Raw genomic sequence first — 227107 nt, forward strand, 5'->3', positions numbered from 1 at the left:
ACGGATTCATCAAGAAACGCTGAATACTGGTTAGAATGCCCGGCAATTCATCCGAGTTGCCGAGCATCTTCATGCGTGCGTTATTCCTCATCCCCATGCTCCTGGCCAGCTCCCTGGCCCATGCCGAACTGCCTGAAACCGACTGGCTCGAGCTGATGCCCAAGTCGGACCAGAAAGCCCTCGAGCAAATGCCCGAGATCGACCACAACTCGCCGGAGGCGATGGGTACCTTCACCGACAAGGGCGGCTTGAAGCAAAGCAAGGGCCTGCCGGCGGTGATGTACTCGACCAAGACCGTGGCCGCCATGAATGGCAAGGAAATTCGTCTCGGTGGTTACCCCGTGCCGCTTGAAAGCGATGCCAAGGGCAACAGCACGCTGTTCTTCTTGGTGCCGTACCCGGGCGCCTGCATCCATGTACCGCCGCCGCCACCCAACCAGCTGGTGCTGGTGCGCTATCCGAAGGGCTTGAAGATCGATGACATCTACACGCCGTTGTGGGTCAGCGGGACGTTGAAGGTGGAAAAGGTCAGCAACGACCTGGCCGATGCGGCGTATGCGCTGGAAGCCCGGAAGGTGAGGGTAGTGGAGGACGCTGACCTGTGAAGGGGCTGCTCCTGCAGGTATGCGCGATCTCTGAGCGGCCTTGTGTCGCGAAAGGACCGCACAGCGGTCCCAGGCAGTTGAATCAAAGCGCTACGCTGCCAATTGCCACTTGCAGGGAATGAACCGCCCCAGGCTTCAACTCCACCACATCGTCCCAGACATTCGCCGTCTCGATGCACAGCATCCGCTGCCAGCCATCATCGGCCATGTCAGGCAAATCCCGGGCTCTGTCGGTCCATGGGTTCCAGATCACCGCTGAACGTGAACCGCTGCTGGTCAGGGTAATGCGCCGGTTCCAGTGCGGGTCGACAATGCTCAGTTGTGCAGGCGTATTCAGGTAGATGCGATCGGTCTCACCGGTGAACGTCAGCGCACCCTGCTGCTGGCGCTGTTCCCAGTCAGCCAGGGTCTCGATGTAGCCCAGCCCGTCGACACCCTCGACGCGCGCCTGGCGCACATCGCTGACGGCAAAGTAGCTGTGCAGGGCCTGGCTGATGGTGACAGGGGTATTGCCCCTGTTACGGCTGGTGAGGGTCAGTTCAAGCGCATCACCCATGACGATCAGCAGCTTCAGCTCCACATCATGCGGCCACTCTGGCAGATCGCCCTGGGCCTTTGGCAGTTCGAATTCGATGCGCAGCGCGCCGGCTGCCTCTTCGATGCCCAACAGTTGCCAGTCACATGTGCGGGCCAACCCATGGGCGGGAGCCTGCGTGCCACGGTACATGCCCTGAACGGATTCGGGGTTGCGCTGCAGGTTGCCGAACCACGGCCAGCACACCGGCACACCTGCGCGCACCGACTTACCCTGACGGAACATGGCCTGGTCACTCAGCCACAGCAGTGGCGGCTCGCCAATGTGCTGGTAGCTGAGGATCTGGGCGCCTTGCTGGGCGATCAGTAGTTCGGCACGGTCGCTGGTGATACGCCAGCAGTTGAGTTCGCCGTGTTGCTCGGTTACAACCTGGAAGGTAGCCATTGCGCTCGTCTCATTGATTGCCTGTGGGCCTTCGACCCGGTGGCTTGCAATGAGTTTACCGCTCGTATGGCTTAGCGACGAGGCACCGAGCGGGTGCGGCCGCTGCCATCGATGGCGACGAAGACGAACACTGCTTCGGTAACCTTGCGCCATTCGCTGGACAGCGGGTCGTCGCTCCACACTTCGACCATCATCTGGATCGAGCTGCGGCCGATTTCCAGCGTCTGGGTATAGAACGACAGTTGTGCGCCCACGGCCACAGGCACCAGGAAGGCCATGCGGTCAATGGCCACTGTTGCCACCCTGCCACCCGCGACGCGGCTCGCCATGGCAGTGCCTGCCAGGTCCATCTGGGCGACCAGCCAGCCGCCAAAGATGTCGCCAAAACCGTTGGTTTCGCGGGGCAACGCAGTGATTTGCAGGGCCAGGTCGCCTTGCGGGATAGGATCTTCTTGTTCGAGCTCAATCATGCGGTGGGGCCTCTGACCCGTGACGCTTTCGTTGGTGTGGCGCAAAGGCCGAGTAAACGATTCAGCTTGAAACATACTACGCCGATTTCGTTTCGCTGGACGGCCGTAGGGAAATTCTGCGAAACCGCCTGACTTAAAAGACCGGCGTTTTCGCACAACATCCCACTGTGGCGGCAACGTTTTCCTACGAACGGGCAGTATATATAGCCAAACGCTCAGCGACGACCGTGCAGTCATGAATATCTGTATGGATTTTGTATCGCTTTCAGCACGCCCCGGCAATTTGCTATCTTCGCCTGTCACCGCCAGAAGCCGCGTGCCAAGCGGCCTGCATGCCCTACAAGAGAAGAACAAGCAATGACCTCCGTGCCGAGCAGTATCGAGCAGCCCTCGCGGCCGCTGACCCGCAGTGACTACAAGACCCTCTCACTGTCCGCGCTAGGCGGAGCCCTTGAGTTCTACGACTTCATCATTTTCGTGTTTTTCGCCACGGTGGTCGGCAAGCTGTTCTTCCCGGCCGACATGCCCGAGTGGCTGCGTCTGATGCAGACCTTCGGCATTTTCGCCGCCGGCTACCTGGCCCGGCCGCTGGGCGGCATCATCATGGCCCACTTCGGCGACCTGCTTGGGCGCAAGAAGATGTTCACCCTGAGCATCTTCATGATGGCCCTGCCAACGCTGATCATGGGCTTGCTGCCGACCTATGCCCAGATCGGCATGTGGGCACCGATCCTGTTGCTGTTGATGCGCGTGATCCAGGGGGCGGCGATCGGGGGCGAAGTACCTGGCGCCTGGGTGTTCGTGTCCGAGCATGTGCCAGCGCGCAACACCGGCTATGCCTGCGGCACCCTGACCGCCGGCCTGACCGCTGGCATTCTGCTTGGCTCGCTGGTGGCGACACTGATCAACACGGTCTATAGCGTTGAAGAAGTCGCCGACTACGCCTGGCGTATCCCGTTCCTGCTTGGCGGCGTGTTCGGCCTGTTCTCGGTGTACCTGCGCCGCTGGCTGCACGAAACGCCGGTATTCGCCGAGATGCAGCAGCGCAAGGCGCTTGCCGAAGAGCTGCCGCTGCGGGCCGTGCTGCGTGATCACCGCGGGCCGATCATCCTGTCGATGCTGCTGACCTGGATGCTTTCTGCCGGCATCGTAGTGGTCATCCTGATGACACCGGCGTTGTTGCAGAGCATCTACCACATCAGCCCCACCGACTCGCTCAAGGCCAACAGCCTGGCGATTGTGCTGCTTAGCCTTGGCTGCGTCGGCTCTGGGAGCCTGGCCGACCGCTTTGGTGCCGGCCGCGTCTTCGTGATCGGCAGCCTGTTGCTGCTGGTGACATCCTGGACCTTCTACCACAGCCTGCCGACCCACCCGCAACTGCTGTTCCCGCTGTATGCCATCACCGGCCTGTGCGTAGGCGTGATCGGCGCGGTGCCCTATGTGATGGTCAAGGCGTTCCCGGCGGCGGTGCGCTTCAGCGGCCTGTCGTTCTCCTACAACGTGGCCTACGCCATCTTCGGCGGCTTGACGCCGATGGTGGTGACCGCGCTGCTCAAGGTCAGCCCGATGGCGCCTGCTTATTACGTAGCGGGCCTGTGCGCCGTCGGTCTGGTTGTCGGGCTGTACTTGCTGTCTAAAAAACGCTGATAACGCTCTAGCCACCGCTCCTGCAACATTTTGAAAGGCCATCCTGGGTATCCAGTGATGGCCTTTCATCCAATTGTCACATTGGAGTCATATCGTATTCATGCGGCCTGCAGATACTTGGGCCCGATCCATCCAACATCCCAATATTCCTGCTAGGAGCAAGGCATGAAACTGAAGCGTTTGATGGCGGCCCTCACCTTTGCCGCCGCTGGCGTTGCAACCGCCAACGCGGTAGCCGCCGTCGACCCTGCGATCCCGACCTACACCAAGACTACCGGTGTTTCGGGCAACCTCTCCAGCGTCGGTTCCGACACCCTCGCGAACCTCATGACTCTGTGGGCCGAGGCCTACAAGAAGGAATATCCGAACGTCAACATCCAGATCCAGGCTGCTGGCTCCTCCACCGCGCCACCCGCGCTGACCGAAGGCACCGCCAACCTTGGCCCGATGAGCCGCAAGATGAAGGACGTCGAGTTGCAGGCCTTCGAGCAGAAGTATGGCTACAAGCCGACCGCCATCCCGGTCGCCGTCGACGCCCTGGCCGTGTTCGTACACAAGGACAACCCGATCAAGGGCCTGACCATGGCTCAGGTCGACGCGATCTTCTCTTCCACTCGCCTGTGCGGCGCCAAGGCCGACGTCAAGACCTGGGGCGACCTGGGCGTGACCGGCGACCTGGCCAACAAGCCAGTTCAGCTGTTCGGCCGTAACTCGGTATCGGGTACCTACGGTTACTTCAAGGAAGAAGCCCTGTGCAAAGGCGACTTCAAGCCTAACGTCAACGAACAGCCCGGCTCGGCGTCGGTCGTGCAGTCGATCAGCTCCTCGTTGAACGGCATCGGCTACTCGGGTATCGGCTACAAGACTGCCAGCGTCAAGACCGTAGGTCTGGCCAAGAAGGAAGGCGGCGAGTTCATCGAAGACAACGAAGCCAATGCCCTGAATGGTACCTACCCGCTGTCGCGCTTCCTGTACGTCTACGTCAACAAGGCCCCGAACAAGCCTCTGGCCCCGCTGGAAGCCGAGTTCGTCAAGCTGGTGCTGTCGCAGGCTGGCCAGCAGGTCGTGGTGAAGGACGGCTACATTCCGCTGCCGGCCAAGGTGGTCGACAAGACCCTGGCTGACCTGGGCCTGTCCCACGCCGGTAACGTTGCAAAGAAGTAAGTAACTGAGGAAAAGGCTGGCACTGAAGCCGGCCTTTTCCACGAATTCTCGGTCCGAAGCCAGGGCTCCTGAGCGGCGGGCTTTTTTGCGTCAACGCACTGTCATGTTTTTGTCATACGGGACCGCTAGGGTGTGCGCATGAATGATCTGGCCAACTCCACCATGACCCAAAAATCCCCTCCCGAGCGGATTGATTTCAATACGCCCGAGTTGCAACGCAAGCGCCGCATGCGCGCGCTCAAGGACCGCCTGACCCGCTGGTATGTACTGGTGGGCGGGCTTGCCGTGCTGGCAGCCATCACGCTGATCTTCTTCTATCTGGCCTATGTGGTGCTGCCGCTGTTCCAGGGCGCCGAGCTGACCAGCAAGAAGGCCCTGGAGCCGACCTGGCTGCAGCAGGATGCCGGCAAGCCGCTGATGATCGCGCTCGAAGAGCAGAACCTGGTCGGCATGCGCGTCTCGGACAAGGGACAGGCACTGTTCTTCGATACCAAGACTGGTAACGAGCTCAACCGCGTCGACCTGCCGCTGCCGGCAGGCACCCAGGTCAGCTCGATCAGCACCGACCAGCCGGGCAGCCCGCTGGTAGTGCTGGGCTTGTCCAATGGTCAGGCGCTGGTGTTCCACCACACCTACAAGATCACTTACCCGGACAACAAAAAGACCATCACCCCAGGCATCGACTACCCGTACGGCCAGGAGCCGTTCGTGTTGGATGAGCAGGGCCGCGCGCTGGAGCACGTCAGCGTCAACGTAAACGGCGATACCCTGATGCTGGCCGGTTCCACCGGCGCGCACCTGCAGGTGGTCGAGCTGACGCGCACCGAAAACCTGATGACCGAAGAGGTCACCACCGAGCAGAACCGCATCGAGCTGCCGCAAATGACCGAGGCGGTGAAGAACATCTTCATCGACCCGCGCCAGCAGTGGCTGTACGTGATCAACGGCCGAGCCACCGCGGATGTCTTCAGCCTGCGAGACAAGAGCCTCAATGGCCGCTACAAGCTGTCCGAGAGCGCTGACACCGAGATCACCGCCACCGCGCAACTGGTCGGCGGCATCTCGCTGATCATCGGTGACTCCAAAGGTGGCCTGGCCCAGTGGTTCATGGCCCGTGACCCGGATGGCGAATCGCGTTTCAAGCAGATCCGTACCTTCCAGATGGGCAAGGCGCCGATCGTCCAGATCGACGCCGAAGAGCGCCGCAAGGGCTTCATCGCCCTGGACGCCGAAGGCAAGCTGGGCGTCTTCCACAGCACCGCGCACCGCACCCTGCTGGTCGAGCCTGCTGCCGAAGGCCCGGGTATCCTGGCCCTGTCGCCGCGTGCCAACCGTATCTTCATCGAAGAGGGCGGCAAGCTGCTGCCACTGAACCTGAAGAACCCGCACCCGGAAATTTCCTTCAGCGCACTGTGGGGCAAGGTCTGGTACGAGAACTACGACGAGCCCAAGTACGTCTGGCAGTCGACGGCTTCGAACACCGACTTCGAGCCTAAGCTGAGCCTGTCGCCCCTGACCTTCGGTACCCTCAAGGCCGCCTTCTACGCGATGATCCTGGCGGCTCCGCTGGCCATTGCCGCAGCTATCTACACCGCTTACTTCATGGCCCCGGGCATGCGCCGCAAGGTCAAGCCGGTGATCGAACTGATGGAAGCGATGCCGACGGTGATCCTCGGCTTCTTCGCTGGCCTGTTCCTCGCGCCGTACCTGGAAGGGCACCTGCCGGGTGTGTTCAGCCTGTTCCTGCTGATGCCGTTCGGCATCCTGCTGGCGGGCTTCACCTGGAGCCGCCTGCCTGAGTCGATTCGCCTGCGCGTGCCGGATGGTTGGGAAGCCGCCATCCTGATTCCGGTGATCCTGTTCACCGGCTGGTTCGCCCTGACCATGAGCCCGTACCTGGAAACCTGGTTCTTCGGCGGCGACATGCGCCTGTGGATCACCAATGACCTGGGTATCACCTACGACCAGCGCAACGCCCTGGTAGTGGGTATCGCCATGGGCTTTGCGGTCATCCCGAACATCTACTCGATCGCCGAAGACGCCGTGTTCAGCGTGCCGCGCAGCCTGACCCTGGGCTCCCTGGCCCTGGGTGCGACGCCGTGGCAGACCTTGACTCGTGTGGTCATCCTCACTGCCAGCCCGGGTATCTTCTCGGCGCTGATGATCGGCATGGGCCGAGCGGTGGGCGAGACCATGATCGTGCTCATGGCCACCGGCAACACCCCGGTGATGGAGATGAACCTGTTCGAAGGCATGCGTACCTTGGCCGCCAACGTGGCGGTGGAGATGCCCGAATCCGAAGTCGGCGGCAGCCATTACCGTGTGCTGTTCCTCGCCGCTCTCGTGCTGCTGATGTTCACCTTCATCATGAACACCTTGGCCGAGCTGATTCGCCAGCGTCTGCGCAAGAAATACTCGTCGCTTTGATAGAAAGGTAGAGATCCGTGAAAAAGGATTCCCTCAAAGGCTGGTTCAAGAGCGGCGCCCCAGGCGTCTGGATCAGCGGTGGCGCGGTCGCCATGGCGGTCATCATGACCGTCGGCCTGCTGGCCGTGATCGCTGTACGCGGCTTGGGCCACTTCTGGCCCGCCGACCTGGTCCAGGCCACCTACAAGGTGCCGGGCCAGGGTGACCACGTCATCGTCGGTGAAGTGGTTCAGAAAGAAGAAGTGCCCCGCGTCCGCCTCAAGGGTGCCGGCCTGCCGGTGCCGGACGAAGGCCCGGAGTTCATGACCCGTGAGCTGATCAAGGTGGGTAACCGTGACCTCAACGGCAGTGACTTCACCTGGGTGGTCGGTGAATGGTTGGTCGATGAGCAGCGCCCGGTCGACCTGATCGCCCTGGAGCGCCGCGAATGGGGCAACTTCTACGGCTACCTGGTGAGCGTCAAGGAACAAGGCCGCGTGGTCGCCGAGGGCGCTGGCGCCTGGGACGAGCTGCAGGCACGCCTGAAACGCGCCAACCAGCTCAACAGCGAGCTGCAGCAGCTTGAGAAAAAAGACATCGGTGCCATCAACCATGGCCTTGAGCGCCTGCGTCTGCATGGCCGCAAGCTGGAGCTGGAAGGCAAGCTGGACGCTACGGCCCAGGCCGACATGGATGCCGAACGTGCCGAGTTGAACAGCCGCTACAAGGCCATCGAAGACCGCCTCAGCAGCCTGCATCAGGCCTTCTCCCGCGACAGCCTGGTCGCTCGCGACGGCAACGGCCGCGAAGTGGAGATCAACCTGAGCAAGGTCGTGCACGCCATCCAGCCTAACGCCATGTCCGGCTTTACCAAGATGGGCACCTACTTCGCCAAGGTCTGGGAGTTCCTCAGCGACGATCCTCGTGAAGCCAACACCGAAGGCGGTATCTTCCCGGCTATTTTCGGTACCGTGATGATGACCCTGATCATGGCCGTGATCGTCACCCCGTTCGGCGTGCTGGCGGCGGTCTACTTGCGCGAATACGCCAAGCAAGGCCCGGTGACGCGCCTGATCCGCATCGCCGTGAACAACCTGGCGGGCGTTCCGGCCATCGTCTACGGCGTGTTCGGCCTGGGCTTCTTCGTCTATGTGCTGGGTGGTTCGATCGACCGTCTGTTCTTCCCCGAGTCGCTGCCGGCACCGACCCTGGGCACGCCTGGCCTGCTGTGGGCATCGCTGACCCTGGCGCTGCTGGCTGTGCCGGTGGTGATCGTGGCCACCGAGGAAGGCCTGGCGCGTATTCCACGCACCGTGCGTGAAGGCTCGCTGGCGCTTGGCGCGACCAAGGCCGAGACCCTGTGGAAAATCGTGCTGCCAATGGCCAGCCCGGCGATGATGACCGGCATGATCCTCGCCGTGGCCCGTGCCGCTGGTGAAGTGGCGCCGCTGATGTTGGTCGGCGTGGTCAAGCTGGCGCCGTCGTTGCCGCTGGACGGTAACTACCCGTACCTGCACCTGGACCAGAAGATCATGCACCTGGGCTTCCACATCTACGATGTCGGCTTCCAGAGCCCCAACGTCGAGGCCGCGCGGCCGTTGGTATACGCCACTGCGCTGCTGCTGGTGATGGTAATCGCCACCCTTAACCTCTCGGCGGTGTGGATCCGTAACCACCTGCGCGAGAAGTACAAGGCCCTCGACCACTGATTGATGCTTTAAGCCACAAGCGGCAAGCTCCAAGAGGAGTGCCGCTTTGCCCTAACTTGCAGCTTGCAGCTCAAAGCTTGCAGCTACAAACGGAGTGAGACCATGCAGCAAGAATCCCACACCCACGGCATCGACATGGCTGCCCTGGGCCGCGACAAGCAGAGCCTGCGCCTGGCCGAAGAGACCGTGGCCATCGAAGTACCCGGCCTGAGCCTGTATTACGGTGACAAGCAGGCGTTGTTCGATGTCAGCATGAACATCCCCAAGCAACGCGTGACGGCTTTCATCGGCCCGTCCGGCTGCGGCAAGTCGACCCTGCTGCGCACCTTCAACCGCATGAACGACCTGGTTGACGGTTGCCGTGTCGAAGGCGCCATCAACCTGTACGGCAACAACATCTACCGCAAGGGCGAGGACGTGGCCGAGCTGCGCCGCCGCGTGGGCATGGTGTTCCAGAAGCCAAACCCGTTCCCCAAGACCATCTACGAGAACGTGGTGTATGGCCTGCGTATCCAGGGCATCAACAAGAAGCGCGTGCTGGACGAAGCGGTCGAGTGGGCACTGAAGGGCGCGGCCCTGTGGGAGGAGGTCAAGGACCGCCTGCATGACTCGGCGCTGGGCCTGTCCGGCGGCCAGCAGCAGCGTCTGGTGATCGCCCGTACCATCGCCGTCGAGCCTGAAGTGCTGCTGCTCGACGAGCCTTGCTCGGCACTGGACCCGATCTCGACGCTGAAGGTCGAAGAGCTGATCTACGAACTGAAATCCAAGTACACCATCGTTATCGTGACCCACAACATGCAACAGGCGGCCCGTGTTTCGGACTACACCGCGTTCATGTACATGGGCAAACTGGTCGAATTCGGTGATACCGACACCCTGTTCACCAACCCGGCGAAGAAGCAGACCGAAGACTACATCACCGGTCGCTACGGCTAACGGCGCTGTTGGGCGCGCCTGCGGGCTTTGAGCTTCAAGCTTCGAGCTTCAAGAAAAAGCAGCCAGCGCGGAGCCAGGAAACGACACGAACTACTTGAGGCTTGCAGCTTGCAGCTTCGCGGAGCTAAACGATGATCAACAAAGAAAGCCTGACGCACCACATTTCCCAGCAGTTCAACGCCGAACTCGAAGAGGTGCGCAGCCACCTCCTGGCCATGGGCGGGCTGGTCGAGAAACAGGTCAATGACGCGGTCACCGCGCTGATCGAGGCCGACTCGGGCCTGGCCCAGCAGGTGCGTGAAGTCGACGAGCAGATCAACCAGATGGAGCGCAACATCGACGAGGAGTGCGTGCGCATCCTCGCCCGTCGCCAGCCGGCGGCCTCCGACCTGCGCCTGATCATCAGCATTTCCAAGTCGGTGATCGACCTGGAGCGTATTGGTGACGAATCGACCAAGATCGCCCGCCGCGCCATCCAGTTGTGCGAAGAAGGCGAGTCGCCGCGCGGCTACGTCGAGGTGCGCCACATTGGCGACCAGGTGCGCAACATGGTGCGCGACGCACTGGATGCCTTCGCCCGCTTCGATGCCGACCTGGCTCTGTCGGTTGCCCAGTACGACAAGACCATCGACCGCGAGTACAAGACCGCCCTGCGTGAACTGGTGACCTACATGATGGAAGACCCGCGCTCGATCTCGCGGGTGCTGAGCGTCATTTGGGCCCTGCGTTCGCTGGAGCGTATCGGCGACCACGCGCGTAACATCTCGGAACTGGTGATCTACCTGGTGCGCGGTACCGATGTACGCCACATGGGCCTCAAGCGCATGAAAGCCGAAGTTCAGGGCACGGCTGGCGATGAGGCCGAAATTGCTAATGTTCCGGCTGAACCGGACGATAAATAAGATTGCTCCCGAGCATCGACGCCCGGCCTTCGCCGGGCGTTTTCGTTTGCGCTTGAGCAGTCAGCAGGCACCCGCGAACGATGCAAAGAAGTCCCGGCGTGATCCAGGTGTTGGCAAATGGCCACCAATCGGCGGTAGGCTAGTCGGGATTCAAGAGGAGTATCGATGAGTAAAGTCAATGTGCTGGTCGTGGATGACGCCCCGTTCATCCGTGATCTGGTGAGGAAGTGCCTGCGTAATGCCTTCCCGGGCATGGTCATCGAAGATGCGGTCAACGGCCGCAAGGCCATGGCCATGCTGGGCAAGGAAACCTTCGACCTTGTGCTGTGCGACTGGGAAATGCCCGAGATGTCCGGCCTTGAGCTGCTGACCTGGTGCCGCCAGCAGCCAGAAATGAAGAGCCTGCAGTTCATCATGGTGACCAGCCGCGGCGACAAGGAAAACGTCATCCAGGCCATTCAGGCGGGCGTCTCCGATTTTGTCGGCAAGCCATTCACCAACGAGCAGTTGCTGACCAAGGTGAAGAAAGCCCTGACCAAGATCGGCAAGCTTGAAAGCTTGGTCGCCGGTGGCCAGGCGCGGGTGAATTCGGCGTTCGCCAACGATTCGCTGAGCGCGCTGACCGGGGGCAAACCTGAAGCGGTCAAGGCCGCGCCTGCTGCGGCTGCGCCGGCCAAGCCGTTGATCAATGCACCGAAACCGCAGACGGCCGCCGCAGCCGCTGCGCAGACCGGGCGTGGACAAGGCCAGCTGCGCCTTTCCAGTGGTACTCAGCCTTGTGTGATCAAGGCGCTGAGCCTTAAGGAGGCGTTGCTGGTGGTACGTCGCAGTGCAGTGCTGCCACAGGTGCTCGAAGGCGCTGTACTGGACCTTGAGCAGGGCGAGAGCGCTGAAGTTGCCCGCCTGAATGGTTACCTGCATGCCATTGCGGCATTGGAGCCGAAACCTGAAAGCGACTGGCTGCAACTGACCTTCAAATTCGTCGACCAGGATGCACAGAAGCTCGACTACCTGTCGCGGCTGATTGCCCGCGGCACCACGCAGAAGCACTTCACCCCCGGCGCCTAGTTTCGTCGTACTCCGACCCTGTTGGAGCGGCCTTGTGTCGCGAAAGGGCTGCAGCGCAGCCCCCCAGCCATTCTTGCCGCGCTGCAAACGGGGCCGCTGTGCGGCCCTTTCGCGACGCAAGGCCGCTCCTACAGGGCTGCGGCGGTCTTCCGACCAACTGTCATACCGCTCCCGGATCCCACTGCTAGGCTTCGACAGAACATCACTGTCAAAAAGCCACTATCATGCCCGCCGCCGCCCGCCTGCTGCTGTTCTGTGCCTCGCTCACGGCCTCGGCGTCGAGCCTGGGCATGACCATTTACAAGACCACTGACAATTTCGGGGTGGCTTCCTATTCCGAGCGCCCCAGCCCAGGGGCAAAGGCTCTGGAGCTGGGCGAGCCGATGTTCGAGCAGGTTGAGGGCCAGGTACGCCTGCAAACCGAGCCGTTTCCGGGCGGCGTGCGCTTCCTGGTGCGTAATGAGCTGTACGTGCCCATGCAGGTTGAACTGCGCGTCGATCAGTTGGCCAATGCCTTCGGCGGCAACGGCCCGCGGATCGTGCGGGCCGTAGTCGGGCCACGCTCGACCAAGGTGCTCAGCTCGGTGCTGGCGGCACCCGGCGGGCCGCTCCGTTATGCCAGCAAATTCCAGTACGCCATGGGTGACCCCGGTCAGCGCTCGCAGGCTTATCGTTATCCTTTCCCATGGAAAGGCGGCCCTTTCCGCCTGACTCAAGGGCCCAACGGCCGCTTCAGCCATTACGGTCCCAAGGGCCGTCATGCCATGGACATCGCCATGCCGGAGGGCACCCCGATCATTGCGGCGAGGGGTGGGATGGTGGTGAAGATCGAGAACAGCCAGAGCGGACGAGGTACCAACCCTTCGGGCAATTTCGTGCGCATCCTTCACCCGGACGGCACGATGGGAGTGTATCTGCACCTGCTGCGCGGTTCAGTGGTAGTGGCCGAGGGGCAGCAGGTGGCGTTGGGGCAGGCGTTGGCCAAGTCGGGCAATACCGGCAACAGCACAGGCCCTCACCTGCATTTCGTGGTGCAGCGCAACGTCGGCTTGGCGCTGGAGTCGATCCCCTTCCAGTTCGACCGGCCGATTGGCGGTTTGCCGAACTTTACTGCGGGTAATCCCTGAAATTGCTTGCCTGGCTGTGATTTATAAGCTACAAAAATGCTTATGAGGAGTATCAAACAAACAACCACCTTCAGAAACTGGGAGCAGAAGCTCCGTGACAAACAGGCAAGGGCGATCATCGCTGCACGTGTATTTCGTTTAGCGCATGGTTTAGCTGGTGATGTCCAGCCAGTGGGCCAAGGCGTTAGTGAACTGCGCATCCACCACGGCCCCGGTTACCGAGTGTATTTCCAGCAGCGTGGAAATCAGCTTGTTCTGTTGTTGTGTGGTGGAGACAAGAGCAGCCAGGCGCGAGATATCGAGACAGCTAAAGGCTTGGCCAGTCAGTGGAGGGACGACGAGTGAAAGAGCAATTCTATGACTATGACCCAGCCGAAGCGTTGACGGACGCTGAGTCCATTGCCGTCTTCATGGAAGACGCTTTTGAAACGGGTGATGCTGCCTACATCGCACAGGCCCTTGGCGTAGTAGCTCGGGCTAAAGGAATGTCTGCCATTGCGAATGAGGCAGGTGTATCCCGAGAGCACCTTTACCGGTCCTTCTCGGAAAAGGGTAACCCTACGCTTAAAACCATGCTGGCCGTGATGAGGGCCGTTGGTTTGGACCTGACGTCTCGCAAGCACGTAAAATCTGCACACTGAACTCAAGCATTCACGGGGCCGCCAAGCGGCCCCGCCAGCTCAGCCGAGCTTGAGCACCTTGGCCAGCACGATCTTGGGCCCTTTCATCTTCTTGATGATGATGCGCAGGCCTTCGACTTCCAGCACTTCCTCTTCCTCAGGCACGCGCTTGAGCGTTTCGTAGATAAGCCCGGCCAGGGTTTCCGCTTCGATGTGGTCAAGGTCGATGCCCAGCAAGCGCTCCACCTTGAACAGCGGCGTGTCGCCACGCACCAGCAGCTTGCCTGGCTGGTAGGCCAGGATGCCGCGCTCGGTCTTGCGGTGTTCGTCCTGAATGTCGCCCACCAGCACTTCCAGCACGTCTTCCATGGTCAGGTAGCCAATCACCTTGCCATCGGCTTCCTCGACCAGCACGAAGTGCGCGCCACCCTTGCGGAACTGCTCCAGCAGTTGAGACAACGGCATGTGCCGCGATACACGCTCCAGCGGGCGGGCCAAGTCTTCCAGGTCGACGGTTTCGGGCAGGTGCTCGAGCTCGGCCAGTTCCAGCAGCAGGTCCTTGATGTGCAAAAGCCCGGTGAACTCCTCACGCTCGGCGTCGTACAGCGGATAGCGGCTGAACTTGTGGCGGCGCACCAGGGCCAGGATTTCCTTCAGTGGCGCATGGGCGTCGATGCTGACCATGTCTTCGCGCGAGTTGGCCCAGTCGACCACTTCCAGCTCGCCCATCTCCACGGCCGAGGCCAGCACACGCATGCCCTGGTCGCTCGGGTCCTGGCCACGGCTGGAGTGCAGGATCAGCTTGAGCTCTTCACGGCTGTAATGGTGCTCGTGGTGCGGGCCAGGCTCGCCCTGGCCGGCAAAGCGCAGGATGGTGTTGGCACTGGCGTTGAGCAGGTAGATGGCCGGGTACATCAGCCAGTAGAACAGGTAAAGCGGCACCGCGGTCCACAGCGACAGCAGTTCGGGCTTGCGGATCGCCCAGGATTTGGGCGCCAGTTCACCGACCACGATGTGCAGGTACGAGATGACGAAGAACGCGACGAAGAACGAGACACCCTTGATCAACTCTGGCGTGTCCACGCCCAGGTATGCCAGCAGCGGCTCTAGCAGGTGGGCGAATGCCGGCTCACCGACCCAGCCAAGGCCCAGGGAGGCAAGGGTGATACCCAGCTGGCAGGCCGACAGGTAGGCGTCGAGCTGGTTGTGTACCTTGCGCAGGATGCTGCCGCGCCAGCCGTGCTGCTCGGCAATGGATTCGACACGCGTGGAGCGCAGCTTGACCATGGCGAACTCGGCGGCTACGAAAAAGCCGTTGAGCAGCACCAGGAACAGGGCAAAGAGAATCATGCCGAAATCGGCGAATAACGAGGTGAGGCTGATACCAGGGGAAGGGTCCATGATGGATTTTTTACGGGGTCCGTCTTTGGGGAAGGTAGAAAAAAAGTGCCAGCTTTTGCTGGCACAGGGGGGTCAATGTAGCGGCTGGGGCGGCAAAAGCAAAGTGGCCCTTGGAATCAAGCGTCACCGTTAGCCAGTTGTGCGGGGGCAAAGTGACAGGTGAAGGTACTGCCATGGCCCGGTACGCTGCTGATCTCAAGGCGCCCGCGATGGCGCATGAGCACATGCTTGACGATCGCCAGCCCCAGGCCGGTGCCTCCTGTGTTGGACGCGCGGCTGGAGTCGACGCGGTAGAAACGTTCGGTCAGGCGCGGCAGGTGCTTGGCGTCGATACCGACCCCCGAGTCCTGCACTGACAGGTGGGCGCCCTGGTCGTCGGCCCACCAGCGGATACGGATGTTGCCTTCGTCCTGGGTGTACTTCACCGCGTTGAACACCAGGTTGGAGAAAGCGCTGCGCAACTCCGACTCGCTGCCTTTGAGGCGAAGGCCCGGCGCTGCCTCCAGGGTAATGCGCTGGTTGCGCGGCCCGGACAGCGCCTGGGCGTCGCTCATGATCGCACCGAGCAGGGTGTCGACCGCCACCGGCTGGTTGTCCGACGGGTAATCGGTGGCTTCCAGCTTGGCCAGCAGCAGCAGGTCGTTGAGCAGGGCCTGCATGCGCGAGCCTTGCTGGCTCATCTGCTGCAACGCCCGGTTCCAGCGCGGGTTCACGTCTTCGACGTTATCCAGCAGGGTTTCCAGGTAACCGGCTATCACCGTCAGCGGTGTACGCAACTCGTGCGAGACGTTGGCCACGAAGTCCTTGCGCATCTGTTCGAGCTGATGGATGCGAGTAACGTCGCGCACCAGCATCAGGTGTTCGTTGTTGCCGTAGCGGGTGAGGTGCAGCTGCACGCGCATGCGGTCATTGATGGGGGAGGGAATTTCCAGCGGTTCGGCAAAGTTCTGCGACTCGAAGTATTCCTTGAAGCGTGGGTGGCGTACCAGGTTGGTGACCGGCTGGCCGCCATCTTGCGGAGTCTTGAAGCCCAGCAGGGTTTCTGCGGCGCGGTTCCACCATTCCAGGTTGCCGTCGCTGTCGAGCATGATCACCGCGTCGCGCAGTGCGGCCGTGGACTCCTGTACCCGGTCGATCACTGCCTGCAGACGGCCGCGTACGCGCTGGTCGCGGCGTTGCAGGTGGTAGATGCTGTCGAACACCTCGCCCCACAGGCCATAGCCGTCGGGCGGTGCTTCGTCGGGCTGATGGTTGCGCAACCAGTCATGCAGGCGCAGCAACTGTTTGAGGGTCCAGCCCAGGTACAGGCCCAGGCCGATGGCCAGGCTCCAGCCGTAAAAGCCGCTGACCAGGCCGCCTACCAGGCAGACAGTGATCAGCAGGAGCAGGTGGCGAATCAGGGTTGCGTGCCAGTTCTGGTTCAATTGACAGATCCTTCGGATCCAGCCGCAAGCTGCAAGCTACAAGCTGCAAGAAGAAGCGGATCGGTGATGCTGATAGTCCTTTTTCCAGCCTGGATGCTGCTGGCTTTTCCTTGCAGCTTGAGGCTGGAAGCTCGCAGCTAGCTTTTGGTCGAGAAACGGTAGCCAGTGCCCCGAACGGTTTGTACCAGATTTTCGTAGGCTTCACCCAGTGCCTTGCGCAGGCGGCGGATGTGCACATCGACGGTGCGTTCCTCGACATAGACGTTGCCGCCCCAGACCTGGTCGAGTAACTGGCCCCGGGTGTAGGCGCGTTCCTGGTGGGTCATGAAGAACTGCAGCAGGCGGTATTCGGTGGGGCCCATTTCGGCCGGCTTGCCGTCGATGGTCACGCGGTGGCTGATCGGGTCGAGCAGCAGGCCGCCGACTTCGATAGGGGCTTCGCTGTCGCTCGGGCCGGCGCGGCGCAGCACGGCCTTCAGGCGCGCCACCAGCTCGCGAGGCGAGAAGGGTTTGGTGATGTAGTCGTCGGCGCCGACTTCCAGGCCCTGGATCTTGTTGTCCTCTTCGCCTTTGGCGGTGAGCATGATGATCGGGATATCGCCGGTGAGTTCATCGCGCTTGAGGCGGCGTGCCAACTCGATGCCGGAGGTGCCCGGCAGCATCCAGTCGAGCAGGATCAGGTCCGGTTTACGGTCGACGATGATTGCGTGGGCCTGTTGGGAGTTCTCGGCTTCCAGGCAGTCATAGCCGGCCATTTCCAATGCAACGGCGATCATCTCGCGAATGGGCGCTTCGTCGTCGACGATCAGAATGTTTCTGCCAACCATGCTTTAAACCTCTCCTGGAATATCGGGTCTGGCCCGCATTAGATAACGGAATTATTGCAGCTGTGTGACAGGGTGTTGGCCATTCTGGCGACATTGCATGACTGGGCTAGGCTTTGAGGGGCCGCTGCGGCGGCTGTTCGAACTCATTCCACCCCCCGAATTCACGGTGATTCCAATGACACGACACACGCTGAGCTGGATGGCCCTTTGCGCTGCACTGGCACTGCCCGGGGTAGCGTCGGCCCACCATGCCATGGAGAAGGACGGCATGTGGGTCGATCACGCGGGCATGACGCTGTACACCTTCGACAAGGATGCTGGCGGCAAGTCGATGTGCAATGGCGAGTGCGCCACCAACTGGCCGCCGCTGCTGGTCAAGGCCGATGACGAGCCTGCCAAGGACAAGTGGTCGGTGGTGATGCGCGACGATGGCAAGAAGCAGTGGGCATATGACGGCAAGCCCCTGTATACCTTCGTGAAGGACAAGAAGGCTGGGGACATGACCGGTGATGGTTTGAAAGACGTCTGGCACGTCGCCAAGCCTTGAGATGGCTGGGGCCGCTTTGCGGCCCAATCGCCGGCAAGCTGGCTTCCACAGGGTGGCTTGCCGGGGGTTGTGTTCAGCGCAGGGCGTAATCGAGCACCACACCCATGAACACCAGCAGCCCCGCCCAGTGGTTGTGCAGAAACGCCTTGAAGCACGACTCTCTGTCCAGTTTGCGTGTCGACCAGTACTCCCAGGCAAAGCACAGTGCGGCACCCAGCAGCCCAAGGTGGAACCAGCCACCCAGCTCGAAGCGGCTTCCCGCCAGCAACAGGCAGCCCAGCGACAGCATCTGCAGGGTCAGGATGATCACCCGGTCGGACTCGCCGAACAGGATCGCGGTCGATTTCACCCCGATCTTAAGGTCATCGTCCCGGTCGACCATGGCGTAGTAGGTATCGTAGCCCACCGTCCACAGCAGGTTGGCGATGTACAGCAGCCAGGCGCTGGCCGGCAGTTCGCCGCCGGCGGCCGTGAAGGCCATGGGGATGCCCCACGAATACGCAGCCCCCAGCACCACCTGCGGGTAGTAGGTGTAGCGCTTCATGAACGGGTAACAAGACGCCAAAGCCACCGCGCCGAATGACAGCCACACAGTCTGGCTGTTGGTGCACAGCACCAACAGGAAGCTCACCGCCACCAGGGCCGCGAACAGCGCCAGCGCCTCGCGCGGCTTGACCCGGCCACTGGCCAGCGGGCGGTCGGCGGTGCGTTTGACGTGGCCATCGACCTTGCGGTCGGCGAAGTCATTGATGCAGCAGCCAGCGGCACGCATCAGCACCACGCCCAGGCCAAAGATCAGCACGTTGGCCAAGGTTGGTGAACCAAGGCCTGCAATCCACACCGCCGTCAGGGTCGGCCACAGCAGCAGGTAGATGCCGATCGGCCGGTCCATGCGGCTGAGCTGGATGAAGTCCCAGGCGCGCGGGTGCACGCGGTTGAGCGACTTGAGCAGTTGCAGGTACATCAGCGGTTTTCCTCCTTGGCGGCTTGCCACAGTGCCGGCAGGAATACTTCGGCCACCAGCAGGTCGAGGCCATCGCGCTCGAAGCGCGAGCGCCGCCCCCACAACCCTGCGTGGGCCGCCTCGACAGGTAACCACTGCTGTGGATAAGTGCACACTTCGATGGGGTGGCGGATGAACGCCTGGTCGCAGAACAACAACTCGCCCAGCGAACGGCTGCCCAAGGTTTCCAGGTGCAAACCGCCGTGTTCCAAGGCGCTACGGCTGGCCACACTGCGGGCGAAGACCCACGGCTGACCATGGCCGCGCAAGTACACCTCGCGCACCCAGCCTTCAGCGCCTGGCGCGATACCCAGCGCCAGGCATTCGTCATCGCGCAGCGCCTGCCAGCCCTCGAACAGCGGAGTGACGCTGAAATGATCGTGAGACAGTCGGGTAAGGCGGCGAGTCAGGGAACCTTCGTCGAACAGCCAGTCGAGGGCAGGCTGGTCGGTATCGACCGCCAGTTGTGGATACGCCAGCCACGCGACAGCGGCTGCTTGCGGGGATTCGTACGACACGTCGATATGCTTGATTAGAGCCAGAGAGGCGGCGAGCTTAGCATGATTGCCCCAACTGCTTGCATAATGCCCGCGTAAGGGCCCTGAGCCCGATTGACATAGCCTGAGCCTGTACCGAGGAACGACAAATCATGAAGAAGTGGCAGTGTATTGTCTGTGGCCTGATCTACGACGAGGCCCAAGGATGGCCGGATGACGGCATCGCGCCGGGTACCCGGTGGGAGGATGTGCCGCAGGATTGGCTGTGCCCCGATTGCGGCGTCGGCAAAAGCGACTTTGAAATGATCGCCATCGGCTGATCGCCATGCTGTTCAACCAAGAGGAAAGCACGAAATGACGTCCCCCGTGGTCATCATCGGGACCGGCCTGGCCGGCTATAACCTCGCCCGTGAGTTTCGCAAGCTCGATGGCGATACGCCGCTGCTGCTGATTACGGCCGACGACGGTCGCTCCTATTCCAAGCCCATGCTTTCCACCGGCTTCGCCAAGCAAAAGGACGCGGACGGCCTGTGCATGGCCGAGCCGGGGGCCATGGCCGAGCAACTCAAGGCGGTTATCCGCACCCACACGCGCATCAGCGGTATCGACCCTGGCCACAAGCGCCTGTGGATTGGCGAAGAAGCGGTGGAGTATCGCGATCTGGTGCTGGCCTGGGGCGCGCAGACCGTGCAGGTGCCGGTGGAGGGTGACGGGGCAGATCATGTGTTCCCGGTCAATGATCTGGAAGACTACGCACGTTTGCGTGCTGCCGCGGCTGGCAAGCAGCGTGTACTGATCCTCGGGGCCGGCCTGATCGGCTGCGAGTTCGCCAATGACATGCGCCTGGGTGGCTTTGAGGTCGATGTGGTGGCGCCGTGCGAGCAGGTCATGCCGACCCTGTTGCATCCTGCCGCTGCCGCTGCCGTTCAGGGTGGGTTGCAAGGGCTGGGCGTGCGTTTTCACCTGGGCCCCGTACTCACTCGCCTGCAGCAGGTGAGCGAAGGCCTTGAGGCGCATTTGTCCGATGGCAGCGTGATCGCGTGCGACCTGGTGGTATCGGCCATCGGCCTGCGCCCGCGTATCGACCTGGCCGCTGCAGCGGGCCTGCAGACCAACCGCGGCGTAGTCGTGGACCGCCAACTGCGCACCTCCCACGGCAACATTTTCGCGCTGGGCGACTGCGCTGAAGTCGAAGGTATCAACCTGCTCTATGTGATGCCATTGATGGCCTGCGCTCGAGCCCTGGCCCAGACTTTGACAGGCAACCCGACGCAGGTCAGTTACGGGCCGATGCCCATCACTGTGAAAACACCGGCTTGCCCGTTGGTGGTTTCGCCGCCGCCGCCTGGTTGCGAAGGTACCTGGCAGGTGCAAGGGCAGGGCAGTGACCTGAAAGTGCTCTGTCACGCTGCTGACGGCCAGTTGCTGGGCTATGCCCTGACAGGCAGCGCCGTCATGGAAAAACTGGCCCTGAACCGGCAGCTGCCTGCGCTGATGGCGTAAACAGCGGGCGTTCTGTCGGATTTATCCTGTAGTTGACCGCACAATGGCCGCCCAGATACTGGCGCGGCCCCGGTCGGCGTGCCATTCTCACTTCCGTCTGCCGCAGATTAGAGCCTGCGGTGCCTTGAACGCTGCTTCACGGGCAGCACGGCAATAACAACAAGAATTCCCGTCAAAGAGGCTTCATTATGCGTAAACCAGAACTCGCCGCCGTCATCGCCGAAAAGGCCGATCTGACCAAGGAAAAGGCCAATCAGGTGCTCAATGCCATTCTCGACAGCATCACCGGTGCGCTGGACAAAGACACCGTGACCCTCGTCGGCTTCGGCACTTTTGAAAAACGGCATCGCGGCGCCCGTACCGGCAAGAATCCTCAGACCGGTGAGCCGGTAAAGATCAAGGCCAGCAATACTGTGGCCTTCAAGCCTGGCAAAAACCTGCGTGACAGCGTCAATGTGCCCGCCAAGCCGGCCAAGAAAGCCAAATGACCGACGCTTGACTTGCAGCCTCTGCTCAAACGGGCGCCTCAGTGCGCCCGTTGTGCTTTCGGAAAGCATCGAGCTGCGAATGTGCGTAAATAGTTCAGGAAACGGATAAACTGTGCGCTTCGGTCATTTTATATTCGAGGCGCGTTGATGAAGTTCCGCTTTCTTCTCTGGGCCATGGGGTTGTTGATGGCCAAGGCCAGCCGTAACAACCCGGCATTTCAGCAGCAACTCAAGGACAAGGACCTGGTGTTCCAGATGCAGACGCTCGATGGCAAGGTTGCCCGGCACTTCATCGTCAGTGGCGAACGCATCAGCAGCAAAGGTGGCGCTCATCCGCAGCCAGCCTTTGCCATTGCCTTCAAGGACGCTGCCTATGGCTTCGCCACGATGCAGGCGAGCAACAAGCAGTTGGCGTTCATGCAGGGCATTCAGGACAAGAGCATCCAGATCAAGGGCAATCCGGCGCTGGTGATGTGGTTCCAGGGTTTGATGAAATACCTGAAACCGAAGAAGAAAAAAGGCTGAACAGCTGGGGCTGCTGTGCAGCCCCAACGTTTTCAGTGCGGTGCGTTGAACTGCGACGCCAGTTCGCGCAGCAAACTCTCGGCCTCGAGCACCTTGTTCACGACGTCCTCAGCTTTCTCCCGGGTAATGCCCAGGCGCTCCAGCAATTCGTCGGGGATCGCCTCCTGCGGCCCCGAGCCGATGCCGCGGCAGCGCAGCAGGCGGGTCGCCAGGCACACCAGGTTGGGGTACGCCGAGTATTCGCCGTCATAGGCAGGATCATGCTGGAAGCGCAGCGCGGTCGACAGCTCTTCGGGCATGTCCCACAGCTTCATCAGCCAGGCGCCGATCTGCTCGCGGCTGATACCCAGCAGGTGCTGCTCCACATAGGTGTGGCACAGGTGCGGGTTGACCTCCAGATGGCGGCAGATCAGCGAGAAGTGCGGCGGGAACACATGCGCCAGCAGCAGATAGCCGAAGTTGTGCAACAGCCCGGCCAGGTAAGTCAGGCCGGCTTCAGGGCGTTCGGCCCGAGGCATGGCCCGGGTCAGGCCTTCGATGATCGCCGCGGTGTAGATCGACTGCTGCCAGTAAGGCGTCGCCTGTTGCGGGTGGTCCTTGGGCAGGCTCAACGTCTTGCCCAATGCCAGGCCCAGGGCCAGGTTGATCACCAGATCGAAGCCTAAGACGCGGACGATGGCATCTTCCACCGAGCGGATCTTGCCTGGGGAGGCGTAATAGGGTGAAGCAGCCCAGCTGACCACCTGTGCGGCCAGGGCCGGGTCGGTTTCGACCACGCCGGTGATGTCGTCGATGCTGGCATTGGGGTCGACCCGCAGCTTGATGATTTTCTGCGCCGTATCGGCCAGCGGCGGTATCTCGATGGTTTCTTCCAGGCGCTTCTGGATGCGGCGGGCGGTGAATGCCTGCACTGCTAGGGTAATCTCCCTGGAGTCATCATCCGGGCGGTCGAGATTGGGGCGTATTTCCCTGACGGGTTGGCCGAAAGTGCCAGCGCTGGCCTTTTGCATCATGTGCTTGAAGTCGTCACGCTGGATTTCCAGCAACAGACCGGCTTCACCGGACTGGATCAGCAGGCGTTCGGCATCGAGCAACTTGCCTTCATAGAGGCAGGGCGAACTGGTCAGCGCCGGAATCGCAGGCAAGGCCTTCAGATGGTGCTTGTCGAGCATCTGTTTCAGGCGTTGTACCGGCACGGCTTTGAGCTTGCGGCCCGTCAGCTCTTCCAGACGATTGAGGTCCAGCAGCTTGCTCTGCGGGAACAGCACCATCAATGCGCCGATCTCGTCATCCAGCAGGATCGCCTGTACCCGTGAAGCAGCCGGCAGTTGCGTATGCTCTGGCACCTCGCGATAGGCAACGCCCAGTTTTTCGAGCAACAGCCGGATAACAGACGGTGCGTGTGGGGTTGCGGTGTCCAGGGCAGCTTCAGTCATGGTCCGTATCCACTGATTCTTTTAAACGCGAAGTATAACCAGTCTGGTCGCAAAGCTGGATCCATTCTGGTACTGGCGTCACACTTGGCCATATTGCTGGCCGTGGCGCAGCCAACGGTCGAGCAGCGGGCTGACGTGCTCGGGCCAGCGTGCAATGAGGGCCTGTGCGGCGTCGCGCACGGCGGGTAACAGGTCGGCATCGCGCATCAGGTCGGCGACCTTGAATTGTAACAGGCCGGTCTGACGCGTCCCGAGCATCTCGCCGGGGCCGCGCAGCTCCAGGTCCTTTTCAGCGATGACGAAGCCGTCGTTGGTTTCGCGCATGATCCCCAGGCGTTCGCGGCCGATCTGAGACAGGGGCGGGTGATACAGCAGCACGCAGTGGCTCACCGCACTGCCCCTGCCAACCCGGCCGCGCAACTGGTGCAGTTGGGCAAGGCCCAGGCGTTCAGGGTTCTCGATGATCATCAGGCTGGCGTTGGGCACGTCCACACCCACCTCGATCACCGTGGTTGCGACCAGCAGTTGCAGGTCGCCTTGCTTGAATTCGGCCATCACCGCGGCCTTTTCCGCAGGCTTCATGCGCCCGTGGATCAGGCCCACGCGCAGTTCACCCAAGGCGCTGCCCAGTTCTTCGTAGGTGCTCTCGGCTGCCTGGCAGGTGAGCTCTTCGGACTCTTCGATCAGGGTGCAGACCCAATAGGCCTGGCGCCCTTCGGCGCAAGCGGCGCGCACCCGCTCCACCACTTCGAAACGCCGGCTGTCGGCGACCAGCACGGTGTTCACCGGCGTGCGCCCTGGCGGCAGTTCGTCGAGCACCGAGGTGTCGAGGTCGGCATAGGCGCTCATCGCCAGCGTGCGCGGAATCGGCGTGGCGGTCATGATCAGCTGGTGCGGGCACAGTTCGCCTGCAACACCCTTCTTGCGCAGGGCCAGACGTTGTTGCACACCAAAACGATGCTGTTCGTCGATGATCGCCAGGGCCAGGTGCTTGAATTGCACTTCTTCCTGGAACAACGCGTGGGTACCCACCACCATCGGCGCACCGTTGGCGATCTGTTCCAGGGCGCTGGCGCGGGCCTTGCCCTTGAGCTTGCCGGCCAGCCAGGCGACTTCCAGGCCCAGCGGCTCCAGCCAGCGCTTGAAGGTGATGTAGTGCTGCTCGGCGAGAATCTCGGTGGGCGCCATCAGCGCCACCTGGTAGCCGGCCTCCAGTGCCTGCAGCGCCGCCAGTGCGGCAACCACGGTCTTGCCGGCGCCGACATCGCCCTGTACCAGGCGCATCATCGGCTCGGCCTGGCTCAGGTCATAGGCGATTTCATCGGCTACCCGCTGCTGTGCGCCGGTCGGCTTGAAGCCCAGGTTGGCCAGGTACTGCACCTGCAGGCGCTTGGCCTTGGGCAGAACCGGAGCGCGCAAGCTGCGCAGGCTTTCACGCAGGCGCTGTTGCGACAGCTGGTGGGTGAGCAGCTCTTCGAAGGCAAGGCGGTGCTGGGCCCAGTGCTGGCCTTCGGCGAGCTCATCAAGGTCGGCATCGGCCGGCGGGTTGTGCAGGTAGCGGATGGCATCGTCCAGCGGTGCCAGGTGGTAGTCCCGGGCCAGTTCGTCCGGCAACCAGTCCGGCAGGCTGCGTGGGCCAAGCATGCCCAGGCTCTGCTGGCAGAGCAGGCGCAGGCGCTGCTGGGTGAGGCCTTCGGTGGACGGGTAGATCGGCGTCAGGGTCTGCTCGACCGGCGGTGGCGGCTCGTCGCCATTGAGTGCACGGTACTCCGGGTGGTAGATCTCCAGGCCCGAGGCGCCGGGGCGGGCCTCGCCATAGCAGCGCAGGTGGGTACCGCGCTTGAGGCCTTCCTTCTGCGCATTGCTGAAGTGATAGAAGCGCAGGCTGAGCACGCCGCTGCCATCACCCAGGCGCACGACAAGGCTGCGGCGTTTGCCCATGGTCACATCGGCGCCACTGACCACCCCTTCGATCACGGCGTCCTGGCCGGGGCGCAGGGCGCCGATAGGCACCACCCGGGTGCGGTCCTGGTAACGCAGCGGCAGGTGAAACAACACGTCCTGCAGGTTTTCCAGGCCCACCTTGGCGAGCTTCTGCGCCATGGCTTCGCCTACGCCCTTGAGCGCGGTGACAGAGACCTTCGACAGCTCAGTCATGACTCAGGCCGGTTGTTCCACAGCGGGCTTGGCTACCGAGCAGAGGCGAATCGAGTCGGCAAGGATCTCGATGGCCTTGGGCCGCGGGAAGCTGGCGCGCCAGGCGATGGCTACGGTGCGAAACGGTGCCGGTGCGGTAAGCGGCCGCACCTCGATGACCCCTGGTGCGTAGTGGTGGCTGTGCACCGCCGAAAGCGGCAGGATCGACACGCCCAGGCCCGAAGCGACCATGTGGCGTATGGTTTCCAGCGAGCTGGACTCCACCGTGGTGTGCTTGGCGCTTTCGCCGCCTTTGTTCAGCGTCGGGCAGGCTTCCAGAACCTGGTCGCGGAAGCAGTGGCCCTCGCCGAGCAGCAGCAGGCTCTTGTCGTTGAGCATGGCGGTGTCGATGGTCTTTTTCGCCGTCCAGGGGTGGTCGGCGGGCATCAGGGCACAGAATGGCTCATCGTACAGCGGCAGGGTCAGCACGTCGGCTTCGTTGAACGGCAGGGCGATGATCACTGCGTCGAGTTCACCATTGCGCAGTTTTTCGCGCAGCACATGGGTGAAGTTCTCTTCGATGTACAGCGGCATCTGCGGTGCCACGCGGTGCAGCTGCGGGATCAGGTGCGGGAAGAGGTAAGGGCCGACGGTGTAGATAGCACCGACCTTGAGCGGGGCGGTGAGCTGGTTCTTGCCGGCCTGGGCCAGTTCGCGGATGCCCTGCGCCTGCTCCAGTACCTTCTGGGCCTGGGCGACGATGCTTTCACCGACTGGCGTCAGGCGCACCGCGCTCTTGCTGCGCTCGAAGATCAGCACGCCAAGCTCGTCCTCAAGCTTTTTGACACCGACGGACAGGGTGGGCTGGCTGACATGGCAACGCTCGGCGGCGTGGCCGAAGTGCTGCTCCTGGGCGAGAGTGACGATGTAGCGTAATTCTGTGAGGGTCATAACGTGCGTCCATGAAGTTGCGAGCCCAGCATAGCGGCTGCAATCGATAGACGCACGTTATCAGACTTGCCGATTTGTGACAGAAACAAAAGTATCAGCGACGGTCCAGCGAGTAGACGAACGGTGCCACTACTTCGATCGTGCCATTGTTCAGCAATTCGGCAGGCGGCTTGGGTACCTTGCCGGCCCGGCGGATCATTTCCAGGGTTGCCCGGTCCAGCGCCGCGCTGCCCGAACCACCGGCCATGGAGTACGAGACCACCTTGCCTTCGGCGTCGACCACGAAGCGCAGGCGGTTGATGCCCTGAAGGCCCCGGCGGCGTGCATCTTCCGGGTAGCGCTTGTACTTCGCCAGGTGGCGCAGCAGGTCGCTCTGCCACGTAGGCAACGCTTTGCTGTTCGCGGCAATGCTGGGTGCCGGTGCCGCCGACTTCTGCGGTGGCGTGTTGGTTGGCGGCGTGTCCACGACCTGTTCTTTGGTCGGTGGCTCATCCTTTGGCGGCTCAGGCTTTTTCTCAGGCTTCGGCGGTTGAGGCTTGGGTTTGGGCTTGGGCGGCTTGGCGATGGCGATCTTTGGTTTGGGCGCTTCGGCCACTTTGGGCAGCGGCGGCTCTTCGACCGGTGCCGGTGGCTGTGGAGCGGCCTTCGGTGGTGGTGGCGGTGCGGGCTCGGGCAGCGGTGCCAGTTCGACCATCATGGCTGCCGGGGGCAGCTCGACGGCCTGGGGCACCGACCAGTTGAGCGTGAGCAGCACAGCGACGGCATGGACACCCAGCACAAGTGCCAGGCTGCCGCTGTAACGCGCCATATTGTGCCGCGTCTTCGTCATTTCTTGGCTGCCGTCTCGAGACCTACCAGACCGACTTTGAGGTAGCCGGCCGCGCGCATGTTGTTCATCACTTCCATCAGGTCACCGTAATCCACGCCTTTGTCGGCCTGGAAGAAGATGGTGGTTTCCTTGTCGCCCTTGGTCTTGGCATCGAGCATCGGGCCAAGCTGGTCGGCGGCAGGCACCTGATCGTCACCGACATACAGCTTCTGGTCGGCCTTGACGCTGACGAACACCGGCTTCTCCGGCCTCGGTGCCGGCTTGGCGGTCGAGGCAGGCAGGTCGACCTTGATGTCGACCGTGGCCAGGGGCGCGGCCACCATGAAGATGATCAGCAGTACCAGCATCACGTCGATGAACGGCGTGACGTTGATTTCGTGGTTTTCGGCGAGGTCGTCGCCACCTTCGTTCAGATGCAGGCCCATGGCTTACCCCACTTTCACCATGTGCGGGGCGACGCGCTCGCCACCCTGGTGGTCCAGGTCGCGGCTGACCAGCAGCAGGACCTGCGCCGAAGCGTCGGAAACCTGGGCTTTGTAGCCGGCGATGGAGCGGGCGAAGACGTTATAGATAACTACGGCCGGGATCGCTGCGACCAGGCCCAGGGCGGTGGCCAGCAGGGCTTCGGCGATACCCGGGGCAACGACGGCCAGGTTGGTGGTCTGGGTTTTGGCGATGCCGATGAAGCTGTTCATGATGCCCCACACGGTACCGAACAGGCCGACGAACGGCGCGGTGGAACCGATGGTGGCGAGCACGCCGGTGCCGCTGCTCATGTTGCGGCCGCTGGCATGCACCAGGCGCTCCAGGCGGAAGCTCACGCGTTCCTTGATGCCTTCTTTTTCACGGGCGTTGGCCGACAGGCGCATTTCTTCCAGGGCGTCGTGGACCAGCGTGTGGGCCAGGGTGCCTTCCTTGTTGGAGACCTCGCTGGCTTCCTTGAGGCTGGCAGACTTCTTCAGCTGTGCGATTTCGCCGCGCAGGCGACGCTTGGCGCCCATCAGTTCGAAGCCCTTGGCGATCCAGATGGTCCAGGTGATGATCGAGGCAATGGCCAGGCCGATCATGACCGCTTTCACCACCACGTCGGCGTTCTTGTACATACCCCATGGGGACAGGTCATGGGCCATGCCCAGCGAAGTGTTCTCGACCACGGCTTCGGTGCCTGGGGCCGCTGCCGCTGGCGCATCGACCGGCGTAGCGGCCTGAGCGTCGCCAGCAGGTGCCTGGCTTTCGGTGGCTGGGGTGGCCGGTGCGCTTGCAGCTGCTGGGGCGCTGACGTTGGTATTGGGCTCATCGGCCATAGCCGCTGGGGCCAGCACCAGGCTGAACATCAGCGCGGCAATGGCGCGCCAGGCGCGTGACGGGGTTGGCGAAGCGGAAGTGTGAGTACGTGTCATGCTGGCCGGACCTGATGAAGAAAAAAGTGTGCGTTCTCCAAGGCCTCGAGATAGGCCGAGAACAGATAGGGGTGCCATTATTGCAAGTAATTCTTGTTAACAAAAGTAATCTCGTTGCTTTTTTCGCCCATGGTCTAGCCGCCTATCGTGTAATCCGGCTAGCCTGATCCTTTGGTCTAGGGAGTTAAGTGATGTCAGACCGTTCCGTATTGATCGTAGGTTGTGGTGATGTCGGCGGCCGGCTGGCCCGCCAATTGCTCGCCCGTGGCTGGCAGGTAAGCGGCCTGCGCCGTTCGGTCGAACACCTGCCACAGGGTGTTGTACCGATCGCTGCCGACCTGTCCGATTCGGGCTTGCCCCAGGCTTGGCCACAGCATTCCCCGGATTATCTGGTGTATTGCGTAGCCGCCAGCCAGCACGATGAGGCGGGTTATCAAAGCGCTTACGTTGAAGGCTTGCGTCACGTGCTGGGTTGGCTGGCCGAGCGTGGGCAGCGCCCGCGCCGCCTGCTGTTCGTGTCCAGCAGCAGTGTGTTTGCACAAAAGGATGGGGAGTGGATCGATGAGGCCGCACCTACCGAGCCGCAAGGCTATTCGGGGCGTGTGATGCTGGAGGCTGAGCGGCTGGCCCTGGCTGGCGGCATGCCGGCAAGCATCGTGCGCCTGACGGGGATCTACGGCCCCGGGCGTGAGTGGCTCCTCAGCCAGGTGCGTCAGGGCTATCGGGTGGCGACCGAGCCGCCGCTGTATGGCAACCGTATCCATGCCGAGGATGCCGCAAGCCTGCTGGCGTTCCTGCTGCAGGCCGATGCCGATGGTGTGGCGTTGGACGATTGCTATATAGGCGTTGATGACGACCCTGCGCCACTGGCCGATGTGGTTGGCTGGTTGCGAGCTTACATGGGCGTTACCGAATGGTCCGATGAGCAGCGGGTGCGCCGCACCGGCAGCAAGCGCTGCAGCAATGCCCGGGTGCGGGCATTGGGTTGGGTGCCGGAGTATCCGAGTTACAAGGAAGGTTACGCGGCGATCCTGAAAGGCGAAGGCTGAAGCCTGCTGTATCGCTGCTGGCCCTATCGCCGGCAAGCCGGCGATTAGGCCAGTGAAACCAGGCGCGACTTGGGTCAGTCTTTCTCCAGCACCCACTGGCGGGTACCGGCTGCCAGTTGCGGGATTTCATCGGGCTGTGCGCGGTTGAGCGCCTGGAAGATCTCCAGCTTGTCGCCATCGCGCTTGAAGATGAATGGCGCGCCACGTTGGTTGCGCTCAAGCCAAAGGCTGTCGTTGCTGCCCCCCATGCTTGCGCAATCGCCGGCCAGGCACAGGGCGTAGCGGTCAGGGCCGGGCAGGCCGGTGACGCCGCCGTTATCGGTGAACCGGACGACGCTACCTGTGCCCTGGCCTTCGACAATCTTCCAGTCCCCGCCGAGGTACGCTTGGTACAGTGCTTTCTCGAAGCTGCTGCCCAAGGGCACATTACCGGGCTGTTTGGCGCGGACGAAACTGCGTTCGGCACCTGTTGTGTCCGTGGCTTTCAGCTCGTCGCCATCCAGCGCCAGCTGTTCGGTCTGGCCGCCCGGGAAGTTGGCCTGCCATTGCTTGTCAGCGGCGCTCAATTGGCCGTCGACGGCCTCGAAACCATTGCTGTAGCTGGCCTGCTGGCTGGCCACATCGAGTTTCCACTCGAAGATGGGGCCGTGTTCATTGAGGGCCTGGCGCAGGCTGCCACCTTTGACGGCGGCGTTGATGGCGTCCTGGTTGATCCAGGTGCCGTTGAAATCTTCGGGTTTGTGGCTGGCGCAGCCGCTCAGAAGCAGGGCTGCCAGCGCGAGGGGCAGTGCTTGACGCATGGTAGGTTAACCTTGAACTGAAAGGTGACGGGCAAGGCGCCCGTCACCAGCGGCATCAATCGATGACCAGGATGGCGTCCATTTCTACCTGGGCGCCTTTTGGCAGCGCGGCAACGCCAATGGCGGCACGGGCTGGATACGGCTGCTCGAAGTAGCGGCCCATCACTTCGTTGACCTTGGCGAAGTGGCTCAGGTCGGTGAGGAAGATGTTCAGCTTGACGATGTCCTTGAACGAACCGCCGGCGGCTTCGGCAACGGCCTTGAGGTTCTCGAAGACCTGTACGGTCTGGGCTTCGAAGCCCTCAACCAGTTCCATGGTGTTCGGGTCCAGCGGAATCTGGCCCGACATGTAAACGGTATTGCCGGCCTTGATCGCTTGCGAGTAGGTACCGATGGCGGCAGGGGCCTTGTCGCTGTTGATGACGGTCTTGCTCATGATGACTCCTTGCGGTTGGCGGACTACGCACGCATGCGGGTGATGCGGACCACGCCGGTCAGCGTACGCAGCTTCTTGATCACACGAGCCAGGTGCACGCGGTCGTGCACGCTGACCACCAGTTGGACAACGCTGATGCGGCCGTCGCGTTCGTCCATGCTGATCTTCTCGATGTTGCCGTCGGCGGCATTGACGCTGCTGGCCAGCAGGGCAATCAGGCCGCGCTGGTGTTCCAGCTCGACACGCAACTCGACATTGAATTCGCCGGTGATGTCCTTGGCCCAGGAAAGCTGTACGCACTTCTCCGGGTTATGGCGGATTTCACTGATATTGCGGCAGTTCTCCAGGTGCACGACCATGCCCTTGCCTGCCGACAGGTGGCCGACGATCGGGTCGCCCGGGATGGGCGTGCAGCACTTGGCATAGCTCAATACCAGGCCTTCGGTGCCGCGGATCGCCAGAGGGCCTTCCGGTGCTGGGAGCTGTTCGCCTTCGGCTGACAGCAGGCGGCGGGCCACCACATAGGCCATGCGGTTGCCCAGGCCAATGTCTTCGAGCAGGTCTTCGATCAGCTCCAGGCGGTACTCGGCGAGAATCGCGTTGATACGCTCCTGAGGGATTTGCTCGAGGCTGCTGTCGAAACCGGTCAGCACCTTGTTCAGCAGGCGCTCGCCAAGGTTGATCGACTCGGAGCGTCGCTGCTGCTTGAGTGCGTGGCGGATGTGCGTACGGGCCTTGCCGGTGACCACGAAGTTGAGCCAGGCCGGGTTGGGCCGCGCGCCCGGGGCGCTGACGATCTCGACCGTCGAACCGCTCTGCAGCGGCTCGGACAGCGGCGCCAGGCGCCGGTTGATGCGGCAGGCGATGCAGCTGTTGCCCACATCGGTATGCACCGCATAGGCGAAATCGACGGCGGTGGAGCCTTTGGGCAGCTCCATGATCCTGCCTTTGGGCGTGAAGACATAGACCTCGTCAGGGAACAGGTCGATCTTCACGCTCTCGATGAATTCCAGCGAGTTGCCGGCACGCTGCTGCAGTTCGAGGATGCCCTTGACCCACTGGCGAGCGCGCGCATGGTTGCCTTTGGGCTGCTCGTCGTCGTTGGACTTGTACAGCCAGTGTGCGGCGATGCCATTGTTGGCCATCTCTTCCATTTCGCGGGTGCGGATCTGGATTTCGATGGGCACGCCGTGCATGCCGAACAGCGTGGTGTGCAACGACTGATAGCCGTTGGCCTTGGGGATCGCAATGTAGTCCTTGAAGCGCCCGGGCAGCGGCTTGTACAGGTTGTGTACGGCGCCGAGCACGCGGTAGCAGGTGTCGACCTTGTCGACGATGATGCGGAAGGCGTACACGTCCATGATCTCGGTGAAGGCGCGGCGCTTGCCGCGCATCTTCTTGTAGATACCATAGAGGTGTTTCTGCCGGCCGCTGACCTCGCCTTGAATACCGTCGGCGGCCAGGCAGTTGGCCAGCGAGTGTTCGATCTTGGCGACGATCTCTTTACGGTTGCCGCGTGCGCTCTTGACCGCCCGGTAGATCAGCGACGAGCGCATCGGGTGCATGGCCTTGAAGCCGAGGTCTTCGAACTCTACGCGCACAGTGTGCATGCCCAGCCGGTTGGCGATGGGCGCGTAGATTTCCAGGGTTTCCTTGGCGATGCGTCGGCGTTTTTCGCCAGACAGCACTTCCAGGGTACGCATGTTGTGCAGGCGGTCGGCCAGCTTGACCAGGATCACGCGGATATCGCGGGCCATGGCCATGGCCATCTTCTGGAAGTTTTCAGCCTGCGCTTCGGCCTTGGTCTCGAAGTTCATCTGGGTCAGCTTGCTGACCCCATCGACCAGCTCGGCAACCGTTTCGCCAAACTGCTGGCTGAGGGCTTCCTTGGCGATGCCGGTGTCTTCGATCACGTCGTGCAGCATGGCCGCCATCAGGCTCTGATGGTCCATGTGCATGTCGGCGAGGATGCTGGCCACGGCCAGCGGATGGGTCACATAGGGCTCGCCGCTGCGGCGGCGCTGCCCATCGTGTGCCTGTTCGGCGTAGAAATAGGCCCGGCGAACCAGGTTGACCTGTTCGGGGCCCAGGTAGGTCGACAGCCGTTCGGCTAAGGCTTCTATGCCCGGCATGGTTTCACCTCTTGCCGAGGAAGAGGGCCTTGCGCCGCGCGACGTCGACCAGGCATCGATCAGACAGCCTCGTTGGACTCGTCCTCGAACGCGGCGAAGACCGGATCCTCGGTGACGATCTCTTCAGCGGCAATGAATTCGTTGGTGACGATGCCTTCTGCGATTTCACGCAGGGCAACGACGGTCGGCTTGTCGTTTTCCCACGCTACGCGTGGCTCTTTGCCGCCGGTAGCCAGCTGACGGGCGCGCTTGGTCGAGAGCATGACCAGCTCAAAACGGTTATCCACGTGTTCCAGGCAGTCTTCAACAGTTACGCGGGCCATGGTCTTCCTCAGTAGCAAATGCGATGGGCGTGCAGCCCAATATGGGCAGGCGGACTCGATAGTTTAAAAAATCACCAGCCAATAGGGAAGCGCTGTTTTGCCGGATACCCCATCAGGCCTGCATCCCTCACCCTGTGGACGCGGGCTTGCCGGGGCGCCGAACCACCGCCAAAGGGCCGCGACAGACACCTTCATCTTGTATCTCACAACATCGCGCCGCGCAACCTTGGGGTCAGCTCTTCGAACAATGTCTGCACCGAGCGCAAGGCCCGGCAATCGGGCCGGGTCAGCAGCCACAGTTGGGTGTCGCAACCGGCCAGCGGTCCGCTCAGCGCCTCGACCCCAGGCAGTGCATGGACCATGTAGTCGGGCAGCGCCGCAACGCCCAGCCCCGTGCTTACCAGCTGTGCAATGGTCGACATGCTGCTGCACTGGTAGCGCGGGCTCAGCCCGGGGTACTGCTGATTGCGCCAGACCACGGTGGGGTGGTCCTGCATGGAGTCGTCCGGGGCTATCCATGGCACGCTGTTGTGGGACTCGTCCAGGCGCTCGCGCCATTGCGGCTGGCCACAGATCACATAGGACGTCGAACCCAGGCAACGGCCGACCAGGTGCTCGGGCGGCGTATTGGTCAGGCGCAGAGCGATGTCGGCATCGCGCCTGCTGAGGTTGGCGAAGGTGTTGGACGTGCCCATCTCCAGCGACAGAGCCGGGTAATTGGGCATGAACTCGGCCAGCGCCGGCAGCAGCAGGCTGTGCATTACCGCCTCAGTGCATGTCAGACGAACGGTGCCGCTCACCACCTGCTCGCCACTGGTCATGGCGATGCGCGCAGCATCCAGCGCCTGCTCGGCCCGTTCGGCCTGCTCGGCCAGGGCCTGGGCGGTGTCGGTCGGCAGGTAGCCCTTGCGGCTCTTGACGAACAGTGCGGTGCCCAGTGCCGACTCAAGCCGGCGAATCGAACGGAACACGGTCGAAACATCGACCTTGAGCAGTTCGGCGGCCTTGGCCAGTGAGCGCCCGCGCTCCAGGGCCAGGACCAGGGAGAGGTCGGCGTGGGTGATCTGATATTGCATTGGTGCACGCTCTACTTGCCGAAATGCCAATGTCTGTTGCGTTGAGGCCATTTTATAGTGGAACTGCCCCCGGGAATCAATGCGCCCGGTCGGGTAACCAATCCCCACGATGGGAAAGTTAAAAAAACAACAGCTGCAACCATCGTCGCCCGTGAGGCGCCAGCCGTATCCCCACATCGCCGCAGCACATCAAAGGATGTACACCATGACGTCGGTCACCCCGTGCGCCAGTTCTTCCAGCGAGATGAAAGACTTCCTCCAGGCCCATCCGGACACTCAGTACGTCGATCTGCTGATCTCCGACATGAATGGCGTGGTACGTGGCAAGCGCATCGAGCGGGCCAGCCTGCACAAGGTGTACGAAAAGGGGATCAACCTGCCGGCATCGCTGTTCGCCCTGGATATCAATGGCTCGACCGTGGAAAGCACCGGGCTTGGGCTGGACATCGGCGATGCCGACCGGATCTGCTACCCGATCCCCGGCACGCTCTGCAACGAACCCTGGCAGAAGCGCCCGACTGCCCAGTTGCTGATGACCATGCACGAGCTCGAGGGCGAGCCGTTCTTCGCCGACCCACGCGAAGTGCTGCGCCAGGTGGTGAGCAAGTTCGATGACCTGGGCCTGGACATCTGCGCCGCGTTCGAGCTGGAGTTCTACCTGATCGACCAGGACAACCTCAACGGTCGTCCGCAGCCGCCGCGCTCGCCCACTTCGGGCAAGCGTCCGCAGTCGACCCAGGTCTACCTCATCGACGACCTCGACGAATATGTCGACTGCCTGCAGGACATGCTGGAAGCGGCCAAGGAGCAGGGCCTGCCGGCCGATGCCATCGTCAAGGAAAGCGCGCCCGCGCAGTTCGAAGTCAACCTGCACCACGTTGCCGATCCGCTGAAGGCGTGCGACTACGCGATCCTGCTCAAGCGCCTGGTCAAGAACGTCGCCTACGACCATGAAATGGACACCACGTTCATGGCCAAGCCTTACCCAGGCCAGGCGGGCAATGGCCTGCACGTGCATATTTCGCTGCTCGACAAGAAGACCGGCAAGAACATCTTTGCCCATGAAGACCCACTGCAAAGCGATGCTCTGCGCCATGCCATTGGTGGCGTGCTGGAGACCATGCCGGCGTCGATGGCCTTCCTGTGCCCGAACGTCAACTCGTACCGTCGCTTTGGCGCCCAGTTCTACGTGCCGAATGCGCCGAGCTGGGGGTTGGACAACCGTACCGTAGCGGTTCGCGTGCCGACTGACAGCAGTGAAAACGTGCGCATCGAGCACCGTGTAGCGGGCGCCGACGCCAACCCTTACCTGATGCTCGCGGCAGTTCTCGCGGGGATCCACCATGGCTTGACCAGCAAGGTCGAGCCTGGCGCGCCGATTGAAGGCAACTCTTACGAACAGCTGGAGCAAAGCCTGCCGAACAACCTGCGCGACGCCTTGCGCGCGCTGGATGACAGTGAAGTCCTCAACCAATACATAAGCCCGGACTACATCGATATCTTCGTGGCCTGCAAGGAAAGTGAGCTGGCCGAGTTCGAAGTATCGATCTCCGACCTCGAGTACAACTGGTACCTGCACACGGTGTAAGCCCATGAGCGCATTTGCGGTCCCCTTGATCGGTGTCAGCGCCTGCCGTCAGCAGGTGGGGAAGAACTCGTCGCACACGGTGGGCGACAAGTATGTCGAGGCGGCCGGCTTTGCCGGGCTCCCGCTTATCCTGCCGGCCCGCGACGGGGGCAGCGACACGCAGGCGTTGCTGGCACGGCTCGATGGCATTCTTTTTACCGGCTCGCCTTCAAATGTCGAGCCGCATCATTACAATGGCGCCCCCAGCGCGGAAGGTACCCGGCACGATCTTGCACGTGACCGCCTGACCTTGCCGCTGTTGCAGGCGGCCATTGCCGCCGGCGTGCCGGTGTTCTGTATCTGTCGTGGTTTCCAGGAATTGAACGTCGCCCTCGGCGGCAGCTTGCACCAGCGCGTGCACGAGCTGCCGGGCTACCTGGACCACCGTGAACCTGAGGACGCACCCCTGGAGGTGCAATACGGCCCTCGTCATCCTGTCGGCATTACGCCTGGCGGGGTATTCGAGCGCCTGGGCCTGGCTGCGCAGTTCGAGGTCAACTCGCTGCACAGTCAGGGCATCGACCGCCTGGCCCCAGGCCTGCGCGTCGAGGCAAGGGCCCCGGATGGCCTGATCGAAGCGGTGTCGATGCCTGACGCGCCTGGCTTTGTGCTTGGCGTGCAGTGGCACCCGGAATGGCGTTTTGCCGACAACCCGGTCTCCACACGCCTGTTCCAGGCGTTCCGCGAGGCCTGCATTGCCCATGCTGCACGGTAGGGTCGTTACCCGAAGGTCTTGGATGACTGATACCGATACGCAAGCTTTCAATGAGTGAAAGCGCCTTGTTCGCAGGGCCTGTGACAACAATTCCAATAGTTACGGCAAATACTCATGAGCGATTACACAGAAGCTGGCCGCCCACCCGATGTGGCCGATTCAGGCAGCACTCAGCGCAGCAAAGGTTTGGCAAAAGGCCGTCTTGGCCTGTTGGCCAGCGTGGTGCTGGGCATTTCGACTATCGCCCCGGTCTATACCCTGACCGGTGCCCTTGGCCCCACCGTGCGGGAGGTCGGCGAGCACCTTCCGGCCGTCTTCATCGTCGGCTTCCTGCCCATGCTGCTGGTCGCCCTGGGCTACCGTGAGCTGAACGCGGCGGAGCCGGACAGCGGTACTTCCTTTACCTGGTCGGCCCGCGCCTTCGGCCCGATGATCGGCTGGATCGGTGGCTGGGGGCTGGTCGTTGCCACCACCATCGTGTTGTCCAACCTGGCCGGGGTGGCCGTTGATTTTTTCTATCTGTTCCTGGCTCAGATCACCGGTAACCAGGCGTTGGCTGCCTTGGCGGATAACCTGCTGATCAACATCACCACCTGTTGCGTGTTCATCGCCATGGCGGTGTGGATCTGTTGTCGCGGCATGGCCACCACCATGAACGTGCAATATGGTTTGGTGGCCTTGCAACTGCTGGTGCTGATCGGCTTTGCCTTCGCCGCCTTCAGTGAGACCACCGCGCCAGCGCCGCTGGAGTTCGACCTGGCCTGGTTCAACCCCTTCGGCGTGGAGTCGTTCTCGGCCTTTGCCGCTGGCCTGTCGTTGTCGATCTTCATCTTTTGGGGGTGGGACGTGTGCCTGACCGTCAGTGAGGAATCGATCGGCAGCGACGAGGTGCCGGGCAAAGCGGCGACCTGGACCGTGCTGCTGATTCTTGGTCTGTACCTGCTCACCGCCATCGCCACCCTGCAATTCGCGGGGATCAGCGAGCAAGGGCTGGGACTGAACAACCCGCGTATCCAGGAGAACGTCTTTGCCCACCTGGCCGGGCCAGTCATGGGGCCGCTGGCGATCCTGATGTCCATCGCCGTGCTGGCCAGCACCGCCGCTTCGCTGCAGTCGACCTTCGTCTCTCCGGCGCGCACGCTGCTCGCCATGGGTTACTACGGTGCGGTGCCAGAGCGCTTTGCCAAGGTTTGCCCGCGTTCGCAGACGCCACGTTACGCAACCATCTGTGCCGGCGTTGCCGCAGGCCTGTTCTACGTGACCATGCGTACCCTCAGCGAAAACGTGCTGGCGGACACCATCACCGCCCTGGGCATGATGATCTGCTTCTACTATTCGCTGACCGCGTTTGCCTGCGTGTGGTATTTCCGCCACAGCCTGTTCGACAGCCTGCGCCACTTCTGCATGCGCGGCCTGTGCCCCCTGTTGGGTGGTGTGATCCTGTCGGTGATCTTCGTGCGCACCGCCATCGACAGCGCGTCGCCGGATTTCGGCAGTGGCTCGCATGTGGCTGGCGTAGGATTGGTGTTCGTGATTGCGGCGATCATTTCGGCACTGGGGATAGTGCTGATGATGCTGTCGCGGATGCGCGCGCCGGCTTACTTCCTGGGGGCTACCCTGCGACAGCAGGCGACTCTGCAGCTGCAGGAATAATGCTGGGTGGGGCGCGTTGCGCCCCAACACCCCGCGGTAGGCGCGGCCTTGTGTCGCGAAAGGGCCGCAAAGCGGCCCCAACTGTCTCTATCTTCAGCCGATCAACTGCTTGAGCAATGCCCCGTGCCGATCCTGCTGCTTGCTCAACAGCAAACGGTTCGAGCGGAACACGGCCTTCAACTCCTCCAGCGCCACATCGAAGTCGTCGTTGATGATGACGTACTCGTACTCGTCGTAGTGCTGCATCTCGCTGACGGCCTCTTTCATGCGGCCGGCAATGATCTCATCGCTGTCCTGCCCACGCCCGTCCAGACGCTGGCGCAGCGCCTCCAGGTTGGGTGGCAGGATGAAGATCGAACGGGCTTCGGGCATCAGCTCGCGCACCTGACGGGCGCCTTGCCAGTCGATTTCCAGAATCAGGTCATCGCCCCGGTCCAGCACTTGCTGCAGCGTGCTACGCGATGTGCCGTAGAAGTTGCCGAACACTTCGGCGTGTTCAAGGAAGTCGTTCTTGTCGATCAGCGCCTTGAATTCGTCATGGCTGACGAAGTGGTAGTTGATGCCGTGCTCCTCGCCCGGGCGTTTGCCGCGCGTGGTGTGCGAGACAGAAACGCTGACGCGTTTGTCGTCCTTGATCAGGGCGTTGACCAGGCTGGTCTTGCCGGCACCTGACGGGGCCGAGACGATATATAGGGTGCCGCTGCTGTGGTTCATGGTAGGGGTGGCCTTACTCGATGTTCTGTACTTGTTCACGCATCTGTTCGATCAGTACCTTCAGGTTGACCGCCGCTTGCGTGCTACGCGGGTCGAAGGCCTTGGAGCCCAGGGTATTGGCCTCGCGGTTGAGCTCCTGCATGAGGAAGTCCAGGCGCCGGCCAGCGGCCCCACCGGACTTGAGCACCCGGCGTACTTCATTGACGTGGGTGCTGAGGCGGTCCAGCTCTTCGGCAACGTCACTCTTTTGTGCCAGCAGCACCATCTCCTGCTCAAGCCGTTGCGGGTCGAGCTCGGCCTTGAGGTCGCCGAAGCGGTCGATGATCTTCTGCCGTTGTGCGGCCAGCATCTGCGGTACCAGGGCACGCAGGGTGGTGACCTCGGTGGCCATGCTGTCCAGCCGCTCGTTGATCAGGCGTGCCAGCTCCTGGCCTTCGCGCAGGCGCCCGGCCTTCAATTCGGCCAGGGCCTCGTCGAACAGTGCCACGGCTTCGGCATTGAGCGCCTGCGGGTCGCTGGCGTCGGCCACCAGCACGCCCGGCCAGGACAACACTTCCAGCGGGTTGAGCGGCGCCGGCTGCTTGATCAGGCCGGCCACTTCTTCGGCGGCGGCGACCAGTTGTGCGGCACGCTCGCGGTCGACCTTCAGTGGTTTGCCGTTGCTGTCTTCGTGCAGGCGCAAGGTGCATTCGACCTTGCCGCGCGACAGGCCTTGGCGCAGACCCTCACGCACCGCGCCTTCCAGGTCGCGCAGGGCGTCGGGCAGGCGCAGGTGAGGTTCAAGGTAGCGGTGGTTGACCGAGCGCAGTTCCCAGACCAGGGTGCCTTGGCTGCCTGCGCGCTCGACACGAGCAAAAGCGGTCATGCTGTGCACCATGGGGAGTACCTCGCGTAGATGATGTGAACGGGAAAGCCTTTCGGCTGCAAGGCGCAGGATTGTAGCGCAGTGCGCCCTTGGCGCCCAATCCGCCCATGTTACAGAGCCCTCATCGGCCGGTGGGAAAAGGCGACAGGCTGTGCGCGGCCCGACAATAAGCATGTCCTCACCGGGCTACGGGCTTTATAATGCCGGGCAGATTCAAAGTCCCAGTACAGGTATCCCAGATGAAACGTCCAAGTGGTCGCGCCGCCGATCAGCTCCGCTCGATCCGCATCACCCGCAACTACACCAAGCACGCCGAAGGGTCGGTACTGGTCGAGTTCGGTGACACCAAGGTCATCTGCACGGTCAGCGTTGAAAACGGCGTACCGCGCTTCCTCAAAGGCCAGGGCCAAGGCTGGCTGACCGCCGAGTACGGCATGCTGCCGCGCTCCACCGGTGAGCGTAACCAGCGCGAAGCCAGCCGTGGCAAGCAGGGTGGTCGCACCCTGGAAATCCAGCGCCTGATCGGCCGCTCGCTGCGCGCCGCGCTGGACATGAGCAAGCTGGGTGACATCACCCTGTACGTCGACTGCGATGTGATCCAGGCCGATGGCGGCACCCGCACCGCGTCGATCACCGGCGCCATGGTCGCCTTGGTCGATGCCCTGGCAGTGATCAAGAATCGGGGTGGCCTGAAGGGCGGCAATCCGCTCAAGCACATGATCGCCGCCGTATCGGTGGGCATGTACCAGGGCGAAGCCGTACTCGACCTGGACTATCTGGAAGACTCCGCTGCCGAGACCGACCTGAACGTGGTCATGACCAGTGCCGGTGGTTTCATCGAAGTGCAGGGCACTGCAGAGGGTGCGCCGTTCCAGCCCGAAGACTTCAACGCCATGCTGGCGCTGGCGCAGAAGGGCATGAACGAGATCTTCGAACTGCAGCAGGTCGCTCTGGCCGACTGATTGATCCTGCAGGTATGAAAAAGCCGACTTCAATGTCGGCTTTTTCGTATCTGAACAGTGCTCAGATGGTCAACGTCCAGTCATAGTCGACGATCAGCGGCGCATGCTGCGAGAAGCGCGGCTGACGCGGCAGGCGGGCATTGCGCACGAAGCGGCGCAGGCCCGGGGTGAGGATCTGGTAGTCGAACCGGTAGCCCAGGTTGAGCATCTCGGCCTGCTCGTTGTCCGGCCACCAGCTGTACTGGTCACCTTCACGGCTGACTTCGCGCAGGGCATCCACATAGCCCATGTCGCCAGTGATCGCATCCATCCAGGCACGCTCAGGCGGCAGGAAGCCTGGCGACTGCTGGCTGTCACGCCAGTTCTTGATGTCGAGCTTCTGCTGCGCCACGTAGAACGAGCCGCAATAGATGTACTCACGACGCTTGCGCCGCTGCTTGTCCAGGTACTTGGCGAAGTCGTCCATCAACTTGAACTTCTGGTTCAAGTCGTCGTCGCCGTTCATGCCCGAAGGCAATAGCAGGCTGGCAATACTGACTTTGTCGAAATCTGCTTGCAGATAACGCCCGTAGCGGTCGGCTGTCTCGAAGCCCAGGCCGGTGATGACTGCCTTGGGCTGCATGCGCGAATACAGTGCCACGCCACCTTGGGCGGGTACCTCCGCGTCGCAGGCATAAAGGAAATAGCCATCGAGCTGGAAAGCTGGGTCGTCGAGTTCAAAGGCCGAGGCGCGGGTATCCTGAAGGCAGATGACGTCGGCATTCTGGGCTTGCAACCAGCTGAGCAATCCACGCTCGGCTGCAGCCTGAATGCCATTTACGTTCACACTGATGATCCGCATAAATGGCCCCAAAAATCTCGTGCGTGTATGATACCCGAGCTCAACCCATTTAGCTAAATCCGTGGTGTCCGGGACTTTCCATGCAGCCGTATCAGCGCGACTTCATCCGTTTTGCCATCGATCGCGGCGTTCTGCGCTTCGGTGAATTCACCCTGAAATCGGGGCGTACCAGCCCGTATTTCTTCAATGCCGGCCTGTTCAACACAGGTTCTGCCCTGGCTCAGTTGGGGCGTTGCTATGCGGCGGCCATCGTCGACAGCAAGATCCCGTTCGACGTACTGTTCGGCCCGGCCTACAAGGGTATCCCGCTGGCTGCGGCCACCGCCGTGGCCCTGGCCGAGCAACATCAGCTGGACGTGCCGTGGTGCTTCAACCGCAAGGAAGCCAAGGATCACGGCGAAGGCGGCAGCCTGGTCGGCGCGCCACTGGCCGGTGACGTCCTGATCATCGATGACGTGATCACCGCTGGCACTGCCATCCGCGAGGTCATGCAGATCATCAATGCCCAGCAGGCCAAGGCCGCTGGCGTGCTGATCGCGCTCAACCGCGAAGAGCGCGGCAACGGCGAACTGTCGGCGATCCAGGAAGTGGAGCGTGACTTCGGTATCCCGGTAGTCAGCATCGTTTCGCTGACCCAGGTGCTGGAGTTTCTGGCCGATGATTCGCAGCTCAAGCAGCATCTGCCGGCGGTCGAGGCCTATCGGGCGCAGTACGGGATCTGATTGCGGCTCGGTAATGAAAAAGGCGACCTTCGGGTCGCCTTTTTTATCTGTTGCCTTTTACGGCCCTATCGTCGGCAAGCCGGCGATAGGGCCAGTGCAGGCGATCAGCGTGGCTTGCGGTTGCTGATCAAGGTGCCCACACCGCTGTCGGTGAAGATCTCCAGCAGCACCGCATTCGGCACGCGGCCATCGATGATGTGCGAGCTGTTCACGCCACCCTGGACTGCTTCCAGCGCGCACTTGATCTTCGGCAGCATGCCGCCGTAGATGGTGCCGTCGGCGATCAGTTCGTTCACCTGCTCGGTGGTCAGGCCGGTCAGGACCTGGCCTTGCTTGTCCATCAGGCCGGCGATGTTGGTCAGCAGCATCAGCTTCTCGGCTTTCAGTGCTTCGGCCACCTTGCCGGCCACCAGGTCGGCGTTGATGTTGTACGACTCACCGTTGGCACCCACGCCGATTGGCGCGATCACCGGGATGAAGTCGCCTTTGACCAGCATGTTCAGCAGGTCGGTGTTGACGCTGACCACTTCGCCGACGTGGCCGATGTCGATGATTTCCGGCTGGGTCATCTCTGGCGTCTGGCGGCTCACGGTGAGCTTCTTGGCGCGGATCAGCTCCGCGTCCTTGCCGGTCAGGCCGATGGCGCTGCCGCCGTGGCGGTTGATCAGGTTGACGATGTCCTTGTTGACCTGGCCACCCAGCACCATTTCAACCACGTCCATGGTCGCCGCGTCGGTGACACGCATGCCGTCGATGAAGTGGCTTTCGATCGACAGGCGCTTGAGCAGGTCGCCGATCTGAGGGCCACCACCGTGCACGACCACCGGGTTGATGCCCACGGCCTTCATCAGCACGATGTCACGGGCAAACCCGGTCTTGAGCTCCTCGCTCTCCATCGCGTTGCCGCCGTACTTGATCACCAGGGTCTTGCCGACAAAACGGCGAATGTAAGGCAGTGCTTCGGACAAAACCTCGGCTACATGGGAAGCGGCATCGCGATCGAGGGTCATGCAGGGCTCCTGTAAGGAACAGATAGTCGGTCAGAACGGCAGTTGCAGCTCAGGGGCAACCCGCAGCAACTGGGCGCGGAAAACATCCTTGATACGTTGCAACTCGGCGTCGCTTTCGGCCTCGAAGCGCAGCACCAGCACCGGCGTGGTGTTGGAGGCGCGAACCAGGCCCCAGCCCTGGGCATAGTCGACCCGCACACCGTCGATGGTGGTCAGGCTGGCTTGGCCCCAGTCGGCGTCGCGTTGCAGTGCATCAATGATGCTGAATTTACCCTCGTCGGTCACATCAATATTGATTTCCGGCGTGGAAATGTCGTTCGGGAATGCGGCAAACAGGCTTTCGGCGTCCTGGCCAGCCTTGCTGAGGATCTCCAGCAGGCGTGCGGCGCTGTAGATACCGTCGTCGAAACCGTACCAGCGCTCCTTGATGAAGATGTGCCCGCTCATCTCGCCGGCCAGCAGCGAACCTGTCTGCTTCATCTTCTTCTTGATCAACGAGTGACCAGTCTTCCACATCAAGGCGCGGCCGCCGTGTTGTTCGATCAGCGGTGTCAGGCGGCGGGTGCATTTGACGTCGAAGATGATCTCGGCCCCCGGGTTACGCGCCAGCACGTCCTGCGCGAACAGCATCAGCAGGCGGTCGGGGTAAACGATGCTGCCGGTGTTGGTCACCACACCGACGCGGTCACCGTCGCCGTCGAAGGCCAGGCCGATATCGGCACCGGTTTGCTTGACCTTGGCGATCAGGTCTTCAAGGTTTTCAGGCTTGCCCGGGTCCGGGTGGTGGTTGGGGAAGTTGCCATCCACCTCGCAGAACAGTGGGATGACTTCGCAGCCCAAGGCTTCGATCAGCTGCGGCGCGATAACGCCGGCAGCGCCGTTGCCGCAGTCCACCACCACCTTGAGCTTTTTCGCCAGCTTCACGTCAGCGACGATCTGCTGGAAGTAGCGCTCGAGGATCTCGACCTTTTCCACACTGCCTTCGCCACGGGTCAGGTCGTTGGTTTTCAGGCGAGTCAGCAGGGCCTGGATCTGTTCGTTGGCCAAGGTATCGCCAGCGATCACGATCTTGAAACCGTTGTAATCCGAAGGGTTGTGGCTACCGGTGAGCATCACGCCGGACTTGCCGGCCAGGACATTGGCAGCGAAATACAGCGCCGGGGTCGGCACCAGACCGACGTCGCTGACCTGGCAACCGGCATCGGCCAGGCCTTTGATCAGTTGCTCGACCAGCATCGGGCCGGACAGGCGGCCGTCGCGGCCGACGGAAATCTGCGGCTCGCCTTGGGCGAGCGTCTGCGCGCCAATGGCGCGGCCGATCCAGTAGGCGGTTTCGGCGTGCAGGGTCTTGCCGACCACGCCGCGGATGTCATAGGCGCGGAAGATGCTGTCGGGCAGTGCGGGGACCAGGTGGGCCATGTCGTTCATCTCTGGAAGCTCCATTAGTCAAAGGCTTTCTGGGCAGGCGCAAACTGAACGCTTGGACGGTGGTTTCATCAGAGAGTTCGCCATCCATGGCCTGAACGGTCGCCGGTCGGCTCAGTGGCTGCCGGAATGGCCGAAGCCGCCGGTGCCGCGCTGGCTTTCATCGAAGGCCTCGACGACTTCAAAATGCGCTTGCACTACCGGTACCAGCACCAGCTGAGCGATGCGCTCGCCAACGGCGATGGTGAATGGCGTGTTGCCACGGTTCCAGCACGACACCATCAGCTCGCCCTGGTAATCCGAGTCGATCAGGCCGACCAGGTTGCCCAGCACGATGCCATGCTTATGGCCCAGACCCGAGCGCGGCAGGATCATCGCGGCCAGGCCCGGGTCGCCGATGTAGATCGACAGGCCGGTAGGAATCAGCAGGGTCTGCCCCGGCTCCAGGACGGTGTCCTCTTTGAGCAGGGCGCGCAGGTCCAGGCCGGCGGAGCCAGGGGTGGCGTATTGCGGCAGCGGAAATTCACTGCCCAGGCGTGGGTCGAGGATCTTGGCTTGAAGAGCGTGCATGTAACTTATTGAACCTGGTTGAGCCGTTCGGCGATGAAGGCGACCAGTTGCCGGGCAATCTTGCCTTTGCTGGTCTGCGCGAAGAGGGTTTGATGCTGCTGGCGGTCGATCACGGTCAGGGCATTTTCCTCGCTGTTGAAGCCGATGCTGGGGTTGGCCACATCATTGGCGACGATCAGGTCGAGGTTCTTGTCCTTGAGCTTGCGCGTGGCGTAATCGAGCAAATGTTCGGTCTCGGCGGCGAAGCCGACGCTGAACGGGCGGTCGGTGCGGCCAGCGATGGTGGCAAGGATATCGGGATTGCGCACCATCTGCAGCAGCATGCCGTCGCCGGTCGTAGGATCTTTCTTGAGCTTCTGTGTGGCAACGACCTCCGGGCGGTAGTCCGCGACCGCTGCCGAGGCGATGAACAGGTCGCACGGCATGGCCGCCTCGCAGGCTGCGAGCATGTCCCGCGCGCTGACCACGTCGATCCGGTTGACCCGGTCAGGGGTCTGCAGGTGCACAGGGCCGGTGACGAGGGTCACCCGGGCACCCGCTTCTGCGGCCGCCTCGGCCAGCGCGAAGCCCATCTTCCCGGAGCTATGATTGGTGATGTAACGCACCGGGTCGATGTTTTCCTGGGTTGGCCCGGCGGTGATCAGCACATGTTTGCCGGTAAGCGCCTGGCGCTTGAAGCTCTCGGCGGCGCACCAGGCCAGGTCGGTGGCTTCGAGCATGCGGCCAAGGCCCACGTCGCCGCAGGCCTGGCTGCCGGAAGCCGGCCCGAACACCTGGATGCCACGGGTCTTGAGCAGGTCGAGATTGGCCTGGGTCGCCGGGTCGCGCCACATGGCCTGGTTCATGGCCGGGGCCACTGCCACAGTGGCGTCGGTGGCCAGTACCAGGGTGGTCAGCAAGTCGTCGGCCATGCCTTGGGCCATGCGCGCCATGAGGTCGGCGGTGGCGGGGGCGATCAGCACCAGGTCGGCCCATTTGGCCAGTTCGATATGGCCCATGGCCGCTTCGGCGGCAGGGTCGAGCAGATCCATGTGTACCGGGTGGCCGGACAGCGCCTGCAGGGTCAGCGGGGTGATGAATTCAGCACCACCACGGGTCATGACGACGCGCACTTGCGCGCCGTGCTCCAGGAGTCGGCGAATCAGCTCGGCGCTCTTGTAGGCGGCAATGCCGCCCCCGACGCCGAGAACGATGCGCTTGCGATACAGCCGCTGCATAGGCTTGCCTTTTTCCAGAGAGAGCGGGCAGCGACGAACAGGATTGCCTGCGGCAGAACGTCGCATGTACGAGGCGAAATAGATTAACACAGGGCCTAAACGTGTCGCAGCAGGGCGCAAAGGAGATGCAATGAAGATAAGCGAGTGGCCAGCCGAGGAGCGGCCCAGGGAAAAGTTGATGCAGCGCGGGGTGGGCAGCCTTTCGGATGCCGAATTACTGGCCGTGTTTCTCGGCTCTGGCGTGCGGGGCCACAACGTCGTGGAGCTGGCGCGGGGGTTGCTCGTCAAGTTCGGCGGCTTGCGCCAGTTGCTTGAAGCTGACAGGGACGCATTCGTTGGGTCGCTCGGGCTTGGGCCGGTGCGGTATGGCCAATTGCAGGCGCTGCTGGAGATCGGGCGGCGCAACCTTGCCACATCGATCGAGCGCGACTGCGCTCTGGAGAGCCCTTTTGCGGTGCGCAGATACCTGAAAGCCATGCTGCGTCATGAGCCTAGCGAAGTTTTTGGCTGCCTGTTTCTGGATAGCAAACACCGGCCGTTGGCTTTCGAAATCCTGTTCAGAGGGACGATCGACCGGGCCAGCATCTACCCGCGGGAAGTGGTGCGCCGTGCGTTGATGCACAACGCTGCGGCGTTGATCCTTTGCCACAACCATCCTTCGGGCAATAGTGAGCCGAGCCAGGACGACGTGCACATGACGCTTGCATTGAAGCAGGGGTTGGCGCTGATCGATGTGCGGGTGCTCGATCACATCATCGTGGGTGATGGGGAGCCGCTGTCGATGGTGGAGCAGGGGTGGATTGTCGCTTAGTGGCTGCCTGTTTGCAGGCTCAACCAATCGCTGGCAAGCCGGCATTTGGTCGAGCCTGCAAAGCCAGGGTTCAGCGCTTCACCGAAACCTTGCTGAAATCCAGCCGCCCGAACGGGCTTGCCTGATAACCCTCGACGCCCTCGCGCAACAGCGCTGCCGCCGTCGGGTGCGCCAGCGGCACCCACAGCGCCTGCTGCTGGATCAGCGTCTGCGCCTGCTGGTACAACCGGCTGCGTACGCTCTGGTCGTTGGTGGTACGCCCTGCACTGATCAACTGGTCCAGCCGGCTGTCGCAGAACCGCGCGAAGTTGGTCCCCGACTTTACTGCCGCACAGGAAAACTGCGGGCTGAGGAAGTTGTCCGGGTCGCCGTTGTCGCCGGCCCAGCCCATGAACAGCAGGTCATGCTCGCCAGCCTTGGCCCGACGGATCAGCTCACCCCATTCGATCACGCGGATTTCGGCCTTGATGCCGATCTTGGCCAGGTCTGCCTGGAGCATCTGCGCGCCCAGGCTTGGGTTGGGGTTGAGCAGGCTGCCCGACGGGCGGGTCCAGATCGTGGTGCTGAACCCATCTGCGTAACCGGCCTTGCTCAGCAGCGCCTTGGCGCGCTTGAGATCCAGCGGGTAGCCGGGCAGGTCCTTGGCATAGCTCCAGGTGTTGGGCGGGTAGGGGCCGTTGGCGGCGGTGGCGGTGCCTTCGAAAACGGCCTTGAGGTAGGCCTGCTTGTCGAAGGCCAGGTTGATCGCCTGGCGCACTTCGGGTTTGTCGAGCGGCGGGTGCTCGCTGTTGATGGCAACGAAAGCGGTCATGAAGGCCGGTGTCGTGACGACCTTGAGGTTACCGTCCTTGCCTGCTTCGGCAACGTCCAGGGGCTTGGGTGACAGGGCCACCTGGCATTCACCACGCTTGAGCTTCTGCAGGCGTACGTTGGCATCGGTAGTGATGGCGAAGATCAGCGGATCGACCGCAGGCTTGCCATCAAAGTAGTCCGGGTTGGCGCGGTAGCGCACCACGGCGTCCTTCTGGTAGCGCTGGAAGACGAACGGGCCGGTGCCGATCGGCTGGCTATTGAGCTTCTCCGGGGTGCCTGCCTTGAGCAGTTTGTCGGCGTACTCGGCGGAGTAGATCGAAGCAAAGCCCATGCTCAAGGTGGCCAGGAAGGTCGCATCGGGGTGGGTCAGGGTGAAGCGTACGCTGTTCGGCTCCGGCGCCTCGATCGACTTGATCAGGCTGCCCAGTTGCAGTGATTGGGCGTGCGGGTAGCCACCCGGTGCGGTCTTGTGCCAGGCGTGGGCGGGGTAGAGCATGCGCTGGAAGCTGAATAGCACATCGTCGGCATCGAGGGCGCGGGTTGGCTTGAAATAAGGCGTGGAGTGGAATTTGACCCCTTCACGCAGCTTGAAGTCGTACACCAGGCCGTCAGCCGACACTGTCCAGCTTTGCGCCAGGCTGGGGACGACCTTGCCTTGGCCTGCGTCGAACTCGACCAGGCGGTTCATCAGTACGTCGGCCGAGGCGTTGGTGGTGGTCAGCGAGTTGTACTGGACCACGTCGAAGCCCTCGGGGCTGGCTTCGCTGCAGACGCTCAGTGGCGCGGCCTGGGCGATGCCGGCAGCAAGCAGGGAGGTGAGCATTAAGGAAAGGGCGGCGGCACGCATCGTGACTCCTTGGCTGTCAGTGGCCCATCTGCCAGTGCAGTCTGGAAACGTCCTACCCTAGTGTGCGCATCAGGAAATGACCACCCTCTTTTTCTACCGGCTGGCGACGAGTGGTCGACAGTTCGCCGGGCTAGCCGCTATGCTGCTCGCGCACGATTTGTCTCCGACAGATGCTCATCAGCAGTTGTTGCAATGCAGTCTTTCTGGTATAAAGCAGCGCTCTTTTCTAGGGGCTCGGCCTGTCGCATCAGCGGATCCGGTCGGTAAGACCTCCAGAATCACGGCGCCTGGCGCCAAAGACTGAGAGATTAAGCGGCCAACCCATGCCGGGTTGGGCATGTGGTTTTAGAGGGCTGAGTCATGTCGAGAGTCTGTCAAGTTACTGGTAAGGGTCCAGTAACCGGGAACAACATTTCCCACGCAAACAACAAAACCCGTCGTCGTTTCCTGCCGAACCTGCAGCACCACCGTTTCTGGGTTGAATCCGAGAACCGTTTCGTGCGTCTGCGCGTATCTGCCAAAGGCATGCGCGTCATTGACAAGCGTGGTATCGACGTAGTGCTGGCCGAGCTGCGTGCTCGCGGCGAAAAGTTCTAAGGAGAACGTCATGCGTGAATTGATCCGTCTGGTTTCGAGTGCTGGCACTGGCCACTTCTACACCACCGACAAGAACAAGCGCACCACCCCGGACAAAATCGAGATCAAGAAATACGATCCCGTTGTTCGCAAGCACGTGGTGTACAAGGAAGCCAAGATCAAGTAATTGATCGGCGACCTGAAAAAACCCGCATCCGAAAGGACGCGGGTTTTTTTTTACGTGGATGCCAACAAGAAAGGGGCTCCGTCTGGAGCCCCTTTCTTGTAGCGATCAGCAGTGGGTATCAGCTGATGTGCAGGCCGTCGATGGTACCGCCAGCGTCGACACGGATCATCACCCTGTCGGAGCGTATGTCCTTGCTGGTGATGTCGTGTGGGCCGGCGGCGGTCGTCAGGCCGGTCAGCTCGAGGATGTAAGGCTTGACGCTTTCTACATACTGCGAGCCAATCACGTGACGAGCGGCGCCGAGGATGTCGGTAGTCATGATGATTCTCCCTGGATTGTCCTGGATTGGACGCTGCAAGGATCACGCTCTTGGCTTGCCGGGCTGTGGTAATTAATCACCACGCCGGCGTCGCACTCATTTCTGCTCGAACATCACATAAATCTTGCGGCACGGCTCCAGCACTTCCCAGGTGCCCTTGAAGCCGGCCGGGATGACAAACCGATCACCGGCACGCAGGGTCTTGGCGCCGCCATCCGGGTCGCGCAGTACCGAAACGCCCTGCACGATCTCGCAGTATTCATGCTCGGTGTAGTTCACTGTCCACTGCCCGACCTCACCTTCCCAGACACCTGCGGCGAATTGTCCGCACGGGGTGGAATAATGGTTGTAGACAGCCTGGTCCGGCTCGCCCTTGAGGATTTTTTCTGCCGCGGGACGGTAGCGTTCAGCCTCGGTGAGGACTTGGGCGAAGTCGATGATGCTGGCGATGTTCATGGTGCAGCTCCTATTTTTGTTTAATAAAATGCACATCAGTAGGCTTTTAGGCCTTATGTGTCAAATATATTGATAGTTTGCACTGGCTGGTTTAGGGTATCGCTTGCCAGTGTGCGCTTGTCGCCCGGCCAGAATTCTGACAACGCCTGTGAGTCCTCAGTGCGGCGTTGCACCTAAACAAGAGGAGGAGTTTCGTATGACCACCCTGACTCGTGCAGACTGGGAGCAACGTGCCCAGCAACTGAAGATCGAAGGACGTGCCTTCATCAACGGCGAATACACCGACGCCGCATCCGGTGAAACCTTCGACTGCCTGAGCCCGGTCGACGGACGCTTCCTGGCCAAGGTTGCCAGCTGCGACCTGGCCGATGCCAATCGCGCTGTGGAAAACGCCCGCGCAACGTTCGATTCCGGCGTCTGGTCGCAGCTGGCCCCGGCCAAACGCAAGGCCAAGCTGATCCGCTTCGCCGACCTGCTGCGCAAGAACGTCGAAGAGCTGGCGCTGCTGGAAACTCTGGACATGGGCAAGCCGATCGGCGACTCCTCCAGCATCGACGTGCCGGGCGCGGCCAATGCCATCCACTGGACCGCCGAAGCCATCGACAAGGTCTACGACGAAGTCGCGCCGACCCCTAGTGATCAGCTGGGTCTGGTTACCCGCGAAGCAGTTGGCGTGGTCGGTGCCATCGTACCGTGGAACTTCCCGCTGCTGATGGCCTGCTGGAAGATCGCACCAGCCCTGGCCACCGGTAACTCGCTGGTACTCAAGCCATCCGAGAAGTCGCCGCTGACCGCCATCCGCATTGCCCAGCTGGCCATCGAAGCCGGTATCCCGGCCGGTGTGCTGAACGTGCTGCCAGGCTACGGCCACACCGTCGGCAAGGCCCTGGCCCTGCACATGGATGTAGACACCCTGGTGTTCACCGGCTCGACCAAGATCGCCAAGCAGTTGATGGTGTATGCGGGCGAGTCGAACATGAAGCGGATCTGGCTGGAAGCCGGTGGCAAGAGCCCGAACATCGTCTTTGCCGACGCTCCGGACCTGCAAGCCGCCGCCGAAGCTGCTGCCAGCGCCATCGCTTTCAACCAGGGCGAAGTTTGCACCGCAGGTTCGCGCCTGCTGGTCGAGCGTTCGATCAAGGACAAGTTCCTGCCCATGGTGGTCGAAGCGCTCAAGGGCTGGAAGCCAGGTAACCCGCTCGATCCGCAGACCACCGTCGGTGCGCTGGTCGACACCCAGCAGATGAATACCGTGCTGTCGTACATCGACGCCGGCCACAAGGACGGCGCCAAGTTGCTGGCCGGTGGCAAGCGCACCCTGGAAGAGACTGGCGGCACCTACGTCGAGCCGACCATCTTCGACGGCGTGACCAACGCCATGAAGATCGCCCAGGAAGAAATCTTCGGCCCCGTGCTGTCGGTCATCGCCTTCGATACCGCTGAAGAAGCCATCGCCATTGCCAACGACACACCCTATGGCCTGGCCGCTGGCATCTGGACCTCGGATATTTCCAAGGCCCACAAGACTGCCCGTGCCGTGCGTGCCGGCAGCGTCTGGGTCAACCAGTACGATGGCGGCGACATGACCGCGCCGTTCGGTGGTTTCAAGCAGTCGGGCAACGGCCGTGACAAGTCGCTGCATGCGCTGGAGAAGTACACCGAGCTGAAAGCGACCTGGATCAAGCTGTAAATCAAGAGGGGCTGCACTGCAGCCCCAACGACAGCCGGGCCGGTTCACACCGTCCCGGCTGTGTCGTTTCTGCCATTCAAGAATTGTGCCTGGGAGGCTGCTATGCGCTGGGGAACCTACTTTGCCGTGCTGGCATCGGTGCTGAGCGTCGGGCTCGCGCTCGGCGTGAGCATGCCGCTGGTGTCCCTGCGCCTGGAGGCCTGGGGCTACGGTAGCTTCGCCATCGGCGTAATGGCTGCGATGCCCGCGCTGGGCGTGCTGATTGGTGCCAGCCTGGCCAGCCGCCTGGCCGGCTGGGTCGGCGTGCCTTCGGCTATGCGCCTGTGCCTGTGGGGCGGGGCATTGTCGATTGGCCTGCTGGCGGTGCTGCCCAGCTACCCGCTGTGGCTGGCGCTGCGCTTGCTGATCGGCATGTCGCTGACCGTGGTGTTCATCCTTGGCGAGAGCTGGATCAACCAGTTGGTGGTCGAGCAGTGGCGTGGGCGCTTGGTGGCGCTGTATGGCAGCAGCTATGCCTTGAGCCAGCTGGCAGGGCCGCTGGTGCTGGGCTTTCTCGGCTCCGACGATGACTTTGGCTTCTGGGCTGCGACCGGCCTGCTGCTGCTATCGCCCTTGCTGCTGTTGGGTCGTGGCGGCGCGCCGAGTACCGAGGCCTGCAGCGTAACCTTCAGCGACCTGTTCGCCTTCTGTCGCCGGCTGCCGGTGATCGCCTGGGCCATCGCGCTGTTCGCTGCCTTCGAGGCGATGATCCTCACCCTGTTGCCGGTGTATTGCCTGCAGCAGGGCTTCACCACCGAGCTAGCGCTGTTCATGGTCAGTACTGTGGTGGTTGGCGACGCGGTGCTGCAGTTGCCGATCGGCGCCTTGGCCGACCACATGTCGCGGCGCGCACTGTTCACCGGTTGTGCCGTGACCTTGCTGTGTTCCAGCCTGGCGATTCCGTTGCTTGTGCACACGCCGGTGATCTGGCCATTGTGGGTGCTGTTCGGGGCCAGTGCCGGTGGCCTGTTCACGTTGTCGCTGATACTGATCGGCGAGCGTTATCGGGATGATGCACTTGTGCGGGCCAATGCTCATGTGGCGCAGCTGTGGGGTATCGGCTGCCTGCTGGGGCCGTTGCTGGCCGGTGCGGGTAGCCAGTGGCTCAGTGGCCATGCCTTGCCGCTGCTGATGGCAGTTGGGGCGGCCGGGTTGGTGGTGTTGACCCGGCGGCGCGGTGCCTTCGAGCCTGCTGCCGCCTGAGGCCCTGCACTACAGCATTTTCTCCAGCCCGACGGCCTTGCTGATCCACGCATTGAACCGCCGCCAGAGCCCGCCGGGCTCTGCCGTCAGGGTGTGCAGTTGGCCGTTGTCCTCGGTCACCCAGGCCAGCTTGTCATTCTCAAGCCTGACCTGATAACTCAGCGCAGGCGCCATGCCCTGAACGGCCAGCTCGCGGGTGTATTCGGCCAGCTCCGGGCTGTCCACCAGCACCCCGACCTCGGTATTCCACAACACCGAACGCGGGTCGAAATTGAACGAGCCGATGAAAGTCTTGCGTCGGTCGAACACGATCGCCTTGCTGTGCAGGCTGGAATCCGAACCGCCGTGGAAATTCAGGCGCCCGGCACTGGGGTCACCCGGCTGGCGGCGCAACTCGAACAGCTGCACGCCGTGTTCGAGCAGCGCCCGGCGGTAGGGCGCATACCCGCCATGCACGGCCGGTACATCGGTGGCCTCCAGCGAGTTGGTCAACAGCTTGACCGACGTTCCGGCGTCGGCACGGCCGGTCAGGTACAGCAGCCCCGGCTCGCCAGGGACGAAATAGGCCGAAACCAGGATCAACTCGTGGTGCACGTTTGCCAGGTCAGGGGCCAACTGCTGGCTCATCAGCAGGTGCGGGTCTGGCTCATCGTCTGCCAGCACCTTGCTCGGTGCATCCCACAAGGCCTGGCTGTGGGCCCAGATCAGCTCATTGCGCCAAACATCCAGCCGAGGCGCCGACTGATAGGCCATCAGGCGGTCATACAGCGCCTTGCGCTGCACCCGCGCCTCGGCCAGCGACACTTCCAGGCGGTGGCGGCTGGCGCGCAGGTCGGCGGCATCCGGCAGTTGCCAGAGGAAGTCAGTCACGGGCCGGCTCAGGGCACTGTTCCAGTACTGGTCGAAGCTGTGCCCGAGCTGTTCGGCCACCGGGCCCAAGCCGAGCATGTCGATGTCAGTGAAATTCAGGTTGGGCTCAGCATCGAAATACTCATCGCCCAGGTTGCGCCCGCCGACGATGGCCATGCTGTTGTCCACCAGGAACAGCTTGTTGTGCATGCGCCGGTGCTGGCGGGACAGGTTGAACAGGCGGCCCACCGCGCGCGTCACCCCCGTGCTGCGGCCCAGATGCAGTGGGTTGAATACGCGGATCTGGATGTTCGGATGGGCGTCGAGGGTGCCCATGATGGTGTCCAGGCCGTCGCTGGTGGTGTCGTCCAGCAGGATGCGCACGCGTACGCCTCGGTCGGCGGCGCGCAGCAGTTCATGGACCAGGGCCCGGGTGCTCAGGCCGTCGTGGACGATGTAGTACTGCAAGTCGATGCTGGCCTGCGCGTTGCGGATCAGCTCAGCGCGGGCACGGAAGGCCTCGTTGCTGTTGGGCAGCAGACGGAAACCGGACCGTCCTTCATAGGGTGCGGCCTGGCGCAGCACCGAGCGGCCGAAGGCTGAATCTTTGGCCGGCAGTGCCTGGCTGGTCTCGCGGGGTGTACCGACGCTGGCGCAGCCTGCAAGGCCGAGCAGCACCAGCAGCAGGGGCAGAGCTCGCTGGAGTCTCAAGTGTGGATCGTCCTGTGCGGCAAAGGCTTGAGAGGTTGGACCGTATAGGGCGGCGCAAAGTTACCCGTCGGTGTTACTTTGATCCAGTAGACGAAGGGCGGTTTCTCCCACTTTGCGCACCGCGTCCTCGATCTGCGGTGTTGGCCGCGCGGCGAAATTCATCCGCAGGCAGTGGCGGAACTTGCCTGAGGCCGAAAAGATGCTGCCCACGGCAACCTGCACGCCCTGTTCCAGTAAAGCGCGGTTCAGCCGCAACGTGTCGAAATGCTCTGGCAGCTCCACCCACAGCATGAAGCCACCCTGAGGCCGGCTGACGCGCGTGCCAGGCGGGAAGTAACGGTTTACCCAGTCGCTCATCAGGTCGCGGCCGCGCTGGTACTGGCTGCGCATGCGCCGCACATGGGGGTGGTAGTGGCCGCTGGCGATGAAATCGGCAATCGCCAGCTGCGGCTGGGTGGCCGTGCTGCCGGTGCTGATGTACTTCATGTGCAGCACCCGCTCCAGATAGCGCCCTGGCGCCACCCAGCCAATGCGCAGGCCCGGGGCTAGCGTCTTGGAAAACGAACTGCACAGCAGCACGCGACCGTCGTCGTCGAACGACTTGAGAGTGCGCGGGCGGGGGTAGGTGTAGGCCAGGTCGCCATACACATCGTCTTCGAGGATGGCGACGTCATAGCGCTGGGCCAGGTTCAGCAGGGCCTTCTTGCGTGCCTCGGGCATGATGTAGCCAAGCGGGTTATTACAGCTTGGCGTGATCTGGATGAGCTTGATCGGCCACTGCTCAAGCGCCAGTTCCAGGGCTTCCAGGCTGATGCCGGTGATCGGGTCGGTGGGGATCTCCAACGCCTTCATGCCCAGGCCTTTGAGTGTTTGCATGGCGCCGTGAAAGCTCGGCGAATCGACCGCGACAATGTCGCCCGGCTCGCACACCGCGCGGATGCTGCATGACAACGCTTCGTGGCAGCCGGTCGTCACCACCAGGTCCGCCGGGCCCAGGCGGCAGCCAGAGTCCAGCACCAGGCGGGCAACCTGCTCACGCAGAGCGAGGTTGCCATGGATGTTGTCGTAATACAGCCCCGGCATGTCCTGGCGCCGGCTGAGCTGGGCGAGGCTGCGCAACAAGGGCTTGAGGCTCGGGCTGTCGATGTCGGGCATGCCGCGGCCGAGCTGTATGACGTCTTGACGAGGTGTGCTGCGCACCAGCTCCAATACCTGTTCCCACTGCGAAATGTCCACGGGTCGCTGGGCAGGGCGGCTGACGGCGGGCAGTGCGGCGAGGTGGCGATGGTCGTTGACGAAGTAGCCGGACTTGGGGCGTGGCGACACCATGCCGTTGTCTTCCAGCAGGCGGTAGGCCTGCTGCACCGTACTCAGGCTGACCCCATGTTCCACGCTCAGGGCGCGCACCGATGGCAGGCGCTGGCCGGGGCGGTACAGGCCTTGCTCGATACGGGTGCCGAGCAGCTCGGCGAGGTTCAGGTAGAGCGTCACGGCATACTCCTGTGCTCGATTGCAAGCACGACCAGTACAGTTGCGTAGAAAATACAGCATTCAGCCGCAGATCCGCCAATTCTGTATGGGAATAATAAGCCTGTATTGAATCTGTATTGCCGGTGCTGGCAGCGCGCATGCTTTCTCCACAGTAACCACTGAATGGGAGAACGCAGCGATGGGTGGCATGAGCGATGTGCGCTTGCAACTGTTGGCCAGGGAACTGGAAGCCGGGCAGCAGGCCAAGGTGTTCAACGCCCCGCAAGGGATGGGGCGTTGGGGCCTGATGCTGCATCGCTGGCACACCCGCAGGGCGTTGCTGCAGTTGACCGATGAGCAGTTGCGCGATGTTGGGCTGAGCTGGGAGCATGCCTTGACCGAGGGGCGTAAACCCTTTTGGAAAGACTGATCAACATGACACTGCGCGGTCCATGCAGGACCGTTCAGGTCTCAAGTCAGCTCTTTGAGCCTGTGCCACAACATCCCCAACGCCAGCAGCGGCGAGCGCAGGTGTTTGCCGCCAGGGAAGGTGATGTGTGGCACCTTGGCGAACAGGTCGAAGCGCCCGCTTTGCTGGCCGCTGATGGCTTCACCCAGCAGGCGCGCTGCCAGGTGAGTGGCGTTGAGCCCATGGCCAGAGTAGGCCTGGGCGTAATAAACATTCGGCTGGCTGGCCAGGCGGCCGACCTGTGGCAGGCGGTTGGCGCCGATGCCGATCATCCCACCCCACTGGTAATCGATGCGCACATCGGCCAGTTGCGGGAACACCTTGAGCATCTTCGGCCGCATGTAGGCGGCAATGTCCTGTGGGTCGCGCCCGGAGTAATGGCAGGCACCGCCGAACAGCAGGCGGTGGTCGGCGGACAGGCGATAGTAGTCCAGCGCCACGCGCTGGTCGCACACCGCCATGTTCTGCGGCAGCAATTGGCGCGCGCGTTCCTCACCCAGCGGTTCGGTGGCGATGATGTAGCTGCCGGCTGGCAGCACTTTGCCGCCCAATTCGCGGTTGAGGCCGTTGTGATAGGCGTTGCAGCACAGCACCAGGGTTTTGGCGCGCACCCGGCCTTGGCCGGTGTGCACCTTCACTTCGGGGCCGTACTCGATGCGGCTGACTTCCGATTGCTCGTATAGCTGCACACCGAGACGGCTGGCCACGGCCGCTTCGCCGAGCGCCAGGTTGAGTGGGTGCAGGTGCCCTGAGCCCATATCGATCAGGCCGCCGACATAACGGTCGGAGCCGACCACGCTGTGGATATCGTCTTTGTGCACCAGGCGCAGTTCGTGACGGTAGCCAAGGCTGCGCAGTTCCTCGGCGTCTTCGGCGAAGCCTTGCAGCTCGCCGGGCTTGTTGGCCAGGTCGCAGTAACCCCAGGTCAGGTCGCAGGCGATGGCGTGGCGCTCGACCCGCTCACGGACGATGTCCACGGCTTCCAGGCCCATCAGCTTCATGCTGCGTACGCCTTCTTCACCGATCACCGCAAGGAACTGCTCCAGGCCGTGACCGACGCCCCGGATAAGCTGGCCGCCATTGCGCCCGCTGGCCCCCCAGCCGAGCTTGCGCGCTTCCAGCAGGATCACCGACAGGCCGCGTTCGGCCAGCTCGATGGCGGTGTTCAGGCCCGAATAGCCGCCGCCAACGATGCACACGTCGGCGCTGTGCTCGCCTTGCAGGAACGGGTGATCGGGGTGTGGCGCGCTGCTGGCGGCGTAGTAGGAGGCGGCGTGCTGCGCGCTGTGGATCATTGGCGGGTCCTGGGTATCGAGACAGAAGTGGGAGGATAAGCCGGGCTTTCGGGGTCGGGCAACCGGCCTCATTCGCGGCAAGCCGGCGATGAGGCCTATAATTCAGTCTCAATCTTCAATGTGTTCCTCGCCATGTCCTGCAACCGCCACAAGATCCAGTTCCTGCGTGAACTCATCCCTTCCTTCGAATGCGAGCCCGGTTGCCACGACTGTTGTGGCCCGGTTACCACGTCAGCCGAAGAGATGGCCCGCCTGCCGCGCAAGTCGCAGGCTGAGCAGGATGCGGCGCTGCAGCGCCTGGACTGTGTGCACCTGGGGCCCAATGGCTGCACCGTGTATGAAGAAAGGCCGATGATCTGCCGCCTGTTCGGCACCACCCCGCGCATGGCCTGCCCACGCGGCCGTGGCCCGCAACAGATGGTCGAGCCGCAAGCCGAGCAGCTCGTCCACCGGTTCATCGCCACCACCCGGCAGGTGCTGGTTTAGCGTCAGTCCGGGATCGGCAGGCAGAGGCTTTCCTTCACCTCCTCCATCACGATGTAGCTCTTGGACTCGCGCACGTGCGGCAGCTTGAGCAGGATGTCGCCCAGCAGCTTGCGGTACGAGGCCATCTCCGAAATGCGTGCCTTCACCAGGTAATCGAAATCGCCCGACACCAAGTGGCATTCCAGCACGTGTGGCAGCTTGAGTACCGCGCGGCGGAACTCCTCGAACGTGTCGCCCGACTTGTAGTCCAGGCTGATTTCCACGAACACCAGCAGGCTGCCCTTCAGGTGCTGAGGGTTGAGCCGGGCGTTGTAGCCCATGATGATGCCCTCACGCTCCAGGCGGCGCACGCGCTCGGTGCAAGGGGTGGTGGAAAGCCCAACTTTCTCGCCCAGTTCGGTGAAGGAAATGCGCCCGTCATTCTGCAGGATCCGCAGGATGTTGCGGTCGATCTTGTCCAGTTCACGCTTGCTCTGGTGCTGGGTTCTCATAGGGGATGCCCCTCCGTGAAAGGCGATTTTGCCGAGAATTCTCGCCAAATATAGGCTTTTATATAGTGAATTGCACTGGGCTGTAATTTTTATACTGCGCGCATCCATGCCATATCAACAAAAATGCGGTGCGCCGCGTGCGAGGGATCAACGATGCGAGTTCTGGTACTTGGTAGCGGTGTAATCGGAACCGCCAGTGCCTATTACCTGGCCCGGCAAGGTTTTGAAGTAACTGTGGTCGATCGCCAGCCAGCGGTGGCGATGGAAACCAGCTTCGCCAACGCAGGTCAGATCTCGCCCGGCTACGCCTCGCCCTGGGCTGCTCCAGGCGTGCCGCTCAAAGCCATCAAGTGGCTGCTGGAGCGCCACGCGCCATTGGCCATCAAGCTGACCGGCGACGTTGACCAGTACCTGTGGATGGCACAGATGCTGCGCAACTGCACCGCCAGCCGCTATGCAGTGAACAAGGAGCGCATGGTGCGCCTGTCCGAGTACAGCCGCGATTGCCTCGACGAACTGCGCGCCGAAACCGGTATCGCTTACGAAAGCCGCACTTTGGGCACTACCCAGCTGTTCCGCACCCAGGCTCAGGTTGATGCTGCTGCCAAGGATATCGCTGTGCTCGAGCAGTCGGGCGTGCCCTACGAGCTGCTGGACCGTGATGGCATTGCCCGCGTCGAACCGGCCCTGGCTGGGGTCAAGGACATTCTTGCCGGCGCCCTGCGCCTGCCCAACGACCAGACCGGCGACTGCCAGCTGTTCACCACCAAGCTTGCAGAAATGGCCCTCAAGCTGGGTGTCGAATTCCGCTTTGGCCAGGACATCCAGCGCCTGGACTTCGCCGGTGACCGAATCAATGGCGTATGGGTCGACGGCAAGCTGGAAACCGCCGATCGCTACGTGCTGGCGCTGGGCAGCTACTCGCCGCAGATGCTCAAACCGCTGGGCATCAAGGCGCCGGTGTACCCGCTCAAGGGTTATTCGCTGACCGTGCCGATCACCAACGCCGACATGGCGCCGACCTCGACCATTCTCGATGAGACCTACAAGGTTGCCATCACCCGTTTCGACAACCGTATCCGTGTCGGTGGCATGGCTGAGATCGCCGGTTTTGACCTGTCGCTTAACCCGCGCCGGCGCGAAACACTGGAGATGATCGTCAACGACCTTTATCCTCGCGGCGGTGACCTGAGCCAGGCCAGTTTCTGGACCGGTCTGCGCCCGGCGACCCCGGATGGAACCCCGATTGTGGGGGGCACCGCATTCCGTAACCTGTTCCTCAACACCGGCCACGGCACCCTGGGTTGGACCATGGCCTGTGGTTCCGGGCGCCTGCTGGCTGACCTGATTGCACGCAAAAAGCCGCAAATCAGCGCTGAAGGGCTGGATATTTCACGGTATGGCAAAACCCGGGAAGTCGCCAAGCAAGGCCATACGGCGCCAGTGCATCAGTAATCGGCCTGCGATACCGGCCTCATCGCTGGTACGGCGGCTCCTACACTGACCCTGTGGGAACCGGCTTGCCGGCGATGAATCCAACACTGTTTTCAACCTGAACCACCATAAGGCTGCCGCCATGCGTCCCGCCCGTGCCCTGATCGACCTCCAAGCCCTGCGCCACAACTACCGCCTTGCCCGTGAACTGACCGGCGCCAAGGCCCTCGCCGTGATCAAGGCCGACGCCTACGGCCACGGCGCCGTGCGTTGCGCCCTCGCGCTGGAAGCCGAAGCCGATGGCTTTGCCGTTGCGTGTATCGAAGAGGCGCTGGAGTTGCGTGCGGCGGGTATCAAGGCTCCGATGCTGCTGCTTGAAGGTTTCTTCGAAGCCAGCGAGCTTTCGCTGATCGCCGAGCATGACCTGTGGTGCGTGGTGCATTCGCTGTGGCAGCTGGAGGCCATCGAAAAGACGCCCGTGCACAAGCCATTGACCCTCTGGCTCAAGCTCGACAGCGGCATGCACCGTGTCGGCCTGCACCCCAAGGACTATCACGAGGCTTACCAGCGCCTGCTGGCCAGCGGCAAGGTTGCGCGCATCGTGCTGATGAGCCATTTCGCCCGTGCCGACGAACTGGATGCCGACGCCACTGCGCAACAGATTGCCGTGTTCGAGGCCGCCAGGCAGGGTTTGGCTGCCGAATGCAGCCTGCGCAACTCGCCCGGCGTGCTGGCCTGGCCGCATGCCCCCAGCGACTGGGTGCGCCCTGGCATCATGCTGTATGGCGCAACACCGTTCGAGGTGGCGCAAGCCCAGGCCGAGCGCCTGCAGCCGGTAATGACCCTGCAATCGCGGGTGATCAGCGTGCGAGAGTTGCCTGCTGGCGAGCCGGTGGGCTATGGCGCCAAGTTCATCAGCCAACGCCCCACCCGGGTGGGCGTGGTTGCCATGGGCTACGCCGATGGCTACCCCCGCCAGGCCCCGACCGGTACGCCGGTGATGGTCGCCGGCAAGCGTTGCCAGCTGATTGGCCGCGTTTCCATGGACATGCTGTGCATCGATCTGACCGACGTGCCCGAAGCGAACATCGGCAGCCCGGTCGAGCTGTGGGGCAAGCACGTGTTGGCCAGTGAAGTCGCCATGCACGCAGGGACCATCCCCTACCAGATCTTCTGCAACCTCAAACGCGTGCCGCTGGACTACTTCGGCGAATGACACGCTGAAGCGGACAGCCTGAGGGGCGGTGTGTTGTAAATACTGAACGGCATTGCCATGATATCGTTCACATTCACCCCGCCATCTCACCGTTTCAGGAGGCTCCAGCTTTGGACGTCGGCGAACGACTGCAAGCCATCCGCAAGCTCAAGGGCCTGTCCCAGCGTGAACTCGCCAAGCGTGCGGGCGTGACCAACAGCACCATCTCGATGATCGAGAAGAACAGTGTGAGCCCCTCGATCAGCTCGCTGCGCAAGGTGCTAAGCGGTATTCCCATGTCCATGGTCGAGTTTTTCTCCGTGGAACTGGAAGCTGAAAGCCACGCCCAGATTGTCTACAAGGCCCACGAACTGATCGACATTTCCGACGGTGCGGTGACCATGAAGCTGGTAGGCAAGTCGCATCCCAACCGTGCCATTGCCTTCCTGACCGAGGTCTACCCGCCGGGTGCCGACACCGGAGCCGAGATGCTCACCCACGATGGCGAAGAAACCGGCATCCTCCTTGAAGGCCGGCTGGAACTGGTGGTGGGCACCGAGACCTTCATCCTCGAAGAAGGTGACAGCTACTACTTCGAGAGCACCCGCCCGCACCGTTTTCGCAACCCTTTCGATGAGCCGGCGCGGCTGATCAGTGCTGCAACGCCCTCGAACTTTTGATCCAGCGCAGTGCATTGATTCGGCAATACCCCTTTCCTGAGTAGGGTCGTTTCACGGCTTCCGGGTTCCCGCTATACTTTTCAACGCTCGCATTACCGTGGCCGCGGGCGTGATTAGCCACCATGAGGGTGTTCGCGTGAACCAAATCAAGAAGATGCTGGCCGTACCAGCAGCCGTATTCGCCCTTTGGGCAATGAGCGCAACCGCTGCGACCAATGATGACATTGCCAAACGCCTTGAGCCGGTTGGCCAAGTGTGCGTCCAGGGCCAGGAATGCAAGGGCATGGAGGTGGCCGCTTCGGCTGGCGGTGGCGGTGCCAAGACACCGGATGAAATCATCGCCAAGCATTGCAACGCCTGCCATGGCAGCGGCCTGCTCGGCGCGCCGAAAATTGGCGACACCGCCGCCTGGAAAGAGCGCGCCGATCACCAGGGCGGCCTTGACGGCATCCTGGCCAAGGCCATCACCGGGATCAACGCCATGCCCCCCAAGGGCACCTGCGCCGATTGTTCGGATGAAGACCTCAAAGCGGCCATCCAGAAGATGTCCGGGCTTTGAGCCTGGGGTTGAGTTGCCAATAGCCCGCCTTGCATGGCGGGCTTTGTCTTTGCGCAGGCAACGAACCCGCGCCGGTTCATGTCCAACCTCTGAACCCACGGAAGATTCAGGAGGCCACGATGCACCTATGCTCCATCGACCAGGCAGTCGAGCAGGTCTTGTCGCGCTTGCCCGCGCATATCCACATGGGCCTGCCGCTGGGTCTTGGCAAACCCAATGCCTTCGTCAATGCGTTGTACGCCCGGGTGCGTGACCTGCCAGAGCGCCGGCTGACGATCTACACGGCCTTGTCGCTTGGCCGCCCACCTTTGGGCGACGGCTTGCAACGGCGCTTGCTCGAGCCCTTCATCGAACGTGTGTTCGCCGATTACCAGGAGCTCACCTATCTCGCCGACCTGCGCAACGACCAGCTGCCGCCGAACATCCGCGTCGAGCAGTTCTTCATGCAGCCCGGCGGCCTGCTGCACAGTGATTGCGCGCAGCAAGACTACGTCAGTAGCAACTACAGCCACGCAGCCCGCGATATCAACGCCAAGGGCCTCAACCTGATTGCGCAACTGGTAGCCGCCACGCCGGAAAAGCCGGTGCACTTGAGCCTGGCCTGCAACCCCGACATCACCCTCGACCTGCTGCCGATGATCGCCAAGCGGCGCGAGGCCGGTGAAACCATCCTCATGCTCGGGCAGGTGCATGCCGAACTGCCCTACATGCCTGGTGATTCGGAGTTGGGCATGGAAGCGTTCGACCTGCTGATCGATCAGGTGGAGCAACGTCGGCTGTTCTCCACACCGAACATGCCGGTTACCACCCAGGACCATTGCATCGGCCTGCACGCCAGTACCCTGGTGCGCGATGGCGGCACCCTGCAGATCGGCATCGGCGCCATGGGTGATGCCGTGGCCGCTGCGTTGCTGGCGCGCCAAGGCGACAATTCTGGTTACCGGGCACTGATGGGTGAGCTGGATGTAGGGCCATGGCAAACCCTGATCGAGCGGGAAGGTGGGCTCGATGCTTTCGGCCAAGGCCTCTACGGTTGCAGTGAGATGTTCGTCAACGGCCTGCTGGCTCTCGCCGAAGCCGGGGTGGTGCGGCGCCCTGCTGACGAGCAAGGCGTGCTGGTACACGGCGGCTTCTTCCTCGGCCCGCAGGCGTTCTATCAACGCTTGCGGGAGATGCCGTTGGAGCAGCGCGCTCAGTTTGCCATGACGCGCATCAGCTTCATCAACGAGCTGTATGGCCAGGAAGAAACGAAGCGCCGGCAGCGGCGTGATGCCCGCTTCATAAACACAGTGTTCACCATGACCCTGCTCGGCGCGGGGGTAGCCGACCAGCTGGAGGATGGCCGCGTGCTCAGCGGCGTGGGCGGGCAATACAACTTCGTTGCACAGGGGCACGCGCTGGAGGGCGGGCGATCCATCCTCTTGCTGCGCAGTTGGCGCGAGGCGGGAGGCGAGGTCAGCTCAAACCTGCTCTGGGCCTACGGCCATTGCACCATCCCCCGGCACTTGCGCGACATCGTCGTGACCGAGTACGGCATCGCCGACTTGCGTGGGCAGACCGACAGCGAAGTGATCGCACGGCTGCTGGCGATCAGTGATTCGAGATTCCAGGGCGAGCTGCTCGAGCAGGCCAAGAAAGCCGGCAAGCTCGCAAAAGACTTTCAGCTGGATGCGCGGTTTACCGACAACACGCCAGAGCGACTTGAGCAAATCAGGGCGCGGCATGCGCGGCTGTTCCCGGAGTATCCGTTGGGAACTGATTTCACGGCCGAGGAGCGGGACTTGTTGCGGGCTTTGAGCTGGCTCAAAAGCAAGTTCAGGTTGAGCGAGGTGCTGGAGCTGGGCAAGGCAGCGCTGGATGCACCGGGGCCGGAGGGGTATGCGGCGCAGTTGGCGCGCATGCAACTGGATGAACCACGAGGGCTGAAAGACGAGCTGTATCAGCGGTTGATATTGGCAGGATTGGCGGCGACGCGGTGATTGCCGGGGCTGCTTTGCAGCCCATCGCGACACAAGGCCGTTCCTACAGAAGCTCGGTGGTCCTGTAGGAGCGGCCTTGCGTCGCGATGGGCCGCATAGCGGCGCCAATGGCTGTCACTCGATGAAGCTGACCACACCACCTTCCAGCGACTTCACCCGGGCCAGCGATTCTACGCGATAACCCTGGCCATCCAGCTCGGCACGGCCGCCCTGGAACGACTTCTCGATGACGATACCCAGGCCGGCCACGGTGGCACCGGCCTGCTTGATGATCGAGATCAGCGCCTGCGAGGCTTTGCCGTTGGCCAGGAAGTCATCGATCACCAGCACGCGATCGCTGCTGTTGAGATGGCGCGGCGAGATCGCCACGGTGTTCTCGGTCTGCTTGGTGAAGGAATACACCGAGGCAGTCAGCAGGTTTTCGGTCAGGGTCAGGGACTGATGCTTGCGCGCGAAGATCACCGGAACGCCCAGCTTCAGGCCAGTCATCACCGCCGGCGCAATACCCGAGGCTTCGATGGTGACGATCTTGGTCACACCGGCATCGGCGTAAAGGCGGGCGAACTCGTCACCGATCAGCTGCATCAGCGCAGGGTCGATCTGGTGGTTGAGAAACGCATCGACTTTGAGAACCTGATCGGAAAGCACGATGCCTTCGTCGCGAATCTTCTGCTGCAGTGCTTCCACTGTGTATCTCCGATGTAGCAAAGGTGGCCGCAAAGAGCGGCAGAGTTAAAGAGTAATGGTTGATCAGCGTTTGAGCATTGCCCGGATATCGGCCAGTGCGTTGTTGCCACGCGCGGCTTTGACTTCCACTGGCGCATCGTCCAGGCCTTCCCAGGCCAGGTCGTCCGGGGGCAGTTCGTCGAGGAACCGGCTGGGCGTGCAGTCGATGATTTCGCCGTACTGCTTGCGTTTGGCAGCGAAGGTGAAGGCCAGGGTCTGACGGGCGCGGGTAATGCCCACGTAGGCCAGGCGGCGTTCCTCTTCGATGGTGTCGGCTTCGATGCTCGAGCGGTGGGGGAGGATTTCCTCCTCCATGCCCATGATGAACACGTAAGGGAATTCCAGGCCTTTGGACGCATGCAGGGTCATCATCTGCACGCCCTCGGCGTTTTCTTCCTCTTCCTGCTGGCGCTCGAGCATGTCGCGCAGCACCAGCTTGCCGATGGCGTCCTCGATGGTCATGTCACCCTCTTCGTCCTTCTCGAGGGTGTTCTTCAGCGCTTCGACCAGGAACCAGACGTTGCTGATGCGGAACTCAGCAGCCTTATCGCTGGCCGTCTGCTGGCGGATCCAGTTTTCGTAGTCGATGTCGCGGATCATCTCGTGCAGCGCGGCAATCGGGTCTTCCAGGGCGACCTTGTGGCGCACGCCGTCGAGCCAATGCTTGAAACGCTGCAGACGCTCGGTATAACGCGCGTCCAGGTGCTCGCCCAGGCCCAGTTCCTCGCTGGCGGCATACATCGAAACGCCCCGTTCGGTGGCGTAGTTGCCGAGCTTTTCCAGGGTGGTCGAGCCGATCTCGCGGCGCGGTACGTTGATCACCCGCAGGTAGGCGTTGTCGTCATCCGGGTTGACCAGCAAGCGCAGGTAGGCCATCAGGTCCTTGACCTCCTGACGGCCGAAGAAGCTGTTGCCGCCCGACAGGCGATACGGCACCTGGTGATGCTGCAGTTTCAGCTCGATCAGCTTGGCCTGGTAGTTGCCGCGATAGAGGATGGCGAAGTCGCTGTAAGGGCGGTTGGTGCGCAGGTGCAGGGTGAGGATTTCCATGGCCACACGCTCGGCCTCGGCTTCCTCGTTCTTGCAGCGGATCACACGGATCTCGTCGCCCACGCCCATCTCGCTCCACAACTGCTTCTCGAACGCATGCGGGTTGTTGGCGATCAGCACGTTGGCGCAGCGCAGGATACGGCTGGTGGAGCGGTAGTTCTGTTCGAGCATGACGATTTTCAGGGAAGGGTAATCCTCCTTGAGCAGCATCAGGTTCTCGGGGCGCGCACCACGCCAGGCGTAGATCGACTGGTCATCGTCACCTACCACGGTGAACTGGTTGCGCATGCCGATCAGCATTTTCACCAGCAGGTACTGGCTGGCGTTGGTGTCCTGGTATTCGTCCACCAGCAGGTAGCGCACGCGGTTCTGCCAGCGCTCCAGCACTTCTGGGTGCTCCTGGAACAGCTTGACCGGCTGCAGGATCAGGTCGTCGAAGTCCACCGCGTTGAACGCCTTGAGCGTGCGCTGGTAGTGGGTATAGACGATGGCGGCGGTCTGCTCGCGCGGGTTGCGCGCTTTTTCCAGGGCTTCGGCGGGCAGAATCAGGTCGTTCTTCCAGGCACCGATCATGTTCTTGATCTCGTCGATGCCGTCGTCGCCGGAATATTCTTTCTGCATGATGTCCGACAGCAGCGCCTTGATGTCGGATTCGTCGAAGATCGAAAAGCCCGGCTTGTAGCCCAGCTTGTCGTGCTCCTTGCGGATGATGTTCAGGCCCAGGTTGTGGAAGGTACATACCGTCAGGCCCCGGCCTTCCCCCGGGCGCAGCAGGGTGGCGACCCGCTCCTTCATCTCGCGCGCAGCCTTGTTGGTGAAGGTCATCGCGACGATGTACTGAGCACGGATGCCGCAGTTCTGGATCAGGTGGGCAATCTTGCGCGTGATCACGCTGGTCTTGCCGGAGCCTGCACCGGCGAGCACCAAAAGAGGGCCGCCGACGTAGTCACGGGCTTCCTGTTGCCTGGGATTGAGTCGGGACATGCTAGAAACCGGGGGTCGCCAGAAAATAGCCGCGCATTCTAACAGGCATGGGGCCATTGTGGCGCGACCGTCTGACGTCTGAGTCAGACTTTGTATCGCGCATAGCATTAGTCAGGCTCATGCTATTCATGGAAAAAATCGTATTTGCTGGTTTAACCACTTTCCAGCAGGATGCACGTCAAAATGTGTCGGGACGCGCTGTGGGCAAGGATATGTCTAAAAGTGAAAATCATTTTCATTTCTGCAGTAGCATACCCGGCCTCCCTCGTGCCCCCGTCCCCGCTTTAAGGAGCCCGCTTGTCCACGCCTGTCGAACCTTTGCGTTTGCTGTTGTTGGCTGATGAGCCGGAATGGGCCGCCGTGTTGCGCGAATGCCTGCTGCCGCTGAACGGTGCGGCGGTACTGCTGACTGCGCCCAACTGGGCAGCAGTCGACAGCCTGTTCAGCCAAGACCGCCAGGCCGTGATCCTGGCCACCCAGGCCCTGCAACCCGCGCCGGGGCGCTGCGAGCTGCCAACCATCCTGTTGCTCGACGATGAGCCGGTGGCCCCACCCACGGGCGTCAGCGACTGGCTGGTGCGCAGCCAGCTCAATGCCGATGCGCTGCGCCGTTCGCTGCGCCACGTGCGCGAACGTGGCGTGCTGGTGGCCACCTTGCAGCGCCTGGCCGAGCAGGACCCGCTGACCGGTATCGCCAACCGCCAGGGTTTTCAGGCCCTCTTGACGGCACGGCTGGCTGAGAATGACGGGCGCGGGGTAGCCCTCGGGCACCTGGACCTGGACAACTTTCGTCATGTCAACGATGCCCTCGGCCACCAGGGTGGCGACCGGCTGATCCTGCAGGTGGTGTCACGCCTGAAGCAGCAACTGGAGGCCGGCGACCAGCTGGCGCGCCTGGGCAGTGATGAATTTGCCCTGCTGATCGACACCCGTCGCGACACCGGCCGGGCCGAGCGCATCGCTGAACGCATCGTCGAAGCCCTGGCCGAGCCTTACTGGATCGACGGCGAAAGCCTGTTGCTTGGCTGCAGCCTGGGCCTGGCCCACGCCCGCGCGCAAAGTGGCGCCGACCCGTTGATGTGGCATGCGCACATCGCCATGCGCCAGGCCAAGAGCAGCCAGGGCTGTACCTTTCATGTGTTCAATGAGCGGATCAACCGCAACGCCCGCAGCCTTGCCGACCTGGAAGGCGAACTGCGCAGGGCCCTGCGCCGTGATGAACTGGAGCTGCACTACCAGCCGCGACTGAACCTGGCCGATGGCAGCATCGTCGGCCTGGAGGCGCTGGTGCGCTGGCGTCATACCGAGCGCGGCCTGTTGCCGCCGAGCGAGTTCGTGCCGCTGGCCGAGCAGAGCGGGCTGATCGTACCGTTGGGCTACTGGGTTATATCCCGTGCCCTGCGTGACATGCAGGCCTTGCGCGAGAGCGGCCTGGCGCCCCTGCACATGGCGGTCAACCTGAGCTTTCGCCAGTTCCAGGACAGCCAGCTGCTGGCCACCCTGAGCCGGCTGATCATCGAGCATGGCGTCGATGCCCGCTGGCTGGAGTTCGAGCTGACCGAGACGGCGGTGATGCGCCGCAATGAGCTGGTCCGCCAGACCATGGATGCCCTCGGGCGCCTGGGCGTACGCTTCTCGCTCGACGACTTCGGGACCGGCTTCTCATCCTTCGTGCACCTGAACAGCCTGCCGATCACCTTGCTGAAGGTCGATCGCAGCTTTGTCGCCGAAATGGAGATGCGCGAGGAAAACCGCAAGCTGGTGCACGCGATGATCAACCTGGCGCACAACCTCAACCTCGAGGTGGTGGCCGAGGGCGTTGAAAGCCCTGAGCAGATGGCTTTGCTACGTGAGTTTGGCTGTGACCAGGTGCAGGGGTTTCTGGTCAGCAAGCCACTGCCGGTGGATGAGCTGGTGGAATATCTGTCGAGAAGCACCCCGGCTCAGGTGGTGAGTCTTTGAAGCTGTAGGGGAGGGCTTTGCCCTCCTTTCGCGACGCAAGGCCGCTCCTACGCAGATGGTTGTGCAAAGCTCCACATCAGTGGAAGACAGGGAATCGTGCTCGAACTATGCTTTTTCATGGACTCGCCCTCGCTGCCGTTGGCTTCTTAGAACGCCACCGTGGCACTGTGATGCCTCGGCGGGGGCGAGTCCATCGATTACAAGCAGTGCAAGACAGCACCGGCAATCATGCAGGTATCACCGCTTTTCCAGTCACCCCCGCCTTCCCCAGCATCCGCTTCATCCGCCATTCAAAGGCCAGGGTCAGCGCCACCGAAGCACACGCCAGCCCCAACGCCAGGCCCCACCACACACCGACCGCGCCGCCACCCAGGTTGAAGGTCAGCAACCACGCACTCGGCGCTCCGACCAGCCAGTAGCAGCAAAGCCCGATCAGGAAGGTGGTCTTGGCGTCCTTCAACCCACGGATCGAGCCCATGGCAATGGTCTGCACGCCATCGAACAGCTCGAACCAGGCCGCCACCATCAGCAAGCTCACCGCCAACTGGTAGATCGGCGCGAACGCCGGATCATCGCCATCGATGAACAGGCTCACCAGCATCTCCGGGCGTAGCCAGAACAGTGCCGCGAAGGCGAACATGATCAGCGCGCCAAAGCTGATGCCGACCCGCCCGGCACTGCGCGCCGCCAGCAGGTTGCCGGCACCGTAATACAGCCCTACCCGCATGGTCACTGCATACGAGAGCCCGGTCGGCACCATGAACGCGGTCGAAACGATCTGCAGGGCAATCTGGTGGGCCGCAAGCTCGGTGCTGCCAAGCACACCCATGCACAGGGCGGCAAAGGCGAACAGGCCAACCTCCACCATGTAGGTGCCCCCAATCGGCAAGCCCAGGCGCCACAGCTCGCGCAAGGCCGGCAGCGAAGGGCGCGACAGGCCCTTGCGCAGTGGGTAGGCCGCGTAAGCCGGGTGCCAGCGGATGTACAAGGCCAGCGCGATGGCCATGCCCATCGACACCACGGCGGTGACCAGGCCGATGCCCATCAGGCCAAGCTTGGGCAGGCCGAACATGCCTTCGATCAGCGCGACGTTGAACAGGTAGTTGAGCACCGTGCCGACCAGGCTGATGACCATCACCGGGGTCGAGCGGCCCAAGGCGCTGGTGAAGCCGCGCAGGGCCATGAAAGTCAGGTAGCCCGGTAACGCCAGTGGCAACAGGGTAAGGAACTCGGTGGCCGCAGCAACGTTTTCAGGCTGTTGGCCGAACAGCAGTAACACCGGTTTCAGGTTCCACAGCGCCAGTGCGGCCACCAGCGCCAGCCCCCAGGCCAGCCACAAACCGTTTTGCGCCAGCCGGGTGGCGCCCTCGATGTCATTGGCACCCTTGCGGATCGCCACCAAGGTACCGACCGCGGCGATTACCCCCAGGCAGAAGATCGACACGAACGAATAGCTCGCCGCCCCCAGCCCGCCGCCGGCCAGCGCCTGGGGGCTGATGCGGGCCATCATCAGGGTGTCGGTCAGCACCATCAGCATGTGCGCCAACTGCGAGGCAACCAGCGGCCCGGCCAAGCGCAGCAAAGCCTTGAGTTCTGTGGTGGGCGCAACGTGCATGGGGGCGGTCCTTCCGACTCTGTGAGCGAGGGACGATTCTGAGGCTTCGGTCAACTTTGCACAAAAGGATAAAAACGATGATTGGCATGAGTTGAACTCATGCATATATGATTCTACACATTCCTTCTCTGCCCCGTATGCAGGTGCCATATGTCCCGTCAGCTGCCTGCGCTGTATGCGCTGCGCGCATTCGAAGCCGCCGCCCGGCTCAGCTCGTTCACCCGTGCCGGCCAGGAGCTTTCGATCACCCAGAGTGCGGTCAGCCGACACATCCGTACCCTGGAGGAGCACTTTGCCTGCCGCCTGTTCATCCGCAGCGGCCGCAGCCTGCAGTTGACCGAAGCCGCGCGGGTGCTGCTGCCCGGCGTGCGTGAGGGCTTTGCCGCGCTGGAGCGCGCGTGCGACACCTTGCGCGGTGAGGACGACATATTGCGCATGAAGGCGCCGTCGACGCTGACCATGCGTTGGCTGCTGGCGCGCCTGAGCCAGTTCCGGCATTTGCAGCCGGGCAATGAAGTGCAATTGACCAGCGCCTGGATGGACGTCGACCACGTGGACTTCAACCAGGAACCCTTCGACTGTGCGGTATTGCTCAGTGACGGCGTTTTTCCGCCGGACTGGGAGGTACGCCGGCTGTTTTCCGAGCTACTGATCCCGGTGGGCGCACCCGAGCTGCTCAATGAAGGCCCTTTGGACGAACGCCGGCTGGCCGGGATCGAACTGTTGCACCCGACCCCCGACAAGCGTGACTGGCGCGAATGGCTGGAGCGCATGGGGCTGGCAGACAGCGTCTCGCTCAAGGGTGGGCAGGTGTTCGACACGCTGGAACTGGGGATGATCGCGGCGGCGCGTGGCTACGGGATATCCATGGGTGACCTGCTGATGGTCGCCGAAGATGTCGCGCATGGTCGTTTGAGCCTGCCATGGCCGACGGCGGTGCCCAGCGGCATGGATTATTACCTGGTGTGGCCGCGGACCCGGCCGGGTGGTGAGCGGTTGCGGCGGTTGAGCGTGTTTTTGCAGGAAGAGGCGCAGGCGGTGAATTTGCCGGCTGTGCACATCCTGCCGACTATTTGATTGCCTGCACTGGCCCTATCGCCGGCAAGCCGGCTCCTACAGGTGGGGCGGTGCAGACGAAGAAAACGTTTGCGAATATCCGGGTCCGACACTCAAGTATTTGCCAGCGACGCCGATCTAGTTGCACCAGCGTCCCGGAAGAGGGCGCGATTCTCCGTTGACAACAGCGGTCGGTCGGGGTGATCAGGATGATCCGGGCCGCCTGCCAGGAGCTTCCCATGTCTCAACCGCGTGCCCGAATCGCCTCGCAGCTTGGTATCGCCCTCGCCATCGTGCTGGCGCTGGTGATCACCGGCAGTACTCTGTTCGCCCTGCGTTCCCTGGACGACGCCAACCTCACCACTCGCCAGGAACACCTGGCCAGTGAAGCGCGACTGTTGGCCGATCAGCTTGAAACCTTCCACGGTTCGCTCAAGGACAACACCCAGCGCCTGAGCGGCCTGTTCGAGCGCCGCTTCGCTTCGGGGCTGTCGCTGCATGCCGGCGAAACCGTGCAGGTGGCCGGCCAGGCCACACCGGCGCTGTACCTGGGTGATCACCTGCTCAACAACGACTTCCAGCAGGTCGATGAATTTCAGCAGATGACCGCAGGGGTAGCGACCCTGTTCGTACGCAGCGGCGACGACTTTGTACGCATTAGCACCAACCTGAAAAAGCAGGATGGCAGCCGGGCCATCGGCACCCAGCTCGACCGCCAGCACCCGGCCTACGCGAAACTGATGGCTGGGCAGACCTACGTCGGCCGTGCCCTGCTGTTCGAGCGCAATTACATGACCCGTTATGTGCCGGTGACTGATGGCAGCGGGCGGGTGATCGCGGTGCTGTTCGTTGGCTTCGACTATACCGACGCGCAGAACGCGCAGTTCGCCAACCTCAAGCGCTTCCGTATTGGCGATACCGGCTCGCTGGCCTTGCGCGACGAGCAGGGCAAGTGGCTGGTACCCCCGGCCAATGCCGACCAGCCTCTGTACAGCGCTTCTGCGCCCTTTGCCGAAGGCCCTTGGACGGTAGTAGCCAGCATGCCCTTGGAAGAAATCCGCGCGGTGACCTGGGATGTTGGCTTGCGCCTGGCCATCGGCAGTTTGCTGGCGATGTTGCTGGCAGTGGCCGCCACGCTGTGGCTGTTGCGCCGCAAGTTGCGCCCGCTGGATGACCTGGTGCGCCAGGCCGAGGCGCTGGGCGCAGGCGACCTGAGCGCCCGCCTGGCCGTGACCAGCCATGACGAGATCGGCCAACTGGCACGCAGCTTCAACAAGATGGGCGAAGCGTTGGCGACCATGGTCGAACACATTCGCGGGGCCTCCGAGCAGGTCAGCGGCCGCGCCCGCTCGCTGTCTGGCCTGTCGGCCGGTGCCTGCGAAGGCATGGACCAGCAGTCCGGCGAAATCACCAGCATGGCCGGTGCGGTAGAGGAGTTCAGCGCCACCTCGATGAACATCGCTGACAACATGGCGGGCACCGAGCGCATGGCCCGTGACAATGCCCAGCAGACCCGTATTGGCCGTAGCGCGATGGATGAAGCGTCGAGTTCGTTGCGCCAGATCGCCGAGGCACTGGGTGGCACTGCAACCGTGATGGACACACTGGGTGCACGCTCCCAGGAAATCGGCGGCATTGTCGGGGTGATTACCGCCATTGCCGAACAGACCAACCTGCTGGCGCTCAACGCGGCCATCGAAGCGGCGCGCGCAGGGGAGCAGGGCCGTGGATTTGCCGTGGTGGCTGACGAGGTACGTGGCCTGGCAGCCCGTACGCGTCAAGCGACCGATGAAATCTCCGTGATGATCGCCAGTATCCAGCAGCAGACCGGCCATGCCATCAGCACCCTGGAGCAGGGCAATCAGTTGATGCAGGAAGGCCTGGCACGCAACGACAAGGTGGCCGAGGCGCTGGCGCGTATTGACGAGCAAAGCCGCGTCGCGGGTGAGCAGTTTACCGTGATCAGCACTGCCACCCAGGAACAAAGCAGCACCGCAACCGTGCTCAGCCGCAACCTGCAGAGCATTGCCCAGGCCAACAGCGAACAGCGTGACGTGGCCAATGAGCTGGCCTTTACCGCCAAAGAGCTGGAAGGGCTGGCGGCGCAGTTGCGCCAGGAAGTCGATCGGTTTCGTTGAAACCCCAGGGGCCGCTGCTACACCCCCCCGGTAGGAGCGGCCTCGTGTCGCGAAAGGGGCGCAAGGCGCCCCCAACAATCCTGACCCTTACCCCAACGCCAGGTTCAACGCCTGCGCACAAGCCTGCAACGAGCGCTGCTCACTCTGCGCATACAACGCCAGCTCATCCTGCACCTGCAGCCCCAACGCCGCCTCGAAGGCCTCGCGGTTGGCGTTGCTGCCATACTCCGCCTGGGCATCGTCACCCAGGTTGGACTGGAAGATCCCTGCCGCGCTCACTGGCAGAAAGTCCTCGTAGACCAGCGCCTCGAAGTGCACATGGCCCGCCTCGATCAAACCCTCCAAAGTGGTCGGGCGATCAGCCTGCTCGCGTGCAGCCAGGCCCTTTTCGGTCGCGAAATAGCGGAAGTACGCCAGCCCTTGCTCACGCATCTGCGCCAGGTCATCCGGGAACTCGGCAAACTGCTCTTTTAGCAGTGCCATGTAGCGCTCGGCATTGGCCTCGGCCGGTGCACCGCCCAAGGCTGCACGGGTAGCGTCGAGCAGCTTGTCATACAGCTGCCGGCCTTTGGGCGTGAGTGCCGCGCCGCGCTGCTCGATCTCGCCGAAACGTGCGGTGTGGCTGCCTTCGCTACCGTGTTGGTCACTGAACGCAACCTTCTCCTGCAGTGCCTTGAAGCTGGTCTGGCGTAGCAGGATCGGGTGGCGGCGAGTGGGCGGGCCTTCGACAACGGCTTTGGGCGGGATACCCTTGGCCGGCATGCCCAACTGGATCGCATCGATGTCCAGGGTGCGCGGGGTCAGGTGATTGATGTGCGGCCCCTTGAACGCCACCACGTCAGCGATCAGGCGGTGCTGGTCGTGCAACTGCTGGTACTGCTCGGCGGTGACCGTGGCATCCTGGTGCCAGCGGAAGGTATGCAGGGCTTGCTGCACGAACGCTTCGGCGTCGGCCGCGTTCAGGCCGCCATCGCGCTCGCACTGGGCGATCAGCTCAAGGGCGCGGGCGGTGAAAATCTTGCGCTTGGCCAGGAGGGTCTGTGCCAACTCACGCAGTGCGGGATTGTCGATCAGTTCCAGGCGCAGCAGTGAGGTGAATACGCGGAACGGGCTGATGTGCAGTGCCTGTTCGTGCACGGCGCGAAACGCAGTGGAGTGCACAGGCACGCCGGCGCTGCTGAGGTCGTAATACCCGACCGGTTGCATGCCCATGACCGCGAACAACCGGGCGATGGTGGCCAGCTCTTGTGCTGTGCCGACGCGTATGGCGCCGTGGCGCTCCTGGTCCAGGCGCTCGACCTCGCCGGTCCAGCGCAGAGCCTGGGCCACCTCTGGCTGCTGGGCCATGACCTGCTGGTTGATTTCGCTCACCAGCTCCAGCAGCGTGCCGTACAGCGGCACTTCCTGTTTGTACATGAGCGACATGGCGGCAGAGAACTGCGCGCGGATGCTGTCGGGGCTGACGAAATCGTGGGCGGGCATCGCTAGCTTCCTGGTTGGGTTCGGACGCTTACATGAAAGCTGGGAATGCACTATGGCCACAAGCGAAAAAAAGTGGCTGTATCATTCCTTTTTTGATCGATCGTCAGGGCCATTCGCGACACAAGGCCGCTCCTGCTGTTTGTAGGAGCGGCCTTGTGTCGCGAATGGGCCGCAAAGCGGCCCCGGCAATCTCAAGCCTGAAGCTGCTCATGAATCCATTCCACCAATGCCCGCACCTTGGGCACCTCCGCCGCATGCTCGGCATACGCCAGGTAATGCGCCCCGGCACTGCGCATCGCATGGTTCCACGGCACCACTAGGCTCCCTTCCGCCAGTTCCTTGGCCGCCAGGTAACGCGGCACCAGCGCTACCCCACAACCCGCTTGCGCCGCACTTAGCGCCATGTAGAAGGTATCGAACCGCGGCCCGTGGTAGGAGCTGACGCTGTGTAGCCCCAGCTCCAGGAACCACTCATGCCAGGCCTCCGGCCGCGAGGTGCTTTGCAGCAGCACCAGGTCGGCCAGTTCTGCAGCATCGCCCAGCGTGCGCCCGGCCAGCAGCTCCGGCGCACACACCGGCACCACTTCCTCACGGAACAGCTCCACGCAGGTCGCCCCCGGCCAGGTGCCTTGCCCATAGAAAAACACCACATCCGCCGAGCCCTGCAGCAAGGCAAACGGCTCCATCTCGTTACGGATGTCCAGGTGGATATTCGTGTGGCGCTTGCCGAAGCCTTTGAGGTGCGGGATCAACCAGCGCACGCCAAAACTCGGTTGAGTGGCTACCTTCAATATCTCGGTCTGCTCGCCATAGGTCAGAACGTAGCGGCTGGACATGTCCACCTGCGTGAGGATCTTGTTGACCTCGGCCAGGTACAGGCTGCCGGCGGGGGTCAATTGCAGGCGCCGGCGGATACGCAGGAACAGGTGGTGGCGCAGCATCTCTTCGAGCTGTGCGACCTGCTTGCTGACCGCGCTCTGGGTCAGGTGCAGCTCTTCGGCGGCGCGGGTAAAGCTCAGGTGGCGGGCTGCAGCTTCGAAGCACTGCAGGGCGGTCATGGAAGGCACCAGGCGTTTGGACATAGCGGTCTCTGCGGCTCAAATCATTACCTGACGGAATGATATGCGGAATAAAGGTCGTTTGTTGCACTGGTGTGATCGGATTAATACTGATCCACATCATTTTTCCACCCCATCACCCGATGTAGGAGAAGCACAATGGTTGCTGGATTGCTCGAGCGCCTTGGCGTTGCCGCCACGGCTTACACCCAGGGCGACTACCCTGTTCACACCCCGATCGACGGTAGCCAGATCGCCTCGGTGAAACTGCTTGGCAAGGCCGAGACCACCGCCCGCATCGACCAGGCGCAGAGTGCCTTCGAAGCCTGGCGCAGCGTGCCGGCCCCGCGCCGTGGCGAACTGGTGCGCCTGTTCGGTGAAGTGCTGCGTGAACACAAGGCCGACCTGGGCGAACTGGTGTCGATCGAAGCCGGCAAGATCACTCAGGAAGGCCTGGGTGAAGTCCAGGAAATGATCGACATCTGCGATTTCGCCGTTGGCCTGTCACGTCAGCTGTACGGCCTGACCATCGCGTCCGAGCGCCCTGGCCACCACATGCGTGAAAGCTGGCACCCGCTGGGCGTGGTCGGCGTGATCAGCGCCTTCAACTTCCCGGTGGCGGTATGGGCCTGGAACACCGCGCTGGCCCTGGTGGCCGGTAACTCGGTGGTGTGGAAGCCTTCCGAGAAGACCCCGCTGACCGCGCTGGCATGCCAGGCGCTGTTCGAAAAAGCCCTGAAAGCCTTTGGCGATGCCCCGGCTGGCCTGGCACAGCTGGTCATCGGTGGCCGCGAAGCCGGCGAAGCCCTGGTGGATGACCCGCGCGTGCCGCTGGTCAGCGCTACTGGCAGCACCCGCATGGGCCGTGAAGTCGGCCCGCGCGTTGCTGCCCGTTTCGGCCGCAGCATTCTGGAACTGGGCGGCAATAACGCCATGATCCTGGCGCCGAGCGCCGACCTGGACCTGGCCGTGCGTGGCATCTTGTTCTCCGCTGTGGGCACCGCCGGCCAGCGCTGCACCACCCTGCGCCGGCTCATCGTGCACCGCTCGATCAAGGACGAAGTGGTTGCCCGCATCAAAGCGGCTTACGGCAAAGTGCGCATCGGTGACCCACGCAAAGACAACCTGGTGGGCCCGCTGATCGACAAGCTGTCGTTCGATGCCATGCAGGGCGCGCTGGCCAAGGCCCGCGACGAGGGTGGCCAGGTATTCGGTGGCGAGCGTCAGCTGGCCGACCAGTTCCCGAACGCCTATTACGTTTCGCCGGCCATCGCCGAGATGCCCGCGCAGAGCGATGTGGTGCGCCATGAAACCTTCGCGCCGATCCTCTACGTGCTGGCCTACGATGACTTCGAAGAGGCCCTGCGCCTGAACAACGAAGTGCCACAAGGCCTGTCGTCGTGCATCTTCACTACTGACATCCGTGAGGCCGAGCGCTTCCAGAGCGCCTCGGGCAGCGACTGCGGCATCGCCAACGTCAACATCGGCACCAGCGGTGCCGAGATCGGCGGTGCATTCGGTGGCGAGAAGGAAACCGGCGGTGGTCGTGAGTCGGGTTCCGATGCCTGGAAAGGCTACATGCGTCGCCAGACCAACACCGTGAACTACTCGCGTGAGCTGCCGCTGGCGCAGGGTATCGTGTTCGACTGATGCTGCATGGCCGGGGGCTTTGCCCCCGTTTCGCCGGCAAGCCGGCTCCCACAGGGTTCGGTGCGATCCTTGTGGGAGCTGGCTTGCCGGCGACAGGGCTGCGCAGCAGCCCCAACAAGAACAATATCGCTGGAGCCGGCCATGTCCGAACTGCGTCAACAATGCTTGTGGGAACACGTCAGCCAACCGACCGTCGCCGCCCAGGCTCTGGCCGGTGAACACAAGGCCGACGTCTGCGTCATCGGCGGCGGCATTACCGGCCTTTCGGCGGCCATCCACCTGCTCGAACAGGGCAAGTCGGTGATCCTGCTGGAGGCCTGGAAGATCGGCCACGGCGGCTCCGGGCGCAACGTCGGCCTGGTCAACGCAGGCACCTGGATCCGCCCCGACGATGTCGAGGCGACTCTAGGCCAGAAGCAGGGCAGCCGCCTGAACAAAGTGCTCGGTGAGGCCCCTGGCGAAGTGTTCGCCATGATCGAGCGCCTTGGCATCGACTGCCAGGCACAGCACAAAGGCACCCTGCACATGGCGCACAACGCCACAGGCATCGCTGACCTCGAAGCACGCCATGAACAGTGGCGCCGCCGCGGTGCCGATGTGGAGTTGCTGACCGGCGCCCAGTGCCAGGAATACTGCGGCACCGACAAGATTTCCGCCGCGCTGCTAGACCGCCGCGCCGGCACCATCAACCCCATGGGTTACACACAGGGCCTGGCCGCTGCGGTTGCGCGCCTGGGTGGCAAACTGTTCCAGCAATCGGCCGTCGAAGGCCTGGAGCGCGACGGCGATGCCTGGCGGGTCAAGACTGCACGCGGTTCGGTGCGCGCCGACAAGGTCGTGATCTCCACCGGCGCGTACACCGAGGGCGACTGGAGCAACCTGCAAAAGCAGTTTTTCCGCGGTTACTACTATCAGGTGGCCTCCAAACCGCTGCACGGCGCTGCAGCCGACAAGGTCCTGCCCCATGGCCAGGGCTCGTGGGACACCCGCACGGTGCTCAGCAGCATCCGCCGCGATGATCGAGGCCGCCTGCTGCTCGGCAGCCTTGGACGGGTCGACAACAAGCCTGCGTGGTTCGTGCGCAGTTGGGCTGACCGTATCCAGAGCCATTACTACCCGGAGCTGGGCAAGGTCGAGTGGGAGATGCACTGGACCGGCTGCATCGACTTCACCCCCGACCACCTGATGCGCCTGTTCGAGCCGGCGCCCGGGTTGGTCGCGGTGACGGGCTACAACGGGCGGGGCAATACCACGGGCACCGTGATTGGTCGGGCGTTCGCCGAGTTTCTGCTCAAGGGTGAGGCGGACAGCCTGCCGATCCCGTTCTCGCCGATGACCGGGGTGAGTGCGCCGTCGTTGCGCACGGCGTTCTACGAGTCCGGGTTCTCGCTATACCACGCGGGGCAGTGTTTGCGGGTAGTGCTGTAAGGTTGTCCCACGACGCTGACTGTAGGAGCGGCCTTGCGTCGCGAAAGGGTCGCGCAGCGGCCCCAGGTATTCAGCGGCGCTGCAGCAATTGCCCGGGCTGCTATGCAGCCCTTTCGCGACGCAAGGCCGCTCCTACAAATAAGGCCGTGCGGGAAATCAGTTTATCTGTGCAACCAGCTGAGGAAGCCCCCTTTCTTGATCAGGGTCGGCTTCTGCAGCAACAAAGACTCCCGGCTCTGCCGTCGGAACCGCTGTAATTTGGTCAGCGCCGTCTGCACCTCGCCGCGCTGTACCAGGCAGGTACGCACCTGCTCCTTTTCGATGCGATACAGCACGCAGCTGGTCAGGGTACGGAATTCGGCAAACGAGTCATCCTCATCGATGATGCCCTCGATCCCCAGCACTTCCCCTGGCCCCATGCGCCCGGCTTCCAGCAATTTGTCGCCATCGCGTATCGCCGCCGAAACCACCCCGCTACCGATCACCAGCAAATGATCGGAATGCTCGCCAACGCCCAGAATCACTTGGTCTGCCAGGTACTCGACGGCAGTCATGCGCTGGCTCAAGGCATCGCGCTCCTCGTCAGTCAGCGAACGGAACACCCGTACCTCGTCCAGCACTTCACGCTGACGGCTGCGCGGCGGCATGGCCAGGTCAACGTTCCACGTCACGCCACTGGCCTCCAGGTGCCGATGTGCCAGGTCGAACAGCTGGTTGCGCGCCTCGGTCTTGCCACCCATGTCGGCGACAAAGCCGCTGGCTTCGTACTCCACCGACTCCAGCGTGGAGGCCTTCACCGTGACCTTCGGCTTGGGTGAGGCAAGAATGGCGCTGGTGCCCTGTAACGCCTTTTCCAGCGCATCGAACACCCGTTTAGGCCGCACTTTGGCCGGCACCACCACACTGACCGACACCCCATGCACATCGGCCGGGCGGCTGTGGTTGAGCAACTTGGCCTTGGCCGCCACCGAGTTGGGGATCACCGCCAGGCTGCCTGAGCCCGTGAGCAGGCGCGTTGCTCGCCAGTCGATGTCCAGCACCTTGCCTTCGGTACCGTCGATGGAGATCGAGTCGCCGATCTGGTAGGGCCGCGTGGTATTCAACACGATGCCACTGAACACGTCGGCCAAGGTGCTTTGCAGCGCCAGGCCGATGACGATGGCCATGACCCCGGAGGTGGCCAACAGGCCCTTCACCGGCAGCTGCATCACATAGCCCGCAGCGGCCACCACGGCCGCGAGGAAGATCAACGCCCCCAGCACATCCTGCAGCAACCGCCCGCCATGGCTGCCGCGCGCCACTAGCAGCAGGCCGAACACCACGGTCACCGTACGCGCGCCAAACAGCCACCAGCCGATCGCCAGCACCGTGGCCATCAGGTTGCGCGACACATCGTCGACCCAGGGTGGCGGCTGCAGCGGGCTCATGCCGGCGGCCACCAGTACCCAGCTGAACAGCACGAACGTCAACAACCGCGTGCCGATGCGCCAGGCCCGGCGCTGTGGGGGGATCAGTTGCCAGAGCACGAGGTCGAGCAGGATCAGGATTGTGCCGAGCAACAACGGGGACGACTGGATGAACGCCAGCATGGATGTCTCGGGGGGGTGAGGAGAGTTGTGCGTAGTAATAGAGCAGGTTGAGGTGGCAGGCAATGGGGCGATCTCGATTCGAAGTGCCAGGCCGTTGACCGATCTCGACAACGGCTTGCCTTGTTCTCGATATTTTTCACTCCCGATTTATACAGGTTACAGGATGAAGCCATTTACAATCAGCCAAGTGAAGCCAACTATATTAAACCAAGCGGCGATGACCATCCTTGTTCTCAGGCCTTTGGGGAACTCTAGATAGTCCTGAGCATCTAGTGATCCTCGGCGAATTCTGGCGTTAGGGAACATGAGTTCGCTCGATATCGCGGAGACGATGAGAACTCTGGATTTTAAGCCTTGCTGTCCACATAGGCCTTTCGCAAAGGGTAGACAATCACTCCTTTGAAGTGCTGAAGTCATTACTTTGAAGTCCCGGCTGCAAGCAATATAGAGGTCTAATGAAAGCCCGATCAAGCCGAGACAGAATGGAGATGCCAGTAAAAAGAGCCTAACGTTGACGTCGAGTGTGTCAGTCATCGTGGAAAGTCTCGAAGATCAGGTCCGCAAGTTCCTCGCCATACTTCATCCCTTTAGTGCTGCCGTAGTAAGCTCCAGCTCCGGTCATGGCTATGCCGCATATGAATACGCCTTTAGGATGTCCGACTCTCCAGCAAACTTTTAAAGCAGCTCTAATTCCCGCCTGGCCTCCAGCCCAGCCCCCGGCTAAACCGCCGGAAAAATTCCCTGCCTCTGTGACTTTGACTTTTTCGCAGGCCCTGGCATCGCCCGCTCGGCATACATCGGAAATTTTCACTATCGAGCCAACACCTCCAATAGCAACGCCTATATGTCCCCCTGCCTTCAAATACTTGGAAATGTTCGCCAATTTATCCAGGTGTGTTGAATATCCGGGGATCTGGCCAGGTATCCCTGCTTTGCTCCAATGATGAACCAGACTTTTTGATGAGATGCCCAAGTCCCGACGCAGTCTTTCATAGTTGCCAAGGTTCAGGCGCTTATTCAGAACAGTCGCTTTCAGGGTCGTATCTAATTGCTTGAGGAGTTTCATACGTTCAGCGAAAAACTCACGACTGCGCAGGTGCCCGTGCTTGGCAAATTGTTGCTGATGCAATTCTTCGATCTTTCGCAAGATGTGGTTTATGTCACTCAACGACTTTGCCATCATCGCTTCGCTCACTCCGACTGAGAGGCTCACTTCACTGAGCCATCCTGCAATTTCAGCCTGATGCCGCACCATGAAATCCGCCTCTTCCGGCGTCAGGCTTGCCAACGCCTCCCGCGCCTGTTTCGCCGCGCTCATCGCATGCAGCTCTTCGCGCGTACAGACCGGTCGGCTGAGGCCGTCGCCAATGATGAATAGTTCGCCCGCTTTGAAACCCTGTTGATAGGTAGGATTCAGGCGCTCCAGGAGGGAGCGCGGCAGATTGGCCTGCGGAGCGCCGAGTTCAACCAGGACTTCCTGGTAGGTCATGCAGCGCGGGACGATGAAGAAACCTGGCTCTAAGGTATCCACCGGGGAGCTTGCAACATTTCGTCTGAAGCGAGTAGGCAGTGAATCCGCTTCATGTGGTGTTGGGCTTGCTTCAGCAGACCTGGCCACGGATGTTGGCTTGGACGGGGAGGAATCCCCCAAGGGCGCGATTACCCGGCATCCATCCGGACAACCACAGGCTACTCGAGCTCCATCCATTGCGGCCAGCCGGCCAGCAACCACGAACCCTGGCATCCCTTCCACGATGGTGCCGCTCTTGTCGCAGGCCGGACAAGGGTTAGTCACGTCGCCTTCGCGCAGTACCCGGCGACCACCAACGCGGAAGCTGCCGATGCTGGCAAGGCAGGTAGCGCCCGTCGTGGTGCGATCACCCTCCAGTGCTTGGCCTCTGCCATTCATCTTGATGCGACTCATATCCAGGTCCTAGGCAAACCTGGAAGCTAGCACCCCGCAATAGGCCTAGAGGTCACTTGAAGATGCTTTGGGAAACGTCCTACGCAAACTAGAGAAAACTCTCCGCCTTCGGCTCTCGGGAAGTCCTTCGAGAGCTTACCCGTCTTCAATGTGCCGGCAAATCCACGGCTAGATCATCGTTCTCAAAATAGAACGCTATAGCCAAAAATCACTATCTACCGCTCCAAAGGTGATGGTTTTAATCTTCTCCCATCAACGCGAAACACCCAACTTACTGAACATCAAAACCCTTAGGAGCACGACCATGACCAACTTCAAATACAACCGCCTGAACAAAGACGACGCCGCTGTTCTGCTGGTCGACCACCAGGCTGGCCTGCTGTCCCTGGTCCGTGACATCGAGCCGGATGCGTTCAAGAACAACGTGCTGGCCCTGGCTGACCTGGCCAAGTTCTTCAACCTGCCGACCATCCTCACCACCAGCTTCGAACAAGGCCCTAACGGCCCGCTGGTACCAGAACTCAAAGCACTGTTCCCGGACGCCCCGTACATCGCCCGCCCTGGCCAGATCAACGCCTGGGACAACGAAGACTTCGTCAAGGCAGTGAAGGCCACCGGCAAGAAGCAGCTGATCATCGCCGGTGTAGTGACCGAGGTGTGTGTGGCGTTCCCGGCGCTGTCGGCACTGGAAGAAGAGTTCGAGGTGTTCGTGGTGACCGATGCCTCCGGCACCTTCAATGCCATGACCCGCGACGCCGCCCACGATCGCATGAGCCAGGCTGGCGCACAGCTGATGACCTGGTTCGGCGTGGCATGTGAGCTGCATCGCGACTGGCGCAACGACGTCGAAGGCCTGGCCGCGCTGTGCTCCAACCACATCCCGGATTACCGCAACCTGATGACCAGCTACAACGCCTTCAACGCCGGCAAGTAAGCCGACCGCCCCGGGCACCGACAGCGGTGCCCGCGCAGGGCAGCACACCCATCCAATCCTCCGCCCGTCCGCCGTTGCACAGTGGATGCGGGCAAGCTCATCCCAAGGAACGCCGATGAACACCGCACTCCAAGACAACCGCAACGTGGTGACCCTGGTCATCCAGCACAAGGTCCGCGCCCAGGCGCTGGCCAGCTACGAGGCTTGGCTCAAGCATACGGTCAGCACCGCACGGCGGCAGCCGGGGCACCTGGATGTCAATGTGATCCGCCCGGACGACGGCGGGCTGCACTTCACCACCGTGGTGCGCTTCGCAGATGCCAGCCTGCTGCAGGCCTGGGTCAACTCCAGCGAGCGCCAGACGCTGGTCAACGAAGTACTGCCGCTGCTCGAAGGCGGCGACCACACCCAGGTGCACGAAGACCCGGAGTTCTGGTTCACACCGCCCAGCACTACCTCCGCGCAACCGCCGCGCTGGAAGCAGGCGCTACTGACCTACCTGGTGATCTGCCCGATGACCATGATCATCCCGCAACTGCTGGCGCCGTTTTTCGCACGCTTCCCACAACTGGGCGGGGTGATCACCGGCAACCTGATCGTCAACCTGTTCGTCATCCTGCCCGTGGTGTTTTTCATCATGCCGTGGGTAACCCGTCGCTGCGCCAACTGGCTGCGCAGCTGATCAGTTTTTGACCTCGACACTTTCAAGGAGATACCGACATGACTACGCTCGTTACCCGCGATGGCACTTCGATCTATTACAAGGACTGGGGCACCGGCAAGCCCGTGTTGTTCAGCCATGGCTGGCCGTTGGATGCCGACATGTGGGACTCGCAGATGGAGTACCTGGCTAGCCGCGGCTACCGCGCCATTGCCTTCGACCGTCGTGGTTTCGGCCGTTCGAGCCAGCCGTGGAACGGTTATGACTACGACACGTTCGCTGACGACATCGCCCAGCTGATCGAGCACCTCGACCTGCGCGACGTGACCCTGGTGGGCTTCTCCATGGGTGGCGGCGACGTCAGCCGCTACATTGCCCGCCACGGCAGCGAACGCGTTGCCGGCTTGGTGCTGCTGGGCGCGGTGACGCCGGTGTTCGGCAAGCGTGACGACAACCCGGACGGTGTCGATACCTCGGTATTTGACGGCATCAAGGCTGGACTGCGGGCGGATCGGGCGCAGTTCATCGCCGATTTCGCCACGCCGTTCTATGGGCTGAACCATGGGCAGCAGGTGTCTCAGGGTGTGCAGACGCAGACCCTGAACATTGCCCTGATGGCTTCGATCAAGGGCACGCTGGATTGTGTGAGTGCGTTCTCCGAAACCGACTTCCGCCCGGACATGGCCAAGATCGATGTGCCGACCTTGGTGATCCACGGTGACGACGATCAGATCGTACCGTTCGAGACCACCGGCAAGCGGGCTGCGGAGTTGATTCTCGGGGCTGAGCTGAAGGTGTACAGCGGGGCGCCGCACGGGTTTGCAGTGACCCATGCGCAGCAGCTCAATGAAGACCTGTTGGCGTTCCTGAGCCGCTGAATAAGCGGGGGCCGCGTTGCGGCCCATCGCCGGCCCCGGCAGCACAAAATGTGAACAGGGCTAACCTTCATCAACCCACCGCACACCCCTGCAATCCCTGGCCAGGCTTGAACCGGCATGCTCCGCAGTTGCCCCAGCCACCGCCGCACCCAGACGGAGAAGAAGATGTCCCAGGACCCCAACGACAAGACCCGTCGCCAGTTCCTCGCCACCAGTACCGTGCTCGGTGCCGCCGGCGCGCTCTGGTCCGCATTGCCCTTCACCGGCGCCGCCGGCTCCGCCCACGCATCCATCCAAGGAGGTTCCATGACCGCCGACCTGATCCTGTTCAACGGCAAGTTGCATACAGTGGACCGTGAAAAGCCCACAGCCACCGCCGTAGCCATCAAGGATGGCCGCTTCATTGCCGTGGGCAACGACGCCGAGGCCATGGCCCACAAGGGTGCTGCCACGCAGATCATCGACCTGAAGCAGCGCACGGTTATCCCGGGCCTGAACGACTCGCACCTGCACCTGATCCGCGGCGGCCTGAACTACAACCTTGAACTGCGCTGGGAAGGTGTGCCGTCGGTGGCAGATGCCCTGCGCATGCTCAAGGACCAGGCGGCGCGTACGCCAACCCCGCAATGGGTGCGCGTGGTCGGTGGCTGGAACGAATTCCAGTTCGCCGAAAAACGCATGCCCACCCTGGAAGAAATCAACCAGGCTGCGCCCGATACCCCGGTGTTCCTGCTGCACCTGTACGACCGCGCACTGCTCAACCGCGCCGCGCTCAAGGCCGTGGGCTACAGCAAGGACACGCCAAACCCGCCGGGCGGTGAAATTCAGCGCGACAAGTTCGGCAACCCGACCGGCATGCTCATCGCCCGCCCCAACGCGATGATCCTTTACGCAACCTTGGCCAAAGGGCCGAAGCTGCCGCTGGAATACCAGGTCAACTCGACCCGCCAGTTCATGCGTGAGCTCAACCGCCTGGGCCTGACCAGCGCCATTGACGCAGGTGGCGGCTACCAGAACTTCCCTGACGACTACTCGGTGATTCAGGAGCTGGCCGACAATAACCAGCTGACCGTGCGCATCGCCTACAACCTGTTCACCCAAAAGCCCAAGGAAGAGCTGGACGACTTCAGGAAGTGGACCTCCAGCGTCAAGCTGCACAGCGGCACCGACTTCCTGCGCCATAACGGCGCCGGTGAGATGCTGGTGTTCTCCGCAGCCGACTTCGAGGACTTCCTCGAACCGCGGCCGGACCTGCCGCAAACCATGGAAGAAGAGCTGGAACCGGTGGTGCGCCACCTGGTCGAGCAGCGCTGGCCGTTCCGCCTGCACGCTACGTACAACGAATCGATCACGCGCATGCTCGACGTGTTCGAGAAGGTCAACCGCGACATCCCTTTCAACGGGCTGCCATGGTTCTTCGACCACGCGGAGACCATTACCCCGCAGAACATCGAGCGCGTGCGTGCGTTGGGCGGTGGTATAGCCATCCAGGACCGAATGGCCTTCCAGGGTGAGTACTTCGTCGATCGCTATGGTGCGAAAGCCGCCGAGCAGACCCCGCCGATCAAGCGCATGCTCGAAATGGGTGTGCCTGTGGGCGCCGGTACCGACGCCACCCGGGTCTCCAGCTACAACCCGTGGACTTCGCTGTACTGGTTGGTCAGCGGCAAGACCGTAGGCGGTATGGAGCTGTACCCGGAAGGCCTGAGCCGCGACACCGCACTGCAACTGTTCACCCAGGGCAGCGCCTGGTTCTCCAGCGAGCAGGGCAAGAAAGGCCAGATCAAGGTTGGCCAGCTGGCGGACCTGGCGGCGCTGTCGCTGGACTTCTTCAGCGTTGATGAAGAGGCGATCAAGGGCATCGAGTCGGTACTGACTATCGTCGACGGCAAGGTGGTGTACGGCGCTGGCGAATTCGACAGGCTTGGCCCGCCACAGGTGCCGGTGCTGCCGGAGTGGTCGCCGGTGGCCAAGGTGCCGGGGCACTGGCGCGTGGGTACGCCATCACTGGCTGCAGCGGTGCACCAGTGCAGCGGGCCTTGCGGGGTGCATGCGCACAGCCATGAAAAGGCGCGGCATTCGAGTGTGCCGGTGAATGACTTCCAGGGCTTCTGGGGAGCCTTGGGATGTTCGTGCTTTGCGTTTTGAGCTGATGTAAGGAAGCGACTCTCTGCGGTAATGCCAGTCAGTTAGTTATCAGGGCTGCTACGCAGCCCATCGCCGGCAAGCCGACTCCCACAGGGCCTGGCTTGCCGGCGATGGGCCGCAAAGCGGCCCCCAATCGCTTACCTGACGGGTATCAACGCTGTCTGTTCTTGGCGATCTCGATATCGTCCATCAGCGCTTTGGCCAACAGGCTCAGATAGTCGGCTGCTGCCAGCAGCTTGTGGTCATCCTCCATGTCGCCTTCACGCACCAGGTGCTTGATGTAGCTGAGCAGCACGGACACCTGTTCGTAGGCATCGTCTATGGGAATGCCGGGCTGCACACGCAGCAGATCGACCGGAGGGTTACCCACATCGAGGAAGGTCGCCACGCCAACGGTGGTCAGGACCTTGGGTTCGTCTGCCATGGCTTCACTCCTCGGTCCGTTGGCCAAACAGCCGAGCGTGCACGTGCTCGACCAGCGAATGGGCGATCTCGCTGGCATGCATGGCATTGCTCAGCATGTTCAGGCCAGGTTCGCCTGCGCGGGCGCGGCAGTGTTCGTCGATGGTTTCGATGACGCCGCGCAACAGCTCGCTGGCGTGGGCCAGGGCGTCGGGCGGGTACATGTCGGACTGGACGGTGAAGAATGGGGTAGTGACGGGTTTACGGCTGGGTGGATCAGGAACAATCTTCTTCATGATGTAATTCCATTTCTCAAGAAAGGGAACTACCACTCGAATCTTTCTCACAGATTGTGGGTGGCAGCCATACGTGGGGTGAGAAAACCGAGGAGAAATTGGCAAAAACTCGGCCGGGCGAGAGCCCGCCCACGTACGGCCACCATAGTGGTGCTGCCAAAAATCTACCTTTCAGGTTCTCACACCCGGTCGCCTGAGCGACCCGAAAACGTTATCCCTGAGGCATTTCCCCGACAACAGCGATACTTCAGCAGCGCTCGTAGGATAATTCCCAAGCAGGTCGATGCTGAAGCATTTGGTTTCAGGTTCAGAAATGTCTTACGGCTATTGGTCCTTTCACGGGAAATCTCGCCACGAGGTCGGCCCAGACTGTCACATCAAACGGGACAATGTTTCTTGCCGCAGGCAGATTGTCTGAACCACCCGCAATCCCCAGAATTGCCCGCCACACTGTTCTAACGCTGCCCCGGCAGCTCATGGAGTTCGAGCCAATGCCACACGAAGGCAGCCTTCTGCAAACCGCGGTGATCTTCTTGCTCGCCGCCGTCCTCGCCGTCCCCCTGGCCAAACGCCTGCAACTTGGCGCCGTTATCGGCTACCTGCTGGCTGGCGTAGCCATCGGCCCACAGGCCCTGGGCCTGATCCGCGACACCGAAAGCGTGGCGCACATTTCCGAACTGGGCGTGGTCTTGCTGTTGTTCATCATCGGCCTGGAACTGTCGCCCAAGCGCCTTTGGCTGATGCGTAAGTCAGTGTTCGGCGTCGGTACTGCACAGGTGCTGCTGACCGGCGCACTCATCGGCGCCATCGCCCTGTTCGGCTTCGGCCAGTCACTCTCTGCCGCCATCGTGGTAGGCCTTGGCCTGGCCCTGTCGTCCACCGCATTGGGCCTGCAGAGCCTGGCCGAGAGCAAGCAGCTCAACGCCCCGCATGGCCGCCTGGCATTCGCCATCTTGCTGTTCCAGGACATCGCCGCGATCCCGCTGATTGCCCTGGTGCCACTGCTGGCCGCCAGCGGCCAGGACACCAGCCACGGTGACAGCCTGCAAAATGGCCTGAACGTCTTCGCCAGCATCGCTGTGGTGGTCGTAGGCGGGCGCTACCTACTGCGCCCGGTGTTCCGCATCGTGGCCCGCACCGGCCTACCGGAAGTGTCCACCGCCACCGCGCTGCTGGTAGTGATCGGCACCGCCTGGCTGATGGAGGAAGCCGGCATTTCCATGGCCCTGGGCGCCTTCCTCGCGGGCCTGCTGCTGGCCGACTCGGAATACCGGCATGAGCTGGAATCGCAGATCGAACCGTTCAAAGGCCTGCTGCTGGGGCTGTTTTTCATGAGTGTCGGCATGGGCGCAAACCTGAGCCTGCTGCTGGAAATGCCGCTCGTTCTGCTGGGCCTGACCCTGTTGTTGGTGACGGTCAAACTGGTGCTGCTGATCGGCGTCGGCCGCCTGGCCGGAGGCCTGAACAGCGCCAGCGCACTGCGCCTGGGGATGGTGCTGGCCGCCGGTGGTGAGTTCGCCTTCGTGGTGTTCAAGCTGGGCAAGGACCAGGGCCTGTTCGACACTCAGACCTACGACCTGCTGCTGATGACCATCACCCTGTCGATGGCCATCACCCCGCTGCTGATGCTCGGCTGCGCCCGCGCCCTCAAGCGCACGCAACCTGCACGCGAAGTACCCGAGCAATACAAGGCCATCGATGCCGGTACCCCGCGTGTGGTGATCGTCGGCATGGGCCGCATGGGGCAAATCGTCTCGCGTATCCTGCGGGCGCAGAAAATCCCCTTCGTCGCCCTGGAAACCTCGGTGGACGCCATCGAGATGACCCGCATGTTCGAACAGGCCCCGGTGTTCTACGGCGACCCACAGCGCCCCGAGGTGCTGCATGCAGCCAAGGTCGGCGAAGCGGAGTATTTCGTCATCACCACCGACGACCCGGAAGTGACCACACGCACGGCAGAGCGGGTCAAACGCCTGTACCCACACCTTAAGGTACTGGCACGCGCGCGTAACCGGCAGCATGTGCACAAACTGGTAGACGTGGGCGCAGAGCCAATTCGCGAGACGTTCTATTCGAGCCTGGAAATGACCCGCCGGGCGCTGGTCGGGTTGGGGCTGAGCAGTGAACAGGCGGCGGACCGCATCGAGCGGTTTGCCCAGCATGACGAGGAAGTGCTGGAGGCGCAGGGGCAGGTGCGTGATGACCGGGCCAAGGTGATGCAGACGGCCAAGGAAGCGCGGGTGGAGTTGGAGCGATTGTTTGATTCGGATGCGGATTAAGCTTCAGGCAAATTTCCGGATTGGCCAGCCTGTTCTCAAGGGCAACTGATTTCGCGCTCCGGCAAAAGCGATAGACTGCGAAAATTGCCCTTAGCGTTCCGCCTGGAGAACGATCATTGGAAGACCTCAACTCCCTCTACTACTTCACCCAAGTGGTCGAGCACGGCGGCTTCGCCCCGGCCGGGCGGGCGCTGGACATGCCCAAGTCGAAACTCAGCCGCCGCATCGCCGACCTTGAGGACCGCCTGGGCGTGCGCCTGCTGCACCGCACCAGCCGGCACTGTTCGCTCACCGAGATCGGCCAGGCCTACTACAACCGTTGCCTGGCCATGCGCGTAGAGGCCGAGGGCGCGGCAGAAATCATCGAGCGCAACCGCAGCGAACCGCGCGGGCTGGTGCGCATCAGCTGCCCGACTACCCTGCTCAACTCCTGGGTCGGGCCAATGCTCACCCGCTACATGCTCAAGTATCCGCAGGTAGAGCTGTTCATCGAGAGCACCAACCGCCGCGTCGACCTGCTGCACGAAGGCTTCGACGTGGCGCTGCGCGTGCGCTTCCCGCCGCTGGAAAACACCGACATGGTGATGAAAGTACTGAGCAACAGCACCCAGTGCCTGGTGGGGCACCCGCAGTATCTGGAGCACTTGCCCAAGGGCTTCGACCCGCAGTTGCTCGGGACGCTGCCCAGCGTGCATTGGGGGAGCGCCCAGCGCGAGTACCAGTGGGAGCTGTTCCAGGGCGAGGACATGAGCCGCAGCATCGTGATCCCGCACACACCGCGCATGGTCACCGATGACCTGTTTGCCCTGCGCCATTTCGTGGTGGCCGGAGTTGGTATTGCGCACTTGCCACGGGTGGCGGTGCGCGAAGACCTGGCCGAAGGCCGTTTGGTGGAGCTGTTGCCGCAGTGGCACCCCCGCTGCGGCATCGTGCATGCCATCTTTCCTTCGCGGCGTGGGTTGCTGCCGTCGGTGCGGTCGCTGATCGATCACCTGGCGAAGGAATTCGAGTCCAGCGACATGGCCTAGACCAGTAGCAGCGTCTTCACCGTCCAGTCCGACAGCCTATTGGCCAGAGCGCTGATGGACGATATCGAGATCGCTAAAAACAGACAGCGTTAACCTTCAGTGCACCATCGCCGGCCCGCCAGCGATGGTGCAAGGGGCTCAGCCCAGGCCGAGCAGATCCACACCCAACTGGAAGGCCACCCACAACGCCAGCCCGGTCGCGAATGCCAGCGCGATGTTTTCGAACAGGTTGTTGCGGTATTCCTTGCTGAGCAGCGACTTTTGGTTGGACATGATCAGCAGGCCCAGCGAAATGACGGGCAAGCCGATGATGTTCAACGCACTGACGCCAATGGTCAGGGTCACGAAGTCGGGCATGCCCGGGATCGACCAGATCAGCGGCGTGACCAGAATGAACAGCATGAACCACTTGTGCATCGGGTCTTTGTGGAACTCTTTGCCGTAACGCTCGCGCCGCTGCGGCTGTACATGCTGGAAGGCATCGGTAATCAGCATCGGGAAGGCCGTGGTCTTGCCGGAGATGCTGGCAAACAGCGTAGCGAACACGCCGATGAAGAAGATGTACCAGCCGATCGGGCCGAAGAAGATTTCCAGCGCCTTGCCAAGGTCGCCGAGGGTTTTCACTTCGATGCCGTTTGGCCGCAGGATTTCCGCGCCGACGATCCAGATGGCCAGGTTGATGACGATACCGACGAACACCGCGAACAGCAGGTCGTTGCGCTGGATGCGTTTGTGTTGCGGGCCTACCCAGCCCTTCTGGCGCATCACGTACGGGTGCACGAAGTTGGCCACCGAGCCTGCCACCGCGCCGATCACCGAGACCGCCACCAGCAGCGCCCCGTGCACGCCTTCGTCAGCCGGGATGCTGAAGCCGATCGTACCTTTGACGATACCGGCCATATCCGGGCCAGACATCACGGCCAGTGCCAGAAACGCCAGCGTCATCACGGCGAGCAGGACCTTCATTACGCCTTCGATCATTGCGTAGATGTTGCGCCCGACCAGCATCCACACAGCCAGCACTACAGCCATCGAGCACAGCAGCGGGTAGTCGATGCGCAACAGCATCGCCAAGGCTTCGCCGGCGCCCTTGATCATGTAGGCGTTCATCAGGTGGCCCATCAGCAGTGCATAGGCCAGCATGAACCAGGCAAATACGGGGTGCAGTTGCGCATACCCCTGAAGGATGGTCATGCCTTGGTTATTGCACAGCTGGAAGCGGGCGATGATGTTGACGATCAGGTATCTGAGCAGCAGCGAAACGGCCAGTACCCACATCATGGCGTAACCGTAGTTGGCGCCGGCTACGGATGAGGTTATCAGATCACCTGCGCCAAGCCAGGACAACACTGCGATGATACCTGGGCCCAGCAGTTTGATCAGCCGTGTTACACGGCCTTGAGAGGGTGTGGCAGCACTGCCCTCGGCCGAATGAATGCTCGACATGGGGATGTCTCCGATTATTGTTCTTGTTAAACGAGCGCAGTCGAACACAATAGATAGGATGTCGTACAACTACATTTTGTTTTCAAATGTTTCTAAGTATTACAGATTTTAGGTGATGCCTTGTTACTACTGGTGTCGCGAGCAGATGCCTCGAAAGTGCCAGTATCCTGCAAATGAAAAAGGCCGTTTGCACGGCCTTCTTCGAACTCGCATGGGCATTTAGTTCTGGTTGCCTTGAGCGTCGTCTGGTTGGTAGTAGCGAATGCTCCGAACCTGGCCAGTGCTGTCCCGGTAGGTCATGGTCGCGGTGCTTGCCTGGCCTTGGATTTTGGCCGAGGGGGCGAGGCTGATCACTTCGGCGATGTCCAGGTTCATGCCGTAGTGGTAGGTCGTCGCTTCGGTGGACTGGGCAAAGGCGCCGGCGCTGGTGCCCAGTGCAAGGGTAGCGAGGGTGAGTGCGAAAACGGTGCGAAGGGTCATGGTCGTTCTCCAGATTCAGTAAGGGGTGGCGACGATTGCTTGCTGTCTGGAATTAATGTTGCGCGCAATTAGTTAGCGCGCAAAATATATTGCTGCTATGGGCAGCATTGAGTGCGCATATGAGGTGCAGGCCGCAGGGCTAATGACTTCCGGGCCGATACTGCAGGGCTTCGGCCAGATGCGCCCTGGCAATCGTGCTGGCCCCCTCCAGGTCGGCCAGCGTGCGCGCTACCTTCAACAGCCTGTGTGCGGCGCGAAGGGAAAGCGTCAGGCGCTCGCAGGCACTCTCCAGCCAGGCCTGGTCGGCAGCGCACAATTCACAGTGCCGGCGCAGCCCCTCGAGGTCCAGAAACGCATTGGCACAGCCTTGCCGCCGGTGCTGCACCTCGCGCGCCTCGGCCACCCGGGCCGCCACATCGGCACTTGTCTCGCCGCAAGGTTGATTGTTGAGCGTGGTGGTTTCGCGCGCCACGGTCAGGTGCAGGTCGATGCGGTCCAGCAGCGGGCCGGAAAGCTTGTTGCGGTAGCGCTGGATCTGTTCGGTGCTGCAGCGGCAGCGGCCCGTGGGGTCGCCCAGGTAACCGCAAGGGCAGGGGTTCATGGCCGCCACCAATTGGAAGCGCGCCGGAAAGCGTACTTTGTCCCGTGCCCGGGCAATCACGATCTCGCCAGACTCCAGCGGCTCGCGAAGCACCTCAAGTACACGGCGCTCGAACTCCGGAAGCTCATCCAGAAACAGTACCCCATGGTGCGCCAGGGTGATTTCACCGGGTTGTGGCCGGCTGCTTCCGCCTACCAGCGCGGGCCCGGACGCTGAGTGGTGCGGATGGCGAAACGGCCGTTGCGGCCAGCTATCAAGCGGTTTGTGCCCGCTTACCGACTGGATGGCTGCCACTTCCAGCGCTTCATGCTCATCCAGCGGCGGCAGCAGGCCGGGCAGGCGGCTGGCCAGTAGTGTCTTGCCCGTGCCGGGCGGCCCCGTGAACAGCAGGTTATGCGCACCTGAAGCCGCCAGCAGCAAGGCACGCTTGGCGGCCACCTGGCCCTGCACCTCGCTGAGGTCGGGGTAAGGGCGGCTGTGCAGCAATAGACCGTTGGCGGCAAAGGGAGGCAGCGGCACCTGGCCGTTGAGGTGCGCGACCAGTTCCAGCAGGTGCCCCACGGCGTACACCACCAGCCCACCCGCCAGGCTCGCCTCTTCGGCGTTTTCCCGCGGTACCACCAGCGCCCGGCCAGCCTCGCGCGCCGCCAGTGCGGCAGGCAGCACGCCCTGCACCGGGCGCAGCTTGCCCGAAAGCGCCAGCTCGCCCAGGCATTCGATGTCGGCCAATGTTGCCACCGGCACCTGGCCGTCAGCGGCAAGGATGCCCAGGGCGATGGCCAGGTCGTAGCGCCCGCCATCCTTGGGCAGGTCTGCCGGTGCCAGGTTTTGGGTGATGCGCCTTTGCGGGTAGTTCAGCCCGGAGTTGACGATGGCGCTGCGCACCCTGTCCTTGCTTTCCTTGACGGTGGTTTCGGGCAGGCCGACCAGGGTGAGGTGGGGCAGGCCGTTGGCCAGGTGGGTTTCGACGCTGACAGCAGGTGCCTGCACGCCAACCTGGGCGCGGCTGTGGACGAGGGCTAGGGACATGGACGCTCCGTTGTCGCGAATGGGGGGCCGCTTCCTGCGGCTGGCTCAAGCATAGTGAGTGGCCTCATGGCCCTGTAGAAAAAAGTGCTTCCATGTCTTTCTGCAGCGCGGTGAAGACGGAGAAATCTTTTTGACACTCGTATTACCCATCCCTAGTCGCGCTGGCCTGGCATTGGTCGTCGACGGCGAGCTGCTCAACCAGGCCGGCGTACGGCTTGCCTCTGGCCGCACGCGTAAACGCTGTAAATGGTTCCTTGCCGCCAAGGGCTACGCCGCTACTACGACCATATTGAATGCAACCCGTCATCCCGCTGCGCTCCATGAAGCCCACATTCCAAGCGACTACCTGAAGCCCGATGCTGCGCTCCCGATTTCTTTCTGGAGCCAGTCCGCCATGATGCGTCCCGACAGCAAAGTCGAAAAGGTTTACCTTTATCCCACCGACGAAGCCATCGTCCTGACCGTCCAGGAACTTAACTGTTTACTCGACGGCTTCGACCTCTGGCGCAACCGTCCACATCAGGTTCTGACACCCTGTTTCGTTGCCTGACCCGGTATAATCCGGGGCATGATTTCCTTGCCCGACAACCTTTCAGACGATCCCGTACTACTCAAGTAGATGTTGCTTGAGGCCTACGAAGCACGCTTGCGCGAGCAGGAAGTCAACGAAGCCTATGCCACCCAAATCGTCGACCTGTAAGAACAGATCAAGCTGCTGCGGGATCGGTTGTTCAACCGCAAATCCGAGCAGACGGTCGATCCCAATACGCCGCAACTGGCAATGTTCAACGAGCCGGAAAGCGAGCCGTTGCTGGCCGTGGTTGAACGCCGTGATGAGATGGGGAATTTGAGTGCCTTTGTACCCAATAAAAAACGCTCCGCCTTGGTCAGCTTCCCTGTCCGGCTCATCGTTGCGGCCGCAAAGCCGGTTGGCAATAGCTATGATGGGGGGAAGGGAACGGTAGTTGCGGGTAAGCTTGTACTCTTGCACTCCCGGGCGGTCGGCGTAGGTTTTCAGAAACATGCCATCGGCGCCGGCGAAAGCGAAGATGCCTTGGTTAGCGTCACCGATCAATGAAACCTGGGCGCCCGCATTGATCAGCTGCTCAAGGATTGCCTGATGCATTGACCCCAGGTCCTGCGATTCATCTACCAGAATCTGGGGGTAGCGAGTGACGAGCGCTCGCAGAATTGCAGGTTGTTGAATCAACGTTCGATAGACCCAATAGCGCCCCAACTCATGGGTATACGCGCCAGTACGCCCTAGCTTCTCTATAAGCGCTCTGGCCTTCCCGCGGTCAAGCTTTTCGACGCCAGCATGTGTTTCGATGAAAAAACTGCTTTTCCAGCCTCTACGCCCACTTGCAGATCTTTCAGCGGGATAGGGCGCTCCTTATCTTGCTCATTCCTCCAGTATTGGAAATTGTTTAAGAAGGGTTCTGATCCTGACACGAGATAGGCGGCTTGCTTGGCGCCCATGGAGCGGAAAGCATGGGGCCGTAGAACATGCTGGGTGGAGAAGCCATCCAATGTGTCCACTTCTAAGGCGTTGCTCGAAGCGCTCAAAACGTGAAATGGCCTGCTGAGCCGCCAGTTAGGGGGCCCCAAAGTCTCCACGACGGATTCATACCGGCCAGATGCACCCTTGCGAGGCCAACTGAGCTAATCCAGGCAATTTCCTGCCAGTTTTGCAAGCGTCCCTAGATAGCCACGACCTTCAACGCATTCCGCGAGTTTTCACCCAGCCTGGACCCATAGCGGACATTGCGAGTTACGCAAAAAGGCAGCTGGTACAGACGACTACTGCGATCGGGACAGGTAGCGCCTTAGCTACCCACCTTCGAAGAGCCTGAAGGTGAACTTGTATCCATCTTCATCGAGCTTTTTAACTACTTGATTTAAAAATTTCTCCCCGTCTAGGTCAGGCATGTATTTCCCCACTACCTCAATCGCGAGTTTCATACCCTGAAGGTCAGGTCTCGCCTCCAGCAAAGTACCCTCCTCGATGAAATTCAGATATTCATTAATTTTATTTTGCAGTAGTAGTCGGTGGTCGGACTGCTTCGTCGACCATTCTAGGTGGTCAGTAATGATCAGGCGCGCAGTCTTTTGATCTGCGGAAATTGAAATCATATCAACAACGCCGCTTTGTTCAATTGTCATCCTCTCCACCTCCGCACTTTGGCCTTCCACAACGGGTCAAATTTATTTTCTGCCCAACAGCAATTTCAGTAGGAGTGGCTTACCCGCGAACTCCGGCACAGTCGGTGCCATCCACCGCAGCGCCTGCTTCGCGGACAAACCCGCTCCCTTAGAGTGCGCGACTTGCCCACAGAACCAGTTTTTTTGCGCCTGCCATGTGTCGAAAGCTGCCGGTGTTCAGTGAGTGCAGCTGTAAATGCCGTGCGTTGTACTCATCCGTTTGCCAGGGCACTGTACTGGAAACGTACCTGCCCCTGCAGCAACATTCGTTTTGCCCGTAGCAGATGTATCGGCTGCCGCTTTTGCACCGACTAAACGACTATCACGTCACCAGAGTCTAGATAAATCGAATAGGACTCATAGTCGCCACCGCAATCAGCCTCAATTACAATTTTGTCGCCTGAATCAAATGAAATCTGAAGTGAAGACCCCTCAACCTCCTCAACAAGCACAACATCTTTCAACAAAAGATCTAACAACGGTGCGCTGGTAGATGAGTCTGTAAAGTCTCTCCTCCCTGATATATCACCAACCTGATAAGTTAAGCCTGCCTCAACACAAATAGAAACCTTATATGGAGGGACACCAGGAGCAATTTGCGGTCGTGAAAAATCCAGCCTTGTGAGGTGCGCACCATAACAAACCATTTCCAAATAACACTCGGAAAGCAGCATAAAATCAAAATCACCTGGCAATTTGTACATGTGCCCCCCTAATTAATCCATGTTTTCAACGACGAACAGGTGGTAAAGAATCCGGCGGAAGTGGAACATGTGTATCCCCCTGCCCTATACCAGGTTTACCTGTTGCTGGATTCATCGGTTGTTTGCCGGAGTTCTGCCAACGCCAGTATCCGTTCTCGTATCCTGGAACAGGTGATGAACCGGGTGGCATAACTCTAATGTGTTCTCCTTTCGCTGGATCAGTACCAGCTGGAAAGTAGATTTCACCGCCATTTCGCCCCGGTCGACTGACCCACCCTGCCGGAATGACCGGTGCCTGTGGGGGGTTTGATATCTCTTCTACAGCTTTTGGAGTCTTCGATCCGCCTTTTGCGCCAACGGAGCTACCGCCCATGGTCGCACTCAGCAACGTTGAGCCTAGCACGGAAAGGAACCGACTCCCATCTCCCCCTTCGAGCGCGCTCAATTCACTTGCGATGATATTCTGCGCGTCTTGGTTACTACTGCTAATCACATATCCGATGACAACGGATGCGCCATATTCACCTTGAGCAGCTGCTTCTTTAGCTAACGCTCTGAGTTTCGGCTCGTCGGCACTGAGCTTCGCGGAAATATCCTCGCATCTCCCAGGATTATTACGACACAAGTCGGCCAACTTTTTATTGCGACCTTCATCCAGTTCTGCATATTCCTCTCGTACATCTTGTACGCACCCATCATCCGCGCAGGCTTTTTCTTTCGCGCGCTTATCTTCAACTTCTTCATGTGTAAGATAATTATATTGCGTCGAGTAGCTCGCCACCCACGCTCCCATTTGCGAGCTGTCGCCGTCTCCGTTGGCCGCAGCAGCAGCTAAAACACCCAATAACTGTGAGTTCATTAACAGTAACTGCTGCTTTTTCTCAGGCTCCATTTCCGCATAATGCTGCGCAAGGGTATTTACTAACGCCTCATTGAGCCCGGCTGCAACTGCGCCAGTTTTGAAATCGCCTCCAGCCGCCTCCGCTGCCAGCCCGCCCATCACCGCATGGAGTGTAACTTTGGCGGCGCCTCCTTGCTGAAGGTCGAAGCGATTACCCAAATCGCCAACCAGATTGAACCCAGCAGCTGCGAATGTACTGGCAAGGCTACTACGCAGCGCATCACTCAACGCGCTGTCACCACCGAGAGCACGATCCAGCACAGTCGAAGTACCGTTTTGAAGAAGCTGGTTGCCTGCAAAGCGACCAATGCCGTCCCAAGTGGAAAGCCCCCCGGCTGGCAATACGGCGCCACTATTAGGCAGCGCGGTTGAGGTTGCCGTTTCGGTCGCTGTCCAGTCATCGAACACACCGGTGGTCAAACCTGCGGTAATTCCCGAAACCACATAACCACGAAGCGCATCAGAGGACGTCACATCCTTGAGCACCAGGCCCAAGTTGCCTCGATTGTTGATCGTGCTTATGGTCGCTCCGCTTGCCGCACTGGCGGCGATCGAGGATAGCGCCACGTTCGCCCATCCTGCCGCTACGGTCGAACCCGCTGCCGCGCCACCAGCCACGGCACTGGCCGTGGCCGTGCCACTGGCCGCCATGGCTGTCCCGGAACCTGCGGTCGCACCTGCTGCGGACCCCAAGGCTGCACTGGCGGCACCCGCCGTGAGGTAGGTGACGATGATCGCGATGATCAACTGCGCCGCGACACCCAACCCTGCGCTGTTGTATTTGAAGGAGTCGTGCACTTCCTTCACTTGCCGCCAGTCGACATCACCTCGCGCCTCGGCGTCTTTCAGCCAGGCCAGTTGCGGGTCTTGCTGGACCATCAGATCGATGGTCTCTCTGACGCTCTTCTGATCTACCTGCCTAATATCGATCCTTAAGCTATCGGCAGCCTTGATCAGTACCTCACCACTGGCCAGCAAATGGCTCTGACGCAATGTTTCATCGGTGTTGCCCCTGCCTTTGGCGCTGTTCCAGCCAAGGCTGTTCTTGCTCTTGACGTGACTCTCCTGATGCAGGTCCTTGACCGCTTCGAAGGTCACTGCGCCGCCACTGTCGATGATCAGGTCTGCACCACTGTCGAGCTTGGCCGCCTGGTACAACTGGTCACCACCGCTGACCAACATCAGGTCGCCACCTGTGCTGATCGCGCTGCCGACGTTGGTAACCTGGGTGATTTCATCGCGTTTGGTGTACTTGCTGCCGAAGCTGCCCTTCTTTTTCTTGTCGTACAGCGAGTAGTCCAGATCCTCCGCCGCCAGTAAGGCAAGTTGACCGCCTGCCACCAGATAGGCTTCGTCGCCGGCACTGATGCGGCTGGCACTCAGGGCCAGGTCCTGGCCGGCGCTGATGGAGACATCGGTACCGGCTGTCAGCACGGTGGACACCTGGCTGATATGGTCTTCCTGGGTCTTGAGCTTCTTCGAGGTGTACGCCGAATGGGTCTCGTCCGCCGCCGACATCAAGGTCACGTCACCCGTGGCGCTGATTTCAATGGCGCGCTGCGCCTCGATCTGGCTGGCCACCGCGGTGAGGTCGCGCCCTGCCACGGCGGTGAAATCGCGCCCGGCACTCACGCTGGAGCCGTTCTGAGTCACCGACTGGGTGGTGGTGCGCCCATAGGCGGCGCTGTCGATGGCCTCGGCGGAACCCAGCAAAATGTCGCGACCGGCCTTGATTGAGGTGTCGCGCCCGCTTTGCAGTACTCCGCCAACGCTGACGAAATCTCGCCCGACGCCGATGCTCAAGTCGTTGGCGGCCTCGATGCGCGCGGCGCTGTCGACGTAATCGGTACGTAACTGCAAGCGGGCAGCGTCGGTGACCTGGCTGGTCACCGAACGCTCGTTGATCACATCCCCCATCAGCGTGGTCATGCTGATGTCGCGACCGGAGATGATGCCACCGGCCTTGTTAACGATGTCGTTGCCGGCCAGCAGGTCGACCCGGTTACCCGCCTGGATCAGGCCACTGTTGACGATGTCGTTGCCAGCTGCGGCCGAGAGGTTGCTGCTGGCGCGCAGGGTGCCGACGTTGAGCAGATCTTGCCCAGCCACCAGGTTGACGTCATTGCCCGCCACCAATGCGCCATTGGGTGCCAGGCGGTTGTTGGCATTGGCCATGTACAGCACCGGTACCAGCACCTTCTCGCCGTTGACCGTGACCTCTTCCAGCCAGATGATATCGTGCGTCAGCGCCGCCACCTGCTCCGAGGTCAGGCCCACGCCCACCGCCAGGTTCAGTTGCTGTTTGCTGGCGATGGCGTTGTCCATCAGGTACTTGAACATCTGCTCGTCGCTGGTCTGGCCGGCCAGGAAGCGCTGCCCGGTGGCTGCCACCACGGCTTGCTGGAGCAGGCGCTGCTCGTAGAAGCCGTCGCCCAAGCGCTTGGCGCTTTCGTCCGGGTTGTAGCCCAGGCCGGCCAGCAGGTAGTCGGAGCTCATGAACTGCTTGAGGTCGGTGAGCAACGGGCTGGTTTCGACCAGGTACTTGTGCGGCTGAGAGACGAAGGTGCGGTCAGGCAGGCCGGTGACCCGGTCGATGCTCTGCCCGGCCGCGGCCGTAGGCTGCGCGCTGCCTGGCGAGGTGACGGTCGCGCGGCCGTCGGCACTCGGCATGCCGGGGCGATCTGTCGCCGAAACTACGGTTTGGTTGGCCGGCGACAAGGGGTCGACCGTGGTCACCCGTGCAGGTTGCACAGCGGCCACATCGGTCAGCCCGTCACGGGCCTGCGGCGCCAGGTCGGTGCGGCCTGCGGACTGGCCGGCCACAGTGGTGTCGCGGCTACCGGAAGCCAGCCCCGGCACATTCGCCGGGCCTGTCGAACTTCCCGGTGTGCTAACGCTAACCTGGGTGTCGCGGTTCGTCTCGATACCGGCAAGGTCGACAGACTGCCCAGTGGCGCTTAGCGAGCCGGCGGCATCGCCGGAAGGCGCTTGGTTGCCGATGCCGTCGTTGCGGGTGATTTCGCCGGCCTGGCTGCGACCCGATTGCCAGCTGCCGTTGTTGACGCTGCCAACCGCAGACACATCGACCGCACTCGCGGTGGCGTCTAACGTGCTGGCTTCGCGTGCGGTGACCGAGAGTTGCTGCGTGCTGGCCCAAAGCTGGGTGTTGTCGCCAACTTGCATGGTGCGCCCGGTCGTGCCCGGCAGCGCCTGCTCGCGTTGTGCCAACTCAATGCTGGCAGCACCCAGGGTCCAGTTGCCGGCGCCGCTGCCAGCCTGGCCGGCCTGGCCTGCGCTGGCCGCCTGGTCGCTCAGGCGGAACAGGCCGTTGGAGTTGGTCGGCAGGCTGAAGCCCGGCAGGCTCAACGGGTTGATCTGCTGTTGGGCGAGGTTGGGCGGCAACTGCCGATTCAGCACGATCACCGGCGCCAAGCCAGTGCCCATGGTACTGGTATTCAGGCCCCTTGCTGCCCCGGTGGCCGCTTGGCTGTAGGCCCGCTCCACGCCGTTGGAAATGTTGCTGGACGCGGTGATGGCAAGGGCGCCTCCGGCCTGGACAACGGAAGGCAGGTAGTTGGAACCGGCATTTTCCAAGCGTTGTGTGAGGAACGGCGTGGCAGCCTGAATGGTCGCAGGAGCGCTGCTGGGGTGGCCACTGCCATAGTTGGCCGGGAAAATGAACTCAGCGTATTTGTACTTATTGCTGCCGCCTTGCGAATAGCTTGTATCCAGCCTCATGCTGGCGAAATTCACCCAATAGATCCAGTTGCCACTACCGACGGAGCGGCCACCGCCGTTGATCGTCGCCATCGACTCGGCACCCGCCGCATTCCAGAAACGGATACCGCCGGTGTAACCTGCATCGTTGTCTGCGTTGTACTTGGTGATACCCTTCCACGGAATTGAATTGGCATTGCCGATATCGATGTACTTCAGCTCCGAATAGCCGTTGAGCGATGTGCCGGTATTGGCAAAGGAGCCGGTATTGATCGTGATGTTACCGGAGGCTGCAACCGTGGAGTTGGAGTTGGCGAAGACATCGCTGGCCACGCTCAGATTAAGCCCCGACACCAGGCTGGCCTGTTGCTCGACCGCCCCCACAGCCTCATAGGTGTAGGTCTGCCCCCAGACCAAGTGCGAGCTCGGCGAAATCTGAACGCTGCCGTCCATGTAGCTAGAGCAGCTGTAGCAGCGCACGCCGATGTAACCGGACTGCACCGTCGGCGTGAGACTGAAGTCGACGCGCTTGTTGCTGACGGTGCTGGCCGCGATGGTGAAGTCGCCAACGCTTTCCATCGTCCCGGAAATGTTTTCCAGCAGGGCCGAACGATTGCCCTGGGCGTCCCGAGCTACCCGGATCGCGCCCAGGCTGTAGATATCGCCCTGGCGGTTGGTCAGGCTTTGGGTGTACAGCGCCATGTCCGTGCCGCTGTAGATGAAACCGCCCTGGTTCGACAGGTTGCCGGTGCTCAGGGTCAGGGCCTGGGCGCTGCCCAGCGAACCGTAGTTGTCGATGCCACCCGCCTGGACCGTGAGGCTGGACGCCGACGTCAGGCGTCCGGCATTGCTCAGCAGGCCACCGACATTGAGCGTGCCGGCTGCGCCGGAAGCGAGGCTGCCGCTGCCACCCAGGGTCAGCTGGCTGAGGGTCAGGTTCATGGCCCCAAGGCTGCTGACACGCCCGCTGGCATTCAGGCTGCCGGCAAGGCTAAGGTCTAGCCCGCCATCACTGGCGATCACCCCTGCCGTGCTCCAATTGTTGCCGCTGCCGCTGAAACGTTCCGAGGCCAGCAGTTGCCCACCTGCCGTCTGGTTCAGTTCATCGACGTTGACGGTCAGGCGCCCGGCCTGGATCACACTGCTATTGGTCCAGCTGGTCGCCGTCAGCGTCAGCCCGCCCCGGGTGACCAGGGTGCCGCCGCTGTTGGTGATGTTTGCCGTGGAAACGTCGAAGGTGCCGGTGCCGCCATGCAGCACGGTGCCATCGAGGTTGCTCAGGCCGCTGGTGTTGAGGGTCAGGTCGGCGTTGGCCACCTCGACCCTGCCGTTACGGTTGTCGAAGCCACCGCCGATCTGGAAGTCGCTCTTGCCTGTCGTGCCCAGAGCCCGCAGTTGGCCACCCTGGTTGTCCACTGCGGCCGCCGACACCAGCAATTGCGTGTCGCTTTCGACGACGCCCGAACGGTTGATCAGGGTGTTGCCGAGCGCCAGTTCGATGCGGTTACCCGCCAACTGCCCGGCACTGTTGTCCAGGCTGCTGCCATCGACCTGCACCAGGCCTTTGGCATACAGACCACCGCCAGCATTGACCAGGCCCGCGCTGCGGATCCGGGCATCGCCTGACTGGGCGGCAACCCGGCCGCCACTGTTGTCGATGCTGCCGGCCACCAGCAACAGTTGCTGGCCCTGCACCACACCTCCGTTGCCGGCGAGGTCGCGCCGGTTGTCGAGCAGGCCGCTGACGTTCACGTCCAGCAGCCCGGCGACGCTGGCCAGGACGCCACCCTGGTTACCCAGGCTGCCGGCCCGCTGCACCACCAGGTTGCCGCCCTGGGCCAGCAGCTTGCCGCCGCGGTTCTCCAGTGCCCCGGCGATGTCCAGCAGCACGCTGCTGCGCCCCTGCACTTCGCCCTGCTGGTTGAGCAGTTCGCCCGCCTGCAACGCGACATCGGCGTTTTCGCTGTAGATCAGCCCCTGGCTGTCGTTGCGCAGGGTCGAAGCGACATTGACCTTGACCTGGTCCTTGGCCGCCAAGGTACCCAGCTGGCCGTTGTCGAAGCTGCCGGCATTGAGCGCCAGCCCGCTGCGGCTGATGATCTTGCCGCCATGGTTGAGCACCTGCCGGGCCTGCACCAACTGCAGCGCCTCGGCGCTGACCAGGGTGCCGCCGCTGTTGTCGAGGTTGCCACGCAAGTCGAGCAGCAGGCTGCCATTACCGGCGATGCGGCCACCACGGTTGTCCAGGTCACTGCCGTTGACACTCAGCAACTGCTGGGCATCGATGCTGCCGCCCAGGTTGGCCAGGGTGGCCGTGTTCAGTTGCAAGGCTGCGCCACTGGACAGCACGCCGCCGCTGTTATCGAGGCTAGCCGCATCGACGTCCATGCGCCCCTGGCTTACCAGGGCACCGTCCCCACCATTGAGCAGGGCACCGGTGAGTTGCACATCCAGGGCACCCTGGCGACTGGAGAGTGTGCCGAGGTTGCGGTTGTCGAGGCTGCCGCCTTTGAGGCTCAGCCACTGCCAACCGGACAACAGGCCGCCCTGGTTGTTGACGCTGGCGGCGGAAAGCACCAGCTGCCGTGCGCCAATCAGTTTGCCGCTGGCGTTGATCAGGTTACTGGCGGTCAGCGCCAGGTCCTGTGTGGCAGAGATCTCGCCCCCGCTGTTGTCGACACTGTCGGCGTTGATGCTCACACCCGTCTGGCCGTTGATCAGGCCAGCCGCGCTGTTGTTCACCGCGCGCGACGTCAGCGACAGGCCTTCGCCCGCCAGTAGCGCCCCGCCCTGATTGCTCAGCCTGTCGCTGTTCAGGGTCAGCTGGCCTGCCGCGCTGATCAGACCCTGCTGACCGTTGTCGAGCAGGCCACTGCTGCCCAGCAACAAGTCGCTGCGGCTGTTGAGGGTGCCCCCACGGTTGTCCACCGCGCCTGCGCTGACGCCCAGGCTGGCGGCACCGACCAGGCCCTTGAGGTTGCTCAGGGTCTGGGCGATGACCAGGTTCAGGCCCTGGCTGGCGAGTACACGGCCGCCATCGTTGTCCAGGCTACGAGCAGTGAGAGTGAAGGCCTGGGCGCTGGAGATTTCGCCCGCGCGGTTACTGACATCGGCCAGGTTGCTCAGCCGCAACGGGCCGACGCTGTTGATCAGGCCACCCTGGTTGTCCAGCTTGCCGCCCTGGAGGTCGAGACTGAGACTGGTATTGCCCGACAGTTTGCCACCCTGCTGATCGAGCCCGGTAACCGTGGCGGTCAGCGCGCCGAGGCTGCCGATGCTGCCACCGTTGATCACCTGCCCGGCGTTCAGGTCGAGGGTCTGCGCGCTGTTCAGCTTGCCGCCCCGGTTGCTCACCGCACCGGTCCCCACACTGACCGCACCTTTGGCACTGATGCTGCCCTGGTCGTTGACCAGGCTGGCACTGCGCAGGTGCAGGCGAGCATCGGTAAGCAGTTCGCCGTCGCTGTTGTCGAGCGCCCCGGCCACGGTCAAAGTCAGGTCGTCGGCACTGCCTAGGCTGCCGCCCTGGTTGTCGAGGCTGTTCGCGCTGACCACCAGCGTCGACTCACTGCTCAGCGTGCCCTGCCGGTTGCTCAGTTCGCCGCTGAAATTCAGCACCAGTGGCCGCTGCGAGAAGATCGCCCCGCCGCTGTTGTCCAGGCTGGCACCGCTCAGGTCCACGGCCTGCCCGTGCAGTTGGCCACGGGTACGGTTGAGCACCTGCAGCATCGCCAGCGTCAGCTTGCCGCCTGCGAACAGAACACCATCGTCACTGTTGTCCAGATACTGCCCGGTGAGGGTGAGGTCGCTGTTGCTGGTCAGCTCGCCTGCCCGGTTGTCCAGGCTGTCGACGGCGAGGTCCAGCACCTGGGTAGCGCCGATCAAGCCACTGCGGTTGTCCAGGCGGCTCGCGGCGACGCTGACGCGATCGGTGCCGACCAGTTGGCCACCCTGATTGTCGAGGGTACCGGCCTTCAGCTCGACCAGTGCCTTGCCGGCGATCTGGCCTTGGCCATTGTCGAGGTTGTCACTGTCGAGCGTGAGCACATTGTCGGCAATCAGGGTGCCGCGGCGGTTCAGCAACGACTCGCCAGCATGGACCGCCAGCGAACCATGGGTGCTGATCAGGCCGTCGCTGTTGTCCAGGCGCTGGCTGTCCAGCGCCAGTTGCGCCCCGCTGATACGACCGTTGCGATTGCCCAGCACCTGGTCGACGCGCAAGGCCAAATGCTGGTTGCTGACCAGCTTGCCATCACTGTTGTCGAAGCTGCGGGCGGCAAGATCGAGCGCGCCCTGGCTGGAGATCTCGCCACCCTGGTTGGTCACCGTAGCCAGGTTCTTGAGGGTCAGGCTCGGGGCATTGATCAGGCCACCATTGATCAGCGCGCCCTGGTTCAGGTCCAGGGTCAATTGGCGGTTGCTGAACAACTCGCCCTGGTCCTGGACCAGGCCAGTGACGCTGGCGTCGAGCACGCCGTTGCTGGCGATGCGCCCGCCGTTGCTGACCTGGTCGGCGTTCAGGGTCAGGTCTGCGTTGCTGATAAGCCGGCCGCCCTGGTTGTTATCCAGGCGTCCAGTAACCACGGTGGTGTTGCCCTGGCCCTTGATCAGGCCTTGCTCGCTGTTGTCCAGGCTGGCGCTTTTGAGGTTGAGCCCCTGACCGCTCTCCAGCACGCCGCCCTGGTTGAGCAACCCGGCCGCACCGTTCAGCATCAACTGGCCCGCGCTGGAGATACTGCCCGCGCGGTTGTCCAACAGCTGCCCGTCGAGACTCAGGGTGCCCTCGCTGCCGAGGCGCCCCTGGCGGTTATCGAGGCCGCCGTCAAGCGTTCCTGCGCCTTGTGCGGCAAGGCGAACCTGCAACGATTGCTGCGCGGCGAGGGTACCCTGGGCGTTGTCCAGACGGGCAGCGGCCAGGTTGATGTCACGGGCGAACACCAGGCCACGAGCCTGGTTGACCAGCCGAGCCACGGTCATTTCCAGCGAAGTGCCCGCCAGCAGCTTGCCCGCGCTGTTGTCCAGCTGGGTGACGCCAAGCGTGACCTGCTGCTGGCTGGAGATTTCCCCGCCCTGGTTGTTCACGGACTGCACCTGCAGGCGCAGTGCCTTGCGGCTGCCGACCAGGCCACCCGCGCTGTTGTCCAACTCGTCGCCGGTCAGGCTCAGCTCGCCCTCGGCCACCAGTTCGCCGCCTTGCTGTTCAAGCAGGCCGATGCTCCCCACCAGATCGCCCTGGCTGGCGATACGCCCCTTGCCGTTGCCGACTGAATCGGCCTTGAGCCCCAGCCCACCGCTGGCGCTGACCAGGCCGCCCTGATTGAGCAGCTCACCGATATCGAGGTCCAGCGCCTGCACGCCGCTGATCAGGCCTGCGCGGTTGTCCAGCTGCGCCAGATGCAACTGCATGTCCTGGTTGGCGCGCACGATCCCGCCACGGTTATCCAGCGACGTGCCCCTGAAGGTCAGGGCGTCCTGCCCGGCGAGCCGGCCGCCACGGTTGTCGAGGCGCTCGACTTGCAGCGCCATGGCGCCCTTGGCGAGCACGCTGCCACCGTTCTGGTTATCCAGCAGGCCTGCGACGCTCAGCCCCAGGCTGCCGTCGCTGACCAGGCTGCCATTGCCACTGTTGTCCAGGCTGCCAGCAGTGACCTGCAGCACGCGCCCGGCACCCAAGGTACCGCCCTGGTTGGACAGTGCACCGCCCACCTGCAGGTCAAGGGCAACATCGCTCATGACCTGGCCACGATCATTACTCAGGGACTGGGCTGCGACCTTGTTGACCCCAGCGGCGGAGACTTCGCCGGCCGCGTTGAGCAAGGCGCCAGTGATCGCCAGATCGAGGTTGGCGCCACTGCTGAACAGGCCATTGCTGTTGTCCAGGCTGGCGGCCTTGGCCGTCAGGCCGTTGGCGGTGATCTGGCCGCCGACGTTGAGCAACGCCTGACGGATGTCCAGATCGATGCCCTGGTCGCTGAGCAGGCCACCGTCACTGTTGTCGAGGCTGTCGGCCAGCAGGCCGAAACCCTGCTCACTGGAGATCTCGCCGCCTCGGTTGATGACTGTGGAAAGGTTGCGCAGCACCAATGGCCCCGGCGCGTTGATCAGGCCACCACTGTTGTTCAGCAGGCCGTGGTTCAGGTCCAGGGTCAGGGCGCTGTTGCTGTATAGCTCGCCGCCACTGCGTTGGTCCAGACCGTGCAATGAGGCCGTGAGCGCCTTGACGCTGGCAATCGTGCCGCCCAGGTTCTCTACCTGCCCGGCTTTCAGATCGAGCTGGTCGAGGCTGATGAGGCGCCCGGTCTGGTTGTTGAAAGCGCCAGTACCCAACGTTATCGAGCCATTGGCAGCGATGCGCCCAGCAGTGTTGTCGAGGCTGAGACTGGAAAGCGCCAGGGCACCGGCGGCAAGCAGCTCGCCCCCCTGGTTGCCGATGCCCTGCGCCGTGGAGAGGCGCAGGTCGGCATCGCTGCGAATCACGCCCTGGCGGTTGTTCAGTTGCCCACTCGAACCACCACCCTGCAGCAGCAGTGAAACGCCGGTCTTGCCATACAGGCTGCCTTGGGCGCTGTTGTCCATCTGCCCGGCAACGATGGTGACGGCCCGTTGGCCGGAGATGATGCCCTTGGCCTGGTTGTCCAGACGCGACAGAGTCAGTTTCAGAATGCCATTGGCGACGACCTGGCCTGCGCCACTGTTGTCCAGGGACTCGCCGTTGATGTCCAGGTCCGTAACACTGGCGATCTGGCCCGCACGGTTGTCGAGCCGCTCGACCGAGAGTGTCATGCCGTTGCCGGCATTGAGCAGACCGGCCTGACGGTTGTCCAGCGCGTGGCTCTGCACCCGCAATTGCCCGGTCGCGACCACGTTGCCACCGCGGTTATCGAACTGGCGGGCTTCGACGTCGATGTCATGCTTGCCGGTGATTCGCCCGGCAGCGTTGTTGAACAAGCTGTCGGCGCGCAATTGCAGGGCCCCGACGGCGCCCAGCACTCCCCCCTGGTTCAGCAACTGACCGCTAACGGCCAGCGCCATCGTGCCATCGCTGGCAACACGCCCCTGACCGTTATCGAGGCTCGCGGCCTCCAGGCTCAGCACCTCGCCGGCCAGCAACTGGCCAGTGCGATTGTTGACCGCACCGGTCTGGCGCAGGTCCAGGCGCGTGTCGGCCTGGACTAGGCCGGCGCTGTTGTTCAGCTCGACGCTGTTCAGCGCAACGCTGCCACCCAGAACGCGCCCTTGCTGGTTGTTCAGCAGGCTATCCACGGCCAGTTCAAGACCCTCGCGGGCCTCCAGGCTGCCTTCGCGGTTCACCAGGCTGCCCGCGCGAACATCCAGCGAGGCGGCCTTGATCTGCCCCAGGGTGTTGTCCAGGGCCTGGGCGATGCGCAGGGTCAGGCCTTGCTCGCTGAGGACCTTGCCGCCGTTGAGCAGCTCGATGGCAGCCAGTTCGAAAGCCTGGCCACTGGAAATTTCACCGCCCTGGTTGCTGACGCCGGCGAGCTGCTTCAGCAGCAATTGGCCTGGTGCGTTGATCAGCCCACCCTGGTTGTTCAAGTAGCCATTGTTCAAATCGAGGGTGACATCCGCCTGGCCGTAGAGCCGGCCACCGTCATGCTGGTCCAGGCTGGCGACCGAGGCCTGCAGTTGCCCGCTGCTGTGAATGCTGCCACCCAAGCTGTTGTCGGTAGCACCCGCATTGAGGTTAAGGTCGCCCGTGCTGTCGATCAGGCCGGCCTGGTTGAGCAGTTGGGCGCTGATGCGTGCGGCCAGGCCGCTGTCACTGCTGAGTTTGCCTGCGCGGTTGTCCAGGCTGGCGACGTTGAGTTCGGCCGCTTGCCTGGCGTACAGCACCCCCTGGCGGTTGTCCACGGCGGCGAGGCTGTCGAGAGTCAGCTGACGGTCGCTCTGAACCAGGCCTTGCCGGTTGTCCAGCGCACCGACGCTGATCACCGCCTCACCGGCCAGCAGTTGGCCGCCCTGGTTGTCGACGCCACCCTCGGCTTGCAGCGCAAGCGCGCCACTGCTGCTGACGCTACCGGCCTGGTTGACCAAGGCTCCCGCGCGGATATCCAGCTGGGCTGCCGAAACCAGGCCTTTGGTGTTTTCCAGCACACGGGCGATACGTAAGGTCAGCCCCTGCTCGCTGAGCAGCTTGCCACCGCCGTTGTCCAGTGCACCGGTGGCCAGCAGAAAACCGAGGTTGCTGGAAATTTCGCCACCGCGGTTATCGACCGACGCGACATTGTTTAGCAGCAGGCGACCGGTTGCATTCAACCGCCCACCCTGGTTGTCGAGGCGCCCCTGGTTCAGGTCGAGGGTGAGTGCGCCCTGACTGAGCAATTGCCCGTCACCGTGCTGGTCAAGAGCGCCCAGCCTGGCATCGAGCTGTTCGCCACTGCTGACCCGGCCGCCGCTACTGTTGTTCAATGCCCCGGCTTGCAGGTCGAGGCTGCGCTCGCCGCGCAGCGTGCCGTTGGCGTTGCTCAGCGTGCCGTCGAGCATTAGCCCAAGATGGTTGCCTGCGAACACCGCACCCTGCTGGTTATCCAGTTGTGCTCCACGCAGGAAAAGCTGGTCCCCGGCACTGAGATGACCTGTCTCGTTGTGCACCTCTCCTGCGCTGGTAAGCTTCAAATTTCGGTCTGCCTGGATTCGACCGTTGCGGTTGTCCAGCGTGGCAGTGGAAATCAGGCCTTCTGCGGCCTGCAGTTCGCCGTCGGCGTTGCTCAGCGTACTCTCAACGGCCAGTGTCAGGTCATCGCGTATGTTCAGCTTGCCTTGGCTGTTGCCGAGGCTACCCAGCTGCGCGTCCAGCCGCGCCGCAGAAACCAGCCCGGCCGCGTTGTCCATGGCCCTGGCGATACGCAGGGTCAGCAGTTGCTCGCTGAGCAATTTGCCGCCCCGGTTGTCCAGGCTGCTGGCATCCACGGTGAAAGTTTGGCGGCTGGAGATCTCGCCGCCCTGGTTATCGACACTGTCCAGGTTGCGCAGCAGCAACTGCCCCGGGGCGTTGAGCAGGCCGCCTTGATTGTTCAAGTGACCGTGATTCAAGTCCAGGACCAGGTCGTTCTGGCTGTAGAGCTGCCCGCCACCGGCCTGCATCAGCTCGCTGACGCTGGCTTGCACATTCTGGCCGTGGACACGCCCTGCGTTGCGGTTATCCAGTTGCGCGGCACGCAGTTGCAAAGTAGCCCCGGCGGCCAACTCGCCCTGCTGGTTGACCAGGTTGGCGCTGCTCAGTTGCAGGTTGGCACCGGCGCTGAACAGGCCACTCTGGTTGAGCAAGTCGCCTGCCAAGGCCGCTGTCAGGTCGCCGCCGCTGGTAAACTTGCCGGAACGGTTATCGAGCTCACCGGCGGTCAGCGCCACGTTTACGCCGCTGGCCAGGATGCCGTCACGGTTATCGACACGGACTGCGTTCAGCTGCAAGCGGTCGGTGGCCTGGATCCGGCCGCCCTGGTTATCCAGAGCCCCCACGTCGAGGCCGAGGTTTGCGCCCACCACCTCACCGCCACGGTTATCCAGCCCAGCTGTGGCTACAAGGCCCAGGTCATCCTCGCTTTTGAGCTTGCCAGCGCGGTTGTCCAATTGGTCGGCACGCAGTTCGAAACTGCGCACGCTGGAGATTTCGCCGCCCTGGTTGTTCACCGAGGCGAGGTTGAGCAGTTGCAGCGAGCCCGGTGCGGTGACGAGGCCGCCCTGGTTGTTCCAGCTGCCATGGTTGAGGTCCAGGCTGACACCGGCCTGGCCGTGCAGGCGGCCGGCACTGTTGTCCAGGCTGCCGACCGCGAGCCGCATGTCGCCCTGCGCGGTCAGGTTGCCGTCGTGGTTGTTCAGGGCGCCACTGACACGGGCATCCAGGCCTGCCTGACTGCTGATCATGCCTTGCTGGTCGTTGAGCAGGCTGGCGGCGTCGAGCCACAAGCCACTGGCGGCGATCAGCCCCGCGCTGTTGCTGAGGGTACGGGCAATGCTCAGGGTTAGGCCCTGGTCACTCAACAGTTTGCCAGCACCGTTGTCGAGGCTGCTTGCGCTGACGTTGAAGGCGCGCTGGCTGGCGATTTCACCCTGACGGTTATCGACGCCATCGAGGTTGCTCAGGGTCAGTTGCCCGCTGGCGTTGATCACACCACCGCGGTTGTCCAACAGTCCGCGACGCAGGTCGAGGCTCAGGTCACCCTCGCTGACCAGGCGCCCGCCGCCCTGCTGATCAAGGCTGCCGACGCTGGCCGTCAGACGCTGTTTGCTGGTGAGCTGGCCACCGCTGCGGTTGTCGAGCAGGCCCGCGGCATACAGGTCGAGCGCTTGCCCGGCTGCCACCAGGCCGGCGACGTTGTCCAGCGTTGCCACGTGCAGGGTGACTTGCCCCAGGCCCGACAATTCGCCATTGCGGTTGATCAGGCTGGTGCTGCTGACACTTAATGCACCGCTGCTGCCCAACAGCCCGCCCTGCCCGTTGAGCAGGCTCTGGCTGTTGACGCCAAGGTTGGCGCCAGCAAGCACACGCCCGTGGTTCTGGTTGTCGACCCGGGTGACCTCAAGCTGGGCATTGCGCCCGGCGCTCAGGGAGCCCCCCTGGTTGGCCAGCTCGCTGGCCGTGACCGCAACGTCCCGGCTGGCGACCAGGGTATGGCCAGTGTTGTCCAGCGACTGCGCACTAATGCGCACATCACCTTGGCTATTGCGGCTGTTGTCGGCGTTGACCCCGGCTTCAATGACGCCCTGGTTGAGCACCCGCCCTGCGCTGTCGAGGCGCACGCTGTCACGCGCTGCCAGGTTGCGCTGGTTGCGCAACTCGCCTTGGGCGCTAATGGCCAGGTCCTTGCCCGCATACACAGTCCCCTGGGCATCGACACCCTGTGCTTTGGCAGTCAGCGAGCCGCCGGCGGACACCTGGCCGAGGTTCAGCTGGCCATTGGCATCGATCTGGATATCGCCCCCGGCAATCATGTCGCCGGCCAGTTTCACTCCCACCCCAGCCTCGGTACCGACCAGGCGAATGGTATCGACGTACATGCCGCCAAGGGCCGATGAGTCGATCGCCAGCTCCGGCACTTTACTGCCATCAGCCGCCCGCGCGGTGGCCGTCAGCGTGCGGGCATCGACATCGTTGCGCCCGGCGACGATAGCCAGTTTCTTCGCCTGGATCTGTGCATTTACCTGCGCCGCCCGGGTGATGATCTCGAACTGGTCGACATTGCTCGCGTTGAGCCCCGCGCCCTGAATCGCGATAGCCCCCTGATCGACTTGGTAACGGCTCAGTTGACCGTTCTCGATCACCGGCTTGCCAGTACTCAGGGTCACTTTTGGGGTATTGATGAAGCCGCAGCCATCGCAGCTGATGCCATGGGGGTTGGCAACGATGACGTGGGCGGCTTTGCCCGCCACTTCGGTGTAACCGCGCAACTGGCTGGGATTGGCGCCGTTGACCTCATTGAGGATGATATCGGCGGCACGACCGGAGAAATTCGGGTTGCCGACGATGATGCCGCCCAGCTGGGTGTTCTGCGTGCGCTGCGTCGCGTTATTGAGGATCAGGCCCTGGGCACCGACGTTGTATTCCTTGAAGTGGTTATGCGATAGGCCTTTGCCATTGGGCGCGGCAATGTTGACGATCGGCACGCCATTGCCTGCCTGCGCCAGCCCGGTACCTGGCGCGCTGACCGCTATACCTTCGGCCTGGGCCCACAGCGGCTGCCAGAACATCACGTTGGCCAGCAGGAACGCCAGCGCACGCTTGGGCATGCCACAGAAGGTGTCGCGTGCTTGCATGGCGGAAGAAGGCAGACGAACCATGAAGGCGAATTGGCGAACGTCCATGTAACGACCTCAGGTCAGCAGCGGCGGCGCTTACAGCAGCAGGTCCAGCCGGAAATAGATGGGTGACTCGTGCTCGGTGATGGCATCCGGGCGTTCGAGTGAATGGGCAAGGGTGACGCTGGCGGCCAGGTGCTGGCCGCGGGCGAACAGCTCCAGGGAATGGCTGGAGACGCGGCCGTGCTGGTCGCCACTGAAGCGGTCGTGGCGAATCACGCCTTGGTCGTAGCCGACGCTGGCGCCATACTCGGCGAGCAGCGGGCGCAACCACTCAAGTTGTACCGGACGGCTCCAGCGCAGGTCGTTGCGCCAGTAGCCACCACTGTCGCCGGTCAGGAACTGATCCTTGTAGCCACGCACCGAAGACAGCCCGCCCAGGCTCATGCGCTGCGGGCTGAACAGCGGGTCCTCGCTGCGCTGCCCGGTGAACAGGCTGCTGAAACTCAGGCGTTCGCCCCACAACGCAAACGGCTGCAGGTAGCTGAGGGTGAGGGTGTATTTGCGGTAGCGCGCGTCCGGGTCGCCGGGGGCGTCTGTCTGCCGGGGTTGGGCGCCAAAGGCACCGATGCCTTGCTGCATCCCTAGGTCGAGGTTGACGAACGCAGTGCCGATGCGCCGGCCATGGTTGATGCCAAACTGCGCTTCGCTGAGCCGGTTGCTGCTGTTCTTCAGGCGGCTATCTTCGATGTAGTTGTTCGAGCGCAGGTAGGTCAGGCCGGTATTCAATGCGGTCTTCGAAACGCTGTCACGGTAAATCACCCGCTCTGCGCGAAACTGATGGTTCTGGGTATCACCGGTTTGCTTGAAGGCGAAGTTGTTGGCCATGGCTTGTGAGCGGTAGGCGCTCTGGCTGTAGGCATAGTTGAAGTTCCACCAGCCCCAGGGCAGGTTGTAGTTGAGCATCTCGCTGTGGGAGGTGTGCTGATGGTCGCTGACTGCGTCATGGCCGCCACGGACCAGCAACTGGTCGGCCATACCCAGCGGGCTGTCCCACTCCAGGCCATAACCCCATTGCTGTTCGCCGGTGGCGCGCTGCCCTTCGTTGTTGCGTGACAGGTTGGCCCGCCAAGGCTTGGTCGGGGTGTTGCGCACCTCGACGGTGCTGCCGCCCACGGTGTTGCCTGGCTTCAACTCCATCTTCGCCTGGTTGGACGGCAGGCGGTTGAGCTGATCGACCATCTGCTCGATGTCCCGCAGGTTGAGGCGCTTACCGACCGTGCCGGGGAAAGTCATTGCCAACTCGCGTGCGGAAAGGCCGCTTCCATCGTCACTCTTGAGCCCCTCCAGGCGCCCTTCCACGACCTGCACTTCAAGGTGCCGAGTGGTCAGGTCCTGCTGGGGAAGGTAGGCCCGGCTGGTGACCTGGCCGATGGCCAGATAGTGATCGGTGATGGCCTTGAGCAAGGCATTGAGTTGCGCCACCCCCATGCACTGGCCAAGCCAAGGCTGCACCAGGCGCTCGCGCTCGGCCTGGGACAGGCTGTCGGCACCCTTGATCTCGATGGTATCGACGGGGAAACAGCGTTTGTCAGTGGCTGCCGGCGCTGAAGGCGGTGATGCTTGCTTGCCTGGCAGGTCGCGCAGTTCGTCGAGGCGGCGCTGCTGCTCCTGCAGCAGACGGTCCTGGCGATCGCGAATCAGGTCCTGCTCGCCCGGCGTAGCCGCAAAAGTGCTTTTAGCCGCGCACATGGTTAGGGCTACGAAGCACAACCTCATCACGAGGTGGTGATACTGCATATAACTTCCTTGTGCATATCATTTTGCCATCATTGCCAGCAGATCTTAGGTAGATGGAAAAATGACGTCAACAAAATTACGCCAAACGGTTGTGTATGAAATTCACTTCGCTTGAAACAGGCCAGCTTGCATCAAGGGATAATGCGCTACACCGTTGGAGCAAGTAGCGGCGGCAAAGGAAGGCAGCGGCACCTGGTCGTTAAGGTGCGCGACCAATTCCAGCAGTTGTCCGACGGGAGCCGCTTCCTGCGGTGTTGGCAAGCATAATGAGGTTGAAGAGGCCAGGTGCAGGAAGAGTGCATCCTTGTTGTTCAGATCAGGGCATTGACCCTACGTTTCATACAATCTGACAAACAATGGATCCAATAACTTTGCGCCCGGCAAAGCTATGGCTTAGTGTTCAACCGTTACTGCCTTGCCAAGGGATGGCAATGCATCTCCTCCAAATGGACTTGAGGTACTGCCCGTGCAAACGCTCATTCGCACCCGCCAGCAGATCCTGGAGCGGGTAAAGGCCAAGGAGTTCGCTGAACTCAACCATTTCTTCGATACCCTTCAGGCGCAGTGGCGGCAAGCGCGCCCAGGGGAGTGCCCGGCCTACCTTGAGGCTGTTCAGGGGCACATGCTGGTCGACTGGGATGTAGAAGGCAGCAAGGCCCTCACACAACGCCTCAAAGCCTGGATCGATGCCTGCCCCAAGGCTTATCACCCCCAGGTAGCCATGGGCTTTCACTGCTTCAATCGCGCTTGCCGTATTCGCGGTACGGTTGCCGCCAATGAGGTGTCCGCAGCGCGCTGGCTGGCCGCCGAACAGGCCTGCGAAATGGCCGCAGCGCACTTTCTGCGGGCCATTGAGCGTTGCGCGCAGCCTGTGGCGGCGGTGATCGGTATGTTGCAGATCAGTGCGCACTTTCGTGAACCGGGCTGGCTGGTGGAGCTGTTTCATGGCCGGCCGGCGCGCTTTCGGCCCAGCGCCCATGCCGATGTCGAAGTGCAGGAGGCTGCGGCACCGCTACTGGTCAAATATGGGCTGGCACCGCTGGTTGAGCTGCCGCAAGTGCTGCCGTCGTGCCTGAGTGCCCGCCTGCCCGCTGAGCAGGAACCTGCGCGGGACTACTGGCTGCGCCATGCCTTGAACTGGTTCCCTGGCTGCTTCGAGGTGGTCGAGGCCTATGCCAGCTACCTCACACCCCGTTGGGGCGGTAGTTATGAGGCCATTGATGCCGTGGCCAGCGGCCCTTTGTGCCGGGGCTGGCCTGAAACCCTGCGTAATGCGATCCGCTGGCTGGCACTTGAGGATCAGTTCCGGCTGCCTCCTGCCGATCAGGTGCAGCAAGTGGCGGCTTGGCAGCGAGTCTTCGAGCGGTGGATGCAACGCGAGCTCAGGCCAAAGGAACGCGCCACGCTCATGGCCCGGCGAGGGGCTTTTCGCCGCTTTTCGCTAAAGGATTACCCCGGTGCGATGCACGACTTCGTCGCTTCTGTGGCGCTATACCCCGATCAGGGCTTCGTACCGGCCATTGGTGAGCCGTTCTACAGCTTTGTCTGCCTGGTAGTGACCCATGGCGTGCAAGACGATGCGCACAGCTTGCGTATCGCCATCGAGCGGTTAAGCGAAAACCGCAGGCAAGCGGCGGCCTGTGCCTTGCGGTCCGTGGGGCACCAGTTCGGGTTGTGGGGTTTCAGGCAATGCGCCGAGCAGGCGCGTATCTGGCTGCACGCTGCGGTGAAACGGCAGTGCGGGCGCGAGGGGCTGGGCTTTGATGTACTCGAGGTAGCGCGCCTGCTTTGGGCCGCCAAGTATTACGAGGCCGCTTATTTTCTGTACAGGCAGTGTGCCGAGTGCAAGTTGCCCGATGCCGCAGCCGCGCTTTACGCGCTGCATTGCGGTCGGCTCGAGGGGACGCCGGAATACTACATAGACTCTGGGGCAGCAGCGCATTGGCTGCTGTGTGCCGCGCAGGCAGGCAGCCAGGTGGCCAAGTACGACCTGGCCTGCCAACGCATGCGTAATGACCAGAACTTGAGCGAGCGTAGCGCGATGCTGGCGGTAAGGCGCTTGCTGCTCGATTGCCTAGGCAACGAGGCGCTCGATGCCCAGGCCCGCTTGCAGTTGGCCATTCTGCAGCGCCAGTTCGGCGACCCCCGGGAGCGCGCAGAGGCGGTCGCCTACCTGCTGGATCTGGTGCACTACCCTGATTGCGCGATAGCCGGGCGTGCCAGCGCGGAGCTAGGCCTGGCCTGGATGCACGGGCATGGTACGCGCAAGCCGAGCCGCTTCGCGGCCATCGAGTGGGCCAACCGTGCGGTCGCGCTGCAGCCAGGGGATTCGGCCATCGAGGGCATTCAGGCTCGGATTCGCAACTCGCACAACCTGTTCAGGACGCTGTTCACGGTGTGCGGCGCAACGCTGTTTCGAGGGGACCTGCATGCCAGTGAGCTGCCGCCCAAGCCAAGCAGCCAGGCGCTCGGCCGGCTACGGGCTCCCGCGTGAGGGCGGGGCGCGGAGCTTAATCCTGTGCCGCGGGTGCCATGCGGGCTTCCAGCTCGGCGACCTGCTTCTCCAGGGCCTCCAGGCGCGCACGGGTGCGGGCCAATACGACCATCTGGCTGTCGAATTCTTCGCGGCTGACCAGGTCCAGCTTGCTGAAGGCACCTTGCATCAGCACCTTGAACTGGCTTTCCAGTTCGGCGCGGGGCTGGGCGGTATCGCCACTGAACAGGCGCGAGGCCTGGTCGCTCAGGGCATCGAGAAGGGCTTTGGGCGCGAGCATGATCGGCTGTCCACTGCTGACGGGAAATGGCCGGCAGTGTAACACGGGCCCGTTTTGCGTTCCGTTGCACATTTTTCGAGCAGTCCTGTGCAATGCCGCGCACCAAGACTGTGCATCTTTTCAATGCTGGCGACTGGCCAAGCCTGACTCTTCCACGCAACTGCCTGTTTTTCGGCGCTTTAACGGAACTGGCAAGGTTTCTGCAAAGACCTGTACGAGCCATGCACTGATGCAGTTCCTTGTGACCAGGCAGTGCGCACGCGGAGCCGGATGCCGACGACGCGTTACAAAGCCAACCGCTGCGCTTAGACTTGAGACGGGTTTGTTTTCCTGGGGCAAGTCCACCAAATCGGGAGAGAGTTTCATGAAGCTAGTCACAGCCATCATCAAGCCGTTCAAGCTGGACGACGTGCGAGAGTCACTGTCGGAAATCGGCGTGCAGGGCATCACCGTCACCGAAGTAAAAGGCTTCGGTCGGCAGAAGGGTCACACCGAGTTGTATCGCGGTGCGGAATACGTGGTCGACTTCCTGCCCAAGGTGAAGATCGACGTCGCCATCGACGACAAGGACCTCGATCGAGTGATCGAAGCCATCACCAAGGCTGCCAACACCGGCAAGATCGGTGACGGCAAGATCTTCGTGGTGAATCTGGAGCAGGCAATCCGCATCCGTACCGGCGAAACCGATACCGACGCGATCTAAGCGCCCAAAAAAAGCCTCACCAAACCCAACGCCCCAGGAGAAAACAACATGACTCTGCGTAAGATCGCAGGGCTAGGAGCCCTATTGTCCCTCGTAATGCCGGGCCTCGCCCTGGCAGAGGAGGCTGCCGCCCCAGTACTGAACTCCGGTGACACCGCCTGGATGCTGACTGCCACGGCGCTGGTGCTGTTCATGACCATCCCGGGCCTGGCCCTGTTCTACGGCGGTATGGTGCGTTCGAAGAACGTACTCTCGGTGATGATGCAATGCTTTGCCATCACCGGCCTGATGAGCATTCTCTGGGTCGTTTACGGTTACAGCATGGCCTTCGATACCACTGGTATGGAAAAGGGCGTGCTCAACTTCAATTCCTTCGTCGGCGGCTTCTCCAAGGCGTTCCTCAGCGGCGTAACGCCGGACGGCCTGACGTCGGCTGCCGCACTGTTCCCTGAAGCGGTCTTCATTACCTTCCAGATGACCTTCGCCATCATCACCCCGGCGCTGATCGTGGGTGCCTTCGCCGAACGCATGAAGTTCTCGGCGATGCTGGTGTTCATGGGCATCTGGTTCACCCTGGTCTACGCACCGATCGCGCACATGGTCTGGAGCGGTGATGGCGCGCTGATGTGGGACTGGGGCGTGCTCGACTTCGCTGGCGGCACCGTGGTGCACATCAACGCAGGTATCGCCGGCCTGGTCTGCTGCCTGGTACTGGGCAAGCGCAAAGGCTACCCGACTACCCCGATGGCCCCGCACAACCTGGGCTACACCCTGATGGGCGCAGCCATGCTGTGGATCGGCTGGTTCGGCTTCAACGCCGGCTCCGCCGCAGCCGCCAACGGCACTGCCGGCATGGCCATGCTGGTGACCCAGATCGCCACCGCTGCTGCAGCGTTGGGCTGGATGTTCGCCGAGTGGATCGGCCACGGCAAACCTAGCGCCCTGGGCATCGCCTCGGGTGTGGTCGCCGGCCTGGTTGCCATCACCCCGGCTGCCGGCACCGTGGGCCCGATGGGCGCCCTGGTGATTGGCCTGGTGTCTGGCGTGCTCTGCTACTTCTGCGCTACCACCCTCAAGCGCAAGCTGGGTTATGACGACTCCCTGGATGCCTTCGGCGTGCATGGCATCGGCGGCATCATCGGCGCGATCCTCACCGGTGTGTTCGCGGCACCGGCCCTGGGCGGCTTCGGCGCGGTCACCGATATCGGTGCGCAGGTCTGGATCCAGGCCAAGGGCGTGATTTTCACCGTGGTCTACACCGCCATCGTCACCTACGTGATCCTCAAGGTGCTGGACGTGGTGATGGGCCTGCGGGTCAACGAAGAAGAAGAGTCGGTCGGCCTCGACCTGGCTCAACACAACGAACGCGGTTACAACCTGTAACTGCGACGCTGGAAAAACTTGCCCGGCTTGCCGGGCATTTTTTTTGCCTGTTTTTTGCCATTTCCCGCAGAGCAAACGGTTTATCAGTCACGTTCGCGACGTAAGCCAAAAACTTACAACAAGCAGGGCGTTTATGGAGCTTTGCTTTTTCCACGGGCGCGCTAGAATGCGCGCCGAGAGGTGTTGCACGAGTTGTCCGCACGCTTCGTCAGCCTTTGCTAGGCTTGCCATTAGCGTGTGGACAGCAAGGGCTGCAAGGTTTTGTCAGGTCCTGCCAGGAGCAGGGCCTGCCGGGCGGGGCGTCCCATCAGGAGTGCCGTCCCAAGGGCAGTGGCCAACCCACGGCCAGTTGAATTTTCACTGGTGGCTGCCGGTCTACGGCTGCACTGGTCTATAACCAACCTGCTTTTCGCAAGTCATGAGGTAGAACATGAGCGACGACGATCTGGAAAATGATGACCTCGAAGTAGGCGACGAAGACGAGGCTGATGATAGCCTCGACGCTGCGGCTGGCGATGGCGCCGAAGACGCTGGCGATGACGACAGCAGCCCGGCACCGGTTGCCAAGGGCAAATCCAAGGCGGCTGTCTCGGTAGACGAGATGCCGAGCATGGAAGCCAAGCAAAAGGAGCGTGATGCCCTGGCCAAAGCGATGGAAGAATTCCTTTCGCGCGGTGGCAAGGTGCAGGAAGTCGAGGCCAATGTAGTCGCCGACCCGCCCAAGAAGCCGGACAACAAGTACGGCAGCCGCCCTATCTGAGTGGCTGAACACCAAAAAGCCCGCCGTCGCTGCGGGCTTTTTTGTGGCTACTGGTTTTCACTGCCGCAAAGCGGCCCCTGTCAGCGCCAGCGCGCAAGTATGTCGGGCAGCTGCGACAGGCGCTGGACTTCGGCATCCGGCGCCGCTTCCCCCAACCAGGCCTTGCCCTGGGGGTTGAACCACACCGCACGCAAGCCTGCGCGCTGGGCGCCGCCAATGTCATCACCGGGGTGATCGCCAACATGCACGGCGGCACTGGCCTCTACTTCGCCACGCTTCAGCGCTTCGATGAAGAGCGCCGGGTCTGGTTTGCCTATCCCCAGGTCCTCGGCGCACAGGGCGAAGCGGAAGTAATCGGCCAGGCCCAGGCGGCGTACGTCGGCATTGCCATTGGTGACCACGCCCAGGGTGTAGTGGTGGCGCAGAATTTCCAGCACCGGCTGCACTTCGGGGAACACCTCGACCTGATGCCGGGCATGCAAGAACACCTCAAACCCTTCGTTGGCCAGCTCCTGAGCGTGCTTTTCGCTGTATCCCACCTCTTCCAGCGCATGGAACAGCACACGCCGGCGCAGGGCGCTGATACGGTGCTTGAGGCCCGGCTCGGCCTGCACCAGACGTTCGCGGATGGCGAACAGGTGTTCCACCGGCACGCCGCCAAGTATTGGAGCGTTGGCCTGCAGCCAGTCGCGCAGCACGACTTCCGCGCTGGCAATCACTGGCGCGGTGTCCCACAGGGTGTCGTCAAGGTCGAACGTGATCAGCTTGATGCTCATGAGTCTGTGCCTTTGCTGCGTTTGGCCCGTGGGTGGGCGCTGTCGTACACCGCGGCCAGGTGCTGGAAGTCCAGGTGGGTGTAGATCTGTGTGGTGCTGATGTCGGCATGGCCGAGCATTTCCTGCACCGCCCGCAGGTCCTGGGACGATTCCAGCACATGGCTGGCGAATGAATGGCGAAGCATGTGCGGGTGCAGGTGCTGGCCCAGTTCGCGTTCACCGGCTGCCTTGACCCGCATCTGGATAGCCCGTGGCCCAAGGCGATTGCCTTGGCGGCTGATGAAGACGGCGCCGTCACGCGGGCCGCCGATGCCGCGTAGCCGCAACCACTGCTGCATGGCCTCGCGCGCCTTGCGGCCGACGGGCAGCACGCGCGCCTTGCCACCTTTGCCGAGCACCTGTACCAGGCCGGCAGCAAGGTCCAGGTGCTCAAGGTCGAGGTTGGTCAGCTCGGACAGGCGCAGGCCAGAGGAATAGAACAGTTCGAGGATGGCCTGGTCGCGGCGGGCGATGAAGTCGTCGTCGACGCCGCCGTCGAGCAGTTGCAGGGCACGGTCGGTGTCCAGCACCTTGGGCAGCCGGCGCTCGCCCTTGGGCGCGCTCAGGCCGCTGGCGGGATCGTGCTGGCAGAGGCCTTCACGGTTCAGGTAGCGATACAGCCCGCGTACCGCCGACAGTAGCCGCGCCAGGCTGCGCGAGGACTGCCCCTGATGATGCTGGCGGGCGATCAGTTGGCGCAGTTGCTGGATCTGCAAGGCGCCCCAGCCCGCGATGCCTTGGGTGTTGCAGTATTCGATGACCTTTTCGAGGTCGCGGCGGTAGGCCAGCAGCGTGTGTTCGGACACCTGGCGCTCGTTGCGCAGGTGGGCGCAATAAGCCTCCAGCTGGCGTTCCATCAGCGCACCGGGCGCAGGGGCTGGGTAACGCGCGGGACCACGCGGCCGAGCACTTCGGCGATGTAGCCAAGGAACAGGGTGCCGACGCTGCTCTTGTAGTGTTGCGGGTCGCGGCTGCCTATTGCCAGCACGCCGTGCAACCCTTGGTACTCCAGGGCAGCGACGGCGCTGGAGCCCACTTCATGGTGCTGCTCCTCACCGAACAGGAAGGCCAGTTCGTGCTCACGCAGGTTGCCACTGACTGTCTTGCCGCCGCCCAGCAGCCCGCCGATGGCCTGCTGGGCCTCGGCATTACTGACCCAACGGCCGACCGGTGCTGCATGGTCACCGAACAGGATCAGGCTGACGAACGGGACCTGGAACTCCTGGCGCAGGCTGTCTTCGACCGCCATGACCACTTCTTCCAGGCTGCCGGCATCGAGCAGGTCGAGGATCAGCCGGCGAGTCTTTTCGAACAGCCGGTCGTTGTCCCGGGCCACGTCCATCAGTTGCGACAGGCGATGGCGCATCTCGATGTTGCGATCGCGTAGCAGTTTGAGCTGGCGTTCCACCAGCGACACGCTGTCGCCACGCTGGTGAGGGATACGTTGCTCGACCAGCAGTTCGTCGTGTTCGGCGAAAAAGGTCGGGTGGGCGCGCAGGTAGGCGACCACCGCTTCGGCATCGAGCTCACTGGACTGCTGGGGTACAACCTTGGGCTGATCGGTCATGGCGGTTACTCGCTTAGAGACGAACCTGTCCTTCGTAGACGCGTACGGCTGGGCCAGTCATCAACACGGACGTGCCGGGGCCGGCCCACTCGATGTGCAGGCGCCCACCAGGCAGGTCCAGGGACACCGGAGAGTCCATCCAGCCCTGGCTGATGGCTGCCACGGCTGCTGCACAGGCACCGGTGCCGCAGGCCTGGGTCTCGCCAGCGCCACGTTCCCATACCCGCAGGTTGGCGCGGTGGCGGTCAACGACCTGGAGGAAACCGGCGTTCACCCGCTGCGGGAAGCGTGGGTGGTTCTCGATTTTCGGGCCCAGGCCATGAACCGGCGCAGTACGTATGTCATCGACGCGCAGCACGGCATGCGGGTTACCCATGGACACGGCAGCAATAGAGTGCAACTCGCCGTCGACTTCCAGCGGGTAATTGAGCGCCTGCTCATCAGCGACGAATGGGATTTCGGCGGGAATGAAGCGCGGCGGGCCCATGTCGACACACACCTGGCCGTCGTTCTGCACGTCCAGCTCGATGATGCCGCCCTTGGTTTCAACACGGATGCGCTTTTTCGCGGTCAAGCGTTTGTCCAGCACGAACCGTGCGAAGCAGCGCGCACCGTTGCCGCATTGCTCCACTTCCGAACCGTCGGCATTGAAGATCCGGTAGCGGAAATCCACTTCCGGATTGTTCGGTGCCTCGACGATCAGCAGCTGGTCGAAGCCGATGCCGGTGTGGCGGTCGCCCCATTGCTTGGCGTGCTTGGGCTGGATATGTGCGTGCTGGCTGACCAGGTCCAGGACCATGAAGTCATTGCCCAGCCCATGCATCTTGGTAAAACGCAGAAGCATGGGGTCACTCCGGCAGCAGGCTTTCGCCAGCGTACAGTTCGGCAATGGTCTCGCGACGGCGGACTTCGAAAGCCTGATCGCCGTCGACCAGGATTTCCGCACAACGGCCACGGGTGTTGTAGTTCGAGCTCATGACGAAACCATAGGCGCCCGCAGACTGCACAGCCAGCAGGTCACCTTCGGCCAGGTTCAGCTGGCGGTCCTTGGCGAGGAAGTCGCCGGTCTCGCAGATTGGCCCGACCAGGTCGTAGGCACGGCCTTCGCCCTCACGTGGGGTGACCGCGCTGACGCCCATCCAGGCCTGGTACAGGGCTGGGCGGATCAGGTCGTTCATCGCCGCATCGATGATGGCGAAGTCTTTGTGTTCGGTGTGCTTGAGGTATTCCACGCGGGTCAGCAGGGCACCGGCGTTGGCTACGATGTAGCGGCCTGGCTCGAACACCAGGGCCAGGTCACGACCGCCGACGCGCTCGCGGATGGCCTTGATGTAATCGGCTACCAGTGGCGGCTCTTCGTCGCGATAGCGCACGCCAACACCGCCGCCCAGGTCCAGGTGGCGCAGGTGGATGCCGCAATCGGCCAAGCGGTCGACCAGGTCCAGCAGGCGGTCGAGGGCGTCGAGGAAGGGCTCTACGGTGGTCAGCTGCGAACCGATGTGGCAGTCGACACCGACCACTTCCAGGTTGGGCAGCTGCGCGGCACGCACGTAGATGGCTTCGGCGTCGGCGATGGCGATGCCGAACTTGTTCTCTTTGAGGCCGGTGGAAATGTACGGGTGGGTGCCGGCATCGACGTCCGGGTTGACCCGCAGCGAGACCGGGGCAACCTTGCCCATCTCGGCGGCAACCACCTGCAGGCGCTCCAGTTCGTCGGTGGATTCGACGTTGAAGCAATGAACGCCGACTTCCAGCGCCCGGCGCATGTCTTCGCGGGTCTTGCCGACGCCGGAGAACACCACACGGTCAGCCCGCCCACCGGCGGCCAGTACCCGCTCCAGCTCACCGCCGGAAACGATGTCGAAGCCTGCGCCCATGCGAGCCAGAACGTTCAGCACGCCAAGGTTGGAGTTGGCCTTGACCGCGAAGCACACCAGGTGCTCGATACCTTGCAGGGCATCGGTATAGCTGCGGTACTGGGCCTCGATGTGGGCGCGCGAGTACACGTAGGTGGGGGTGCCGAAACGTTCGGCGATGGCCGACAGGGCCACGCCCTCCGCGAACAGTTCACCGTCGCGGTAATTGAAAGCGTTCATCTGATTTCCTTACTGCTCTGGCGTTTGCTCGGGCTCGATTGGCTGCTCATCCTGTGGCTGGACAGGCTGAGCGTGCTGGTGCTGATGCGACTTCTGGCTGCCCTTGCCGTCCTTGCCGTCTTCTGGCAGGTACAGGGGGCCTTTCTGACCGCAGGCCGAAACGAGGCAGGCAACCGCGACCAGCGCCGCGAGCGAGGAAATCAGGCGCTTCATGGGTGAAATCCTTTGAAATATGCAGTATTGCGCCCGAGTATACCGAGCGACTGCCGGATTGCCTATGCAAGAGCCGGTCCGCCGGGCGGGCAGAAATTAGCCACAAGCGGCGAGCGGCAAGCGGCAAGAAAAAGCGCTCAGGTGTACGCTGTGCTTTTTCTTGCAGCTTGGAGCTCGCCGCTTGCGGCTGGCGCCAAGCGCCCGTATCGTGCCCGGCCTGCCTGTAACGCAGCCAATTTCGAGGTTCCTGCAATGAGTTTGAGCGAAGCGCGTTTCCATGATCTGGTCGACGCCACCCAACAGGCCCTGGAAGACCTGTTCGACGAGAGCGGCCTGGACCTGGACATGGAGAATTCCGCCGGCGTCCTTACCATCAAGTTCGACAACGGCAGCCAGCTGATCTTCAGCCGCCAGGAGCCACTGCGTCAGCTTTGGCTGGCCGACCGCTCCGGTGGCTTCCACTTCGACTACGACGAAGAGAGCGGCAAGTGGGTCTGCGAGAAGAGCGAAGAGCTGCTGGGCGAGATCCTCGAGCGGATTGTCTGGGAGCGGGCCGGCGAAAAGCTGGACTTCGACGAGATCTGAGATGAGCGCCCAGGCGCGGCCCGCCAAGCCGCTTTACAGCAACGTCAGCCCAGCGGTGCCGTCGCCGTGCATCAGCGTGTGCCGGCTGGATGAACAGCGCGTTTGCACCGGTTGCCACCGCCATGTCGAGCACATTCGTGAGTGGCGCTCGGCCGACGACGAACGGCGCCGGCAGATTTGCCGCGAAGCCGAGGCCTTGCGCGCGCAGGCTTGAGTATTTGCCCGGCTGTGGTAGTGTCGGGTTATGCGTCGGTGACGCCAAAGCACTCATCAAACCCCGCCCTCTGGGCGGGGTTTTGCTTTATCTGCCCCTAGAAAACCAACTGTTCAATGGAGTCTGACTGGATCATGAGCACCAAGCCTTCCCTCATCCTTACCCGATTGGACGTGCAGCGTCTGGAGCGCCTGATCGACAGCCTCGACGAAAGTACCCCGGGTGTGCTCGCCCTGCAGGACGAGCTGGACCGCGCCGAGCAGGTGGTCGGTCACGAGGAGGTGCCGGCTGGTGTTGTGACCATGAATTCGCGCGTGCACTGCCGCGAAGAAGCCAGTGGCAAGGACTACCACCTGACCCTGGTGTATCCGAAGGATGCCGGCGGCGAAGGCAAGGTATCGATCCTGGCGCCGATCGGTTGCGCACTGCTGGGCTTGTCGGTGGGCGAGCAGATCGACTGGCCTGCGCCGGGGGGCAAGACCCTCAAGCTCAAGTTGCTGGCCGTCGAGTACCAGCCTGAAGCTGCGGGCGATTTCGACCTCTGAGGGTTCAAGGCTCCAGGGTTGCCTGCAACTGCGCCAGGCCATCGTTCAGAGCCTGCTCCAGCTCGCGCTTGTAGCGCAGGTAGAGGAGGGTCGAGCCCCGTTCGTCATCGAGCAGTTCGGACAGGTCAAGATCTGTGATGTAACAGCGGTAGTGCCCGGCGCTGCGGCGCTGGCTGAGAATCTGTCGGGCGACCACGGTATAGAGCTCATCGCCATGGTCAAGCTCGGAAAACTCCTGCTGATTGCAATAGAGCGTGACATGCATGTCATCGCCCGTGCCGGCCTGGACGATGGCCTGCACCTCGTAATACGGCTGATCATTGAGGTCGTCTGGCGTTGGCCGCGGCTCTATGCTGCGGGCCTTGCCCGGCCCCGAGGGCAGCAGTTGCGCATAGTGGGTCTGCAATGGTACTTGCTGCAGGTTGTCCAGCGGCACGCGTGCGTCGTGGCGCATTACCATCGAGCGCAGAAAGCGCTGCAGCGGCAGCAGCAGGTGGTTTTCGTCGTGCAAGGGCAGGCGTTGCTGCCACAGGGCATTGTACTCATCCAGCACATACAGGTCGGCCCAGCCCTCGAGCAGGCGGTAGAACACCTGGATGCAGCCGGGGCGTGCGTTTTCCAGTACCAGTGGCAGGTCGTGGTCCTGCAGGGCATTGGCATCCAGGTACAGCGGGCTGTAGGTGCTGCGTTCTTCGCCCAGGCATTCGAGTACGGCCTCATGCTCTGCGAGGGTGGTCAGGCTGACCTGGCCGGGCAGCAGTTCCAGCACGTGTGTGTGCTGCGCCACCTGGAGCAGGTAGCGGTGGTTGCGCCCCTGATCTAGCAACAGCTGCACCGTGTCGAAAATCTCCTCGACCCGCTGGCTGATGGCCTGGGCGCGGTTGTGGCAGAAACAGCGCACCCGCACGCGCGGCCGGTGGCTGCGCTGGCCGAGGCTGTTGAGGAAATCGCGCAGGCAACGTGCCAGGGCGTGCTCGCCGTCGTAACGCTGGACCAACACTTCGTTCCAGCTGTTGAGGGTAATCTGGTCGAGGGTCAGCACCAGGTTTTCGCGAACGCCCGCGTAGCTCAGCGAGTCGGTTCGCTCGGTGGTCATCAGGATGTTCAAGTCGCGATGGTGTCGCAACGGATCGACACCGACGTTGACCAGCAGCAGAATCTCGTTGGCCACGCTCGGTTGCAACAGGCGCACTTCACTGACGGTTTCCAATGGCAGAGGGATGCTCTGCTGCAGGCTGCCGAGCAGGTTGAACAGCTCGAACTCGTTCAGGTCACTGGCGCCGGGGTGCAGCGCCAGGCGCGTGGTGCTGTCGATGACGCCGTTGCGGTGTGCCCAGGTCAGCAGCTCGATCAGCTCTCGGCAGCGTTTGATCGGGCTGAAGTGCTCCCATTCGTGAACACTGAGGTTACCGTTGTACAGGCCCCAGTGATGGCTGCCCGGTTCCTTGCGGTTCGGCGACTGGACCAGGGTCAGGGTGTCCTCGGCGAGGTCCGGGGCAATGCCGGGGTTGATCACTTCTATCTTGCCGGCACGGCGCTCGAACGCGGCATAAAGGCGCCGGCCCAGCACATTCAGGTCACGCTGGTCGGCGCGGCTGCTGGCATTGTTGTTTTGCGCGAACTGGCTGAGGAAGCGGTAGCTATGGTTCAGCTCGGCAACCAGCTCGCGGCGCTCCACGGCGACCTGACGCACTTTCCATTGGCTGCGGCTGTCGAGCAACGCCAGTTGGCGCTCGTCCCAACCCCACTCATCGACCAGGCGTTTGAGCAACCGGCGCTGCCAGCCGTTGCTTCGTGCGCGGTCCAGGCCGCTGAGTTTCTTGTTGACCTTCAGGTAAAGGCTGCGCCTTGCCAGCTCCAGCCGCCTGGTTTCACCGCGCGCTTGCAGGTAGCGTTCGATGCGCCGGTAAACCATCACATAGGGATCGAGCGCGTCGAGGTCGAGGTGGTTGGCGAATACCGCCTGCTTGTAGTCCAGGCTCAGGCAGCGCACGGCTGGATGTTCGCTGGCGTAGGCCTCGGTCAGCAACAGCTTGAGCAGTGACTTGTAAGGTGAGTCGATACCTTTGAACAGCTGCCACAGGCCAGCGCCGACGAATTCGCCGGCCGGGATGTGGGCCAGGTTGCCGAGATCGAGGGCATCGGTGCTGCGGATGAAACGCTTGGACAGCAAGGTTTCGGTATAGCTGCTGTAGTTGCGCTCTTCATACGCTGGCACCAGCCACCAAAGCGGTGTGCGCCCGGCCAGCCAGATGGCCGTGCGGTAGAACTCGTCGAGCAGCAGGTAGTGCTGGGTGGTGCCACAATCGTCAGAGCTCAGCTGGCTGTCGCGCAGGCCTTGGGCGAAGCTTTGCGGGTCGATCAGGAAGCAGTGTGCTTCGGCGCCCAGGCTGGCGGCCCAGGTTTCGAGCAACTGGCATTTGCGTCGCAGTTCATCGAGCTGGCTGTCACCCAGGCCGGGGGCATGACAGACCCACAGGTCGATGTCGCTTTGCTCAGCCTGGGCCAGCGTGCCAAGGCTGCCCATCAGGAACAGGCCGTGGATCGGGCGGTTGGGGTTGCCCAGGCGTGTCTTGTACGTGAACGATCGCGCCAGGCGCTGGCCTTCGGCGACCAGATTGGCATCGGGCTCGAAGCCCGACACGCCGGCCGGAGTGCTACCTGAAACATAGCCAGGCAGCAGCGGGTGGTTGACGTGAAACAGCAGTGGTAGCAGGGTCAACACCTGTTGCTGGCGGGTCGAAAGCCCATCCATGGCGCGCTGTAGCCGGCCTGTATTCAGTTGCAGAAACCGCGCACGCAATTTCGCCAGCACCTTGCGGTCGATGCCTTCGTCGATATCGGGGCGGATTTCGTGGGGGTGGGTCATTGCACACTCAGGGCAGGCCGGGGGAGCTCTGGCGAGTTTAGCCTGAGTAATGCACTCGGATAAGCGGCAATTGGAGTTTTGACGCCATTTTTCTTGCGCCTTGGCGGGCCCCATCGCCGGCTTGCCAGCGATGGGGCGGGGCAGGTTTATGCCGGCTGGGGCGACTTGAGAATGTTCAGCAGCAGTTGCACGCTTTCGACTGCGTCATGCCCAAGGCTGGTGAGGTAACCGCCATCGGGCTGATCGGTCAATTGCTTTTCATGCAGGCGTCGAGCTGCTGCGACCAGCGCGGGGGAGGCATTGGCGTGAATCTTGATGCCTTCCTGGCTGCTGTCCAGGTTGAACAGGGCAAGGACTTCCAGTTCAGCAATCAGTTCGGGGGTGAAGGACATGGCGACTCCTGACTTCCAGACGAGGATGGCGGCACCGCCAGCGGTGCCTGACCCTGGAGTGTAGCCGGGTTATTCGTCCTCGCCTTGATCTGCCTCAGGTGGCAGCTCGGGCAGAGCGCGCAGGGCGGTTTCGTACCACTCGGTGTTGAACGGACGGTCCTCGTCGAGCATGTTGTCGATCTCGATGGCCAGCACGTGGGCCATGAGGTTGAGGATGTCTTCGCGCTCGTAGCCAACCAGGCTCAGCTTGTTGAACGTAGCCTTGGCTGCCGGCGGTTCGCCGCTTTCGATCTGGTTTTCGATGGCCTGGGTCAGCGTCGCCTCGGCGAAGGCTTCGTCGTCATTGTCGATGTCGGTGGGCTCGCTCATGGCGCTACTCCTGTGATTGGGCACACAGTGTGCCATGCCCGCGTCGGCAATGCCCGGTCATCGACCGGGTGCATGACGCTGGTCAGGCACTGGCGTAACGAGCTATAAAAGCCCGGCCAATCCCCTACGGCCTGGAGGCTGTTACCCCATGCTCAAGCTTCACGGATTCTCGGTCAGCAACTACTACAACATGGTCAAGCTGGCCCTGCTGGAAAAGGGCCTGCCGTTCGAAGAGGTCACCTTCTATGGTGGTCAGACGGCTCAGGCGCTGGACGTCAGCCCGCGCGGCAAAGTGCCGGTGCTGCAGACCGAACACGGCTTGCTCAGCGAAACCGGTGTGATTCTCGACTATATCGAGCAGACCCAGCCGGGTAAGGCGCTGCTGCCAGCCGACCCGTTCGAGCAGGCCAAGGTGCGCGAGCTGCTCAAGGAGATCGAGCTGTACATCGAGCTGCCGGCCCGTACCTGCTATGCCGAGTCGTTCTTTGGCGCGGCGGTAGAGCCCTTGATCAAGGAGCGCGCGCGTGCGGATCTGCTGGCGGGGTTCGCCACGTTGAAGCGCAATGGCCGTTTTGCACCCTATGTAGCCGGTGAACAACTGACGATTGCCGACCTGATGTTCTGCTTCTCGGTCGACCTGGCTTGTGCAGTAGGCAAGAAGGTGCTGAACGTCGACTTCCTCGCCGACTTCCCTGAGGCCAAGGCGCTGCTGCAGAAAATGCACGAAAACCCGCATATGGCGCGGATCGTGGCAGACAAGGAGGCGGCGATGCCGGCCTTCATGGAGATGATTCGCAGCGGTAAGCGCTGAAGACCAGGGCTGCCTTGCAGCCCAATCGCCGGCAAGCCGGCTCCTACTGGTACTGCACAGGGCTTGAAGCCGATGCGGTCGAGTGGGAGCCGGCTTGCCGGCGATCGAGGGCCAAGCCCTCGCAATGGCGCTTAGCGCGAAGCCAGCAGCGCCTTGCCACGTACAACGGCAGCACGCACCTGCGCCGGCGCAGTGCCGCCAATGTGGTCGCGGGCATTCACCGAGCCTTCCAGGGTCAGCACGGCGAACACATCCTGCTCGATCTGGTCGCTGAACTGGCGCAGTTCGTCCAGGCTCATCTCGGCCAGGTCCTTGCCGGTGTCGACGCCATACTTCACGGCATGGCCGACGATTTCGTGGCAATCACGGAACGGCAGGCCGCGGCGCACCAGGTAGTCGGCCAGGTCGGTGGCGGTAGAGAAGCCGCGCAGGGCCGCTTCGCGCATGATCGCGTGGCGTGGCTTGATGGCTGGGATCATGTCGGCAAAGGCACGCAGCGAATCGCGCAGGGTATCGGCGGCGTCGAACAGCGGCTCCTTGTCTTCCTGGTTGTCCTTGTTGTAGGCCAGCGGCTGGCCTTTCATCAAGGTCAGCAGGCCGGTCAGGGCGCCGAACACACGGCCGCTCTTGCCACGCACCAGCTCCGGCACGTCCGGGTTCTTCTTCTGCGGCATGATCGAGCTGCCAGTGCAGAAACGGTCGGGCAGATCGACGAACTGGAACTGGGCGCTGGTCCACAGCACCAGCTCTTCGGAGAAGCGCGACAGGTGCATCATCGCCACGCTGGCGGCAGCGCAGAATTCGATGGCGAAATCACGGTCCGAAACGCCATCCAGCGAGTTGCCGGCAACGGCTTCGAAACCCAATAGCTTGCAGGTCAGCTCGCGGTCGATCGGGTAGGTGGTGCCAGCCAGCGCAGCGCTGCCCAGAGGCATGCGGTTGGCGCGCTTGCGGCAGTCGACCAGGCGCTCGTAGTCACGGCTGAGCATTTCGAACCAGGCCAGCAGGTGGTGGCCGAAGGTGACTGGCTGAGCGGTCTGCAGGTGGGTGAAGCCCGGCATGATGGTTTCGGCTTCACGCTCGGCCTGTTCCAGCAGGCCCTGCTGCAGGCGGGTGATCTCGGCCAGAATCAGGTCGATCTCGTCGCGCAGCCACAGGCGGATGTCGGTGGCGACCTGGTCGTTGCGGCTACGGCCGGTGTGCAGCTTCTTGCCGGTAATGCCGATGCGGTCGGTCAGGCGTGCTTCGATGTTCATGTGCACGTCTTCGAGGTCGACGCGCCAGTCGAAATTGCCGGCTTCAATTTCACCCTGGATGGTGTTCAGGCCATCGATGATGGTGTCGCGCTCGGCATCGCTGAGTACACCGACCTGCGCCAGCATGGTGGCGTGGGCGATCGAACCCATGATGTCGTGGCGGTACAGGCGCTTGTCGAAATCGACCGAGGCGGTGAAGCGGGCGACGAAGGCGTCGACGGGTTCACTGAAGCGGCCGCCCCAGGACTGATTGGTCTTGTCGGTGCTCATGGATTCACTCGTTGAAGGCGTGAACGAAAAAGTGGCGCCGATAATAGCAGGGTTGGGCTTGTGGCCGAAGGACGCCGGTCGACAGAAATCGGCAGAAAACAGCGCTCAATGCAGGTGAAGACGATATTCAACGATTGAACGGCAGTGTTCCACGGACCGTCTACAGTTGGACAAAGGACTGGCAGCGAATCTGCCGGCGCAGTGAATCTTTGGCCATCGTATTGGTCTAGAGCGTGACCGCAGTGTCGCTCGACCTGCAACTGTCTACGCTATACCTGTGCGAGACTCACTCAGGAATCCAGAGCAATTATGAATGTCCTGATCGTTGATGACGAACCCCAAGCCCGTGAACGCTTGACGCGGTTATTCGGGGAACTGGAGGGGTACACCGTGCTGGAGCCCAGCGCCACCAACGGCGAGGAGGCCCTGGCCCTGATCGAAAGCCTCAAGCCCGATGTGGTCCTGCTGGACATCGGCATGCCGGGCCTCGATGGCCTGCAGGTCGCGGCCCGCCTGTGCGAGCGCGAAGCGCCACCGTCGGTGGTGTTCTGCACCGGTGACGATGAATACGGCGCAGAGGCTTTCACGGACAGCACCCTCAGCCATGTAACCAAACCGATCCATCCCCATGCCCTGCGCGATGCCTTGCGCAAGGCTGAGAAACCCAGCCGTACGCAGTTGGCGGCGCTGACCCGGCCGGGCAGTGAAGGGGGTGGCCCGCGCAGCCATATCAGCGCGCGTACGCGCAAGGGCATCGAGCTGATCCCTTTGCCGCAGGTGATCTATTTCATCGCCGACCACAAATATGTGACGTTGCGCCATGAAGCAGGTGAAGTGCTGCTTGATGAGCCGCTCAAGGCCCTGGAAGATGAGTTCGGCGAACGCTTCGTGCGTATCCACCGCAACGCCCTGGTAGCCCGCGAGCGCATCGAACGCCTGCAGCGCACGCCGCTTGGGCATTTTCAACTGTTCCTCAAGGGCCTGGATGGTGATGCCTTGACTGTCAGCCGCCGGCATGTGGCTGGCGTACGCAAGATGATGCAGACGCTGTGATCCCTGCAGGGCCCTCATCTCCGGCAAACGGCGATGAGGGCGCACAAGGCAAAACTGGATCGTGACCCACATCTGCTAGCGAAACCGACGGAGCTGTTATCATCGGCGGTATTCCTAAGCATTGGGGCGTTCCATGTCCACTCGCGAAATCCGCATTGCCACCCGTAAAAGTGCCTTGGCCCTGTGGCAGGCCGAATACGTCAAAGCCCGCCTCGAACAGGCGCACCCTGGCCTTCGGGTGACTCTGGTGCCCATGGTCAGCCGCGGCGACAAACTGCTCGACGCGCCGCTGGCGAAGATCGGCGGCAAAGGCCTGTTCGTCAAGGAGCTGGAAACCGCCCTGCTGGACAATGAGGCCGACATCGCCGTGCATTCGATGAAGGACGTACCCATGGACTTCCCCGAAGGCCTGGGCCTTTACTGCATCTGTGAACGTGAAGACCCGCGCGATGCCTTCGTTTCCAACCATTTTCCCAGCCTTGAGGCTCTGCCTGCCGGTAGCATCGTCGGCACCTCCAGCCTGCGCCGTCAGGCCCAGTTGCTGGCGCGCCGCCCTGACCTGCAAATCCGCTTTCTGCGCGGCAACGTCAACACTCGCCTGGCCAAGCTCGATGCCGGTGAGTATGACGCCATCATCCTTGCCGCGGCGGGCCTGATCCGCCTGGGCTTCGAAGAGCGCATCACCGCCAGCATCAGCGTCGACGACAGCCTGCCGGCCGGTGGCCAGGGCGCAGTGGGCATCGAATGCCGTAGCGCAGACAGCGAGATCCATGCGCTGTTGGCGCCTTTGCACCACGCCGATACCGCTGACCGTGTGGTGGCCGAACGAGCGTTGAACAAGCACTTGAACGGCGGCTGCCAGGTACCGATTGCCTGCTATGCCGTGCTCGAAGGCGAGCAACTATGGCTGCGCGGGCTGGTTGGCCAGCCCAGCGGTGGGACCCTGCTGGTGGCTGACGCCCGTGCACCGCGGGCATCCGCCGAAACGTTGGGGGTGCAGGTGGCCGAAGACCTGCTGGGCCAAGGTGCCGCGGCCATTCTCAAGGAAGTCTACGGTGAGGCCGGGCACCCGTGAGCCCCTGGCGCCTGTTGCTGACCCGTCCTGAAGAGGACTGCGCGGCGCTGGCGCAGACGCTGGCAGCTGCCGGCATTGCCAGCGCCTGCCTGCCCTTGCTGGCGATCGAGCCAGTGCAACCGGACGCTCGGCAGCGCCAGCAGCTTGCCGGGCTAGGGCAGTGCCAGGCCATGATCGTGGTCAGTAAACCTGCAGCCAGGTTGCTGCTTGCGCAACTCGCACAAGCAGGGCTGCAGCCCCCTTCAGCCGGATGGTTCACTGTAGGTGAAGCCACGGCGGCGGTGTTGCAGTCTGCGGGGCTGACGGTGACTTACCCTGCACAGGGTGACGACAGCGAAGCCTTGCTCACGCTCCCGGCCTTGCACGAGGCTATGGCGGGGCCTGCGCCACGTGTCCTGATCGTGCGTGGTGTAGGGGGTCGCGAACTGCTGGCCGAGCGTCTTGCAGAGCAAGGTGCTAGTGTCGATTATCTGGAACTGTATCGTCGTTGTCTGCCGGTGTATCCGGCGGGCACGCTGGTGGGTCGCATCGAAGCGGAACGCCTGAACGGCGTGGTGGTCAGCAGTGGGCAGGGTCTTGAACACCTGCAACGGATGGCCGCTGCCGATTGGCCGCGTGTGGCGCGCTTGCCATTGTTCGTGCCGAGCCCCAGGGTGGCCGAGCAGGCCAGGGCCGCAGGGGCACAACAGATTGTGGATTGCCGTGGCGCGAGTGCCACGGCCTTGCTGGCAGCCGTGCAGCGCAGCGCTGCACCTGCCTCTTAAGGCGCTAAGCTCAGAGCGACGCGCCCCCATGCAAAGGATGGATACGTGAGCGAAACTGTCTTGTCCCACAATGATCAGCCGTCGGCGCAGGAGCCGACGCAACCCGTCACCCCCCCACCTGCCAAACGTTCCGGCACAGGCCTGGCCTTGCTGGCATTGTTGGTGGGTGCCGCTGGGGTCGCAGTGGGCGGGTGGGGTGTCTGGCAGGTGCGGCATCTGCAAGGCAGTGAGCTGAGCCAGGGTGAGCACCTCGAGGCGCTTAGCCAGCGTGCCGCTGCACTGCAGCAGCGCGAGCAACAGATCAGTGCCCAGTTGGCCAGCCTGCCGGCAGCCAGCGAACTGGAAGACCGCCGCCGCCTGGTGGCGCAGTTGCAGGGTGACCAGCAGCGCTTGAGCCAGCGGCTTGAAACCGTGCTTGGCGAAAGCCGCAAGGAATGGCGCCTGGCCGAGGCCGAGCACCTGTTGCGCCTGGCCACCCTGCGGCTTTCGGCCCTGCAGGACATCACCAGCGCCAAGGCCCTGGTCGAAGGCGCCGACGAAATCCTGCGCGAGCAGAGCGACCCTGGCTCGTTTGCCGCGCGCGAGCAGTTGGCGCGTAGCCTGGCAACGCTCAACAGCACCCAGCAGCCGGACCGTACCGGTTTGTATCTGAAGCTGGCTGCCCAGCGGGAGTTGGTGCAGCAGCTCAACGCCCAGTCGCCGGAATTCGACAGCGATGCCGATGCCCTCGGTGCTTTGACCGCCGATGGCGATGGCGCCAGCCGCCTGGCGCAGTGGTGGGCGGAGATTTCCAAGTACTTCCAGATCGATTTCAACGCCGACGACAACGTCCGTCCGTTGCTGGCCGGGCAGTCGCTCAACCAGTTGCGCCTGGCCCTGAGCCTGACCATCGAGCAAGCCCAGTGGGCTGCGCTCAATGGCGACGCCAAGGTCTACACCCAGGCGCTGGATGATGCGCGCAGTGTGCTGGTGGCCAATTTCAACGCTGACAACCCGCAGAGCAAGGCCATGCTCGAAAGCCTCAATGCGCTGGCCGAGCAACCGGTGTCGGTGGTTACCCCGGACCTGAGCGAAAGCCTGGCTGCGGTGCAGGCGTATATCCAGCGCCGCCATCTGCCTGCCGAGGGTGAGGGGGGCAAACCATGAAACGTGTGTACCTGCTGGCCGTGCTGGCGATCGTGATCGCTGCGGCACTGGGCATCGCGGTGGCCAAGCACAGCGGCTACGTATTGATTTCCTACGGTGGCTTCCGTTACCAGTCCGGGCTGTGGGCGGCGCTCGCGGCGCTGGTTGCCGTGCTCGCACTGTTGTGGCTGCTGCGCTATCTGGTTGGGCTGGTGCTGACGTCCAGTGGTGTGGTCAACCCCTGGTCGCGACGCAACCGCAGCCGTCGCATTCGCATCGCAATCGAGCAGGGCCAGCTGGACCTCGCCGAGGGTCGTTGGGCCAGCGCCCAACGTCACTTGCACCGCGCCGCCGAGGCCGAACGCCAGCCATTGCTGTATTACCTCGGTGCCGCGCGTGCGGCCAATGAACAGGGGCGAACGGAAGACAGGGACAACCTGCTCGAGCGTGCACTGGAGCGTCAGCCCCAGGCGGAACTGGCGGTCGCCCTGGCCCATGCGCAATTGCAGATGGACCGTGGCGAAAGCGATGGCGCCCTGGAAGCCCTGCTGGCCATGCAGGAGCGGCACCCGCACAACAATCAGGTCTTGCGCTTGTTGCAGCGCCTGTATCTGGAGCGCGGCGACTGGTCGGCGTTGATTCGCCTGTTGCCCGACTTGCGCAAGGGCAAAGTGCTGCCGGCCGAGGAACTCGCTGCACTGGAACAGCGTGCCTGGGGTCAGAACCTGGGGCTTGCGGCGACCCGTGGCGACGATGAGCAAAGCGCCCGTCAGTCGTTGGAGCGCGCCTGGCAACAGCTGACTGCGGCCCAGCGTCAGGAGCCCCGGTTGGTGCTGGCTTATGCCGAACAACTGCGCCAGGTGGGCGCTCAAGGCGAAGCCGAACAGGTACTACGCGCTGCCCTCAAGCGTGACTACGAAAGCCACCTTGCGCGCCTGTATGGCCTGGTGCGCGGCGATGATCCGGCGCGTCAACTGCAAACAGCCGAGGGCTGGCTCAAGGCGCATCCCCAGGACCCGAGCCTGTTGCTGACGCTTGGACGCCTTTGCTTGCAGAACCGCCTTTGGGGCAAGGCGCGCGATTACCTGGAAAGCAGCTTGCGCATGGAGCGCAACCCGGAAACCTGCGCCGAACTGGCCCGGCTGCTGGCTGGCCTCGGTGAGACCGAACGCAGTAACCAGCTGTTCCAGGAAGGCCTGGGCCTGCTTGATGAGCGGTTGTTGGCCCTGCCATTGCCCGAGGCCGTGCGCGCCTGAGAGGCCCCATGAGCCCGCACTGAAGGCGGGCTCATGGGGTGGTTGGTGAGTCTCGCGATACCTGTTTTCTTCTGTAATGCGCTTCGCAAGAAATTTCCCACAATGCGAGTGGAAATTTCTTCTACCCCTCAGTGACTTATCTCCCCTGTAGTGCCTTGAAACAAAGCACATCTTTCCTCTACCGTTCCAAGCCACTCAATTTGCCCCGGGACCACCACCTTTCATGTTGCCGGCCCGCTTGCGCACGTTTTTTCTACCGGCCTGCCTTGCCTCGTTGGCGGTGCTGGTCGCGTCCTTTTACCTGGAGCGCACCCTCGGTCTGGTGCCTTGCCCGCTGTGCTTCAGCCAGCGGTTTCTGTTGGGTGTGTATGCCATGATCTGCCTGTGTGCGGCCGTGCATGCGTCGGGCGTTGCGGCTGTGTGCCAGTATGCGCGAGCAGCCCTGGGCTGTTCGGCAGCCGGGGCCCTGCTGGCGGCCAGGCATGTCTGGATACAAGGGGAAATTGGTACAAGCCACGAGTGCCCGGCGCCTTTCTGGCATGTAGTGGAAAGCTCCTGGCGTGAAGCGGCCCGTCAACTCTTGCTCGGCGGCCCCGATTGCAGCTCGTTGACCTGGAGCTTTCTTGACCTGACCTTGCCCGAATGGAGCCTGCTGGCCTTCTTGCTGCTGGCAGTGCTGCCCTTGACCTGCCTGCTGGCGTATCGTTTCCGCACACTGGGCAAAGCTTGAGTTGGCGCGGCTGCGGTAGCCGGCACGACCAGTGGTGATACCCCAGGGTATTAAACACTTGTATGAACTTTGTCTGCTGCGTACCTTGAAGGGCAGCACGCGCGGGAATAATCTCCCAGCACGCATACCAAAAACACAACTGCTCGATGCCGTCCTGCTGATGTCACCTTTGTACCGCACGATCGGGGTGCGAGGTGCAGCGGCATCTACCCAGAAGGGAAGAGATCGCCATGCTCGATAGTTGTCAGAACGCCCAGGAACGCTGGGGTGGGGTTCACAAGCTGATCGACACCTGGCTCAAGGAGCGGGAGGAGTTGGTTCAGGCCTTCGGTGCCTTGCGCGATGCCAAGCCGGCATTTGCGGACAAGGACAAGAGCCGCGACTTTTGTGCGGTGCTTGTCGATTACGTGTCAGCCTGGCATTTCGAGGTCAGTGAACAACTGGTCACCGAGGCCAAGGCGTTTGGTGACCAGAAAGCGCTGAAGCTGGCTGAAGAGATCAACCCGCGGATCAATGACATTACCCAGATTGCGCTGGCTTTCAATGACCATTGCGAGAAAGGTGATTGCAAGGACACTGAGCGCTTCGCCGATAAACTCGGCAAGCTCGGCAGCCTGCTGCACGAACGCTTCGAGCTCGAAGACTGCCTGATCGAGGTGTTGCACAACGCGCACAAGGAAGAAGACGCGGTCCAGGCCTGAGGGTCGACGTCAGCCGCCGACCGCCAGCAGCTCGATTTCGAACACCAGAGGTGTATAGGGCGCGATCAGATTACCCGCGCCCTCGGCACCGTAGGCTTGTGCCGAGGGGATCACCAGGCGCCATTTCGCTCCTGCTTTCATGTGTGGCAACGCCACCTGCCACCCTTCGATGACCGAGTCCAGGCTGAACCACTGTGGCTGCAGGTTCTGATCGAACACCGTGCCGTCAGGCAACTTGCCTACATAGCGTACTTGCACCTTGCCCTTGCGGTTGGGCTGCGCGCCGATACCACTTTTCAGTTCACTGTAGAGCACGCCCTCAGGCAGCTCATGCACACCGGCGCGTGCGCGTTCATTGGCCATGAAACGCGCCTCGATAGCTTGCAGTTTTTCCACTTCGGCTTGCACGGCGGCGTTGTTCGCCTGTTCTTCATGCTGCTGAAGAATGGCTTGCATGCGAGCCTTGTCGAGTTTGAGGGGCTGGTTCTGATAGGACTGGCGAAGGCCTTCAACCAACGCCTCCAGCTGCAATCCAGGCACTTCCTGGCGCAGTCGCTCTCCAAGGCTTGCGCCCAGGCTGTAGGCCACGTCGTGATCGCTGGCAGGAGCCGTTTCGGGGGCGGCGAGTGCGATAGGAGCCGCCAGGCACAGGCCGATAAAAAGATAACGAGGCATGGTCAACTCCGAGCTCAAGAGCTGCGAAGTATGCCAGCCTTGTTGCTTCGATTTGCGTAAATGTCGGCAACGATTTGCTAAGCAACTACACTTTCACGCAGCTGCAAGACAACAACTTTGCCCAGGCATGCAACGCGGCGCCAACGATACTGTCAACATGCCCTAGCGGCGGTAGCAGCACAAGCATAGTATTAGCCGCAAACTCGTCAGCCAGGAGGTAAACCATGTCGGCCAAGAAGAAGCCTGTAAGTACGCCGTTACACCTGCTCCAGCAACTTTCGGGCAGCTTGCTCGAACACTTGGAAGATGCCTGCTCGCAAGCGCTGGCTGATGCGGAAAAACTGCTGGCAAAGTTGGAAAAGCAGCGCGGCAAGGCCCAGGAAAAACTGCACAACGGTCGCCTGAAGTTGCAGGACGCGGCCAAGGCAGGTAAAGCCAAGGCCCAGGGCAAAGCCCAGAAAGCCATTGGTGAACTTGAGTCGTTGCTCGACTCGCTCAAAGAGCGTCAGACGCAAACCCGTACTTATATTCAGCAACTCAAACGCGATGCCCAGGAAAGCCTGAAGCTGGCCCAGGGTGTAGGCAAGGTGCGTGAGGCTGCTGGCAAGGCACTGGACCAGCGGGCTGTGGCAGCCAAATCGGCTAAGCCAGCCACTGCAAAAGCGCCTGCCAGAGCAGCGGCCAAACCTGCAGCAAGGCCGGCCGCCAAAGCTGCCGCAAAAGCGCCTGCCAAGGCCGCCGCTGCCAAGGCGCCGTCGCGCGCTGCTGCCAAGCCTGCTGCCGTAAAAGCCCCGGCCAAGGCTGCGGCTAAACCTGCAGCCAAACCGGCCGCTGCCAAAGTGGCTGCAGCCAAGGCGCCATCGCGCGCTGCTGCGGCCAAGCCAGCTACCACCAAGGCCCCGGCCAAAACCGCTGCTGCCAAGCCTGCCGCCAAACCAGCCGCTTCCAAAGGGGCTGCGGCTAAACCGGCCGCGGCCAAAGCGCCGGCTAAAACCACTGCAGCCAAGCCCGCTGCGAAAGCTGCCGCCAAGCCTGCAGCCAAGCCCGCTGCGAAAGCTGCCGCCAAGCCTGCAGCCAAGCCTGCAGCCAAGCCAGCCGCCAAAGCTCCGGCCAAGGCTGCGGCCAAACCTGCCGCTGCCAAGCCGGTCGCCAGCAAACCGGCTGAAGCCAAGCCGGCTACGCCTGCGGTGACCAACTCGGCAGGCCCCGCTACCCCGGCGCCGTCCTCGGCACCGGCAAGCACCTCGCCTCAGACGCCGTCTTCGGCCTCCTGAAGCCCTGTGGCGGCGACTCGCAGCTGAGCCAGCGAGTCGTGGCCACGGACCTGGTCGGGCGCCAGCCTGGCCAGCCAATCGTCTGCGGGCTCAAGCGAGCCCGTGGGCCATTGCCTTGCGCATTCCTCAAGGCGTTGCAGCAAGCGCTTCTCCGCCTGCAGTTCCAAGCCCTTTACGTGCTCACGCAACGCCTCCAGGTGCAGGTCATGCTGTGCGGCCGTCCGCCATTGCTGGCGCAAACTGCGTAGCGGCGTTACCACTTCAGTTTGCCAAGGCTCGGCAATGGCGCGCAAAGCGTCGATTCGCCCGGCTTCTACGGCGACACCTCGGGTTTGCAGCCAGCTTGCGCACAGCAGCAGGCACACATCGCCCCCCTGGGCCTGAACGCTCAGGCAAGCCGCTTCGACTCCCGGCCGGGCATACAGGGCCAGGGCGTAATTCCACAGGTCGGTGTACATGATTCCACTTACGCTCCGGGTCGAGGAAGCTGGTAGACTCCGCGACCATCATGATCAGACTATCCAACCTCACTTTACAGCGTGGTCCGCAGCGCTTGCTAGAAGGCGCCGAGATGACCCTGCACGCCGGTCACAAGGCCGGCCTGATCGGCGCTAACGGCGCCGGAAAATCCAGCCTGTTCGCCTTGCTGCGCGGTGAGCTGTCGCCTGATGGTGGCGACTGCCAGCTGCCGGGTGACTGGCGCATCGCCCACATGCGTCAGGAGGTCGATACGCTCGATCGCCTGGCCGTGGACTATGTGCTCGATGGCGACGCGCGCCTGCGCAAGGTCCAGACCGAGCTCGCCGTGGCCGAGACGGCCCACGACGGCACGGCCCTGGCACGCCTGCACAGTGAGCTGGAAAGCGCTGACGGCTATACCGCCGATGCCCGTGCGCGCAAATTGCTGGCCGGTCTTGGTTTTACCAACGAGCAGATGGACCGCCGCGTCGGCGACTTCTCCGGTGGCTGGCGGATGCGCCTGAACCTGGCCCAGGCCCTGATGTGCCCATCCGACCTGCTGCTGCTCGACGAACCGACCAACCACCTGGACCTCGATGCGATCCTGTGGCTCGAAGACTGGCTCAAGGGCTACCCGGGCACGCTGTTGCTGATTTCCCACGACCGCGATTTCCTGGATGCTGTTGTCGACCATGTATTGCACGTCGAGCAGCGCAAGCTGAACCTGTACAAGGGTGGCTATACCGCCTTCGAACGCACCCGTGCCGAGCGCCTGGCGCAGCAGCAGCAAGCCTACGAGAAGCAACAGGCCCAGCGTGCGCACATGGAAAAGTACATTGCCCGCTTCAAGGCCCAAGCCACCAAGGCCCGTCAGGCGCAGAGCCGGATCAAGGCCCTGGAGCGCATGGAAGAGCTGTCGGCGGCGCACGTCGATTCGCCGTTCGACTTCGTTTTCCGTGAATCGCAGAAGATTTCCAGCCCGCTGCTGAGCCTTTCCGAAGGCTGTCTGGGCTATGGCGACAAGGCGATCCTCGACAAGGTCAAGCTGCAGCTGGTGCCCGGTGCGCGCATCGGCCTGCTGGGCCCTAACGGCGCCGGCAAGTCGACCCTGATCAAGAACCTTGCCGGCGAACTAGCGCCGCTGTCGGGCCGCCTGGTGCTGGGTGAGAACCTGGCAGTCGGTTACTTCGCCCAGCATCAGCTGGACTCGCTGGACGACAAGGCTAGCCCGCTGTTGCACTTGCAGCGCATTGCGCCGGCCGAGCGCGAGCAGACCCTGCGTGACTTCCTCGGCGGGTTCGACTTCCATGGCGACCGCGTGGACGAGCCGGTGGTGAATTTCTCCGGGGGCGAAAAAGCCCGCCTGGCGCTGGCCCTGATCGCCTGGGAGCGGCCAAACCTGCTGCTGCTCGACGAACCGACCAACCACCTGGACCTGGAAATGCGCCTGGCGCTGACCATGGCGTTGCAGGAGTTTGCCGGTGCCGTGGTAGTCGTGTCCCACGACCGCCACCTGCTCAAGAGCACCACCGACGATTTCCTGCTGGTGGCCGATGGCAAGGTCGATACCTTCGATGGCGACCTGGACGACTACAGCCGTTGGCTGGTCGAGTACCGGCAGCGCAGCGCACCGGCTAGCAACGCGCCGGCCAACCCGGACAAGACCGACAAGAAGGCCCAGCGCCAGGCCGCCGCTGCCTTGCGCCAGCAACTGGCACCGCACAAGAAGGCTGCCGACAAGCTGGAGGCCGAGCTCAACCAGGTGCATGCGCAACTGGCCGAGATCGAAACCGCCTTGGGCGACAGCGGCCTCTACGAGGTGGCGCGCAAAGATGAACTGCGCGACCTGCTGGCCCGCCAGAGCAAGCTCAAGCAGCGCGAAGGCGAACTCGAGGAAGGCTGGATGCAAGCCCTGGAAACGTTGGAGAGCATGCAGGCCGAGCTTGAGGCGCTGTCCTGAAGCCTGGGTTGGCGCAGGCTTGAGGGCTAGATCGCTATAGGATTTGCGGATGCCAGGCCGGGCATTTACAGCACACCCGAAATACCCGGCTTGCCTTTGAACTCTGCAAAATTCGCTGGTTATTTTTTCGCCAAAACCTTAGCTTAACGTTTTGCAACATATGTTCGAGCGAGGTGTGTGATGTCGATGGAAGTGTGGTTGGGCTTCTTTGCCGCGTGTTGGGTGATCAGCCTTTCACCCGGGGCCGGGGCGATCGCCTCGATGTCCAGCGGCCTGCAATATGGTTTCTGGCGCGGCTACTGGAACGCGCTGGGCCTGCAGATTGGCCTGGTCGTGCAGATTGCCATCATCGCAGCGGGTGTCGGCGCCATCCTTGCCGCTTCCGCTACAGCGTTCACCATCATCAAATGGTTCGGCGTCGCCTACCTGGTCTACCTGGCCTACAAGCAATGGCGCGCTTTGCCGATGGACATGACCGATGAGTCCGCCGTGCGTCCGATCGGCAAGCCGTTGAGCCTGGTGTTCCGAGGTTTCCTGGTCAACGTCAGCAACCCCAAGGCGCTGGTGTTCATGCTCGCTGTACTGCCGCAGTTCATCAACCCGCATGCTCCGCTGTTGCCACAATACGTGGCGATCACGGTCACCATGGTCACCGTCGACATGCTGGTGATGGCGGGTTATACCGGCTTGGCTTCGAGGGTGCTGCGCCTGTTGCGCACCCCCAAGCAACAGAAGCGTTTGAACCGGACGTTCGCGGGCTTGTTCATTGGTGCTGCCACGTTCCTGGCGACCTTGCGCCGCGCACCTGTCTGACCGATTTGCGGGGCCTTGCGCAGGCCCCTCATTTCTCTCGGTCCATCATCCCCTTGAGCAAGTCCAACGGCATCGGAAACACGATGGTCGATGTCTTGTCCCCGGCAATCGACCCCAGCGTCTGCATGTAGCGCAACTGCATGGCCCCCGGCTCCTTGCTGAGCATCTGCGCGGCCTGCATCAACTTCTCCGACGCCTGCAGTTCCCCTTCGGCGTGGATGACCTTGGCCCGGCGTTCACGCTCGGCTTCGGCCTGACGGGCAATGGCGCGGACCATCGATTCGTTGAGGTCGACGTGCTTGATCTCGACGTTGGCCACCTTGATGCCCCAGGCATCGGTTTGCGCGTCCAGCACCTGGCGAATATCCAGGTTCAACTGCTCGCGCTCGGCCAGCAGCTCGTCCAGCTCATGTTTGCCCAGCACCGCACGTAGCGTTGTCTGCGCCAGCTGGCTGGTGGCGACCAGGAAGTCTTCGACCTGGATGATCGCCTTCTGAGGGTCGAGCACGCGGAAATACAGCACCGCATTGACCTTCACTGACACGTTGTCGCGGGTGATCACATCCTGCGGCGGTACATCCAGCACCACGGTGCGCAGGTCCACCCGAACCATCTGCTGGATCACGGGGATGAGCAGGATCAGCCCTGGGCCTTTGACCTGCCAGAAGCGCCCCAGCTGGAACACCACGCCGCGCTCGTATTCGCGCAAGATACGAAACGCCGACAGCAGTAAGACGCCCAGCAGCATCAGCAGGGCGCCGAAACCCAATTGCATGAACATCGTCATTCTCCTTGCGCCGTAGGGGCAGCAGCGCTCACTTCGAGCATCACGCCATGACGCGCGGTGACCCGCACCTGCTGGCCGAGCTGCAAGGGCGTAGTGCACTGGACCTGCCATTGTTCGCCCTGGGCCATTACCGCGCCACAGAACGGATTGCCTGCCACCACCTGAGAGACACTCACCAAGCTGCCGACCAGGCCGGCATCACCGCTGACCAAGGCCCGCTTGCGAGCTTTGAGGGCCATGCCCAACACGCCACCGATCAACAATGCCGAGAGCACCGCCAGGCTCGCGATCAACGCCAGCGGAATGCCAAAGCCGGGGGCGTCGGTGTCTATCAGGATGACCGCGCCCACCACGAACGCCACGATGCCGCCAAAGCCGACCACACCAAAACTGGGCAGGAACGCCTCGGCGATCATGAATGCGATACCGAGCATGACCAGCGCGACACCGGCAAAGCTCACCGGTAGCAATTGCAGGGCATACAGCGCCAGCAACAGGCAGATGCCACCGACCACGCCGCCCACGCCGGAGCCAGGGTTCATGAACTCGAACAGCAGGCCATAGACGCCGATCATGATCAGGATCAGTGCCACGCTGGGGTTGGTGATCACGGCCAAGAGGCGCGTGCGCCAGTCCGGCAGATGCTCGGCCAGGTTGGCGTCGCGGGTCTGCAACTGGCGCGGCTGGTCAGCGGCGATCAGGGTCTTGCCGTCGAGCTGGCGCAGCAGGTCAGGCAGGTCGTTGGCCACGTGGTCGATCACCTTCTGCTTGAGCGCTTCGCTGGCCGACAGGCTTACCGCTTCGCGTACAGCCTTTTCCGCCCAGTCGGCGTTGCGCCCGCGCAGCTGCGCCAGGCCGCGGATATAAGCGGCTGCATCGTTCACCTGCTTGCGCGCAAGGGCTTGTTCATTGGTGTCGGGCTTGGCCTTGTCATCCTTTGGTGTACCTGCAGGGCCGCCAATCTGCACGGGGGTGGCGGCGCCGAGGTTGGTCCCCGGCGCCATGGCCGCCACGTGGCTGGCATACAGGATGTAGGTGCCAGCGCTGGCAGCACGGGCACCGCCTGGGGCAACGAAGGTCGCAACCGGCACGGGGCTGGCGAGGATGACCTTGATGATCTGGCGCATGGCGCTGTCCAGGCCGCCGGGTGTATCCATGCGGATCACCACCAGTTGCGCGCCTTGTTCCTTGGCATGATCCAGGCCGCGCATAACATAGTCGGCGCTGGCCGGCCCTATGGCATCGTCGATGCTCAGCACCCAGATAGCCCCGGGCGCAGCCTGGCTGCCCGGTGCAAAGCCAAGCATCAGCACCAATAACCACCAGCGCCAGCAGCGAGCGATCACCTGTCGTCACCTTGTTCGCTTCTATACCCCAAGTTTAGCCATGCCTACCCAGGCAGGGCCTAAAATTGGAGATGGGGGCGAAACCGGAGGTGCATCATGCGAATGGCCAAGACCCTGCAGCAGCGCCTGGACCAGGCCAACTGCGACTACGACATCATTCCCCATCCCCACTCGGCGACCAGCCTGGAATCGGCGCGTACGGCTGGTGTGCCGGCCGAGCGGGTTGCCAAGTCGGTCATGCTCGACGACCGCCATGGCAACTACATCATGGCGGTGCTGCCTGCCAATCGGCACCTGGACATGAGCAAGGTACGCATGTCTGGCGCCTGGCAACTGACCCGCGAAAGCGGCCTGCCGAGCTTGTTCGGTGACTGCGAGCGTGGCGCCATCCCGGCAATGGGTGACGCTTATCAGATAAAGATGCTGCTCGATTCGAGTCTTACCCGCCAGGGCGATGTCTACCTGGAGGCAGGTGACCACGATCACCTGATCCACATGAGCATGGAGCAGTACCTGAAACTGGTGCCGCAAGCCGAAGTACGCGAGCTGTGCTGATGTTCTCAAACCAATGCCGGGCTGGCGTCGTGGACGGCCCGCCCGGTACCCAGGAGGAAACATGGAAGCGCCTACCCACCACTTTTCCGAGCTGTTCAAGCAGTTGGGCTTGCCCGACGATCCTCAGAGCATCGATCAGTTCATCACCAGCCATTCACCGCTGAAAAACGAGATCAAGCTGGTGGATGCGCCGTTCTGGAGCGACTCCCAGCGCGCTTTTCTCAAGGAGAGCATCATTGAAGATTCCGATTGGGCAGTGCCCTTCGATCAACTCAACGAAGCGTTGCGCCGCCCCCGCAAATAAAGCGCCGAGCGGCACCTGACGAGTGATCGGCCGTTGCTATGCTCAGGAAAACAATAAGGGGATATGCGCGATGAAAGATCCCTACGCACCAGGTTTCTGGTGCACCGTGACCATCCTGGGCACCCTGACGGCCGGTTACTTCTACGGTATCCGCCATACACACCAGATGAGCCAGGCTGTGCAGTTTCTGTACGCTGCGGCGGCAGTCGCGGCGGCGGTCGCGCTGCTGGGCCTGACGTGGATCGCCTGGCAGCAACTGCACCTGAACAAGCGCGAGGTGATTCAGGGGCGAACATTGCTGACCATCTGGAACACCAAGGTAGCGCTACGCCGGGTAGAGACGGTTTTCGACCGGTATTTCTGGGGCAGCTATTGGCACTCGGGGCGCACCTTCGAGGAAGTGATGGGCGAGCTCAAGGGCACACCCCTGGAGCAAAGCCTGGATGCGCTCAAGCGCCAGTGCCGGGTGCTGGACCGCGAGATCCACGACCATCAGCATCACTGGCTGGCCAACGCCCGCGATCTCTCCAGTGTGGCCACTGCCATGGCACGCGAACGTTACCAGCTCGACCTGTGCGAGCCCTCGAGCAGTGGCCAAGGCAACACCGCAGTGCTCAATCGTGACCTTGAAGTGCTGGTTTACACCTGGTCGGCGCGCCTGCGCAGCTTCGACCATCAGTTGGACGAACTGGAGCGCGCCTACCATTGAGGGTGGTCATTCGCCGCGGATGTACTGCTCCAGCTGCAGGATCAGGCTGGCCTGTTCGGCGATGGTTTCCTTGACCAGGTCGCCGATCGACAGCAGCCCGAGCAGCTCGCCATTGCTGACCACTGGCAGGTGGCGCAGGTGGCGGTTGGTCATCAGGTTCATGCAGTACTCAAGATTCTGCTTGGGCTCCACCGTGACCACAGGCGCACTCATGATTTCCCGCACTGGCGTGGCCGCCGAAGAGCGCCCCTTGAGCACGAGCTTACGGGCATAGTCACGCTCGCTGACGATTCCCACTACCTGGTTGTTCTCCACGACCGGCAGCGCACCGACGTTTTTCTCCGCCAGCATTTTCAGGGCGTCGAGCACCGAGTCATCAGGGCCGATGGTGTAGACGGTCTGGTGCTGGGACTTGGTCTTGAGGATTTGTTCGACGTTCTTCATACAGGCCTCTGCGGGTGGAAAAAACGAGCTCTTGGAGTAACTAAAGCATCCGGCACGGAGGCCTGCACGGCAATGCAGGAAACGGCATCGAGTCGATTGAAAAACGTCATGGCTGAAGTCGGTGCGTGGTGAGGCAGTGGTCAGGCTTGAGGTCGCAGGTGGGATGTCGAATCGGATGGGGCAATATTCACGATAATCTGTGACAATGCATGTCAAGTTGCCATCACTCAGTCTTCTTTCGGCAAGGAGCCGCAATGCACCGTGTGTTTCGCCTTACAGCGCTAAGCTGTGCCTTCATCACCGCTGCCGGGTGCAGCACTCAGCAGATGGACACTATTTCCAAGAAAGTCAAAGACATTGGCAGGGACTACGGCATGCCGGTGCTCTGTGGTGTCGGTGTGGTGGCCGGTGGAGCTGCCGGTTACGCCCTCAAAGGCAAGGACGGCATCTTGCCGGGTGCTGCCGTAGGCGGCGCGGTGGGTTGCGTCGTGGGTTATGTCTGGCAGTCCCGACTGCAGGAGCTGGATCGCATCGCCAAGGAAGAAAACCTGAAGATCACCACCGAGAAGCTGACCGTGGCCTCGGCCGCCGTGGTAACCGCTGTGCCCGAGCAGGCAGGGTTGGTGACCCAGATCGAAGACAGCGGCATGTTCGCCACCGGCTCTGACCAGTTGACCCCAAGCGGCCAGCGCGCCGTGGCCAAGCTGGCGCAGATGTATGCCAAGCCTGCCGCCACCGATAAGCAGGCCGCCGCCAAGGAGTCGCAGGATCGTCGCCTGCTGATCGTCGGCCACAGTGATGCTGTGGGTAACGCCGAGTTCAACCAGAAGCTGTCTGAGCGCCGCGCCAAGACCGTGGGCAAGGTCATGCTGCAGGCGGGCATTCCCGCCAATGCGATCTACTACCAGGGGGCCGGAGCCTCGCGACCGATTGCCGACAACAGTGACCCGCTGTTGCGTGGCCAGAACCGCCGAGTGGAAATCGTCGAGCTGGCCAACGAACAGGCCCTGGTGATGCGGGCCCAGGCAGAGGCGAGCAACACGCGCTACCTGCACTATGGCACCTCGACCGCAGCCAAACCCAAGGCTGCCGGCAGCGCTCGGGCCAGTAGCACGCCGGCACAGGCCAAGCCGACCGGGCGGGAGACCGCAATGCCCGGTACGGGCGTCGCCAGCACCCCTGGCCGCACCAACCCCACGAAAGCCGCTGCCCGGCCGCAAGTCGATTTCGCTGGCACGCCGGTGGCCAGCTACAACTGGACCATGGCCCAGAGCATCAAGCCCAAACAGAGCGGTTTCACCTTGATCAGCAGCGCTTATGCCGCGCAGATGCCGATGTCGAGCTGTGAGGCCGACAGGCCGCGCAACGCTGGCGAGGTCCTGAGCATGGTCAACGACCAGCCGCTGCAGCGGCGCGCTACCAAAGACTACCTGCCCGGTTATAACAACCGCGTCTGGGCCAATCTGGTCAATGGGCACCTGGTGACGGTGTCGCCGGTATCGATCCTGCGCGAGAACGCCAAGGTCGATCGCCAGCCGATCCTTCAGCTGGTCGAAGATTACAAGCTGCCCACGCAGCACAAGCCACGCACGATGAAAGCCGTGGCCAACACCTATGAAGGCGAAAGCGAAGTGCTGTACCGGGTCTTCGCCAGTGATGCCCAGGCATCGATTTCCTGCATGGATATCGTGTTCAGCAAGGGCAATGCCCAGGCCAGTCAAGGTGCCTTGTTCTATGCCGCCGGCGGTGATGCTTTCGTCGCTGCTTACAAGCCGATCCCGGCCACCAAATAACCCAGTCAAGGACGTCCTGAATGGAAGACTTTTCGCTAGCTGCACTCAAATCATTGATTCTCGCCAATCAGTTGTTCACCGCCGGCCTCCTTTCGCTGCTGGTTACTGCGCTGATCGTGCGTAAATACTGGGAGGAGGTGTCCTACTTTCTCATCCGTGTCTGGCACAGCCTCCCCCTGATCGGTACGGTGGCCCGGCTGTCGCGCAAGCGTTCCTCGGTCGACAGCGATGGCTGGATCAACCACGAAGTGACCTTGTCCAAGCCGTACTACGGCCAGTACAAGAAGTACATGAAGGGCGTCAACGCCTACAATGCCTCCCTTGACTACCTCGCCAAGGCCGGTGAGGCCGGGCGCTCGCCGCGCCCGGGTTGGGTGCTGGTGCTGGTGCTGATGCTGGTGCTGATCGAGGCCATGGGTTTTGCCTACGTCCTGGCGGGCTGGATGAACATGGATGCTTCTACCAATGACCGCCATTGGCTGACCGCCGGCACTGCGATCCTGCTCGCCGTCGCCTCGGCGTTCTTCGCCGAAGCCGCCGGCCATACGTTGCACCACAACAGCCTGATCGCCCGTGCACGCCACTGGTGGCAAGGTGAAGAGCCTACCAAGCGCTCGCGTTCGCTGAAGGCTGGCAAGGCGATCAACCTGGAAGACTCTTTCTCCGACGCGGACAAGCCGGACTACGAGCAACTGCTGGTACGGGTGAAGGACGTCAATTCCAACGTCTCGCGCAAGTTCGTCTGGCTGGTGGTCTGTGGTGTGTTCGTGGCGGCCATGGCCGTGGGGGCATTCGTCGTGCGCTCGGCGACCCTGGACAGCATCGAGACCGAGATGGTCAACGGTATGCGCGCAGAGTCCGCTGCGCAAAGCTCCAGTGCAGGTTCCCCGTTTGACCTGCCAGCAGAATCCCAGGCCATCAACGATGAGGCCGACAACGCCACCATCGATGACAAGATGCAAGCGATACGCCAGGCCAGCCTGACCACCTACATCATGCTGTCACTGATCTACATCGCTATTCAGGGCATCAGCATCTGGCTGGCCAGCCGTTACTACTTTGCCGGCACCCACTCGCCAACCGCCTGGCGCCTGACCCACGAGTACGCCACCGCCGAGGAAATGCTCGACGCGATGGATCAGAAGCGTCATGCCATTGCCAGCCACGCCGACGACAAGCTGCGCCGCCTGCAGACCTCGCTGTCTGGCCGCGACCACACCGACGCCGCTGTGCTGCACGCGCTGGAAGGTGAGAACACCGCACATCGCAACTTCCTCGCCTACGTCGAGTACAAGGCCGGCAAGGTCGCGCCCCAGGCAGTCAAGCCAAAACCTAGCGTTGAAGCCGCTGCGCCAGCGCCTGCCGCGCAACCTGTAGCCCCCGCCCCGGTTGCGCAGCAGGCTGCTGTATTCGAGCCTGTCGCAGTGCCCTTGGCCGAGCCTGCCGCCCCTGCCGAAATCAAGGCTTCGGACTTCCACGACATGACTGGCCTGCCTGAAGAGAACCTGGCTGCCGCCAGCCGTGCGCTGAATGTCAGCGAGGCACAACTGCGTGACATCCGCGAGCAACAGCAGGCGCTCAAGGCGCTTGGCCTGTTCCCTGCGAAAAAGGAGGGCATGCTGTCATGAGGCTTGCCAAGGCCCTGATCCTTGCGCTGGCGTTGCCTTGCGCAGCACTGGCTGCTGAGCGCAATGACCTGCAGAGCTGCTACACGCGCAATGGTCTGGCTGACATCAAGCCTGCAGCGTCCGGGCGCGAGCTGGTGGTGATCATCGATCAGACCATCCCGATGCCTGAAGACCTGCAGCGCAGCAGCTGGGGCCAGATCGACCGGTTCGTTCAGCCGGGCGATCGCGTCAGGCTCTATACATTCTCAGCGTTCTTGCCGGGGGAGTATCAGCGCCTGGTGTACGCCGGTGAGCTGGACATGCCGTTGCAGGGCGAGGTTCGCGACGACGTCAACATGCGCAAGCTGAGGGGCCTGGATCAGTGCCTGGCGACCCAGAAGAAAGCGTTCCAGGCCGGCTTCGGCGGGCTGTTCGTCAAAGGGCTGCGTGACGCTCGCCAGGATATCCCCAAGAGCGAAATCATGAACACCTTGCGCCGGGTTGGTGAGGACATGAGCAAAGAGCAGGGTGTCCAGGAGCGGGTGGTGTATCTGATTTCGGACATGCTCGAGCATTCGGACTACACCAGCTTCTATGCGGCAAACCAGATCAAGCAGCTCAATGTCAGTAATGAACTCAAGCTGGCACAGAGCAAAGGGCTGTATGCGGACCTGCAGGGTGCCAGGGTGTATGTTTCCGGTGCAGGCCTGGTTACCGATGCGGTGAAGCATGCCTACCGATCGGGCAAGACCATGGATGCGTTGAACGATTTCTGGGCGCAATACCTGAATGCGTCCAACGCGACCCTGGAAGGTTTCGGCACGCCGAGCCTGAGTACTGAACTTCGCTAAGCAGGGAGGGGCTGCAAACCAGCCCCGGTCCGCCAACGAAAAAGCCCCGGGCGCAGGCCCAGGGCTTTTTGATATGGCGCACTCGGCGGGATTCGAACCCACGACCCCTGCCTTCGGAGGGCAGTACTCTATCCAGCTGAGCTACGAGTGCAACGCGCACGCATGATACCCATCTGATTCGATTGCGTCCATCGCCTTGATCTTTGTCCATTTTTCCTGATCCAGGCGCACTTGCGCGACGCACACCAGATTGCGCAATTTTTGCGCAATCACCTCGGCCCGATGCCTGCTCAGCCCGCCGATACCTATTTCGATGTCCAGCAAGTCATCTTGCTGGCTGACTTGCACGCTGTGCGGCGTCAGAAACTGCAGGGCGAACAGGTTGAGTACCCGGCACAGGGTATCCGGCTCGGCTTCGGCTTGCAGGCGATAGCACACGTTGCTGTGGCTACTGCTGGCGGCCCAGACATCGGTTCGGGGCAGGGGGCGTTCGAATGGGTTCATGCTGGTCTCCGCAAAGGTGGGAGAAATTCTGGCAGGTTGATGCCGGCTTTTTTTCGCTATTATTTGATGAATCAGCCGTTCAGGCGAATTGGTTGATTCGAAAAATATAAGCTTGGGGAATTTTTAATGCAAAGCGATCTGGATGCGTATGACCGGCGGATTCTCGAGCTTCTTCAGGAGGATGCGTCACTGTCCAGCGCGCAGATTGCCGAGCGCGTAGGGCTGTCGCAGTCGCCGTGCTGGCGCCGTATTCAGCGGCTCAAGGAAGAGGGGGTCATCCGGGGGCAGGTCACCCTGCTCGATCGCAAGAAGGTCGGCCTGAACACGCAGATCTTTGCCGAGGTGAAACTGAACGCCCATGGTCGCTCCAACTTCACCGAGTTCACCGAGGCGATCCGGGGCTTTCCAGAGGTGCTGGAGTGTTATGTGCTGATGGGGTCAGTAGACTTCCTGTTGCGTATCGTCACGCAGGATATCGAGGCTTACGAGCGGTTCTTCTTCGAAAAGCTGTCGAACGTACCGGGGATTCAGGAGGTGAATTCCATTGTGGCGCTGTCGGAGATCAAGTCCACCACCAGCCTGCCGCTGATGCGCTGATGCTGTCGCCGGCAAGCCGGCCCCCACTGGGTTTGCGCTGAGCTTGAGAGCCGCGGGGTAACCTGTGGGGGCCGGCTTGCCGGCGATGATGCACAAGGGGATGTCAGGCCTTGAGCAGATGTTTCCAGCCACGGCTCTGATCAATCGCACGGGCTTGTTCCACGCGGGCCTCCAGCAGCTCGCCAGGCTCTTCGGCCAGTGGCAGTTCAGCCAGCTCATGCAGCTTTTTCAGATCGCCATACAAGCGGTCCATCTGCGGCGCCTCGAGTACCTGGCGCGCATGGTGCAGCCAGGCCAGCAACTGTTCGATGCGCGGCAGTTGTTCTGCCAGGTCTTCCGGGCGTTGAGTGTAAAGCGGTAGCTTCAGCGCACGGCCTTCTTCGCCCAGCAGGTGTGCCACCCAGCTGGCCAGTTGCGCCTTGCCCTGGCGTTCGCCACGGCCCTTGCGCTCTGCGGTCCAGGCGCGGGCCAGCAGCCAACGTGATGTTTCCAGGGAGAATTGGCCCCAGCGCACGTCCTCAAGCTCTTCGAGGAACTGCTCTGGCGCGGCGCGACGGATGTCTTCGTCGTCATTGCCGGCCTGTACCAGCGGGCGCCAGTCTTCCAGCAGCGCGTCCAGGCTGGCGCGCAGGTCACGCGTGCTGGCACGCGGCGCGGCCTGGCCAAGGCTTGCGACCAGTGCACGCAGTTCTGCCAGGCACTGCACCCAGTCCTGCAGCAGGCGCCAGTGGCCATTGTGGCGATATTGCTCGGCCAGGCGCTGGCTGCTGCCCAGCAGTTGCCAGGCGAGGGCAGCGAAGGCATCGTCGACCGGCATTTCGGCGTCCAGTTCGGTGCTTGGCAGGCCCAGCTCATAGCTGTCCGGCTCCAGCAGTCGGTAGCCGCGCTCGGCCTTGCTGATGTCGCACGGCATCAGGGGCAGGCTGGCGGCCAGCTCGGCGGCCAGCTCCAGCAGTGCCTCGGGGGCACCTTCGCGCAGTTCCAGCTCCAGCTCGCAGATCTCTTCCTTGCGCTTGCCGGCAATCACGAAGCCCTGGTCCAGCGCTGCCTCGATCACTACTTTGCTCTTGCCGCGGCCCCAGGCGATCTCAGCGAATTCGCGGGTGAAGTCGGTGGTGAACAGCGGTTTGATGGATTTTTTGTCAAGTTCGGCCAGTTGCTCAGGCCAGCAGGTGGCGTCGAGCTTTTTCAGGTCGAGTTTGACTTTGTCCAGGTGCCACTCGTATTCGTTGCGTTCGGACAGGCCGGCGACGCTTTGGCCACGGCACTTCAAGGTCTGGATGATCACCTCGCCGTCGCGGCGCAGGCGCAGCGCCACTCGGGCAGCAGAAAGGTCGCGCTCAGGGGTGTCGAAGTACTGGTTGAGCAGCTCGCGGGTCTGCCAGCCGGACTTGTTGCGCTTTTTCAGCAGAGGGTGCTCGCGCAGTGCGGCCAGGGTGTCGCGGCTGGCGCGGAGCTTGAGTTCGGTTTCTTTGTGCATCGCAGGCTCGAAGAGGGGCGTGATTGCCGTGCAGTCTACAGCAGTGTGCCGGCAACGGTTTATTCCTTACGGCGGATGGCCCTATGATGGGCAATGCTTCCGAGGAGTTCGCGCATGCCGTTGCCCACGCTGAAAGACCAGTTTGCCGCTTTGATCGCCGCGCCCTCGGTCAGCTGCACCCAACCTGCCCTGGACCAGTCCAACCGCCAGGTCATCGACCTGCTGGCAGGCTGGTTGGGCGACCTGGGGTTCAGTTGCGACATCCAGCAGGTCAGCCCAGGCAAGTTCAACCTGTTGGCCAGCCGTGGCACTGGCCCGGGCGGGCTTGTGCTGGCTGGCCACAGCGACACCGTGCCGTATGACGAGCAGTTGTGGACGAGCGACCCACTCAAGCTGACCGAGGCCGATGGCCGCTGGGTGGGCCTGGGCAGCTGCGACATGAAGGGTTTTTTCGCCTTGATCATCGAAGCGGTGATTCCGTTGCTGGAGCATGACTTCAAGCAGCCGCTGCTGATCCTCGCCACCTGCGACGAAGAAAGCTCGATGTCCGGTGCCCGCGCCCTGGCCGAAGCGGGTCAGCCGCTTGGCCGTGCGGCGGTCATCGGTGAGCCGACCGGCTTGCGCCCGGTCCGCATGCACAAGGGTATCCTCATGGACCGCATCGACATTCTCGGGCGCAGCGGCCATTCCTCTGACCCAAGCCTTGGCCGCAGCGCGCTGGAAGCCATGCACGCGGTGATGGGTGAGCTGATGGGCCTGCGCCGGCAATGGCAGGACACCTACCGCAACCCGCAATTCACCGTGCCCACGCCGACCATGAACTTTGGCTGCATCCACGGTGGCGACAACCCCAACCGTATCTGCGGCCAGTGTGCCCTGGAGTTCGACCTGCGCCCACTGCCAGGCATGGATGTAGAGCAGTTGCGTGCGGCCATCCGTGAGAAGCTTCGGCCGGTGGCCGAGCGCCATGAGGTGCGTATCGACTACGCGCCGCTGTTCCCCGAGGTGCCACCGTTCGAACAGGCGGCCGATGCCGAACTGGTGCAGGTGGCCGAGCGCTTGACCGGCCATCGCGCCGAAGCGGTGGCGTTCGGTACCGAAGCGCCTTATCTTCAGCAACTGGGTTGCCAGACCATCGTTCTTGGCCCTGGCGACATTGCCTGTGCCCACCAGCCGGGCGAATACCTGGAAATGTCACGAATCGAGCCTACCGTGCGTCTATTGCGTGACCTGATCCGGCACTATTGCCTGAATTAAACGTCCACCCTGCTGATTCGTCTTTGCCTAGAGGAGACCGCGCGTGACCGCAAGCCTGTTCCGACGATGATCCTGAACGCCGTGTGATCCAACGTTCTCCGTCCACTTTATCCACAGGCCCTGTCATGCCCGATTACGTCAACTGGCTGCGTCATGCCTCCCCGTACGTCAATGCTCATCGCGACTGCACCTTTGTGGTCATGCTCCCCGGCGATGGGGTGGAACACCCGAATTTCGGCAATATCGTCCATGACCTGGTGTTGCTGCACAGCCTGGGCGTGCGCCTGGTGCTGGTGCATGGTTCGCGCCCGCAGATCGAGAGCCGGCTGGCCGCCCGTGGCCTGACCCCGCACTATCACCACGGCCTGCGCATCACCGATGCCGCAACCCTGGACTGCGTGATCGACGCCGTGGGTGCCTTGCGCCTGGCCATCGAAGCGCGCCTGTCGATGGACATCGCCGCCTCGCCGATGCAGGGCTCACGCCTGCGCGTGGCCTGCGGCAACCTGGTGACTGCCCGCCCTATCGGCGTGCTCGAAGGGGTGGACTACCACCACACCGGTGAAGTACGGCGCATCGACCGCAAAGGCATCAGCCGCCTGCTTGACGAGCGCTCGATTGTGCTGCTTTCGCCGCTGGGCTATTCGCCGACCGGTGAGATCTTCAACCTGGCCTGCGAAGACGTGGCCACCCGCGCCGCCATCGAATTGGGTGCCGACAAGCTGTTGCTGTTCGGCGCCGAACCCGGGCTGCTGGATGAGAGCGGCAAGCTGGTGCGTGAGTTGCGCCCGCAGCAGGTTGCACCACACCTGGCGCGGCTGGGCAGTGATTACCAAGGCGAGTTGCTCGATGCCGCCGCCGAGGCCTGCAAGGGCGGCGTGGCGCGTAGCCACATCGTCAGCTATGCCGAGGACGGCGCACTGCTCACCGAGCTGTTCACCCGCGGCGGTGGCGGCACGCTGGTGTCGCAGGAGCAGTTCGAAGTGGTGCGCGAGGCGACCATCGAGGATGTGGGTGGTTTGCTGGAGCTGATCAGCCCGCTGGAAGAGCAGGGCATTCTGGTGCGACGCTCACGTGAAGTGCTGGAGCGTGAGATCGAGCAGTTCAGCGTGGTCGAGCGCGAGGGCATGATCATCGCGTGCGCGGCGCTGTATCCGATTGCCGATTCCCAGGCTGGTGAGCTGGCGTGCCTGGCAGTGAACCCGGAGTACCGCCATGGCGGGCGCGGTGATGAGCTGCTGGAGCGGATCGAGAGCCGGGCGCGGGCGTTGGGGTTGAATACCCTGTTCGTGCTTACCACCCGGACCGCGCACTGGTTCCGCGAGCGAGGCTTTGCCCCCAGTGGGGTAGAGCGGCTACCGTCGGCGCGAGCATCGCTGTACAACTACCAGCGCAATTCGAAAATTTTCGAAAAGTCTCTGTAGGCCAGGGAATCGAGTGCCCTGCCAACCCATGAAAAACGCCGCCCCAGAGGGCGGCGTTTTCATTTACACGGTATGCAGATACCAGTTGTACTCGAGGTCGGAGATCGAATGCTCGAACTCCTCCAGCTCGCTCTCCTTGCACGCGACGAAGATGTCGATGTACTTCGGATCGATGTACTTGTTCAGGATCTCGCTGTCGTCCAGCTCGCGCAGGGCATCGCGCAGGTTGTTCGGCAGGCTCTGCTCCAGCTGCTCGTACGAGTTGCCTTCGATCGGCTCACCCGGCTCGACCTTGTTGGTCAGGCCATGGTGCACACCAGCCAGTACGGCGGCCATCATCAGGTACGGGTTGGCGTCGGCGCCGGCCACGCGGTGTTCCAGGCGTACGGCGTCGGGCGAACCGGTCGGCACGCGCAGGGCCACGGTACGGTTGTCCAGGCCCCAGCTCGGCGCGTTCGGCACGTAGAACTGGGCGCCAAAGCGACGGTACGAGTTGACGTTCGGGCAAAGGAACGCCATCGACGCAGGCAGGGTCTCGAGCACACCGCCGACAGCATGACGTAGCGCGGCGTTCTGCTCGGGATCCTCGCTGGTGAAGATGTTGTTGCCATCCTTGTCCAGCACGGAAATGTGTACATGCAGGCCGTTGCCTGCCTGGCCCGGGTAGGGCTTGGCCATGAACGTGGTGTCCATTTCATGGTCGTAGGCGATGTTCTTGATCAGGCGCTTGAGCAGCACTGCATAATCACAGGCCTTGAGCGGGTCGGGGACGTGGTGCAGGTTGACTTCGAACTGTGCCGGGGCGCTTTCCTTGACGATGGCGTCGGCCGGAATGCCTTGTTCCTTGGCGCCTTCGAGGATGTCCTGCAGGCAATCGGCGTATTCGTCGAGGTCGTCGATCAGGTATACCTGGGTCGACTGCGGGCGCTTGCCCGAGATCGGCGAGCGTGGTGGCTGTGGGCGGCCGTTCACGTTCTCCTGGTCGATCAGGTAGAACTCCAGTTCGAACGCGGCGCAGATGGTCAGGCCCAGGTCGTCGAACTTGCTCACCACCTGACGCAACACTTCACGAGGGTCGGCGAAGAACGGCTCGCCTTCAAGCTCGTGCATGGTCATCAGCAACTGGGCGGTCGGGCGTTTCTGCCACGGCTCGTTGCAGAGCGTGTCCGGGATCGGATAGCAGATGCGGTCAGCATCGCCGATGTCCAGGCCAAGCCCGGTGCTTTCGACGGTGGACCCGTTGATATCGAGGGCGAAGAGGGAGGCCGGCAGGTTGATGCCTTTCTCGTAAACCTTGTGGAGGCTGGTGCGCTCTATGCGCTTGCCGCGCACCACACCATTCATATCTGCAATCAGAAGGTCAACGTAGAGAACCTCAGGATGTTCCTTAAGGAACGCGTTCGCTTCGTTAAGCTGAACGGCACGCGGGGGTACCGACATGATGCAACACCTTTGTTGTTAAAAATATCAATCAAGGGGGGCTTGCAGGACCAGTCAATCGAAAAGCCTTACTGATGTCAAGCCAACCCCATGATGCCCTGAAATGGCACATCGACGGCAGATTTGCTGCATATCGGGGCGTGCCATTATCCGCTATTTCCCTGACAAAGGGCTATCTCCGACAAGCCGTGTTTTATTTTTTACGGAGGTGTTGTGTAAAAAAATGAACAAGGCTAAGCTCGGTCTCAACCCAAAACACAATAATACGAGGGTCACATGGTCCGCTTGTCGCGACCTGAAAGCGCTGCCTGTGCAGTGCGCTCGGGTATCCCTGCCGTTCCGGCACGCATCAATTGCGCGGTGGTCGCACTGGCCGCAATAATTGACGCTTTGCGCTTCTGGACTACCCCTCGTAGCGCCGTTTCGCTTCCTTTCTTGTATTCCTGCCCTTCGAACTCATTACGGACACGCTTGTTTCCAGTGTATCCACTGTGCTCCTGCGTGGGGGTTTTTGCTTTAGCAACCCACTCCATCCAGAATCAATGCGCGGACCACATTACCTCCTGAGGTATCTATGAGTAACAACCTCGACCAGCTCACCGATTGGTTGAAAGAGCACAAGATCACCGAAGTCGAATGCCTGATCAGTGACCTGACTGGCATCACCCGCGGCAAGATCTCGCCGACCAACAAGTTCATCGCCGAGAAAGGCATGCGCCTGCCCGAGAGCGTGTTGCTGCAGACCGTGACCGGCGATTACGTCGATGACGACATCTATTACGAACTGCTCGACCCGGCCGACATCGACATGATCTGCCGGCCCGATGAAAACGCTGTGTTCCTCGTGCCGTGGGCCATCGAGCCTACCGCCCAGGTGATTCACGACACCTACGACAAGAAGGGCAACCCAGTCGAGCTGTCGCCGCGCAACGTACTGAAGAAAGTCCTGCAGCTTTACGCCGACAAGGGCTGGCAACCGATCGTCGCGCCAGAGATGGAGTTCTACCTGACCAAGCGCAGCGAGGACCCGGACTTCCCGCTGCAGCCGCCGGTAGGTCGTTCAGGCCGCCCGGAAACCGGCCGCCAGTCGTTCTCCATCGAAGCGGCCAACGAATTCGACCCGCTGTTCGAGGACGTCTACGACTGGTGCGAGCTGCAGCAACTGGACCTCGACACCCTGATTCACGAAGACGGCACGGCGCAGATGGAGATCAACTTCCGTCACGGCAACGCCCTGCACCTGGCCGACCAGATCCTGGTGTTCAAGCGCACCATGCGCGAAGCGGCGCTCAAGCACAATGTAGCCGCCACCTTCATGGCCAAGCCCATGACCGGCGAGCCGGGCAGCGCCATGCACCTGCACCAGAGCGTGGTCGATTCGGTCACCGGCAAGAACATCTTCAGCAATGAAGACGGCAGCATGAGCGAGCTGTTCCTGCACCACATCGGTGGCCTGCAGAAGTTCATCCCCGAGGCGCTGCCGCTGTTTGCCCCGAACGTCAACTCGTTCCGCCGCTTCCTGCCAGACACTTCGGCCCCGGTAAACGTCGAGTGGGGCGAGGAAAACCGCACCGTCGGCCTGCGCGTACCGGATGCCGGCCCACAGAACCGTCGCGTCGAGAACCGCCTGCCAGGCGCCGATGCCAACCCTTACCTGGCCATCGCTGCGAGCTTGCTGTGCGGCTACATCGGTATGGTCGAAGGTATTGCCGCCAGCGCGCCGGTGCAGGGGCGCGGCTACGAGCGGCGCAACCTGCGCCTGCCGCTGACCATCGAGGACGCCTTGGAACGCATGGAAGTCAGCCGCGCGCTGACCCAGTACCTGGGCAAGAAATTCATCACCGGCTACGTTGCCACCAAGCGCGCCGAGCATGAGAACTTCAAGCGCGTCATCAGCTCTTGGGAGCGTGAGTTCCTGCTGTTTGCTGTGTGATCAACCCCTGAGGCCGCCCGCCGGCGGCCTGTGGACCCTGGAGAAGCACATGAGCGTCAAAAACCCGCAAACCCGTGACTGGCAAACCCTGAGCGGCGAGCACCACCTTGCACCTTTCAGTGACTACAAGCAGCTGAAGGAAAAGGGGCCGCGCATTATCACCAAGGCGCAGGGTGTGCATTTGTGGGACAGCGAGGGGCACAAGATCCTCGACGGTATGGCCGGCCTGTGGTGCGTCGCGGTGGGTTATGGCCGTGAAGAGCTGGTGCAGGCTGCCGAAAAGCAGATGCGCGAACTGCCGTACTACAACCTGTTCTTCCAGACGGCCCACCCGCCTGCGCTGGAGCTGGCCAAGGCCATCACCGACGTGGCGCCCGAGGGCATGACCCATGTGTTCTTCACAGGCTCCGGCTCCGAAGGCAATGACACCGTGCTGCGCATGGTCCGCCACTACTGGGCGCTCAAGGGCAAGCCGCAGAAGCAGACCATCATCGGCCGCATCAACGGCTACCACGGCTCGACCGTCGCCGGTGCAAGCCTGGGCGGCATGAGCGGCATGCACGAACAGGGCGGTCTGCCGATCCCGGGCATCGTGCATATTCCGCAACCGTACTGGTTCGGTGAAGGCGGCGACATGAGCCCGGACGATTTCGGGGTGTGGGCGGCCGAGCAACTGGAGAAAAAGATTCTGGAAGTGGGCGAGGACAACGTCGCAGCTTTCATCGCCGAGCCGATCCAGGGCGCCGGCGGCGTGATCATCCCGCCAGAAACCTACTGGCCGAAGGTCAAGGAGATCCTCGCCAAGTACGACATCCTGTTCGTCGCTGACGAAGTGATCTGCGGTTTTGGCCGTACCGGCGAGTGGTTCGGCTCCGACTACTACGATCTCAAGCCCGACCTGATGACCATCGCCAAAGGCCTTACTTCCGGTTACATCCCCATGGGCGGTGTGATCGTGCGTGACAAGGTGGCCAAGGTGCTCAGCGAAGGCGGAGACTTCAACCACGGTTTCACCTATTCCGGCCACCCGGTGGCGGCTGCGGTAGGCCTGGAAAACCTGCGCATCCTGCGCGACGAGAAGATCATCGAGAAGGTCCGTACGGAAGTGGCACCCTACTTGCAAAAACGTCTGCGTGAGCTGCAGGACCACCCGCTGGTGGGCGAGGTACGCGGCCTGGGCCTGCTCGGCGCGATCGAGCTGGTCAAGGACAAGGCCTCCCGTAGCCGTTACGAAGGCAAGGGTGTGGGCATGGTCTGCCGCAATTTCTGCTTCGACAACGGCCTGATCATGCGCGCGGTGGGTGACACCATGATCATCGCTCCACCCTTGGTGATCAGCCATGCAGAGGTGGACGAGCTGGTGGAAAAGGCGCGCAAGTGCCTGGACCTGACCCTCGAAGCGATCCGTTGAGCGCCTGCTAGGCTAGCGATGTGACATTAAGTCGTTACAAGGGGATGGTTTCCTTGAAACAGCGCCTTGTAACTTGCCAGACTAGCGGCTGTTTCAGTCGCCCGGCGCTCTGCACGGTAGGTTCTGGCTGCTGAACAGATGGCTAAATAAAAAATTCTGGAGCATGACGCATGAAGAAAATGGGCAAGACGTTGCTGGCCGCCGCCCTGATGGGTGCCATGGCCACCGCTGTACAGGCTGAAGACAAGGTGCTGAACGTCTACAACTGGTCGGACTACATCGCTCCGGACACCATCGCGAAGTTCGAAAAACAGACAGGCATCAAGGTCAAGTACGACGTCTTCGACAGCAACGAAACCCTGGAAGCCAAGCTGCTGGCGGGCAAGTCCGGCTATGACGTGGTCGTGCCGTCCAACAACTTCCTGGCCAAGCAGATCAAGGCGGGGGTCTACGAAGAGCTCGACCGCTCCAAGCTGCCGAACTGGAAGAACCTCGACGAAGACCTGCTCAAGGCCGTCGGTGACGCCAGCGACAAAGGCAACAAGCACGCCTTCCCTTACATGTGGGGCTCGATCGGCATCGGCTACAACCCGGAGAAGGTCAAGGCCGCGCTGGGCGTCGACAAGATCGATTCGTGGGACGTCGTGTTCAAGCCTGAGAACATCGAGAAGCTCAAGAGCTGTGGCGTGAGCTTCCTCGACGCCCCGACCGAAATGCTGCCAGCCGCGCTGCACTATCTGGGCCTGCCTAGCGACAGCACCAAGAAAGAAGACCTGAAGAAGGCCGAGGACCTGTTCCTGAAGATTCGTCCTTCGATCACCTACTTCCACTCGTCCAAATACATCGGCGACATGGCCAACGGCAACATCTGCGTGGCCGTCGGGTACTCGGGTGACCTGGAGCAATCCAAAGCCCGCGCACACGAAGCCGGCGACAAGGTCAAGGTCGACTACATCATCCCGAAAGAAGGCGCTGGCACCTTCTACGACATGGTCGCCATCCCCAAGGATGCCGAGCACAAGGACGCCGCCTACAAGTTCATGGACTTCCTGATGCAGCCGGAAATCATGGCCGAGATCACCAACGCCGTACGTTTCCCGAACGGTAACGCTGCTGCGACCCCGTTGGTGGACAAGGACATCACCAGCGACCCGAGCATCTATCCACCTGCCGACGTGAAAAAGCACCTGTACGCGATCGCCGCGCCAGAAGCTGCTGCCCAGCGTCTGATCACCCGCAGCTGGACCAGGATCAAGTCGGGCAAGTAAGCCCGATGCAAGACCTCTGGGCCGGGGTTTTCCGGCCCAGAGCCGGTGAATGGCAATTGATGATTGCGGCATCGTGGCTGCGAGGGTAAGTTGCGCGCCGGTTTTGCGTGCGCGGCAGCGCTGCGCCGTTACCAAGGCACTGATTGTGAGGACCACCCACTTGTCTATTTCTGTATTACGCAAAGCCTTGATGGCTGGAGCGGGCCTGACGCTGGCATGCAGCGTCCAAGCGGCGCCTACGGTGCACTTCTACAACTGGTCCGACTACATTGGCCCGACCACGCTCGAAGACTTCGAGAAAGCCACGGGTATCAAACCTGTGCAGGACGTGTTCGACTCCAACGAAACCCTGGAAGGCAAGCTGCTGGCCGGCAACACCGGTTATGACGTGGTAGTGCCGTCCAACCATTTCCTCGGCAAGCAGATCAAGGCGGGCGCGTTCCAGAAGCTCGACAAGAACCTGCTGCCCAATTATTCCAACCTGGACCCGGCGTTGATGAAGCGCCTGGAAAAGAACGACCCAGGCAACCAGTACGCCGTGCCTTACCTGTGGGGCACCAATGGCATCGGCTACAACGTCGACAAGGTCAAGGCGGCACTGGGCGTGGACACCATCGATTCCTGGGCCGTGCTGTTCGAGCCCGAGAACATGAAGAAGCTCTCCCAATGCGGCGTGGCGTTCCTGGATTCGGCGGATGAAATGCTGCCGGCGGTGCTCAACTACATGGGGCTGGACCCCAACAGCACCAACCCCAAGGACTACGAGAAGGCCGAGCAGAAGCTGCTGGCGGTACGCCCGTACGTAACCTACTTCCACTCGTCCAAGTACATCACGGACCTGGCCAACGGCGACATCTGCGTCGCGGCAGGTTTTTCCGGCGATGTGTTCCAGGCCAAGGCCCGCGCTGAAGAAGCGAAGAAGGGCGTGAACCTGGCCTACGCGATTCCCAAGGAAGGCGGCAACCTCTGGTTCGACGTGCTGGCAGTCCCCAAGGACGCCAGGAACGTCAAAGAGGCTCACGCCTTCATCAACTATTTGCTGAAGCCTGAGGTTATCGCCCAGGTCAGTGATTACGTCGGTTACGCCAACCCGAACCCCAAGGCTGGCGACCTGATGGACCAGGCCGTGAGGACTGACGCCGCGGTTTACCCACCGCAGGAAGTGCTGGACAAGATGTTCGTCAACAGTGAGTTGCCACCGAAGGTGCAACGTTTGATGACCCGCAGCTGGACCAAGGTCAAGTCGGGCAAGTAACAATCCAGGCCCGCCGCCAAAGCAGGGGCGGGCACACAAATCTTGTTGGGAGTTTCACTCATGGCAGTTGCCTCCGGTGCCTATAAGAAAGCCCTCGAGGGTGGCCAGCAACCCAAGCAGGTGTTGGTCAAGATCGACCGGGTCACAAAAAAATTCGACGAAACGGTAGCGGTGGACGATGTGTCGCTGGAGATCCGCAAGGGCGAAATTTTCGCCCTGCTCGGTGGCTCCGGTTCGGGCAAGTCGACCTTGCTGCGTATGCTGGCCGGTTTCGAGCGCCCGACTGAAGGGCGTATTTTCCTCGATGGCGTAGACATCACCGACATGCCGCCCTACGAGCGGCCGATCAACATGATGTTCCAGTCCTACGCGCTGTTCCCGCACATGACCGTGGCGCAGAACATCGCCTTCGGCTTGCAGCAGGACCGGATGCCCAAGGCCGAGATCGACGCCCGCGTGGCCGAGATGCTCAAGCTGGTGCACATGACCCAGTACGCCAAGCGCAAACCGCACCAGCTCTCCGGTGGTCAGCGTCAGCGTGTGGCCTTGGCCCGTTCGCTGGCCAAGCGCCCCAAGCTGTTGCTGCTCGACGAGCCAATGGGCGCGCTGGACAAGAAGCTGCGCTCGCAGATGCAGCTGGAACTGGTCGAGATCATCGAGCGCGTGGGCGTGACCTGCGTGATGGTGACCCACGATCAGGAAGAGGCCATGACCATGGCCCAGCGCATTGCCATCATGCACTTGGGCTGGATTGCCCAGATCGGTTCGCCTGTGGATATCTATGAGACGCCCACCAGCCGCCTGGTGTGCGAGTTCATCGGTAACGTCAACCTGTTCGAGGCCGAAGTGATCGACGATGCCGAAGGCCATGCGCTGATCGCCTCGCCGGAGCTCGAGCGCAAGATCTACGTTGGCCACGGTGTGTCCACTTCGGTTGAAGACAAGCACATCACCTACGCCCTGCGCCCGGAAAAAATGCTGGTGACTACCGAGCAGCCGGATTTCGAGCACAACTGGTCGCGCGGCAAGGTCCATGACATCGCCTACCTGGGCGGCCACTCGGTGTTCTACGTCGAGCTGCCCAGCGGCAAGGTGGTCCAGTCTTTCGTCGCCAACGCCGAGCGCCAGGGCACCCGCCCGACCTGGGGCGATGAAGTGTACGTCTGGTGGGAAGACGACAGCGGCGTGGTACTGCGGTCATGAAACTGCGCAAGCTCAAGCGAGCCTTCCAGCGCCTTATCCCCGAGGGGCGGCACCTGGTGATCGGCGTGCCGTTCATCTGGCTGTTCCTGTTCTTCATGCTGCCGTTCTTCATCGTGCTGAAGATCAGCTTTGCCGAAGCCGACGTGGCGATCCCGCCGTATACCGAGATCTACAGCTACGTCGAAGACAAGGTGCAGCTGGTAATCAACCTGGCCAACTATGGCCTGTTGACCGAGGATGAGCTGTACATCTCGGCCTATCTGGGCTCGCTGAAGATGGCCTTCATCAGCACCGTGCTGTGTTTGCTGATCGGCTACCCGATGGCCTATTCGATTGCCAACGCACGCAAGGAAACCCAGACCGTGCTGTTGCTGCTGATCATGATGCCGACCTGGACCGCGATCCTGATCCGCGTCTATGCCTGGATGGGCATCCTCAGCAACAACGGCCTGCTCAACGGGTTCCTGATGTGGACCGGGCTGATCGACCAGCCGTTGCAGATCCTCAACACCAACCTGGCGGTGTACATCGGCGTGGTCTATTCGTACCTGCCGTTCATGATCCTGCCGCTGTTCGCCAACCTGGTAAAGCACGACCAGAGCCTGCTCGAAGCCGCATCGGACCTGGGTTCGAGCACCTTCAACAGCTTCTGGAAGATCACCGTGCCGCTGTCGAAAAACGGCATTATCGCCGGCTGCATGCTGGTGTTCATCCCGGTGGTGGGCGAGTTCGTCATTCCGGAACTGCTGGGCGGCCCGGAAACCCTGATGATCGGTAAGGTGCTGTGGCAAGAGTTCTTCAACAACCGTGACTGGCCGGTGGCCTCTGCCCTGGCGGTGGTGATGCTGGCGATCCTGATCGTACCGATCCTGCTGTTCAACCGTAGCCAGGCCAAAGAAATGGAGGGCAGGGCATGAAGCGCTTCACTTTCTCCAAGCTGATGCTGGTGCTCGGCTTGCTGTTCATCTACCTGCCGATGCTGATCCTGGTGATCTATTCGTTCAACGCCTCCAAGCTGGTAACGGTGTGGGGCGGCTGGTCGATCAAGTGGTACGTCGGCCTGCTCGACAACACCCAGCTCATGGGGTCGGTGATGCGCTCGCTGGAGATCGCCTGCTACACGGCGGTGGCGGCGGTGGCTTTGGGTACCCTGGCAGCCTTCGTGCTGACCCGGGTCACCCGCTTCAAGGGCCGCACGCTGTTCGGTGGCCTGGTCACTGCACCGCTGGTGATGCCTGAAGTGATCACCGGTCTGTCGCTGTTGCTGCTGTTCGTGGCCATGGCGCAGACGATCGGCTGGCCGCAGGAACGGGGCGTGGTCACCATCTGGATCGCCCATACCACGTTCTGCGCGGCTTATGTGGCGGTAGTGGTGTCGGCGCGCCTGCGCGAGCTGGACCTGTCGATCGAAGAAGCGGCCATGGACCTGGGTGCCAAGCCGTGGAAGGTGTTCTTCCTGATCACCATCCCGATGATTGCGCCGTCGCTGGCGGCGGGCGGCATGATGTCGTTCGCCCTGTCGCTGGATGACCTGGTACTGGCCAGCTTCGTGTCCGGGCCTGGTTCGACCACCTTGCCGATGGAAGTGTTCTCCGCTGTGCGCCTGGGCGTGAAGCCGGAGATCAACGCCGTGGCCAGCCTGATCCTGCTGTCGGTGTCGTTGGTGACCTTCATGGTCTGGTACTTCAGCCGCCGCGCCGAAGAGCATCGCCGCAAGGCGATCCAGCAGGCGATCGAGGAGGGTGCTGCGGCCAGCGTGTCGCAGCCGCAGGTCAAACGCACGACGGCAGCCGCAGCGTCGGCCTGAGCGCGGTAGTCGCGGGCAAGCCCGCTTCCACAGGTAGGTTGCACGCCGCGAGGGCTGCATCGATCCAGTGGAAGCGGGCTTGCTTGTTTCAGGGCCCGCATTGTCGCCATGACCGCCCAACTGACCTTGATCAGTGTTTTTTCTGAACCCTGATCTACGCTAACAGTCGCATCCCACGAATCGTTTGCGCGCAAGCTAGGAGCCTGCATGAGGGTGACGCGTTCACTGTTGGTCGTAGGCTTGGGGCTGCTTGGCCTGCTCACAGGTTGCAGCAAGGAAGAGGCTCCCGAGGTTTTGCCACGGGTCGGTGTATTGCAAGTCCAACCCACTGACTTCGCCGCCAGGGTCACCCTGACCGGTGATGTGCAGGCGCGTGTGCAGACTGATCTCTCGTTTCGCGTGGGTGGCAAGATCATCTCGCGCAGCGTTGACGTGGGCGACCACGTGAAGGCCAATCAGGTGCTGGCCCGGCTGGACCCCAAAGACCTGCAGAACAATGTCGATTCGGCCAAGGCCGAGGTGTTCGCTGCTCAGGCGCGCGTCACCCAGACCAGCGCGGCCTTCGTCCGCCAGCAAAAACTCTTGCCCAAGGGGTACACCAGCCAGAGCGAATACGACTCGGCCGAAGCATCGCTGCGCAGCAACCAGAGCGCGCTCAAGGCAGCCCAGGCGCAACTGGCCAATGCCCAAGAGCAACTGGGCTACACCGCATTGGTGTCGGAGGCTGATGGGGTGATCACCGAGCGCCAGGCCGAGGTCGGTCAAGTGGTCCAGGCGACCATGCCGATCTTCAGCCTTGCGCGCGATGGCGACCGCGATGCGGTGTTCAATGTCTACGAGTCCCTGCTGGTGGCGCCGCCGAGCGATGCCGGGGTGATGGTCAGCCTGCTCGACGACCCCAAGGTCCAGGCCCAAGGCTTTGTCCGTGAAATCACCCCGACCGTATCGGCCCAGAGCGGCACGGTGCAGGTCAAGGTGGCCCTGCGCAATGTGCCAGCGGCCATGCGCCTGGGTTCGCCTGTTACTGCCACGGCCAACGCGCAAGGGCGGCCGAGCATCGAGTTGCCTTGGGCGGCACTGACCAAGGCCTTGCATGAGCCTGCGGTGTGGGTGGTGGGTGAAGGCGACAAGGTTGAGTTGCGCAAAGTCCAGGTAACCCGTTATCTGACCGGCAAAGTGGTCATCGCCCAAGGCATCAAAGGCGGTGAGACGGTTGTCGTCAGCGGGGGTCAGTTGTTGCATCCAGGCATGCAGGTCGAGAAGGTCGATGCCAAGGGCGGAGGCGCCGCGCCATGAATAAAGTACTGCTGATGTGTGCGGCATGCTTGCTGTTGATGGCCTGTGGCAGAGAGGAAGAACAACCCGAAGCTGTGCGACCGGTGCTATCAACCGTGGTCGAGGCCCAGGCGCAGTCGCAGCTTGGCCGCTTCGCCGGTACCATCCAGGCGCGCTATGAGAGCACGCTGGGTTTCCGGGTGGCCGGGCGCATTGCCCGGCGCTGGCTGGATGTCGGGGCCCAGGTGAAGCCGGGTGACACGCTCGCCACCCTTGATCCCACCGACCAGCAGAACCAGCTGCGCGCTGCCGAGGGCGACCTGGCCAGGGTCCAGGCGCAATGGATCAACGCCCAGGCCAATGCCCGCCGGCAACAACAGCTGTATGACCGGGGCGTCGGCGCCCAGGCCCAGCTGGACATCGCCCAGACCGACCTGAAAACCACCGGCGCGAGCCTGGAGCAAGCGCGTTCGGCGGTCAGTCAGGCGCGTGACCAGCTCGATTACAGCACCTTGCGCAGCGACCATGCGGCGGTGATCACGGCCTGGCAGGCAGAGGCCGGGCAGACGGTCACCGCCGGTCAGGCGGTGGTCACGCTGGCGCGACCTGACATCAAGGAAGCGGTGATCGACCTGCCCATCGGCATCGCCGAACAGCTGACCAAGGACCTGACGTTCACGGTTGCCTCGCAACTGGACAACAGCATCAATACCACTGCCACGCTGCGTGAGCTGGAGCCCCAGGCTGATGCCGCCACGCGCACCCGGCGTGCCCGCCTGACCCTTGCCAGTACACCCGATGCCTTCCACCTGGGCACCGCGATCAGTGTCACACTGACCTCGGCAATCACCCCGCGCAGCGAATTGCCGCTGAGCGCGCTGCTCGAGCGCGATGGCAAGACCCAGGTATGGGTCATCGACCCGCAGCAAAAAACCGTCGCTACCCGCGACGTTGCCCTGCTGGACCGCACCGGCGACAGTATCGTACTGGCGTCTGGAGTGCAGCCTGGCGAGCGTGTGGTCACTGCCGGCGTCAACAGCCTCAAGCCTGGCCAGAAGGTCACCTTCGACGAGGATGCGCAATGAAAGGAAGCTTCAACCTGTCCGAATGGGCTTTGCGCCATCAGTCTTTCGTCTGGTACCTGATGTTCGTCGGCCTGCTGATGGGGATTTTTTCCTACTTCAACCTTGGCCGCGAAGAAGACCCATCGTTCACCATCAAGACCATGGTGATCCAGACCCGCTGGCCTGGCGCGACCCAGGACGAAACCCTGTATCAGGTCACCGACCGCATCGAGAAAAAGCTCGAGGAACTGGACTCCCTCGACTACACCAAAAGCTACACCCGCCCGGGTGAGTCCACCGTCTACGTCTACCTGCGCGACACCACCAAAGCTGCTGACATTCCGCAAATCTGGTACCAGGTGCGCAAGAAGATCCAGGATATTCGCGGCGAGTTCCCACAGGGTATCCAGGGGCCAGGGTTCAATGACGAGTTCGGCGATGTGTTCGGCTCGATCTACGCGTTCACCGCAGATGGGCTGACCCTGCGCCAGCTGCGCGATTACGTGGAGCAGGCCCGCGCCGAGGTGCGCGAAGTCCCCAATATCGGCAAGATCGAGCTGGTCGGCACCCAGGATGAGGTGCTCTACCTGAAGTTTTCCACGCGCAAGCTGGCCGCTCTGGGCATCGACCAGCGTCAGGTCATGCAAGCCCTGCAGCAACAGAACGCGGTAACCCCGGCCGGGGTGATCGAAGCGGGTCCAGAGCGGATCTCGGTGCGCACCACCGGGCAATTCGCGTCAGAGAAAGACCTGCAGACTGTCAACCTGCGCATCAACGACCGTTTTTTCCGCCTGGCCGATATCGCCGATATCGAGCGCGGCTATGTCGATCCGCCGTCACCGATGTTCCGTTACAACGGCCAGACCGCGATTGGCCTGGCCATTGGCATGAAGGCCGGCGGCAACATCCAGGTGTTCGGCGCCGCACTCAAGAAGAAGATGGATAGCATCGTCAACGACCTGCCGGTTGGCGTGGGCGTTCACACCGTGTCCGATCAGGCGGTGGTGGTCAAAGAGGCGGTAGGGGGCTTCACCAGCGCACTGTTCGAGGCCGTGGTGATCGTGCTGGCAGTGAGTTTCGTCAGCCTTGGCGTGCGTGCAGGGCTGGTGGTGGCCTGCTCGATCCCGCTGGTGCTGGCCATGGTCTTCGTGTTCATGGAGTACAGCGGCATCACCATGCAGAGGATCTCACTCGGTGCGCTGATCATCGCGCTGGGTCTGCTGGTGGATGATGCGATGATCACTGTCGAGGTCATGGTCACACGCCTGGAAATGGGTGATAGCAAAGAGCAGGCGGCGACGTTCGCCTATACCTCGACCGCGTTCCCCATGCTTACCGGTACCCTGGTGACCGTGGCCGGTTTTGTGCCGATCGGCCTGAACGCCAGCTCCGCCGGTGAGTACACCTACACCCTGTTCGCGGTGATTGCCGTGGCGCTGATCGTGTCCTGGGTGGTGGCGGTGTTCTTTGCGCCAGTGCTCGGTGTGCATATTCTCAAGAGCGACAAGCTCAAGGGCCATGAGGCGGAGCCCGGCCGCGTGGGGCGGGCGTTCGAAGGTGGTTTGCTGTGGTGCATGCGGCACCGCTGGCTGACCATCATCGGCACCATCCTGCTGTTCGCCCTGTCGCTGTTCAGCATGCGCTTTGTGCAAAACCAGTTTTTCCCGTCCTCGGACCGTCCGGAAATCCTCGTCGACCTCAACCTGCCGCAGAACGCCTCGATCGAGGAGACGCGCAAGGTGGTCGATCGCCTGGAGGCGAAGATCAAGGACGACCCCGACATGGTGCGTTGGAGTACCTATATCGGCCAGGGCGCCATTCGATTCTACCTGCCGCTGGACCAGCAACTGCAGAACCCGTACTACGCCCAGTTGGTCATCGTCAGTAAAGGCTTCGAGGAGCGTGCGGGCATGATGGCGCGTCTACAGAAGCTGTTGCACGAAGAGTTCGTCGGCATCGGCACCAACGTGCAGTCGCTGGAAATGGGCCCGCCGGTAGGGCGGCCGATCCAGTATCGGGTCAGCGGCAAGGACATCGACCAAGTGCGAAAGCATGCGATCGACCTGGCCACGATGCTCAATACCAATGAACACATCGGCGAGATGATCTACGACTGGAACGAGCCGGGTAAGGTGCTGCGCATAGAAATCGCCCAGGACAAGGCGCGCCAGCTCGGGCTGTCGTCCGAGGACGTGGCCAATGTGATGAACAGCATCGTCAGCGGCGCGCCGGTCACCGAGGTCAACGACAACATCTACCTGGTGGACGTGATCGCCCGTGCCGTGGACAGCGAGAGGGGCTCACCAGACACCTTGCAGAACCTGCAGATCGTCACGCCCAGTGGCACCTCGATACCCTTGCTGGCATTCGCCACGGTGCGCTACGAGCTGGAGCAGCCGCTGGTATGGCGCCGCGACCGTAAACCTACCATCACCATCAAGGCATCGGTCAACGGCGAGATCCAGCCTACCGACCTGGTCGCGCAGCTCAAGCCGAAGATCGATGAGTTCGCCAGCCAGTTGCCAGTCGGTTACGAGGTAGCCACAGGTGGTACGGTGGAGGAGAGCGGCAAGGCACAAGGGCCGATCGCCAAGGTCATCCCGCTGATGCTGTTCCTCATGGCGACGTTCCTGATGATCCAGCTGCACAGTGTGCAGAAGCTGTTCCTGGTGGTCAGCGTGGCGCCGCTGGGGTTGATCGGCGTGGTCGTGGCACTGGTGCCGACGGGCACGCCCATGGGCTTTGTGGCGATTCTCGGGATTCTCGCGCTGGCCGGCATCATCATTCGTAACTCGGTCATTCTGGTGACCCAGATCGATGAGTTCGAGGCCCAGGGCTACTCACCCTGGGATGCGGTGCTGGAAGCCACAAACCACCGCCGCAGGCCAATCTTGCTGACTGCCGCAGCGGCCAGCCTGGGCATGATCCCGATTGCCCGTGAGGTGTTCTGGGGGCCGATGGCCTACGCCATGATTGGTGGCATCATCAGTGCAACGCTGCTGACGCTGCTGTTCCTGCCGGCGCTTTACGTGGCCTGGTACAAGATCCGCGAGCCAGAAGGCAAAAAACCTGCGGCGTGATCTTTGTGGGAGCTGGGCACAACAGCTCCCACAAACGCCTCGAACCGTAATCTTAAAACGGTTATATAAAAATTCTTAAACAGTATTTTTAAGAATAACTGCGCCTATCTACTATTGCTCTCAAGCCAGGCGCAAATCCCCTTCAAAAACTTCTGCCCGGCACTTCACTCACAGGAGAACGAGCATGAGTGCATCTGTGCGCAGCATCGACGGTCAGGACGAAGCCACCATTTTGCGTGAGATCCAGAGCGCCTTGCGCGATCTGCGTTTCGGAGCGGTGGAGATTACCGTGCATAACGCTCAGGTCGTGCAGATTGAGCGTAAAGAGAAGTTCCGCCTGCAACAGCCCGGCAACAAACCCAGCTGATCACGCACCACACACAAAATTAGAAAAATGCCAATCGGGAGCTTCACCATGTCCATCCGCCGTTATGCACTCGCCGCGTTGGCCAGTGCTGTTTTTGCCGGTCCCGCCATCGCCAAGGACTACGAACTGCTGAACGTGTCCTACGACCCGACCCGTGAGCTGTATCAGCAATACAATGCTGAATTCATCAAGCACTGGCAGCAGTCTCACCCGGACGACAAGGTGAAGATCCAGCAGTCCCATGGCGGCTCGGGCAAACAGGGCCGCGCGGTGATCGACGGCTTGCGCGCCGACGTGGTGACCCTGGCCCTGGCGGGTGACATCGACGAGATCGCCAAGCTGGGCAAGACCCTGCCGCAGGACTGGCAGAAGCGCCTGCCGGACGCCAGCACCCCGTACACCTCGACCATCGTGTTTCTGGTGCGCAAGGGCAACCCGAAAGGTATCAAGGACTGGGGTGACCTGATCAAGAAGGACGTGTCGGTCATTACCCCCAACCCTAAAACTTCCGGCGGCGCTCGCTGGAACTTCCTCGCCGCTTGGGCCTACGGCCTGAAGCAAGGTGGCAGCGAAGCCAAAGCCAAGGAATACGTGCAGGAACTGTTCAAGCACGTGCCGGTTCTGGATACCGGTGCCCGTGGCTCGACCATCACGTTCGTCAACAACGGCCAGGGTGATGTTCTGCTGGCCTGGGAAAACGAAGCTTTCCTGGCGCTGAAGGAAGACGGCGGTACCGACAAGTTCGAAATCGTCGTGCCTTCGCTGTCGATCCTGGCCGAACCGCCTGTGGCGGTGGTCGACAAGAACGCTCAGAAGAAGGGTAATGAACAGATCGCCGAGGAGTACCTCAAGCACCTGTACAGCCCGGCTGGCCAGAGAATCGCTGCCGAGAACTTTTACCGCCCACGTGACGCGAAGGTCGCTGCCGAGTTCGGCAAGCAATTCCCGGAACTGGATCTTGTAACCATCGACAAGGATTTCGGTGGCTGGAAGGCAGCACAGCCCAAATTCTTCAATGATGGCGGGGTGTTCGACCAGATCTATCAGGCGCAGTAAACAGCCATGGAAAAGCGGGGCCGCCTTGCGGCCCTTTCGCGACACAAGGCCGCTCCTATAGGTAGAGCGTGGCCTGCGTCGCGTAAGGGCTGCGCAGCAGCCCCAGGATTCACAAGCCTGCACCCGCCTGGCACATCCGCCGGGCTTGGTGCGTTAAACCAGGGATCTTTATGTCACGTCGCATTTCCCCCGTCATACCCGGCTTCGGGCTGACACTGGGCTACACCTTGGTGTATCTCAGCCTGATCGTGCTGATACCGCTGGCCGCCATGTTCGTGCATGCCGCGCAGCTGACCTGGGAGCAGTTCTGGAACATCATCAGTGCGCCGCGTGTGATCGCCGCGCTCAAGCTGAGTTTCGGCACCGCCCTGTTCGCCGCCATCATCAACGGTGTCATCGGTACCCTGCTGGCTTGGGTGCTGGTGCGCTATACCTTCCCTGGGCGCAAGATCATCGATGCGATGATCGACCTGCCATTTGCTCTACCCACTGCCGTTGCGGGTATCGCCCTGACTGCGCTGTATGCCCCGGCAGGCTGGGTCGGTCAGTTCGCCACCGACCTGGGCTTCAAGATCGCCTACACCCCTCTGGGCATCACCCTGGCGCTGACCTTCGTCACCCTGCCGTTCGTGGTGCGTACCGTGCAACCGGTGCTGGCGGACATCCCGCGGGAAGTCGAAGAGGCTGCTGCCTGCCTGGGCGCGAAACCACTGCAGGTGTTCCGGCACGTGCTTGCACCGGCCCTGCTGCCCGCCTGGCTCACAGGGTTTGCCCTGGCCTTTGCCCGTGGCGTGGGCGAGTACGGTTCTGTGATCTTCATTGCCGGCAATATGCCGATGAAGACCGAGATCCTGCCGCTGCTGATCATGGTCAAGCTCGACCAATACGACTACACCGGCGCGACTGCCATCGGCGTGCTGATGCTGGTGGTTTCCTTCATCCTGCTGCTGCTGATCAACCTGCTGCAGCGCCGCATCGAAACCCCTTGAAGGAGGCCGGCATGTCCAGTTCATCCCTGAGCACTAACGCCGCCGCCAATGCCGCACGTCGCGGCAGCGCCACGTCGCGGCGCATACTGATCGGCCTTGGCTGGCTGGTGTTCGCACTGTTTCTGCTGCTGCCGCTGGTGATCGTGGTATCGCAGGCGCTGAAGAACGGTTTCGGTACCTTCTTCGAGGCGATCTTCGAGCCTGATGCCTTGTCGGCGCTGAAGCTGACGCTGCTCGCCGTCGTCATCTCGGTACCGCTGAACCTGGTATTCGGCGTCAGCGCCGCCTGGTGCGTGAGCAAGTACACCTTCCGTGGCAAGAGCATCCTGGTCACCCTGATCGACCTGCCGTTCTCGGTATCGCCGGTGATCGCCGGTCTTGTCTACGTGCTGATGTTCGGCGCCCAAGGCTTTTTAGGGCCTTGGCTGCAGGACCACGATATCCAGATCGTCTTCGCTTTGCCGGGCATCGTGCTGGCGACCATCTTCGTCACCGTACCCTTCGTTGCCCGTGAGCTGATCCCGCTGATGCAGGAGCAGGGTACCCAGGAAGAAGAGGCTGCGCGCCTGCTCGGTGCCAACGGCTGGCAGATGTTCTGGCACGTGACCCTGCCGAACATCAAGTGGGGCCTGATCTACGGTGTGGTGCTATGTACTGCGCGGGCCATGGGCGAGTTCGGTGCGGTATCGGTGGTCTCGGGCCATATCCGTGGCGTCACCATTACCTTGCCGCTGCATGTGGAGATCCTCTACAACGAGTACAACCACGTCGCGGCCTTCAGTGTGGCCAGCCTGTTGCTGATCTTGGCGCTCTTCATCCTGCTGCTCAAGCAGTGGAGCGAGAACCGTATTAACCGCCTGCGCCATAGCGCAGCGGAGGAATAAGTCATGTCGATCGAAGTTCGTAACGTCAGCAAGCGCTTCAACAGCTTCCAGGCCCTGGCCAACATCAACCTGGATATCCATAGCGGTGAGCTGGTGGCCCTGCTCGGCCCCTCTGGCTGTGGCAAGACCACCCTGCTGCGCATCATCGCCGGCCTGGAAACGCCGGATGACGGCAATATCGTGTTCCACGGCGAAGACGTATCCGGCCACGATGTACGCGATCGCAACGTTGGTTTCGTGTTCCAGCACTACGCGCTGTTCCGCCACATGAGCGTGTTCGACAACGTTGCCTTCGGCCTGCGCATGAAGCCCAAGGGCGAGCGCCCGAGCGAGAGCAAGATTGCCGAGAAGGTTCATGAGCTGCTGAACATGGTGCAGCTGGACTGGCTGGCGGACCGCTACCCTGAACAGCTTTCCGGTGGCCAGCGCCAGCGTATCGCCCTGGCCCGCGCTTTGGCGGTGGAGCCCAAGGTGCTGCTGCTCGATGAGCCGTTTGGTGCCCTCGATGCCAAGGTGCGCAAGGAATTGCGCCGCTGGCTGGCGCGTTTGCACGAGGACATCAACCTGACTTCGGTGTTCGTCACCCACGACCAGGAAGAGGCCATGGAAGTGGCCGATCGCATCGTGGTGATGAACAAGGGGGTGATCGAGCAGATCGGCTCCCCAGGGGAAGTGTATGAGAAGCCGGCCAACGACTTCGTCTACCACTTCCTCGGCGACTCCAACCGCCTGGCGTTGAGCGAGGGCCATCATGTGCTGTTCCGCCCGCACGAGGTGTCGTTGTCGCGCCATGAAACAGAAGGGCACCATGCCGCCGAGGTACGTGATATCCGCCCATTGGGCGCGACTACCCGGGTGACTTTGAAGGTGGAAGGGCAGAGCGAGCTGATCGAGGCCGAGGTGGTCAAGGATCACGACAGCCTGACCGGCCTGGCGCGAGGTGAGACGCTGTTCTTCAGGCCAAAGGTCTGGCAGAAGGTGGCGGATATCTGAGTTGCTTTAGCGGGTGAAAAACCCGGACAAGGTCCTGATGCCTGCCAGTTAAGCGATTCGGGGCCGCTTTGCGGCCCATCGCCGGCAAGCCAGCTCCCACTGGTACAGCGCAGACTCAAGAACTGCGCTGTACCAGTGGGAGCTGGCTTGCCGGCGATGGGCTGCGGAGCAGCCCCAATGCTAAACGGTTGGCAGGCTCGTTTTGATTTTTGGTTATTAGTAAATATCTTCTTATTCCTTTAAGGATATAAACCCTTCCCTATACTTGCCTCCAAGTACGCAAATTCACAGGAGGCTTCCCCATGCGCAATGAGTCCATTCGCTACCTGATTGTGCCGGGTTGGCAAGGATCGCCAGACAATCATTGGCAGAGTCACTGGCAGCGCACCTTGCCCAACAGCGCGCGGGTAGAGCAGAACGACTGGCTCACCCCGCAGCGCCAGGACTGGGTGCAGGCGTTGGAGCAGGCAATAGCTGCTGAACGCTCGCCGGTGATTCTCATTGCCCACAGCCTGGGCTGCATCACGGTCGCCCATTGGGCTGCCCAGGCCAACCCGGCCTTGCTGCGGCGCGTACGCGGCGCGCTGTTGGTTGCCCCGGCAGATGTCGAGCGGCCGACCTGCTCGCCCGCCCTGCGCAACTTCGCGCCAATGCCGTTGCAGGCCCTGCCATTTCCCAGCCAGGTGGTCAGCTCCGACAACGACCCTGCCGTGAGCGTGCCGCGCGCGCTGTACCTGGCTCAGGCTTGGGGCGCAGAAGCGGGGTTGCTGACCAATGCAGGGCATATCAACGTCAAATCCGGGCATGAACGCTGGGAGCAGGGGTTTGCCTACCTGTATCGCCTGCAAAGCCGTGTCGAACAGCGCGCGCTGCGCCGCGCCTGATCGCCACCACTGTTTATCGTTTGCCTGACGCCCGGCCCGCAGAGGTTTGGGCGGGAGTTAGTCATGACTTTTCAAAACCCGTTTGGCCAGCCGCTGCTGACCTTCCCTGAACTGGACAAGAGCCCACTTAGCATTCGTGCCAAGGCGCTGGTGTTCATCGACCCACGCTCGCAGCAGTTGCGCCAGGCGCTGGACCGCCTGGCACCGCAAGCCTTGCCGGTGCTGATCCGCGGTGAGACCGGTACCGGCAAGGAGTTGCTGGCACGGCAAATCCACCGGGCCAGTGACCGTGGTGGGCTGTTCGTCTCGGTAAACTGCGCGGCCATCAGCCATACCTACGCCGATGCTGAGCTGTTCGGCTACAGCGCCGGCACCCATGGAGGTACCGCCAGCAGCCGGGCGGGCTGGTTCGGATCGGCCAATGGCGGCACGTTGTACCTGGATGAAATCGCCGACTTGCCGTTGGCGATCCAGGGCAAGCTGCTGGCCGCGCTGGAAAACCGTGAAGTCATCCGCGTCGGCGCGCAGCTGCCGCAACCGGTGGACGTACGCCTGGTGGCTGCGACGAGCATTGACCTGGCCCGGGTGGTCAAAGCTGGCAGGTTCAATGAACGCTTGTACCAGTACTTGCGTGAGGGCTCGCTGGAGCTGCCTCCGTTGCGTGAGCGCTGCGGCGATATCCTGCCGTTGGCTGAGTATTTCGTAGGTATCTACTGCGCACGCCTGCAGCGCCCTGTGCCGTTAATCAGTGAAGCGGCCCAGCAGGTGCTCCAAGCCCACGCGTGGCCCGGCAATACCCGCGAACTGGAGAACATCATCCACTTCGCCCTGCTGGTGAATGACAGTGAAGAGATCCAGCCACAGGACCTCGACCTGCCGAACACCGCACGCTAGACGTCGCTCATAAGCAAAGTGGGTAATGGCAATTTGTTTTTGGAATAAGCAGCTAATTAAAAGATATTGTTGCGGAATAAAAAATCTCGGTATCTTGCGCCTCACGCCCGCTGATGAAACGGTTGGGCATCTGACTTTGCCATCACCGATGGCCCAGAAACAAAACAAGGACCACCATGAAGAAGACCCTGCTGACCACTGCCCTGGCCGCTGCCCTGTCGTTCTCCGGCCTGGCTGCCGCCGCCGAGAAACTGGTGGTTGCCGCGACCCCTGTGCCCCATGCCGAAATTCTGGAGCTGATCAAGCCGACCTTGGCCAAGGAAGGCGTGGACCTGCAGATCAAGGTCTTCACTGACTACGTACAGCCCAACGTACAGGTAGATCAGAAGCGCCTGGACGCTAACTACTTCCAGACGCTGCCTTACCTGAAGAGCTTCAACGAAGGTAAAGGCACCCATTTGGAAACCGTGATCGGCGTGCACGTCGAACCGTTCGGTGGCTACTCGAAGAAGATCAAGAACCTGTCCGAACTGAAGGACGGCGCCACCGTTGCCATTCCTAACGAAGGCAGCAACAGTGGCCGCGCCCTGATCTTGCTGCAGAAGGCTGGCCTGATCACCCTGAAAGATCCAAAAAACGCCCTGGCCACTCCGAAAGACATTGCCGAGAACCCGAAGAACCTGAAGTTCAAGGAGCTTGAGTCGGCCATGCTGGCGCGTGTACTGGACCAGGTCGACCTGGACATGATCAACACCAACTACGCGCTGGAAGCTGGCCTGAACCCGGCCAAGGATGCGTTGGTGATCGAGGGTAGCGACTCGCCGTACGTGAACTTCCTGGTGGCCCGCCCGGACAACAAGAACAGCGAGGCTATGCAGAAGCTGGCCAAGGCCCTGACCAGCCCTGAGGTCAAGGAATTCATCGCCAAGAAGTACAGCGGTGCGGTGCTGCCGGCGTTCTGATTCGCCTGCTTGACCCTTGCATGAAAAACGCCGACGCATTCGCGTCGGCGTCTTTTTTGGGTGGGCACAACGCTCAGCGTTGGCTACCCAATGCCCGGCTCAATGCCAGCAGCCACAGCAGTTGTTCGTTGGAGTCAGTCGGGCAGGGGCTTTTCATCGTTATCGTCCTTGTAGTGTGATGGCCGTGCGGATCGCAGTCTGAAGCTGTTGGAGAAGCCGATCCGAAGAAAAGTTTCCATCACTCTGTGGGTACCAGACGCAAGGTAGTGTGGGCCGGTATCACCCCCATCTGGGCGCGCTGATACTGCCCCTCGATATAGCCTTCAGCCTGATCCGAATAGTGCCGATCGAACGGCACACCACTCTGCCCGACCGGGTTGCTGGTCAACGCCTGCCCAGCGTCGGCGAAGTCGATCAACCGCCGCGTCGAAGGTCCATACGTCACCGGCCACGGCGCAGGCCCGATTTTCGCCGACAGGTTGTTGGGCACCTCATGGGTACCCGGGGCGGCAAACGGGCCGACGTTGAACAGCAGGTTCAACGGCTTTTTAACACCCAGTGGATGGTTGTGCGTCAGGGTATGCGCCTTGCCCCATTGCCAGCTGGCCGGGTCTTTGCCAAAGGTTGCGCGCAGGTGCCCGAGGGTTTGCTGCCAGGCGATGCGCACGATGGCGGTGCGGTCGGTACGTTGGTTGGCGCCGCGCGTGTTCCACCACGGTGATTGCGCGTCCGCCGCCAAGCGGGGCAGGGCAGAGTCGATGGTGCGGGTACTGATGAGCACCGGGAACCAGGTATCACCCAGCTCGTCATGCAGCGCGGCATGTGCCAACTGGTAGAGAAACTGGTTGAACAGTGTGGCGCTGGTCGAGTCCAGCGGGTGATCTCCGCGCCAGGCGGCCAGTTGCTCGACCAGCTCCTTTTCCTCATCGCCCTGGGCGATGTCGCGCAGGGTCGCAAGCAGGGGCGCCAGGGTGCGTGGGCCATAGTCGTTGGCGGTGTCCAGTTGCAGCGCCTGGCTGTTCTCGGTATCCCATTTCATTTGCGGGTTTGCCAGGTGGCGGTCCAGCTGGCGGCCCCGGTCCGGCAAGTTGTAGTAGCCCGGTATCGGTACCGCCGCTGGCGGCTGGTAGTTCGCTGAAACGATGTAACCGCTGGCCGGGTTTTCCTGCTGTGGGTTGACGCTGAAAGGGTAGAAACCCAGCTTGTCGGCCTGGTGGCTCGCGCCATCGAGGATGAACGACGGGTTGACGCCATCCGGGCGGATCGGCAGTTGCGCCGCAGCCCACCAACCAATATCGCCACCTGCACTGGCCCAGACGAAGTTGAGCCCTGGCGCCTGAACCTTGGCCGCCGCCTCGCGCATCTTGGCAAGGGAGTCGGCACGGTTGAGCTGATAGAAGCCTTCGAGGATCGGATTCTCGGTTTCCAGGAAGGCCCACCACATCGCGATTGGCGTCGTGCCGGCGGTCGCGCCCAGCACGTCGTTGACGATCGGCCCGTGGGGTGAGCGGCGCAGGCTGATGCTGACGGGCTGCTCGCCTTTGACGGCGATTTTCTGCTCAGTCTTTTCCAGTGTTCGCCACTGGCCCTCGACCATCACCTGATCGCTGTTGGCCGGGTTGGTCTTTTCCGCAATCAGGTCGACATCGTCGTTCTGGAACATGGTCAGGCTCCAGCCGAAGTCGCGATTGTGACCGAGCAGCGCGAACGGGTTCAGCGCCTGGAAGTAGCCGTACAGATTGAACCCTGGCGCCGACAGCTCGGCCTCGTACCAGACGGCCGGCACCGCGAAGCTGATGTGCGGGTCGCCGGCCAGCAGCGGCTTGCCGCTGCGGGTACGGCCGCCGGCCACTGCCCAGGCATTGCTGCCTTCGAATTGGGGAATGCCGGCATCGCCAAGGGCTTGGTGGCTGAGGCGGGCGAGGGTTTCAAGGCCCTGCCAGTCCTGCGCCGCCAGCGGGGTCCCCAGCGCGCCTTCAGGTTGCCAGTCGAGGTCGAAAATCTTCAGGTACTGCGGCCCGAGCTGGTCGCGGATGTAGGTCAAGGCAGGCTCGGTGCGGAACGCGGCGGCAAAACTGTAGGCCAGGTAGCCGGCAATGCTCAGGGTATCTTCAGCGGTGAACGGCCTGGGCGTTATGCCTATAAGGTCAAACTCCATGGGTTTGGGGTGGCTCGCCTGCCAGGCGTTGATGCCATCGAGGTAGGCTTGCAAGGCCTTCCACGCGGGGGATTGATGGTCCAGGCGCTGAACCATCAGCGCCGCCTGATCACGGATGCGCAGGCTGCGGAACAGGGTATCGGTGGGCAGCAGCTTGTCGCCCAGCACCTCGGCCAGTTCACCGCGAGCCAGGCGGCGCATGATTTCCATCTGGAACAATCGGTCCTGGGCATGCACGTAGCCGAGGGCGCGGTACAAGTCTGCTTCGTTCTGCGCCTGCAGGTGCGGCACGCCGCGGGTGTCATAGCGCACACTGACCGGGGCCTGCAGGCCGGCTACCGCTACCTCGCCGTCACGCTGCGGCAGTTTGCCGTGCACGTACCAGTAACCGGCACCGGCGGCCACGGCCACTACCACGGCCAAAAGGGTCAGGCTGCGCTTCATTGAAGCTCCTTGTGCATTCGAGCGGGAATTGTGGTCCGATCTTCGGCGGATTCGCGCAAAGAGCATAGCCCTCGACAGGAGTTTCCATGTCCCTCAGCGAAAAACAGAAAATGCTCAGCGGCCAGCCCTACCACGCCGGCTGCCCCGAACTACAGGCTGAGCAAATCGCCAGCAAGCACTGGATGCAGCGCTACAACACCAGCTTCGAGTTGCTTAACGAAGCCCGCAACGGCCTGCTTGCCGAGCACTTCGGCCATGTGGGCGAAGGCACGGTCATCCGCCCGCCGTTCTATTGCGACTACGGCTACAACATCAGTGTCGGCCGCAATACCTTCATGAATTTCAACTGCGTGATCCTGGACGTGCTGCCGGTACGTATCGGCGATGATTGCCAGGTTGGCCCGGCGGTGCAGATCTACACCGCCGATCACCCGCTCGACCCTGAACTGCGGCGTACCGGGCTGGAGAGCGGACGGCCGGTGACCATCGGCAACAATGTGTGGATCGGTGGTGCCGCAATCATCCTGCCTGGGGTGACCATTGGCGATAACGCAGTGGTTGGTGCGGGCAGTGTGGTGACCCGCGATGTGCCGGCAGGCGCGGTGGTGGTCGGTAACCCGGCGCGCGTGCGTCAGCCGGCCCAAGGGCAATAGCAGCCGACGGCCAGCGTGTTCGATGCGGTGACGTGGCGGCCATCGAGCAGGGCCTTGAGGATCGGCTCGATGAAGCTGTTGCTGGCGTTGCACACCGCGCCTTCGCTGTAGGGGCCGAAGTACGCGAGGTTGCCTTGGCGGTCCCAGATCGCTACGGCCGGAGAGGCGGGCAGGTTTTCGCTGCCCGGCAGGTGGGTGATGGGTTGCAGGCGGGTGAGGCTTGCCGGCAGCTGGCCATGGCTGCCCGGCTTTTGCACGACGTGGAAGGCCACGCCCTTGTCTGCGAAATGGCTGACCAGGTCACCCAGGTGCTGCTGGTTGCTGACATTGCACGGGCAGGTCGGGTCCCAGAAGTGCACTACGCGAACCAGGCCGGGGCCGGCGAGCTCTGCGGGCAGGCGCAGCTGGCTGCCGTCGAACAGCGTGGTCTGGCTTTCGAACGGGCGCAGGTAGCGGGCCTGGAAACTGTCGTATGCCCACCAGAGCACGGCGGCGCATGACAGTAATGCAATGGCTGAAAATATCGGCTTGATCGTTCGAGTTTTCATGGCACATCCGCAGCCTTTGGAGGAGCGGTCTTGTTGATTGAAAAAGTGGCCAAGCTTGCCACGGCGCAGCCAAGAGCTGAATATCCCGGATCAATACTCGCTTCGCTGTGGATGTACCCGATGCCTGCCGCTTTTCACCCCGACCGCCTGCGCGTCAGCCTCGCGCCCCTGGGCAAACGCCAACCCTTGTCCGTTCAGGGGCAGGATTATCAGCGTTTCTACGGCCTGAACCTGCCGGCGCAGAGCTGGCTGGGCGGTTTTCAGGCAGCGGGTTTCGAGCTGGTGGGGCAGGTCTGGCTACCTTCGCAGCCCGTGGCGACAGTGTTTGTGCTGCATGGCTATTACGACCACATGGGCCTCTACCGCCACGTGATCGAATGGGCACTGAAACAGGGTTATGCAGTGATCAGCTGCGACCTGCCTGGCCATGGCCTGTCCAGTGGCGAGCGCGCCAGCATCACTGATTTCGCACTCTATCAGCAGGTGCTCGATGCCCTGTTCGAGCAGGCGCGCGGCCTTGCTTTGCCGCACCCGTGGCACCTGTTCGGGCAAAGCACTGGCGGTGCCATCGCCGTCGATCATCTGTTGCATCAGGGGGTACAGAGCCCCGTTGATGGCCAAGTGATCCTGCTTGCGCCGCTCGTGCGCCCGCGCGCCTGGCTGTGGTCGAAACTCAGTTATCGGGTGTTGCGTCACTTCGTCAATGGCATTGAGCGGCGCTTCAGCGAAAATAGCAACGACCCGACGTTCCTGCCGTTCCTGGAGGCCGACCCGCTGCAGCCTCGGCGCCTGCCGACAGCCTGGGTCGGCGCGCTGATGGCCTGGGTCAAGCGGATCGAGGCCGCGCCGTGCAGCCCGCGGCGGCCGTTGATCGTCCAGGGGCAGGCCGATGGCACAGTGGACTGGCCCTACAACCTCGAAGTGCTCAAGGCCAAGTTTGCTGAGCCACAGATCCTGCTGCTGCCCGAAGCCCGTCACCACCTGGCCAACGAACTGCCGGGCATCCGCCAGCGCTATTTCGACTTCATCGACCAGCGCTTGGGCTGATCACTTGAGGTTCGCGCCGCTCTGGCCGACTGCCAGGCCGGCGCGCACGGCTGCCACTGCGGCCTGGTAGTACGCTTTGCCTTCAGGTGACTCGGCGAAGGTGGCGAACTCTTCCAGCTCGGCGTCGGACAGGTCGCGGTAGACGTAAAGCAACGTGTTGTTGAGGTCTTCGCCAATCTGGTTCATCAGCCGCTGGCGCTGGCCATCGAGCAGGCCCTGGGCCTGGCCACCGCCGAACAGGCCGGGGATCATCGAGCTAAGGCTGTCGGCCGCCACACCGGCTATCGCCAGGCTAACCTCGGCACCGGCTTCGCGGGCCGGAAGGGCCTGAGCCAGGTGCCCGATGATCAGCAGACGGTTGTCGCTGGCCTGAATTTTCGGCAAGCCCTTGGCGTGCTTGGCCAACTGGTCCTTGCGCGTGGCCAGCAGTTCGGCTGCGACGATCTTGCGCCCCAGCGGTGACTGGAAAAAGGCCAGCGCCGGTGCAGGGTCGGGCAGGGCGCTGCGCAATTGCGCCTGGGCACGGCGGTCCATGGCCTCGGCCTGGAAGCGCTGATTGCTGTTACTGACCAGCGCCTGGTAAACCGCAGGCGGCAGGCTGTTGCGATAGCGCTGCTGGGCAGCGCTCACGGCATCATTGAAATGGGCGCGCTGGTCGGGCCAGCCGGCGGCCTTGTACAGTTGATCGAGGCTGTCTGCCCAGACCGGCATGGTGCAGATCATCAGCAGAATCAGGGAAAACAGACGGCGCATTCAGGACTCCTGTCGGCAGGTGGCTATTGTCCTTGGCTCGGCGCCGGTTTGTCGAGATAGCGGAGTGTTTCTCGGCCAAGTGGCGCTGTGCGAGTGCAGGGCTAATGGATATGATGCGCGCCATGCATATCTCCCCTGAACACCCGATGCTTGCGGCCGTCGTTGACGATCTGGCCACCCATGGCTGGTCGCAGCAGGCCCTTTTCCTGCCGGCTGAGCTGGTGCGTGCGCTTGCGGCCGAGTGTCGGCGCCGTGATGCCGAAGGCCAGCTCAACCCTGCCGGGGTGGGGCGCGGTGTGGCCCAGGAGGTGCGCGAGGCGATCCGTGGCGACCAGATCCAGTGGATCGACCCGGGGCAGGCCGAGGCTTGCGACAAATACCTGGAAGCCATGGACCAGCTGCGCCTGGCCATCAACCAGGGCCTGTTCCTGGGCCTTGAAGACTTCGAGTGTCACTTCGCCCTGTACCCGGCAGGTGCGTTCTACCGTCGCCACCTGGACCGTTTTCGCGACGACGACCGGCGCATGGTCTCGGCTGTGCTCTACCTCAACGAAGACTGGCAGCCGCAGGATGGTGGCCAGTTGCGCATGTTCCTGGCTGACGCTGTCGAGCATGACGTGCAGCCCGTGGCCGGCTGCCTGGTGGTGTTTCTGTCGGGTGAAGTGCCTCACGAAGTCTTGCCTGCGGGGCGTGAGCGGCTTTCGTTGACGGGTTGGTTCCGGCGCCGTGGCAATGACCCGTTCTGACCCGCCCAAGGTACTGGTCAGCGCCTGCCTGCTGGGGCAGCCGGTGCGTTATGACGGGCGGGCCAGCGGCCATCCTGATCTGTTGCAGCGCTGGCAGGCTGAAGGGCGTGTGGTGCCGTTGTGCCCGGAGGTGGCCGGTGGCCTGCCCACACCGCGCCCGCCCGCAGAGATCCCGGGCGGGCAGGGTGGCGATGTGCTCGATGGGGCAGCGCAGGTGCTGACGGTGAAGGGCGAGGACGTAAGCGCGGCCTTTCTTGCCGGTGCGCACCAGGCGCTGGCACTGGTGCGTCGGCATGGCATCCGGGTCGCGGTGCTCAAGGCGGGCAGCCCTTCGTGTGGCAACCGCTTGACCTACGATGGCACGTTCGCAGGGGTGAAGGTGCCGGGGCAAGGGGTTACCACTGCACTGCTGCAGCGGGAGGGGGTACTGGTGTTCAGTGAGCTGGAGCTGGAAGAGGCCCAGCGAGCGCTGGCTGGGCTGTCAGCGTAGTCTGGTGATGGCCTTTCGCGGGGTTAGCCGCGTAAAGGCTGGTGCAGGCAATAAATGACTCACTGCCCGGTAGCCGTCTCCGGCACACCTTTGAACCACTTCTGCTCAAGCTCCGCTGTACGGCCGCTGTCCTTGAGGCGCTGCAGCGCGTTGTTCACCGCGCTCTCGAACGCCGGGTTGTCTTTCTGGAACGGGATGACCAGTTTCCTCTCGCCAAAAGGCTGGCTCAGATCAAACGGCGTATCGGCCTTGGGAGCATTGTCCGATGGGGTCAGGGTGATGTCGTATTTGCCACTTTCAACACCCGGCAGTATCTCGGCCACAGGCGTTTCAATGAACTCGACACGCAGGTCCAGTTGTTTGGCCAGCTCTTGGCCGAATTCGATTTCAAAGCCCGTCAGATGCTCGTTTTCCTTGAAGGCATACGGCGAGTTGTCGGCCTGTACGGCAATGCGCAGTTCGCCCCGGTCGGCGATTTCGTCTATCAGCTCGGCTTGAGCCAATGGCGTGATCAGTACTGCCAGCAGTACACCCATGGTCGAACGCATCTAATGCCCCTTTTCTTTGGCAAATGAATAACTGTCGCCACGACTTTCTTCCTCGTCGTGGTCGAGCGCAGCCTATGACCTTGAAGCCTTGGCGATGTTTAACCCTAACTGAATTTTTTCTCTTTGTGGGCTATGGTGAGCTTCCGCTGCCGTTCGTTTGCAGGTGGCGGTCAATGAGTGAATCACAGGAGAAGTGAATGAACAGCCTATTTTCGCGTGCTGCCGTAGCCGGTCTGCTGATGGGGGCCTCGGTACTGGCCAGCGCTGCGGATGCGCTGAAGAGCCAGGAGCCGCCCAAGGATGCCAAGGTCTTCATCGTTTCCCCCGCCGATGGCGCAACGGTCGACAAGACCTTTACCGTCAAGTTTGGCATCGAAGGCATGGGGCTCAAGCCTGCGGGTGACCAGACCCCGCACACGGGCCACCACCACCTGCTGGTAGATGTGGACAAGGAGCCTGCAGCCGATCAGCCACTGCCGACCAGCCTGATGCCGGAAGGCGGCGCGGCGTTGCCAGCCGGCCCGCAGGTGCTGCACTTCGGCAAGGCCCAGACCGAAACCACTCTTACCCTGACGCCGGGCAAGCATACCCTGCAGCTGGTACTGGGTGACCAGTATCACGTGCCGTTCAAGCCAAGCGTTGAGTCGAAGAAGATCACGGTTGAAGTGAAGTAAGCCGAGCCATCACGCAGCCCTTAAGCTGGCAAGTCGATCCCCACTCGCATCGTTGTGTGAGCTGGCTTGTTGGCGAAACAAAAAAGGGAGGCCACCAAGGCCTCCCTTTTTTCATACCGCAATCAAGCTCAGAACAGTACGCGCGAGCGGATGGTGCCCTTGACGTGCTGCAGCTTCTCTTGCGCAAGGTCCGAGTACTCGGCGTCAACGTCGATTACCACGTAACCCACTTTCTCGTTGGTCTGCAGGAACTGACCGGAGATGTTGATACCGTTCTCGGCGAAGACTTTGTTGATCTCGCTGAGCACACCCGGAATGTTTTCGTGGATGTGCAGCAGGCGGTGCTTGCCCGGGTGTGCCGGCAGGGCGACTTCAGGGAAGTTGACCGACGATACCGAGGTGCCGTTGTCGCTGTACTTGACCAGTTTCTCGGCCACTTCCAGGCCGATGTTGGCCTGGGCCTCGGCGGTGGAGCCGCCGATGTGCGGGGTCAGGATCACGTTGTCCAGGCCGCGCAGCGGGCTTTCGAACTCTTCGTCGTTGGAGCGTGGCTCGACCGGGAACACGTCGATGGCGGCGCCGATCAGGTGCTTGTCCTTGATGGCTGCGGCCAGGTGGTCCAGTTCTACCACGGTGCCACGGGCGGCGTTGATCAGGATCGAGCCCTTCTTCATCGCGCGGATTTCTTTCTCACCGATCATCCACTGGGTGGATGGCAGCTCAGGCACGTGCAGCGAGACGATGTCGGCCAGGCCCAGCAGTTCGTGCAGGCTGGTGACTTGTACGGCGTTGCCCAGCGGCAGCTTGGTCAGCGGGTCGTAGAAGTAGACCTGCATGCCCAGGCTCTCGGCCAGTACCGACAGCTGGGTACCGATCGAGCCATAGCCGACGATGCCCAGCTTCTTGCCGCGGATTTCGAACGAGTTGGCCGCGCTCTTGATCCAGCCGCCACGGTGGCAGGAGGCGTTTTTCTCGGGGATGCCGCGCAACAGCAGGATGGCTTCGGCCAGTACCAGTTCCGCCACCGAACGGGTGTTGGAGTATGGCGCGTTGAACACGGCAATGCCGCGCTCGCGTGCAGCGTCCAGGTCGACCTGGTTGGTGCCGATGCAGAAGCAACCGACGGCGACCAGTTTCTTGGCACAGTCGAAGATCTCTTCGGTCAGCTGGGTACGCGAACGGATGCCGATGAAGTGGGCATCAGCGATCTTTTCCTTGAGTTCTGCTTCCGGCAGCGAGCCAGTGAGGTACTCGATGTTGGTGTACCCGGCGGCCTTGAGGGTATCCACCGCGTTCTGGTGCACACCTTCAAGAAGAAGGAACCTGATCTTGCTCTTGTCGAGAGAAGTCTTGCTCATCTGCGTAAACCTGTATCCCGGAGAAAAAATGGCGAGAAATGATGCTAGGCGCAGCGCGGGCCTTAGCACGAACAGCGGGGGCGCTATGCTAGCATACGCGACACAATCTGAGCTTATCCCGACAGGTGAAGAGTACTCAGGGTGACTATGAATAAGTCGAGAGTTCCGGCGATGACGCACCCCGCGGTAATTGATGAACTGATGACCTTGGTAGACCCTGGCAAGGTCCTGACCGATGCCGCTTCCCTGGAAGCGTACGGCAAGGATTGGACCAAGCATTTTCCGCCCGCGCCCACTGCCATCGTGTTCCCCAAAAGCGTGGAACAGGTTCAGGCCATCGTTGGCTGGGCCAATCGCCATCAGGTGGCGCTGGTGCCTTCCGGCGGTCGGACCGGGCTCTCCGCCGGTGCGGTGGCAGCCAATGGTGAAGTGGTAGTCGCCTTCGACTACATGAACCAGATTCTCGATTTCAATGCCTTCGACCGCACGGTGGTCTGCCAGCCAGGGGTCATCACTCGCCAGCTGCAGGCATTCGCCGAAGAACAGGGGCTTTATTACCCGGTGGATTTCGCCTCGAGTGGCTCCAGCCAGATCGGCGGCAACATCGGCACAAACGCCGGCGGCATCAAGGTCATTCGCTACGGCATGACCCGTAACTGGGTTGCCGGCCTGAAAGTTGTCACTGGCAAGGGCGAGCTGCTCGAGCTGAACAAGGACCTCATCAAGAACGCCACGGGCTATGACCTGCGCCAGTTGTTCATCGGCGCCGAAGGTACCCTGGGCTTCGTGGTCGAGGCCACCATGCGCCTGGACCGCGCCCCGCGCAACCTCACTGCGATGGTGCTGGGCACGCCGGACTTCGATTCGATCATGCCGGTGTTGCATGCCTTCCAGGGCAAGCTTGACCTCACGGCATTCGAGTTCTTTTCCGACAAGGGCCTGGCCAAGATCATGGCACGTGGCGATGTGCCTGCGCCGTTCGCCACCGACTGCCCGTTCTATGCCCTGCTGGAGTTCGAGGCCAGTACCGAGGAGGTGGCCAACGATGCGCTGGCCACCTTCGAGCACTGCGTCGAGCAAGGCTGGGTACTGGACGGGGTGATGAGCCAGAGCGAAGCTCAGTTGAGAAACCTCTGGAAGCTGCGCGAGTACCTGTCCGAAACCATCTCCCACTGGACACCGTACAAGAACGATATCTCTGTCACGGTTTCCAAGGTGCCGGCGTTCCTGCGCGACATCGATGCCATCGTCAGCGAGCACTATCCCGACTATGAGGTGGTCTGGTACGGGCACATCGGCGACGGCAACCTGCACCTGAACATCCTCAAGCCCGAGTCCATGAGCAAAGACGATTTCTTCGCTTCATGCACCAAGGTCAACAAGTGGGTGTTCGAGATCGTCCAGCGCTATAACGGCTCGATCTCCGCCGAGCACGGTGTGGGCATGACCAAGCGCGATTACCTTGGCTATAGCCGTTCACCACAGGAAATCGCCTGCATGAAGGCGATAAAGGCCGTCTTCGACCCTAACGGCATCATGAATCCGGGTAAGATCTTCGCTCCTGAATAAAAGCAGTAATCAAAGGAGTCGGCCATGAGTTACCAGCACCAGTACGTAGACGGCACCCGTATCCACTTCCCGCTGGGCAAGGTGGTGTGCGTTGGCCGCAACTATGCCGAGCACGCCAAGGAACTGGGCAATCCCATTCCGACCGAGCCGTTGCTGTTCATCAAGCCGGGCAGTTGCGTGGTGCCGCTGGAGGGTGGTTTCAAGATTCCTACCGACCGTGGTTCGGTGCATTACGAAGCCGAAATCGCGGTGTTGCTGGGCAAGCCGCTGTCGGCACATCCATCTGAAGAGGAAGTGCTGGATGCCATCTCCGGCTTTGCCCCGGCGCTGGACCTGACCCTGCGTGACGTGCAGGCCAAACTCAAGGAAAAGGGCATGCCGTGGGAGACTTGCAAGAGCTTCGACGGTGCCTGCGTACTGCCGCCTTTCGTCGCTGCCGGCACGTTCGAAGACCTGGCCGACATCCCGGTGCGCCTGACCATCAATGGTGACGTTCGCCAGGACGGTAACAGCGCGATGATGCTCAACCCGATCGTGCCGATCATCCAGCACATGGCCTCGCACTTTTCGCTGCTGCCGGGGGATGTGATCCTGACCGGTACCCCGGCTGGCGTCGGCCCCTTCGAAGTGGGTGATGAGCTGGTGCTGGAGTTGCCGGGCGTGAGCCGCTTCGAAAGCCGGGTACTCTGAGCAGAGACTGTGTCGCCCGCGAAGCGGGCGACGCGATTTACCGTTTTTTTCACAACCTATCTGGATAATGCGCGAATCTCCGCCTATTTACCCAGGAATACTCTGTATGGCCCTGTCTTCCAGCGCTCCCGTATCCACCAAGCGTCGCTTCTATCTGCGCTGGCCGTTCGGCCTGGCTGTGGCTGCGGTGATCGGCTATGGCGTGGCCGTGGCGATGCACTGGGATGACCGTGGCCGACTGTGGGTCCAGGAAGGCTTCGAGAGCAGCGCCGAGCGCAGCGAAAGCGTCTGGTTGCCGGACTATAAGGTCGATATCGATGCCAAGCCTATGCCGGGCATGGAAGATGATGAAGCCTCGGACGTAGCATTCAATCCGCATACCCGCACGTTGTTTGTGGTCATGGGCAAGAACCCGTTCCTGGTCGAGCTGAGCCTGGATGGTGATGTGCTGAGGCAGATCCCCTTGCAGGGGTGGAACAACCCCGAAGGGGTTGCCGTGCTGGAAGATGGCCGCTTGGCCATTACCGATGAACGTCTGCACGACCTGACCGTGGTCAAGGTGGACGCACAAACCAAGTCGCTGAACCATGCAGATTTTCAGAGCCACGACCTGGGCGAGTCGGTGAAAAGCAACAAGGGCTTCGAGGCCGTGGCATGGGACCCGATGCGCCAGCGTCTGGTGATCGGCGAGGAGCGGCCGCCAAAGCTGTATACCTGGAGCACCGATGGGCGCAGCCCGCTCAAAGGTGACAAGCAGCCGCTGGCCAGCAACGAACTCGACCTGCGCAACCTCTCAGGCTTGGGTGTCGACCCGCGTACGGGCCATCTGTTGGTGCTGTCGGCGGACTCCAACATGCTGCTGGAGCTCGACGAGCAAGGTCAGCAGGTGAGTTTCATGACCTTGCTGGGCGGTTTCAACGGCCTCAAGGACACCATTCCGCGTGCTGAAGGGGTGGCGATGGACGACCAGGGCAACCTGTACATGGTCAGTGAGCCGGCGCTGTTCTATCGATTCAAGAAAAACTGACGGCCATTTCAGATTTTTCGCATGCTGGCATTAAGCTTTACTTCAGTTGTTCGTGGTTAGATTCGTCATCCTCAAACCGAGTCTGCCCTATGCGTCGCTATGTTCGTATGCCCCTGGTCCTGGCTGTCATTGGCCTGCTCGCCGTGCTCTTGCTGGGCGTGGCGGAGCAGCAGTTCCGTTTGCTCGAGCGTGGCTGGTTCAACTTCAAGACCTGGTGGCAGCCCGCTGAGCAAAGCATGGGCCTGGATCGCTATCGGGTAGTGACCGAGGCGCAGCCTATAGACGGGCTGGACGATGATGTTTCGGCACTGACTTACGACCCCGACCGCAAGACCCTGTTCACGGTGACCAACAAGCGGTCCGAACTGATCGAGTTGTCCCTCGACGGTCGTATCCTGCGGCGGGTGCCGTTGACCGGTTTCGGCGACCCCGAGGCGGTCGAATACGTAGGGCCCAACAGTTACGTGATCACCGATGAGCGCCAGCAACGGCTGATTCGCGTGCGCCTTGAGGACGACACGATGTTCCTGGATGCCCACGATGCCGAGCAGTTGAGCCTTGGTATCGGCCTGAACGGCAACAAGGGGTTCGAGGGGCTGGCCTACGACTCGGCGGGCAAACGCCTGTTCGTGGCCAAGGAGCGAGACCCGATGGTGATCTACGAAATTCACGGGTTTCCCCATGAAAACCCGGAGCAGCCCTATGCAGTGCATGTGGTGCAGGACCGCAAGCGCGATGCGCGGCTGTTCGTGAGGGATCTTTCCAGCCTGCAGTTCGACGAGCGCAGCGGGCATCTGCTGGCGTTGTCGGATGAATCACGCCTGGTGCTGGAGCTGGATGTGAAAGGTAAACCGTTGAGCACGCTGTCGCTGCGCAAGGGGTACCAGGGGCTCAAGCAGACGGTGCCGCAGGCGGAGGGGATTGCCATGGATGAAGCGGGGACCATTTATCTGGTCAGTGAGCCGAACCTGTTCTATGTGTTCAAACAGCCCACGGATTGACTGGGCTTTTGAGCGTAATTGCCGGCAGGCCGCCTCCCACGCGGTCACCACTGCTGTGGATTGCCTGGGGGAGCCAGCTTGCCGGCAATGGCATCACTCGGCTTTCAGGCTCTTCACGCCTTCAGGGGTGCCCAGCAACAGCAAGTCTGCCGGCCGTGCGGCAAACAGGCCATTGGTCACCACGCCGACGATCGCATTGATCTGCGCCTCCAGCTCTACGGGGTTGGTGATCTGCAGGTTGTACACATCCAGGATCACGTTGCCGTTATCGGTGACCACACCCTCACGGTACACCGGGTCGCCACCCAGCTTGACCAGTTGGCGCGCCACGTGGCTGCGGGCCATCGGGATCACCTCGACCGGCAGCGGGAAGGCGCCCAGCACCGGCACCAGCTTGCTGGCATCGGCGATGCAGATGAAGGTCTTGGCCACGGCCGCGACGATTTTTTCGCGCGTCAGTGCCGCGCCACCGCCTTTGATCAGGTTCAGGTGTGCATCGCTCTCGTCGGCGCCGTCGACATAGAACTCCAGCTCGCTGACGCTGTTCAGCTCATAGACCGGGATGCCATGGCCCTTCAGACGCTGTGCCGTGGCCTCGGAGCTGGCGACCGCGCCGTCGAACGCCGTCTTGTGCTGGGCCAGGGCGTCAATGAAAAAGTTGGCAGTCGAACCGGTGCCGACGCCGACGACGCTCTTTTCATCCAGCTTGGGCAGAATGAAGTCGACAGCGGCCTGGGCGACGGCCTGTTTGAGTTGGTCCTGGGTCATGCGGGCTCCGGAAAGGGGCAGGGCGGTAATGAAAGGAGGCTAGTATAACGGCTCGGGCGGCTTTGCTGTGGTCGCCCGACGTAGCGCTGGGGTAGACTCGCAGCCCTTGTCCCGCGGCCAGTGATGCTTTCCCGATGCTCGAACAGTACGTCAAGAAGATCCTCACCTCGCGCGTCTACGACGTCGCTGTCGAAACCCCGCTGCACAGCGCCGGGCAACTGAGCAAGCGCCTGGGCAACCAGATTCTGCTCAAGCGTGAAGACCTGCAGCCGGTGTTCTCCTTCAAGATCCGTGGGGCGTACAACAAGCTGGCGCAACTGAGCCCGGAAGAACTGGCCCGCGGCGTGGTCACCGCCTCGGCCGGCAACCATGCACAGGGGCTGGCCCTGGCAGCCCGCGAGCTGGGCATCAAGGCCACCATCGTGATGCCCAAGACCACCCCGGAGATCAAGATCGAAGGCGTACGCTCGCGTGGCGGCAAGGTGGTATTGCATGGCGATTCGTTCCCCGAGGCGCTGGCCTACTCGCTGAAACTGGTCGATGAGAAGGGCTTCGTCTATATCCACCCTTATGACGACCCGCACACCATTGCCGGGCAAGGCACCGTGGCCATGGAAATCCTGCGCCAGCACCCAGGCCGGCTGGATGCGATCTTCGTGCCGGTGGGCGGCGGTGGGCTGATCGCCGGCATCGCCGCCTACGTGAAATACCTGCGCCCGGAAATCAAGGTGATTGGCGTCGAACCGGATGACTCCAATTGCCTGCAGGCAGCCATGGCCGCTGGCGAGCGCGTGGTGCTGCCGCAGGTTGGGCTGTTCGCCGATGGCGTGGCCGTGGCCCAGATCGGTCAGCATACCTTCGACATCTGCCGCTTGCATGTGGATGAAGTGATCACCGTCAGCACTGACGAGATCTGTGCAGCAATCAAGGATATCTACGACGATACCCGCTCGATCACCGAACCTGCAGGTGCCTTGGGTGTCGCTGGCATCAAGAAGTATGTGGAGCTCAACGGCGTCAGCGGGCAAACGCTGGTGGCTATCGACTCGGGCGCCAACGTCAACTTCGACCGCCTGCGTCACGTCGCCGAGCGTGCCGAGCTGGGCGAGAAGCGCGAAGCGATCATCGCCGTGACCATCCCCGAGCGGCCGGGCAGCTTCAAGGCGTTCTGCGAGGCCATCGGCAAGCGCCAGATCACCGAATTCAACTACCGCAAGCACACATCCGACGAAGCCCATATCTTCGTTGGCGTGCAGACCCATCCGGAGAACGACCCACGCGCTGCGTTGGTGCAGCAACTGACCGAGCAGGGTTTCCCTGTTACCGACCTGACTGACAACGAACTGGCCAAGATGCACATCCGCCACATGGTGGGTGGCCATTCGGCCGGTGCACGCGACGAGATCGTGCTGCGCTTCGAGTTCCCTGAGCGGCCGGGGGCGCTGTTCAACTTCCTCAACAAGCTGGGCGGGCGCTGGAACATCTCGATGTTCCACTACCGCAACCACGGCGCCGCCGACGGGCGTGTGGTGGCCGGGTTGCAGGTGCCGGAGGACGAACGCCACCTGGTGCCGGCGGCGCTGGCCAAGATTGGGTATCCGTACTGGGATGAGACCGACAATCCCGCTTACCGGCTCTTCCTGGGTTGAGCGACTAAGCTTGGCTAACCCCCCAAGGATGTGAAGACATGGAACACCTGACCACCCTCAAGGCCCTGCACCTCATTGCCACCGCCCTGTTATTGCTGGGCGCACTGGGTTTGGCGATCTGGACCGTACGCGCCCGGCGTCAAGGCGACGCCCAGGCTTATGGCAAGCTGCTGCGTCGGCCTTTGGTGTTCGTCTGGCTGGTGATGGGCGTGAGCCTGCTGAGCATGCCGTTCACCGGTTGGTGGCTGGTTCACCTGGTAGGTTGGCCGCTGGGGCAGACCTGGGTGCTGGCGTCCAGCGTCATCTATACCCTCGGTGCGTTCGCCGCGTGGTGGTTGCTGGTGCGTCTGAACCGGCTGCGCAAGGCTGAGGCGGTGGGTTTGCGGTTTACCCTGGCCCTGGCGGTCTTCAGCGGTGTCTGCTTCCTGTCCATCGCCGGGTTGATGGGCGCCAAGCCGGTCTGAAGCTGGCCGGGCCGCTCTGCAGCCCCAAAAAGGCTCAGTCCCTAAGCGAAATCACCGGCCACCCGCGCCGCTCAGCCTCAGCCTGCAGGTTAGGGTCCGGGTCCACCGCGACAGCATGTGACACCCGCTGCAACAGCGGCAAGTCATTCATCGAGTCGCTATAGAAGTAGCTGTCTTGCAGGTCGAACCCGTTCTCCAGCATCCAGCGTTCCAGCCTCGTCACCTTGCCTTCACGGAAGCACGGTATATCGGTACTGCGCCCGGTATAGCGGCCATCGCGTGTTTCGCATTCGGTCGCCAATAGCGTGCGAACGCCAAGACGGCGGGCAATCGGCGCGGTGACGAAACGGTTGGTGGCGGTGATGATCACCAGTTGGTCCCCTGCCTCCCGGTGTTGCTGCAGCAGGGCCAGGGCCTTGGGCAGGATGATCGGCTCGATGCAGTCGCGCATGAACTCGCGGTGCCATTGGTCGAGCTGGGCGGGTTCGGTGGCTGCGAGGATTTCCATGGAAAAGGCCAGGTAGGCCTGCAGGTCGAGGGTGCCGTTCAGGTAATCCTGGTAGAAGGCATCGTTGCGTTGTTTGTACGCGATCGGGTCAAGAATCCCCCGTTCGCACAGGTAATCACCCCACGCGTGGTCACTGTCGCCACCGAGGAGGGTATTGTCCAGGTCGAATAAAGCCAGGCGCATTGCGGTTACTCGCGTCAGCCATAGGGAAGGCCCGCAGAATACGGAGTTTTCACCTCGCTGCACATAAGCGTGGCGGGCGCGTTGCTGCGCTCGCAGGCTTTGTGGAACAATGCGGTGACATGCGTTTGCGAGGTTGCTACCGTGATCGACCCGGATGGTTTTCGCCCAAATGTCGGGATCATTCTCACGAATGATGCCGGGCAGGTGCTATGGGCTCGGCGGATCAACCAGGATGCCTGGCAATTCCCTCAGGGTGGTATCAACCCTGACGAGACGCCGGAAGATGCCCTGTACCGCGAGCTGAACGAAGAAGTTGGCCTTGAACGCGATGATGTGGAAATTCTTGCCTGCACCCGCGGCTGGTTGCGTTATCGTTTACCCCAGCGTCTGGTACGTACCCACAGCCAACCGCTGTGTATCGGCCAGAAGCAGAAATGGTTTTTGCTGCGCCTGGTGAGCAATGAGCAACGGGTGCGGATGGACCTGACCGGCAAGCCTGAATTCGATGGCTGGCGCTGGGTCAGCTATTGGTACCCGCTGGGCCAGGTGGTGACCTTCAAGCGTGAAGTGTATCGCCGCGCCCTGAAAGAGCTAGCACCGCGTCTTTTGACGCGCGACTGACGACGGAGTTCGACCCCGAGCCATGCTCAATACGCTGCGCAAGATCGTCCAGGAAGTGAACTCCGCCAAAGATCTCAAGACGGCGTTGGGGATCATTGTCTTGCGCGTCAAGGAGGCCATGGGCAGCCAGGTCTGCTCGGTCTACCTGCTCGACCCGGAAACCAACCGCTTCGTGCTGATGGCCAGCGAAGGCCTCAACAAGCGATCCATCGGCAAGGTCAGCATGGCCCCCAACGAAGGCCTGGTTGGTCTGGTCGGTACCCGGGAAGAGCCGCTGAACCTGGAAAACGCCGCTGATCACCCACGGTACCGCTACTTCGCTGAAACGGGCGAGGAGCGTTTCGCGTCCTTCCTGGGTGCACCGATCATCCACCACCGTCGTGTGGTCGGCGTGCTGGTCATTCAGCAGAAAGAACGCCGCCAGTTCGACGAGGGTGAAGAAGCTTTCCTGGTCACCATGAGCGCTCAACTCGCCGGGGTTATCGCTCACGCCGAGGCCACCGGCTCGATTCGTGGCCTGGGCCGCCAGGGCAAGGGCATCCAGGAAGCGCGCTTCGTCGGCGTACCAGGCTCGCCGGGTGCTGCCGTCGGCCGAGCCGTGGTCATGTTGCCGCCTGCCGACCTTGAGGTGGTGCCGGACAAGACGGTCGAAGACATCGACGCTGAACTCAAACTGTTCCACAACGCCCTCGAGGGCGTGCGCGCCGACATGCGCAAGCTTTCGGCCAAACTGGCCACCCAGTTGCGCCCGGAAGAACGCGCGCTGTTCGACGTGTACCTGATGATGCTTGAGGACGCAGCCCTCGGCGGTGAGGTGACTGACGTCATCAAGACCGGCCAGTGGGCCCAGGGCGCCCTGCGCCAGGTGGTCGGCGAGCACGTCAGCCGGTTCGAGCTGATGGACGACGATTACCTGCGCGAGCGCGCCTCGGACGTGAAAGACCTCGGTCGCCGTCTGCTGGCCTACCTCCAGCAAGCCCGTTCGCAATCGCTGGTGTATGCCGACAACACCATCCTGGTCAGCGAGGAACTGACCCCGGCGATGCTGGGTGAGGTGCCGGAAGGCAAGCTGGTGGGCCTGGTCTCGGTGCTGGGCTCGGGCAACTCCCACGTTGCCATCCTGGCCCGTGCCATGGGTATCCCGACGGTGATGGGCCTGGTCGACCTGCCGTATTCCAAGGTCGATGGTATCGAGCTGATCGTCGATGGCTACAAGGGCGAGGTGTTCACCAACCCCAGCGACGTGCTGCGCAAGCAATACAGCGAGGTGGTCGAAGAAGAGCGTCAGCTGGCCCAGGGCCTGGATGCGTTGCGCGAACTGCCTTGCATCACCCCGGACGGCCATCGCATGCCGCTGTGGGTCAACACCGGCCTGCTTGCCGACGTGGCCCGTGCCCAGCAGCGGGGCGCCGAAGGGGTGGGCCTGTACCGCACAGAAGTGCCGTTCATGATCAACCAGCGCTTCCCCAGCGAAAAAGAGCAGTTGGCCATCTATCGCGAGCAGTTGGCGGCGTTTCACCCGCTGCCGGTGACCATGCGTACCCTCGACATCGGCGGGGACAAGGCGCTGTCCTACTTCCCGATCAAGGAAGAAAACCCGTTCCTGGGGTGGCGTGGCATCCGCGTGACCCTCGACCACCCGGAAATCTTCCTGGTCCAGACCCGCGCCATGCTCAAAGCCAGCGAAGGCCTGAACAACCTGCGCATTCTGCTGCCGATGATCTCCGGCATTCACGAACTGGAAGAGGCGCTGCACCTGATTCACCGCGCCTGGGGCGAGGTGCGTGACGAAGGCACGGACGTGCCGATGCCACCGGTTGGCGTGATGGTCGAGATCCCGGCCGCGGTTTACCAGACCAAGGAGCTGGCGCGTCAGGTGGATTTCCTTTCGGTAGGCTCCAACGACCTGACCCAGTACCTGCTGGCAGTAGACCGCAACAACCCGCGGGTTGCCGACCTTTACGACTACCTGCACCCGGCAGTGCTGCAAGCCTTGAACACCGTGGTGCGTGATGCCCATGGCGAGGGCAAGCCAGTCAGTATCTGCGGCGAGATGGCCGGTGATCCGGCAGCAGCGGTCCTGTTGATGGCCATGGGCTTCGACAGCTTGTCGATGAACGCCACCAACCTACCGAAGGTGAAGTGGATGCTGCGCCAGATAAACATGAGCAAGGCCAAGGAGCTGCTGGCCGATGCCCTGAGCCATGACAACCCGCAGGTTATCCACAGCTCGTTGCAATTGGCGCTGAAGAACCTGGGGCTGGCGCGGATGATCGGGCCAGAGGCCAACAAGACCCTGTGAATTATGGGGCCGCTTTGCGGCCCTTTCGCGACACAAGGCCGCTCCTACAGGCGACGCGACCCTGGTAGGAGCGGCCTTGTGTCGCGAAAGGGCTGCAAAGCAGCCCCATGGCCCTCAAACCCAAAGCTCAACCTCCCCCAGGTGGCCCCCAAAAGGCCCGAAACTGCGCTCGACAAGCCGTCTTTTACCCTGATCATCCACGATCAGCACCGTACTGGCCCGCGTCCCATAATTCTGGCTGGCAATAAACACACTCGACAGCAGCTTCTCTGTCGCCACCCCCACGCCAGTTTCCGGCAGCTCTGCCTCAGGCGCCGTCTCACCATCGGCCAGCAACGCCATCAAACGCTGTGGGTCTGCTGACCCCAGTAACCGTTCCAGCCCGTCGCGCGCCTTGACCAGCTTGGGCCACGGCGTATCCAGCCCGGCATTGGAAAGCCCATACACCCCAGCCGCCAGCAAGCGCGGCGCCGCGTCTCGAGCGTGCAGATACCCCAGGCGCACACCATCGCCCACCAGCAGGTTGAACCCCGAATACTGCTTGCTGCGGCTGGCGACCTGGTCCAGATAGGCCTCGACCCCAAGTTCACCCTGCAGGTATGCCGCCACCAGCTCGCCGCGTGAGCGGGGGCCCAACGGCTGCCCTGGGTCGCGAATGTTGGTCAGCGCGGCGAACCGCCCCTGCGGCCCCACGCCCAGCCAGGTACCACCGGCCTCCAGGTCACGCCCTGCATGCACGCCGGGCGCATCTTCCCAGGCTGCCAGCGCCTGCGTGGGCCGGGCATAGAACTCGTCGCGGTTGGCCGCCACGATCAGCGGCAGGGCATGCCCTGGCCGCCAGGCGAATACGATCAGGCACATAGGTTGGGCCTCTGGGTTTTTTGCCACTCTACCCACTGCGGCGGCGCCGATCCATCCTGTCACAGAGTTCACTAGAGCCCCGAGCCCGGCTTCCGTTACCATGCCGGATTGTTTTTTCGGGGACGACGAATGGAGTTCGCACTCTATCTGCTTCTGGGCGCCTGTGCCGGCGTGCTGGCCGGGCTGTTCGGCGTGGGCGGCGGCATCATCATCGTGCCGGTGCTGGTGTTCAGCTTCACCCTGCAGGGCTTCGACGCTTCGGTGCTCACTCACCTGGCGGTGGGTACCTCGCTGGCAACCATCGTCTTCACATCGATCAATGCCGTGCGCGAGCACCATCGTCGGGGCGCGGTGCAGTGGCCGATCTTCGCCTGGATGACCGTGGGTATCCTGCTGGGCGCCGGGGTGGGCGCGAAGACGGCTTCGCTTATCCAGGGCCCGCTGTTGCAGAAGATCATCGGCGTATTCGCGCTGATCATTGCCGCGCAGATGGCACTGGACCTCAAGCCCAAGGCCAGCCGCGGCATTCCCGGCAAGCCCGCACTGATCGGTGCCGGTGGCGTGATCGGTTGGGCCTCGGCGATCTTCGGCATCGGCGGTGGTTCGTTGACCGTGCCATTCCTGACCTGGCGCAGCCTGCCGATGCAGCAGGCGGTGGCCACGTCTTCGGCCTGCGGCCTGCCGATTGCCGTGGCCAGCGCCCTGAGTTTCATGTGGCTGGGTTGGCACGATGAGCATCTGCCAGCCCATAGCGTGGGCTTCGTGTACCTGCCAGCGCTGGTCGGCATTGCCGTGACCAGCATGTTTTTCGCCCGCTTCGGCGCGCGGCTGGCGCACAAGTTGTCGCCCCGCCTGCTCAAGCGCTTGTTCGCCGCGCTGCTGTTTTGCGTAGGCCTGAGCTTTTTGATTTGAAACCAGAGGAATATCCATGCTGCCTTACCCGCAGATAGACCCCGTGGCCGTTGCGCTCGGGCCGCTGAAAATCCATTGGTACGGCCTGATGTACCTGATCGGCATTGGTGGCGCGTGGCTGCTCGCCTCGCGCCGGCTCAACCGTTTCGACCCCACCTGGTCGCGTGAAAAGCTCTCTGACCTGGTGTTCTGGTTGTCGATGGGGGTGATCGTCGGCGGGCGCTTGGGTTATGTGCTGTTCTACGACCTGCACGCCTACCTGGCCAACCCGACGTTGATCTTCGAGGTATGGAAGGGTGGCATGTCGTTCCACGGCGGCTTCATCGGCGTGATGCTGGCGGCCTTGTGGTTCGGCAAGCGCAACAACAAGTCATTCTTCGAACTGATGGACTTCGTCGCACCGCTGGTGCCGATTGGCCTGGGGGCAGGGCGTATCGGCAACTTCATCAACGCCGAATTGTGGGGCAAGCCGACCGACGTGCCGTGGGCGATGATCTTCCCGCCGTTCAGCGACCCGGCCCAGCTGCCGCGCCACCCATCGCAGCTGTACCAGTTCGCCCTGGAAGGCGTGGCGTTGTTCGCGATCCTCTGGCTGTTCTCGCGCAAGCCGCGCCCGACCATGGCGGTTTCCGGGATGTTCGCCCTGTTCTACGGCATCTTCCGCTTCATCGTCGAATTCGTCCGCGTGCCGGATGCCCAGCTGGGCTACATTGCCTGGGGCTGGCTGACCATGGGTCAGATACTCTGCATCCCGATGATTCTGGCCGGCCTCGGATTGATCTGGTGGGCTTATAATCGCAAACCCACGGCGAAACCCGCCATCTGATTCCCAACGGCAGGGGCGATCCCCCTGCCGTTCTTGCTACAGGTAAGCCATGAAACAGTATCTGGACCTGGTCCGTGACGTCATCGAAAACGGCACTCTGCAGGAAAACCGCACGGGCATCCGCACCATCAGCCTGCCGGGCGCCATGCTGCGCTTCGATCTGCAAAAGGGCTTTCCGGCCATCACCACGCGCAAGCTGGCATTCAAGTCTGCCATCGGCGAAATGGTCGGCTTCCTGCGTGGCGTGAAGAACGCGGGTGAATTCCGCGAACTGGGCTGCAAGGTGTGGGATCAGAACGCCAACGAGAACGCCCAGTGGCTGGCCAACCCGTTCCGCCAGGGCCATGACGACCTCGGCGAGATTTACGGTGTGCAGTGGCGCCAGTGGCCGGGCTACAAGCGCATCCCGCTGAGCAACCCGGCAGCGATCGAGATGGCCGAAAAAGCGGGCTTTCGCAGGATTGCCCAGGACGAGGAAGATGGCCAGGCGTTCGTCGTGCTGTACAAGGCCATCGACCAAGTGCGTCAGTGCCTGGACACCATAGCCAACGACCCGGGCAGCCGGCGCATCCTGTTCCATGGCTGGAACTGCGCGCAGCTGGACGAAATGGCGCTGCCGCCGTGCCACCTGCTGTACCAGTTCCACCCCAATGTCCAGACCAGGGAAATCTCCCTGACGCTCTACATCCGCTCCAATGACTTGGGCCTGGGCACACCGTTCAACCTCACCGAAGGTGCGGCGCTGCTGTCGCTGTTCGGCCGCCTGACGGGCTATACGCCGCGCTGGTTCACGTACTTCATTGGCGATGCCCATGTGTACGAAAACCATCTGGACATGCTTAACGAGCAACTCAAGCGCGAGCCGCTGGAAGCACCGAAGCTGGTGATCAGCGACCGCGTGCCTGCGTTCGCCGAGACGGGCAAGTACGAGCCAGAATGGCTGGAGAAGATCGAACCGAGCGATTTCAGCCTGGAAGGCTATGAGCACCATGCACCGATGACGGCGCCGATGGCGGTCTGATTCGCGCAAATGCCCAGGGCTGCGCAGCAGCCCCAGCGGCTTCAATGCCCGTGGCTACGCCCCACGTGCGAATGCTCGGTATCCGGCACGGATACGGCTCCGTTCACCTCCAAACGCTGCAAGATCGCGCATTCCTCTCCCTGCGCACTGCACCGTCTGCGTAACTCCACCAGTTGCTCCTGCAATGCCACCAGGCCATCGATCCGCGCCTGCACGTGTTCGATATGTTCGTCTATCAACGCATTGACGCTGCCACATGAGCCCGCCGGGCTATCGCGCAGGCGCAAAAGGCTGCGTATTTCGTCCAGGGTCATGTCCAGGGTGCGGCAGTTGCGGATAAAGGTCAGCCGCTCGACATGGGCCTGGGTGTACAGCCGGTAATTACCGTCGGTACGCGCTGGCTCTGGCAGTAGCTGCTCACGCTCGTAATAACGAATGGTCTCCACCGCACAGTCGGTGGCTTTGGCCAGTTCTCCGATTTTCATGGCGATTCTCCATCAGGTGGCTTGACCCTATAGTGGCTACAGGGTGTTCACTTGGCAACAGGTGCTCACTAAGGATGACCCCATGAACCAGCCTGTCAGCCACGAACACGTGCATGACCATGACCACGTCAACGCCGGTAAAAGCCATTGCCACGACGCACATGCGCACAGTTGCTGCGGTTCCAGTGCGGCGCCTGCGTTTGTGCAATTGAGCGAAAAGGCCAGTGACCAGGCCCGGCTCAGCCGTTTTCGCATACAAGCCATGGACTGCCCGACAGAACAGACCTTGATCCAGGACAAGCTCGGCAAGCTGGCCGGCATCGAGCAGCTGGAGTTCAACCTGATCAACCGCGTGCTGGGCGTGCGCCATACCTTGGATGGCACTGCTGAGATCGAGCGGGCCATCGAAAGCCTGGGCATGAAGGCAGAACCGCTGGCTGTAGAGGATGAGGGTGGCGTGATCGCACCCGCGCCAGCCAAGACTCGCTGGTGGCCATTGGCATTGTCCGGCATCGCGGCGATCGCCGCTGAAATCATCCATTTCAGCGCGCTGGCGCCCGAGTGGGTGGTAGCCGCGCTGGCGCTGGCAGCGATCCTTGGCTGTGGCCTGGGCACCTACAAGAAGGGCTGGATTGCCCTTAAAAACCGCAACCTGAACATCAACGCGCTGATGAGCATTGCCGTGACCGGTGCCGTGCTGATCGGCCAGTGGCCTGAGGCGGCCATGGTCATGGTGCTGTTCACCATCGCCGAACTGATCGAGGCACGTTCACTTGACCGTGCGCGCCATGCCATCAGTGGCCTGATGCAGCTTACGCCGGACATGGCCACGGTGCAGCAGGCTGACGGCCAATGGCGTGAGGCCGAGGTGCGCCACGTAGCGATCGGTGCGCTCGTGCGGGTACGCCCCGGTGAGCGTATCGGCCTGGACGGTGAAGTGGTCAGTGGGCAATCCAGCGTCGATCAGGCACCGATCACCGGCGAGAGCCTGCCTGTGGACAAGGCCCCTGGCGACAAGCTGTTCGCCGGCACCATCAATCAGGCCGGCGCTCTGGAGTACCGGGTAACTGCAGTGGCAGGGCATTCCACATTGGCCCGTATCATCAAGGCCGTTGAGCAGGCGCAGGGCGCTCGAGCGCCTACCCAGCGTTTCGTCGATACCTTCTCGCGCATCTACACGCCTGTGGTGTTCGCCCTGGCTTTGGCCGTAGCGCTCATCCCGCCGCTGCTCATGGCCGGCGCCTGGTTCGACTGGGTCTACCGCGCCTTGGTGCTGTTGGTGGTGGCCTGCCCATGTGCCCTGGTGATTTCCACCCCGGTGACCATTGTCAGTGGCCTGGCGGCTGCGGCGCGCAAGGGCATCCTGATCAAGGGGGGTGTGTACCTGGAAGGGGGCCGCAAGCTGGACTTCCTGGCCCTGGACAAGACTGGCACTCTCACCTACGGCAAGCCGGTGCAGACCGATACCAAGGTGCTAGACCCATTGTTCGAAGGCCGCGCCCAGGCACTGGCGGCAAGCCTGGCCGAGCGCTCAGACCACCCGGTATCGGCTGCCATCGCCCAGTTGGCCAGGGCGCAGGGGCTGGCCCTGAGTGAGGTCAGCGCGTTCGCTGCCTTGGCGGGGCGCGGTGTGCGTGGTGACATCGATGGCGAAACCTATCACCTGGGCAACCATCGTCTGGTCGAAGAGCTGGGCTTGTGCTCACCGCAGCTCGAAGCACAGTTGGACCAACTCGAGCGCCAAGGCAAGACCGTGGTGCTGTTGCTCGACCGCTCTGGCCCGCTGGCGCTGTTTGCCGTCGCCGACACGGTCAAGGACAGCAGCCGTGAGGCTATCGCCGAGCTGCACGCGCTGGGCATCAAGACTGTCATGCTTACCGGCGACAATCCCCATACCGCCCAGGCCATCGCTGCCCAGGTCGGTATCGACCGCGCCGAAGGCAACCTGCTCCCTGCCGACAAGCTGAGCACGATCGAGCAGCTCTACGCCCAGGGGCACCGGGTTGGCATGGTCGGTGATGGCATCAACGATGCGCCGGCGCTGGCCCGTGCCGAGATCGGTTTCGCCATGGCGGCTGCCGGTACCGACACCGCCATCGAGACCGCCGATGTGGCGCTGATGGATGACGACTTGCGCAAAATCCCGGCCTTCGTCAGGCTGTCGCGGCAAAGTGCGGCGATCCTTAAGCAGAACATCGTGCTGGCGTTGGGCATCAAGGCCATCTTCCTGGCAATCACCTTTGCCGGCATGGCCACGCTGTGGATGGCGGTGTTCGCCGACATGGGCGTAAGCCTGCTGGTGGTGTTCAACGGCCTGCGCCTTTTGCGCAAGTAGCAGCTGCAAGCTACAAGCTGATCGAGGTGGAATCGAGACTTATGAAACTACACAGCGCTGCCTCTGCTTACGGCTGCTTTTGCGGCTGCGGAGCCCAGCAATGCTGAGTGCCGAGCTCAAAGCCTTCTACATGGTGGCCCGCCTGGGCAGCATCACCCTGGCGGCGAAGAAGCTTGGCCTCAGCCAGCCGACGGTGACCACCCAGATCCGCAACCTCGAAAGCCAGTACGCGGTGGAGCTGTTCTACCGCGGCGGCCGGCGCCTGGTGCTGAGCGAGGAGGGCGTGCGCCTGCTGCCAATGGTCAAGGCGCTGCTGCAACAGGAAGCCGACATCGAGTTCGAGCTGCGCAACAGCGGCCATGCCCAAGGCAACCTGCGCATCGCTGCCACCGCGCCGTATTACATCCTCGATCTGGTGAAGATCTTCCGTGAGCGCTTGCCACAGGTGGGCGTGGCCGTGGAGATCGGTAATTCGCAGCAGGTGCTGGAGATGCTGGAGGACTACCGCGTCGATCTCGCCGCCTCGTCACAGTTGGTGGAGGATGCTCGCCTGGTGAGGCGCGTGCTGGGCACTGACCCGCTGGTGGTGGCGGTGCACCGCAATCACCCGCTGGCGCAGCGTCAGGTGGTGTCTATCGAGGTGGTGGCAGGGCAATGCCTGCTGATGCGCGAGAAAGGTTCGACCACGCGCAAACTCACCGAAGAAATGATGCACGGCGCTGGGGTGAAGGCCGAAGCGGTGCTGGAAATCGGCAGCCGCGAGTCGATCCGTGAGGCGGTGCTGCGCAATATCGGCATCAGCGTGATTGCCCGGCACGAGGTGCCGCACAACTCGGAGCTGCGGGTGCTGACACTGGAAGATGCGCCGGTGATGCATGAGTACCTGTACTGCCTTAAGGAAAGACGCCAGGCCCGGTTGCCGGCAGCCTTCCTCGGGGTGGCGCAGGAAGTGGTGGGGTCGCAGTTCTGAACCTGCAACGTCACTACAAAATCTGCCTATACCACTATCGCCCGCTTTTGCCTCGCCGCCACAGAACCTTCGCACAGCCTTTCTAGCATGGCCACATCTGCTCGATGAGGCTTTGCCATGAACCACGCCACCCCGGGCGCACAAATGAAAGTGCGCGGTATCCACAAGCGTTTCGGCGCCTTCACGGCGTTGAACGATGTCTCCCTGGACATCGCCGCCGGCGAGCTGGTTTGCCTGCTCGGCCCTTCCGGCTGCGGCAAGACCACCCTGCTGCGCTGCATCGCAGGGCTGGAACGCCAAGACCGTGGCGAGTTGTACATCGGTGAGCGTGACATCAGCGAATTGCCCCCACAGGCGCGTGACTACGGCATCCTCTTTCAATCTTACGCGCTATTCCCCAACCTCACCGTCGAAGCCAACATTGCCTACGGCCTGAACCGCAGTGGCCGTGAAGAAAGCCGCCAGCGCGTAGCCGAGATGCTGGACCTGGTAGGCCTGGCCGGCAGTGAAAAGAAATATCCCGGGCAATTGTCCGGGGGGCAACAGCAGCGGGTTGCGTTGGCCCGTGCCCTGGCCCCGTCGCCTTCGCTGCTGTTGCTCGACGAGCCTATGTCGGCGCTGGATGCGCGTGTGCGTGAGCACCTGTGTACCGAACTTCGACAGCTGCAGCGTCAACTGGGTATCACCACGCTGATGGTCACCCACAACCAGGACGAAGCCATGCTGATGGCCGACCGCATTGCGGTGATGAACAACGGCCAGGTCGAGCAGTACGCCACCCCTCAGGAAATCTACGATCAGCCGTCCACGCCGTTCGTTGCCGAGTTCGTTGGCCAGGGCAACTGGCTGCCGTTTCAGCGTACTGGCGACAGCCATGCCCAGGTGGGCGCCATGAGCATGCGCCTGGCAGCGGGTGCGCCGCGGGCCAGCAGCGGCCGGTTGTTCTGCCGCCCGGAGGCTATCACTGTCAACCCGGTGGTGCATGAAGAAAACCTGTTCCCGGCCAAGGTCCGCGAAATCACATTCCTTGGCAACCGCTGCCGCATGAGCTTTGAATTCAAGGCCCTGCCGGGCCATCCGCTGCTCGCCGAACTGGCGCCAGAAGCCATGCCACACTTGGGCTCGCAGGACATCTGGGTGGCCCTGCCGCCGCAGAGCCTGCAGGTGTTTGCCTGAGATGGCCGCGCCCATGCCTTTGCCGCTGGCCCAGCCCAAGCACACAGCGCGCAATGATGTTGCATTCGGTGATCGGCTGTTCGTCGTCGGTGGCAAGTGCCTGCTGCTGGCCTTGCTGTTGCTGGCGGTGCTGATGCCGTTGCTGGCGATCTTCTGGCGCGGCTTCAGCGGCGATGCCGGCCAGGGTGGCGGTCTGCTGGCGGCCCGTGAACTGTTTGCCAGCGACAACTTCCACTGGCTGCTTGGCAACAGCTTGTCGGTTGCCTTCACGGTTGCCGCGATCGTGGTCCCCCTGGCATACCTGTTCGCTTATGCCTTGCAGCGCACGCTGATCCCGGCCAAGGGGCTGTGGCGGGGTATCTCGCTGCTGCCACTGCTGGCACCGTCGATGTTGCCGGCGATTGCCCTGGTCTACCTGTTCGGTAACCAAGGCCTGCTGCGCGGGTTGCTCAGTGACAACATCTATGGCTTCTGGGGCATAGTCCTGGGGGAGGCCATCTACACCTTCCCGCATGCGCTGATGATCCTGCTGTCGGCCTTGTCGCTGGCCGATGCACGGTTGTTCGATGCCGCCTCCAGCATGGGGGCCGGGGCGTCGCGGGCGTTTCGCAGCATTACCTGGCCGGCAACGCGCCAGGCGGTGTTCGCGGCGTTCTGCCTGGTGTTCACCCTGACCATCACCGATTTCGGTGTACCGGTGGTTGTCGGTGGCGACTACCAGGTGCTGGCGCTCGAGGCCTACAAGGCGGTCGTCGGCCAGCAGCAGTTCGGCCGGGGTGCATTGATCGGCATGGTGCTGCTGGTGCCGGCATTGCTGAGCTTTGCGGTCGATGCCTGGCTGCGTCGCCGTCAGGGCGAGGCCATGAGTGGTCGTGCCCAGGTATTCGAACCCAAGCCGTCGCCCGGGCGTGATGCCTGTTATCTGGTGATCGTCATGCTGGTATGCACGGTGCTGGTGGGCGTGATCGGCATGGCGGTGTACTCGTCACTGGTGACCTTCTGGCCCTACAACCTGACCTTGTCGTTCAAGCACTACATGTTCGAAGACACCGCCGGCGGTGGCTGGCTGGCCTATCGCAACAGTGTGACCATGGCCATCGGCACCGCGCTGATCGGCAGCATGGTGATCTTTGCCGGTGCCTACCTGATGGAGAAAACCCAGGGCCAGCGTTTGCTCAACCAGGCCCTGCGCCTGCTCAGCTTCATCCCCATGGCGGTACCGGGGTTGGTGCTGGGCCTGGGCTATGTCTTCTTCTTCAACCTCAATGGCAACCCACTGCACGTTTTCTATGGCGGCATGGGGCTGTTGGTGGTGTGCACCATCGCCCACTACCTGACCACTGCGCAGATGACCGCAACCACGGCGTTGCGCCAGCTCGATGGGGAGTTCGAGGCCGCCGCGCTGTCGCTCAAGGCGCCGTTGTACAAGCACTTCGTGCGGGTGACCGTGCCGATCTGCCTGCCTGCACTGCTGGACATCATCCGTTATCTGTTCGTCTCGGCCATGACCACGGTATCGGCGGCAATCTTCCTGTACAGCCCCGACACCATCCTCGCCGCCGTCGCCGTGCTGAACATGGACGATGCCGGCAATGTCGGCGGCGCTGCCGCCATGTCGACCTTGATCCTGCTGACCAGTGCGGCTGCATCGCTGCTGCTGGCCGGCGCTTCCCGCGGCCTGCTGCGCCGCTCCCAGGCCTGGCGCCAGCGCGCTCCCGGCCATTGACCGACTGCCCACACTGACAGGAAACGCATCATGTTCAAGCCCCTCGCACTTGCCGCTGCCGTGACCGCTGTATTCAGCCTGCAGGCTTCGGCCGCCACTACGCAGCTGACCGTCTACACCGCCCTGGAAGCCGAGCAGCTCAAGACCTACAAGCAGGCCTTCGAAAAGGCCAACCCGGACATCGAAATCAAGTGGGTGCGTGACTCCACCGGCATCATCACTGCCAAGCTGCTGGCCGAGAAAGAGCGCCCGCAGGCCGATGCGGTGTGGGGGCTGGCGGCTTCCAGCCTGGCCATCCTCGACCAGAACGGCATGCTCGAAGCCTATGCACCGAGAGACCTGGGCAAGATCTCCGCCAACTACCGTGACGCCGCCAACCCTCCGGCGTGGGTCGGCATGGACGTTTGGGCCGCGACGATCTGCTTCAATACCATCGAGGCCCAGAAGCAGGGCCTGAGCAAACCGGTGAGCTGGCAGGACCTGACCAAGCCGGAGTACAAGGGCAAGATCGTGATGCCGAACCCGGCGTCGTCCGGTACCGGTTTCCTGGATGTGAGCGCGTGGCTGCAGACCTTTGGCGAGCCTCAGGGCTGGGCCTATATGGACGCGCTGCACCAGAACATCGGCCAGTACGTCCATTCCGGCTCCAAGCCTTGCAAACTGGCAGCGGCAGGGGAGTTCCCGATCGGTATCTCCTTCGAGTACCCGGCGGTGCAGCTCAAGCGCCAGGGCGCGCCACTGGATATCGTACTGCCCAAGGAAGGCCTGGGCTGGGAGATCGAGGCGACTGCAGTGATCAAAGGTTCACCGAAGGCTGATGCCGCCAAGCGGCTGGCGGATTTCTCGGCAAGCCCTGCGGCCATGGAACTGTACAAAGAGAACTTCGCTGTACTCGCTGCCCCGGGTATTGCCAAACCGCAAACCGAGCTCCCCGCGGACTACGAGCAGCGCCTGATCAAGAACGACTTCGCCTGGGCTTCGAAGAACCGCGACCAGATCCTGGCCGAGTGGCGCAAGCGTTATGACGGCAAGTCGGAGAAGGTGGCGCAGCAGTAAGCTCTGCGGGGCCTGTGCCCTCAGGTTGGCAACGCCAACCCTGAGGGCGCGGGTTTACCCGCGATCAGGCTGGATCGGATAGCTCAAATCTGCAATACCAGTGCTTCCAGCTGTTCCTGCCGCTCAGTCTGGTTCACTCGCGCTCCCGGATTGAGCGTCGACCACTGCGGATGCGCCCGCGCTTTGCTCAGCGCCTCGGGAAGCTTGCCTTCACGCCAGGTTTTCTCGTCCGGCTCATTCAGGCGAATACTGTTCTGTGCTGCATGCCCGCGGCTATCCAGTGCTGCCATCAACTGTTGCTGACGCAACGCCAATAGCCGCAACACCGTATCGTCCACCGTCAGCTCGCGCTGGCCCTTCAGTTTGCCCATCAACCGTGCGCCATAGTTGCGTGCAGTCTGCAGGGCTCCGCCGGCAATGGCTCCGGCCAAGGCGGCAGCACCGAGCGTAAGGCCACCGACCAGCAAGTCGACCCCCGCGCCGGCCGCAGCCCCTGCCGCCACGCCGCTGCCCAGGCGTACGCCCAATAGCTTCAAGGTTTCGGGGTTGAACAGGTCATCGCCCCAGCGCCCGTTCAACAGCGGCAGGTCACCGGCATTGGCATCTTCGCGACGGAAACCGTAGAGCTTCAGAAGCGCTTCGACGCAGCGCTGTTCTCGCTGGCGCACCTCCTGGCGCAAGGCCTCGATGGCCTTGGCTTCAGCCGCTGGTTCAGCTTCGACGCTGCGCCGACACGCAGCGCAGTCGAGCAGCAGCTCAGCGATCAGCCGTTTACCGCTGTGCTGGCGGGCCAGCCGCTGTGCCTGCTGGTCGTCGATCAGCCGCTGCAGGGCGGGGCGGGCGTCTTCCAGCAGCAATGCCAAGCTCTCGTAAAGGCGGCGCTCGCCGTCTTCAGGGGGCGCAACGCTGTCGAACCTTACCAGCGCATGCAGCCCGAGGCGGGCCAGGGCCTCACGCCATTCAGGTTCGCGATGCTGGCTGCTGGCGACGAAGTTGAGCACCGGCAGCAATGGCTTGCCGCAACTGGCCAGCACCTCCAGTTCGTCGCGGTATTTGGCCAGCACCGGCTCGCGCGCGTCGATCACATACAGGCCGGCATTGCTTGCCAGCAACTGGCGCAGCACCTTGGCTTCCTGCTCGAAGCGCTGGCGTGCTTCGCTGCCCTGCAGAAAGCGCTCCAGCCGTGCCGGGCCGTCCAGGCGCTCGCCCGGCCGTTCGAGGCGTTCCAGGTAGTCGAGCAAGGCAATGGCATCTTCCAGCCCGGGGGTATCGTAGAGCTCAAGCAGCGGCTCACCGTCCACCGAAAGGCGCGCGCCCTCGACGTGGCGGGTGGTGCTCGGGCGATGAGACACCTCACCGAAGCCGACATCGCGGGTCAGGGTGCGCAGCAGCGAGGTCTTGCCGACATTGGTGTGGCCGACCACGGCCAGTTTCAGGGGCTCAGTCATGGCCATGCTCCAGCCAGCTCATGGGGGCGGTGTCGGCGTGGGGCAGGCCCAGGCGGTCGAGGGCTTCATGCCAGTCCCCCAGGCGCTCGGCGTCCAGGACCTGGCCTGGGGCAGCCTGCAACAACCAGATGCGCGTGGCACCGGCATTGCGTGCCAACTCTGCCAGAAGTGCCAGGCTGCCGCGGTCAGGTGAGCGGCGGGGGTCGCAGGCGATGGCCAGGCGTGCCGGAGGGAAGCGGCTCAACTGCTCGAGCAGCCGGTTGCGCGATTCACGGCTGTCGAGTAGGCCGGCGTCGGTCACCCCCTTGGCCAGCGCAGGCGGCCATGGGCGCTGGTCGTCCAGTTCGAGGCCGACCAGCAAGGCTCCACTGCTGCCGGTTTCCAGTTGACCTGCCTGGAACTGTGGCAACGCTTCGGGGGCGGTGTCCTGCACACCAATCCGTTCGCTGCGGGGCATCAGTGCATCGCGCAGTTGGGCGTAGCCGGGCAGGCTGAGGTCCAGGGCCAGGCGTCGGCGACCTTGGTACCAGCGCCAAAGGCACAAGCCAGCCAACAGCAGGCGCGGCAGCAGGCCATAAACCAACACTACGCCCAGCAGCCAGCTGGCCCAGGACTGGCGGGCGATATCAACGGCAAGCTGGGTGTCGCCGCTGGCGCGGATCATGCCCTCGTCCGGCACGGCAAAGCCGAGCAATGAGGGCAGGGCACCAAGCGTTTGGGTAAGGGTGATGAAGGGCTCGGGGGCGAGCAGGGTGGTTTCCCAGACGAAGCCGTAGCGCCGGGTGGCAAGCAACACCAGCAGTAGTGTCAGCGCACTGAGCATGGCCGCCAGCCACAAGCTGTGTACGAGCAGGCCAAGCAACCAGCGGTTGAGGCGCTGGCGCTGCAGTAGCACCAGCAGTGCTGGCGCCAGGTGTACGGCCTTGGTGTCGCGCGCGAAGCGTTCGCTCAGCCAGAGCCACAGCCGTCCGAGGCTGGCGCCATGTTCGCCACTCAAGGCCAGCCCGGCGGCCCAGCCCAGAAGCATCAGCAGGTTGAGCCCGAGCAGGCTGCCCAGCGCCCAGAACACGTTGACCGGGCGCAGGCCATCGCCGAGGGCGGCAAAGGCAAGGCCCGCGCCGCTGAGTATGGCCAACAGCAGCAACGCCAGCAGGGCCAGGCGTGCGCCTTGTTTCCAGTGCTGCAGGGCAGTGGTCATGCCATCCCGTTCGGCCAGGAACAGTGCGCGCGCTTCGATGCGGGCTGCCAGGTCGCCGCCCTGCTGGCGGGCGTGGCGGTTGGCTTCCTGATCCTCCAGGGGGCCGGCGTGTTCCTCGCGCAGGCGCACCGCTTCGGTGAGCCAGCGCTTGTCCAGTGGAGTATGTCCAGTCACAGGGTATTCCATTGCACACGGTTCAGGGCGCAAGCATAACCCACCATGGGTTTGCTATCCTCGCCGGCATGACTACTTCACTCCCCCTCAGCCTGATTGCGGCCCTCGCCGAGAACCGCGTCATCGGCATCGACAACACCATGCCCTGGCACTTGCCGGGGGATTTCAAATATTTCAAGGCCACCACCTTGGGCAAGCCGATCATCATGGGCCGCAAGACCTGGGACTCGCTGGGCAGGCCGCTGCCGGGGCGCCTGAACATCGTGGTCAGCCGTCAGGCCGGCTTGGTGCTGGCCGGGGCCGAAGTGTTCGCTTCGCTCGAAGATGCGCTGGAGCGCGCTGAGCAGTGGGCACATGAGCAGGGTGTTGACGAACTGATGCTGATCGGCGGCGCGCAGTTGTACGCTCAGGCCCTGGAAAAGGGCTTGGTGAACCGTATGTATCTGACCCGGGTGGAGCTTTCGCCGCAAGGGGATGCGTGGTTCCCGGAGTTCGACAAGGCGCAGTGGCAGCTGGCATCGAGTGAGCCGCAGGCAGAAGCGGACAAGCCTGCGTATCACTTCGAGGTGTGGGACAAGTCTTGAAGTGGTTGGGGCTGCGCAAGCAGCCCCGTCTATATCAGGATTGGCTCAGCTCGGCATGCTCTTCGCCGGCCAGCACATCCTTGTCGGTTTCTTTCAACAACTGGCTGGTCACCACGCCCGCCGTCATCGAGCCGTTCACGTTCAAGGCCGTTCGGCCCATGTCGATCAGCGGCTCAACCGAAATCAGCAGTGCCACCAGCTCGACCGGCAGCCCCATCGCTGGCAGCACGATCAGCGCTGCGAAGGTCGCACCGCCGCCCACGCCGGCAACGCCAGCGGAACTCAAGGTCACGATGGCCACCAAGGTCGCGATCCACAGCGGGTCGAAGGTGTCGATACCCACTGCCGGGGCCACCATCACCGCCAACATGGCCGGGTAGAGCCCGGCGCAGCCATTCTGGCCAATGGTTGCACCGAACGAGGCGCTGAAGCTGGCGATCGACTGTGGTACGCCCAGGCGACGGGTCTGCGCCTCGATGTTCAACGGGATGCTCGCCGCGCTGGAGCGGCTGGTGAAGGCGAAGGTCAGCACCGGCCATACCTTGCGCAAGAAGCGCAGCGGGCTGACGCCGGTTGCGGCCAGGATGATGCCGTGCACCACGAACATCAGGCCCAGGCCGATGTACGACACGACGACGAAACTGCCGAGCTTGAGGATGTCGTCCAGGTTAGAGCTGGCCACCACTTTGGTCATCAGCGCCAGCACGCCGTACGGGGTCAGCTTCATCACCAGGCGCACCAGGCGCATTACCCAGGCCTGCAGGGTATCGATGGCCGAAAGGGCGCGTGCGCCCTTCTCGGAGTCATCCTTGATCAGCTGCAGCGCGGCCAGCCCGACGAACACTGCGAAGATCACCACGCTGATGATCGAGGTCGGCTTGGCCCGTGCCAGGTCGCCTACCGGATTGCTTGGGATGAACGAAAGCAGCAGTTGCGGGATGTTGAGGTCGGCGACCTTGCCGGCATAGTCACTGTGGATGGCCTGCAGGCGTGCGCTTTCCTGTACGCCTGCCACCAGCCCCTCGGCGCTCAGGCCGAACAGATTGGTCAGGGCGATACCGATCAGCGCAGCGATGGCAGTGGTCAGCAGCAGTGTGCCGATGGTCAGGACGCTGATGCGGCCAAGCGCGGAGGCGTTGTGCAGGCGGGCCACGGCGCTGAGGATCGAGGCGAAGATCAGCGGCATGACGATCATCTGCAGCAAGCCGACATAGCCGTTGCCGACCAGATCCAGCCAGCCGATGGTGGCCTTTAGTACCGGGTGGCCGGCACCGTAGAGGGTGTGCAGCACCAGGCCGAAGCCCACACCCAATGCCAGGCCGAGCAGGACTTTCTTGGCCAGGCTCCAGTCGGTATGGCGAGTTTGCGCCAGGCCCAGCAGCAAGGCCAGGAACACCAGCAGGTTGAGAGACAGCGGCAGGTTCATTGAAGCTCCAGGAAAAAGCAGAAGAGGCATCGCCTCTGTGAGCGATTGCGAACGGAAATGCTAACAGCCTGAAAACAAACGAATTTATACCCAAAGGTAATTTGCTTAGTCGTTTATGGAATAACAGGTGGTCGCAAATAGCAATGAACACGACGTTTACAATTGTATGAGCGTCGCAGTGGAGGGGCGCTCGGGTGGTTTGATGGTCTAGTTTTTCCCGATCATTTCAGGGGATTCGTACATGAGGTTTGCTCCGAAAGCCTTGGCCATCGGTTTGTCCCTGCTGTTCAGTATCGAAAGCGGAGCCACTGAGCTCAAGCATTAGCCAGCCGAGGCGGCCAAGCAGGCGGCGATCCTCACGTATATCGATGAGTGGAAGAAGCCGGTGCTGGTGGGCGGTGATACCCCGGCCAGTGATGGCTACATGCAGTTTCAGGGCGTGGATATTGACAGGGGCGGTATCCACCTGTGGATAAACCGCAAGGCCAATTACATGGACCAGTTGAACGGGATGATCGCCAGGAACGCGGTGGCCCAGGCCAAGGCGGGGTTGCCGGTGACAGCGGACAAGAACTGGGTGATCGTCACGCCGGAGCAGATTCAGTAGGCCATTGGATGCCTGTGCAGGCCCACATGGACCGCGCAGTTCCTGAGGTCTGCGCTGTACCTGTGGGAGACTCTATGGTTATCAGCAAGCCATTTTCGCGCCTTTGGTGACCTATTCGTTCTGATTTTTCCTCAGGGCGAATGCCACTCGTGCGAATTTTCTAGCCAGGATTATCTTTGCGGGGCTTTCTTTTGAGTCTTGCATCGGATTTACCGGCCCTATCGCCGGCAAGCCGGCTCCCACTGGGTTTGCGCTGAGCTTGAGAGCAGCGGGGTACCTGTGGGAGCCGGCTTGCCGGCGATAGGGCCGCAAAGCGGCCCTAAATCACTTGACTGCCTGGCACTAGGGCTCAGGGGGCCGGTTTCTTCACGTCATCAAGGCCTCACAGCCCTTCAAGCATCGCCTTGTTGCGCACAGCACCCTTGTCGGCACTGGTCGCCAGCAGGGCGTAAGCTTTCAGCGCGGTGGTCACCTTGCGTGGGCGCACTTCGGCCGGTTTCCAGCCTTTCTTGTCCTGCTCCACGCGGCGTGCAGCCAGCTCTTCATCACTGACCTGCAGGTTGATCGAACGGTTGGGGATGTCGATCAATACCTTGTCGCCGTCACGTACCAGGCCGATGGCGCCACCAGCGGCGGCTTCTGGTGAGGCATGGCCGATCGACAGGCCCGAAGTACCACCCGAGAAGCGGCCATCGGTGAGCAACGCGCAAGCTTTGCCCAGGCCTTTGGATTTCAGGTACGAAGTCGGGTAGAGCATTTCTTGCATGCCCGGGCCGCCTTTCGGGCCTTCGTAGCGGATGATGACGATGTCACCGGCCTTCACTTCGTCGGCGAGGATGCCGCGCACCGCGCTGTCCTGGCTTTCGAAGATCTTTGCGTTGCCTTCGAACACGTGGATCGACTCATCGACACCTGCGGTTTTCACCACGCAGCCGTCCAGGGCGATGTTGCCGTACAGCACGGCCAGGCCGCCTTCCTGTGAGTAGGCATGTTCGAAGCTGCGGATGCAGCCGTTTTCACGGTCGTCGTCCAGGGTTTCCCAACGGGTCGACTGGCTGAAGGCCGTCTGGGTCGGAATACCCGCCGGGCCGGCTTTGAAGAAGGTGTGCACCGCCTCATCGTCGGTCTGGGTGATATCCCACTTGGCGATGGCCTCTTCCATGCTGCGGCTGTGTACCGTAGGCAGGTCGGTGTGCAGCAGGCCGCCGCGGGCCAGCGAACCGAGGATGCTGAAGATGCCGCCGGCGCGGTGGACGTCTTCCATGTGGTACTTCTGGATGTTCGGCGCCACTTTGCACAGCTGCGGCACTTTGCGCGACAGGCGGTCGATGTCACGCAGGTCGAATGCCACCTCGCCTTCCTGCGCTGCGGCCAGCAGGTGCAGGATGGTGTTGGTCGAACCGCCCATGGCGATGTCGAGCATCATGGCGTTTTCGAACGCCTTGAAGTTGGCGATGCTGCGCGGCAGGACCGACTCGTCGTTCTCGCCGTAGTAGCGCTTGCACAACTCGACGATCGTACGGCCGGCGGTGAGGAACAGCTGCTCACGGTCGGCGTGGGTGGCCAGGGTCGAACCGTTGCCAGGCAAGGCCAGGCCGAGTGCTTCGGTCAGGCAGTTCATGGAGTTGGCGGTGAACATGCCGGAGCAGGAACCGCAGGTCGGGCAGGCGCTGCGCTCGTACTCGGCAACCTTTTCGTCGGAGGCCGAGGAGTCTGCAGCAATGACCATGGCGTCGACCAGGTCCAGGCCGTGGCTGGCCAGTTTGGTCTTGCCCGCTTCCATCGGGCCGCCGGACACGAAGATCACCGGGATGTTCAGGCGCAGGGCGGCCATCAGCATGCCGGGGGTGATCTTGTCGCAGTTGGAAATGCACACGATGGCGTCGGCGCAGTGGGCGTTGACCATGTATTCCACGGCGTCGGCGATGATCTCGCGGCTGGGCAGGGAGTACAGCATGCCGTCATGGCCCATGGCGATGCCGTCATCGACCGCAATGGTGTTGAACTCTTTGGCCACGCCACCGGCGCGTTCGATCTCGCGGGCGACCAGTTGGCCCAGGTCCTTCAGGTGCACATGGCCCGGGACGAACTGGGTGAACGAGTTGGCGATGGCGATGATCGGTTTCTTGAAATCTTCGTCCTTCATCCCGGTGGCGCGCCACAGGGCACGGGCGCCGGCCATGTTGCGGCCTTGGGTGGAAGTCTTGGAACGATAATCAGGCATGAAGCACTCCTGGCGGCTTAATCAGGTCACAAAAAGGGGAGTGAGCTTCTCTTTTCCTATGCGCCTTAGGCCGGTTGCCACTGGCACGGATGGGGCCGAAGACACAACGGGATCGCCGCGTGCTCGACCAGAGCTCATAAACCCGCCGGGGATGACTGGCGATGAATAGCCCGATTCTACACCGCTGGCGCGGCGAGGGAATGGCGATGTGTCTGGGCGGTGGCTTGGGGAGCATGACCGGCACTTTGTAGGACCGATCTGAAAAGCCCGGTGCGCAGCTGACAGGTGCGCATTGGCTGCTTATTATCCGCCGCGCCGCATGTGCGGTATCACGAGACAACACCTCAATGGACCTTCCCAGTTTCAGTTCATACAGAACCTGCAAATTGGCACTGAGCGCGCCGTCGCCAGGGCTTCCGAAGGCTTGAGCTCGTGTGGCTGAGGTTTACGGGTGCCTGCGTCGGCGCCTGGAGAATCTCATGCAACACACTTCCGATTTCGTCGTTTCCCCGTTCGACCTGCGTCAGGCTGCACAGGCGCGTCGTGATGGCCTGCTTCATCCTGAAGGCTACCCCGAGGGCACAGCCGGTTACCTGATGACCAGCGAGTATTCGTGTCTGGATGCCGGCCTCACTGCCAGCCAGGCGATCGACATGCTGCGCCGCGAGGCCGCAGATGCCGAAACCATCTATCAGTCCTATGTGCTCGACGAGAAACGCAACCTGCTGGGTTCGCTTTCCCTGCGCGAGCTTATCCTTGCGGCGCGTGAACAGCCGATCGAGCAGCTCATGGTGCGCAAGGTCATCTGCGTCTGTACCTCGACCCGCCAGGAGGAAGTGGCGCGGTTGATCCGCGAGCACGACCTGCTGGCGGTGCCGGTGCTGGATGAGGCCGGCCGTTTGGTCGGCCTGGTGACCTGCGATGACGCACTCGATGTGGTCGTCGAAGAGGCTACCGAGGACTTCCACAAGGGCGCCTCCATCACCAACCACGTGGGCAATCTCAGGGACGCCACTGTCAGCCTGCTGTACCGCAAGCGGGTGCTGTGGCTGGTGCTGCTGGTGTTCGGCAATCTGTTTTCGGGGGCGGGGATCGCGGCATTCGAGCAAACCATTGCCGCGCATATCGTCCTGGTGTTCTTCCTGCCGCTGTTGGTGGACAGCGGTGGCAACGCGGGCGCGCAGTCGGCGACATTGATGGTGCGTGGCTTGGCAACGGGTGAGGTGGTGATGCGCGACTGGTTGCGCATGCTGGCACGTGAATGCGCTGTGGCGCTGGCGCTGGGCGGCACCATGGCAGTGGCGGTGGCATCGCTGGGGGCGCTGCGCGGAGGGGCGGATGTCGCCTTGATCGTTGCCAGCAGCATGCTGGTGATCGTCCTGCTGGGCAGCCTGATTGGCATGAGCCTGCCCTTCATGTTCACCAGGCTCAAGCTCGACCCGGCCACTGCCAGCGGGCCGCTGGTGACTTCTATCGCCGATGCGGCAGGGGTGCTGGTGTATTTCGGTATTGCTTCTTACGTGCTGGGCATCTGAGGCACCCAAGGGGCCGCAGCGCGGCCCCTTGGACGTGAATCAGCTGTTGGGCAGCAACCGGCAGGTAATGCTCTTGATATAGCGGGTTTCAGCGATGGCCGGGTGAACCGGGTGGTCCGGGCCCTGGCCGCCGCGTTCGAGCATTTGCAGGTTGCGGTCCAGGTGGCGGGCGCTGGTCAGCAGGATGTTGTTCAGGTCGTCTTCGGGCAGGTGCATCGAGCACGAAGCACTGACCAGGATGCCGTCCTTGGTCAGCATGCGCATGGCCTGTTCGTTGAGGCGGCGGTAGGCGGCTTCGCCGTTTTTCAGGTCTTTCTTGCGCTTGATGAACGCGGGTGGGTCGGCAATGATCACATCGAAGCGCTCTTCAGCGGCCTTCAGTTCGCGCAGTGCCTCGAACACGTCGCCTTCGATGCAGGTCAGTTTTTCGCTGATGCCATTGAGCGCGGCGTTACGCTCCACGCCATCCAGTGCAAAGCCCGAGGCATCCACGCAGAACACTTCGCTGGCGCCGAATGCGCCGGCCTGCACGCCCCAACCACCGATGTAGCTGAACAGGTCGAGCACACGCTTGCCTTTGACGTAGGGCGCCAGGCGCGCGCGGTTCATGCGGTGGTCATAGAACCAGCCGGTCTTCTGCCCTTCGCGTACCGGCGCTTCGAACTTCACGCCGTTTTCTTCCAGCGGGACCCAGTCCGGCACTTCGCCGTAGACGGTTTCGACGTAACGCTGCAAGCCTTCGGCGTCACGGGCGGCGGAATCGTTCTTGAACAGGATGCCGCTGGGCTTGAGGACCTGGACCAGGGCGGCGATCACGTCGTCCTTGTGCAGTTCCATGGTGGCCGAGGCCAGTTGCACCACGAGAATGTCGAAGAAGCGGTCGACCACCAGGCCCGGCAGCAGGTCGGAATCACCATAGACCAGGCGGTAGCACGGCTGGTCGAACAGGCGCTGGCGCAGGGACAGGGCGACGTTGAGGCGGTGTACCAGCAGCGACTTGTCCAGCGGCAGCTTGGCATCGCGTGACAGCAGGCGGGCGCAGATCAGGTTGTTCGGGCTCAGCGCCACGATACCCAGCGGCTTGCCGTTGGCGGCCTCGAGGATCGCCTGTTGGCCGGCCTGAAAGCCCTGCAGCGGCGTCGCGGTGACATCGACTTCGTTGCTGTAGACCCACAGGTGGCCGGCGCGCAGGCGGCGGTCGGCATTGGCTTTGAGGCGAAGGCTGGGCAGGGACATGACGTCGCTCCGGGAAAAAAGAGCGGGAGTATAACCGGTTGGCCCTTGATTCGGTGCAGGGTACGACAAACTGCCCTGCCTGTTCGCGGGCACAAGCGCTATAAGTCGAGCGACCTACAGGGTTAGAATCCCCCGTCCTCAACGAGTATGTACGTATGTCCCAAGAACTCAGCGCCGAACAGATCCAGCAAGCCTTGCAAGGCATTACCATCCCGCCGCAACCGCAGATCATGGTCGACCTGCAGTTCGAGCAGTACATGCCCGACCCGGACCTGGAAACCATCGCCAAGCTGATTTCCCAGGACCCGGGCCTGTCCGGTGCCTTGCTCAAGCTGGTCAACTCGCCGCACTTCGGGCTGTCCAACAAGATCGGTTCGATCCAGCGTGCGGTGAACCTGCTGGGTAGCCGTTCGATCATCAACCTGATCAACGCCCAGTCGATCAAGGGCGAGATGAGCGACGAGACCATCGTTACCCTCAACCGCTTCTGGGACACTGCCCAGGACGTGGCCATGACCTGCCTGACACTGGCCAAGCGCACCGGCATCCAGGCGGCGGACGAGGCCTACACCCTCGGGCTGTTCCATGATTGCGGCGTCCCGCTGATGCTCAAGCGTTTCCCCAACTATATGGATGTACTTGAAGAGGCCTACGCCAAGGCTGATGCGCAAACACGCGTGGTCGACACCGAGAACCGTGCATTCAACACCAATCATTCGGTGGTCGGCTATTTCACCGCCAAGTCCTGGCGCCTGCCGGAGCACATCAGCGCGGCCATCGCCAACCATCACAATGCCCTGGCCGTGTTCCGCGAGGAGTCGCCGCGCAACACCCAGAGCCAGCTGAAGAACCTGCTGGCGGTGCTGAAGATGGCCGAACACATCTGCGCGTCCTGCCGGGTCTTGGGCAACCAGCATGTCGACCATGAGTGGAATGCGGTCGGCCCGCTGGTACTGGACTACATCGGTTTGTCGGAGTACGACTTCGAGAACCTCAAACAGACCATTCGCGAGCTGGGCGGGCACTGATTCATGCCGGAATTACCCGAAGTCGAGACTACGCGGCGCGGTATCGCACCGCACCTGGAAGGCCAGCGGGTCAGCCGCGTGGTGGTGCGAGACCGGCGCTTGCGCTGGCCAATCCCCGAGGACCTGGACGTGCGTTTGTCCGGGCAGCGTATTCTCAGCGTCGAGCGGCGCGCCAAGTACCTGCTGATCAATGCCGAGGTCGGCACCTTGATCAGCCATCTGGGCATGTCGGGCAACCTGCGTCTGGTGCAGATGGGGCTACCGGCGGCCAAGCATGAGCACGTCGATATCGAGCTGGAGTCGGGGCTGATGCTGCGCTACACCGACCCACGCCGGTTCGGTGCCATGCTCTGGAGCCTCGATCCGCTCAATCACGAGTTGCTGCTGCGTCTGGGCCCAGAGCCGTTGACCGACCTGTTCGACGGCGAGCGTCTGTTTCAGCTGTCGCGCGGGCGGACGATGGCCGTCAAGCCTTTCATCATGGATAACGCGGTGGTGGTGGGCGTGGGCAATATCTACGCGACCGAGGCGCTGTTTGCCGCCGGTATCGACCCGCGCCGTGAGGCGGGCGGAATCTCCCGTGCCCGTTACCTGAAACTGGCCATCGAGATAAAGCGCGTGCTGGCGGCAGCCATCGAGCAAGGGGGTACGACCTTGCGCGATTTCATTGGCGGCGACGGGCAGCCTGGGTATTTCCAGCAGGAACTGTTCGTGTACGGCCGGGGCGGAATGCCTTGCAAGCTGTGTGGCACTGCCTTGCGCGAGGCCAAGCTTGGGCAACGGGCCAGCGTTTACTGCCCGCGTTGCCAGCGTTGAATGGCATGGCCCAATCGCCGGCTAGCCGGCGATTGGGCCATCAGGCGCAGCGCAGCGCTCAAGCCTTGCCGGTAATCCGGCGGTACTTGGCCATCAGCTGCTCTTCGGTTTCCG

Annotated in this window: 198 protein-coding genes, 1 tRNA gene and 4 pseudogenes (2 of these 203 cut by a window edge); 119 read left to right on the forward strand and 84 right to left on the reverse strand. The window is 62.4% G+C overall.

The features are described from left to right. Together JOE27_RS17105 and JOE27_RS17110 are read left to right on the forward strand one after the other, a co-directional pair. Positions 1-23, forward strand: partial view of a GlsB/YeaQ/YmgE family stress response membrane protein gene (locus JOE27_RS17105; RefSeq protein WP_046786839.1) — the end only. The gene continues 223 nt to the left of window position 1, outside the view; the window shows 23 of its 246 coding nt (coding positions 224-246); the start codon falls outside the window, past its left edge; it ends in the stop codon at positions 21-23. Between the two features lie 12 nt (positions 24-35). Next, the gene (locus JOE27_RS17110; protein WP_174141084.1) at positions 36-605 is read left to right on the forward strand and encodes a DUF3299 domain-containing protein; all 570 of its coding nucleotides are present in this window, start codon (positions 36-38) and stop codon (positions 603-605) included. Between the two features lie 82 nt (positions 606-687). On the opposite strand, the gene JOE27_RS17115 is transcribed toward JOE27_RS17110, so the two are convergent. Together JOE27_RS17115 and JOE27_RS17120 are read right to left on the reverse strand one after the other, a co-directional pair. Beyond that, entirely contained in the window at positions 688-1584 is an 897-nt protein-coding gene (locus tag JOE27_RS17115; protein ID WP_119688036.1) for a D-hexose-6-phosphate mutarotase, read from the reverse strand. Between the two features lie 71 nt (positions 1585-1655). After that, a complete protein-coding gene (locus JOE27_RS17120; protein ID WP_003253317.1) occupies positions 1656-2054 on the reverse strand; it encodes an acyl-CoA thioesterase in 399 nt (132 codons plus the stop codon). 357 nt (positions 2055-2411) lie between these two features. On the opposite strand from JOE27_RS17120, the gene JOE27_RS17125 reads away from it, so the two are divergent. The 10 genes from JOE27_RS17125 (at position 2412) to JOE27_RS17170 (ending at position 13654) form a co-directional block, all read left to right on the forward strand. After that, positions 2412-3701 (forward strand): MFS transporter, encoded by a 1290-nt coding sequence (locus JOE27_RS17125; protein ID WP_204919281.1) that lies wholly within the window; start codon positions 2412-2414, stop codon positions 3699-3701. Positions 3702-3866: 165 nt separating this feature from the next. Beyond that, positions 3867-4865, forward strand: a complete 999-nt coding sequence (locus JOE27_RS17130; protein WP_012312096.1) for a phosphate ABC transporter substrate-binding protein PstS — start codon at positions 3867-3869, stop codon at positions 4863-4865. A 138-nt stretch (positions 4866-5003) separates the two neighbouring features. Continuing rightward, positions 5004-7292 carry an ABC transporter permease subunit gene (locus tag JOE27_RS17135; RefSeq protein ID WP_046786843.1) on the forward strand — a complete coding sequence of 763 codons (2289 nt, stop codon included), beginning with the start codon at positions 5004-5006 and terminating at the stop codon, positions 7290-7292. A 17-nt stretch (positions 7293-7309) separates the two neighbouring features. Further along, the gene (pstA, locus tag JOE27_RS17140; RefSeq protein WP_115273266.1) at positions 7310-8980 is read left to right on the forward strand and encodes a phosphate ABC transporter permease PstA; all 1671 of its coding nucleotides are present in this window, start codon (positions 7310-7312) and stop codon (positions 8978-8980) included. A 102-nt stretch (positions 8981-9082) separates the two neighbouring features. Then, positions 9083-9916, forward strand: coding sequence for a phosphate ABC transporter ATP-binding protein PstB (pstB, locus tag JOE27_RS17145; protein WP_012312099.1), 834 nt, complete (start codon positions 9083-9085; stop codon positions 9914-9916). 131 nt (positions 9917-10047) lie between these two features. After that, entirely contained in the window at positions 10048-10818 is a 771-nt protein-coding gene (phoU, locus tag JOE27_RS17150) for a phosphate signaling complex protein PhoU (protein WP_012312100.1), read from the forward strand. Between the two features lie 165 nt (positions 10819-10983). Continuing rightward, entirely contained in the window at positions 10984-11886 is a 903-nt protein-coding gene (locus JOE27_RS17155; protein WP_046786845.1) for a response regulator, read from the forward strand. Positions 11887-12110: 224 nt separating this feature from the next. Next, positions 12111-13013 (forward strand): peptidoglycan DD-metalloendopeptidase family protein, encoded by a 903-nt coding sequence (locus JOE27_RS17160; RefSeq protein WP_204919283.1) that lies wholly within the window; start codon positions 12111-12113, stop codon positions 13011-13013. 42 nt (positions 13014-13055) lie between these two features. After that, positions 13056-13358, forward strand: coding sequence for a type II toxin-antitoxin system RelE/ParE family toxin (locus JOE27_RS17165; RefSeq protein ID WP_204919285.1), 303 nt, complete (start codon positions 13056-13058; stop codon positions 13356-13358). Then, entirely contained in the window at positions 13355-13654 is a 300-nt protein-coding gene (locus tag JOE27_RS17170; RefSeq protein WP_046786847.1) for an addiction module antidote protein, read from the forward strand. The genes JOE27_RS17165 and JOE27_RS17170 overlap by 4 nt, the downstream gene beginning before the upstream one ends. A gap of 39 nt (positions 13655-13693) precedes the next feature. On the opposite strand, the gene JOE27_RS17175 is transcribed toward JOE27_RS17170, so the two are convergent. From JOE27_RS17175 to phoB, 3 genes are all read right to left on the reverse strand, one after another. Continuing rightward, positions 13694-15034, reverse strand: coding sequence for a hemolysin family protein (locus JOE27_RS17175; RefSeq protein ID WP_046786848.1), 1341 nt, complete (start codon positions 15032-15034; stop codon positions 13694-13696). A gap of 116 nt (positions 15035-15150) precedes the next feature. Further along, entirely contained in the window at positions 15151-16458 is a 1308-nt protein-coding gene (gene phoR / locus JOE27_RS17180; protein ID WP_046786849.1) for a phosphate regulon sensor histidine kinase PhoR, read from the reverse strand. A 137-nt stretch (positions 16459-16595) separates the two neighbouring features. Continuing rightward, positions 16596-17285 (reverse strand): phosphate regulon transcriptional regulator PhoB, encoded by a 690-nt coding sequence (gene phoB, locus JOE27_RS17185; RefSeq protein ID WP_012312105.1) that lies wholly within the window; start codon positions 17283-17285, stop codon positions 16596-16598. Between the two features lie 175 nt (positions 17286-17460). Between phoB and JOE27_RS17190 the strand changes: the two genes are divergently transcribed. Next, on the forward strand, positions 17461-17832 hold the full coding sequence (locus JOE27_RS17190; RefSeq protein WP_039604143.1) for a hypothetical protein: 372 nt from the start codon (positions 17461-17463) through the stop codon (positions 17830-17832). A gap of 73 nt (positions 17833-17905) precedes the next feature. On the opposite strand, the gene ubiA is transcribed toward JOE27_RS17190, so the two are convergent. Together ubiA and JOE27_RS17200 are read right to left on the reverse strand one after the other, a co-directional pair. Next, positions 17906-18796: a 4-hydroxybenzoate octaprenyltransferase gene (ubiA, locus tag JOE27_RS17195; RefSeq protein ID WP_046786850.1), complete on the reverse strand. Its 891-nt coding sequence runs from the start codon at positions 18794-18796 to the stop codon at positions 17906-17908. Next, positions 18796-19353, reverse strand: coding sequence for a chorismate lyase (locus JOE27_RS17200; protein WP_204919288.1), 558 nt, complete (start codon positions 19351-19353; stop codon positions 18796-18798). Before JOE27_RS17200 ends, ubiA begins: the two co-directional genes overlap by 1 nt. Positions 19354-19484: 131 nt before the next feature. Here JOE27_RS17200 and JOE27_RS17205 point away from each other — a divergent pair, with 131 nt between their 5' ends. From JOE27_RS17205 to JOE27_RS17220, 4 genes are all read left to right on the forward strand, one after another. Next, complete coding sequence (locus tag JOE27_RS17205; protein WP_012312109.1) at positions 19485-19652, forward strand: rubredoxin; 168 nt, start codon at positions 19485-19487, stop codon at positions 19650-19652. A 34-nt stretch (positions 19653-19686) separates the two neighbouring features. Beyond that, positions 19687-20835, forward strand: a complete 1149-nt coding sequence (locus tag JOE27_RS17210; RefSeq protein ID WP_204919290.1) for an FAD-dependent oxidoreductase — start codon at positions 19687-19689, stop codon at positions 20833-20835. 188 nt (positions 20836-21023) lie between these two features. Then, on the forward strand, positions 21024-21323 hold the full coding sequence (locus tag JOE27_RS17215; RefSeq protein WP_039605050.1) for an HU family DNA-binding protein: 300 nt from the start codon (positions 21024-21026) through the stop codon (positions 21321-21323). 147 nt (positions 21324-21470) lie between these two features. Beyond that, on the forward strand, positions 21471-21848 hold the full coding sequence (locus JOE27_RS17220; protein WP_039605049.1) for a helicase: 378 nt from the start codon (positions 21471-21473) through the stop codon (positions 21846-21848). A gap of 32 nt (positions 21849-21880) precedes the next feature. Here the strand turns inward: JOE27_RS17220 and JOE27_RS17225 are convergent, their stop codons facing one another. The 6 genes from JOE27_RS17225 to exbB all read right to left on the reverse strand — a co-directional run bounded on the left by JOE27_RS17225 (position 21881) and on the right by exbB (position 28600). Beyond that, complete coding sequence (locus JOE27_RS17225; RefSeq protein WP_115273271.1) at positions 21881-23284, reverse strand: aminoacyl-tRNA deacylase and HDOD domain-containing protein; 1404 nt, start codon at positions 23282-23284, stop codon at positions 21881-21883. Positions 23285-23362: 78 nt separating this feature from the next. Continuing rightward, positions 23363-25441, reverse strand: coding sequence for an ATP-dependent DNA helicase RecG (recG, locus tag JOE27_RS17230; protein ID WP_046786855.1), 2079 nt, complete (start codon positions 25439-25441; stop codon positions 23363-23365). A gap of 3 nt (positions 25442-25444) precedes the next feature. Further along, positions 25445-26371, reverse strand: a complete 927-nt coding sequence (locus tag JOE27_RS17235; RefSeq protein ID WP_046786856.1) for a hydrogen peroxide-inducible genes activator — start codon at positions 26369-26371, stop codon at positions 25445-25447. A gap of 94 nt (positions 26372-26465) precedes the next feature. Then, on the reverse strand, positions 26466-27200 hold the full coding sequence (locus tag JOE27_RS17240; protein ID WP_125924405.1) for an energy transducer TonB: 735 nt from the start codon (positions 27198-27200) through the stop codon (positions 26466-26468). After that, positions 27197-27625, reverse strand: coding sequence for a TonB system transport protein ExbD (exbD, locus tag JOE27_RS17245; RefSeq protein ID WP_046786858.1), 429 nt, complete (start codon positions 27623-27625; stop codon positions 27197-27199). Before exbD ends, JOE27_RS17240 begins: the two co-directional genes overlap by 4 nt. Positions 27626-27628: 3 nt before the next feature. Then, positions 27629-28600, reverse strand: coding sequence for a tonB-system energizer ExbB (gene exbB / locus JOE27_RS17250; protein WP_046786859.1), 972 nt, complete (start codon positions 28598-28600; stop codon positions 27629-27631). Between the two features lie 191 nt (positions 28601-28791). Here exbB and JOE27_RS17255 point away from each other — a divergent pair, with 191 nt between their 5' ends. Then, positions 28792-29649: an SDR family oxidoreductase gene (locus JOE27_RS17255; RefSeq protein WP_204919292.1), complete on the forward strand. Its 858-nt coding sequence runs from the start codon at positions 28792-28794 to the stop codon at positions 29647-29649. Between the two features lie 74 nt (positions 29650-29723). Here the strand turns inward: JOE27_RS17255 and JOE27_RS17260 are convergent, their stop codons facing one another. From JOE27_RS17260 to JOE27_RS17280, 5 genes are all read right to left on the reverse strand, one after another. Then, positions 29724-30449, reverse strand: a complete 726-nt coding sequence (locus JOE27_RS17260; protein WP_204919294.1) for a hypothetical protein — start codon at positions 30447-30449, stop codon at positions 29724-29726. Between the two features lie 55 nt (positions 30450-30504). Further along, complete coding sequence (locus JOE27_RS17265; protein WP_012312121.1) at positions 30505-30885, reverse strand: RidA family protein; 381 nt, start codon at positions 30883-30885, stop codon at positions 30505-30507. Between the two features lie 23 nt (positions 30886-30908). Further along, entirely contained in the window at positions 30909-33017 is a 2109-nt protein-coding gene (gene spoT, locus JOE27_RS17270; RefSeq protein ID WP_204919296.1) for a bifunctional GTP diphosphokinase/guanosine-3',5'-bis pyrophosphate 3'-pyrophosphohydrolase, read from the reverse strand. 59 nt (positions 33018-33076) lie between these two features. Beyond that, a complete protein-coding gene (gene rpoZ, locus JOE27_RS17275; RefSeq protein WP_012312123.1) occupies positions 33077-33340 on the reverse strand; it encodes a DNA-directed RNA polymerase subunit omega in 264 nt (87 codons plus the stop codon). 203 nt (positions 33341-33543) lie between these two features. After that, a complete protein-coding gene (locus JOE27_RS17280) occupies positions 33544-34416 on the reverse strand; it encodes a LysR family transcriptional regulator (RefSeq protein WP_046786863.1) in 873 nt (290 codons plus the stop codon). Between the two features lie 205 nt (positions 34417-34621). Between JOE27_RS17280 and JOE27_RS17285 the strand changes: the two genes are divergently transcribed. From JOE27_RS17285 to JOE27_RS17295, 3 genes are all read left to right on the forward strand, one after another. After that, the gene (locus JOE27_RS17285) at positions 34622-36004 is read left to right on the forward strand and encodes a glutamine synthetase family protein (RefSeq protein WP_046786864.1); all 1383 of its coding nucleotides are present in this window, start codon (positions 34622-34624) and stop codon (positions 36002-36004) included. A 4-nt stretch (positions 36005-36008) separates the two neighbouring features. Continuing rightward, positions 36009-36758 (forward strand): gamma-glutamyl-gamma-aminobutyrate hydrolase family protein, encoded by a 750-nt coding sequence (locus JOE27_RS17290; RefSeq protein WP_204919298.1) that lies wholly within the window; start codon positions 36009-36011, stop codon positions 36756-36758. Positions 36759-36872: 114 nt separating this feature from the next. Beyond that, a complete protein-coding gene (locus tag JOE27_RS17295) occupies positions 36873-38411 on the forward strand; it encodes an APC family permease (RefSeq protein WP_115273277.1) in 1539 nt (512 codons plus the stop codon). Positions 38412-38504: 93 nt separating this feature from the next. On the opposite strand, the gene gmk is transcribed toward JOE27_RS17295, so the two are convergent. Together gmk and JOE27_RS17305 are read right to left on the reverse strand one after the other, a co-directional pair. Then, positions 38505-39125 carry a guanylate kinase gene (gmk, locus tag JOE27_RS17300; protein ID WP_204919300.1) on the reverse strand — a complete coding sequence of 207 codons (621 nt, stop codon included), beginning with the start codon at positions 39123-39125 and terminating at the stop codon, positions 38505-38507. Positions 39126-39138: 13 nt separating this feature from the next. Further along, positions 39139-40002, reverse strand: a complete 864-nt coding sequence (locus tag JOE27_RS17305) for a YicC/YloC family endoribonuclease (protein ID WP_039604571.1) — start codon at positions 40000-40002, stop codon at positions 39139-39141. Positions 40003-40229: 227 nt separating this feature from the next. Here JOE27_RS17305 and rph point away from each other — a divergent pair, with 227 nt between their 5' ends. After that, a complete protein-coding gene (gene rph / locus JOE27_RS17310; RefSeq protein ID WP_204919302.1) occupies positions 40230-40952 on the forward strand; it encodes a ribonuclease PH in 723 nt (240 codons plus the stop codon). 61 nt (positions 40953-41013) lie between these two features. Here rph and JOE27_RS17315 read toward each other — a convergent pair whose 3' ends face one another. After that, entirely contained in the window at positions 41014-41793 is a 780-nt protein-coding gene (locus tag JOE27_RS17315; RefSeq protein WP_012312131.1) for an exodeoxyribonuclease III, read from the reverse strand. An 80-nt stretch (positions 41794-41873) separates the two neighbouring features. Here JOE27_RS17315 and pyrE point away from each other — a divergent pair, with 80 nt between their 5' ends. Continuing rightward, on the forward strand, positions 41874-42515 hold the full coding sequence (pyrE, locus tag JOE27_RS17320; protein ID WP_119688047.1) for an orotate phosphoribosyltransferase: 642 nt from the start codon (positions 41874-41876) through the stop codon (positions 42513-42515). 104 nt (positions 42516-42619) lie between these two features. Here pyrE and argB read toward each other — a convergent pair whose 3' ends face one another. The 4 genes and pseudogenes from argB to coaBC all read right to left on the reverse strand — a co-directional run bounded on the left by argB (position 42620) and on the right by coaBC (position 46737). Next, positions 42620-43525, reverse strand: coding sequence for an acetylglutamate kinase (gene argB / locus JOE27_RS17325; protein WP_046786869.1), 906 nt, complete (start codon positions 43523-43525; stop codon positions 42620-42622). A gap of 30 nt (positions 43526-43555) precedes the next feature. After that, positions 43556-44923: pseudogene (locus tag JOE27_RS17330) on the reverse strand (phosphomannomutase/phosphoglucomutase); the annotation flags it as partial. Between the two features lie 141 nt (positions 44924-45064). Continuing rightward, on the reverse strand, positions 45065-45520 hold the full coding sequence (dut, locus tag JOE27_RS17335) for a dUTP diphosphatase (protein WP_012312134.1): 456 nt from the start codon (positions 45518-45520) through the stop codon (positions 45065-45067). Positions 45521-45525: 5 nt separating this feature from the next. Next, on the reverse strand, positions 45526-46737 hold the full coding sequence (coaBC, locus tag JOE27_RS17340) for a bifunctional phosphopantothenoylcysteine decarboxylase/phosphopantothenate--cysteine ligase CoaBC (RefSeq protein WP_012312135.1): 1212 nt from the start codon (positions 46735-46737) through the stop codon (positions 45526-45528). Between the two features lie 130 nt (positions 46738-46867). Between coaBC and radC the strand changes: the two genes are divergently transcribed. Beyond that, the gene (gene radC / locus JOE27_RS17345) at positions 46868-47548 is read left to right on the forward strand and encodes a DNA repair protein RadC (protein WP_204919305.1); all 681 of its coding nucleotides are present in this window, start codon (positions 46868-46870) and stop codon (positions 47546-47548) included. A gap of 70 nt (positions 47549-47618) precedes the next feature. Here the strand turns inward: radC and JOE27_RS17350 are convergent, their stop codons facing one another. Then, on the reverse strand, positions 47619-49208 hold the full coding sequence (locus tag JOE27_RS17350) for an ABC transporter substrate-binding protein (protein WP_046786875.1): 1590 nt from the start codon (positions 49206-49208) through the stop codon (positions 47619-47621). 360 nt (positions 49209-49568) lie between these two features. On the opposite strand from JOE27_RS17350, the gene rpmB reads away from it, so the two are divergent. Then, a complete protein-coding gene (gene rpmB / locus JOE27_RS17355; protein WP_012312138.1) occupies positions 49569-49805 on the forward strand; it encodes a 50S ribosomal protein L28 in 237 nt (78 codons plus the stop codon). 10 nt (positions 49806-49815) lie between these two features. Next, positions 49816-49971, forward strand: a complete 156-nt coding sequence (gene rpmG, locus JOE27_RS17360; RefSeq protein WP_003253507.1) for a 50S ribosomal protein L33 — start codon at positions 49816-49818, stop codon at positions 49969-49971. Between the two features lie 118 nt (positions 49972-50089). Here the strand turns inward: rpmG and JOE27_RS17365 are convergent, their stop codons facing one another. Further along, complete coding sequence (locus tag JOE27_RS17365; RefSeq protein WP_115273281.1) at positions 50090-50290, reverse strand: hypothetical protein; 201 nt, start codon at positions 50288-50290, stop codon at positions 50090-50092. 96 nt (positions 50291-50386) lie between these two features. Further along, entirely contained in the window at positions 50387-50746 is a 360-nt protein-coding gene (locus JOE27_RS17370; protein ID WP_115273282.1) for a cupin domain-containing protein, read from the reverse strand. Positions 50747-50942: 196 nt separating this feature from the next. On the opposite strand from JOE27_RS17370, the gene JOE27_RS17375 reads away from it, so the two are divergent. After that, positions 50943-52436 (forward strand): aldehyde dehydrogenase, encoded by a 1494-nt coding sequence (locus tag JOE27_RS17375; RefSeq protein ID WP_046786878.1) that lies wholly within the window; start codon positions 50943-50945, stop codon positions 52434-52436. A 102-nt stretch (positions 52437-52538) separates the two neighbouring features. Next, positions 52539-53678 carry an MFS transporter gene (locus JOE27_RS17380; protein WP_204919307.1) on the forward strand — a complete coding sequence of 380 codons (1140 nt, stop codon included), beginning with the start codon at positions 52539-52541 and terminating at the stop codon, positions 53676-53678. Positions 53679-53687: 9 nt separating this feature from the next. Here JOE27_RS17380 and JOE27_RS17385 read toward each other — a convergent pair whose 3' ends face one another. Together JOE27_RS17385 and JOE27_RS17390 are read right to left on the reverse strand one after the other, a co-directional pair. Continuing rightward, positions 53688-55238: a phospholipase D family protein gene (locus JOE27_RS17385; RefSeq protein WP_204919309.1), complete on the reverse strand. Its 1551-nt coding sequence runs from the start codon at positions 55236-55238 to the stop codon at positions 53688-53690. A gap of 60 nt (positions 55239-55298) precedes the next feature. After that, on the reverse strand, positions 55299-56729 hold the full coding sequence (locus tag JOE27_RS17390; protein WP_161872405.1) for a PLP-dependent aminotransferase family protein: 1431 nt from the start codon (positions 56727-56729) through the stop codon (positions 55299-55301). Between the two features lie 178 nt (positions 56730-56907). On the opposite strand from JOE27_RS17390, the gene JOE27_RS17395 reads away from it, so the two are divergent. Continuing rightward, entirely contained in the window at positions 56908-57138 is a 231-nt protein-coding gene (locus JOE27_RS17395) for a DUF1127 domain-containing protein (RefSeq protein ID WP_204919311.1), read from the forward strand. Between the two features lie 41 nt (positions 57139-57179). On the opposite strand, the gene JOE27_RS17400 is transcribed toward JOE27_RS17395, so the two are convergent. Then, positions 57180-58472 carry an FAD-binding oxidoreductase gene (locus tag JOE27_RS17400; protein ID WP_204919313.1) on the reverse strand — a complete coding sequence of 431 codons (1293 nt, stop codon included), beginning with the start codon at positions 58470-58472 and terminating at the stop codon, positions 57180-57182. A gap of 132 nt (positions 58473-58604) precedes the next feature. On the opposite strand from JOE27_RS17400, the gene JOE27_RS17405 reads away from it, so the two are divergent. After that, entirely contained in the window at positions 58605-58958 is a 354-nt protein-coding gene (locus JOE27_RS17405) for a YkgJ family cysteine cluster protein (RefSeq protein WP_174141071.1), read from the forward strand. 2 nt (positions 58959-58960) lie between these two features. On the opposite strand, the gene dadR is transcribed toward JOE27_RS17405, so the two are convergent. Then, positions 58961-59449, reverse strand: a complete 489-nt coding sequence (gene dadR / locus JOE27_RS17410; RefSeq protein ID WP_003258963.1) for a transcriptional regulator DadR — start codon at positions 59447-59449, stop codon at positions 58961-58963. Between the two features lie 153 nt (positions 59450-59602). Between dadR and dadA the strand changes: the two genes are divergently transcribed. The 5 genes from dadA (at position 59603) to JOE27_RS17435 (ending at position 65296) form a co-directional block, all read left to right on the forward strand. Beyond that, complete coding sequence (dadA, locus tag JOE27_RS17415; protein WP_046786885.1) at positions 59603-60904, forward strand: D-amino acid dehydrogenase; 1302 nt, start codon at positions 59603-59605, stop codon at positions 60902-60904. Between the two features lie 121 nt (positions 60905-61025). Then, entirely contained in the window at positions 61026-62099 is a 1074-nt protein-coding gene (gene alr, locus JOE27_RS17420; RefSeq protein WP_125924394.1) for an alanine racemase, read from the forward strand. Positions 62100-62209: 110 nt separating this feature from the next. Further along, complete coding sequence (locus JOE27_RS17425) at positions 62210-62758, forward strand: cupin domain-containing protein (RefSeq protein WP_039603621.1); 549 nt, start codon at positions 62210-62212, stop codon at positions 62756-62758. A gap of 154 nt (positions 62759-62912) precedes the next feature. Beyond that, on the forward strand, positions 62913-63317 hold the full coding sequence (locus JOE27_RS17430; protein ID WP_046787067.1) for a c-type cytochrome: 405 nt from the start codon (positions 62913-62915) through the stop codon (positions 63315-63317). A 119-nt stretch (positions 63318-63436) separates the two neighbouring features. Further along, the gene (locus tag JOE27_RS17435) at positions 63437-65296 is read left to right on the forward strand and encodes an acetyl-CoA hydrolase/transferase family protein (RefSeq protein ID WP_204919315.1); all 1860 of its coding nucleotides are present in this window, start codon (positions 63437-63439) and stop codon (positions 65294-65296) included. A gap of 114 nt (positions 65297-65410) precedes the next feature. On the opposite strand, the gene JOE27_RS17440 is transcribed toward JOE27_RS17435, so the two are convergent. Next, positions 65411-65983 (reverse strand): xanthine phosphoribosyltransferase, encoded by a 573-nt coding sequence (locus tag JOE27_RS17440; protein WP_012312153.1) that lies wholly within the window; start codon positions 65981-65983, stop codon positions 65411-65413. A gap of 63 nt (positions 65984-66046) precedes the next feature. Next, a complete protein-coding gene (gene rep / locus JOE27_RS17445) occupies positions 66047-68056 on the reverse strand; it encodes a DNA helicase Rep (protein WP_012312154.1) in 2010 nt (669 codons plus the stop codon). Positions 68057-68353: 297 nt separating this feature from the next. Here rep and JOE27_RS17450 point away from each other — a divergent pair, with 297 nt between their 5' ends. Continuing rightward, positions 68354-70018: a GGDEF domain-containing phosphodiesterase gene (locus JOE27_RS17450; protein WP_115273291.1), complete on the forward strand. Its 1665-nt coding sequence runs from the start codon at positions 68354-68356 to the stop codon at positions 70016-70018. Positions 70019-70244: 226 nt separating this feature from the next. On the opposite strand, the gene JOE27_RS17455 is transcribed toward JOE27_RS17450, so the two are convergent. Beyond that, positions 70245-71633 (reverse strand): NorM family multidrug efflux MATE transporter, encoded by a 1389-nt coding sequence (locus tag JOE27_RS17455; protein ID WP_046786890.1) that lies wholly within the window; start codon positions 71631-71633, stop codon positions 70245-70247. 150 nt (positions 71634-71783) lie between these two features. On the opposite strand from JOE27_RS17455, the gene JOE27_RS17460 reads away from it, so the two are divergent. Continuing rightward, on the forward strand, positions 71784-72710 hold the full coding sequence (locus JOE27_RS17460) for a LysR substrate-binding domain-containing protein (RefSeq protein WP_204919317.1): 927 nt from the start codon (positions 71784-71786) through the stop codon (positions 72708-72710). Between the two features lie 218 nt (positions 72711-72928). Next, positions 72929-74827, forward strand: coding sequence for a methyl-accepting chemotaxis protein (locus JOE27_RS17465; RefSeq protein WP_115273293.1), 1899 nt, complete (start codon positions 72929-72931; stop codon positions 74825-74827). Positions 74828-74914: 87 nt separating this feature from the next. Here the strand turns inward: JOE27_RS17465 and JOE27_RS17470 are convergent, their stop codons facing one another. Together JOE27_RS17470 and JOE27_RS17475 are read right to left on the reverse strand one after the other, a co-directional pair. Next, positions 74915-76309, reverse strand: coding sequence for a VOC family protein (locus JOE27_RS17470; protein ID WP_046786893.1), 1395 nt, complete (start codon positions 76307-76309; stop codon positions 74915-74917). A gap of 191 nt (positions 76310-76500) precedes the next feature. Beyond that, on the reverse strand, positions 76501-77391 hold the full coding sequence (locus tag JOE27_RS17475) for a LysR family transcriptional regulator (protein WP_039603926.1): 891 nt from the start codon (positions 77389-77391) through the stop codon (positions 76501-76503). 135 nt (positions 77392-77526) lie between these two features. Between JOE27_RS17475 and JOE27_RS17480 the strand changes: the two genes are divergently transcribed. Further along, the gene (locus JOE27_RS17480; RefSeq protein WP_039603927.1) at positions 77527-79017 is read left to right on the forward strand and encodes an aldehyde dehydrogenase family protein; all 1491 of its coding nucleotides are present in this window, start codon (positions 77527-77529) and stop codon (positions 79015-79017) included. Between the two features lie 141 nt (positions 79018-79158). Beyond that, a complete protein-coding gene (locus JOE27_RS17485; RefSeq protein ID WP_046786896.1) occupies positions 79159-80445 on the forward strand; it encodes an FAD-binding oxidoreductase in 1287 nt (428 codons plus the stop codon). A gap of 161 nt (positions 80446-80606) precedes the next feature. Here JOE27_RS17485 and JOE27_RS17490 read toward each other — a convergent pair whose 3' ends face one another. Next, positions 80607-82034 (reverse strand): mechanosensitive ion channel family protein, encoded by a 1428-nt coding sequence (locus JOE27_RS17490; protein WP_115273297.1) that lies wholly within the window; start codon positions 82032-82034, stop codon positions 80607-80609. Positions 82035-82560: 526 nt separating this feature from the next. After that, the gene (locus JOE27_RS17495) at positions 82561-83958 is read right to left on the reverse strand and encodes a PAAR domain-containing protein (RefSeq protein WP_204919320.1); all 1398 of its coding nucleotides are present in this window, start codon (positions 83956-83958) and stop codon (positions 82561-82563) included. A 304-nt stretch (positions 83959-84262) separates the two neighbouring features. On the opposite strand from JOE27_RS17495, the gene ycaC reads away from it, so the two are divergent. The 4 genes from ycaC (at position 84263) to JOE27_RS17515 (ending at position 88579) form a co-directional block, all read left to right on the forward strand. Further along, positions 84263-84892, forward strand: a complete 630-nt coding sequence (gene ycaC, locus JOE27_RS17500; protein WP_012312166.1) for an isochorismate family cysteine hydrolase YcaC — start codon at positions 84263-84265, stop codon at positions 84890-84892. A 115-nt stretch (positions 84893-85007) separates the two neighbouring features. Then, positions 85008-85574, forward strand: a complete 567-nt coding sequence (locus tag JOE27_RS17505) for an antibiotic biosynthesis monooxygenase (RefSeq protein ID WP_204919322.1) — start codon at positions 85008-85010, stop codon at positions 85572-85574. 38 nt (positions 85575-85612) lie between these two features. Then, on the forward strand, positions 85613-86431 hold the full coding sequence (locus JOE27_RS17510; RefSeq protein ID WP_204919324.1) for an alpha/beta hydrolase: 819 nt from the start codon (positions 85613-85615) through the stop codon (positions 86429-86431). Between the two features lie 306 nt (positions 86432-86737). After that, positions 86738-88579 (forward strand): amidohydrolase, encoded by a 1842-nt coding sequence (locus tag JOE27_RS17515; protein WP_172655341.1) that lies wholly within the window; start codon positions 86738-86740, stop codon positions 88577-88579. 151 nt (positions 88580-88730) lie between these two features. Here JOE27_RS17515 and JOE27_RS17520 read toward each other — a convergent pair whose 3' ends face one another. Together JOE27_RS17520 and JOE27_RS17525 are read right to left on the reverse strand one after the other, a co-directional pair. After that, the gene (locus tag JOE27_RS17520) at positions 88731-89003 is read right to left on the reverse strand and encodes a DUF3077 domain-containing protein (protein ID WP_119688056.1); all 273 of its coding nucleotides are present in this window, start codon (positions 89001-89003) and stop codon (positions 88731-88733) included. 4 nt (positions 89004-89007) lie between these two features. Continuing rightward, positions 89008-89277: a hypothetical protein gene (locus JOE27_RS17525; protein ID WP_039604233.1), complete on the reverse strand. Its 270-nt coding sequence runs from the start codon at positions 89275-89277 to the stop codon at positions 89008-89010. A 491-nt stretch (positions 89278-89768) separates the two neighbouring features. Here JOE27_RS17525 and JOE27_RS17530 point away from each other — a divergent pair, with 491 nt between their 5' ends. Beyond that, entirely contained in the window at positions 89769-91556 is a 1788-nt protein-coding gene (locus JOE27_RS17530) for a monovalent cation:proton antiporter-2 (CPA2) family protein (protein ID WP_204919326.1), read from the forward strand. A gap of 116 nt (positions 91557-91672) precedes the next feature. Further along, on the forward strand, positions 91673-92584 hold the full coding sequence (locus tag JOE27_RS17535; protein WP_204919328.1) for a LysR substrate-binding domain-containing protein: 912 nt from the start codon (positions 91673-91675) through the stop codon (positions 92582-92584). Between the two features lie 138 nt (positions 92585-92722). Here the strand turns inward: JOE27_RS17535 and JOE27_RS17540 are convergent, their stop codons facing one another. The 3 genes from JOE27_RS17540 to JOE27_RS17550 all read right to left on the reverse strand — a co-directional run bounded on the left by JOE27_RS17540 (position 92723) and on the right by JOE27_RS17550 (position 96140). Then, positions 92723-94030 (reverse strand): Nramp family divalent metal transporter, encoded by a 1308-nt coding sequence (locus tag JOE27_RS17540; protein ID WP_204919330.1) that lies wholly within the window; start codon positions 94028-94030, stop codon positions 92723-92725. Positions 94031-94249: 219 nt separating this feature from the next. After that, entirely contained in the window at positions 94250-94510 is a 261-nt protein-coding gene (locus tag JOE27_RS17545; protein ID WP_204919332.1) for a DUF2790 domain-containing protein, read from the reverse strand. Positions 94511-94649: 139 nt separating this feature from the next. Then, positions 94650-96140 (reverse strand): YifB family Mg chelatase-like AAA ATPase, encoded by a 1491-nt coding sequence (locus tag JOE27_RS17550; RefSeq protein ID WP_119688060.1) that lies wholly within the window; start codon positions 96138-96140, stop codon positions 94650-94652. Positions 96141-96270: 130 nt separating this feature from the next. On the opposite strand from JOE27_RS17550, the gene JOE27_RS17555 reads away from it, so the two are divergent. Together JOE27_RS17555 and JOE27_RS24900 are read left to right on the forward strand one after the other, a co-directional pair. Further along, the gene (locus JOE27_RS17555) at positions 96271-96690 is read left to right on the forward strand and encodes a hypothetical protein (RefSeq protein WP_204920662.1); all 420 of its coding nucleotides are present in this window, start codon (positions 96271-96273) and stop codon (positions 96688-96690) included. A 69-nt stretch (positions 96691-96759) separates the two neighbouring features. Continuing rightward, positions 96760-96954: pseudogene (locus tag JOE27_RS24900) on the forward strand (IS66 family transposase); the annotation flags it as partial. A gap of 261 nt (positions 96955-97215) precedes the next feature. Here the strand turns inward: JOE27_RS24900 and JOE27_RS24905 are convergent. The 5 genes and pseudogenes from JOE27_RS24905 to JOE27_RS17580 form a co-directional block, all read right to left on the reverse strand. Beyond that, positions 97216-97377 (reverse strand): annotated as a pseudogene (locus tag JOE27_RS24905) (hypothetical protein); the annotation flags it as partial. 593 nt (positions 97378-97970) lie between these two features. Next, a complete protein-coding gene (locus tag JOE27_RS17565) occupies positions 97971-98303 on the reverse strand; it encodes a DUF6572 domain-containing protein (RefSeq protein ID WP_204919336.1) in 333 nt (110 codons plus the stop codon). 350 nt (positions 98304-98653) lie between these two features. Continuing rightward, positions 98654-99046: a hypothetical protein gene (locus JOE27_RS17570; RefSeq protein ID WP_204919338.1), complete on the reverse strand. Its 393-nt coding sequence runs from the start codon at positions 99044-99046 to the stop codon at positions 98654-98656. A 25-nt stretch (positions 99047-99071) separates the two neighbouring features. After that, entirely contained in the window at positions 99072-115484 is a 16413-nt protein-coding gene (locus tag JOE27_RS17575) for a filamentous hemagglutinin N-terminal domain-containing protein (RefSeq protein WP_204919340.1), read from the reverse strand. A 30-nt stretch (positions 115485-115514) separates the two neighbouring features. Further along, entirely contained in the window at positions 115515-117170 is a 1656-nt protein-coding gene (locus JOE27_RS17580; RefSeq protein WP_281069925.1) for a ShlB/FhaC/HecB family hemolysin secretion/activation protein, read from the reverse strand. A 514-nt stretch (positions 117171-117684) separates the two neighbouring features. Between JOE27_RS17580 and JOE27_RS17585 the strand changes: the two genes are divergently transcribed. Beyond that, positions 117685-119712, forward strand: a complete 2028-nt coding sequence (locus tag JOE27_RS17585) for a DUF4034 domain-containing protein (protein WP_204919346.1) — start codon at positions 117685-117687, stop codon at positions 119710-119712. 16 nt (positions 119713-119728) lie between these two features. Here JOE27_RS17585 and JOE27_RS17590 read toward each other — a convergent pair whose 3' ends face one another. Further along, complete coding sequence (locus JOE27_RS17590) at positions 119729-119992, reverse strand: accessory factor UbiK family protein (protein WP_012312185.1); 264 nt, start codon at positions 119990-119992, stop codon at positions 119729-119731. A gap of 364 nt (positions 119993-120356) precedes the next feature. Here JOE27_RS17590 and glnK point away from each other — a divergent pair, with 364 nt between their 5' ends. The 3 genes from glnK (at position 120357) to sutA (ending at position 122838) form a co-directional block, all read left to right on the forward strand. Beyond that, a complete protein-coding gene (glnK, locus tag JOE27_RS17595) occupies positions 120357-120695 on the forward strand; it encodes a P-II family nitrogen regulator (RefSeq protein WP_002555808.1) in 339 nt (112 codons plus the stop codon). A gap of 48 nt (positions 120696-120743) precedes the next feature. Further along, positions 120744-122078, forward strand: coding sequence for an ammonium transporter (locus JOE27_RS17600; RefSeq protein ID WP_046786947.1), 1335 nt, complete (start codon positions 120744-120746; stop codon positions 122076-122078). A gap of 430 nt (positions 122079-122508) precedes the next feature. Then, on the forward strand, positions 122509-122838 hold the full coding sequence (sutA, locus tag JOE27_RS17605) for a transcriptional regulator SutA (protein WP_046786948.1): 330 nt from the start codon (positions 122509-122511) through the stop codon (positions 122836-122838). A gap of 80 nt (positions 122839-122918) precedes the next feature. On the opposite strand, the gene JOE27_RS17610 is transcribed toward sutA, so the two are convergent. From JOE27_RS17610 to JOE27_RS17635, 6 genes are read right to left on the reverse strand one after another with little or no spacing between them, the layout of a single operon-like run. Beyond that, a complete protein-coding gene (locus tag JOE27_RS17610) occupies positions 122919-123614 on the reverse strand; it encodes an HAD family hydrolase (protein WP_204919348.1) in 696 nt (231 codons plus the stop codon). After that, positions 123611-124510: a tyrosine recombinase XerC gene (gene xerC, locus JOE27_RS17615; protein ID WP_012312189.1), complete on the reverse strand. Its 900-nt coding sequence runs from the start codon at positions 124508-124510 to the stop codon at positions 123611-123613. The genes JOE27_RS17610 and xerC overlap by 4 nt, the downstream gene beginning before the upstream one ends. Then, entirely contained in the window at positions 124510-125220 is a 711-nt protein-coding gene (locus tag JOE27_RS17620) for a DUF484 family protein (RefSeq protein WP_012312190.1), read from the reverse strand. Before JOE27_RS17620 ends, xerC begins: the two co-directional genes overlap by 1 nt. 13 nt (positions 125221-125233) lie before the next feature. Next, complete coding sequence (dapF, locus tag JOE27_RS17625; protein WP_046786951.1) at positions 125234-126064, reverse strand: diaminopimelate epimerase; 831 nt, start codon at positions 126062-126064, stop codon at positions 125234-125236. A 4-nt stretch (positions 126065-126068) separates the two neighbouring features. Next, a complete protein-coding gene (lysA, locus tag JOE27_RS17630; RefSeq protein WP_174141053.1) occupies positions 126069-127316 on the reverse strand; it encodes a diaminopimelate decarboxylase in 1248 nt (415 codons plus the stop codon). 9 nt (positions 127317-127325) lie between these two features. Next, the gene (locus JOE27_RS17635; RefSeq protein WP_012312193.1) at positions 127326-127529 is read right to left on the reverse strand and encodes a lipoprotein; all 204 of its coding nucleotides are present in this window, start codon (positions 127527-127529) and stop codon (positions 127326-127328) included. Between the two features lie 252 nt (positions 127530-127781). Here JOE27_RS17635 and cyaY point away from each other — a divergent pair, with 252 nt between their 5' ends. From cyaY to rnk, 3 genes are all read left to right on the forward strand, one after another. Further along, the gene (cyaY, locus tag JOE27_RS17640; protein ID WP_204919350.1) at positions 127782-128114 is read left to right on the forward strand and encodes an iron donor protein CyaY; all 333 of its coding nucleotides are present in this window, start codon (positions 127782-127784) and stop codon (positions 128112-128114) included. 1 nt (position 128115) lies between these two features. Then, positions 128116-128328 (forward strand): DUF1289 domain-containing protein, encoded by a 213-nt coding sequence (locus JOE27_RS17645; RefSeq protein ID WP_039601412.1) that lies wholly within the window; start codon positions 128116-128118, stop codon positions 128326-128328. 134 nt (positions 128329-128462) lie between these two features. Further along, entirely contained in the window at positions 128463-128873 is a 411-nt protein-coding gene (gene rnk, locus JOE27_RS17650; protein ID WP_012312196.1) for a nucleoside diphosphate kinase regulator, read from the forward strand. Between the two features lie 4 nt (positions 128874-128877). Here the strand turns inward: rnk and JOE27_RS17655 are convergent, their stop codons facing one another. The 3 genes from JOE27_RS17655 to JOE27_RS17665 form a co-directional block, all read right to left on the reverse strand. Further along, a complete protein-coding gene (locus JOE27_RS17655; RefSeq protein ID WP_204919352.1) occupies positions 128878-131742 on the reverse strand; it encodes a class I adenylate cyclase in 2865 nt (954 codons plus the stop codon). 146 nt (positions 131743-131888) lie between these two features. Continuing rightward, on the reverse strand, positions 131889-132134 hold the full coding sequence (locus tag JOE27_RS17660; protein WP_012312198.1) for a TIGR02647 family protein: 246 nt from the start codon (positions 132132-132134) through the stop codon (positions 131889-131891). Between the two features lie 69 nt (positions 132135-132203). Then, positions 132204-132503: a hypothetical protein gene (locus JOE27_RS17665; protein ID WP_046786954.1), complete on the reverse strand. Its 300-nt coding sequence runs from the start codon at positions 132501-132503 to the stop codon at positions 132204-132206. A gap of 148 nt (positions 132504-132651) precedes the next feature. Between JOE27_RS17665 and JOE27_RS17670 the strand changes: the two genes are divergently transcribed. After that, positions 132652-133314 (forward strand): glutathione S-transferase, encoded by a 663-nt coding sequence (locus JOE27_RS17670; protein WP_046786955.1) that lies wholly within the window; start codon positions 132652-132654, stop codon positions 133312-133314. Positions 133315-133445: 131 nt separating this feature from the next. Here the strand turns inward: JOE27_RS17670 and argH are convergent, their stop codons facing one another. Then, complete coding sequence (gene argH / locus JOE27_RS17675) at positions 133446-134840, reverse strand: argininosuccinate lyase (RefSeq protein WP_115273312.1); 1395 nt, start codon at positions 134838-134840, stop codon at positions 133446-133448. Between the two features lie 309 nt (positions 134841-135149). On the opposite strand from argH, the gene JOE27_RS17680 reads away from it, so the two are divergent. The 7 genes from JOE27_RS17680 to JOE27_RS17710 all read left to right on the forward strand — a co-directional run bounded on the left by JOE27_RS17680 (position 135150) and on the right by JOE27_RS17710 (position 141544). Next, the gene (locus JOE27_RS17680) at positions 135150-135893 is read left to right on the forward strand and encodes a LytTR family DNA-binding domain-containing protein (protein ID WP_115273313.1); all 744 of its coding nucleotides are present in this window, start codon (positions 135150-135152) and stop codon (positions 135891-135893) included. A gap of 133 nt (positions 135894-136026) precedes the next feature. Next, positions 136027-136968: a hydroxymethylbilane synthase gene (gene hemC / locus JOE27_RS17685; RefSeq protein ID WP_125923595.1), complete on the forward strand. Its 942-nt coding sequence runs from the start codon at positions 136027-136029 to the stop codon at positions 136966-136968. Next, complete coding sequence (locus tag JOE27_RS17690) at positions 136965-137732, forward strand: uroporphyrinogen-III synthase (protein WP_115273314.1); 768 nt, start codon at positions 136965-136967, stop codon at positions 137730-137732. Before hemC ends, JOE27_RS17690 begins: the two co-directional genes overlap by 4 nt. Positions 137733-137777: 45 nt before the next feature. After that, positions 137778-138878: a uroporphyrinogen-III C-methyltransferase gene (locus JOE27_RS17695; RefSeq protein WP_115273315.1), complete on the forward strand. Its 1101-nt coding sequence runs from the start codon at positions 137778-137780 to the stop codon at positions 138876-138878. Next, the gene (locus JOE27_RS17700) at positions 138875-140113 is read left to right on the forward strand and encodes a heme biosynthesis protein HemY (protein WP_046786960.1); all 1239 of its coding nucleotides are present in this window, start codon (positions 138875-138877) and stop codon (positions 140111-140113) included. Before JOE27_RS17695 ends, JOE27_RS17700 begins: the two co-directional genes overlap by 4 nt. 223 nt (positions 140114-140336) lie before the next feature. Next, complete coding sequence (locus JOE27_RS17705) at positions 140337-140843, forward strand: disulfide bond formation protein B (protein ID WP_046786961.1); 507 nt, start codon at positions 140337-140339, stop codon at positions 140841-140843. Between the two features lie 230 nt (positions 140844-141073). Next, a complete protein-coding gene (locus JOE27_RS17710) occupies positions 141074-141544 on the forward strand; it encodes an Rsd/AlgQ family anti-sigma factor (RefSeq protein WP_046786962.1) in 471 nt (156 codons plus the stop codon). Positions 141545-141553: 9 nt separating this feature from the next. On the opposite strand, the gene JOE27_RS17715 is transcribed toward JOE27_RS17710, so the two are convergent. After that, positions 141554-142219: an FKBP-type peptidyl-prolyl cis-trans isomerase gene (locus JOE27_RS17715; RefSeq protein WP_204919354.1), complete on the reverse strand. Its 666-nt coding sequence runs from the start codon at positions 142217-142219 to the stop codon at positions 141554-141556. A 224-nt stretch (positions 142220-142443) separates the two neighbouring features. On the opposite strand from JOE27_RS17715, the gene JOE27_RS17720 reads away from it, so the two are divergent. Beyond that, positions 142444-143493: an AlgP family protein gene (locus JOE27_RS17720; RefSeq protein WP_204919356.1), complete on the forward strand. Its 1050-nt coding sequence runs from the start codon at positions 142444-142446 to the stop codon at positions 143491-143493. On the opposite strand, the gene JOE27_RS17725 is transcribed toward JOE27_RS17720, so the two are convergent. Then, positions 143469-143951, reverse strand: a complete 483-nt coding sequence (locus JOE27_RS17725; RefSeq protein WP_125923597.1) for a TIGR02444 family protein — start codon at positions 143949-143951, stop codon at positions 143469-143471. The two genes, JOE27_RS17720 and JOE27_RS17725, sit on opposite strands and share 25 nt — an antisense overlap. Positions 143952-144001: 50 nt before the next feature. Between JOE27_RS17725 and JOE27_RS17730 the strand changes: the two genes are divergently transcribed. Further along, the gene (locus tag JOE27_RS17730; protein WP_115273319.1) at positions 144002-145912 is read left to right on the forward strand and encodes an ATP-binding cassette domain-containing protein; all 1911 of its coding nucleotides are present in this window, start codon (positions 144002-144004) and stop codon (positions 145910-145912) included. A 180-nt stretch (positions 145913-146092) separates the two neighbouring features. Then, positions 146093-146725 carry a LysE family transporter gene (locus JOE27_RS17735; RefSeq protein WP_012312213.1) on the forward strand — a complete coding sequence of 211 codons (633 nt, stop codon included), beginning with the start codon at positions 146093-146095 and terminating at the stop codon, positions 146723-146725. A 28-nt stretch (positions 146726-146753) separates the two neighbouring features. On the opposite strand, the gene JOE27_RS17740 is transcribed toward JOE27_RS17735, so the two are convergent. Together JOE27_RS17740 and JOE27_RS17745 are read right to left on the reverse strand one after the other, a co-directional pair. After that, positions 146754-147506, reverse strand: a complete 753-nt coding sequence (locus JOE27_RS17740) for a slipin family protein (protein WP_012312214.1) — start codon at positions 147504-147506, stop codon at positions 146754-146756. A gap of 2 nt (positions 147507-147508) precedes the next feature. Then, positions 147509-148858 (reverse strand): nodulation protein NfeD, encoded by a 1350-nt coding sequence (locus JOE27_RS17745; protein WP_204919358.1) that lies wholly within the window; start codon positions 148856-148858, stop codon positions 147509-147511. Positions 148859-148954: 96 nt separating this feature from the next. On the opposite strand from JOE27_RS17745, the gene JOE27_RS17750 reads away from it, so the two are divergent. From JOE27_RS17750 to JOE27_RS17760, 3 genes are all read left to right on the forward strand, one after another. Next, a complete protein-coding gene (locus tag JOE27_RS17750) occupies positions 148955-149413 on the forward strand; it encodes a YbaK/EbsC family protein (protein ID WP_039601719.1) in 459 nt (152 codons plus the stop codon). Positions 149414-149474: 61 nt separating this feature from the next. Next, positions 149475-149717, forward strand: a complete 243-nt coding sequence (locus tag JOE27_RS17755) for a DUF2789 domain-containing protein (protein ID WP_012312217.1) — start codon at positions 149475-149477, stop codon at positions 149715-149717. Between the two features lie 70 nt (positions 149718-149787). After that, positions 149788-150426, forward strand: a complete 639-nt coding sequence (locus JOE27_RS17760) for an NADH:ubiquinone oxidoreductase subunit N (protein WP_115273320.1) — start codon at positions 149788-149790, stop codon at positions 150424-150426. Positions 150427-150432: 6 nt separating this feature from the next. Here JOE27_RS17760 and JOE27_RS17765 read toward each other — a convergent pair whose 3' ends face one another. Further along, positions 150433-150870 carry a CBS domain-containing protein gene (locus tag JOE27_RS17765; RefSeq protein WP_012312219.1) on the reverse strand — a complete coding sequence of 146 codons (438 nt, stop codon included), beginning with the start codon at positions 150868-150870 and terminating at the stop codon, positions 150433-150435. 254 nt (positions 150871-151124) lie between these two features. On the opposite strand from JOE27_RS17765, the gene JOE27_RS17770 reads away from it, so the two are divergent. The 3 genes from JOE27_RS17770 to JOE27_RS17780 are packed head-to-tail and all read left to right on the forward strand — an operon-like array spanning position 151125 to position 155121. Continuing rightward, entirely contained in the window at positions 151125-152663 is a 1539-nt protein-coding gene (locus JOE27_RS17770) for an OmpA family protein (RefSeq protein ID WP_115273321.1), read from the forward strand. Between the two features lie 20 nt (positions 152664-152683). Then, on the forward strand, positions 152684-154291 hold the full coding sequence (locus JOE27_RS17775) for a hypothetical protein (RefSeq protein WP_115273322.1): 1608 nt from the start codon (positions 152684-152686) through the stop codon (positions 154289-154291). Beyond that, the gene (locus JOE27_RS17780) at positions 154288-155121 is read left to right on the forward strand and encodes a hypothetical protein (RefSeq protein WP_204919360.1); all 834 of its coding nucleotides are present in this window, start codon (positions 154288-154290) and stop codon (positions 155119-155121) included. The genes JOE27_RS17775 and JOE27_RS17780 overlap by 4 nt, the downstream gene beginning before the upstream one ends. A gap of 74 nt (positions 155122-155195) precedes the next feature. On the opposite strand, the gene JOE27_RS17785 is transcribed toward JOE27_RS17780, so the two are convergent. Both JOE27_RS17785 and JOE27_RS17790 read right to left on the reverse strand, forming a co-directional pair. Beyond that, positions 155196-155272 (reverse strand) — tRNA-Arg (locus JOE27_RS17785). After that, on the reverse strand, positions 155263-155625 hold the full coding sequence (locus JOE27_RS17790; protein ID WP_125923602.1) for a hypothetical protein: 363 nt from the start codon (positions 155623-155625) through the stop codon (positions 155263-155265). The genes JOE27_RS17785 and JOE27_RS17790 overlap by 10 nt, the downstream gene beginning before the upstream one ends. Before the next feature lie 126 nt (positions 155626-155751). Between JOE27_RS17790 and JOE27_RS17795 the strand changes: the two genes are divergently transcribed. Then, positions 155752-156222: an Lrp/AsnC family transcriptional regulator gene (locus tag JOE27_RS17795; RefSeq protein ID WP_046786973.1), complete on the forward strand. Its 471-nt coding sequence runs from the start codon at positions 155752-155754 to the stop codon at positions 156220-156222. 103 nt (positions 156223-156325) lie between these two features. Here JOE27_RS17795 and JOE27_RS17800 read toward each other — a convergent pair whose 3' ends face one another. Continuing rightward, the gene (locus JOE27_RS17800; protein ID WP_046786974.1) at positions 156326-157702 is read right to left on the reverse strand and encodes a CYTH domain-containing protein; all 1377 of its coding nucleotides are present in this window, start codon (positions 157700-157702) and stop codon (positions 156326-156328) included. Positions 157703-157816: 114 nt separating this feature from the next. Here JOE27_RS17800 and argE point away from each other — a divergent pair, with 114 nt between their 5' ends. Continuing rightward, complete coding sequence (gene argE, locus JOE27_RS17805) at positions 157817-158959, forward strand: acetylornithine deacetylase (protein ID WP_115273325.1); 1143 nt, start codon at positions 157817-157819, stop codon at positions 158957-158959. A 125-nt stretch (positions 158960-159084) separates the two neighbouring features. Next, the gene (gene argA, locus JOE27_RS17810) at positions 159085-160383 is read left to right on the forward strand and encodes an amino-acid N-acetyltransferase (protein ID WP_204919362.1); all 1299 of its coding nucleotides are present in this window, start codon (positions 159085-159087) and stop codon (positions 160381-160383) included. Positions 160384-160446: 63 nt separating this feature from the next. Here argA and JOE27_RS17815 read toward each other — a convergent pair whose 3' ends face one another. After that, on the reverse strand, positions 160447-161823 hold the full coding sequence (locus tag JOE27_RS17815; RefSeq protein ID WP_012312226.1) for a glutamine synthetase family protein: 1377 nt from the start codon (positions 161821-161823) through the stop codon (positions 160447-160449). Between the two features lie 574 nt (positions 161824-162397). Here JOE27_RS17815 and JOE27_RS17820 point away from each other — a divergent pair. The 18 genes from JOE27_RS17820 to JOE27_RS17905 all read left to right on the forward strand — a co-directional run bounded on the left by JOE27_RS17820 (position 162398) and on the right by JOE27_RS17905 (position 183148). Then, the gene (locus JOE27_RS17820) at positions 162398-163756 is read left to right on the forward strand and encodes a glutamine synthetase family protein (protein ID WP_012312227.1); all 1359 of its coding nucleotides are present in this window, start codon (positions 162398-162400) and stop codon (positions 163754-163756) included. 49 nt (positions 163757-163805) lie between these two features. Beyond that, positions 163806-165167, forward strand: coding sequence for an aspartate aminotransferase family protein (locus tag JOE27_RS17825; protein ID WP_204919365.1), 1362 nt, complete (start codon positions 163806-163808; stop codon positions 165165-165167). 170 nt (positions 165168-165337) lie between these two features. Continuing rightward, complete coding sequence (locus JOE27_RS17830) at positions 165338-166435, forward strand: polyamine ABC transporter substrate-binding protein (protein ID WP_046786978.1); 1098 nt, start codon at positions 165338-165340, stop codon at positions 166433-166435. Positions 166436-166595: 160 nt separating this feature from the next. After that, positions 166596-167690, forward strand: a complete 1095-nt coding sequence (locus JOE27_RS17835; RefSeq protein ID WP_046787079.1) for a polyamine ABC transporter substrate-binding protein — start codon at positions 166596-166598, stop codon at positions 167688-167690. A gap of 60 nt (positions 167691-167750) precedes the next feature. Beyond that, positions 167751-168893 carry a polyamine ABC transporter ATP-binding protein gene (potA, locus tag JOE27_RS17840; RefSeq protein ID WP_012312231.1) on the forward strand — a complete coding sequence of 381 codons (1143 nt, stop codon included), beginning with the start codon at positions 167751-167753 and terminating at the stop codon, positions 168891-168893. Between the two features lie 35 nt (positions 168894-168928). Next, positions 168929-169810, forward strand: a complete 882-nt coding sequence (locus JOE27_RS17845) for an ABC transporter permease subunit (RefSeq protein ID WP_172655290.1) — start codon at positions 168929-168931, stop codon at positions 169808-169810. Then, positions 169807-170700: an ABC transporter permease subunit gene (locus JOE27_RS17850; protein ID WP_204919367.1), complete on the forward strand. Its 894-nt coding sequence runs from the start codon at positions 169807-169809 to the stop codon at positions 170698-170700. The genes JOE27_RS17845 and JOE27_RS17850 overlap by 4 nt, the downstream gene beginning before the upstream one ends. A 207-nt stretch (positions 170701-170907) precedes the next feature. Further along, positions 170908-171996: an efflux RND transporter periplasmic adaptor subunit gene (locus tag JOE27_RS17855; RefSeq protein ID WP_119688094.1), complete on the forward strand. Its 1089-nt coding sequence runs from the start codon at positions 170908-170910 to the stop codon at positions 171994-171996. After that, on the forward strand, positions 171993-173060 hold the full coding sequence (locus tag JOE27_RS17860) for an efflux RND transporter periplasmic adaptor subunit (protein WP_204919369.1): 1068 nt from the start codon (positions 171993-171995) through the stop codon (positions 173058-173060). The genes JOE27_RS17855 and JOE27_RS17860 overlap by 4 nt, the downstream gene beginning before the upstream one ends. Further along, complete coding sequence (locus JOE27_RS17865; RefSeq protein WP_204919371.1) at positions 173057-176119, forward strand: efflux RND transporter permease subunit; 3063 nt, start codon at positions 173057-173059, stop codon at positions 176117-176119. The genes JOE27_RS17860 and JOE27_RS17865 overlap by 4 nt, the downstream gene beginning before the upstream one ends. 184 nt (positions 176120-176303) lie before the next feature. Continuing rightward, positions 176304-176486 (forward strand): sulfur starvation response protein OscA, encoded by a 183-nt coding sequence (oscA, locus tag JOE27_RS17870; RefSeq protein ID WP_119688096.1) that lies wholly within the window; start codon positions 176304-176306, stop codon positions 176484-176486. 48 nt (positions 176487-176534) lie between these two features. Then, entirely contained in the window at positions 176535-177542 is a 1008-nt protein-coding gene (locus JOE27_RS17875) for a sulfate ABC transporter substrate-binding protein (protein ID WP_204919373.1), read from the forward strand. 170 nt (positions 177543-177712) lie between these two features. After that, the gene (gene cysT, locus JOE27_RS17880; RefSeq protein ID WP_161871732.1) at positions 177713-178531 is read left to right on the forward strand and encodes a sulfate ABC transporter permease subunit CysT; all 819 of its coding nucleotides are present in this window, start codon (positions 177713-177715) and stop codon (positions 178529-178531) included. Positions 178532-178542: 11 nt separating this feature from the next. Next, positions 178543-179415: a sulfate ABC transporter permease subunit CysW gene (cysW, locus tag JOE27_RS17885; RefSeq protein ID WP_204919375.1), complete on the forward strand. Its 873-nt coding sequence runs from the start codon at positions 178543-178545 to the stop codon at positions 179413-179415. Positions 179416-179418: 3 nt separating this feature from the next. Beyond that, positions 179419-180408 (forward strand): sulfate ABC transporter ATP-binding protein, encoded by a 990-nt coding sequence (locus JOE27_RS17890; RefSeq protein ID WP_204919377.1) that lies wholly within the window; start codon positions 179419-179421, stop codon positions 180406-180408. Positions 180409-180710: 302 nt separating this feature from the next. Then, positions 180711-181292 carry an alpha/beta hydrolase gene (locus tag JOE27_RS17895; RefSeq protein ID WP_204919379.1) on the forward strand — a complete coding sequence of 194 codons (582 nt, stop codon included), beginning with the start codon at positions 180711-180713 and terminating at the stop codon, positions 181290-181292. 63 nt (positions 181293-181355) lie between these two features. Further along, positions 181356-182186: a sigma 54-interacting transcriptional regulator gene (locus JOE27_RS17900; protein ID WP_204919381.1), complete on the forward strand. Its 831-nt coding sequence runs from the start codon at positions 181356-181358 to the stop codon at positions 182184-182186. 176 nt (positions 182187-182362) lie between these two features. After that, positions 182363-183148, forward strand: a complete 786-nt coding sequence (locus JOE27_RS17905) for a MetQ/NlpA family ABC transporter substrate-binding protein (RefSeq protein ID WP_046786990.1) — start codon at positions 182363-182365, stop codon at positions 183146-183148. Positions 183149-183386: 238 nt separating this feature from the next. Here the strand turns inward: JOE27_RS17905 and JOE27_RS17910 are convergent, their stop codons facing one another. Beyond that, positions 183387-185750 (reverse strand): penicillin acylase family protein, encoded by a 2364-nt coding sequence (locus JOE27_RS17910; protein ID WP_204919384.1) that lies wholly within the window; start codon positions 185748-185750, stop codon positions 183387-183389. An 86-nt stretch (positions 185751-185836) separates the two neighbouring features. On the opposite strand from JOE27_RS17910, the gene JOE27_RS17915 reads away from it, so the two are divergent. Next, a complete protein-coding gene (locus JOE27_RS17915; protein WP_115273336.1) occupies positions 185837-186403 on the forward strand; it encodes a sugar O-acetyltransferase in 567 nt (188 codons plus the stop codon). On the opposite strand, the gene JOE27_RS17920 is transcribed toward JOE27_RS17915, so the two are convergent. Next, positions 186382-186951 (reverse strand): DUF6436 domain-containing protein, encoded by a 570-nt coding sequence (locus tag JOE27_RS17920; RefSeq protein ID WP_204919386.1) that lies wholly within the window; start codon positions 186949-186951, stop codon positions 186382-186384. The two genes, JOE27_RS17915 and JOE27_RS17920, sit on opposite strands and share 22 nt — an antisense overlap. 120 nt (positions 186952-187071) lie before the next feature. Here JOE27_RS17920 and JOE27_RS17925 point away from each other — a divergent pair, with 120 nt between their 5' ends. Next, entirely contained in the window at positions 187072-187998 is a 927-nt protein-coding gene (locus JOE27_RS17925) for an alpha/beta hydrolase (RefSeq protein WP_204919388.1), read from the forward strand. Here JOE27_RS17925 and JOE27_RS17930 read toward each other — a convergent pair whose 3' ends face one another. Continuing rightward, entirely contained in the window at positions 187999-188751 is a 753-nt protein-coding gene (locus JOE27_RS17930) for a DUF2059 domain-containing protein (protein WP_115273339.1), read from the reverse strand. It lies immediately after the preceding gene. A gap of 113 nt (positions 188752-188864) precedes the next feature. Between JOE27_RS17930 and JOE27_RS17935 the strand changes: the two genes are divergently transcribed. Continuing rightward, positions 188865-189497, forward strand: a complete 633-nt coding sequence (locus tag JOE27_RS17935; protein ID WP_046787080.1) for a 2OG-Fe(II) oxygenase — start codon at positions 188865-188867, stop codon at positions 189495-189497. Continuing rightward, a complete protein-coding gene (locus JOE27_RS17940; RefSeq protein WP_046786996.1) occupies positions 189484-189987 on the forward strand; it encodes a DUF523 domain-containing protein in 504 nt (167 codons plus the stop codon). The genes JOE27_RS17935 and JOE27_RS17940 overlap by 14 nt, the downstream gene beginning before the upstream one ends. Positions 189988-190046: 59 nt before the next feature. On the opposite strand, the gene JOE27_RS17945 is transcribed toward JOE27_RS17940, so the two are convergent. Further along, positions 190047-190535: a transporter substrate-binding domain-containing protein gene (locus JOE27_RS17945; RefSeq protein ID WP_046786997.1), complete on the reverse strand. Its 489-nt coding sequence runs from the start codon at positions 190533-190535 to the stop codon at positions 190047-190049. Positions 190536-190732: 197 nt separating this feature from the next. Here JOE27_RS17945 and JOE27_RS17950 point away from each other — a divergent pair, with 197 nt between their 5' ends. Further along, on the forward strand, positions 190733-191209 hold the full coding sequence (locus JOE27_RS17950; protein WP_046786998.1) for a DUF4399 domain-containing protein: 477 nt from the start codon (positions 190733-190735) through the stop codon (positions 191207-191209). 128 nt (positions 191210-191337) lie between these two features. Here the strand turns inward: JOE27_RS17950 and serA are convergent, their stop codons facing one another. Further along, a complete protein-coding gene (gene serA / locus JOE27_RS17955) occupies positions 191338-192567 on the reverse strand; it encodes a phosphoglycerate dehydrogenase (protein WP_039602651.1) in 1230 nt (409 codons plus the stop codon). Between the two features lie 171 nt (positions 192568-192738). On the opposite strand from serA, the gene JOE27_RS17960 reads away from it, so the two are divergent. From JOE27_RS17960 to JOE27_RS17975, 4 genes are all read left to right on the forward strand, one after another. Next, the gene (locus tag JOE27_RS17960) at positions 192739-194136 is read left to right on the forward strand and encodes an FAD-binding oxidoreductase (RefSeq protein WP_115273340.1); all 1398 of its coding nucleotides are present in this window, start codon (positions 192739-192741) and stop codon (positions 194134-194136) included. 24 nt (positions 194137-194160) lie between these two features. After that, the gene (locus tag JOE27_RS17965; RefSeq protein ID WP_012312259.1) at positions 194161-194826 is read left to right on the forward strand and encodes a fumarylacetoacetate hydrolase family protein; all 666 of its coding nucleotides are present in this window, start codon (positions 194161-194163) and stop codon (positions 194824-194826) included. Between the two features lie 106 nt (positions 194827-194932). Continuing rightward, positions 194933-195853, forward strand: coding sequence for an SdiA-regulated domain-containing protein (locus JOE27_RS17970; protein WP_046787000.1), 921 nt, complete (start codon positions 194933-194935; stop codon positions 195851-195853). 89 nt (positions 195854-195942) lie between these two features. Then, on the forward strand, positions 195943-196854 hold the full coding sequence (locus JOE27_RS17975) for an SdiA-regulated domain-containing protein (RefSeq protein WP_046787001.1): 912 nt from the start codon (positions 195943-195945) through the stop codon (positions 196852-196854). A 93-nt stretch (positions 196855-196947) separates the two neighbouring features. Here JOE27_RS17975 and rpiA read toward each other — a convergent pair whose 3' ends face one another. Next, positions 196948-197622, reverse strand: a complete 675-nt coding sequence (rpiA, locus tag JOE27_RS17980; protein ID WP_012312262.1) for a ribose-5-phosphate isomerase RpiA — start codon at positions 197620-197622, stop codon at positions 196948-196950. Between the two features lie 134 nt (positions 197623-197756). Here rpiA and ilvA point away from each other — a divergent pair, with 134 nt between their 5' ends. Together ilvA and JOE27_RS17990 are read left to right on the forward strand one after the other, a co-directional pair. Then, on the forward strand, positions 197757-199271 hold the full coding sequence (gene ilvA / locus JOE27_RS17985) for a threonine ammonia-lyase, biosynthetic (RefSeq protein WP_115273341.1): 1515 nt from the start codon (positions 197757-197759) through the stop codon (positions 199269-199271). Positions 199272-199309: 38 nt separating this feature from the next. Beyond that, positions 199310-199735: a DUF2269 family protein gene (locus tag JOE27_RS17990; RefSeq protein ID WP_119688106.1), complete on the forward strand. Its 426-nt coding sequence runs from the start codon at positions 199310-199312 to the stop codon at positions 199733-199735. Between the two features lie 34 nt (positions 199736-199769). On the opposite strand, the gene JOE27_RS17995 is transcribed toward JOE27_RS17990, so the two are convergent. Continuing rightward, positions 199770-200426: an HAD family hydrolase gene (locus tag JOE27_RS17995; RefSeq protein ID WP_115273343.1), complete on the reverse strand. Its 657-nt coding sequence runs from the start codon at positions 200424-200426 to the stop codon at positions 199770-199772. A 141-nt stretch (positions 200427-200567) separates the two neighbouring features. Here JOE27_RS17995 and JOE27_RS18000 point away from each other — a divergent pair, with 141 nt between their 5' ends. Further along, complete coding sequence (locus tag JOE27_RS18000) at positions 200568-201047, forward strand: RNA pyrophosphohydrolase (protein WP_003249017.1); 480 nt, start codon at positions 200568-200570, stop codon at positions 201045-201047. Between the two features lie 22 nt (positions 201048-201069). Then, the gene (gene ptsP, locus JOE27_RS18005) at positions 201070-203349 is read left to right on the forward strand and encodes a phosphoenolpyruvate--protein phosphotransferase (protein WP_046787005.1); all 2280 of its coding nucleotides are present in this window, start codon (positions 201070-201072) and stop codon (positions 203347-203349) included. Positions 203350-203463: 114 nt separating this feature from the next. On the opposite strand, the gene JOE27_RS18010 is transcribed toward ptsP, so the two are convergent. Continuing rightward, entirely contained in the window at positions 203464-204210 is a 747-nt protein-coding gene (locus JOE27_RS18010) for an NRDE family protein (RefSeq protein ID WP_174141037.1), read from the reverse strand. Positions 204211-204339: 129 nt separating this feature from the next. On the opposite strand from JOE27_RS18010, the gene JOE27_RS18015 reads away from it, so the two are divergent. The 3 genes from JOE27_RS18015 to JOE27_RS18025 are packed head-to-tail and all read left to right on the forward strand — an operon-like array spanning position 204340 to position 206969. Next, complete coding sequence (locus JOE27_RS18015) at positions 204340-205122, forward strand: sulfite exporter TauE/SafE family protein (protein ID WP_046787007.1); 783 nt, start codon at positions 204340-204342, stop codon at positions 205120-205122. Between the two features lie 16 nt (positions 205123-205138). Further along, complete coding sequence (lgt, locus tag JOE27_RS18020; protein WP_046787008.1) at positions 205139-205948, forward strand: prolipoprotein diacylglyceryl transferase; 810 nt, start codon at positions 205139-205141, stop codon at positions 205946-205948. Positions 205949-205997: 49 nt separating this feature from the next. Further along, positions 205998-206969 carry a thymidylate synthase gene (locus tag JOE27_RS18025; RefSeq protein WP_012312270.1) on the forward strand — a complete coding sequence of 324 codons (972 nt, stop codon included), beginning with the start codon at positions 205998-206000 and terminating at the stop codon, positions 206967-206969. A gap of 41 nt (positions 206970-207010) precedes the next feature. Here the strand turns inward: JOE27_RS18025 and cadR are convergent, their stop codons facing one another. Continuing rightward, positions 207011-207454: a cadmium resistance transcriptional regulator CadR gene (gene cadR, locus JOE27_RS18030; RefSeq protein ID WP_119688108.1), complete on the reverse strand. Its 444-nt coding sequence runs from the start codon at positions 207452-207454 to the stop codon at positions 207011-207013. Positions 207455-207536: 82 nt separating this feature from the next. On the opposite strand from cadR, the gene JOE27_RS18035 reads away from it, so the two are divergent. The 5 genes from JOE27_RS18035 to JOE27_RS18055 all read left to right on the forward strand — a co-directional run bounded on the left by JOE27_RS18035 (position 207537) and on the right by JOE27_RS18055 (position 214717). Beyond that, positions 207537-209789, forward strand: coding sequence for a heavy metal translocating P-type ATPase (locus JOE27_RS18035; protein ID WP_204919391.1), 2253 nt, complete (start codon positions 207537-207539; stop codon positions 209787-209789). Positions 209790-209889: 100 nt separating this feature from the next. Then, positions 209890-210759 carry a LysR substrate-binding domain-containing protein gene (locus JOE27_RS18040; RefSeq protein WP_046787012.1) on the forward strand — a complete coding sequence of 290 codons (870 nt, stop codon included), beginning with the start codon at positions 209890-209892 and terminating at the stop codon, positions 210757-210759. Positions 210760-210876: 117 nt separating this feature from the next. Beyond that, the gene (locus JOE27_RS18045; RefSeq protein WP_046787013.1) at positions 210877-211935 is read left to right on the forward strand and encodes a putative 2-aminoethylphosphonate ABC transporter ATP-binding protein; all 1059 of its coding nucleotides are present in this window, start codon (positions 210877-210879) and stop codon (positions 211933-211935) included. A gap of 1 nt (position 211936) precedes the next feature. Then, complete coding sequence (locus JOE27_RS18050; RefSeq protein ID WP_046787014.1) at positions 211937-213661, forward strand: putative 2-aminoethylphosphonate ABC transporter permease subunit; 1725 nt, start codon at positions 211937-211939, stop codon at positions 213659-213661. Between the two features lie 30 nt (positions 213662-213691). Continuing rightward, positions 213692-214717 (forward strand): putative 2-aminoethylphosphonate ABC transporter substrate-binding protein, encoded by a 1026-nt coding sequence (locus tag JOE27_RS18055; protein ID WP_204919393.1) that lies wholly within the window; start codon positions 213692-213694, stop codon positions 214715-214717. An 83-nt stretch (positions 214718-214800) separates the two neighbouring features. Here the strand turns inward: JOE27_RS18055 and JOE27_RS18060 are convergent, their stop codons facing one another. Beyond that, complete coding sequence (locus tag JOE27_RS18060; protein ID WP_125923622.1) at positions 214801-216165, reverse strand: GTPase/DUF3482 domain-containing protein; 1365 nt, start codon at positions 216163-216165, stop codon at positions 214801-214803. Beyond that, complete coding sequence (locus JOE27_RS18065) at positions 216158-217549, reverse strand: DUF2868 domain-containing protein (RefSeq protein WP_204919395.1); 1392 nt, start codon at positions 217547-217549, stop codon at positions 216158-216160. The genes JOE27_RS18060 and JOE27_RS18065 overlap by 8 nt, the downstream gene beginning before the upstream one ends. A gap of 56 nt (positions 217550-217605) precedes the next feature. Between JOE27_RS18065 and JOE27_RS18070 the strand changes: the two genes are divergently transcribed. Beyond that, on the forward strand, positions 217606-218121 hold the full coding sequence (locus tag JOE27_RS18070; RefSeq protein ID WP_204919397.1) for a dihydrofolate reductase: 516 nt from the start codon (positions 217606-217608) through the stop codon (positions 218119-218121). A 34-nt stretch (positions 218122-218155) separates the two neighbouring features. On the opposite strand, the gene JOE27_RS18075 is transcribed toward JOE27_RS18070, so the two are convergent. Beyond that, a complete protein-coding gene (locus tag JOE27_RS18075) occupies positions 218156-219547 on the reverse strand; it encodes an L-cystine transporter (protein ID WP_046787019.1) in 1392 nt (463 codons plus the stop codon). A gap of 340 nt (positions 219548-219887) precedes the next feature. Between JOE27_RS18075 and JOE27_RS18080 the strand changes: the two are divergent. Further along, positions 219888-220154: pseudogene (locus JOE27_RS18080) on the forward strand (haloacid dehalogenase-like hydrolase); the annotation flags it as partial. A 382-nt stretch (positions 220155-220536) separates the two neighbouring features. Here the strand turns inward: JOE27_RS18080 and ilvD are convergent. Further along, positions 220537-222378: a dihydroxy-acid dehydratase gene (gene ilvD, locus JOE27_RS18085; protein ID WP_046787021.1), complete on the reverse strand. Its 1842-nt coding sequence runs from the start codon at positions 222376-222378 to the stop codon at positions 220537-220539. Positions 222379-222857: 479 nt separating this feature from the next. On the opposite strand from ilvD, the gene mgtE reads away from it, so the two are divergent. After that, positions 222858-223913: a magnesium transporter gene (gene mgtE / locus JOE27_RS18090; protein WP_125923626.1), complete on the forward strand. Its 1056-nt coding sequence runs from the start codon at positions 222858-222860 to the stop codon at positions 223911-223913. 39 nt (positions 223914-223952) lie between these two features. On the opposite strand, the gene JOE27_RS18095 is transcribed toward mgtE, so the two are convergent. After that, positions 223953-225149, reverse strand: a complete 1197-nt coding sequence (locus JOE27_RS18095) for a class I SAM-dependent rRNA methyltransferase (protein ID WP_046787023.1) — start codon at positions 225147-225149, stop codon at positions 223953-223955. Between the two features lie 209 nt (positions 225150-225358). On the opposite strand from JOE27_RS18095, the gene JOE27_RS18100 reads away from it, so the two are divergent. Both JOE27_RS18100 and mutM read left to right on the forward strand, forming a co-directional pair. Next, positions 225359-226177 (forward strand): HDOD domain-containing protein, encoded by an 819-nt coding sequence (locus JOE27_RS18100; RefSeq protein ID WP_174141113.1) that lies wholly within the window; start codon positions 225359-225361, stop codon positions 226175-226177. A gap of 3 nt (positions 226178-226180) precedes the next feature. Beyond that, positions 226181-226993 (forward strand): bifunctional DNA-formamidopyrimidine glycosylase/DNA-(apurinic or apyrimidinic site) lyase, encoded by an 813-nt coding sequence (gene mutM / locus JOE27_RS18105; RefSeq protein ID WP_115273352.1) that lies wholly within the window; start codon positions 226181-226183, stop codon positions 226991-226993. A 58-nt stretch (positions 226994-227051) separates the two neighbouring features. Here mutM and JOE27_RS18110 read toward each other — a convergent pair whose 3' ends face one another. Continuing rightward, positions 227052-227107: the 3' portion of a YfhL family 4Fe-4S dicluster ferredoxin gene (locus JOE27_RS18110; protein WP_009683359.1), read on the reverse strand. 196 nt of this gene lie beyond the right edge of the window; only the last 56 of its 252 coding nucleotides appear in the window; the start codon falls outside the window, past its right edge — the gene reads right to left on this strand; its stop codon occupies positions 227052-227054.

Origin of the sequence: Pseudomonas sp. M5 (assembly GCF_016907075.1) — a bacterium.
GTDB classification, from domain to species: Bacteria; Pseudomonadota; Gammaproteobacteria; order Pseudomonadales; family Pseudomonadaceae; genus Aquipseudomonas; species Aquipseudomonas putida_E.

Excerpts from the sequence above, each read along its gene's own strand:
- JOE27_RS18070 (WP_204919397.1), top strand. The coding sequence starts at position 217,606 with ATGACTACTTCACTCCCCCTCAGCCTGATTGCGGCCCTCGCCGAGAAC.
- JOE27_RS17755 (WP_012312217.1), top strand. The coding sequence starts at position 149,475 with ATGGAAGCGCCTACCCACCACTTTTCCGAGCTGTTCAAGCAGTTGGGC.
- rpmG (WP_003253507.1), top strand. The coding sequence starts at position 49,816 with ATGCGTGAATTGATCCGTCTGGTTTCGAGTGCTGGCACTGGCCACTTC.
- JOE27_RS18040 (WP_046787012.1), top strand. The coding sequence starts at position 209,890 with ATGCTGAGTGCCGAGCTCAAAGCCTTCTACATGGTGGCCCGCCTGGGC.
- JOE27_RS17765 (WP_012312219.1), bottom strand. The coding sequence starts at position 150,870 with ATGAAGAACGTCGAACAAATCCTCAAGACCAAGTCCCAGCACCAGACC.
- ptsP (WP_046787005.1), top strand. The coding sequence starts at position 201,070 with ATGCTCAATACGCTGCGCAAGATCGTCCAGGAAGTGAACTCCGCCAAA.
- JOE27_RS17905 (WP_046786990.1), top strand. The coding sequence starts at position 182,363 with ATGAAGAAGACCCTGCTGACCACTGCCCTGGCCGCTGCCCTGTCGTTC.
- JOE27_RS17545 (WP_204919332.1), bottom strand. The coding sequence starts at position 94,510 with ATGACCCTTCGCACCGTTTTCGCACTCACCCTCGCTACCCTTGCACTG.
- JOE27_RS17800 (WP_046786974.1), bottom strand. The coding sequence starts at position 157,702 with ATGCACAAAGAAACCGAACTCAAGCTCCGCGCCAGCCGCGACACCCTG.
- JOE27_RS17875 (WP_204919373.1), top strand. The coding sequence starts at position 176,535 with ATGTCCATCCGCCGTTATGCACTCGCCGCGTTGGCCAGTGCTGTTTTT.
- JOE27_RS17705 (WP_046786961.1), top strand. The coding sequence starts at position 140,337 with ATGTTGCCGGCCCGCTTGCGCACGTTTTTTCTACCGGCCTGCCTTGCC.
- JOE27_RS17405 (WP_174141071.1), top strand. The coding sequence starts at position 58,605 with ATGTCCTGCAACCGCCACAAGATCCAGTTCCTGCGTGAACTCATCCCT.
- JOE27_RS17730 (WP_115273319.1), top strand. The coding sequence starts at position 144,002 with ATGATCAGACTATCCAACCTCACTTTACAGCGTGGTCCGCAGCGCTTG.
- dadR (WP_003258963.1), bottom strand. The coding sequence starts at position 59,449 with ATGAGAACCCAGCACCAGAGCAAGCGTGAACTGGACAAGATCGACCGC.
- JOE27_RS17720 (WP_204919356.1), top strand. The coding sequence starts at position 142,444 with ATGTCGGCCAAGAAGAAGCCTGTAAGTACGCCGTTACACCTGCTCCAG.
- JOE27_RS17205 (WP_012312109.1), top strand. The coding sequence starts at position 19,485 with ATGAAGAAGTGGCAGTGTATTGTCTGTGGCCTGATCTACGACGAGGCC.
- JOE27_RS17580 (WP_281069925.1), bottom strand. The coding sequence starts at position 117,170 with ATGTGCGCGGCTAAAAGCACTTTTGCGGCTACGCCGGGCGAGCAGGAC.
- JOE27_RS17295 (WP_115273277.1), top strand. The coding sequence starts at position 36,873 with ATGAGCGATTACACAGAAGCTGGCCGCCCACCCGATGTGGCCGATTCA.
- JOE27_RS17710 (WP_046786962.1), top strand. The coding sequence starts at position 141,074 with ATGCTCGATAGTTGTCAGAACGCCCAGGAACGCTGGGGTGGGGTTCAC.
- JOE27_RS17540 (WP_204919330.1), bottom strand. The coding sequence starts at position 94,030 with ATGTCGAGCATTCATTCGGCCGAGGGCAGTGCTGCCACACCCTCTCAA.
- JOE27_RS17925 (WP_204919388.1), top strand. The coding sequence starts at position 187,072 with ATGCCTGCCGCTTTTCACCCCGACCGCCTGCGCGTCAGCCTCGCGCCC.
- rpiA (WP_012312262.1), bottom strand. The coding sequence starts at position 197,622 with ATGACCCAGGACCAACTCAAACAGGCCGTCGCCCAGGCCGCTGTCGAC.
- argH (WP_115273312.1), bottom strand. The coding sequence starts at position 134,840 with ATGAGCACCGACAAGACCAATCAGTCCTGGGGCGGCCGCTTCAGTGAA.
- JOE27_RS17750 (WP_039601719.1), top strand. The coding sequence starts at position 148,955 with ATGCGAATGGCCAAGACCCTGCAGCAGCGCCTGGACCAGGCCAACTGC.
- phoB (WP_012312105.1), bottom strand. The coding sequence starts at position 17,285 with ATGGTTGGCAGAAACATTCTGATCGTCGACGACGAAGCGCCCATTCGC.
- JOE27_RS17375 (WP_046786878.1), top strand. The coding sequence starts at position 50,943 with ATGACCACCCTGACTCGTGCAGACTGGGAGCAACGTGCCCAGCAACTG.
- JOE27_RS17160 (WP_204919283.1), top strand. The coding sequence starts at position 12,111 with ATGCCCGCCGCCGCCCGCCTGCTGCTGTTCTGTGCCTCGCTCACGGCC.
- JOE27_RS18035 (WP_204919391.1), top strand. The coding sequence starts at position 207,537 with ATGAACCAGCCTGTCAGCCACGAACACGTGCATGACCATGACCACGTC.
- rep (WP_012312154.1), bottom strand. The coding sequence starts at position 68,056 with ATGTCCCGACTCAATCCCAGGCAACAGGAAGCCCGTGACTACGTCGGC.
- ycaC (WP_012312166.1), top strand. The coding sequence starts at position 84,263 with ATGACCAACTTCAAATACAACCGCCTGAACAAAGACGACGCCGCTGTT.
- JOE27_RS17430 (WP_046787067.1), top strand. The coding sequence starts at position 62,913 with ATGCTGGCCGTACCAGCAGCCGTATTCGCCCTTTGGGCAATGAGCGCA.
- rnk (WP_012312196.1), top strand. The coding sequence starts at position 128,463 with ATGAGCACCAAGCCTTCCCTCATCCTTACCCGATTGGACGTGCAGCGT.
- JOE27_RS17670 (WP_046786955.1), top strand. The coding sequence starts at position 132,652 with ATGCTCAAGCTTCACGGATTCTCGGTCAGCAACTACTACAACATGGTC.
- JOE27_RS17515 (WP_172655341.1), top strand. The coding sequence starts at position 86,738 with ATGACCGCCGACCTGATCCTGTTCAACGGCAAGTTGCATACAGTGGAC.
- JOE27_RS17485 (WP_046786896.1), top strand. The coding sequence starts at position 79,159 with ATGTCCGAACTGCGTCAACAATGCTTGTGGGAACACGTCAGCCAACCG.
- JOE27_RS17260 (WP_204919294.1), bottom strand. The coding sequence starts at position 30,449 with ATGCGTCAAGCACTGCCCCTCGCGCTGGCAGCCCTGCTTCTGAGCGGC.
- JOE27_RS17610 (WP_204919348.1), bottom strand. The coding sequence starts at position 123,614 with ATGAGCATCAAGCTGATCACGTTCGACCTTGACGACACCCTGTGGGAC.
- JOE27_RS17975 (WP_046787001.1), top strand. The coding sequence starts at position 195,943 with ATGCGTCGCTATGTTCGTATGCCCCTGGTCCTGGCTGTCATTGGCCTG.
- mutM (WP_115273352.1), top strand. The coding sequence starts at position 226,181 with ATGCCGGAATTACCCGAAGTCGAGACTACGCGGCGCGGTATCGCACCG.
- JOE27_RS17255 (WP_204919292.1), top strand. The coding sequence starts at position 28,792 with ATGTCAGACCGTTCCGTATTGATCGTAGGTTGTGGTGATGTCGGCGGC.
- JOE27_RS17130 (WP_012312096.1), top strand. The coding sequence starts at position 3,867 with ATGAAACTGAAGCGTTTGATGGCGGCCCTCACCTTTGCCGCCGCTGGC.
- JOE27_RS17495 (WP_204919320.1), bottom strand. The coding sequence starts at position 83,958 with ATGAGTCGCATCAAGATGAATGGCAGAGGCCAAGCACTGGAGGGTGAT.
- cysW (WP_204919375.1), top strand. The coding sequence starts at position 178,543 with ATGTCCAGTTCATCCCTGAGCACTAACGCCGCCGCCAATGCCGCACGT.
- JOE27_RS17860 (WP_204919369.1), top strand. The coding sequence starts at position 171,993 with ATGAATAAAGTACTGCTGATGTGTGCGGCATGCTTGCTGTTGATGGCC.
- JOE27_RS17995 (WP_115273343.1), bottom strand. The coding sequence starts at position 200,426 with ATGCGCCTGGCTTTATTCGACCTGGACAATACCCTCCTCGGTGGCGAC.
- JOE27_RS17570 (WP_204919338.1), bottom strand. The coding sequence starts at position 99,046 with ATGTACAAATTGCCAGGTGATTTTGATTTTATGCTGCTTTCCGAGTGT.
- JOE27_RS17480 (WP_039603927.1), top strand. The coding sequence starts at position 77,527 with ATGGTTGCTGGATTGCTCGAGCGCCTTGGCGTTGCCGCCACGGCTTAC.
- xerC (WP_012312189.1), bottom strand. The coding sequence starts at position 124,510 with ATGGAACGCCAGCTGGAGGCTTATTGCGCCCACCTGCGCAACGAGCGC.
- dapF (WP_046786951.1), bottom strand. The coding sequence starts at position 126,064 with ATGCTTCTGCGTTTTACCAAGATGCATGGGCTGGGCAATGACTTCATG.
- recG (WP_046786855.1), bottom strand. The coding sequence starts at position 25,441 with ATGACTGAGCTGTCGAAGGTCTCTGTCACCGCGCTCAAGGGCGTAGGC.
- JOE27_RS17770 (WP_115273321.1), top strand. The coding sequence starts at position 151,125 with ATGCACCGTGTGTTTCGCCTTACAGCGCTAAGCTGTGCCTTCATCACC.
- JOE27_RS17940 (WP_046786996.1), top strand. The coding sequence starts at position 189,484 with ATGACCCGTTCTGACCCGCCCAAGGTACTGGTCAGCGCCTGCCTGCTG.
- JOE27_RS17990 (WP_119688106.1), top strand. The coding sequence starts at position 199,310 with ATGGAACACCTGACCACCCTCAAGGCCCTGCACCTCATTGCCACCGCC.
- JOE27_RS17590 (WP_012312185.1), bottom strand. The coding sequence starts at position 119,992 with ATGCTCGCGCCCAAAGCCCTTCTCGATGCCCTGAGCGACCAGGCCTCG.
- JOE27_RS17470 (WP_046786893.1), bottom strand. The coding sequence starts at position 76,309 with ATGCCCGCCCACGATTTCGTCAGCCCCGACAGCATCCGCGCGCAGTTC.
- oscA (WP_119688096.1), top strand. The coding sequence starts at position 176,304 with ATGAGTGCATCTGTGCGCAGCATCGACGGTCAGGACGAAGCCACCATT.
- JOE27_RS17350 (WP_046786875.1), bottom strand. The coding sequence starts at position 49,208 with ATGCGTGCCGCCGCCCTTTCCTTAATGCTCACCTCCCTGCTTGCTGCC.
- JOE27_RS17370 (WP_115273282.1), bottom strand. The coding sequence starts at position 50,746 with ATGAACATCGCCAGCATCATCGACTTCGCCCAAGTCCTCACCGAGGCT.
- JOE27_RS17915 (WP_115273336.1), top strand. The coding sequence starts at position 185,837 with ATGTCCCTCAGCGAAAAACAGAAAATGCTCAGCGGCCAGCCCTACCAC.
- JOE27_RS17120 (WP_003253317.1), bottom strand. The coding sequence starts at position 2,054 with ATGATTGAGCTCGAACAAGAAGATCCTATCCCGCAAGGCGACCTGGCC.
- sutA (WP_046786948.1), top strand. The coding sequence starts at position 122,509 with ATGAGCGACGACGATCTGGAAAATGATGACCTCGAAGTAGGCGACGAA.
- JOE27_RS18015 (WP_046787007.1), top strand. The coding sequence starts at position 204,340 with ATGGAGTTCGCACTCTATCTGCTTCTGGGCGCCTGTGCCGGCGTGCTG.
- JOE27_RS17965 (WP_012312259.1), top strand. The coding sequence starts at position 194,161 with ATGAGTTACCAGCACCAGTACGTAGACGGCACCCGTATCCACTTCCCG.
- JOE27_RS17210 (WP_204919290.1), top strand. The coding sequence starts at position 19,687 with ATGACGTCCCCCGTGGTCATCATCGGGACCGGCCTGGCCGGCTATAAC.
- JOE27_RS17920 (WP_204919386.1), bottom strand. The coding sequence starts at position 186,951 with ATGAAAACTCGAACGATCAAGCCGATATTTTCAGCCATTGCATTACTG.
- argE (WP_115273325.1), top strand. The coding sequence starts at position 157,817 with ATGCCGTTGCCCACGCTGAAAGACCAGTTTGCCGCTTTGATCGCCGCG.
- JOE27_RS17315 (WP_012312131.1), bottom strand. The coding sequence starts at position 41,793 with ATGCGGATCATCAGTGTGAACGTAAATGGCATTCAGGCTGCAGCCGAG.
- potA (WP_012312231.1), top strand. The coding sequence starts at position 167,751 with ATGGCAGTTGCCTCCGGTGCCTATAAGAAAGCCCTCGAGGGTGGCCAG.
- alr (WP_125924394.1), top strand. The coding sequence starts at position 61,026 with ATGCGTCCCGCCCGTGCCCTGATCGACCTCCAAGCCCTGCGCCACAAC.
- JOE27_RS17660 (WP_012312198.1), bottom strand. The coding sequence starts at position 132,134 with ATGTCCTTCACCCCCGAACTGATTGCTGAACTGGAAGTCCTTGCCCTG.
- JOE27_RS17855 (WP_119688094.1), top strand. The coding sequence starts at position 170,908 with ATGAGGGTGACGCGTTCACTGTTGGTCGTAGGCTTGGGGCTGCTTGGC.
- JOE27_RS17775 (WP_115273322.1), top strand. The coding sequence starts at position 152,684 with ATGGAAGACTTTTCGCTAGCTGCACTCAAATCATTGATTCTCGCCAAT.
- exbB (WP_046786859.1), bottom strand. The coding sequence starts at position 28,600 with ATGACACGTACTCACACTTCCGCTTCGCCAACCCCGTCACGCGCCTGG.
- JOE27_RS18095 (WP_046787023.1), bottom strand. The coding sequence starts at position 225,149 with ATGTCCCTGCCCAGCCTTCGCCTCAAAGCCAATGCCGACCGCCGCCTG.
- JOE27_RS17935 (WP_046787080.1), top strand. The coding sequence starts at position 188,865 with ATGCGCGCCATGCATATCTCCCCTGAACACCCGATGCTTGCGGCCGTC.
- JOE27_RS17175 (WP_046786848.1), bottom strand. The coding sequence starts at position 15,034 with ATGGACCCTTCCCCTGGTATCAGCCTCACCTCGTTATTCGCCGATTTC.
- JOE27_RS17215 (WP_039605050.1), top strand. The coding sequence starts at position 21,024 with ATGCGTAAACCAGAACTCGCCGCCGTCATCGCCGAAAAGGCCGATCTG.
- JOE27_RS17520 (WP_119688056.1), bottom strand. The coding sequence starts at position 89,003 with ATGGCAGACGAACCCAAGGTCCTGACCACCGTTGGCGTGGCGACCTTC.
- JOE27_RS17575 (WP_204919340.1), bottom strand. The coding sequence starts at position 115,484 with ATGGACGTTCGCCAATTCGCCTTCATGGTTCGTCTGCCTTCTTCCGCC.
- ilvA (WP_115273341.1), top strand. The coding sequence starts at position 197,757 with ATGCTCGAACAGTACGTCAAGAAGATCCTCACCTCGCGCGTCTACGAC.
- hemC (WP_125923595.1), top strand. The coding sequence starts at position 136,027 with ATGTCCACTCGCGAAATCCGCATTGCCACCCGTAAAAGTGCCTTGGCC.
- JOE27_RS18060 (WP_125923622.1), bottom strand. The coding sequence starts at position 216,165 with ATGACTGAGCCCCTGAAACTGGCCGTGGTCGGCCACACCAATGTCGGC.
- JOE27_RS17970 (WP_046787000.1), top strand. The coding sequence starts at position 194,933 with ATGGCCCTGTCTTCCAGCGCTCCCGTATCCACCAAGCGTCGCTTCTAT.
- JOE27_RS17665 (WP_046786954.1), bottom strand. The coding sequence starts at position 132,503 with ATGAGCGAGCCCACCGACATCGACAATGACGACGAAGCCTTCGCCGAG.
- JOE27_RS18025 (WP_012312270.1), top strand. The coding sequence starts at position 205,998 with ATGAAACAGTATCTGGACCTGGTCCGTGACGTCATCGAAAACGGCACT.
- spoT (WP_204919296.1), bottom strand. The coding sequence starts at position 33,017 with ATGCCGGGCATAGAAGCCTTAGCCGAACGGCTGTCGACCTACCTGGGC.
- JOE27_RS17960 (WP_115273340.1), top strand. The coding sequence starts at position 192,739 with ATGACGCACCCCGCGGTAATTGATGAACTGATGACCTTGGTAGACCCT.
- JOE27_RS17220 (WP_039605049.1), top strand. The coding sequence starts at position 21,471 with ATGAAGTTCCGCTTTCTTCTCTGGGCCATGGGGTTGTTGATGGCCAAG.
- JOE27_RS17110 (WP_174141084.1), top strand. The coding sequence starts at position 36 with ATGCCCGGCAATTCATCCGAGTTGCCGAGCATCTTCATGCGTGCGTTA.
- JOE27_RS17265 (WP_012312121.1), bottom strand. The coding sequence starts at position 30,885 with ATGAGCAAGACCGTCATCAACAGCGACAAGGCCCCTGCCGCCATCGGT.
- JOE27_RS17190 (WP_039604143.1), top strand. The coding sequence starts at position 17,461 with ATGACACGACACACGCTGAGCTGGATGGCCCTTTGCGCTGCACTGGCA.
- JOE27_RS18045 (WP_046787013.1), top strand. The coding sequence starts at position 210,877 with ATGAACCACGCCACCCCGGGCGCACAAATGAAAGTGCGCGGTATCCAC.
- cadR (WP_119688108.1), bottom strand. The coding sequence starts at position 207,454 with ATGAAAATCGGAGAACTGGCCAAAGCCACCGACTGTGCGGTGGAGACC.
- lgt (WP_046787008.1), top strand. The coding sequence starts at position 205,139 with ATGCTGCCTTACCCGCAGATAGACCCCGTGGCCGTTGCGCTCGGGCCG.
- JOE27_RS17550 (WP_119688060.1), bottom strand. The coding sequence starts at position 96,140 with ATGTCCCTAGCCCTCGTCCACAGCCGCGCCCAGGTTGGCGTGCAGGCA.
- JOE27_RS17525 (WP_039604233.1), bottom strand. The coding sequence starts at position 89,277 with ATGAAGAAGATTGTTCCTGATCCACCCAGCCGTAAACCCGTCACTACC.
- JOE27_RS17435 (WP_204919315.1), top strand. The coding sequence starts at position 63,437 with ATGCACCTATGCTCCATCGACCAGGCAGTCGAGCAGGTCTTGTCGCGC.
- serA (WP_039602651.1), bottom strand. The coding sequence starts at position 192,567 with ATGAGCAAGACTTCTCTCGACAAGAGCAAGATCAGGTTCCTTCTTCTT.
- JOE27_RS17735 (WP_012312213.1), top strand. The coding sequence starts at position 146,093 with ATGTCGATGGAAGTGTGGTTGGGCTTCTTTGCCGCGTGTTGGGTGATC.
- pstB (WP_012312099.1), top strand. The coding sequence starts at position 9,083 with ATGCAGCAAGAATCCCACACCCACGGCATCGACATGGCTGCCCTGGGC.
- JOE27_RS17680 (WP_115273313.1), top strand. The coding sequence starts at position 135,150 with ATGAATGTCCTGATCGTTGATGACGAACCCCAAGCCCGTGAACGCTTG.
- JOE27_RS17760 (WP_115273320.1), top strand. The coding sequence starts at position 149,788 with ATGAAAGATCCCTACGCACCAGGTTTCTGGTGCACCGTGACCATCCTG.
- pyrE (WP_119688047.1), top strand. The coding sequence starts at position 41,874 with ATGCAGCCGTATCAGCGCGACTTCATCCGTTTTGCCATCGATCGCGGC.
- JOE27_RS17455 (WP_046786890.1), bottom strand. The coding sequence starts at position 71,633 with ATGCACGTTGCGCCCACCACAGAACTCAAGGCTTTGCTGCGCTTGGCC.
- argA (WP_204919362.1), top strand. The coding sequence starts at position 159,085 with ATGCCCGATTACGTCAACTGGCTGCGTCATGCCTCCCCGTACGTCAAT.
- JOE27_RS17135 (WP_046786843.1), top strand. The coding sequence starts at position 5,004 with ATGAATGATCTGGCCAACTCCACCATGACCCAAAAATCCCCTCCCGAG.
- JOE27_RS17530 (WP_204919326.1), top strand. The coding sequence starts at position 89,769 with ATGCCACACGAAGGCAGCCTTCTGCAAACCGCGGTGATCTTCTTGCTC.
- JOE27_RS17600 (WP_046786947.1), top strand. The coding sequence starts at position 120,744 with ATGACTCTGCGTAAGATCGCAGGGCTAGGAGCCCTATTGTCCCTCGTA.
- JOE27_RS17910 (WP_204919384.1), bottom strand. The coding sequence starts at position 185,750 with ATGAAGCGCAGCCTGACCCTTTTGGCCGTGGTAGTGGCCGTGGCCGCC.
- JOE27_RS17645 (WP_039601412.1), top strand. The coding sequence starts at position 128,116 with ATGAGCGCCCAGGCGCGGCCCGCCAAGCCGCTTTACAGCAACGTCAGC.
- rpmB (WP_012312138.1), top strand. The coding sequence starts at position 49,569 with ATGTCGAGAGTCTGTCAAGTTACTGGTAAGGGTCCAGTAACCGGGAAC.
- JOE27_RS17225 (WP_115273271.1), bottom strand. The coding sequence starts at position 23,284 with ATGACTGAAGCTGCCCTGGACACCGCAACCCCACACGCACCGTCTGTT.
- JOE27_RS17285 (WP_046786864.1), top strand. The coding sequence starts at position 34,622 with ATGACGTCGGTCACCCCGTGCGCCAGTTCTTCCAGCGAGATGAAAGAC.
- JOE27_RS17235 (WP_046786856.1), bottom strand. The coding sequence starts at position 26,371 with ATGACCCTCACAGAATTACGCTACATCGTCACTCTCGCCCAGGAGCAG.
- ilvD (WP_046787021.1), bottom strand. The coding sequence starts at position 222,378 with ATGCCTGATTATCGTTCCAAGACTTCCACCCAAGGCCGCAACATGGCC.
- JOE27_RS17460 (WP_204919317.1), top strand. The coding sequence starts at position 71,784 with ATGTCCCGTCAGCTGCCTGCGCTGTATGCGCTGCGCGCATTCGAAGCC.
- JOE27_RS17290 (WP_204919298.1), top strand. The coding sequence starts at position 36,009 with ATGAGCGCATTTGCGGTCCCCTTGATCGGTGTCAGCGCCTGCCGTCAG.
- lysA (WP_174141053.1), bottom strand. The coding sequence starts at position 127,316 with ATGAACGCTTTCAATTACCGCGACGGTGAACTGTTCGCGGAGGGCGTG.
- JOE27_RS17465 (WP_115273293.1), top strand. The coding sequence starts at position 72,929 with ATGTCTCAACCGCGTGCCCGAATCGCCTCGCAGCTTGGTATCGCCCTC.
- dadA (WP_046786885.1), top strand. The coding sequence starts at position 59,603 with ATGCGAGTTCTGGTACTTGGTAGCGGTGTAATCGGAACCGCCAGTGCC.
- radC (WP_204919305.1), top strand. The coding sequence starts at position 46,868 with ATGAAGATAAGCGAGTGGCCAGCCGAGGAGCGGCCCAGGGAAAAGTTG.
- JOE27_RS17795 (WP_046786973.1), top strand. The coding sequence starts at position 155,752 with ATGCAAAGCGATCTGGATGCGTATGACCGGCGGATTCTCGAGCTTCTT.
- JOE27_RS18055 (WP_204919393.1), top strand. The coding sequence starts at position 213,692 with ATGTTCAAGCCCCTCGCACTTGCCGCTGCCGTGACCGCTGTATTCAGC.
- JOE27_RS17635 (WP_012312193.1), bottom strand. The coding sequence starts at position 127,529 with ATGAAGCGCCTGATTTCCTCGCTCGCGGCGCTGGTCGCGGTTGCCTGC.
- JOE27_RS17125 (WP_204919281.1), top strand. The coding sequence starts at position 2,412 with ATGACCTCCGTGCCGAGCAGTATCGAGCAGCCCTCGCGGCCGCTGACC.
- JOE27_RS17715 (WP_204919354.1), bottom strand. The coding sequence starts at position 142,219 with ATGCCTCGTTATCTTTTTATCGGCCTGTGCCTGGCGGCTCCTATCGCA.
- JOE27_RS17280 (WP_046786863.1), bottom strand. The coding sequence starts at position 34,416 with ATGCAATATCAGATCACCCACGCCGACCTCTCCCTGGTCCTGGCCCTG.
- JOE27_RS17305 (WP_039604571.1), bottom strand. The coding sequence starts at position 40,002 with ATGGTGCACAGCATGACCGCTTTTGCTCGTGTCGAGCGCGCAGGCAGC.
- cysT (WP_161871732.1), top strand. The coding sequence starts at position 177,713 with ATGTCACGTCGCATTTCCCCCGTCATACCCGGCTTCGGGCTGACACTG.
- JOE27_RS18050 (WP_046787014.1), top strand. The coding sequence starts at position 211,937 with ATGGCCGCGCCCATGCCTTTGCCGCTGGCCCAGCCCAAGCACACAGCG.
- JOE27_RS17930 (WP_115273339.1), bottom strand. The coding sequence starts at position 188,751 with ATGCGCCGTCTGTTTTCCCTGATTCTGCTGATGATCTGCACCATGCCG.
- JOE27_RS17790 (WP_125923602.1), bottom strand. The coding sequence starts at position 155,625 with ATGAACCCATTCGAACGCCCCCTGCCCCGAACCGATGTCTGGGCCGCC.
- phoU (WP_012312100.1), top strand. The coding sequence starts at position 10,048 with ATGATCAACAAAGAAAGCCTGACGCACCACATTTCCCAGCAGTTCAAC.
- JOE27_RS18075 (WP_046787019.1), bottom strand. The coding sequence starts at position 219,547 with ATGAACCTGCCGCTGTCTCTCAACCTGCTGGTGTTCCTGGCCTTGCTG.
- JOE27_RS17900 (WP_204919381.1), top strand. The coding sequence starts at position 181,356 with ATGACTTTTCAAAACCCGTTTGGCCAGCCGCTGCTGACCTTCCCTGAA.
- exbD (WP_046786858.1), bottom strand. The coding sequence starts at position 27,625 with ATGGGCCTGCATCTGAACGAAGGTGGCGACGACCTCGCCGAAAACCAC.
- JOE27_RS17400 (WP_204919313.1), bottom strand. The coding sequence starts at position 58,472 with ATGATCCACAGCGCGCAGCACGCCGCCTCCTACTACGCCGCCAGCAGC.
- argB (WP_046786869.1), bottom strand. The coding sequence starts at position 43,525 with ATGACCCTCGATCGCGATGCCGCTTCCCATGTAGCCGAGGTTTTGTCC.
- JOE27_RS17475 (WP_039603926.1), bottom strand. The coding sequence starts at position 77,391 with ATGTCCAAACGCCTGGTGCCTTCCATGACCGCCCTGCAGTGCTTCGAA.
- cyaY (WP_204919350.1), top strand. The coding sequence starts at position 127,782 with ATGAGTTTGAGCGAAGCGCGTTTCCATGATCTGGTCGACGCCACCCAA.
- glnK (WP_002555808.1), top strand. The coding sequence starts at position 120,357 with ATGAAGCTAGTCACAGCCATCATCAAGCCGTTCAAGCTGGACGACGTG.
- mgtE (WP_125923626.1), top strand. The coding sequence starts at position 222,858 with ATGCAACACACTTCCGATTTCGTCGTTTCCCCGTTCGACCTGCGTCAG.
- JOE27_RS17565 (WP_204919336.1), bottom strand. The coding sequence starts at position 98,303 with ATGACAATTGAACAAAGCGGCGTTGTTGATATGATTTCAATTTCCGCA.
- coaBC (WP_012312135.1), bottom strand. The coding sequence starts at position 46,737 with ATGCAGCGGCTGTATCGCAAGCGCATCGTTCTCGGCGTCGGGGGCGGC.
- JOE27_RS17155 (WP_046786845.1), top strand. The coding sequence starts at position 10,984 with ATGAGTAAAGTCAATGTGCTGGTCGTGGATGACGCCCCGTTCATCCGT.
- dut (WP_012312134.1), bottom strand. The coding sequence starts at position 45,520 with ATGCACGCTCTTCAAGCCAAGATCCTCGACCCACGCCTGGGCAGTGAA.
- JOE27_RS17780 (WP_204919360.1), top strand. The coding sequence starts at position 154,288 with ATGAGGCTTGCCAAGGCCCTGATCCTTGCGCTGGCGTTGCCTTGCGCA.
- JOE27_RS17240 (WP_125924405.1), bottom strand. The coding sequence starts at position 27,200 with ATGACGAAGACGCGGCACAATATGGCGCGTTACAGCGGCAGCCTGGCA.
- JOE27_RS17365 (WP_115273281.1), bottom strand. The coding sequence starts at position 50,290 with ATGACTACCGACATCCTCGGCGCCGCTCGTCACGTGATTGGCTCGCAG.
- JOE27_RS17700 (WP_046786960.1), top strand. The coding sequence starts at position 138,875 with ATGAAACGTGTGTACCTGCTGGCCGTGCTGGCGATCGTGATCGCTGCG.
- JOE27_RS17725 (WP_125923597.1), bottom strand. The coding sequence starts at position 143,951 with ATGTACACCGACCTGTGGAATTACGCCCTGGCCCTGTATGCCCGGCCG.
- JOE27_RS17510 (WP_204919324.1), top strand. The coding sequence starts at position 85,613 with ATGACTACGCTCGTTACCCGCGATGGCACTTCGATCTATTACAAGGAC.
- JOE27_RS17165 (WP_204919285.1), top strand. The coding sequence starts at position 13,056 with ATGAGGAGTATCAAACAAACAACCACCTTCAGAAACTGGGAGCAGAAG.
- JOE27_RS18010 (WP_174141037.1), bottom strand. The coding sequence starts at position 204,210 with ATGTGCCTGATCGTATTCGCCTGGCGGCCAGGGCATGCCCTGCCGCTG.
- JOE27_RS17740 (WP_012312214.1), bottom strand. The coding sequence starts at position 147,506 with ATGTTCATGCAATTGGGTTTCGGCGCCCTGCTGATGCTGCTGGGCGTC.
- JOE27_RS17895 (WP_204919379.1), top strand. The coding sequence starts at position 180,711 with ATGCGCAATGAGTCCATTCGCTACCTGATTGTGCCGGGTTGGCAAGGA.
- JOE27_RS17505 (WP_204919322.1), top strand. The coding sequence starts at position 85,008 with ATGAACACCGCACTCCAAGACAACCGCAACGTGGTGACCCTGGTCATC.
- JOE27_RS17825 (WP_204919365.1), top strand. The coding sequence starts at position 163,806 with ATGAGCGTCAAAAACCCGCAAACCCGTGACTGGCAAACCCTGAGCGGC.
- ubiA (WP_046786850.1), bottom strand. The coding sequence starts at position 18,796 with ATGTACCTGCAACTGCTCAAGTCGCTCAACCGCGTGCACCCGCGCGCC.
- JOE27_RS18065 (WP_204919395.1), bottom strand. The coding sequence starts at position 217,549 with ATGGAATACCCTGTGACTGGACATACTCCACTGGACAAGCGCTGGCTC.
- rpoZ (WP_012312123.1), bottom strand. The coding sequence starts at position 33,340 with ATGGCCCGCGTAACTGTTGAAGACTGCCTGGAACACGTGGATAACCGT.
- JOE27_RS17115 (WP_119688036.1), bottom strand. The coding sequence starts at position 1,584 with ATGGCTACCTTCCAGGTTGTAACCGAGCAACACGGCGAACTCAACTGC.
- JOE27_RS17945 (WP_046786997.1), bottom strand. The coding sequence starts at position 190,535 with ATGCGTTCGACCATGGGTGTACTGCTGGCAGTACTGATCACGCCATTG.
- JOE27_RS17395 (WP_204919311.1), top strand. The coding sequence starts at position 56,908 with ATGGGTGGCATGAGCGATGTGCGCTTGCAACTGTTGGCCAGGGAACTG.
- JOE27_RS17815 (WP_012312226.1), bottom strand. The coding sequence starts at position 161,823 with ATGTCGGTACCCCCGCGTGCCGTTCAGCTTAACGAAGCGAACGCGTTC.
- JOE27_RS17655 (WP_204919352.1), bottom strand. The coding sequence starts at position 131,742 with ATGACCCACCCCCACGAAATCCGCCCCGATATCGACGAAGGCATCGAC.
- JOE27_RS17830 (WP_046786978.1), top strand. The coding sequence starts at position 165,338 with ATGAAGAAAATGGGCAAGACGTTGCTGGCCGCCGCCCTGATGGGTGCC.
- JOE27_RS17890 (WP_204919377.1), top strand. The coding sequence starts at position 179,419 with ATGTCGATCGAAGTTCGTAACGTCAGCAAGCGCTTCAACAGCTTCCAG.
- JOE27_RS17380 (WP_204919307.1), top strand. The coding sequence starts at position 52,539 with ATGCGCTGGGGAACCTACTTTGCCGTGCTGGCATCGGTGCTGAGCGTC.
- JOE27_RS17620 (WP_012312190.1), bottom strand. The coding sequence starts at position 125,220 with ATGACCGATCAGCCCAAGGTTGTACCCCAGCAGTCCAGTGAGCTCGAT.
- rph (WP_204919302.1), top strand. The coding sequence starts at position 40,230 with ATGAAACGTCCAAGTGGTCGCGCCGCCGATCAGCTCCGCTCGATCCGC.
- JOE27_RS17865 (WP_204919371.1), top strand. The coding sequence starts at position 173,057 with ATGAAAGGAAGCTTCAACCTGTCCGAATGGGCTTTGCGCCATCAGTCT.
- gmk (WP_204919300.1), bottom strand. The coding sequence starts at position 39,125 with ATGAACCACAGCAGCGGCACCCTATATATCGTCTCGGCCCCGTCAGGT.
- JOE27_RS17850 (WP_204919367.1), top strand. The coding sequence starts at position 169,807 with ATGAAGCGCTTCACTTTCTCCAAGCTGATGCTGGTGCTCGGCTTGCTG.
- JOE27_RS17950 (WP_046786998.1), top strand. The coding sequence starts at position 190,733 with ATGAACAGCCTATTTTCGCGTGCTGCCGTAGCCGGTCTGCTGATGGGG.
- JOE27_RS17820 (WP_012312227.1), top strand. The coding sequence starts at position 162,398 with ATGAGTAACAACCTCGACCAGCTCACCGATTGGTTGAAAGAGCACAAG.
- JOE27_RS17490 (WP_115273297.1), bottom strand. The coding sequence starts at position 82,034 with ATGCTGGCGTTCATCCAGTCGTCCCCGTTGTTGCTCGGCACAATCCTG.